The organism is Ruegeria sp. HKCCD6426 (assembly GCF_057221115.1).
In genome coordinates this window covers 1-225648 of the sequence record NZ_JBWVBF010000002.1, presented here as the reverse complement: position 1 = coordinate 225648, position 225648 = coordinate 1, and the positions used below count along the sequence as shown (strand labels likewise).

The following is a 225648-nucleotide window of genomic DNA, read 5'->3' as shown; positions in this document are numbered from 1 at the left end:
GTTGCCGATGTGGTCGGTTACACCCGTCTTATGGGGCATGACGAAGCAGGCACTCTTGAATGCTTGAAAGCAGTTCGTAGCAAAATAATCGAACCACTTGTTTCTCAACACAATGGTAGAATTTTCAAGCTCGTCGGCGACGGGTTGTTAGTTGAATTTGCCAGCGTCGTCGACGCGGTCGCCTGTGCAATAGAATGGCAAAAGGCCATTCTTCAAGCTAGGTCGGAGGATGAAGGAACAAAGAGCCTTAGTTTTCGTATCGGACTTAACCTTGGTGACGTTATTGTTGATGGCGAAGATCTTTTGGGGGACGGCGTCAATATAGCGGCTCGACTTGAAGCCCACGCAGAACCGGATTGTATCTGTTTGTCTGAAGATGCCTATCGACAAGCCACCGGAAAAATTAAGGTCGAGTTCAAAGATTTGGGTAAACTGGAACTCAAGAACGTAGATCAACCCGTTCATGCTTATAGCATTGCACTGAGCGGAGCCGCTTTGCCAATAGGTGTTTCGCCGATCCCGTTATCAAGATCGAATAAGCCCTCCATTGCTGTCCTTCCGTTCCACAACTTAAGCGGTGAAATCAATCAAGAGTATATTGCCGACGGCGTGTCAGAAGACATCATTTCCGCTCTGTCCCGAAACCGATGGCTGATGGTTATCGCCCGCAATTCCAGTTTTGCCTATAAGGGTGAGGCGGTAGACCTGAAGGAAATCGGCAATCAACTTGGTGTACGTTATGTGCTCGATGGAAGTGTTCGCAAAGGGGGTAACCGCATCCGAATTGCCGCTCAATTAATCGATGCGGCGTCCGAAAAACAAATCTGGTCCGAGCGGTATGATCGGGTTCCAGAGGACATTTTTGCGGTCCAGGATGAAGTCACCGAGGCTATCGTCGGGGCTATTGCGCCGGAGTTGGACAAGGCAGAGCAACAACGAGCGACATTTAAGAAGTCCGGCAAACTGAATGCATGGGAAATATATCAACAAGGAATGTGGCATCTCTACAAGCGGACCAAAGAAGACCTGATGGAAGCGCGCAAGCGATTTGAGGCAGCCCTATTGCAAGATCCCAACTTGTCTCTGGCTTTTTCCGGTTTGGTGGACGCGTACTACTATGAAGTGGTGCTCGGCCTAGCGGAGTCCCCCGCAAAAAACCGCGAATATGCACTACGATCCGCCCGAATGGCGGTAGAACTGGATCCCGATGATGCGGCTGCTCACTGCGCTATGGGAAAGGCCCGGATCGTAGGTCGCGAGCACGAAAACGCGATTCCAGATCTCAAACTGGCCGTTGAGCTCAATCCAAGTCTTGCTTGGGCTCATTACGGTCTCGGCGCTGCCGCTGTGTTTTTGGGAAGTGCCGATCAGGCTATCCCACACTTGGAAGACGCCATTCGCCTCAGCCCCCGTGACCAGCATATGGGGTCGTATATGGTGAGACTGGCCGAGGCGTATTTATTGAAGCGCGACTACAGGCTAGCGATTGAATGGGGAAGAAAATCACTTCAACAGCAAGGGTTTCAATGGTCCCGCTACTCTGTCATTCTCGCTGGCCTGGGCTACTTAGGCAAAACTGAGGAAGCCGCACGGTTGTTTAGCGAGTGTTTAGCGCACCGACCTGACTTTTCCGTTTCTATGGTCCGGCGGTGCCATCTCTATACACATGCCCCAACGCTCGAACATTATCTTCAAGGTCTACGAAAAGCTGGTCTTCCTGAATGAACCGTTCTGCGCAATCGCGGTCTTTGAATGGCCGATTTAAAGCGACAGTCTTGTTGCGTATGCCGGAATTGCAAAGTCTTGTTTTGAATGTCTGCTTTGGGCTGCGAGCGCCGTTGAAAAATTGAATTTGAGGTGTCCTTGAAGTGAATTAGACTGGGAACTAACTGTTCACATAGCTCATTGTGAGGACATCATGGCAGCTCCTTTAATCCAAAACTGGGAACTGACCGCCGCCATACAGGACTTAGCAGATTGGCTGGTTCAACAGGGCTTGGAGAATGCGCCGGTGGAGATCTGGCTCGAAGCATTCTGCAACCGTCTTGTTTCGGCAGGAATTCCACTTCAACGCGCAAACATCACTGTGCGCGCTCATCATCCCGAGATTGGGACAGTCGCTTTTCGCTGGCACAGGGATGGAGGAAATGAGCGACAGGAGTTTGTCCGAAGAACGGATGCACCTGAAGAATACATACAAAGCCCGATTTACTATCTGTTGGTAAACAATGTTGACGAGATCAGACAAGATCTGACAGTCGAAGAACCAGAGCTTGATTTTCCGATATTCGACGAACTTCGCGAACGCGGTGCGACAGACTACTTCGCCGTTAAACGGTTCTTCCTTATTCAGGATAACGCTACACCTGTCGATCCAATGCAGGCCGAGGAAGGAGCTATTATCTCGTTGACAACCGACGCGAGCGGGGGCTTCACAAGCCAGCAACTTGACGGATTGCGCCAACTGATATCTCCACTTTGCCTGACGCTGAAATGTGGGGCGAACAGACTGATGGCTGAAGACATAACCGCCGCGTATCTGGGCCGAGACGCCAGTCGGCGCGTTCTTTCCGGGGATATAACCCGAGGTTCATCGGAAACTATTTCAGCGGTGATTTGGTATTTTGATTTGCAAGGATTTACCAAACTGTCAGAGGCGCTTCCGGGGGACTCAATCATAGAATTGCTAAACGATTACTTCGCAGAAGCTGTTGATGTAGTCGAACGCAATGGCGGTAACGTTCTGAAATTCATGGGAGATGGTATGCTTGCCATCTTCGATATCGATCAGGTTCCGGACGCTCGCAGCGTCGCGATTCACGCGGCCATTGAGTTGCGAGATACCTTTGATAAGCTCAACAAACGACGGCAAGCGGACGGTTTACCAACGACCGGCTTCACTCTTGCGTTGCACGCTGGCGATGTACTTTATGGCAACATTGGCGGCCGGTCTCGTTTGGACTTCACAGTGGTCGGCCCGGCAGTCAATACAACCTCCCGGATTCTTGGCATGTGCAGCGCACTAGATCAGAACATTATTGTTTCTAACAGGGTGGCAGAGGACTTGGTGAAATCCATTCCAAATCTTGTTTCGCTGGGGCAATACAGACTGCGTGGTGTTGCTGAAAGACAGGAGCTGTTTACAATAGATTAAACGCGAGTTGAACAGCGTCACCCACACCGAGTAGACGGGCAGCAGTCTTCTGATACATTACGAAAGTCTTGTCAGTAGAACGTGGGATAATTAGGCAGAGCACTTAAGCTGGCTCCAACTTCCAAAAATGGCCCTTCATGTGCGTCAGTTCAGGTCCAGAGACCATCCGAAGAAGATCTGCTTTGGGCTGCCACCAGCCAATCGAACTGATTGCAGAGCATGGTAACTCAAAGCCTATTGTTCCCAGTTTTCTGTGATGTGGCGAAGGTCTGCTTCTGCTGAATGCAATCCCGTTACAGAGCAATGTTTAGAATTATGTTTGCCGTGACGGTATCGCGGGTCGGGTGTTCCCACCAGCGACTGAACCCTAACACTTGCCTGTTTCAATCCAGTGGGCACAAGCATCACCCAGCTGCTCGCGGGCCTTCTGCTCGTACTGCTGATTTAGATTTTGAGGTAAATCACTTTTCCAACGACCATTGGCCCCTTTGTGGATGAAAGTTTTTGCACCACCTTCCCAGAACGCGCCCCCAAGTGGCACTGATTGTTCTGCATTGGATTTCATGTAGTCGAACGAGCAGTGTTTCAACACATCCACCATCATTTCGTCATCTATGTCGATGTCGATAAATTTAGCAATCTCACGAATTTGACTTTCCATGTCGGCTTTAAGGTTCGCGAAATGCACCAGCTTGACGTTGGGCAGGTCCCGCACCGACCACCACGATCTTACGTTTTCCCAAAATGACCAAAATGGCGCGCCGTCGTTCTCTAACCAATTCTCGAAATATATCGGAGGTTCACCGATGGGCGGAGCCAGAGGTGGCCCGACGCGTCCGGGTGTATTGTTCAGAGCGTCGTACCATGCTTCGTTACCATTGACATGATGATTGTGGAGTGACCAAACGATATCCCGGCCGTCGCGACCAATGTAGATATATTTGGCCTTTTCCGAGAACACGAGCGCATCAACCGGCAAGTGGGTTTTCAGGAATCTGCGGTGAGTTTGTGCTTCGATCATCGGGAGCTTAACTTCCGGCGGTGGCACCCGCAGATCAACCCATGGGCTCATCTCGGCGACAGGCAGGTCCTCTTTGCCACAAAATATGAGCTGACTGATGATCTGCTGCATCCATGTGGTGCCGGATTTTGCGTAAGTCGCAATGACGATATCGTCGTCACGAAAGCTGAATTTGTCCCAGATTGTACTGTCGATGTGATGGTTTTGAATGTCTCTGGTTTTCTCTGGCATGGTATTCATAGTTCCAGCTCTCCGTTCCCATTGTATTCAAACTTAAGCTACCGGCTGGTCTGATCTGCAAAAATGGCGAATAGTAGGGTATGACACTGCAAAATTGCAGAATAATCGCCGGGGTACGTTCGTGTTCAACTGGAATGACATTCGCGTTTTTCTTGCCGTCGCTGAAGAGGGTTCGACCTTGGCGGCGGCCAGCGTCATCGGCATGAACCAGACCACAGTTGCGCGCAGGATCGAAGCTCTTGAACACGCTCTAAAAATTCAACTATTTGAACGGGACAACCGCGGCTACAAGCTCACAGCTCAAGGTTTGGCTTTGCTGGACGACATGAAAGGTATGCGCCGCGCGGCGTCAAAAGTTTCTGTCTCGGCTGAGCAACTCGCCAGAGACGAACATGGTGTTATCCGTTTTTCAGGAAACGCAGAAGCCATGCAGCGGTTCGGTGCCGGGCTTGTTTCAGCGTTTCGAGAGAAAAATCCAGGTATCAGCTTCGAACTTCAGATCGACATTGCCTGGGATAAGGATCAGCCGCCGCTTGAGACGGGAAAGTCTGACATAGCCCTCCGACCTCTTGACGAGATATCAGGGGACACACTGATAGCTAAAAAAGTTGCTCAGTTTCCGCTGGGTGTCTATTGCAATCTTGCGTATCAGAAGATTCACGGTGCACCCGGAAATTTGGCGGAAGCCAGCGGGCACAAGTTTCTGATTTACTCCGAAGACATCGCAAGTGTCATGAAATCCGTCCGTTGGCTGAATGGTCAGATCGACCCATCGCAAGTTCTTTATCAGGTGAATGCCGTGTCCAGTATGGTGGCGGCACTTCAAGTTGGCGATGCATTGGGTTTGTTACCATGTGTAACAGGTGATGCGACCCCCGACTTGGTCCAGTGCTTCAAACATGAAGAGCTTCACCATAAGCTTTGGCTGATAGCTTCTCGCGAAAGTTACAGCCGTCCTGCAATAAAAAAGTTCATGGCATTCGCCGGAGAACACTTCAAAGCGTTAACATGATTCAACCATTCAGACGTTGCCAACAAACGGTCTTCTGATCAGCGTTTCGTGGTTGAAATATGAGCACAAGTTGCTGACGCTAGTCGAAATAGCCTTTTCAACATTCCTGCATGCAAAGCTGCCATTCGTTTCAAATGATACCCCAGTCGCCTTGGTGCGCCTAGCTGCCAAAGCTCCCATGGGACCGGACCTTGGCCAATCCCGGACCAGCCGTTCGAGTATTGCACGGCCGACGGCAAGGGAGAGCCCCTTCCGAGCGTCTTACAGCAGCGCAGCGAAGGTCTGCTGCGTTTAAGCTTGGAAGTCATCAGGAATTCCTTTTTCGACTAGACCGCCGAACAATCAGGGTTTCAGATCTATCCATCTCTACTTCCCAAGCAGTGCCGCTCGAAGCGAACAGGTCTTTGAACCCCTGCATATTCGACGGCTCATTCGAGATCAGTACCCAGCCTTCATCGGACACACCGCTAATCAACCGGTCCAGCACCTTCAACCGATCTTTTTCCGACAGCATGTATAACGTTCGATCTATGAGCAGCGCTTCGAACTTACCTTTTGGGGAAAAGGTCTTTATGTCAGCAACAATGCCCTCAACGCTCAAATTTTCGCAGGTTGCAGTATCGGTCAAATCACGAATGCCAGTGGGGGAGATGTCAACGCCTACAACGCTGTGACCCAACCGTGCGATGAACAACGCGTCATGGCCCTGACCGCAGCCAATGTCCAACACGTGGAGCGGTTTGCCGGAGTATTGCTTGAAGAAATCGACAAAGATTTGTTTCGGTTCCCCTAGTGCCTTGGGCGTTGAACTAAATAGCTTGTCGAAGCTGTACGGTAAATAGAGGCCAAACATCTCTGTAGTTGGGTTTGGCAGTTCTTTTTCCACCTCAAATCCATTTTTCTTCAAAACTTTGGCAGAAGCTGGGTTTTTCGCTTCGACGCCGCCACAAAGTTGCACAGACTGGCTGTCGGCCTTGTACCATGTGGTGAGACCCGAGATCAGTTCGGTCGCATTACCTTTCCCCCACGCGCGTTCGCAAAAAGATACCCCAGATGAACGGTCTTGAGCGTTTCGGGTTCCAAAAATTCAGCTAAGATCAGAAGACCCAAAAGGCGATCATCGGCCCGATCTCGAGCCAACACTACATCGCTCTCAGCGGCCCGCTCATTTATCCAGTCATTTATTGCGGAACTGCCGTCGAGGTTCTGCATCAGCTCAGGCAAATGTTGTAAAACAGCAGGGGTAACAGTCTTCGCGAAATTGAAATCACCCCACACCCGTCAGAAGGTTTGGCATTTCTCGACGAGCGCTTTCAAAGCCCTCTACGCGAAGGTCGAAACATTTTGACCCTGCGGGTTACTAACGAAGCCCTGGACGCCCCTATCCGTACGCGGGTTGGGGCGGCTCGATCCCCACCGCCGTTACCTGAACTCGATTCATTGCGGGGATCTGGTGGTTTGACCGGATCCGTCCAAGTCATATTGCGAGCGATGCTTGAGACAGGAAAACCAACGTTATCCAAAATTGCTCAGGTCATGGGGGTCAGCCCCAGAACTTTCCAACGCCTACTCAAACTGGAAGGTACAAGCTTTTCCCACATTCTCGCCGAGATCAGGCGTGAGGCCGCCACAGAATGGATAGAGATGGACGAAGGAACTCTCAGGGATTTGGCTATGTCCTTGGGATATTCTCATCAGTCGGCTTTCACGCGGGCAATTCGACGATGGGAGGGTCGGACCCCGAGAGAACTGGCCAAAGCAAAGCGATGAGCAGAGCCGTTTGCACTTCGTGCGGACATCAAATCATGGGGGGAGTGAAATTCTTGTGTCGAGAGAAGTTCTGCCCAACCGCACACACAATTTCTATAGCCAAAATCAGTCCTAAATGTGCGTTGCGCGAATGGTATGATTGCTGCGCTCAATCATTTTGGGTGACTACCAGCTGAACGCTCATTTATCGAGGCAGTTACGGCTCCGAAAAGTGTCTTTTGTGGTGATGAAGCGATTGTAAGGAATGAGAGATTTCTTGCAAATTCCCGCTATTTCTCAACAGTTCTCAAGCTATCATACTACTGCCCTATGAGCACTCCCACGCGCGATAGCGCAGCCGGCTCAAGTGCTCCGGGAGGCGAATAGGGATTTGCGAAGGAGTAAATCAAAAACAAGGTAATCCCATTGTAAATTCCAAACAGAGCCACGAATACAATGCTCAGACCCGACGTTGCGAACGCAAAAAAGCTGATTGAGATAATGACAAGGCCGGCTATTGCCGCGAACCAGAACGGTGCTTCGCACCCCGGTGTAACAGATATTACACCGGGGCGTTCCTCAGCCATCAGGCTCATTTACTTTACGATTTCGGCCTTTGGTGCTTTCCAGGTCTTCATCTTTTCCAGATCGGGCTGATAGATCCGCATGATGATGTCGATCCCCAGATTCTCACGGGTGATTGGAAGCCAGTTCTCTGCCGGAACACCTTCGGGTTGTTCGGCCGCGATGTGGATCTCGATCCCACCTTCCGCGTTCAGCTTCATGCCAGCGTTTTGACCTACGCTGTATTTGTCTTCTTTGTTGGGGATGAAATAGCCATGCTTGGTGTCGTAAAGCGTGGCTGACCAAAATGCGATTGCCGGTGGAAGCTCATCCTTAGTCATTTTGATTACATAGTCGTGCTCGGCATTCATCGGCTTGCCATCAGTGGTGGTTATGCCCGGATACATCGCCTCGCTCGCGGGTTGACCAAGCGGCCCGACAACGGATTGCAGGAACATTGTGTCGATATCAATCTTCCCTTTGGGCTGGAACACTTTGTAGAGATACGGCGCGACCTCCTTGGGCGAATTCCAGATGGCATTCTCTGCGGCGTACATTTTGGCCGCGGTTGCTGCCAGACGTTTGTAATCCACTGTTTTAGGCGCGTTCGGATCAAAATCCTTGCCCGGCTCAACCCCAACCTGCTTGAGCGCGGCCAGTGCTTCTTTGTCCATTTCATATTTTTCTGGATCAAAAGAGGTGTAGTTGAACACCCACTGCATCACTTCCAGGAAATTCTCAGCATAGACATTCGCGTCAGTTGAGTATTTCGGCGTGTTCAGAGGGGTTACGGGTTTGGCAGGTTTACCCTGGAACTCCGACAAGGTTTGCAGTTTGACTTCCTTGATCGCTGCCATGTTTGCTTTGAATTTGGCCGGGTCGTTTGCCTGCGGCATGACGCGAAGAAAGGCTATGCCAAAGTCGCCGGACATCTCGAATATCTGGTCGACGCCATCGACGTTTTCCCCGGAATATCCGTCGGTACGTTCGGAATAGTAGAGGATCCTAGTCGGTTTCTTGAAGTCACCTTTGGCCGTGGCAAGGGGAATGTTGACGTAATGATCTGTCGCCGAAACCTCCAGCGAGACGAATTTGGAATCGAAGGCCGGATACTCGATCACCACCGCGTCGTCGCGCATGTCCAGCAGCGAAAGTACATAGAGCGTATCATTATTTGGGCGCGGAAGGGCGCGCACAGACGCATTGGCCAATCCCTTCGGATAAGCCGTTTTGTTCCACCCGCCCGAGGCCAACGGGTTTTTAGGGTCGACCACGAAGTTGTTGAGCGTATTGAACAGCGCAACATACTGTGTTGAGCGTTTCACAAGGTTCTCCAGCTCTGCGTCGCTAAGCTGTTCTGCTTTCAAGGGAAGCGCAAAGGCGAGCCCGATGGCGGCAGCCGACGCTATAGTCTTCATAATTTTGTTCATGATTTCCTCCGAATTACTTTTGACTTCGAATTCAACTGTTATTGGTCGGTGCAGGCACAAACCTAGGCATTTTTAAATTTGGAGATGTGTCATTTTGACGTTAACATGCCCCCAATTCGCCAAGCTTTACAAATAGTTAAGAAGATACAGTATTTACTGATTTTCCTAATTCATTGCCGGACAGTGGGGCAAAGTGGCACTAAGCGCGGGCCGTCAAACCAAAGGATCATCTTCAACCTCAAAGTTTCCAACTGCGTCGAGATGAGATCACATTCTGTCTCGGTATTCTGACCATTTTGCGCCACACCGCATCTAAGATTTTCCCTTGTTAGCCCGGCACCGATAGGCAACCGGGGTTACCCCGTTCCAACGTACAAATGCCCGCGTGAAGCTGCCGGGGTTTTTGTAGCCCAATCGCTTGGAAATTGACGCGATAGAAAGCTTGGAATGGGCAAGCATGGTCAGAGCTGCATGGTTCACAGCCTGGTCACGGATGTCCGAAAATGTGAACCCGGATGCGTTAAGGTATCTTTGTAACGAGCGGCCACTTATTCCCATTTCATCAGCCACACGTTGGACCGTTGCTCCGCCGTCTCGTGACTGAGCATCCACCACATCCATAAGAGCGACGATGTCGATCCGCCTTCCTGGGTTTCGGTGCGGCATGCACACTTCCCTGATGGCTCCTATTTACGGCTTTGATTGTAGGTGGCGCAGCTGCCGGTGTCTGACCATTATGCGCCGCCGATTGCCGAGATTGCGGGCTGGCGTGTTTTGTGCATAGTCTTCAAGGGCGTAGAACAGCCAAATGCCGGAAACCTGCCGGGGAGGGGGAAGTTCTGGATGAGACCATTGCCTTTGGTTCGCGCCGCGCACCTTCTCACCTATACGTCTTCTTTGCGTGATATCGGCGCTCCGGTTGATCGAGAGCTGGAACGCGCAAAACTTCCTACACTGATCGAAGACAATCCGGATGCGTATCTCAGTCTGCCGCAGGTGTTCGAGTTTGTCGGTCAGTGCAGTCAGGATCTGGATATTGTTGAGTTTGGTCACCACGCGTCACTGTCGGCACGGATGTCTGGCCTTTCACAAAAAATGCAGGCGGCTTTGATAAACGCGCCCTCGGGTCTTGCGCTTGTTCAGGCGTTTGCCAGTGTAGCGCCTTTTGAAAATACAGCCATTTCGGTGGGTATTCAGCAAGAGAGGACTGCTTATCGAATTTCTTTTGATCTGGTCGATTTTCGAAACCACAACGCCCTAGCTGGGCCGGAGTGGGTCGCGGTGCATTCATTTATCGAAATTTTGCGCAGCGTTTGTGGTGCGGATTGGTGTCCCGGTGAAATTACAATCATGTCGCATTCCAAAGGCCATATCTCGACAGAAGCAGCGTATCCAAACACCAGAGTTAAGTGTGGTCAGCAGCACACTTCTGTCACTGTTCCGATTGCCAACCTGGCCGTACCTTGTGTTTCGCCTTTCGAGAATGGCTCTGCTGAGGTGACGATGTCACCAGAAAAGATTGATTTCGTCGGCAGCCTCCGGCGGGTTGTCGCCCCTTATCTTCAGGATGCCTATCCGTCCCTGAATCTCTTGGCCGAAATCACAGGTATGTCGAGCAGGACTCTTCAACGAACGCTGGCCCGACATGGCAAAACCTACTCCGCAGTTGTTCAGGAAGCACGGTTCCAGAACGCCTGTTTGCTGCTGGATGATCCCGACACAAAAATAATCGATGTCGCATTTGCTGCGGGTTATGAGCACCCACAACATTTTACGCGTGCATTCCGGAAATACACGGGTCTGACACCAAGCCAATATCGACAAAGACCATCGACCGAGGGTTCCGGCTGCGCGAACTGAAGGTTCGGTTTTGTGTGCTCTTTGATTGTGGTGGACAATACGACGTGCAGTTGGCTGCCATTGGAGCAGGTGCAGCGAAAGGTCACTTTGTTGCGCGCATCAAACCTTCAACTTGATGCCCTATCCTAAATGACCGTACTTGTTCGAAGGAAAGTACAAAACTAACTAGCGGTCAGAACATCGTGCCGCAATGGGGGACCCTATGCCGAAGAAGAAGATCGTGATCGTTGGTGGGGGCTATGTTGGGTTTGAAGTTGCCCAGGAATTGGACGCCCACGCGGATGTCACCCTGATCGAGCAACGCGAGGCCTTCGTACAGCCCCCCGCAGCGATCCGCGCGCTGGTTGAGCCCGCCTTACTGGACCAAATCATTCTGCCATACGACAACCTGCTGCAATCAGGGAACGTCGTGCGGGGTCGCGCCGTTTCCGTCTCTCAGTCAGAGGTCACATTGGACTCCGGCGCCGTGTTACCGGCGGACTTTATCGTTATCGCCACCGGATCGTCCTATGCTGCACCGTTCAAACCGTCAGGCGACAGCATTGCGGACTTTCGTCAAGCCAGCACAGATGTGAGTACGCAGCTGGCCAAGGCGAACTCAGTTGCAATTGTCGGTGCGGGCGCTGTCGGTACGGAACTTGCAGGCGAGATCGCCTCGGCACAGCCAGGCAAATCCATCACCTTGATTTCGTCGGACGATACGTTGTTCCCGATGTATCCGGCCAAGTTGGGCGCGCAGCTCAAGCGCAAATTGGAACGACTTGGCGTCACCGTCATTCTTGGCCAAAAAGCGCAGGACTTGCGCAATTTGGATCTCCCTTACGAGGGTTCTGTTACCTTGACCGACGGTAGAGTGATTGCAGCTGATCTTGTATTTCCGGTGATTGGATCGAAACCCGAAACGTCATTGGTGCAAAGCCTTCCGGGTGTGACTCCAGGTTCTGCGGGCCGGGTCAAGACTGATAAATGGCTGCGTCCGTCAGATTACAAAAACGTCTTCGTCGCCGGTGATATTGCTGACGTTGGCGACGGAATGACAATTGTCGCGACGACCCGGCAGAACCCATGGCTCATCAAGACGCTTAAGAATGTGTTGAATGGTGCATCCGTTGAAAGCCAGAAAGCCTACTCGCCATGGAAAAGAGCACCCATTCTGGTACCGCTGGGCCCGGTCATCGGAAATAGCTGGCTCTTCGCTACAGTAGGTGACTGGATCACTCGTAAGATGAAGGGAAAAGACCTTTTCATTCCCAAGTATCGCAAGGCATTTGGCTTTTCAGAAGCAGAAAGGTAGTTCGAATTCTCAGCCGCGAATTGTCAACGTTCTGGCATTCCGCTCGCGTTATGCAGACCTTCCGGCAACCGTCGTCAGTGTCCGTTTTGTCGCGTTACACGAACCAGACATTCACCTTTCCATGTTGAATATCTGGTCGCGAAATTCGTTGACTATGAAGTATAGTTTTACCCGTGTTGTGAGGTGTCCCACCAATGCGGTTGCATGAACGGTGTGATAGCCACTGTAATTCCGCTCAGTTTCTCGACCGATCCGGCTGTCAACTCAAGCTCCATCCACGCCTCCGGGGCAGTCAAGCAAAACGGAGAAAAATTATGAAAATCTACGTGACTAACATCTTTGTCGATGACCAAGATATTGCAGAAAAATTTTATACTAACGTTCTCGGCTTCACGGTGAAGAACAATATCCCCTTAGGTGAAAACCGCTGGTTGACGGTGGTGGCGAGCGAAGACCCCGAAGGAACAGAATTACTGCTTGAGCCAAGCGACCACCCAGCAGTGAAACCCTATAAAGAAGCACTGGTTTCTGATGGCATTCCAGCACATTCATTTCTGGTAAAAAACCTTGACGCGGAGCGGAAAAGGTTAGGCGATCTGGGTGTAGAATTTAGCGTTGAGCCAATGGAAGCAGGACCTGTCCGCATGGCGGTTTTCGACGACACGTGCGGGAACCTTATTCAACTCATTGAGATGAAAGATCCCGCTTAGGGGCAAGTACTCTATTGAACTTTTAGGACGCTAACCCGAACGGCACATAGCTGTTGTTTGGGGTAGTTGCAGCATGCCAAAAAATGGAAGCAGAATCCTCGCTTCTGCACCGCCTACGGTTAACGCGTCACAACCTGAACCGGACATTCACAACTAGCTCTGCAGTTTCCGAGATGCGCGGCAAAACGACCGTTCATGACAAAACCTATACTGGTTGCTTTCCAACGGAAGTCATTTCCAGATTATCCCGCGCGAACCTTTTCCGATAATCCCAGAGGGTTGGCGTCGATGGTCTTGCCCATCATCGTCTTCATCATAGTTTGTCCCAACAGCCATCCAAGTGGGCCGTATTTCGCGCGATAGTCGAATGTCTACGTGACCTTGGATTTGTCGCTAGCCGGGGTGATAAGGATTTCGGAACTGGCCTCGTGCAGTGGCATTGCCGCCATGTCAGATAGCTGCACTGTGTAGCCCGCACCTGGTTTCCATTCCGTCACTTCCTCGGCCAGTGATGTCCCATTGGCAAAGTGGTTCCGTCGCTTTGATCCCACCCCGACCTCTCCGTCCGTCAAGGCATCAATAGATGTGATTTGGGGCGCGAAATCGTCGATATGCATAAACTGGCTGAGAACCTCCCACACTGCGTCGGGGGACGCATCAATGGTGAGACTGCGTTCGTGATGGATCATATTTGTGGCTCCATTGGCTTGCGCGAGTGTCGCGCGTTTTTGATTTCTGATCCTGTCTTAGAACTACCCTGCTTACACCGTTATGACAGTAGCGTGAGAGGAGAGTGCAAAAATGCGTCGCACTGAACGCTTGCTCCAGATTATCCAGATATTGCGGTCTACCCGGTCGCCGATCACAGGGCGGGAGTTGGCGGATGAGTTGGAGGCCGCCGCCTTGGGAGCAGCCTGGGTGGCTTCTGAAGCTGACCCATCGCTGGCTCGGGCTGCCCGTGATTTGGTGTCAAAGCTTTCCTCGGCAATCCCGAAAGAGCTGCGCCCCGTGGTGCTTGATGGTAGCTCGAAGCCCATTCAAACCCGTGCGAGTATCCGAACGCTTCGACAGCGCCCTGCTGCGTCACGCCATACGAGAGCGCTACAGGCTGCAACTCATCTACACGGATCGCGATGGCAGTACGACAGACCGGATTGTCTGGCCGCTGCTGATCGCGTTTCTGGATCGCACGCGATACCTGATCGGCTGGTGTGAAACGAAAGAGGATTACCGGCGCTTCAAGACCGAGCGGGTCGAGGAGTTAAGAGTGCTTGGCCAGAAGTACCCCGGGCGTCGGGCCGCGCTGTTCAAAGGATGAGAAGAGGTTACCACGAACCGAATGCAAGGCTGAGTTTGATCTATCGCGAAACATCCAGAAAGTCGCCTCTAATGCGAAGCCACGAACATATCTGACTGGCTGACCGAGGAACAACTTACCAAGCGTCTGGAGACAAGCGGTTGGTCCGTCCGCTTCATGAAGGAGGATGGTGGTTGTTGGGAAGTCTATGGTACCAACCCAGATGGGCAACGTGTTGAAGGATATTTCCACCCTGTCACCGGAGAGCCGGAGTTAATCGCGCAACGCGGCCGTGTTTTGTTTCGCGCTGGAGACAGTGGCTAGATTGAAATTCAAGGCACTACTGAAAGGTGGAGCCCGGATGGATTATCAGGGCGTCCACGCATGCCTGTAAAAAGTCTGGTTGGGCTCAGCCTGTGATCATGGCTCATGGATAGTTCGAGTTCGGCCAGTCAGTATTGCATGATAACGCATCGCGGCTAACAGAGTACTCACCCATCAGAGTGTGGAATGCTTATCCTTCCGCAGTTTCGATCTTCCACGCTTCAAGTAACCTGGGAAGAGCTATGTCCCAATCCATGACGCCTGTTTTCGTTGCCCAATTGCCGTATTGGCCAATCAAGTCAGCCTCCAGTTCCGCGTTGCGTCCTCTTAGGTTTCTCAGTTCCGTGCGATCCGCTTCAATGTCATAGAGTTCCCAGTCCCGCCCATACTTCCTGACCAGCTTGAACTGACCGAGCCGGACAGCCGCGTTGCCCTCATGCTCGAAAAAGATAGGTTCTTCACGCGACCAGTCCTTGCCGCGAAACAAATCCATCAATGACTGCCCTTGCATAGGCTGAATTTCATGCCCGCCAACCTCTCCTTGGTACTGACTACCTGTTGCCTCCAGGATAGTCGGCAAAATATCGACAACGTGGCAAGCCGCATGCGCATTTTCGCCCGGCGCGAACCCTTTGGGCCAATGTGCAATGAGCGGTGTCGATATGCCGCCCTCATGTACATAATGTTTGAACAACCGAAACGGCGCATTTGAGACGTTTGCCCATGGTTTGTCATAGCTCTGGTAAGACTGCGCGTCGCCCGGCATCACGTCCGGGCGGTTTCCCATTTTGATGCGATGACCATCATTCGTGGTATCGGGAAAGAACTTTGCCCACCCGTCTTCGGCCATGAATTCTGCGCATCCACCGTTATCGGATAGAAACATGATCAGCGTATTTTCAAACTGTCCCATGCGCTTCAGCTCCGAGATGAGCCTGCCAATAGATTGATCCATCCGATCCACCATCGCAGCATAGGTGGCCATCTTGCGCGCCTCCCAATCCGTGTTCTTCTCTGAGTCCCAGGGATGAACATCGGCATCGCGTGGAGAAATATCCCAGTTTGTCTGGAATAGATTCATGTCATTCATGGTTTCATGCCGTGCCGTACGGGTGGCGTCCCAGCCCGTTGTGTATACCCCGTCATAACGTGCAATGTCCTCGGGATGGGCATGCAGGGGCCAATGAGGTGCCGTATGCGCGAGATAGAGGAAAAAGGGCTGATCGTCGGAGGTTTCCTCGATCATTCCGACAGCTTTGTCCGTGATTGCGTCTGTGAAATAGAAGTCATCCGGGAAAGTCATGATGCGGCTGTCGTCTTCGAGCATGTAATGAGGCGAGAAAAAGTGGGTGACGCCGTCGACAATTCCATAAAAGCGATCAAACCCGCGCTGTCGCGGCGTTGGATGGTCAACATCCCCAACGCGCCAACTGTCGACTTCGCGGGCCATGAAGTCCCCTGCGACGTGCCATTTGCCTGACATCAGAGTCCGATAGCCATTTGCCCTCAGGTGCTCTGCAATAGTGGCGCTATCGTTGCGCAAAAAACCCTGATAGGCGGGGGTTCCCAGATTCGCGCCCATGTGACCAACGCCCGCGTTTTGCGGGTACAATCCGGTCAGAAGCGACGCTCGCGTCGGGCAGCATCGGGCGCAGTTATACATAGTCGTAAGCAAAACGCCGTTGCGGGCAAGTGCATCGAGATTCGGGGTTCGGATTTCTGATCCGGTTGCGCCCAGATCAGCAAAGCCCAAGTCGTCAGCCAAGATTAAGATAACGTTCGGTCTCAAATCTGTCCGCATTTTGTGGCTCCATCGCTTTGCAAGTCAGCGTAACTCACAATCGACTGCTTTCTTGTCCCAAAACAACGCCCCCGTGCAGCAGTGTGTAGGAGATTCACTCACACTGCGTTTGCTTCATACTATTTTGATGGCGCTCACAGGCGCAAACGCAGCGAACTTACCCATTGTCTGCACGGCATTAGGTCGCCATACCTGCGACTTTGCAATCGCTGCGAACGGTAGGAATGGCGAGCGTGCCGCAGTATATTGTCAGTGATCTGCCACAAACTCGCAAATGGGCAGCGTTCTTCAAACAAGGTTGGATTTTCGCCAATCAGAACGCACTTTTGATTGAGAAACAGCGCCTATAAGTCGACGGAATCACACTGCAACCACCATCAATTGAACGCGGATATTGAGCCGCGCAAGATTATGCGGAAATCGTGCAATTTTTTGCGCAAATGTCGCCTAAGATTAAGGGCGAAGACAACCAGATTTCCCTAATAAACCAAGGATAGCGGTGTAACGTTATGAGCGTCCCTGCACAAAATTAGGTGCGCGCAAAGCAATTCGCGGGCCCCATAAGCTTGCGTAGTTTGCTCGTGATTTGCGTGAGCCGAAGGTGGTCGCGCATAAGCTGGTGAACTAATAGCACATAGCCTAGTTGATGCGCGCAGAACATTCTGTAACTAAATCCCTATGGCTGGCACCACTCCAATAGCCAATCCTTCCATTTCAAACGGTTCAATTTATTGGAAGCCTTGTTACCCTGGAGTCGCGGCTGCTTTGAGTCTGAAGCAGTCATTCACTGAAATTCGTTCAGGAGAGAAGCCGGCATTCTTTCACGTCAACGCGGGGTGATCTGACCACATTCAAGTCAGGTGTTCATCAATACTGGATAGCCCCCCATAACTCCAAAACCATGCCTCTATTTGTCGAAGTTAATGCTCAGGTCCTCTGTCACGGCGACACTCTGACAGGAAAGAATATCTCCTCGGGCGACGTCTCTGTCTTCAAGAGCCATTCTGGCATGCATATGAACCCGGCCATTTGTCAGACGCGCTTTGCAGGCACCGCACAGTCCGGACTGGCAACTGTAAGGTGGTGCCACACCCGCCGACAATATCGCATTTAGCAAGGTTTGATTGGCGGCAACCGGTATTTCGTAGGTCGACCCGCCCAGTACTACTCGTGCACTCGCGGCAATCCCCGTCACACTGGAAGCTGTGACTGTCGCGCCTCCAAAGCTCTCCATGTGAATTCGGTTCACAGGTACATCCAGTGCCATAAGCGCCTCGTTCACGTCCGTATTCATAGTACCGGGACCGCAAACCCAGTATTGGACGTCCTGTGCAACTGGCGGGGTTTCTGCGATGGCAGCTTTTATGGCTTCGGAACCCAAACGACCCTTTCGCCAGGGGCTGATCCAACTCCACATCGATGGTGCGGACAGGACATGGCGCAATGTGAACCGGCCGGCATGATCCATTGCCAGCTTTTCCAGTTCTTCGTGAAAGATGATGCTTTGGTCATCGGAGTTGCCATAAATCAAATTGGCCATCGAATGAGGTTCTTCTTCGAGGACAGCGCTGATCATCGCGAAAAGCGGCGTGATGCCACTGCCTGCGCCAAAAAAATAGTGGGTGCGACGGTACAGTGGGCTCGGCGTCAGAAAAAACTGGCCGAAGGGCGGCATGACGTCGACCATGTCACCGGGCTTTAGCCGGTCACCGATATGGGTTGAGACAAGCCCTTTGGTCACCCGTTTTACCGTAATGCGCAAAGGCGCGCCGGGTGGGTTGGAAATGGTGTAGCTGCGACGTTGCTCTTTATCGTTGAGGTGAAAGCGCAGAGTGACGTGCTGCCCTGCCTGCCAGCAAAAGGTCTCCGTCAGGTGAGTGGGTAGATCAAAGATTACGCTTGTGGCTTTGTCTTTGATTTCAGGCTGGACTTCAGCAACTTTCAGAGAAAAGAAGTTGGGGTTCATGGCATCCTCAACGATAGTCAAACGTGGTGTCCAGAGTGCGGATAACAAACCGACCTGCTTGCGAGACGATGAAGAACTTATCAGTCTGGGTCATAATTCCGGGTGCATCGTCCCAGATGTAACCAACGCGCGTGACAGCGGTGACATGTGTACCGTCGTTGGCGTTTTTTGAAGTTATTGTGGGCGTATCGCGCGTGGTTTCTGTGTATCCCCGCATCGCTTCGGTTAACGATGGATCTTGGCGCCAATCAGGCAGGGTTTCCCATCCTGCTACCGAATAAAAAAACTGTTCATCCCGCAATCCCAGCCCGTATTTGATCGTGACAGTATGCACCGCCTCCGGGTGCCAATCCTTCCACGTTGCGGCGATGGCGGACTCATCTGTTGCTTTGAGATAGCGAACAGCCAGATCCTTCGGCTCGTCTGATGGGTTGGCCAAGACTAGTCCGGCTGCCAGGGCTGTGCCGTTCAGAATTGCAAGAATGCGTATCATTGTGTCCTCAGATTCGGAGGAGGGAATGCAGACGTTTTTGCACTCGATTGATAGAATGATCCGGTGTCGATCCCAAGCAACAGGCTATGGCCCGGTCTCTTGTGTCTCAAGGAAGTTCAGGATCGCTTGTTGGTGTTTCACTACCGGGCCTTCCCCGGTGGCGGCTGGGCCGACCTCGAAAAACGGGCTGGTCAACGACTTTTGTTGCTGCTCACAGGCATAGATGTCCTCGGCAGTGAAATCACCTGATGCCATAGGATCATCTTCGCCGGTTGCATTGCTGTCTGAGTATTTTGGACCGCCGAATTCCTTCCAGAAACTCCAACTGCGCCATTGCTGCTTTTGAAACTCCCAACCTGAGGCATTGGCCAGTTTTGTTCGGTTTTCCACCCGCGTCAGGCCGGGTGCGAGGGGGGTGATAACGAAGAGGTTCCAACTATCCTCACCAGCACCGACACCGATACCCGGAAACAGCATCGGCACCCAGGCCCCAACATGCGGTTCGGGGATCGTCCGAGGTGAAGGCAGGTTCTTGTTCAGATCCTTCGCATAATCCGGCGCAGGGGGCTCCCAGAAATGATAATGCGGACCCTTCCACCCATATTCCGCCCGCGCATGATCATACATATGCAGCGTGTTCGAATGCAGATGGCTCAGGTGATAGACGTCGATGTAATTCTCGACCACGATCTTCCAGTTGGCCTTGATTTCATAGCTCTGCCGGGCATCGGGATACTCCACCAATTCTTCCGGTTTGTGTGGCCCCAACAGCGGATCAACCGCGCCAAACCACTCGGCAAGGCTTGGCGGGTCTGGATCAGGATGGACAAAAAGCATTCCACGCCAGATGTCGACACTGGCGGGTTTCAGCCCCAGGCAGGATTTGTCGATACCATTGGGGTATTCCTTCGCCTCATCCGGAACAGATATAAGGTTGCCTTCCAGATCGTATGTCCAGTCATGATAAGGACATGTCAGCGCCTTTTGTGTTTTCCCGACCGCCCGGATTAATTGCGTGCCGCGATGGCGACAAATGTTGTGAAACGCGCGCAATCGGTGATCGCGACCCATCACAACAAAAATATTGTTTAGCCCTGCCTGGACTGAGGTGAAATGACCGGGTTCCGGCACATCCTCGGCCAACCCCGCGTAGCGCCAGGTGCGAGAGAAGATCAGCCGTTGTTCGCGGTCGAACCAGTCCTGTGATGTATAAGCGTCAACAGGAAGGTGGTGGTACATGCGGGTCATGACTACCTCTTAAACAAGCCAGATGGCGTAGGGGGGAAACAAGCTGGCCGCGATCATCATCAGACCGAACGCGGCCCAGAGGATGGACACGGACCAGAAAAGAATCGGGTCTTGATCGCGCGTAATTTCAGAGACAAGCGCGGTCTGGCCAGTCAGGACTGATGGCACCAACCACCATAGAAACAGCATCCCCCAAACCCAGTAGAGCCCCAGAACTGCCGCAACCAAAAGAACTGGGAAGGCAACATAATTGATAAGGCGAGAAGTGCTCATGCCTTTGTGTCCAGGCTAGCGGCAAGTATCAGAGCCGCTTGCTTCAGCTCCTCACGCCAAGCGTCGGGCGGACTGAGTGGGGTCAGAGAGTCCAGGTTCACATATGTCGCGGCGATCCCCTGCGAGACCGCGCGTAATTGGGTGGCGGAGGCGTAAGGCCCCGCGCGTTTTAGTACTGCTTCAATCACGCCCAAAAACTGTTCCAGGCTTTCCACAAGGGGCTGACGCATCGATGGGTGTTCGGCAACGGATGTGACAAGGGATTGGTAGGCCAGCATCACGCGCGGATCATTGGGAGTAGATTTGTCAAACAGCAGGTCAATCAAATCTGCCGGAGTACCCGTCGGTTCCAATGCACCTTGCAGAGCGAAAGTCGCCTGAGCGAACCGATCCACGACGTAGCTGATAAGGGCTCCCGTCATCTGATCCTTGTTGCCCAAATAGTGACGCAGGATGGGTCGTTTGACCCCGGCTTTGGTTGCAATGCGTTCCTGGGTCGCCCCTTCCAATCCGAAATGGGCCACACAGGTGAGATATGCATCGAGGATCTGTTCTGATCTTTGGTCTTTTAAACTAGGGCGGGACATCGGGCTCACGTTTATTGTCACATCTGACAAATAACCGCTCAGAATAGATTGTCAACCATGACAATAAATAATCTCCAGCGAAACCGTGTGAAACCCTGGATGCGTAAGCGTGTTTCAGTGCTCGTTGTAGGTTCACCGCGGGGCTTGGGGAGATACAGTTGAAGAAGCGCATTTTGCGCTGCGTTCCGCCAGAAACAATCCCCTACGCTGTCCACCTTATTGGGCATTGAGGATCGTGCGGAGTGATGTTGGGGCAGGGCTACGGACCCTGACCCAAGGCGATCTGTTTGCAATATTCCGGCTTCTTCACGTGTTGGAGCGCAACTAGATCTTCGCGCTCTTACCGATAAAACCTGAGTACTTTTCCGTTTGGAGAAACCGATAAGGAGACTCGCCAAACAACTGCCTAAAACACTTGGAAAAATGACTGCTGGAATTGAACCCGCACGCGGCCGCGATCTCTGCTACCGGGAGGTTGGTTTCTGCCATAATTGCCCGACCCCGGTGCATTCGAAGCTGCATTAAGTACTTTTTGGGAGTAGTGGACAGATACTTGTTGAACAACCGCTCCATCTGACGTCTCGAGATGTCAAACTTGCGGGCCACGTGATCGAGGTTTGAATCGCTATCCAGATTCTCTTCCATGAATTCGATGATTTGCAACAGCGAAGAATTCCGCACGTTGAGAGCCGCAGCAGCGCCGTTTTTCTGGGGTTCGGCCTCAGCTCGTGGTGCTTGGTGCAAGCACATGCAGGTTACGACCCCAGACAGAGTCGTTCCATGGAGTTGGCGTATCCGACTTATCATCATGTCAGTTGCGGCGCTTCCCCCTGCACACGACCAAATCCTGTTGCCGAACTGGTATAATTGATCCGTGGCTTCCAGGTTGGGAAACAACTCGCGGAAAGCCAGCAAGTTCTCCCAATGCAGTGTCACCGAGGTTCCTCCAAGGATACCCGCGCGCGCCAGAGTGTAGGCCCCGGTACACAATCCACCAACTGTTTGTCCCCTCCGCCAGAATCTTCGGATTTCGTTCGCAACTTTTGGGGACGAATGAGTTTCGGGTAATACGCCTGAACAGACGATCACAATTTCATGCTTTGAAACTTCTGCAACGCTCCCGTCAACCGAGATTTCCAGACCGTTGGAGCAGCGAACCGGCTGTCCGTCCTCTGACACGCAACGCCAACGAAACAGTTCCTTGCGGGTTAATTGATTGGCAATTCTCAGCGGTTCAATTGCTGAACTGAGCGCATTCATTGAAAGGCACGGCAGTAGCACGAAAGCGTAATGCTCTGTTTCTACATCCTGATCCAAAGCACAATATGCGACCCCACGTGGAATGCTGTCGTTGTTCATAGCCCTAATGCTTTCCGCTGTTCCTCGGCAAACCCTTGTACAATTCGGTCTGCGACCAAAGCCAATATTGCCATCGCAATTCCAGCCGTCAGCCCCAGTCCGACATCTGCTTGCCCCAGTGCCAGGAAAATGGATTGACCCAGCCCCGTGGTCCCGATCAGTGCGGCAATCACCAGCATAGAGAACGCGTAAAGGATGGTCTGGTTAACTCCGAGCAAAATGGTTGGAACTGCGTAAGGAATACGTACCTCGCGCATGGTCTGAGCTCCGGTTGCTCCCGAAGACACGGCCGCTTCGATCAATTCTTCCGGTGTCTCGAGCAGGCCATGGTGCGTGTAACGGATCATCGGGACAATCGCGTAAGCACAGATGGCGAGGAACGCTGAAAATTCACCTATCTGGAAGAACATCAGCACCGGAATTAGGAACACGAACAGAGGGATTGTCTGCAACATATCACAAATGGGTCGCACAATGCGCCACGCAGTGGGGCTGATCGCGCAGATCAGGCCGATTAGACCGCCGAAAAACGTGCAGGCCAAAACAGATATCCCCGACAAGTAGAGAGACAGGAGCGCCCGTTCCCAGAGGCCAGAGATCAGGATGAGAGTCATGAGAACTGTAACAAGGACCGACAGGGCCCGTCCTCCAGAGACCCAGCCCAACAGAGCTGTTCCCGCGATAACAAAGACCCACGGCAACTCTGCAATGCCGGTTTCCAGCACAATGGCCAGCAGCACGATGACCCCCCCGGCAGTGGCATGTCCACGCATTGAAATGACCGCTCCCGCAATTACAGCGCCGGCTACCAGCACGAAGCTCATCAACGGAGTCCAGGAAAACCCCCAAGTGAATGGCAACACGGCATTATCGAAGCCAATTCGCAATGGCAGCATCAAATAGAACAGCACGAAGTTCTTGAAACCGTCCAGTGCAGCACCGTGTGTGGCGATAAACTGGCCCAAACTATCATCGACATAGGCAGAAACCGGATCGAAATATGTATAGCTGGACGGGTCGGGCAATTGGCCCCAGACCAAAACGGTAAAGGCCACTGAAATCGCCATAATTACCAAAATGACATTTTTTTCGTGCCGTTTGCGCTCTAGCGCCAGTGCCCCGCTCATGCGGTCGATAACCATTGCGAAGACCACGATAACCAGGCCTGCCAAAAAGGCTTGGCCAAACTGAGCTTTGCGCATGGTCAACAGCACTTCCCAGCCAATATCGTTGAACCCACCAATCACAGCGGCAATGATCACCATGCTGAGCGCTGCCATCAGGCATTGGTTCACGCCTACCATGATCTGTTTCGCGGCGGATGGCAGTTCGATCAAAAACAATTGGTGAAGCCGGTTCCCGCCTGACATCACAGCGGCGTCTTTGATGTCTTCTTCCACGCGATCAAGCCCGAGCAACACGTTGCGGGCCATTGGCGGTGCTGCATAGATTGCAGAAGCGATCAACCCCACGACAGGACCAAAACCGAACAACACAAGCAGTGGAGTCAGATAGGCAAAGGTTGGAACAGTCTGCATGAAATCCAATGCCGCCTGAACAATGTTCCGAAACCCAGGAAACTCATAAGCGAATATTCCGATTGCCAGCCCAGCAAGCAGCGCGAGTGGGACCGAAACGGCGACCAGCGCCAGAGTGTTCATGCTTTCCACCCAATAACCGGATGCCAGTACGAACCCCAATCCGAACAAACCCAGCGCAGCCATCCGCCAACCACCCAAATACCACCCAATGGCCGTGACCATTCCAATCAGGATTGGCCAGGGGGTTGCAACCAACAGTGTGTTTGTCCAACTCATTGGATAGTAAAGTAAATCCGAAAACAGCCGGGCGGTGGGTTTAAGCCAACTCAGAACAGTGTCCATTACGATTCCGACCCAGTCAGAAATGGGTAATGTGAGAAACTCGGGCCAGTCGCTGAGCATCGGGAGAATCGGAGACAGAACCAAGCAGATCAGCCCAACACACGCACTTATCCATGCCGCAAGAGCGCCAGGGCTAAGTCGAATAGGCTGAAGGCTTTTGGTCGCCGGAAAGGTGGTTGTGATGGTCATCAGTCAGCCTCTACCTGCAGCGCAGCGGCGAGCTCGCCGGGACGCACAAAGCCAGCTATGTTTCCGTTGTCATCCCAAACCGGCACCGGGTCGTAGAGCGACATGCATTTGGCCAATGCGGTATCAATGGTCATGCTGGTGCGCAGACCCGGATCATCATCCATTTTTTCGGGAACTGGGTTTTGATCATCCATGACCGAAGCAACCCTTGCATGCTGGCCCTTGGCGACATCTTTTGAAAACTCGGCTACATAGTCATTGACCGGATTCAGCACGATCTCGGTCGGTGTGCCGATCTGCACGATTTCGCCGTCTTTCATGATGGCAATTCTATCAGCCAGTTTAAGTGCCTCGGTTATGTCGTGGGTGATGAAGACAATCGACTTCTTGAGCGTCGCCTGAATGTTCAGAAACTCATCCTGCAATTGACGTCGAATAAGAGGGTCAAGCGCCGAAAATGGTTCGTCCAGGAACCAGATGTCAGGATTGACGGCAAGAGAACGTGCGATACCGACCCTTTGGCGTTGCCCTCCGGACAGTTCACGCGGGAAGGCATCTTCTCGCCCTTCCAAGCCAACCAGGTTAATCACCTCCAGCGCGCGGTTGCGTCGTTCCTTTCGGGTTTTTCCCTGCATTTTCAGGGGAAAGCCCACGTTTTCGGCTACCGTCATATGAGGAAACAACCCAAAGTGCTGAAAGACCATCCCCAGCTTGTGGCGCCGCAATTCGATCAGGCGTTTCTTACTGGCATGAAGAATGTTTTCGCCTTCAATCTGAATTTCGCCCGCCGTGCCCTGCACCAAATGCGAAATGCAACGGATCATGGTGGATTTGCCCGAGCCGGACAGGCCCATGATGACAAACAGTTCACCTTCCTTCACATCAAAACTTGCGTCCTGCACTGCTGGGATCAAGCCCTGGCTTCGCAGATCCTCAGCCGCACGTCTTGTGTTTCCGCCGGACCGTTCCAGCGCCGCCTCGAGGTTTTTCTCTGGGTTTACACCAAAGACCTGCCACAGGCCTCGGCAAGTGATGGCCGCTGGGGCGTTGGAACGTTCCGACATGTCCGGCCTCAGTTGATCGCTGCTTCAACGACAGGTTTCCAAATGGCTTCATTGGCGGCCATCCAGTCTGCGGCGACCTGTTCCACAGGCTGGCCATCGACATCCACGGCGCCCATCATTGGCTGCTGATCAGACACATCCAATTGAAAATTGGTCAGAATTTCGTATGCAGCCGGCCATTTGCCAGCGATTCCTGACCATCCGGTCTTAAAGACCCGCGTCGGGGCAAAACCGCAATCATGAGTCGCACTCGGATTGCTACCCCAAGCCGGGTCAGTGAAGCAGGCTTCGCTTCCGTCAGGCAGTTCTACGAATTGTACGTCATATGCAGACATCGCCCAGTGCGGTTGCCAAAAAGTGATCAGCAACGGTGATTTCTTTTCGGTTGCGGCGCGAAGCTCGGTGACCAGTGCGCCTTCGGATCCCGCAGGAATAGCCTTGAACGGAAGGTCAAAACCGGTCAACCGTTCAGCTCCGGGTGTACCCCAATCTGCCGGGTAGTCGACCAGACGCCCCATCGGAAGGGTTTCTGCCGTGGCAAACAGCGACGCGCAGTCGTTCAGCGCCTCCCAGGCGGGCAATCCGGGGCAGAGTTCAGCGACATGCGCGGGATAGGCGATACCTTCCTTGGCATCCAGGCCAAGATCGCCCAGGTCGGCTACACCTCCGGCTTCAGCCTTCCTGGTGAAATCCTCGGAAACGTTGGAAGACCAGACTTCAAGCGCGGCATGAATTTCTCCATCCGCCATGGCCTGCCACATGTTCATATAACCGGCGGTCACATACTCCACTTTGTAACCTGCCGCTTCCAACATCTTCCCCGCAATGTGCGTGCTTACGTGCTGGCCAGTCCATTCATTGACGGCCAGTTTTATCGGCTCGTCGACTGCGCCTAGTTCGACGGCTTGCGCAGCGCTTGCAATGGCAATGATGCTTGCGGCAATGGCTGGAATTTTCATTGTGAGTCTCCCTGCGTGTTGGTCACATAGTTCGTGGGTCTTTCAATTGTTGCAGGAGATCTGGAGAATATTTATATCTGAAAGACATCAAATTAACCTCGTTGGACAAAAATGGCAAAATATTCTCGCCCAATACGTCTTCGGATCATCGTCACTCCAAATTTCAATATCGCGGCGACCATGGGATTCGTGGACCCATTCAGGGCTGCTAATTACCTTGAGGGGATCACTCATTTCAGCTGGGATTTTGTGTCCGCGGTGGGGGGCGCATGCGTGTCAAGCAGCGGTGCGACCATCGAAACCAAAGGTATGAAAGACCTGTCGACCGACGATGTTGACTTCTTGATTGTATCATCGAGCTGGACGCCGGAAGATCACGGAACTGCGGATGTTCAAGCTGTGCTGCGTCAAGCCGCGCTGCGGAAAATCCCGATAGGCGGAATAGATACCGGCGCATTCATTGTTGCTGCGGCGGGGCTTCTCAACAATCGCCGCGCAACTGTTCACTATGAGCACATCGATGCGTTTCGAGAACTCTATCCGCAAGTCGACTGCACCGAGGCGCTTTTTGAGTTTGACGGTGACCGGATCACTTGCTGCGGCGGTTCGGCCTCCTTCGATTTCGCATTGCATATCTTACAGGGAATTCACGGCAACGCGCTGGCAAACGCTGCAGCCCGGTACGTGTTTCATCCCAACATGCGCGAACGCGGAACGCCACAAAACCCGCAATTTGTTGAACCATTGGGTGCTAAAGTTCCGGGTTCGATACGAAAAGCGATCAAAGCTATGGAAGAAAACCTCGAGGATCCCCTTCCGATGAGTGGAATTTGCAAAGCGGCAGAGATTTCGCAACGACAACTAAATCGTCTGTTCGCTCAATACCTGAAAAAGACACCAGTACTGTATTATCGCGACATTCGGCTGGATCGTGCACGAGGGCTGGTGACACAAACTTCGCTTCCGATGTCCGAAATCGCCTTCGCTTGCGGGTTTTCCAGTCAGGTACATTTCAGCCGTGCATACAAGGAACGGTTCGGGTTGCCGCCGAAAAAGGACAGAATCGAGGGCAGGATTCCTTTCGAGTTTCGTGCCTGGCCAATGCACCGGAAGCGCGACAAAGTGCAAAAATGACCATTCAGGGAAAACGAAGGGCGATTCATGTAAAGTATGACTGACATGTAATCGACAAAATGTCCTCACCTGGCGGTTAAAAACGCACCCGCCCGCTCAAGAATTGATGAGGATCACCATGACTGAACAGCCATCGGCCAAGGATTTTGCAAACATCGCCACGGGCTATGACGAAAACGCTTCGCGCTCGCTTTCATTGCGCAAAGAAGCTTATGTCGAGGACGCCTGGTACAACGTCGATCTGGAAGCGGTAATCTCGAAAACCTGGCAATGGGTCTGTCATGTTGAGAAGGTGCGTGAGCCAGGGTCATATACGACTATTGAAATAGCCGGCAAACCGATTGCAGTTGTTCGCGATAAACAGGGTGAACTCCGTGCTTTCTACAACGTTTGCAAGCACCGCGCACACGAACTGTTGTCCGGTGAAGGCAACACGACCCGCATCATGTGCCCTTATCACGCATGGGTCTACAAGCTTGACGGTAACCTGGTGCGCGCGCCCCACACCGAGAACCTGGATGGCTTCGAACCCAAAGAGATCTGCCTGGATCAGGTTCAGGTCGAAGAGTTCTGTGGCTTTATTTATGTAAATCTCGACCCGAGCGCTAAATCGCTTGCGGAAACCACCGGCGATCTCGCGACCGAGATCAAGCACTGGGCACCGGATATCGAGGATCTGACATTCGCGCACCGTCTGACTTACGACATCAAATCGAACTGGAAAAACGTCGTCGACAATTTTCTGGAGTGTTACCACTGCCCGACCGCGCACAAGGACTTTTGCACACTGATCGAGATGGACACTTATAAGGTGACCACCCATGGCATCTATTCCAGCCACATGGCTGAAGCTGGCAACAACGCCAACAGTGCCTATGACGTGTCAAACGCCACGGTAAAAACCCATGCGGTGTGGTGGCTTTGGCCGAATACATGCATCATGCGCTATCCAGGCCGCTCATCGATGATCATACTGAATATTATTCCGGCAGGCCCGGACCGAACGTTCGAAACCTATGATTTCTTCCTCGAAACAAAAAAGCCAAACGAGGCAGAGTTGGAATCCATCCGCTATTTGGATGAAGTATTGCAGGTTGAAGACATCAATATCGTCGAAAGCGTGCAAAAGGGCATGAATACCCCTGCCTTCACCCAAGGCCGCATCGTGAATGATCCCGACGGGTCAGGCATGAGCGAACATGCAGTCCACCATTTCCACGGGCTGGTTCTTGATGCCTACAAGACGGCCGCCAAATGATCTCAGCCTGGCTCCCGGTTTTGCCGGGAACAAAACCGATGCGGTTTGAGCCTCCCCCATCTCAGGGAGCTTTTACTCGCATCGGTTTAACAGGGAGAAATTAAATGCCGGACACGCCAAATATCGTCATAATCATGGCTGATCAACTGGCGCCGCATTACTGCGGTGCCTATGCCCACAAGATTGCCAAAACTCCGCACATGGACGCGCTTGCTGCCCGGGGTATGCGATTTGATGCGGCCTATTGCAATTCACCGCTGTGCGCACCGTCTCGCTTTTCATTCATGTCGGGGCAGTTGATCAGCCGGATCGCCGCCTTTGACAACGCGTCTGAATTCAAGGCAACGGTGCCAACTTTTGCCCACTACCTCAAAGCACTGGGGTATCGCACCTGCCTGTCGGGTAAGATGCATTTTATCGGCCCGGATCAGAAACATGGGTTTCAGGATCGCGTCACAACCGACATCTACCCGGCTGATTTTGCCTGGACTCCGGACTGGGAAGCCCCGGACGAGCGGATGGAAAAATGGTATCACAACATGCAGACCGTCAAGGAAAGCGGAGTGGCCGTTGCGACATTCCAAACCGATTATGACGACGAAGTCGGCTTTGCCGCGCGTCGCTGGCTGATCGACCGGGGCCGTGACCGCGCCCATGGCGAGGATGCCCCTTTTGCCCTGGTGGCCAGCTTCATTCACCCGCACGATCCCTACGTGGCGCAACCCGAATGGTGGGATCTCTATTCCGATGATGAGATCAGCATGCCGGAATTCGTGCTCTCACCCGAGGAGCAGGACCCGTTCTCGCGCCGGGTGATGGATGGGATCGAGGCCAGCTATGTGCCCTTGACAGAAGAAGAGGTACGTCGCGCCCGCCGCGCCTATCTGGCCAATGTCAGCTTTTTCGACAGCCAGATCGGCAAGATTGTCAAAACGCTGGAGGACATCGGCGAGCTGGACAACACCATTGTCATGGTCACCGCAGATCACGGTGACATGCTGGGCGAGCGTGGCCTTTGGTACAAGATGAACTTTTTCGAGTCATCAAGCCGGGTGCCGCTGATTATGGCCGGCCCAGGCGTGGTGCGCGGGACCGCCGCCAATGCCTGTTCGCTTGTCGATATGCTGCCAACGCTGGTGGAAATCGGCGGCGGTGATGACGCGATACTGGGCGAACCGGTTGACGGTCGCAGCCTGATGCCTCTGGCCCGCGGCGAAGAGGATCCCGTGGATGAAGCCATCGGCGAGTATTGCGCAGAAATGACACCTTATCCGGTTTTCATGATCCGTCGCGGGGCGCTGAAATACGTCCACTGCGATGCGGACCCGGCACAACTTTATGATCTGGCGAAAGATCCGCTGGAGAAAACCAATGTCGCTCAGGATCCGGCCTATACCAAAGCGGCTGCTGAATTTGCCGCAGAGGTCGCGAAACGCTGGGACAGCAAGCAACTTCGCCACGACATCATGGTCACGCAAAAATCGCGCAGGGCGCTGCATACCATAATGGAATCCGGCGCCGGTGAGGCATGGGATTATAACCCGCCCTCGGATGCGACCCAGCAATATGTACGCAACAACATGGATTGGCCGGTTGCGGCAGCCCGCTTCCGCTTTCCGCCCCTTAAAGAAGGACAACAAACATGAAACTTAAGGGAAAAGTCGCGCTTGTCACCGGTGGTCGCGGCGGGATTGGCCGTGCGATCGTGGCACGGTTCCTGCACGAGGGCGCCACGGTCTATGCAGCCGACCTGACCGAACAGGGCTCGCTGGCCGAACACAACAATGACGGCAGCCGTTTCGTTAAGATGAACGTGGCTGACGAGGATGTTGTGAAGGCGGCGATGGCGCAAGTTCAGGCCGATTGCGGAAAGCTGGACATACTCGTCAATGCTGCCGGTATTGAGATTGAAAAGACCATCGAGGACACAACGCTCGAAGAATGGAACATGTCCTTTGCGGTAAACTGTACCGGCACATTCCTGACATCGAAACATGCGCTGCCTTTGATGCGCGAAGCCGCCAAATCCGGCTACAGCGCCTCGATCATTAACTTTGGCTCTTATGACGGGTTCATCGCCGACCCGGGGCTGGCGGCCTATTGCGCCACCAAAGGTGCTGTGCACGCACTGACCCGTGCGATGGCCTGTGACCATGGCCCAGAAGGCATCCGCGTCAATGCAATCTGCCCCGGCTATATCGATACGCCGATGCTGCAGAGCTTTTTTACCGGCGACGGTTCCGGTGGGGGCGGCAAAACCATCGGCGAATTGCAACAAGCCGTGCGCGACGTACACCCCATGCGCACCTATGGAACGCCTGACGACATCGCCAATCTGGTGAACTGGCTGGCCTCGGACGAAGCGCGCTACGCCTCCGGCCAGCTTTGGGTGCTTGATGGTGGCCTGTCGGCGCAAGTCCAGCAAATGCGGGTCTGAGGAGTAACGACCATGGCCAAACAGAAATCGGTAATCATTACCTGTGCGCCTACGGGCGGGATCCATACACCGACCATGTCGGAGCATCTGCCGATAACCCCCAACGAAATCGCTGCGGCCTCGATCGAGGCCGCCGAGGCCGGGGCGTCGATCATCCACTTGCACGCGCGTGATCCGGAGACCGGGAAACCCGATCCCAACCCCGAACTTTTTATGGAGTTCCTGCCGCGGATCAAGCAATCGACAGACGCGGTGATGAACGTCTCGACCGGCGGCGGCTTAGGTATGAGCCGCGAAGAGCGTCTGCGGGCGGCAACCGTGGCGAGCCCCGAAATGGCCAGCATGAATATCGGGTCGATGAATTTCGGCATCTTCCCGATGAAGGACAAGTATTCAAACTGGAAACACGCGTGGGAGCCGGAATTCCTGGACATGACGCGCGATTTTATCTTCCGCAATACCTTCGCGGATATCGAATATTGCCTGAAAGAGCTGGGCGAGGGCCACGGCACGCGGTTTGAGTTCGAATGCTATGATCTGGGCCATCTCTATAACCTCGCCTGGATCATAGATCAGGATTGGATCAAGGGACCAATCTTTGTGCAGATGGTCTTTGGCATTTTGGGTGGCGTTGGCGCCGACCTGGACAACCTGATGCACATGCATACCATCGCCAACAAGCTGTTTGGCGATGATTATGAATGGTCCGTTCTGGCTGCCGGACGGCATCAGATGCCCTTTACCACGCAAAGCGCGCTGCTGGGAGGCAATGTGCGTGTCGGGCTGGAGGATAGCCTCTATATCGGGCCGGGCGAAAAGGCGGTGTCCAGCGCGCAGCAGGTAAAGAAAATCCGCAACATTGTTGAAAACCTGGGCCTCACGGTCGCGACCCCGGCCGAGGTGCGCGAACGCCTTGGCCTTAAGGGTGGCGATCAGGTCGCATTCTGAGGGAGGGGAGACATGCAAACCAAAATGTTGATCAATGGCGAATTGGTCGAAGGGGACGGCGACGCAATCGCGGTGCTGAACCCTGCCACTGGCGAAGAGATATGTGCGATCAACTCCGCCACATCCGAACAGGCCGAGGCCGCGGCCGCCGCCGCGCATGAGGCGTTTGAGACATTTGGTCAAACCACGCCGGCCGAGCGCTCGGCGCTGTTGACTGAAATCGCCAATGTTCTGGAAGAGAATATCGAGGAACTGGCAGAGTTGGAAAGCTTGGATGCGGGCAAACCCTGGCCTTCGGCACTGAATGACGAAACGCCGCTGACGCTGGATACTTTTCGCTTTTTCGCCGGAGCCGCACGCACTGTGACGGGCGTGACGGCCGGTGAATATGTGGCCGGTCACACCAGCATGATCCGCAAAGATCCGGTCGGACCCGTTGCTGCGATTGCGCCCTGGAACTATCCGCTGATGATGGCAGCCTGGAAACTGGCCGCACCACTTGCTGCGGGCTGCCCGGTAACGCTGAAGCCGTCGCAGCTCACTCCGCTGTCGACACTGAAAGCGGGCGAGTTGATTGCCAGTGTTGCGCCCAAGGGCGTCGTCAACATCCTGCATGGCACGGGGCGCGACATCGGCAACCAGATAATCAACGATCCGCGTACCGAAGCGATCTCGATTACCGGGTCGAACGCAACCGGAGCCGAGGCGATGAAAGCCGCTTCGCGTCAGATCCGCCATGTGCATCTGGAACTGGGCGGCAAAGCGCCCGTGATCGTGTTCGAAGATGCTGACATTGACGCAATTGCAGAAACCGTGCGCTTTGGCTCGTTCTTCAATGCCGGGCAGGATTGCGCACAACCCTGCCGTTTGCTGGTGGCCGAAGCGATCTATGACAAGGTCGTCGCCGCCGTGGTCGATCAGGTCCGCCAGATCAAGGTCGGCGCACAGAAGGCCGAAGGCACTGAAATGGGGCCAATTATTTCCGCAGGCCAGCGCAACACCGTGGCCGGTTTCGTCGACCGCGCGCGGGAGAACTGCGAAGTCGTGGCCGGCGGCAATATGATCGACGGTCCCGGCTTCTTCTATGAACCCACTGTTCTGGCAAACGTCGCCCATGACGCCGAAGTGTTCTGCAATGAGATCTTTGGTCCTGTTGTCACCATCTCGCGTTTCAGCGACGAGGAAGAGGCCCTGAAGGTCGCCAATACCGGCCCGTTCGGTCTGGCCTCTTCGGTTTGGACCAACAATACTGGTCGCGCAATGCGGATGTCGTCCAGGATGCGCTATGGGTTTACCTGGGTGAACACGCATGGAGTCGCGACCCCGGAAATGCCTTGGGCCGCAATGAAATCCTCGGGCACCGGCTGCGATATGAGTGTCTTTGCGCTGGATGCCTATACTGCCGTCAGACACGTAATGATCGCTCATGGATAACAATATGGAAAAGCAGACTGCAATTGTAACCGGTGGTAGCCGGGGTATTGGCCGAGCCATCGTCGATCAGCTTGTCGCCGATGGGTACAACGTTGTTACGTGCGGGCGGGGCAGTCGTCCGGAGAACCTACCTGACAATGTTCTTTGGGTCACTGCCGATGTGTCCCGAAACGACGAAGCCACGCGTTTGTTTGCCGAGGCGAAATCGGCCTTTGGCCCGGTTTCGTTGCTGGTCAACAATGCGGGTGTTCAGGTCGAAAAGACTGTCGCCGACAGCGAAGATGGCGACTGGGACCTGGTGATGAACGTCAACTGCAAAGGCGTGTTCAACATGTGCCGGGAAGCATTGAAAGACATGACCGAACTCGGCGGCAATATCGTCAACATCGGCTCGATCTCGGGTATGGTCGCGGACCCCTCCATGGCGCTTTATAACGCGTCCAAGGCCTGGGTGCACGGGCTGACCCGTTCAATTGCCGTCGATCATGGCCCCAAAGTTCGCTGTAACGCGATCCGCCCCGGCTGGATCATGACGGAAATGGCCGAAGACGGTTTTGCGCTGGCCAATGACCCGCAAAAGGCCATGGCTGATGCACTGGCCCGTCACCCGGTCGGCCGGTTCGGGCAGCCCTCGGACATCGCCCATATGGTATCGTGGCTGGCCTCAGAAAAAGCGGCCTATGTCAGCGGCGAGTGTTTCACGGTGGATGGCGGCATGACGGCTGCATCGCCTCTTAATCCGGGATTATTCTGATGGTGGAATTTGCACATACAGCCTGCCTTGGAGGCGGAGTCATCGGCGCCAGTTGGGCCGCCTTGTTTCTGGCTTCGGGCCGGTCGGTCGCGGTGTTCGATCCGGCTCCGACGGCGGAAAAATCTGTTCGCGACTACGTCGAGATGGCGTGGCCGACCCTGACCGAGCTTGGACTGACCGAAAACGGCAATCCGGACGCTCTCAGCTTTCACAGCAGTGCCGCTGCGGCCGTTGATGGCGCCGATTTCGTGCAGGAAAACGTTCCGGAACGGGTGGCGATCAAACATGCCACATTTGCCGAGATCGAACCCGTTTTGAATACCGATGCCATCGTGGCAAGCTCAGCCTCAGGCTTGACGCTAAGTCAGATGCAGAGCGGCTGGAACAATCCCGTGCGTTTTGTGCTGGGCCATCCTTTCAACCCGCCACATCTGATCCCTCTGGTCGAGGTGATGGGCAACGACCTGACCGATGCTAGTGCCGTCGAGGGGGCCGAGCGGTTCTACGAGGCCGTCGGCAAGGTTACCATCCGCGTCAACAAAGAAAAACCCGGCCACGTCGCCAATCGTTTGCAGGCAGCCATCTGGCGCGAAGCGATCAGCCTTGTGATGGAAGGTGTCGCCTCGGTAGAGGATGTGGACAAAGCGGTCTGGGCAGGCCCTGGACTGCGGTGGGCTGCGATGGGCCCGACCATGCTGTTCAATCTGGGCGCAGGTGAAGGCGGGCTGGAAGCCTTCTGCGATCACTTCTCTGACACGTTCAACGGCTGGTGGGATGACCTCGGTCAGATTCATCTGAACGAAGACATCGCCATGCAGATGATCAAAGGTGTCGGCGAAGCAGCGCGAGGTCAGTCACCGGCTGAACTGTCGGCAAAACGCGATGCTCTCATTCTAGCCATGCAAAAGGCCACCACAAGGCTGCGCGAAGTCAGCTGAATTCAGCTGCAGTAAACATGCCGTTTTCATTGCGCTTGGTTTCCTGAGCGCAGTGTCGGTCTCGTTCTGCTTGAAAAAGAGGAATTTCGTTATGAAAGATTCGATGCGGTCAGAACCACAAAAGGTTGTGGTGATCGGTGCCGGGCAGGCTGGATTTTCGGTCTGTTCCAAGTTGCGATCGCTTGGTTTTGCTGGAAAAATTACTCTGATCGGTGATGAGGACCATCCGCCATACCAGCGCCCGCCTCTGTCAAAGGCCTATCTTCTGGGCGAAATGGCGCTTGAACGGCTGTTTTTTCGCCCAGACAGTTACTACACCAACGAAAACATCGAATTGATTTTGTCGAATTCAGCGAAGGCTATCGACCGGTCGGCTCGTGAAGTGACCCTGTCGGATGGGACTGTCCTGCCCTATGACAAGTTGGTTCTGGCCACCGGCGCAAACGTTGTCAGGCTACCGGCTTCAATAGGAGGTGATCTGAAGGGCGTGCACTATGTGCGATCGTTGGTGGATGCTGACAGGATGCAAAGCGATGTTGGTCCTGATCGTACGGCCCTGATTGTTGGGGGCGGGTTTATCGGGCTCGAAGCCGCCGCCGTCGCCGCCAAATCCGGCATGAAGGTGGTGCTGGTCGAGGCCGCGGAGCGTATATTACAGCGCGTCGCATCGCCGGCGACATCGGATTACTTCCGCAGCTTGCACCAAGGTCATGGCGTCGACATTCGCGAAGGCGTCAAGTTGCGGAAGCTGACGGGAGACAATGGTCGCATCGTCTCGGCGACGCTGTCTGACGGCAGCAACATCGACGCGGATACCGCGATTGTCGGGATTGGCATTCGCCCCAATGACGCCTTGGCTAACGAGGCTGGTCTGACGCTGGAAAACGGCATTCGTGTTGACGACCGGTGTCGGACATCGGACCTGGACATTTTTGCAGTGGGAGATTGCACTTCGTTTCCACATGGCAAGGGCCGTGTTCGTCTGGAAAGCGTCGGAAGCGCCATCGATCAAGGCGAGATCGTAGCGCAGAACATCATGCAGCAACACGCCACCTATCAGGCGAAACCATGGTTCTGGTCCGACCAATATGACACCAAGCTCCAGATTGTCGGCCTGTCCACCGGCTATGACCGGACCGTCACTCGCCAAGGCAGCATGGGCGCTGTGTCGTTCTGGTATTACGCGAGGGATCGCCTGTTGGCCGTGGATGCAATCAATGACCCGCGCGGATACATGGTCGCAAAGCGCCTGATTGAAGGCGATAAGTCGCCGGATCCCGATCTGGTGGCCGATCCCTCTACAGACCTGAAAGCGCTGCTACGCTGAGTGTTTTGACCCAGCCCAAATTGATGAATGCGACGCAAAAAAGAAGGAAGAATTGTGGTCTTTATCCGCCTGCACTCACGAAGGGTTGGCGATCACGCGCCTGCAGCGCCAGATCGAACACATCATCGATCAGCAGTTTGAAAGCTTCGAGGCGTTTCATCAGTGGTCTGTCGCGGAACCGGACCAGTTCTGGTCCAAGCTGTGGAATTTTTGCCGGGTGATCGGAGTGAAAATCGGCCCGGCGCTGGTAGATGCTGACAATATAGAAAGGGCGCGCTTCTTTCCCGACGCGCGTCTGAACTATGCCGAGAATTGCCTGCGACGGAAGGGGCAGGACGTTGCAATTCTGTTCCGGTCTGAGGGTGGGGAAACGGTCTCACTTTCATGGGACGCGCTGGCTAATGAAGTTTCGCTCGCGCAGCAGGTATTGCGCGCGCAAGGTGTCGCTGCGGGTGATCGGGTGGCCGCTGTCATTCCAAATTTTCCGGGTGCGGTGATATATATGCTGGCGACCGCCTCTTTGGGTGCGATCTGGTCGTTCTGATCACCTGACTTCGGCGCTGGCGCAATCGTTGACCGCTTTCAACAGATTGAACCCAAAGTGCTGCTCTGGGCCGATGGCCACTTCCACAACGGCAAGGGCGACCTTTGTACCTCTTTGTTACCGCTTGGCAGGTTAGTGATTACATCGGTGCAAAGGCTCTTTTGAGCAGCCTGCCTAATGTCGATTGGCTGCTCGGAGATCGAGGCTATGACGCTGATTGGTTCAGACAAGCCCTGAAAGACAAGGGGATACGCGACTGTATCTCGGGCCGGAAGCAACGCACGGCCAACGTCAAATATGACAAGCGCCGCTACAAGCGGCGCAATCGGATCGAGATTATGTTCGGCAGGCTAAAGGATTGGCGGCGGGTGGCAACCCGTTATGACAGGTGCCCGAAGGTATTCCTCTCCGCCATCGCTCTCGCCGCCATTGTCATCTTCTGGTTATGAAACAAGAACGAGTCCTGACCCTAGTGAGACGCCCGTTTTTCAGGATACTCATGTCCTACTAGGGCTAGCCCTATTAGACAATCACCAACGTCAACGGCCCAAAGCGGTTATCCGTCGGAGAGGTTCGACGCCGCGGTGCGGCCCGTCAGAGGAGACATTCGCGGGCATGCAAAATCTCCGAAGCCACGAAGGAACAAGCCGCCCAATAAAACTGACGTTCCCAAGCCAATAGGCAATGACAACAGGCAGCCCAAAGCGGGCGCTACGCTGGTGGTCTGTGAACCAAAGGTGGGCTTTCACGCGTGCCGGTCACGACACAGTCTGATTAGCCAATTTCACACGAGACCAATCGAATACGATATTGAACACAAACGTGTAGATTGTGATGAAGACAATCAGCACCGCCTCCAATTTCATCGCTCCCCACAAAGTCAGACCGATAACCCAGGCGAGAACAGGCAGGGTCAAAATCACAAAGGTGCCTTCGAATAGCAGAGCATGCGCCACCCTCACTGACGCCGACTTATGAGTGTTTTTTCGGATATTCACCAAATACCAATCAAATGTGACGTTAAAGATCACGTTCCACACCAGCGCGGCCAAGGAAAAGAAAGCCCCCATGATCACGGATTTCTGCACATCGGCATGCGAGATCAGCGGCAGCAGGAGGGCTACGCTCAAAAGCGCGAAAACCTCATACAATGCGGCGTGAACCATCCTTCCAGAAAAGCTCATGAGAATTCTCCCGAGATCCAGTTTTAGTGGAGCTTTTAGCCTATTGCTGAGATCAATAAAGGTAGATACCATCTGGTAAACCGATAGATGGCAGGTCACCCAGATGCGCGCATCCTTTGAACAATTGGAAGCCTTCGTCACCACCCACAGCGAAGGGTCCTTTTCTGCCGCAGCTCGTAAATGCAACAAGGCGCAATCGGTGATCAGCACCCTTGTCGCCAATCTTGAGATCGATCTGGGCGTTGAGTTATTCGACCGCAGCCGGAGATATCCGATCCTCACCAAAGCCGGGGAGGCATTGATCTCGTCGGCCGAGATTCTGCTGGAACGACGCAGCCGGCTTCTTGCCGTGGCAGACGCTCTGGCGATGGCGCCTGAGACCCGTGTCAAACTTGCCATAGCGCCACACATCAAACTGGCCAATCTGGGAGAGATCATCCGAACCTTCAGCATTGAGTTCCCGGCCGTTGATGTGGAAATCCAGTCCTTTACTGCCGGAGAAATTCAGCGGTTGATCGCCGAAGGCACGGCGGATCTGGGCATTATTTTGGAGCCAGCGGGCATTCCCCAAGCGCTCGATTTTCGCTCACTGGGAGCACTCAGACTGGTTTGTGTCAGCCACCCGGAAAGCTCGCTTGCACAGATGCCCTCGACCTCGTGGGAGGAGCTGCGCCTGCATCGTCAGATCTTGCTTAAAGAAGCCGACAACCCCAACAGCGCAATCCTCAAGGCCTCGCCGTCGATTTGGCAGGTCAGCAGTGCAGCCGAGGCCATAGATCTTGTGCAGGCTGGCCTTGGGTGGTCAGCACTGCCTTTGCATGCGGTGGACGTCTTTGTTCAAACCGGTGAGTTAAAGATCCTGCCCCTGCAATTCGAGACCAAACCCTATGCCGAACGTTCAGTGGATATGGTTTGGTCTTTCGAAAAGCCAATTGGGCAGGCAACTGCCAAGCTGATGGAACTGTTGGCTGAAAACGCTGTTATACAGAACTCCACAGTGACTTAAGCCTCGGTGCGAAGCTCCTTGGCGAATGAAGTGATGGTGTGTTTTGGTGCACCAAGAACCGCACGGGTTTCACCGTCCACTCGCTCTTCCTTTAGCTGCTGCACGAAGGTTAGAACGTGCTCGATAAAATCTGCCTGCTCTTTCGGCAGACCCATCTCACCCAGCGCTTCCATCGGCAACTCGATCACCTGTGCGTCTGGCGCGTAAGACGCCAGAAACTCTGTCGCTGCTTCGGTATACGTGATGGCCTGCCGGCCTTGCACCGCAAATTCCTTGTTTTTGGCCGCATCATTGCCAATGGCATTGTAGACCAGTTTCGCCAGATCGCTGGTATTGGTGAACCAGATCGGATTAATGTGATTTCCGATAACCGCCAATTGGTTATCCATCAAAAGCTTGGGCAGCGAATCCAGAAAGAACGAACAATAAAAGAAGGTATAGGGGATGCCCGATGCCTTGATGGCCTCAATGCCGCCTTTGCGGATGGCATTGGTGCCATAGGCCATGCCTTCGGTTGAAAACTCGGGATACGCGTAGTCGACCCCGGCAATTTGCATGATGTGCTGAACGCCAGCCTCTTTTGCGGCCGCTACGATATTTATCACACCTTCCCGTTCCGTGTGGAATGGCAGGCTGGTGTCCAGCGTCTCGGTGTTCAGGGTGATGTACAGTGTCTCCGTTCCCTGCAAAGCCGATGCCAGGCTGGCCGGGTTTGACACGTCGCCCTGAACCAACCGAACGCCAGCGGGCAAAGTGGCTTTAGCTGCCGTTTGGTTCCGCACAATTGCGGTCACGTCAGCACCTTTTTCAACGAGTTTGGCAGTCACGCGATGTCCCAAATGGCCCGTGGCGCCGATGATCGTGATTGATTTTGTCATGGTGGTATCTCCTGTTTTCCGACGCTTCTACAGATCCGGATGAAATACCTTTAGTTACAATCCATCTATCTGATAGATACTATTTTGGGAAAGAACTTAACCGGACCTGATAAATGGAAAGTTGCGTCCGGCGACTTTAACCGCAGCCAATATCCGCTTTCACGGAGCGACGCTGGTCTTGCAAAGTCAGCTTGCTGCGCATTGCGCGCCATAAAAAACCGGACGCGAAATCAGTTAAGATGGGCTTATTCCAGACCTCGGATACAGCGCAATATCTGACCCATGGAAAGCTATCCGTACAATCAAGGACAGCCCTTATGCGCCGCGAATGCTGAAAGCTCTGGATATTAGGGCCGCCCCGGTGGCTATTCCCATGGTGAATGCCGCTGAGTTAGTTGGTGGAAAAAGCGACCGGGTGAAACCGATAGAATTTCTGCGCAAAAACTCGAAATGGCATCGACACCTTAAAGCTCAGCCGGAGGATGACCATCGCCTCTGGGAAGTTGCAGTGCCGTTTCATCTACGCGACGATTTCCGTTCCGGAGATATCTGGCTGGGCATTCAAAGCGCTACGCCGATTCGAAGCAGGCCCTTGTGCCAATCTCAGCCGTTTCCGCCATCCCCAGATTAACAATGCCTCTTGATCCGGTCACTTGGCTTGCGGATCGAAAGGTGCGGATCATCGACGGCCTGAACCGTTTAGCGCGTGCTGCCAGGCACGGTGCCATCCCCGGCGGGTCTATCGAGAATGGCGCGCTCAAGATCGAACGACTGACCACCGCCGTACCTGACGAGGCGGAAGAGATCGTCCTCGATCTCTATCGGCAACTTCCAGACATTCGCATCACCGATCTGCTTCTGGAAGTGGATGAAGTTACTGGATTCACAGACGCCTTCACCCATCTGCGAACAGGTGGGCCTTGCAAAGACAGGATTGGACCGCTGAATGTTCTGCTGGCGGAGGGGCTGAATCTCGGCCTGAGCAAGATGGCCGAAGCTAGCAACACTCACGATTAACCCATTTTGCGTGGTTCAGAGAGGACCCGTTCTCGATCAGTCGTGTCCCGCAAGAAAGGTGTGCCGGCTAATGCCGGCTGACCCCTGGCTTTCTTAATCGCCTTCTCCACATCTTCGACCTGAGCATTCACGTGCCAAATTCCCCCGGGCCCGTAAAATTCCGGTACTTGCTGGCGCCAATACTCATCCGGATCGGACGGGATGTCGGTCCGCGCACCTCGGGCTTTAAGTTCCTCGGCGATCTTGCGGAGAATTTCAGGCTCCCTTCTTTCTTCGGTCATTTCCGCACCTTCAGAATCTCTTCCAAACTTCCCCTTTCAGCTTCGGCCGCTTCATATTTTGCCGTCATAGCTGCCAGCTGCGCTTTCAGATCGGCGATCTCATCCTTGCCGGCCGTTGCATTTTCACGCTCAAGCGCGAGATTTCCGGCGGACAATGCGTCAGCCCTCTTCTTTTCATCCTCGTAAGCGCCAGTCAGGCGATTAGCTTCTTCACCGAGGCGCTCGTTCTCGTTGCGCAAATCCCGGTTCTGTTCTCGTGCAGCGACAAGCTCAGCCTCGGTAACTTTGATCTCCTCGAACCGGCGTTCGAGCTCATTAGCTTCATCAAGAAGAGCCTCAGAGTTCTGGCGGCGCTCATCCTCCAACTCCGCCCGGGCCGTGGCCATGGCGGCCTCGAAGACCTTGTCGACGAATGACTAGGCCCGGTCCTGCAGATCGTCGGGGCGGGAATCTCCGGCTGCTGGCCGACTTTCCACGTCTTGAGGTGCTCCAGGATCGTTGTCAGGGCTCCTGAGCCCGGCTTCTCCCGAACTTTTCGGACGCTGACTCTATCAGCCGTCACCCAATCGTTTTCTTCGAGAATTTTTTCTGCGGCGCCGGCAACATCCTCGGCTGAGATTCCGCTCATCGTTACCTAAATACTAATTGTTACGTTATTTGTTACACTGGTATAAAATGTTACAATTACCCGAAATCAAGACAAGCAAACATCGGGGAATTCTAAATGTTTCAGTCTGATTTTAGGCGTCTGCATGACTTGCAGCCGCGAAAAACCTTCGTCACTTTGGGGAAAGTGATCCGCAAGTGAGAACTCGTAAAACCGCGCTGCCTGAGATTCTTGTCTTGGTCCCATCATGGCTGATCCCCCCGCTTGTTGGCAGAATTGAATCAGCGAGTTACCCCGCAATCAAGGAAGAGCTTTTCAACGGAATAGGCCCTTCAAGCCAGAAAGGAGTTGCTACAGCGTTAGTCTAAGGGTGGGCAATAAGATGGACGAAAATTAGACAGCCTTCCATAAGGCCCTGAAAATTTTATACTTTAATGGGAAGTTTGGTGCCCAGGAGAGGACTCGAACCTCCACGTCCATACGGACACTAGCACCTGAAGCTAGCGCGTCTACCAATTCCGCCACCTGGGCAGGTGTCGTGGAGGGGCGTTTAAGCCTACTGGCGGGGGGCGTCAACTAGATTCGAAAAGAATTTCGAAAGTTTTTTTGGCGCAAACTCAGGGGTCCGGATGTCGGTCTGTGCACGTTGCGTGAATTCATGGTTGCGCGGCGTTATTGCTCCTTGTTTGCCGGGCTTGAGAACGGTAGATCGAACCAAGACCTACACAGCAGGAGCTCCATCATGTCCAAAATGGTCACGATTTACGGTGGATCGGGATTTGTCGGCCGCTACATTGCGCGGCGCATGGCGAATGAAGGGTGGCGCGTGCGGGTTGCAGTGCGTCGCCCCAATGAAGCAATGTTCGTCAAACCCTATGGTGTTGTCGGACAAGTCGAACCCGTTCTCTGCAACATTCGCGACGACTCGTCAGTCGCTATGGCAATGCGTGGCGCGGATGCCGTGGTCAACTGTGTTGGTGTTCTGAACGAGCTGGGCAAGAACGAATTTGACAAGGTGCAGTCTGAGGGCGCAGAACGCGTTGCCCGTCTGGCTGCGAAACAGGGCATTACCCGAATGGTGCACATCTCGGCGATTGGCGCCGATGCGGGTTCAGATAGCGAATATTCGCGCACCAAGGCTGAAGGCGAGGCGGCTGTGCTCGCCCACGTGCCAGAGGCTGTCATTTTGCGCCCATCGGTGATCTTCGGGACTGAAGATCAGTTCTTTAACCGGTTCGCGGCCATGACGCGGATGGCGCCAATTCTGCCTCTGGTTGGGGCAGACACACACTTTCAGCCGGTTTATGTGGACGATGTAGCAAAGGCAGCTGTTCGCGGCGTTCTAGGTCACGCGGCTGCGGGCAGGTATGAGCTGGGCGGGCCCGAGGTCAAAACCTTCCGCGCACTGATGCAGCAGATGCTGGAAGTCATTCATCGACGTCGCGTTATCGTTGGTCTGCCGTTCTGGATCGGAAAAATCATGGCCGGCGCGCTGGATATCGCGAAGTTTGTCAGCTTTCAGCTGTTTCCGAACCATATCCTGACCAGGGATCAATTGAAAAACCTGCGTCAGGACAATGTTGTTTCCGAAGGCGCAATGACCTTCACAGATCTGGGTATCGAGCCTTCCGCTCTGGAGTCTATTCTGCCCGAGTATCTGTGGAAATTCCGTCCTGCGGGCCAGTATGACGACATTCAGAACTCGGCCGGAAACCTGCGGATCTGATCAGCTGTAGGCGATGGTCAGAAGGACAGCACCCAGAATCACACGATAGATCACATAAGGTGTGAAGCTGACGCTGCGCAGCAAGCGCATCATCAGAGTCAGAGCCAACAAGGCTGCGACGAAGGCAAAGATGGCGGCGATGGCCCCGTCTTTTGCCAGCTGTGCGTCAGCTGACCGGATTACATCTACCGACAGCAGGGCTCCGGACGCGATAATTGTAGGAATGGACATCAGCATAGCGATCCGGGCGCCGTCTTCTCGGGTATAACCAAGCTGACGAGCGCCTGTAATCGTAATGCCCGAGCGCGATGTGCCTGGAACTAGCGCCAGCACCTGCCACAATCCCATGATGATCGCGTCTCGCACGCCCCAATCTGACGCCTGTTTGGTCTGCGCCCCTTTTTGATCCATCCAATACAGAAGCAAACCAAAACCAAGCATCGTCCATCCGATCACCGTAATGGAACGCATGGCTTGGCTGAGGCCCGTCAAATGCAGAATCGCTCCGACAATCACTGTTGGTATGGTTGCTATGATTAGACAAAACGCCAAGCGCGACTGAGGGGTGTCGATCCGTCCCGTCAGGGCTTTGGGTAACCCGACGAGGGCCAGTCTTACGTCTGCCCAAAAATACAGAACAACCGCGCCCAGTGTGCCGACATGCACAGCCACATCTATAGCCAGGCCCTGGTCGTCCAGCCCGGTCAGGCTGGGCAGCAGGATTAAGTGCCCTGAGGATGAAATTGGCAAAAATTCAGTTATGCCCTGAATAATTGCCACGAGAATCAGTTGAAATAGACTCATGTGCCCTGCCGTGGTGCCGTCACGCATTCTTTGATTTCATGGGTATAAGTGTGTTGCCTGAAAGAAAAGCGCTCATATGGGACCGAATCGGACCTAAAATATGAAATAATTCCGGCGTTACCAGTATTCGAACAGGATTTTTTCGTATTTAGGTCAGTGGAGCTGACTTTTCATTCGATATGGCATCCCGTAAAGAGGCTCGACCAAGCCAATTCATGGAGTCTGACCCGTGGCCAAGCAACCGATGCTGAAATTTGTGCAGATCGAACGCGACATGCCGGAAAAGCGTGCCGCCAACGACCGCAAGGAAGACTTTGATGAGATCTATGCCGAATTTGCTGCCGAAAAGGCTGCCGAACAAGCGAGCCGATGCAGCCAGTGTGGCGTTCCCTATTGTCAGTCGCATTGCCCGCTGCATAACAACATCCCGGACTGGCTGCGTTTGACGGCGACCGGACGCCTTGAAGAGGCCTACCAGACCAGCCAGGCCACCAATACCTTCCCCGAGATCTGCGGCCGCATCTGCCCCCAGGACCGCCTTTGCGAGGGCAATTGCGTGATCGAGCAATCCGGTCATGGAACCGTCACCATTGGAACGATCGAGAAATACATCACCGACACAGCCTGGGACAAAGGCTGGGTCAAGCCCGTGGAACCGGGCACGGAGCGCGGCGAAAGCGTTGGAATCATCGGCGGTGGCCCAGGTGGACTGGCTGCCGCGGATATGTTGCGCCGCGCTGGTATTCAGGTCACGGTCTATGATCGTTACGACCGTGCGGGTGGTTTGCTGATGTACGGCATCCCTGGCTTCAAGCTGGAAAAGGATATCGTGCAGCGCCGCAACGAGCTGTTGGCCGACGGCGGGGTCGAGTTCGTGCTGAACTGTGACGTGGACGCGGCCAAGTTCCAGGAAATACATTCCAAGCATGACGCCGTGATCATTGCGACCGGGGTTTATAAGTCGCGCGACCTGTCCATGCCGGGCAGTGGTCTTGCAGGGATCGAGAAAGCGATCGATTTCCTTGCTGCATCGAACCGAAAAAGCTTTGGCGATGCTGTCGAGGAGTTCGACAATGGCCGGTTGAATGCCGAAGGCAAAAAGGTTGTCGTGATCGGTGGTGGTGATACCGCAATGGACTGCGTACGCACCTCAATCCGCCAGGGCGCGATCTCGGTCAAATGCCTGTATCGGCGTGACCGGGCCAATATGCCCGGCTCAATGCGCGAAACACAGAACGCCGAGGAGGAGGGCGTTGTATTCGAATGGCTCAGCGCACCCAAGGGGTTCATCGGCGATGACATGATCTCGGGCGTGATGGTGCAGAAGATGCGCCTGGGTCAGCCTGACGCGACGGGCCGTCAGGCGCCGGAAGTGATCGAAGGTGCCGACTACGTAGAAGAGGCCGATCTGGTCATCAAGGCGTTGGGCTTCGAACCCGAGGACCTGCCCACCCTGTTCGGCCAACCCGATCTGCCCGTAACGCGCTGGGGTACCGTCAAGGCGGCCTTCGAAACCGGCGAGACCGAGTTGGATGGTGTTTATGCCATCGGCGACATTGTGCGTGGTGCTTCGCTGGTGGTTTGGGCCATCCGCGACGGCCGCGACTGTGCCGACGCCATTATCGACCGCTTCAACACCAAGGCTGCCATTGCAGCCGAATAATCAACTGCCCAGCGACAGGAGGGTATGATGCCCGAATTGCAAGGCCAATGCATGTGTGGCGCGGTCACAGTCACCGCAACCCCTGCGCGCGACGCGCTGGGGGCTTGCCATTGCGACCAGTGCCGCCGTTGGACCAGTTCGATGCTGGTGACGTTCCCGGCCGAGCCCGGATATGCCGCGCTGGGCCCGGTGAAGACCTTTACCTCTTCCGAATGGGCCGAGCGCGCCTTTTGCGGAGAATGCGGCTCGTCCCTGTGGTACCGGATCACTTTGCCTGGCGAGATGCACGGCCAAACACAAATGGCGGCCGGTTTGTTTGAAAACAGCACCGGCAACCAACTGAAACTTGAACTCTATATCGACAAAAAGCCTGAGGCTTATGCGTTCGCAGGCGAACGCCGGCAAATGACCAAAGCCGAGGTTGAAGCCATGTATGCCCCATCCGAAGAAGGAGACAGCCAATGACCAAATATGATGCCGATTGGGTGCGGGCCGAAGAAGCCAAACGTCAGTGGATGGCTGAAAATGGTCTCTATTCCGAGGAAGAAGAGCACTCCTCCTGCGGTGTGGGACTTGTTGTATCCGTCGATGGCAAGGCATCGCGCAAGGTTGTTGACGCCGGTATCGCTGCGCTCAAGGCGATCTGGCACCGCGGAGCCGTGGATGCCGATGGCAAAACCGGCGATGGTGCCGGGATTCACGTTCAGATCCCGGTTCCGTTCTTTTATGACCAGATTCGCCGCACCGGGCATGAGCCCAAGCTGGATCAGCTGGTAGCCGTCGGTCAGGTATTCTTGCCCCGCACGGATTTTGGCGCGCAGGAACAGTGCCGGACCATCGTCGAAACCGAAGTTCTGCGGATGGGTTACTACATCTACGGCTGGCGTCACGTGCCGGTGGATGTGACTTGCCTAGGGGAAAAGGCCAATGCAACCCGGCCCGAGATCGAGCAGATTCTGATCTCGAATTCCAAAGGCGTGGATGAAGAAACGTTTGAGCGTGAGCTGTACGTGATCCGCCGCCGGATCGAAAAGGCTGCAATGGCGGCTGGCATCACGGATCTGTACCTAGCTTCGCTGAGCTGTCGGTCAATCATCTACAAGGGCATGATGTTGGCCGAGCAAGTGGCCGTATTCTACCCGGACCTGATGGATGAACGGTTCGAAAGCGCTTTCGCCATTTACCACCAGCGCTATTCCACAAACACCTTCCCACAGTGGTGGCTGGCGCAGCCGTTCCGCATGCTGGCCCATAACGGCGAGATCAACACGCTGAAGGGCAATATCAACTGGATGAAGAGCCATGAGATCCGCATGGCGTCGGCGTCATTTGGTGACCACGCTGAAGATATCAAGCCAATCATCGCAGGTGGATCGTCGGATTCCGCCGCATTAGACTCGGTTTTTGAGGTTCTGGTGCGTGCAGGTCGCTCGGCCCCAATGGCAAAGACCATGTTGGTTCCGGAAAGCTGGTCCAAGCAGGCCGTCGAACTGCCGCAGGCGTGGCGTGACATGTATTCCTACTGCAACTCGGTGATGGAGCCTTGGGATGGTCCCGCTGCGTTGGCGATGACCGATGGCCGCTGGGTCTGTGCCGGTCTCGACCGTAACGGTCTGCGCCCGATGCGTTATGTGGTGACCGGCGACGGGCTGGTGATCGCGGGGTCCGAGGCGGGCATGGTACCGATTGACGAGGCAACCGTGGTCGAAAAGGGTGCGCTGGGTCCGGGCCAGATGCTGGCCGTGGACATGAAAAAGGGCAAGCTGTTCCGCGATACCCAGATCAAGAACAAGTTGGCCGCCGCGCTGCCCTTTGGCGAATGGGTGGGCAAGATTGCCGATCTGGACACGACCCTCGCCGGGGTAACCGAGCAGCCGCTGTTCACGGGCGAAGAACTGCGCAAACGCCAGATTGCTGCGGGGTATTCAGTCGAGGAGCTGGAGCAGATCCTGGCGCCGATGGCCGAGGACGGGAAAGAGGCGCTGGCCTCGATGGGTGACGACACGCCGTCGGCAGTGCTGTCCAAGCAATACCGACCGCTCAGCCATTTCTTCCGCCAGAACTTCAGCCAGGTAACCAACCCTCCGATCGACAGTCTGCGCGAATACCGCGTGATGTCGCTGAAAACCCGCTTCGGTAACCTCAAGAACGTGCTGGATGAGGACAGCAGCCAGACCGAGATCATCGTTCTGGAAAGCCCCTTTGTCGGCAACGCGCAGTGGGAAATTCTGGTTAAGGATTTCAACGCGCCGCTGGCCGAGATCGACTGTACCTTCGAGCCGGGTGAGGGCGCGCTGGACGCCGCCTTGACCCGTATCAGAGCCGAAGCAGAGGAGGCCGTACGCTCGGGTGCCGGGCATCTTGCGTTGACCGATCAGTACTCAGGACCGGGCAAGGTTGCGATGCCGATGATCCTGGCCACCAGCGCCGTGCACAGCCATCTGACCCGCAAGGGCCTGCGCACCTTCTGCTCGCTGAACGTGCGCTCGGCGGAATGTATCGACCCGCATTACTTCGCCGTTCTGATCGGCTGTGGCGCGACGGTGGTGAACGCCTATCTGGCCGAGGATTCGCTGGCCGACCGGATCGAGCGTGGCCTGCTGGATGGCACGCTGACCGAGAACGTCGCGCGTTACCGAGAAGCCATCGATCAGGGTCTGCTCAAGATCATGGCCAAGATGGGTATCTCGGTGGTGTCGTCCTATCGCGGCGGCCTGAATTTCGAAGCCGTTGGCCTGAGCCGCGCCATGGTGGCCGAGTACTTCCCCGGCATGACCAGCCGAATCTCGGGCATCGGCGTGCATGGTATCCGTGTCAAGGCCGAGGCGATCCATGCCAAGGGTTGGGAAAGCGGTCTCGACGTGCTGCCCATCGGTGGTTTCTACAAGGCGCGCAAATCGGGTGAGACCCATGCGTGGGAAGCCACTTCGATGCATATGATGCAAATGGCCTGTAACAGAGCCTCATATGAGCTGTGGAAGCAATATTCGGCCAAGATGCGATCAAACCCGCCGATCCATCTGCGCGACCTGATGGACTTCAAACCGCTGGGTAAACCAATCCCGCTGGAAGAGGTGGAATCGATCACCTCGATCCGCAAGCGGTTCGTGACGCCGGGCATGAGCTTGGGCGCGTTGAGCCCCGAGGCGCACAAGACGCTGAACGTCGCGATGAACCGGATTGGTGCGAAATCCGACAGCGGCGAGGGTGGCGAAGACCCGGCGCATTTCGTGCCGGAACCCAATGGCGACAACCCGTCGGCCAAGATCAAGCAGGTGGCCTCGGGCCGGTTCGGTGTGACCGCCGAATACCTGAACCAGTGTGAAGAGCTGGAGATCAAAGTGGCTCAGGGTGCGAAACCCGGTGAGGGCGGTCAGCTGCCGGGCATGAAGGTCACCGACCTGATCGCCCGTCTGCGGCACTCGACCAAGGGCGTCACTCTGATCTCGCCGCCGCCGCACCACGACATCTACTCGATCGAGGATCTGGCGCAGCTGATCTATGACCTCAAACAGATCAACCCGCGCTGCAAGGTGACGGTTAAACTGGTGGCTTCCTCGGGCGTTGGCACGATTGCCGCCGGTGTGGCCAAGGCGAAAGCGGATATTATCCTTATTTCGGGTCACAACGGTGGCACCGGCGCCTCGCCCGCGACCTCGATTAAATATGCCGGTCTTCCGTGGGAGATGGGCCTGACCGAGGCACATCAGGTTCTGGCGATGAACAACCTGCGGGATCGCGTCACGCTGCGGACCGACGGTGGCCTACGCACCGGTCGCGATATCGTCATGGCCGCGATGATGGGGGCCGAGGAATACGGTATCGGCACTGCCGCCCTGATCGCGATGGGTTGCATCATGGTGCGTCAATGCCAGTCGAATACGTGCCCGGTTGGAGTTTGTACGCAGGACGACGACTTACGCGCCAAGTTCACCGGTAGCGCGGACAAGGTCGTGAACCTGATTACCTTCTACGCGCAGGAAGTGCGTGAATTGCTGGCCAGCCTTGGTGCGCGGTCCATCGAAGAGATCATCGGCCGGGCCGATTTGCTGGCGCAGGTCAGCCGTGGTTCGGCGCATCTGGACGATCTGGACCTGAACCCATTGCTGATCACCGTCGATGGCTCGGCCAATATCGTCTACAACCGTGACAAGGACCGCAACGCGGTACCCGATACGCTTGATGCAGAGATCGTACGGGATGCGGCCCGGTTCCTGAAGGATGGCGAAAAGATGCAGCTGTCGTACGCGATCCAGAATACGCACCGCACGGTGGGTACCCGTACGTCCAGCCATATCGTCAAGAACTTTGGGATGCGCAACACGTTCCAGTCCGACCACTTGCATGTGAAACTGCAAGGCTCGGCGGGGCAGTCATTGGGCGCCTTTGCGGCTCCGGGGTTGAAGCTGGAAGTGTCGGGCGACGCCAATGACTATGTTGGCAAAGGTCTGTCGGGGGGTACCATCGTGGTGCGACCTCCTCAGGTCAGCCCTCTGAAGGCAGATGACAACACGATTATTGGCAACACTGTCCTTTATGGTGCAACTGACGGCCATCTGTTTGCTGCGGGACGTGCCGGAGAACGGTTTGCTGTCCGTAATTCGGGCGCAACGGTCGTGATCGAAGGTTGTGGCTCAAACGGGTGTGAATACATGACCGGCGGTGTGGCCGTGATCCTGGGTGAAATCGGTGCCAATTTTGGTGCCGGTATGACCGGCGGCATGGCCTATCTGTATGATCCCGAAGGTAAGGCAGAGCTGCTGATGAATAAGGAAACGCTGGTTGCCTGTCCGGTGACAGTGGAGCATTGGGAAGATCAGCTGAAATCTCTGATCGAACGCCATGTTTTGGAAACCGGTAGCCGAAAAGCGGCCGATATTTTGCAGCATTGGGATGTCGAGAAAGGCAACTTCCTGCAGGTTTGCCCGAAAGAAATGCTGAATAAGCTGAGCCATCCTCTGTCCGTTGAAGCGACAGCGGTGCCAGCTGAATAACACCGTTTCGGCCTGAGAATTGGAACCCCGCGTGTCCTGTGCAACACGCGGGGTTTTGTTATTTTAGCGTTCTGATCGCATTTCCTTGCTCAAATCGACAAAAAACGCCTAGCGTTGGTCACAGTTTCTTTGGGATACCCGGTCAAGGTGCATCCCTGATAGTGTGAGTTAAGTGGAGTGTTCAGATGCCCACAACCTATACGGACCAGTTCTTCATCCTCGACCCGGCAAATCCCGGGGCGAACGGAACTGTGCCAGGATCGACGCTGACAGTCTCGAGTTTCGATCTGGTCGATCAGAATGATAATGGCCTGATCAATCGGTTGAATGGGGACTCGGTTGACGGTTCCGATATCTCTGCTTCCTATTTCGACGATGTCGTGACCATCGAGTTGCCGGACGGCTCACAGGTCACCTATACCGGGGTGACGTTTTATCTGGCTGATGGGCGTGAAGTGTTTACGCCAACCGACGGCAAAGTGCTGCAGGAGGGGACGTTTGTGTCCTCGTCCGTCACGGATTTCAGCGATAACGGCGGTTCCTTCGGATCAGTGGACGCCGTAGGTGGAGATCTCGGCCCGCCGTGCTTCACACCCGGCACAATGATCGACACTCCGGCCGGACCTCGTGCGATCGAAGATCTCAAGGTTGGGGATTTGGTAAACACGCAGGACAGGGGACCTCAGCCCTTGTTGTGGATCGGGCGAACGACGGTTGCCGCCGAAGGCAAGTTTGCGCCCATTCGGTTTCCGGCCGGAATGTTCGGGTTGAAGCAGGCGCTTTTGGTGTCTCCGCAGCATCGGATGCTGATCGACGACTGGCGCGCTCAGTATCTGTATGGTGAGCCCGAGGTATTGGTCGCTGCGCATTGCATGGTGAACGGGGATACCGTGACGCGGATCGAAGGAGGCACGGTCGATTACATCCATCTGCTTTTTGCTCAGCACGAGATTATCGTGGCCAACGGTGCCAAAACCGAAAGCTACTACCCCGGCCACGCCGTATCGCAACCCGAGCGCCGCACGCAGGCGGAAATCCTGGCTCTTTTCCCGGAACTTGATCACACCGATTTTGGCTCTCTGACAACAGCTCGCCCGATAGTACATCCGCGAGAAGGACGGCTGATTGCGATTTAAGCCGTTCCAAACGGGCGCGGCGCGACGTATAGCATGGTCCATGGCACAGAAAGCAGCCCGCAAGTCACGCGGTAAGAAAAACAAGGCAACAAAGAAAAAGACAGGCATGTCATTGGGCCGCCGGATTCGGTTCTGGCTGACGCGGGCTGCGTTGGGCGCCGCGGCTGTATTTGTAGCATTGGTTCTGTTATATTCGGTCGTGAACCCCCCGGTGACGCATACTATCTGGTCTGAATGGCGCCGTCTGGGTCGCGTCGAGCGTGACTGGGTGCCGATCGAGGAGATATCTCCGATAATGGCTCGATCAGTCGTAGCGGCAGAGGACGCGAATTTTTGTCTTCATTGGGGATTTGATGTCGAGGCAATTCGCGACGCGCTGGAGGATGGCGGAGCCCGGGGCGCATCGACCATCTCGCAACAGGTCGTCAAGAACGTGTTCCTTTGGCAAGGCCGCAGCTGGATACGCAAGGCGCTTGAGACATCCATGACACCAGTCGTCGAACTGTTGTGGAGCAAGCAGCGCATACTCGAGGTTTATCTGAATGTCGCCGAAACCGGGCAAGGCGTTTTTGGCGTCGAGGCTGCGGCGCAACGTTACTATGGTGTTGGCGCAGCCAATCTTACACCGGTCCAGGCCGCGCGCCTGGCGGCCATATTGCCCTCGCCGCGCAACAGATCGCTTGCCGATCCTTCGGCTCGACTGCGCAGACGGGCGGCTTCAATCCTTGATGGGGCGGCCACCATCCGCGCAGATGGTCGCGCCGATTGTTTCGAGGATTGAAACCAAGACCCGTCAAAGGCTAAAGCTGGAAGAGTATTCTCTGGTTCGATTGGAAGTTCATGGCGCGCTTGTTTCACGTTCCCCTGTCCCCCTATTGCCGCAAAGTTCGCCTGTCTCTGGGCGAAAAGAAGATTGAGGTCGAGCTGGTTGAAGAGAGATACTGGGAACAGGACCCGGACTTTCTGCGTCGGAATCCGGCGGGCAAAGTGCCTGTCTTACGGTTGGACGGGCGCGTCATGTCGGAAAGTGCAGCGATCTGCGAATATATTGAGGAAACCCGCCCTGAACCGTCCCTGATGCCGAACAAACCCGAAGCCCGGTACGAAGTTCGGCGTTTGGTGGGCTGGTTCGATGACAAGTTTCACCACGAGGTAACCTCGAAGCTTCTGTATGAGCGGGTCAACAAGAAGGTGACCGGGCAAGGGTACCCTGACAGCAAGAATGTCAAGGAAGGCGCGCGGGCGATCAAATATCACCTGGATTATATGGCGTGGTTGCTGGATCAGCGACGTTGGCTGGCGGGGGATCAGATGACCTTGGCAGATTTTGCCGCTGCGGCGCATCTGTCAGCGCTGGATTACATCTCGGATGTGGATTGGAATCGCAGCTCCGCAGTTAAGGACTGGTATGCAAAGATCAAATCTCGCCCTACATTCCGTTCCATTCTTGCCGATCAGGTCCCCGGGTTTCGACCTCCGGCTCATTACGCTGATTTGGATTTTTGATAGGGTAGCGGCCGAGGGGGCTGTCTGCTCCTCCTGGTCGAATGGGCCAGTTAATTCCCGAGGATGTTTTGGGCCAGATGAAGAGCGGATCAGAGTTGAAAGAAAGGCTTGTGGCGCAGGCCTTGTCCGAAGGTTTTGTTTCATGCCGGATTTGCAGGCCGTGGGATGTTCCTCAGGTGCCCGCGCGGTTGAAGGCGTTTCTGGAGGCCGGGTATCACGGGCAAATGGGTTGGATGGCCGAGCGGACACATTGGCGCGGTGATCCGGCGGCGCTGTGGCCAGAGGCGCAATCTGTGATCATGCTTGCCGAAAGCTATACACCTGAATCCGATCCGACAGAGATCCTGAGCCATCCCGAACTGGGTGCGATTTCCGTTTATGCACGGAACAAGGATTACCACGATCTGGTCAAGAAACGATTGAAACGACTGGCGCGGTGGCTGATTTCCGAGTCGGGCGGCGAAGTGAAAGTTTTCGTCGACACCGCTCCGGTTCCGGAAAAGGCGCTGGGTCATGCGGCAGGGTTGGGTTGGCAGGGTAAACACACCAACCTGTTAAGCCGGGATTGGGGCAATTGGGCCTTTATAGGGTCTGTATTCACGACTTTGGAACTTCCTTCTGATCTGGCGGAAGTAGACCATTGCGGCTCGTGTCGCGCCTGTCTGGATGCGTGTCCGACAGACGCATTTCCGGCCCCATATCAGTTAGATGCACGACGGTGCATTTCTTATCTGACAATTGAGCATAAAGGGCCGATTGAAGAGGGTTTGCGCCACTTGTTGGGCAACCGGATTTACGGGTGTGACGATTGCCTTGCGGCCTGTCCTTGGAACAAGTTTGCTGTCGCGGCGAGCGATATGCGCTATGCGGCTCGCGATGAATTGAAAGCACCACGGCTCGCTGCGCTGTCCGCGTTGGATGACACCGGATTCCGGTCCCTGTTCTCGGGCTCGCCGATCAAGCGAATTGGCCGGGATCGGTTTGTCCGGAACGTGCTGTATGCGATCGGCAATTCCGGTTCTGCTGCTCTGCTGCCATCGGCGCAGGCTCTGACTGATGATCCGGACCCTGCAGTTTCTGATGCTGCGCGCTGGGCGGTAGAACAGTTGTCATAATGCCGCAAACAGGCTGGACGCGCCGCGATTAACCGCTACACCCGATTTACGCGAATAGATGGAGGACCCGATGGCGCTGGCTTTGGGGGTGGATACTGGTGGAACCTATACGGATGCGGTGTTGGTCCGGGACGAGCAAGAGGTCATCGCCTCGGCCAAATCCCTGACGACACGCGCAGACCTTGCGATTGGGGTCGGTAAAGCGATCTCCGCGGTTTTGGAGGCCTCGCAGGTTTCGCCGGATCAGATTGCCCTAGCGTCGCTCTCGACAACGCTGGCCACAAATGCGCTTGTCGAAGGACAAGGCGGGCGCGTGGCACTGGTCTATGTCGGCTTCCGCGAGAGCGATCTAGCGAAACATGGGTTGGCCGAAGTTCTGAAGGGCGATCCAGCCGTTGTTCTGGAAGGTGGTCACAGCCACTCGGGTAGAGAAGCTGCGCCGCTGGATATAGCCAAGTTGGAGGCCTTTTTAGAGTCTGAAAAAGGTGTTTCCGGTTATGCAGTGGCTGCTCAGTTCGCCACGCGAAACCCGGCGCATGAGTTGGAAGTTGCCCGCATCATCGCCGAGAAAACCGGTGTGCCAGTGACCTGTTCGCACCATCTTTCCGCCAAGTTGAACGGCCCGAAACGGGCGGTGACGGCTGTGCTGAACGCGCGACTGATCGGCATGATCGACCGACTGATCGGGCGCGCACAAGACCGGCTGCAGGATCTTGGTATTTCGGCGCCCATGATGGTTGTACGTGGGGATGGCGCCCTGATGAGCGCGGAACAGGCGCGGGAACGACCGATTGAAACGATTCTCAGCGGGCCGGCGGCCTCGATCGTGGGGGCGCGGTGGCTGACCGGGGTCGAGAATGCGCTGGTGTCCGATATCGGCGGCACTACAACCGATGTCGCGTTGATCCGGGACGGCAAGCCTGCGATTGATCCGGGCGGAGCCCAGGTTGGCGGCTTCCGCACTATGGTCGAGGCGGTAGCCATGCGCACGCACGGATTGGGGGGCGACAGCCAGGTACACGTCGTGACGCAAGGGTTGAACGGCGGCGTGTTCTTGGGTCCACGTCGCGTGCTGCCAGTATCGCTGATCGCAGCTGAGTCCCCTGAAGTCGTGCACGCAGCACTGGATGAACAATTGCGCGCAACCAGCGTGGGCGAGCACGACACGCGTTTTGCGCGCAGGGTGCCGGGATTACCTGCGGATGGGGTGGTTCCTCGTGAAGCCGATTTGCTGGATAGGCTTGGGGCCCATGTTGTGCCACTCAGCAAACTGCTGAGAACCCGCATGGAACATGGTGCGTTGAGCCGGTTAGTGGATCGCGGAATTGTTCAGGTCTCGGGCGTGACACCATCTGACGCCAGCCACGTTTTGGGGCGCTTGAACGAGTGGGACAGTACTGCTGCCGTCAAGGCGCTTGAGCTGATTTCGCGCAAGCGGGTCGGGTCGGGTGACTTGTTGGCCAAGTCGCCCGATGAACTGGCTCAGATGATCGTGGATCAACTGACAGAACAGACTTCTTTGACCTTGTTAGAGACTGCATTCGCCGAAGAAGTAGAAAATTTCGGCCTAGCACCGAACGAGTTGGCGCGACATGTGTTGATGCAGAAAGGCTTAACGCAGCATCGCGGGCTGCTGGCGCTGGATGCCGCGTTAAATGTGGATGTTGTTGGCTTGGGCGCCTCGGCGCCCAGCTATTACCCGGCCGTTGCGGATCGGGTGCACTGTAACATGATCCTGCCCGAACATGCTGGTGTGGCCAACGCTATCGGCGCCGTTGTCGGACGGCTGACTCTGCGCCGCGCCGGTACGGTCACGTCACCGGCTGAAGGGCGCTACCGTGTGCATCTTGAGGAGGGTCCGCAGGATTTTTCGACGGCGGACGAAGCGTTGGCACTTTTGGAATCCGTTCTTCGGGATGCGACGACGCAATCCGTTCGCGAGGCCGGCGCCGAGGATATTCGCGTTCTGGTCGACCGCGATATTCGGAAGGCACAGATCGAAGGTCAGGAGGTCTTCGTCGAGGCGCTGGTCACCGTTGAAGCCAGCGGCCGACCAAGGGTGGCCGCTGGCTAATTTGACCTATTGACGAAGAGAGGTCGTTACTCCGCCGCGTCCGCGCGTTTGGGCAGCACCCAGTCCGGGCGCGGGAAATGACAGGTGTACCCGTTAGGAATACGCTGGAGATAGTCCTGGTGTTCCGGTTCAGCGTCCCAGAAGTCACCAACCGGTTCGACCTCAGTCACCACTTTGCCCGGCCAGATACCACTGGCGTCGACATCCGCAATTGTATCCAGCGCCACCTGTTTCTGGGCGTCGTCGACAAAATAGATTGCTGACCGATAACTCATACCACGATCATTTCCCTGACGGTTCACGGTTGTCGGGTCGTGAATCTGGAAGAAGAACTCCAACAGGTTGCGATACGAAATCTGCGTGGGGTCGAACCATATTTTGATCCCTTCGGCATGGGTTCCGTGGTTGCGGTAGGTGGCGTTTGGCACGTCACCGCCAGTATAGCCGACGCGGGTGCGCGACACTCCGGGTAGTTTGCGGATAAGATCCTGCATGCCCCAAAAGCAGCCTCCGGCCAAAACAGCTCGTTCGTCAGTCATAGGATTTCCTCCACATGGATCAGGTATTCGCCATAGCCTTCGACCTCCATATCGTCTCGATGGATGAATCGCAGCGAGGCAGAGTTGATGCAATAACGCAGCCCGCCATGTTCGCGCGGGCCGTCGGGGAACACATGCCCCAAATGGCTGTCCCCGTGTTTTGATCGGACCTCTGTTCGGATCATGCCCAGTGTTTGATCCTGAAACTCTTCGACGTGCTCGTGAACTATGGGTTTGGTGAAACTGGGCCAGCCGCAGCCGGATTCGTATTTGTGGGTCGAGGCGAATAGTGGCTCGCCCGAGACGATGTCAACATAGATCCCGGGTTCCTTGTTGTTCAAGTGCTTGCCTGTTCCAGGTCGTTCGGTACCGCTGCGCTGGGTGACGTGAAACTCTTCCGGTGAGAGGGCAGCGATGGCATCAGGGTCTTTGGTGTAGCGGGGCATGGCTCCTCCGATTTTTGGGGCTTTGACCCAATAAATGGGTTCCGGACGGCGAAAGCAAAGGCTTGTGGTCAGGGCTCGCGCAGTTGTGCGTTGAATTAGACGGTGTTTTCGGTCGGCTGGCGCGACAGTTGCACCGCCAGAATCCCCAATGTCGTGATCGCAACACCGATAACGTCTAATGGGCCTAGTTTCTCTCCCAACAAAACTGCGGCGATTGTGACTCCGAAGACTGGGTTGAGAAAGTGATAAGTTGCCGCGCGGATCGGTCCGATCCGGTTCAGCAAAGTGACCCAGATTAGGGTCGCCAGCAGGCCCGGAAATAGTGTTGTGTAGATAAAGGCCAACGCCAGTGGCACGGTTGGCCTGATGTATATGGTTTCCAGCAAAGGCGATGCTACAAACAAGACAGCTGATCCGATCAGCATCTGAAGGCCGACGACCATCATGAAATTACCGCCTGACGTTGCGCCACGCACTGCCAGCGTGGCAAATGTCAGCGCCAAAGCACCAATACCGCACAGGGTGATCCCGAATAGATCAATGCCAGAGCTGATCCGACTGCTCATGATTACAGCAACGCCGGCAAAACCCGCTAACAGACCGATCAATCCGCCAAGCCTCAATTTCTCGCCCAGCAATAGCCAGCTGGCCAGCGCAACCAGCAATGGCATGGTTGAGGCAATGATGGCCGCGACAGAGGCTTCGACCGTTTGCATTGCATAGAAATTCAGACCCAAATAAAGGGCATTTTGACATATTCCAAAGATGATCGTCGCCCGCCACTGACCACGGGTCAGGCGCCAGCTCTGGCCCATGGCACGTGCAATCATCACTCCGAGAAGGCCCGAGATCAGAAATCGAACGGCAAGCGAAAACAGCGGTGACGCGTCCGCAACAATGATCCGCGCCGAGCTAAAGGCCGACGACCAGATAAAGGCAAATGTCAGGCCCATTGCGATGGCGCGCAGATCCATGTCGGACTCCTGATGAGATCGATTGCGACTGTTTCCGGTTTTCAATCCGGCTGCAAGGAAAAGGGGCCGCCCACTGGCGACCCCTTGAACTTGCGATCTGTCAGCGGCGTATTAACCGTTAACGCTGTCCTTCAGAGCCTTCGCAATGGTCATCTTGACCACCTTGTCGGCTTCTTTTTTGAACTGCTCGCCAGTGGCGGGGTTGCGAACCATGCGCTCGGGGCGCTCGCGGCAGTAGATTTTGCCGACGCCGGGCAGAGTGACTGCACCACCAGCCGAAACTTCGCGGGTGATCAGGCCGGTCATGGCCTCCAGCGCAGAATTCGCGGATTTCTTGTCGGTTCCCATTTCCTCAGCGAGAGCAGCAACCAGCTGAGTCTTCGTCATAGGCTTTGCCATTTCTTGGTCTCCTTAACGTGCCCGATAATTTGGGCCTCACCGCGTAACTCTAACGGGATATTGTGGGTGAACACAACGAATAGTAGCGTCAAAAACCCTAAAAATATGGGGAAATCGTTGCTTTTTTGCTTCAGAGAAAGGCCGTTTCGTCGAATGAACGCAATTTCCGGCTGTGTAACCGTTCTAACGGCATGCCGCGCAAGTGCTCCATAGCGCGTATTCCGATGGCCAGATGGCGGCTGACTTGCGTTGTATAGAAGGATGAAGCCATACCAGGCAACTTCAATTCTCCATGCAGCGGCTTGTCCGAGACACAAAGCAAAGTGCCGTAAGGCACCCGGAAGCGATAACCATTCGCAGCGATAGTGGCACTTTCCATATCAAGAGCAATCGCCCGCGATTGACTGAGGCGCTGTACTGGTCCCGACTGATCGCGCAGTTCCCAGTTGCGGTTGTCTACGGAAGCCACCGTGCCCGTACGCATGATCCGCTTGAGCTCGTACCCCTCCAGCTTGGTCACCTCGGCCACTGCCTGTTCCAAGGCCACCTGAATTTCGGCCAGCGGTGGGATCGGCACCCAAACCGGCAAATCGTCATCCAGCACCTTGTCTTCGCGCAGATAGGCATGGGCCAAAACGAAATCACCCAACGCCTGCGTGTTGCGCAACCCGGCGCAGTGCCCGACCATCAGCCAGGCATGCGGGCGCAATACTGCGATGTGGTCAGTGGCCGTTTTGGCATTCGATGGGCCGACACCGATATTGACCAGCGTAATCCCAGACCCATCCGCGCGTTTCAGGTGGTAAGTCGGCATCTGAGGCAGCTTCAACGGCTGTTCCAAGCTGGCTTCAGGCGCTGTGATCTGCACATTCCCGGTCGAGACAAAACTCGTATAGCCGCTGTTCGGATCCGCCAACTGCTCGCGTGCATAGGCTTCGAATTCCGAAACGTAGAACTGGTAGTTGGTGAACAACACGTGGTTTTGGAAATGGCTGGGATCGGTCGCAGTGTAATGTGCCAGCCGCGCAAGCGAGTAATCCACTCGCTGGGCCGTGAACAGTGACAGCGGACCCACTTCGTCTTCACTGCCGTGCACGCCGTTGACAATATCGTCGTTGGTCGTTGTCAGATCGGGGACATCGAATACGTCACGCAAAGTAAACCCCGCCGCTCCCTGATGCGGGACAACCAGATCGGGATTGTTGGCGACTGCGAAATGCACCGGGATCGGAGTATCCGAGGCGCCAATTGTCACTGGCTGGTCGTGGTTCTTGATCAGCAGGGCAATCTGTTGCGTCAGATATGATCTGAACAGATCGGGCCGTGTCACGGTTGTGGCATGGGTGCCAGGTTCGGATACATGTCCAAAGCTTAATCGGCTGTCGACTTGCGCATAGGACGAGGTTTTGATGCGAATTTCCGGGTAATAGGCTCTGAATCGCGCATCGGGTGTACTCTGCATCGCCTTGGCGAAGCTGTCGCACAGAAAACCTGTGGCCTGCTCATACAGCTCTTCCAGCCGTGCGACTGCGGCCTTTGGGTCGGTAAATTGTTCCGGTTCTGGCGTGTTGGGTGTTTTTATTATTGTCATGCAAGTGGTTCCAGAAGGTCTATCTTTTCAAATGTCCGCACATCCACCAGCCCGAGGTCCGAGATTCTCAATTCCGGGATCACGACCAGCGCCAGAAGTGAGTGCTGCATGTAAGCGTTGTTTAGAACACAGCCGCAGGCCTCCATGGCCTCGACCATATCTTGTGTCTTCGCGGCAACCTGCGCCGCAGGGCTATCGGACATCAGGCCAGCTATGGGCAATTCGACCAGTGCCAGCTCTTGCCCGTCCCGGAAGATGGTGATGCCGCCGCCCACTTCGGCCAGGCGATTGGCCGCCAGCGCCATTTGTTCGCGATCTGTACCTACAACGATCATATGGTGGCTGTCATGAGCGACAGTTGACGCCATCGCCATCCGGCCCTGATAGCCAAATCCCGAGACAAAGGCATTCGTGACCCCTCCGGTCGCGCGGTGCCGTTCTACCAGCGCAATCTGGCAAACGTCGCCTTCGCCCTCGACCAGTCCCTCGATTATTGGCAACTCAGCCTTAAGGGCCTTTGTTGGAGCCTGATTTTCCACCACACCGATCACGTTGGCCTGAACCCGGTTTGCCCCTGTGGGGGCTTCGATCTGGAAGTCGCGTGCGCTCAGTTCATGGCCCAGATGCACAGTGTTTAGTGCCGTATCAGGCCAGCTGAAATGGGGGCAATCTACGTTGATCTCTCCGTTTTCGGCGACGATCTGACCGCGGGCAATAACCGTCTCAATCGGCAGTTCTCTTAAATCCGACGACAATATTATGTCCGCCCGCCGACCAGGTGTGATAGAGCCGATCTCACGTTCCAGCCCGAAATGCGTGGCCGTATTGATCGTCGCCATCTGCAAGGCAACAAGTGGATCGCAGCCGCAGGCAATCGCGTGCCGTACGACCCGGTTCATGTGGCCATCATTGACCAAAGTCCCCGAGTGGCAGTCATCCGTACAAAGGATGAAGTTTCGCGGATCGAGCCCCTTTTCCGTCACAGCCGTGATCTGGTTTTCCACGTCATACCAGGCCGAGCCCAGCCGCATCATTGATCGCATCCCTTGCCGGACCCGCGCAATGGCGTCCTCTTCGCAAGTGCCCTCGTGGTCATCTGCCGGTCCCCCGGCCACATAGGCCGAGAAATCAGACCCTAAATCAGGGGAAGCGTAGTGCCCGCCAACTGTTTTTCCAGCATTTTGCGTCGCGGCGATTTCGGCCAGCATCTTTGGATCGCCATTGATCACGCCGGGGAAATTCATCATCTCGCCCAGACCGATGATTCCGGGCCAAGCCATCGCTTCGGTGACGTCCTCCGGAGTGATTTCATATCCGGTCGTCTCCAGCCCCGGTGCCGAAGGTGCGCAGGAAGGCATCTGGGTAAAGATGTTCACCGGCTGCATCATCGCCTCGTCGTGCATCATTCGTACGCCGTCCAAGCCCAGCACGTTGGCAATCTCGTGCGGGTCAGTGAACATCGACGTTGTTCCGTGCGGGATGACAGCCCTTGCGAACTCGGCCGGAGTCAGCATTCCCGACTCGATATGCATGTGTGCGTCGCACAACCCGGGAATCATGTAGCGGCCGTTGGCCTCAATCACTTGTGTATTCGGGCCGATACAATGGCTTGCATCCTGGCCAACATAAGCGACGCGCCCCTCGGCAATCGCTATGTCGTGATCGGGCAGGGCCTCGCGGCTATGAACATTGATCCAAACCCCGCCACGAATGACCATATCAGCGACGTCGCGTCCGGCAGCGACGGCAATCAGACGGGGGGCGGTTTCGGGCCAGCTGGGGAAAGGTGTGTATTCCATGGCCCAACTTTCCCTAATGAAGAAAAAGGTTCAACCCCCTGAGTTAGCGTTATCATAAAACCATCATGATTGGCGGGTCGGCTGGATTGCTTCTCAGCACAGCGCGCCCGCGATGCCCGGCCTAGCCAGAGGAGATAGCAGAGAGCGCTTCGACGAATGGTGGGAGTACGTCGGCTTACGTCAATCGAGGTGTTCCCCGGCTGATTTCCGTTCTTATCCAATCGGCAAAGGTCACCGCTCCGGGAGTATCTTCGGCCTGAGGGGACAACAATAGGTAATAGGCTTCCGGCATAACAGCGCGATGCTCGAATGGGGCAATCAGGCGCCCCTGATCGATAAGATCTTGCGCGATCGTGTCGTGAGCAAGGCACAGGCCGCCTCCGGCCATCACTGCCGACAGGCAGACAAGATAGGTCGTAGCATAGGTTATACTCTGATTTCCCAATGTTAGACCCTGAGAATCAGCCCAGTCTGACCAGTTCGACATGAGGTTCGAGCAGTCAAACAGCGGATGCTGGTCAAGTTTTTCCAATTGTGCAGGGTAGTCCGGCGCGCAGACGGGATAATATTGGTCAGTCCTCAAGAGTTCGGTTCTCACAGTGTCCGCAGGTCGAAGGGAATACCTGATCTCGACTGATGCGCCCTCGGCCATTTCGCGGGGTTCCCACAATTCGGTAAAAATGTTGAGCTGGACGTTAGGGTGTTGCGCTCGAAACCTGGGCAGGCGAGGCGCCAGCCAATTGACGGCGAAGGTGAGGTTGCACTGAACTTGAACCGCATTTTGTTTGGCCCCTGTCACGGCCTGAGTTCCCCGGGCCAACGTCCGGAAGGCTTCGCGCACAACGGGCAGGTAGGTAATTCCAGCCTCAGTCAGCTCCAGCACGCGGGGTCGGCGCAGGAACAATGGCTGGCCTAAATACCCCTCCAACGACTTGATCTGCTGGCTGACAGCGCTCTGGGTCATGTTCAGATCACGGGCGGCGCCAGTAAAGGATAGGTGCCGCGCAGCAGCCTCGAATGTACGCAACCAGCCCAGTGGAGGAAGTGGATTCTGCATCTGCATAACTCAGCCATTAGTTCAGCTAATGGAATAGTTGCGTTTTTTTCGTTGGTCAAATGACGCGTCGATAGGCACGATTTGTGCAGAAGTAACCAAAACGCCCAATACAGGAGCCACGGGATGAGCGTCACCAACCTGCGCCCCAACATTGATCACTGGTCCGAACGCGTCGACATGGCGGCGGCCTTCCGATGGACAGAGCGACTGAATATGCACGAAGCGGTGGCCAACCATATTAGCCTGGCCGTCAATGAAGAGGGCACTCAATTCCTGATGAACCCCAACCAAATGCACTTTTCGCGCATCAAGGCCTCGGACCTTTTGTTATTGGACGCAAATGACCCTGACGTCATGACCCAGCCCGGAGCCCCCGATCCGACGGCATGGGGGTTGCACGGATCAATCCATCGGCATTGCCCACATGCCCGGTGCGTCATGCATGTGCATTCGATTTTTGCCACAGTTTTAGCCTCACTGGCCGACAGCAATTTGCCACCGATCGATCAGAACACGGCAACGTTTTACAACCGCTATGTCGTCGATGATGCCTTTGGCGGGTTGGCTTTCGATAGCGAAGGAGAGCGTTGCGCCGGGATGCTGTCTGACCCGAAAAAGAAGGTCATGATCATGGGCAACCACGGCGTTCTGGTAATCGGCAGTGATGTCGGTGATGCCTTTAACAGACTCTATTATTTCGAGCGAGCAGCCGAAACATATATCCGCGCGCTGCAAACTGGCCAGCCGCTGCGGGTATTGTCCGAAGAAGTCGCCGAGAAAACAGCACAAGAGTTGGACGAATATCCCGGGCAGGCCGAAGCGCATCTGCGCGAGATCAAGGCCGTTCTGGACACCGAAAACTCAGACTACGCAACCTGATTGCTGCAAAGAGTGCATGCTATGACAGATGTTCACGATCCCGAAACCGCCCGCTGGAATTACCGACCTGAGGGGCCTGTCGGCCTGAATCCCCTGTTCAACTGGCCGCCGCGCCCTATGGCAGTCTTGCACTGGTACACTGGCGCCTGGCTACAGATAACGTCGCTGACTTTGTGCATGGTGCTGGCATTGGTGACCTATTTTGCCTTTCTCCCGCCGCTTGAAACAATGCAGAGCTTCGCTCCTGGCTGGGTGTTTCGAATCTGGCTTTTGAACATGGTGCCTCAGATCCTGATTGCGGGGGGGCTCCACTGGTGGCTGTACATGCGCAAGGGGCAGGGCATGTACAAGAAGTTTGACCGGCGTGATCTGACCCGGGAAAACGGTACATTCACATTCCGCAATCAGGTGCTGGACAATATCTGGTGGACATTGGGCAGCGCGATGACCGTGGCGACCGTTTATCAGTGCCTGATCTACTGGGCGATGGCCAATGCATATGTACCGGTGGTCACTTGGGCTGCTGCACCCGTCTGGTTTGTTGCCTGGATGGTTTTCATTCCCATGTGGTCAGGGCTTCATTTCTATTGGGTGCATCGTCTGGAACATCACCCAAGGCTGTATAAACATGTCCATGCCGTGCATCATCGCAACGTCAACACCGGCCCGTGGTCCGGGATTTCAAATCACTGGTTCGAGAACCTGCTCTACTTCACCACCTATTTCGTCCACCTGGTTATCCCTTCCCATCCTCTGCATCTGCTGTTTCACGCCTATTTCCAGCAGATCAGTCCGGTTCTGTCCCACTCGGGGTTCGAAAAGCTGAAAGCCGGGAATACAGACGCTGCACGGGCAGGGGATTTCTTTCACCAGCTGCATCATCGGTATTTCGAGTGCAACTATGGCACGTCGGAAATCCCTTTCGACAAGTGGTTCGGAACTTATCACGATGGCTCGGCCGAGGCGACGACCCGTACGCGAGCTTTCAAAAAACAGATGTACACGTAAGTGCGTGCGCCCCTTGTGGGGCCACGTTACCGCGTTTGGAATGCACAGTAATAGGCTCTGATCCGCTCGATCTCAGGATTTTTCAAACAGAGCGATCAGGGCCTCATCATCCTTGTTCGGACCAGCGGCGAGGTTTCCGTAGATGCGGACGCGGGTCAGGGTCAGGTTTTCTATCTGGCCGGCTTCCATCCGGTTCAGGGCGTCGGAAAATCCAAGCGTCTCGTAGTGGCTGGCATTGATCGACACGGCAAATTGCGCGCCGGGTCGCGCCACGCGCAGAAGTGCGGGGAAAACACCCGGCCCGAGATGGCCGTGCGTGAACGTGCCAGATGATACGACACCGGCATAGCTGTCGCGCGGCACCGGCAAGCCCTGATGCAGGTCGACTTCTATCGCGTCCCGGTAGATGTCTTTGCGCATGGCCTCTTCCAACATCTCTGCACTGATATCGGCTGCATCGATGGGGCCTACGCCCAGCCCGGCCAGTACGGCGCCGCAAAGACCGGTACCGGCGCCAACATCCAGTACGGGACCCTGCCCACCGGCACCGACAAAGGCGCGAGCGGTGTGGATGTGCAGCTGATAATCTTCCAGTGCCGCAAACCCCTCGTCGTAATCGCCAGCCCACTCGGCATAGAGACGTTTGTTGTCCTCGGGCGTTTCCAGCGCGTAGGCAGCTTTTATGTTTGGCTTCTTGTCACTCATTCATGCATGAAGGCGCATCCTGGGATTCGAATCAAGTGCGTCCATCCGGCGCTTGCATCCTGGCGCTGGGCGGACCATCAAAGGGGCATGACAGGCACTCTTTTTTCTTTCGGACATGGATATTCGGCACGAGCGTTGTCGCGCCAACTCGCCCCGCAAGGCTGGCAAGTGATTGGAACGACCCGGGATGCCGGACAATTGGAAATCATTCGCGATTCGGGTGCTGAGCCGCTGATTTGGCCCGGATCGGTCCCCAATCTGGACGGTGTGACCCATCTGTTGATCTCAACCGCACCAAATACGGCGGGCGATCCGGTTCTGACCGAACTGGGCGATTCAATTGCGGCACGAGCCAAGCAATTCAAATGGGTTGGGTATTTGTCGACCACGGCCGTCTATGGTGACCATCAGGGGGCCTGGGTCGATGAAGCAACTCCGCCGGCCCCAACAGCCGATCGCGGGCGCTGGCGCGTCAAAGCCGAGACGCAGTGGGCGGATATCCCCGATCTACCCCTTCACATTTTCCGTCTGGCCGGAATCTACGGCCCCGGGCGTGGTCCGTTTTCCAAGCTGCGGCGCGGAGGGCTACGCCGGATCATCAAGCCGGGGCAGGTGTTTTCACGCATTCATGTGGAGGACATCGCACAGGTTCTGGCCGCGTCGATGAAGCGCCCGAATCCGGGTGCGATCTACAACGTATGTGATGACGAACCTGTACCGCCGCAGGATGTGATCGGTTACGCTGCGGAACTGCAGGACTTGCCGCTGCCGCCAGCCGTCCCATTCGAAGAGGCGGACATGACCCCGATGGCGCGCAGCTTTTATAATGAGAATAAGCGGGTGCGGAATGATCGGATCAAGTCCGAACTGTGTGTCACGTTGCGCTATCCGAACTATCGCGTCGGGTTGGAAGCGCTGATGAAGGATCAGGCCAGCACCTCCTGAGTATTAACCCAAACTCGGAAGGGTTCGAGCGTTTAGATTATTCGGTGTCTATTCCGACCATGCTCAGGTATTCGATTTCCAAGAAGTCATCGAGGCTGTTGCGCGAGCCATCGCGGCCATGCGAGGTATGGGCCAGTGCGAAAAGTTAACATTGAGTGATCCTTCGCCAATCGCGGCCAACCAGGCATCAAGCAGCTGGAATGCTGTCCTCAAGGATCATGTCAGCGGCTTTTTCGGCAATCATAATTGTGGGTGCGTTCGTGTTGCCAGACACGATTGTGGGCATGACTGACGCATCAATTACCCGCAAGCCTTTGACACCATGGACGCGCAGGGCCGGGTCGACCACCGCCATGCCATCCGCTCCCATCTTGCAGGTGCCAACCGGGTGATAGATGGTGTCTGCCCGGGCGCGGATGTGCTGTTCCCAATCCGCTTCCGTTTGCACTGTGTCAGTCCCAAACAGCTCTTTATGTCTGAACTTTGCCATCGCCGGAGCTTGTAGAATGTCCCGCATGATCCGTGCGCCTTTGATCGTTGTGTCCAAATCGCGGGGGTCCGACAGGAAATTGGGATCAATGGCCGGTGCTGCCACCGGGTCGGCACTGTGTAGCGAGACAGAGCCGCGGCTTTCCGGGCGCAATTTGCAGACATGGCAGCTGAAACCATAGCCCATATGCAGTTTTCGGGCATGGTCATCGACTACCGCGACGGTGAAATGTAGCTGAATGTCCGGCCGATCCAGATCCGGCGACGTTTTCAGAAAGGCTGCGCCCTCGGCGAAAGGCGTGGCGGCCATCGACACACCAGTTTTGCGCCAGCGCCGAAGGTGACCCAGGAATTTGACAGCGCCGACCGGGCCGATCCCGAACGTATCCGTGTCTTTGGTTTTGTATGCCAGAGTGAAATCCAGATGGTCCTGAAGGTTCTGTCCTACGCCGGGCAGGTTGTGCCGGACCGCGATGCCGTGCAGGGACAGTTCAGCGCCATCACCAATACCCGACAATAGCAACAGCTGCGGTGACTTCAGCGCACCTCCACAAAGCAGAACTTCTCGCCGTGCGGTAATTGAGATGTCTCGACCTTTGCTGCCCTTGCGATAGACGACCCCAGTAGCGCGCTTGCCGTCCAAGGTAACCCGCTGCACGTGGGCGCCCGTGATTACGGTCAGGTTGGGCCGCTTCATGACCGGAAACAGGTAAGCTGAAGCAGCCGAGCACCGTTCGCCATTGCGTGCCGGGTCGTGAAATTGAGTGACTTGATAAAGACCAGCCCCTTCGTTGTCGCCCTGATTGAAATCGTCAGTTCGGCGGTGCTGCATTTGTGTTGCGGCCTCGACAAAGGCTTGGGAGATCGGGCGCGGCGCTTTCTGGTTGGAAACCTGAAGGGGGCCTGCATCCCCGTGAATGTCATCCGCCCCGCGTTCGTTGTTTTCCGAGCGTTTGAAATAAGGCAGGACGCTATCCCAATCCCAACCTTCGCAGCCCAGCTCGGCCCAGCCGTCATAGTCTTGACGCTGGCCACGTATATAAAGCATTGCATTGATCGCGCTGGATCCACCCAGTGCTTTGCCGCGCGGCTGGTATCCCTTGCGCCCGTTCAACCCCGGCTGGGCGATAGTTTCGAAGACCCAGTTGTTGATTTTCGGGCGTCCCGGCAGCATCGCCACGACGCCGGCGGGCATCCGCACCACAAGGTTGTCACCCCGTCCACCGGCCTCGAGAAGGCAAACGCTGATTCTGGGGTTCGCGCTCAGCCTGTTGGCCAGCACCGATCCGGCGGAACCGCCCCCGACGATCACATAGTCAAACTCCATCCCCGTCCTCTTTACTGACTTGCGCCTGTGAGTGTGCCGCGGCGGGTGGCGGTGATTACTGTGGTGACCTTACTCAAAGAAATACAGTCGTATCGCCAGGTGCCGGGTGGAAACGTCACGTCAATTTCTGCCAGCGAGACAACGCTGTAGAGGGGAGTTTGGATCATAGTTTTAAGTTATGATAATGATCTAAAAACAAAACTTATTTGCATGGCTTTGATTTGCTACATTTGTGTCAGCCAAGAAGAACGAGTCGCCAATGCATTCCTTCCGGAAAATTGCCGAGATCGCAGTAGCGCCTTCGGGGCGCATTTTAGGAATACGTCAGAAAAACTTAGCCTTCTTGTATCAGAGTTCACCCCAGATTTAACCGCGCGAGCAAAGACCTCAGCCAGGATTGGAGATTGAAATGGATGGTAGCGACAACCCGAACTCGGGCAAATGCCCAGTAATGCATGGCGCGGCGGGCGGTCAGACGATTCGCGACTGGTGGCCCAACCGACTGAATCTTTCGATCCTGCATCAGCATGGAGTGGCCTCGAACCCGATGGGCGGGGCGTTCAACTATGCGGAAGAATTCAAAAAGCTGGACCTGAAGGCCCTGAAAGACGACCTGTATGCGCTGATGACAGACTCGCAGGATTGGTGGCCAGCGGATTACGGCCACTATGGCGGCTTGTTCATCCGCATGGCTTGGCACAGCGCCGGAACCTACCGCACGGCTGACGGTCGCGGTGGCGGTTCGACCGGAAACCAGCGCTTTGCGCCGTTGAACAGCTGGCCCGACAACGGCAATCTCGACAAGGCCCGCCGCCTGTTGTGGCCCATCAAGCAGAAATACGGCAACCAGATTTCCTGGGCCGACCTGATGATTCTGGCTGGCAATTGCGCCATTGAATCGATGGGCGGAAAAACCTTTGGCTTTGCCGGTGGGCGCGAAGACATCTGGGCGCCCGAAGAAGACATCTATTGGGGTACCGAGACCGAATGGTTGGCGCCTACTGACAATCCCAATAGCCGGTACTCTGGGGACCGTGATCTGGAAAATCCTCTGGCCGCCGTCCAGATGGGCCTGATCTACGTGAACCCAGAAGGTCCTGATGGTGAGCCGAACGTGCTGGCCTCAGGCCGCGACATTCGTGACACCTTTGGCCGGATGGCAATGAATGACGAGGAAACCGTAGCGTTGGTCGCAGGGGGTCACACCTTTGGCAAGGCGCACGGCGCCGGTGATCCGGAGCTGGTCGGGGCCGAGCCCGAAGCAGCCCCGATCGAGGAGATGGGTCTGGGCTGGATCAACAAGTTCGGCAGCGGCAAGGGCGACGACACCACCACCAGCGGCATTGAAGGTGCATGGACCGCAAACCCGATCAAATGGGACAACGGCTATTTCGATCTGCTGTTCGGCTATGACTGGAATCTGACCAAAAGCCCCTCGGGTGCCTGGATTTGGGAGCCGGTCGGCGTGAAAGACGAAGACATGGCCCCGGCTGCGCATGATCCGTCGAAAAAGGTCAAGACCATGATGACCACCGCTGATATGGCGATGCGCATGGATCCGATCTATGGCCCGATCTCGAAGCGCTTTCACGAAAACCCAGATGAATTCGCCGATGCCTTTGCCCGCGCGTGGTTCAAACTGACCCACCGCGACATGGGTCCGCGCTCGCGCTATCTGGGGGCGGAAGCGCCAGACGAAGAACTGCTGTGGCAAGATAACGTTCCCGCTGTTGATCACGATCTGATCGATCAAGCGGATGCAGCAGAGCTGAAGGCGCAAATCCTGGCCTCAGGACTGTCGGTTTCCGAACTTGTGTCAACTGCATGGGCCTCGGCCTCGACCTACCGTGGATCAGACATGCGTGGCGGGGCAAACGGCGCGCATGTCCGCCTTGCTCCACAAAAGGACTGGGATGCCAACGAACCGCTGAAACTGTCCAAAGCTCTGGGTGCATTGGAAGGCGTCCAAAAGGCGTTCAATGACGCGCAGTCAGGCAATAAGAAGGTATCTCTGGCTGACGTGATCGTCCTGGGCGGCGCCGCGGCGATTGAGAAAGCAGCCAAAGCCGCCGGTCATGATGTCGACGTTCCCTTTGCGCCGGGTCGTACTGATGCTTCGCAAGACCAAACGGATGTTGACTCGTTTGCCGTGCTGGAACCGATCTCAGATGGTTTCCGCAACTATCAGCGCAAGGAATACAGCGTGTCCCCGGAAGAGCTGCTGGTTGACAAAGCCCAGCTGCTGACCTTGTCGGCGCCCGAGATGACCGTCCTTGTGGGTGGTATGCGCGTTCTGGGCGGCAACTTCGGCGACAGTCAGCACGGCGTGTTCACAGATCGCGTAGGTGCGCTCAGCAACGACTTCTTCGTCAACCTGCTCGATATGGAGACCGAATGGAAACCATCGGCAGAGGGTAATGGCGTCTACGAAGGCCGAGACCGTGCCACGGGTGACGTCAAATGGACCGGGACACGCGTCGATCTGGTTTTCGGTTCGAACTCGCAATTGCGGGCACTGTCAGAAGTCTATGGCCAGAACGATGCTGGCGGCAAATTCGTCTGCGACTTTGTCAGTGCCTGGAACAAGGTGATGAATGCGGACCGCTTTGATCTGAGTTGAGCTATATGCGCCTCACAAGACTCCAAGCCGCCCTGATCACTATTTCGGGGCGGCTTTTTCATGGGTGGTCTGCTTTCTTCCGGCGTCTGCAACCCCGTATTGAACGCGATTCCATAAAAGGGCCTTCAAAATAACTATTGGACATCGGCGTGTAGCATTGATCAGAGGATTAATTTCCCGGCAATGTTTCCTTAATTATTTGTTTTTAAATGATAATCAAAGAAACTCAGGCGAAATGTGAAGTTTTTTCAAAATGGGGGTTGCAGGTGCAGAATGTAATCCGTAAATACCCCTTCACCGGCGCTGCTGAGGTGGTGCTGACACGCTGGCGAGACGGCGGGACGGGCTGGAGAGACGGTCGGACGCATCGGAGAGACGGTGGGCATCTTGGGAATGATTTAGGCGGGCGCGCTGAGGATTTTGGCGCACTGGTCTGATTTTTGGCTCTTGGTGTTTTGGTTCTTTGACATTGCTGGATAACTGAAGAGATATGTGGGCGGTTTGGTTCGTTTCGACGGATTGAATGTCTGTATATCGCGCTGGTAGGGTTTCGGCCCGATGATCCAGTGTCAGCTTCACTGTTTGAGTGGTTCACCGGTTTCTTAGGAAACCAGTGTACATCAAACAGAAGACTTCATCAGGATTAGCCTCCTGATGAGATGTGCAGAGGTTCGAACGTCAAGGATAGGTTAGCAATAGCCTTTCAACTTGAGAGTTTGATCCTGGCTCAGAACGAACGCTGGCGGCAGGCCTAACACATGCAAGTCGAGCGCTCTCTTCGGAGGGAGCGGCGGACGGGTTAGTAACGCGTGGGAATATACCCTTTGGTACGGAATAGCCTCTGGAAACGGAGAGTAATACCGTATGTGCCCTTCGGGGGAAAGATTTATCGCCAAAGGATTAGCCCGCGTTAGATTAGGTAGTTGGTGGGGTAATGGCCTACCAAGCCTACGATCTATAGCTGGTTTTAGAGGATGATCAGCAACACTGGGACTGAGACACGGCCCAGACTCCTACGGGAGGCAGCAGTGGGGAATCTTGGACAATGGGCGCAAGCCTGATCCAGCCATGCCGCGTGAGTGATGAAGGCCTTAGGGTCGTAAAGCTCTTTCGCCTGTGAAGATAATGACGGTAGCAGGTAAAGAAACCCCGGCTAACTCCGTGCCAGCAGCCGCGGTAATACGGAGGGGGTTAGCGTTGTTCGGAATTACTGGGCGTAAAGCGCACGTAGGCGGACTGGAAAGTTGGGGGTGAAATCCCGGGGCTCAACCCCGGAACTGCCTCCAAAACTATCAGTCTAGAGTTCGAGAGAGGTGAGTGGAATTCCGAGTGTAGAGGTGAAATTCGTAGATATTCGGAGGAACACCAGTGGCGAAGGCGGCTCACTGGCTCGATACTGACGCTGAGGTGCGAAAGTGTGGGGAGCAAACAGGATTAGATACCCTGGTAGTCCACACCGTAAACGATGAATGCCAGTCGTCGGGTAGCATGCTATTCGGTGACACACCTAACGGATTAAGCATTCCGCCTGGGGAGTACGGTCGCAAGATTAAAACTCAAAGGAATTGACGGGGGCCCGCACAAGCGGTGGAGCATGTGGTTTAATTCGAAGCAACGCGCAGAACCTTACCAACCCTTGACATCCTAGGACCGGCCCAGAGATGGGTCTTTCACTTCGGTGACCTAGTGACAGGTGCTGCATGGCTGTCGTCAGCTCGTGTCGTGAGATGTTCGGTTAAGTCCGGCAACGAGCGCAACCCACATCCCTAGTTGCCAGCAGTTCGGCTGGGCACTCTATGGAAACTGCCCGTGATAAGCGGGAGGAAGGTGTGGATGACGTCAAGTCCTCATGGCCCTTACGGGTTGGGCTACACACGTGCTACAATGGCAGTGACAATGGGTTAATCCCAAAAAACTGTCTCAGTTCGGATTGGGGTCTGCAACTCGACCCCATGAAGTCGGAATCGCTAGTAATCGCGTAACAGCATGACGCGGTGAATACGTTCCCGGGCCTTGTACACACCGCCCGTCACACCATGGGAGTTGGTTCTACCCGACGACGCTGCGCTAACCTTCGGGGGGCAGGCGGCCACGGTAGGATCAGCGACTGGGGTGAAGTCGTAACAAGGTAGCCGTAGGGGAACCTGCGGCTGGATCACCTCCTTTCTAAGGATGTATCTAGTTAGATTTGTTCGCAAATCTCGTGATACACTTAGCAGAAGATCAACAAACAAAGTTGATCAAACTCATGGACCGAGCCGTCCTCATATCTCTTCAGAACACATCAGGCCCGCAACGCTGTGAGGTCTGGCCCTCTCGGCAGATTTTGCGATGCAAAATCGCCTGTCGGGCAACGTCGATTTTGCTTTTGCAAAATCAACTGGGTCGGTAGCTCAGGTGGTTAGAGCGCACGCCTGATAAGCGTGAGGTCGGAGGTTCAAGTCCTCCTCGACCCACCAAAAACTTTTGGGGCCTTAGCTCAGCTGGGAGAGCGCCTGATTTGCATTCAGGAGGTCAGGAGTTCGATCCTCCTAGGCTCCACCATTTATCCGATTAGATCATCGAGCACTTGTTTGAGTGTTGGATCATCCAATTGGATGGCGGCAGACTTCCTTCGGAAGTTGCCAACATTGACATCGTATAGAGAGAAATCAATCAACACTGTTTGATCGTGCCGAGTGTGGCGCTGATCTCGGTCGTTCTTATCTTCGGATAAGCGGCGCAGTTTGGGTCTAGCCGGCCCTGTCTGCGTATCGCGACTGAAACGAACAGAGTTGTCCAAGTCTAATATACTAACCCGAGCGACCTGCGTTGATCAGCTGCACGGCTGAGAGACCATATGGGGTTGCTCAATTGTCCTCGTCCAAGTGGCGGGGGCGGGAAATGTATGTTTTTGGTTCAGAAGAACAGATGACCTTTAGTTACCAGCTGGGTCATCATGATTGATCTGATCGAACTCTGCAGGCCGAAAGGCCGAAAGAGTTCATGTGCTCAAGTAGCCGAATAGGCGGTAGCACAAGTATCAAGTCTTTCTTTTTCTGGATCAAATCAAGCGCGAGAAGGGCGTTTGGTGAATGCCTTGGCAGCAAGAGGCGATGAAAGACGTGATACTCTGCGATAAGCCATGGGGAGCTGAGAATAAGCTTTGATCCATGGATTTCTGAATGGGGCAACCCACCTGAAAGCTTCATATTGTTATCCTTGATAATCAATATGTTGCTTAAACAGGTACTTAAGACCTGAATACATAGGGTTTTAAGAGCAAACCCGGGGAACTGAAACATCTAAGTACCCGGAGGAAAGGAAATCAATTGATACTCCCCTAGTAGCGGCGAGCGAACGGGGACCAGCCGAGCCAGATGAGTGAGAAGAACATGTTGGGAAGCATGGCCATAGCGGGTGACAGCCCCGTATTCTAAGCTCTGATGGACGTATTAAGTAGGGCGGAACACGTGAAATTCTGTCTGAAGATCGGAGGACCACCTTCGAAGGCTAAGTACTCCTTGCTGACCGATAGTGAACCAGTACCGTGAGGGAAAGGTGAAAAGCACCCCGACGAGGGGAGTGAAACAGTACCTGAAACCGAACGCCTACAATCAGTCGGAGGCTCCTTGCGAGCTGACGGCGTACCTTTTGTATAATGGGTCATCGACTTGGTCTCACGAGCAAGCTTAAGCCGTTAGGTGTAGGCGTAGCGAAAGCGAGTCTTAATAGGGCGCATGAGTTCGTGGGATCAGACCCGAAACCGAGTGATCTAGGCATGGCCAGGTTGAAGGTAAGGTAACACTTACTGGAGGACCGAACCCACATCCGTTGAAAAGGATCGGGATGAGCTGTGCCTAGGGGTGAAAGGCCAATCAAACTCGGAGATAGCTGGTTCTCTGCGAAATCTATTTAGGTAGAGCGTCATCCGAATACCCCGGGGGGTAGAGCACTGGATGGGTAATGGGGCCCCACAGGCTTACTGATCCTAACCAAACTCCGAATACCCGGGAGTACTAGATGGCAGACACACTGCGGATGCTAACGTCCGTAGTGGAGAGGGAAACAACCCTGACCTACGACTAAGGCCCCCAATTCATGGCTAAGTGGGAAAGCAGGTGGGACGACCAAAACAACCAGGAGGTTGGCTTAGAAGCAGCCATCCTTTAAAGATAGCGTAACAGCTCACTGGTCTAAATAAGTTGTCCTGCGGCGAAGATGTAACGGGGCTCAAGCCATGAGCCGAAGTCTAGGGATGCGTAAGCATCGGTAGCAGAGCGTAGTGTGACATAGTCTCATTCCTCCTTCATGCCTTCGGGCAGATTGGAGGAGAGAGGCTTTCGATGAAGCGGGCGCGTGAGCGATCCCGTGGAGAGATCACTAGTGAGAATGATGACATGAGTAGCGACAAAGAGTGTGAGAGACACTCTCGCCGAAAGTCCAAGGGTTCCTGCTTAAAGCTAATCTGAGCAGGGTAAGCCGGCCCCTAAGCCGAGGCCGAAAGGCGTAGGCGATGGGAACTAGGTTAATATTCCTAGGCCGTGGAGTGGTGACGGATCACAGGTGTAGTTCAATCTTATCGGATTGATTGGGCTGCTGAGTGGTTCCTGGAAATAGCCCTCCTATCAGACCGTACCCTAAACCGACACAGGTGGACTGGTAGAGCATACCAAGGCGCTTGAGAGAACGATGTTGAAGGAACTCGGCAAAATACCTCCGTAAGTTCGCGAGAAGGAGGCCCGGTTCCTAGGCAACTAGGGGCTGGGGGCACAAACCAGGGGGTGGCGACTGTTTATTAAAAACACAGGGCTCTGCGAAGTCGCAAGACGACGTATAGGGTCTGACGCCTGCCCGGTGCCTGAAGGTTAAAAGGAGAGGTGAGAGCCTTGAATTGAAGCCCAGGTAAACGGCGGCCGTAACTATAACGGTCCTAAGGTAGCGAAATTCCTTGTCGGGTAAGTTCCGACCTGCACGAATGGCGTAACGACTTCCCCGCTGTCTCCAACATCGACTCAGCGAAATTGAATTGCCTGTCAAGATGCAGGCTTCCCGCGGTTAGACGGAAAGACCCCGTGCACCTTTACTACAGCTTCGCACTGGCATCAGGATTGTGATGTGCAGGATAGGTGGTAGGCTTTGAAGCAGGAACGCAAGTCCCTGTGGAGCCTCCCTTGAGATACCACCCTTCGCACTCTTGATGTCTAACCGCGGTCCGTTATCCGGATCCGGGACCCTGCGTGGCGGGTAGTTTGACTGGGGCGGTCGCCTCCTAAAGCGTAACGGAGGCGCGCGAAGGTTGGCTCAGAGCGGTCGGAAATCGCTCGTTGAGTGCAATGGCAGAAGCCAGCCTGACTGCGAGACTGACAAGTCGAGCAGAGTCGAAAGACGGCCATAGTGATCCGGTGGTCCCGAGTGGAAGGGCCATCGCTCAACGGATAAAAGGTACGCCGGGGATAACAGGCTGATACTGCCCAAGAGTCCATATCGACGGCAGTGTTTGGCACCTCGATGTCGGCTCATCTCATCCTGGGGCTGGAGCAGGTCCCAAGGGTACGGCTGTTCGCCGTTTAAAGAGGTACGTGAGCTGGGTTTAGAACGTCGTGAGACAGTTCGGTCCCTATCTGCCGTGGGTGTAGGAGACTTGAGAGGAGTTGCCCCTAGTACGAGAGGACCGGGGTGAACGATCCACTGGTGGACCAGTTGTCGTGCCAACGGCAGTGCTGGGTAGCTATGATCGGACAGGATAACCGCTGAAGGCATCTAAGCGGGAAGCCCCCCTCAAAACAAGGTCTCCCTGAGGGCCGTGGAAGACCACCACGTCAATAGGCCGGAGATGTAAGCGCAGTAATGCGTTCAGTTGACCGGTACTAATCGCCCGATAGGCTTGATTTGATCCAGTAATGGAAAGACTGCCAACCGCCTCAAGTAGCGAAGCGGTAGGCGAACAAATAAGCCAAAAACATACACCAAATTGACTTTGGATGGCTGTGTCGCGCCAAGCGGCACTGTTGATTGACATAACAACCGAGTGGCAACGCGCATTTGCATGCAAATACGCTGCCTGCCACCCGTCGCGTTTGCTTCGCAAATCGCGACGTGGGGATTTTCCTCGGTTTGGTGGTCATAGCGCAAGTGAAACACCCGGTCCCATCCCGAACCCGGAAGTTAAGCACTGCCGCGCCAATGGTACTTGGGCTTAAGCCCCGGGAGAGTAGGTCACCGCCAAACCTAGTAAAATCCCCCTTCTCTCTAAACGATAAAAAAACACGACCCGGCCTCAAATAGCGTAAGCAACAGGCCAACCAATGGTCTCAAGTAGCCGAATAGGCGGTAGACCAACGCAAAGTGTCGCGGGATGGAGCAGCCCGGTAGCTCGTCAGGCTCATAACCTGAAGGTCGCAGGTTCAAATCCTGCTCCCGCAACCAACTTTAGCGAACAGTCGTCGGAATCAAGGCCCCCCTCATTGGCGGGCTTTGCTTTTTTGAGCATGGCGATCAAATTGCCCTGCATGTCCAGGACATGGTTTTTGGCGTCCTGATCGTATGAAACGACAACTCGATCCAAAAGCTCATGAAGCTCATCGCTCGCTCTGCCAGCCACACCTTCGTCTGTCAGGGTTGCCACCAGGTTGTCGATATATCCACGATACAGGGACGGCATATCATCTGGGAGCGTGATGGGCCTTGGCACCAGCTGATCCCTCGTTGCCTGCAACGTTTTGAGTTCCTGGTCATATGAATTTAGACGCTCAACAATCACACTTGAATGCTGACCGTTCTCAATTGCGTCCATCAAGTTCGAGATCTTCTTCTCAAGCTCTCTGGCCCTTTGGTCATGCAGGCGGAGGGCCTCCCCGTTATCCTTCTCCCGGTGTTGCAGGTGATGGAGATACCGCGTTTTGAATTCCTGGAATGCTTCATCTCGCATCAAGTGCTCCCGAAGGCTGCTGAGGATGGATTCTGCGGCAAGATCTTCCCTCAAGCCGGGCATTCCTTTGCAGACAGATGCTCCCTTTTCCTTTGCATTGGCGCAGTAATAGCGCCGTGTTTTTGCGGAGCCTGCGACTGTCAGGTTGCCGCCGCACTGAGCGCATTGCAGAAGGCCGGAGAGGAGGTATTTCCGCCGACGAAGCCCTTGAGATGCGGACAAGCCATTTGCATCTGTAGGCTTACGCTTCGAACGCTTCCGTGCGAGGCTGTCCTGGCGTTCCTTAACGGCAAGCCAGAGGCTTTGGTCCAGGATGCGGTGGTCAGGCATTTCAGCGAGTAGCCAATCCTCTCGGGGAACAGGTCGAGAGACGCGCTTTCCTGTTTCCGGGTGTTTGGAATAGCGAAGCCGACCCCAGAGGTAGCGACCAATATACAGTTCGTTATTCAGGATCCCGGTCGCACGTTCGCGGTTGCCATTAAGCGTGTTTTGCTTCCAGTGCCCCGATCCATCACCGCGCCCCCTTGGGGATGGAATGCCGTCATGGTTGAGACCCTCCGCAATCTTTTGAGGGGATTTACCATCAGCGTATTCGCGGAAAATCCTTCGGATGATTGCGGCCTGCTCATCAACCACCTCCAGCTTCCCTGTAATAGCTTCTCCGCTTATATCTCTTGCCACCCGATAGCCATAAGATAGACCGCCACCGCTGCTACCCAGGGCAACTTTCCCCGCGATCCCCCTGCGTGTCTTTCTCCCAACCTCCTCAAGGTATAAGGCGGCAATTGTAGCGAAGACCCCGACATCCATAAGGCCAAGTTTGCGACCAATGTGATGAAGCTCGGTATCGGCGTGAGTTGCAGCCTTGTAGAATGCAGAGACCAGTTCCAAATCTCGTCCCAACCGATCAACGTGTTCGATCAAAACTATATCGAATTTCCGATCACGGACCTCTGCAAGCAGTCTTCGATACTCCGGCCGGTCGCCGGTTGCACCTGAGATGCTACGATCCGCGAAAGTGTCTGCGACTGTCCAGCCCTGGCGTTCCGCGTATTGCCTGCATTCTCGAAATTGATCATCAACAGACTTCGGGTTTTGCATGTCCGTGGAATAGCGGGCGTAGAGGGCGACGCGCGGCTGCTGCATGAAGTGTCATCTCCGATCAATGTTCGCCAAACATGCTCAACTTCATGAGGGACCTTCAAGAGAAAAAGTCCCGCCTAAGGTGAAAAGCGCTCTTGGAACGCCAAGCGATTCCAATATGATAGGTAGCACTGCATCTGGAGCCTCCTCTTTCGAGTTTCCCTCCTGGGACCCTTGCTTTGCGGCGACTTCAGCGATCAGGTCTATCATCTTCGAGAGTTTCATTCGGTTCTCCTTCGGCTGGGACATCCAAAAACGCAGCGCGAAAGAGCCTTGAAACCTGAAGTATAGGCATGCGGAGGGACTGCGCGGCAGCGGCTGCGCAGTCCCGTCGTAAAAGAGTAAATACAAGAGAATTTCCATGTTGATTAAGCGTTTTTTCAGTTCATAAAAAAGCCGCTCAGTTCTCGTCATGAGAGCCCACCGGAAGGATTAAGTAATTGCCGTTTAGTTTTACCGTTCCAACTCCCGTCGACCACAAAGCTTTCCAAGTCGAGGCTGGGGAAACAATCATCTTCGTTGGCGCAAATGGCGGAGGAAAGACCAGGTTAACTGTCCATATCGAGAATGCCTTGGGTATCCAGGCACACCGAATTTCAGCGCATCGGGCTTTGATCCTGAATCCAAGTGTTGCAAAAATAGGTGAAAAGAAGGCATTGGCAGGCCTTCGCACAGGAAGTGCGCGAGAATCGTCGCTGACCAACGTCGGCCACCGCGCGTCAAGCAGGTGGGGTGGAAAACACGCGACCCACTTACTTAATGACTTTGATTTCTTGATGCAGGCTCTTTTTGCAGAGCAATCCAACACTGCCCTTCAAGCCTATCAAAGATACAAACCTGGCACAGAGGAAACCGAAGAGCCCTTTCGAATTACAAAGTTTGATCGGCTTGCAGAGATTTGGAGGAACCTGTTGCCACACCGACAGCTTCATATCTCGGGAGACGACATTGTTGTTTCAATTCCCGGAAGCGAGGCAAAGTATCCGGCATCCGAAATGAGCGACGGTGAGAGAGCAATCTTCTATATGATTGGCCAAGCTCTCGTTGCTGCCGACAACACAGTTATGATTGTCGATGAACCTGAACTTCATGTGCATAGGTCAATCATGTCAAAGCTCTGGGATGCAATTGAAGCAGCCCGGCCTGATTGCGGGTTCGTGTTCATTACTCACGATCTTGAATTTGCGGCGTCTCGTGCCGCGCAGAAGTATGTAATTAAAGATTACTCGCCGACGCCATCGTGGGAAATTGAACCAGTGCCAGAGGACACTGGATTCGGTGAAGAGCTCACTACACTCATATTGGGAAGCCGCAAGCCGGTGCTCTTTGTTGAGGGCACCCTGGAAAGTCTCGACCTGGCGATTTATCGCGCCTGTTATCCGGATTGGACTGTGGTTCCGCGTTCTTCCTGCACAGAAGTAATCCACTCTGTGGTCACTATGCGTAAGAATGCTGAACTCACTCGGATCACATGTTCTGGTGTTGTGGATGGTGATGACTATGAAGAAGAGGATCGGCAATACTTCCAGAATCTCGGTATTGCAGTGCTGCCTGTCGCGGAAATCGAAAACCTACTTCTATTGCCTGATGTTAGCAGCGCGATTGCCAGCGCAGAAGGGTTTGCCGGAGAAACACTTACCCAGAAGCTCGTAGAGCTCGCAGAGGCGGTATTTCAGTCTCTGGATACCGAAAAAAAGGTCGAGGCAGTTGTTGTCAGATACTGTCGGCGACGGATTGATCGGGCGTTGAAGAAAGTCGACCTTTCCAATGCAAGCACAATCGAAGCGCTTCAAGGAGAATATGCTGCCCGCACTGGAGCCCTGGACATTGAGGGCATCGCAGCTACCCGAACTGATGAGATTTACCAGGCGATTTCGGAGCAGGATTTGCCGAAACTGTTACGCCTCTACGACAACAAGCAGTTGCTCGCGCTTGCAGCTACCCATCTCAAGGGATGCCGGAAGGACAGGTTTGAAGGATGGGTGGCTCGCTGCCTTCGGAACAACACTAACCCGGAACTGACGACGGCCCTGAGAGCCTGCTTGCCCCAAATCGAGGCCAGTTAGATTTAGGGCTTTTCAAACCTCGTAGAGCGAGCAGAAAAATGGGGTGCCGAAGGCGGGGCCCTATTTTTCCATAGTGAGCTATGAAAAAACCGGTTTTGTTTTTGTGAGTGCTCTCCGGGAACCATTTCCCTTGCATGAAAGCAGTTTTGAACATCGAGCGGATTGGCTTCAACGCCCTCAAGGCGCATGCGCAGCATGAGCGCCGAGAAATTGGGGATCAAACCCACACGGATGAAACCAGAACCCATCTCAACGCCTCAATCGGCCTCGACAAGTGCCCGGAAGCGGCTGTCAGGAAATATTTGGATCAGACTGGGGCGAAGATCGACAAGCGCAATGAGAAGCCAATCACGCGCGTATTGTTGTCAGCTTCGCCGGAGTATTTTCGCCCTGGTCGTGCGGATCAAGGCGGGGAATATGACAAAGACAGGCTGAACCCTTGGCTTCGTGAAAGCGTCAAATGGCTCAAGAAGGAGTTCGGCGAGGACGCGGTTCATATTTCCACTCATCTCGACGAAACCACGCCACATATCCATGCGGTGATTGTTCCGACCTATGACAAGAAAACCAAGCGCCGGACGGTTAAGCAGGTCAGCCATCACAAGCACCCAGCATTCGCCGCGCTGAATAGCTATGAAGATCTACACGATAAGTATGCGGCGGCAGTGCAGCATCTGGATATTCAGCGGGGTGACAAGCTCCCAACCGAACTCAGGAAAGAACGTCGATCCAGGACTAAGAAGGAATGGCTGAACGGGCGTATGAAGGCGGCTTCTGCTCAATTGTCTTTGCTCGATGGCGAGATCCGCAGGCACCTGGGCGAGAAGCTCAGGAGCTTGCAGCAGAAGTTCCAGCCTCGAAAAAAACAGGAGAAAGACCGAGGAGCGGCGAGTGCCGCCCTGGCACAGGTGCGATCAAAAACAAAAGCAAGGGGAAGGTCCCGATGAAGCATGATGAATTCACAATAGCACTTTGCGAATTGTGTGATGACATCGCAAAATTCCCGATAGTCGAGGCAGAGCAGGTTGAGCGGCTGCGACAGGGGGCGCTGGTCAAGACAAACACGCCTGCCAAAGATCTCCTCGCCGAATGCCTCGCCAACACGCCGGAGCGTGAACGCATAATGGCCGATTTTTACAAGGAGGTAATCGCGTCAGGGCTGGTCAGCGCGGAGGAGTTGCACGAGGAGAGCAGGCCGTCCGCCGGGATGGATGCGGATCTTTGGCGGATGCAGTATTTGGAAGATCGCATCCATCGGTATGGTCTGGCCTTGCTCATCCTCCAGCGCGTGGCTGAAGGTGAGGATGAACCCGACATTTCGCCAAGCGAGCACAAGCCCCAGAAGCGTTTTCGCGGGTGTGAGCGATAGCGCCCTGGTCGCCGCCGCAGGCGAAGACCAAGGCGCGGTCAGTCAGGCGATGGCCTTGCTCCGCTCCTCCCAGTAGTCGCGGATTTCCATTGCCTCTTCCCAGTCAAGCGGAAGCTCATATCGGCGCTCGAACAGGGAATATCGCATGGCGATGTGGGCTGCTTCGAGATTGTCATTGTCCAGGCTTGGGAACAGATCGAAATCGACGTCGCTGTGAGCGCCATGAGTTGAGAGAATGAAACGGGCCAGCCGGAGGCTCACCCCGCTGTCCGCTCTCACCGCATCCAGAAGCCGTTCAACTGCTTCACGGGCTTGTTCTTTTGTCACAGATTTTTTTTTCATGAGAGGTCTCTTGTATCGGAGGGGTTGAAGTCTATCTGGGGTAGGGGTTCGTTTTTGGCCTTCCCGCGAGTGAGAAGGCCAAAAACGAACCCCTACCCCTAAAGATCATCTCATCAGGCTCATGACAGAGTGAGCCTGGGCTGCGGATTTGATCTCCCGGATGCCAGAAACCAGATCTCGGGCCTTCAGTGGCTTGCCGCGTGCTTTGAGCCGGTCGCGGATGGTCTCAGCCTTTTGGACCGTCTTTTCCAGGTCGGAGAGGCCGTAGCTGGTCAACAGGCGGCGCGCGTGGTCAAGGTGCAGGGCCACCATTCTAACAGCGAGAGACATGCTGTCGCGTTCGATCCTGGTTCCGCTGTTGCCCGCGATGGCATGGAATACGACAGCATAAGAAAACGCTGAGAACATTGCGCGTCGATAGAAGCTGGCCGGAATCTCAGCCTCGATGAACAGCGTGCGGAAGCTGTCTTTGAACAGATCAATTGCTTGCGGGCAGAAGGCGAAGGTGGCGTCCTCAAATTCGGTGCGGGAAAGCAAATTCAGCCAATCAGACCGCAAGCGGGCATAGCGGCTTTGGATGGCGGGACAGTCCCAGTCCTCGAAATAGATCGGAAAGTCCTGAGTGAGCCGCTTGGGGTCCCGGTCGGCGTGAATAAAGTTGAAACGCTGTGCGAAACCATCGACCAAGGATTCGGCCCCAATTTGATCGCCGAATGTTTCGCCAACATTGATGCCCAGGATCGAGAAGGCGTGGTCCTGGATGACGATTTGCGCTTCCTTGGTCATGCGTGTGATCGCTCCGCCAGAATAGGCCTGTAGCAAGACGTCTTTGATCTCTTCCATGTGCCTTAAATGCTGGATTTGGTTGAGGAACTGGCCGAACTCGTCGCGGACCATGAGGCCCTTTGGAACTTGCTGGATATTCGCAACGAACTGAGCAGCAGAGGATGCAGATTGCAATGCAGGAACCACAGGCTTGCCGTCAGCATCAGCCAGCCAGCTTTCAACCTTATCTGTGGCAAAAGTCTTGCCGGATCCCGAAGCGGCGAGGACGACGGTCCAGAGCTTTGGTGAATACAGCGATCCACTGATCTCGTATTTTGCGCCCAGGGCATTGAGGTAGCCCGAAACAATAGACAGCACTGCAATCAGCGGCAGTTCCAGGGGAATGTCTGTCTCGCGCCGGAAAAGTTCGATGACTTCTTCGAGGAATGAACCCGGAGGAACCACCTTCAGACCGTCCCAATCGGGCGATCCCTGGTAGCTCAGGAATGCTTGGACGGTTTCTTTCCCTTCGGGGGTTAGCCCGGAAAGGCAGTCGAGAAGGCGAGGCGAGGGCGCGCCAACCTTCTCGGCTCCTTTTAGGGAGTTGTTGCGGATATGGGGTGACATAGAAAGATGTTCCTTTTCAGTTTATGTTTTGACCGGTGTTTGTTCCGGCTGAAAAGGAGATTGGCCAAAGCTGACGAAACCAAAGAAATTTTCAGCATTTTTTTATAACAAGCTGCCCATGTGCGGCAAAAGCGTCAGCAAAAAATCATCAAAACGCTGAAATATATATGAAAATTTCGACTTTAGTTGGTCAGCTATCTGTCATCATTTGAGTCTTTGATTGCCCTGCACTAATCCTCAATCCAGTATGTTGTTGCGCACCAAATCCTGATCTGCCAAAAGATGACTATGATACCCAAACTTGAAACCCGCCTTGGAACTCTGTTTGAAGCTGACTGCCTTCAGGTTTTGTCTGGCATTGAAGGCGAAACGGTTGATCTCGCGTTCGCTGATCCCCCATTCAATCTCGGCAAGGAATATTCTTCCAAAATAAATGATGCTCTCCATGAGGCTGAGTATCTTGACTGGTGCAAGGCTTGGCTTGACGAGATGGTTCGTGTGCTCAAACCAGGCGGATCACTGTTCCTTTGGAATTTGCCTAAATGGAATCTGCAGTTGGGGGCTCACCTCGGCCAAGCGTTGACATTTAGACATTGGATCTCAGTCGATATCAAATACAGCCTTCCCATACAAAAGCGGCTGTATCCTTCGCATTATTCTCTTCTTTATTTTGTCAAGGGTCCCAAGCCAGCGATCTTTCATCCCGATAGGCTACCTGTGCCTTGTTGTCGGCATTGCGGGGGAGAACTTCGAGACTATGGCGGATATAAACACAAAATGAACCCAGCGGGCGTTAGTTTGACCGATGTCTGGACTGATATTCCACCGGTTAGACACGCAAAATACAAGAAGCGAGCGGCCAATGCTTTATCATTAAAACTAATGGACCGTGTTGTTAGCATGGCCTCGGACCCGGGCTCATTAGTTCTTGATCCATTTGGAGGATCAGGAACAACTTTTGTTGCTGCGGAGTTGACTGGGCGTCGATGGATAGGAACTGAGCTCGATTGCACTTCTATCGTGGAAAGGTTCACAGATATCGCATCTGACAGAGAGCATCTTGGCGAAATCCACGCCAACAAAAACACTCTGTTTACAGAGAAAGATCTCAAATTGAGGAGCAAAAGTGGCAATCCTCTTTCAGATAAATATCGCGTCAAGTCTGTCCATGCAGAGCAACCGCATTGCGCTTGCGATTTTCACGATGACAAGCAGAGTGACCTGTTTAGTTCTTAACTCTCTTTGCTCTACCTTCACGTGCGCGCCCATCTTTCCCCTTAGGCAGGTAAGGAAACGATGGGTCATCCGTTAGCTTGTCGTGTTCAACGACGGAAATGGCCAGTAGGCCTTGATCGACACTTTCACCCAAACGTGCCCACATTTCGAGATAGCCGGAGAGTTCGCTAATATTCCCAATTCGATCAGTCAGGTGCTCATAAAGCGCCCTGCTGGGAACGATTAGAACGCCGACATCGATGATTCCTGCTCCCAATGCGATGGCCAGTTTATTCATGCTCCTGTGGGAGGAAGAGATATTTCCAGTTTCCCATTCAATAGCTACTCGGGTTCCATCTTCACCCTTCGTAATGAAGTCGAACCCGCCAAAGTTTGAGGTGATTGGTTCAAAATGCTCTTCCAAGCTTGGGTATAACTTTAGCGGTGTTTTCTTCCTCGCTTTTCCCAGGTCGACAGCCCCTTCCGGAGCCCAGCCCTCAGATATTGTCATGTGGTCGAGAAAACTTTGCTTTAGGTAGTTGACACCATTTCGTTTCCATTGGCCTCCCGTCGTTCTTTCTTTCATTCGAAGCGTCAGTTTTCCGCTCCCCTTTGGGTGGTCAATGTTCGCAATTGATCGCAAATAGCTCTCATGGAAGTATTTCCAGTCGGCGCTTGCTAAAGTCTTGCCCCTTTCGAATAGGACGATTGTGCGCAGCCATTTCATTTTGTTCTACTCGGAATGCCTTTAGTAAGTGAGGCAACATCGGTGTTGAACGCATCGGCCAGCTGGCAAAGAACCGCAAATGTGATATTTCTCTCACCGCGTTCAATTCCGCCTACATACGATCTGTCAAGGTTTGATAGATCGGCTAAGTGTTCCTGGGTAATACCCAGTTCTTTGCGTTTAGCTCTTACGCGTCGCCCGAGTTCGATGATGTCGCATTCGTGTTTCACACGACACGAAGGACCAAAAAGAGGACGATGAGTCCACGGACTATCATCCCCATTTTGGATTAGCTGACCCCGGAAGGCGGATTTCTTAAGGTCTATAAGTGTAAATTCTGTATTATTTTTTTCTTTCAAAGAGCATGGCGATTTCGCCAAAGTCCAAATCCTGCTCCCGCAACCACTTTTACTGAACGCAGTGTCAACCCAGCCGACCCAGGGCGGCTTTGTTCATTCTGGCCAGACCAATCATCGCTGTCAGCGCGCCTTCCAGTTGGATCTGTACGCTATCACGTTCATCCTGGACCGAGGCACGTTCGATCAAGCCCCGGGTAATCTCCAACGCCCCTGTACGGATCTATGGGTCCGATATCCTGCGGATTTGGGCGGGGCTTTCAGCACATCTTTTGGGTGTGGCAATGCGGGCGACTTGGGGTGAAGCGCAGAGCTATCCGGGAGCGGCCAGAGAGCTGGGAATGGACCGCGTAGCTTTCACAAAGCGTTATATTTAAATGAAAAAACGTAAATGGCAGGCAATCCTAATGTGTTGACATTCAGCGTCGTGGCGTGACCACTACGTTCAGCTTTGAGGTGTGCGACTTATCAGAAGATCTCGCTTTGGACTTTGAGGTAGACGGCCAGTTGACCAACGAATTTCAATCAAACGTGATGCTTAGTCAGTAGGTTAGACCTCAATAACGGGCGGAGAATACAGACAAAGCGGACATAAATGGTTCAATTGATAGATAAAATGTATGGCTCAGCTAAATCGCAACATCTTGGAGGTTAACTCTTTGCGGTTATTATTCATCTATTTTTCGTTGGTATTTCTAGCTTTCGGGGTTGTCGGCAAAACGTATGCCGACAATTCACTGTCCGACAGCACCTTCTCAGAAGGCAGGATGCCAGACTACCCAAAGCAAGTGTTTCCAAACTGCGCAATTATTTGGGAGCTTGAAGCTAGCGTGCAAAGCAAAGTTAGGTGCCTTTCTGGAAGTGATTTTATTTCAGAAAGCGAAAACGGCTTGGTTAGCTTAGGACGTAAGAAAAGCAATAGAAGTACGATAATTCAGAGGAACGTTGAACGTGTGGAGATGCTACCCGAACATTTTTTTAAGTATTTATCTTGGTTACATAATTGCGAGGACAGTGTCGAATGCGTGATCGAAGAGGATGAAGCCGAAATTAATGATCTGCTTCAATCGGTGGATGTCGATGGAGGCTCGTGGCGATTCCAGCTCTCAAAATCGAATAGAAAACCTGTTTATGGCCCGGTTACGTATTTTTTTGAAGCAGGTGAGGTGTTGATTGCTGTTGAAACCACAGACAACAGAAATCTAACAGCGGCAAATTATGGAATATTCCCCTTTTTTATAGTTAAGAATTTCGAGTGAGAATCATTTTAGAATTGGTAGAGAAAATAGTTAAGCTGACGTTTGGCAGTTATGGAAGGCCATCTGTATCTGTCTCAATTGGTTCCTTTGGCCTTCCAGAAGTAGAGATACCATCACTTCCGGAAAACCTGAGGTCACCAGGCGACATACGTTCAGCAATAGATCGCGCCGTTGATGCGGTTTCGGGCTTAGCCACGGAAGCGTCCAGGTATGCAGGCCAGCGTCCCTTAAGCGCCAACAAATCGGTCGACAAGACGCGGTGAACCACAGGCCCTTTTGGCATAATCACCTGGTAAAAAGCGTCGTAGATAGAGATAGCAACGGTGCTTCGCACTGAAACATGCGAACACCAAGGCCGATCGGAACGAAATTAGATGCTTGGAGTGGGTATACCAATCCATTCAAACTGAGCGCTGTGTCAGATGACGAGGACCGTCGGACGTTATCATCCAGTTTGACAGAGCTTTGTCCATTTGCTTCATCCGATAGCGCAACATTTCACGGGTCATTCGGTTTAGTGTCTCGGTATATTCCGAGCGATCCGCGACGTTCTCCATTTCACCACTACCAGCGCTGTCGAACAAGAGCGGCGGCAGGTCCGCCGCGAACTCTACCAGTGTGAACCGATCATCACGTAGAATACAAAGGCAGCTATCGGCCAAGCCGGTGCCCAGATCGCGTTGCCAGTGTGTAGGATCGATCGGATCGGCAAAGTCCAGCTCTGAGAAAGAAAAGCTGCGCCATTCTACAGGGGTTTCACCACGCAGGAAGGGCATCAGCGTACAGCCGTTCATCGCATCCGGCACGGTTTGGTCAACCCAATCAAGAATCGTGGGCGTAATATCGATAGACTCGGTGGGTGCGTTGATGGTTAGACCTTCGGATCCGCCGGGCATGTGTACGATCAATGGCGTATGGTAGGCTGCATCAAAGACCGACATTTTACCCCAGCAATGTCGGTCACCCAGCATTTCGCCGTGGTCCGAGGTGACAACAAGCAAAGTATCGTCATACTGCCCGGTTTCCTTCAAAAAGGACACGACACGACCAATATGGTGATCTACTTCGGTGGCCAACCCCAGGTAGACCGACCGCAAAGTCCGAACGACCTCATCCGTGGGCTCCAAATCCGCGAAACCTTCGACGAACCCGGACACATCACAGTTGGTACGAGTAGAGGCCAGGAAGGCGTGAAGGGCGTCCTCGGCTTCAGGCGTCTCCAGACGTGTCGGCAAAGGCAGAGAGGCAGGGTCATACATCCGGTTGTAAGGCGCAGGTGCGACAAGTGGAGGGTGCGGACGAATATAGGTCAGATGGGCAAACCACCCGGTGCCTTCATCGGCATAAGCCGGCATGGTTTCCAGAAAACGATCCGTCAGAAAGGCGGTGTCACTATCTTCGGCTGCATAAAAAGCCGGGTCGTTTAATGCTGGCGCATTACCATTGGAGGCAACCGGTTTGAACACATCGAAGTAGCTGTCGAACTCGTAACCTTTGTTTTTCAGATGCGAGCGCCAAGGAAATGACATCTCCAGTCGCATCTCGAGCATTTCCTGAAAGCCCGCCATGTGAAACTCGTAGGATCGGAGGGCCGGGTCGTTGACGTCGAACACCCGGGGGTCCTGTGACGTGTCGGTATAGCCGAACAACATCGGAAGGTACCCAGCTTTGCGCACTTCACTTGCGATCGTAGGAGTGTCATGGCGAAGCGGCGTTCCGTTGCGAACCGACCGATGGTTCATCGCATATTGCCCGGTCAAAAGTGACGCACGCGAAGGCCCGCACGGGTTAGTCACCGAAAAATGCCGGGTAAAGGTAACGCTATCGTCCATCAATGCACGTAAATGAGGTAGCTCCACATGGCTTGCCAGATCCCCGAACAAACAATCTGCGCGCAATTGATCGACAATTATGAAAAGGACGTTTTTCTTACCGCACATTGTTTCGTGCTCCTGTTCGCCAGACCGATTCTCCGTATCTGGAATTTCGCGCCACTCAGAGTGAATCGCTGCAACTTACCTTGCCAACAGAAAGGGCAAAAAAGACGTCGAAATCAACAACGACTATTTGCTTTCACGACAGAAACCGAGAGAAGTTATCGGATCAAAAGTCCAGGCCCAGATCAATGGTCCGGTAAGAATGCGTCAACGCCCCAGACGAGATGTAATCCACGCCTGTTGCAGCAATGGCCGCTACCGTTTCTCGGGTTACGTTGCCCGAAGCCTCAGTCACCAATCTGCCATCCACCATCGAAACCGCCTCGGCCAGCGTGTCAGCGCCCATGTTGTCCAGCAGGACCACATCTGCGCCGCCGAATTCCAGCACTTCGGCAAGTTGATCCAGATGATCAACCTCGATCTCGACCTTCATCATATGTGAGGCGCGGGCTTTTGTTGCCTCCAGCACCGCACGTACGCCACCCGCGGCGGCAATGTGATTGTCTTTGATCAGTATCGCATCAGACAGAGAGAACCGGTGGTTGAACCCGCCACCATGTAGCACGGCCTGCTTCTCGACAATGCGCAACCCCGGCGTGGTTTTGCGGGTGCAGGTGATGCGTGCCTTGGTGCCTTCGGCCTCGGCCACCAATGCCGCAGTCGCGGTTGCCACGCCGCACAGTCGCCCGGCAAAGTTCAGTGCAACCCGTTCACCCGACAGGATCGAGGACGCCTTGCCCTTTATTTCCATCAGCGTGTCACCCTTTGAGCAGCGTTGCCCGTCATGCAGATGTGATGTGATTTCAAGCGACGGATCAACAAGCCGGAATGCCAGATCAGCCACCTGAAGCCCTGAAACGACCGCGTCCTCGCGCGCATTAAGTCGAGCGGAATAGGTCGTCTCGGCCGGGATCACGGTTAGCGATGTTATGTCGCCGTTGGCGCCCAGATCTTCCATCAACGCAGAGCGGACCAGAGGTTCCAGGATCAGGTTGGGCAATGCGGGAAAGGTCATGTGGCTTCCTTTGCAGTTTTATCGCGCAGCTCCAACGCCTCGCGCAAAGTCAGAACAGAGCGTTGGCCGTTGCCAGATGCGGCCTGCGGGAAATCGGATCGGAAGTGCGCGCCGCGGCTTTCAGTGCGGGCGAGTGCAGCGGCCGCGATCAGAGTGGCCGTCGCTGTCATGTTGAGAAACGGGGCTGAATTCGTGTTTTCAGACTCAAGTTCGGCGATGGTAAGCAACGCCCGACGCAGCCCAGTACCATTTCGCACCACGCCGACTAGGTTGGTCATTGTTTCTCGCAATGCTTCAACCGCTGGGGTCCGTTCACTTGTGCGGCCAGAGCCAAATTCAATAGCGAGCCGTGGCGCTTTGCCATCAGACACGACAGTCGCAATGTCCTGGGCACATGTGCGAGCAAAGACCAAGGCTTCAAGCAAACCATTCGACGCCAGACGGTTGGCGCCATGCAAGCCGGTCGAGGCGGCTTCGCCGCACACCCACAGCCCTTCCAGCGAACTGCGGCCTGTCATGTTCGTGGCCACGCCGCCCATGTGGTAATGCGCGGCAGCCGCAACCGGGATTGGCTGGGTCAACGGATCAACGCCATTGCGGATGCAGGCTTCGGTCACCGCCGGAAACTGCGTTGCGATTTCGGCTCCTATCGCTGCGCGCGTGTCGAGTGCAGGACGATACCCTGCCTGAGACTGCAGATAGACGGCGCGGGCCACGATATCGCGCGGCGCCAGCTCCTCGTCGGGGTGGATGCCAGACATGAACCGGTGCCCGGTATTGTCGATCAGCGCGGCGCCTTCTCCACGCAACGCCTCGGTCGCCAACGGCGCGGGGTCTTCGCCCACGTCGATCGCGGTGGGGTGAAACTGCACGAACTCGGCGTCGGCGATTTGCGCTCCGGCGCGGGCTGCCATGCCGATCCCTTGCCCCCTGATACGCGCGGGATTGGTCGTAAGTGCATATAAACCTGCGGAGCCGCCTGTAGCCAAAACATGGGCAGCACCCCGGACCAACACCGGCTCTGCCTCGGGGGCTTCGGCGCTGGTGAGGAAAACCCCAGTGACGCGTGTGCCATCGCTTTCCAGCCCAACTGCCTGCGCGCCTTCGATCACCTGAACAGACGGTGTCCGGCGCAGCTCGGAAATCAGTGCTCGCATGATCTCGGCGCCCGCCTGATCACCTTTGACCCGCACCACACGCGCGGCTGAATGTGCAGCTTCCCGGGACTGAACGAAGCCTCCGTCTGCTGTGCGATCGAAGCCGGTTCCAAGGTCGGAAAGATCAAGCACATGACCAGGTGCTGCTCGGGTCACAAACTCGGCCACTTCGCGCAGGACCGATCCGGCCCCTGCGCGCATCGTGTCATCGGCATGCGCCTCGGCACTGTCGGTTGGAGCCATGGCAGCGGCTACACCACCCTGCGCCCAGGCCGAGCTTGCACCGGACCCCAAGGCTTCAGGCGAGATCATAACTACCGGGCACGGCGCCAGTTTCAACGCTGCATACACTGCAGCCAGGCCAGCGCCGATGATAACCACTCGAGGGGTGGTGACCTCTTGCATCGGGCTGATCAGATGCCCAACTGGCGGGACAGGTCAATCATCCGCTGAACCGAAAGGCGTGCCTTGTCGGCGATTTGGGCGTCAACTTCGACTTGTCCGGTCATCGTATCAAGCGCAAACAGCACCTTTTCCAGCGTGATCTTCTTCATATAGGGGCACATGTTGCAGGGACCGACGAAGTCGACCTCAGGCAGTGCGTCCGCGATGTTCGAAGCCATCGAGCATTCGGTGATCAGTAGCGCCTTTTCGGGTTTCTTGTCGGTGACGTATTTGATGATGCCACTGGTCGAGCCCGAGAAATCTGCCTCGGCCACCACGTCAGGCGGGCATTCGGGATGCGCAATCAGCCGCGTGCCCGGGTTCCACTCACGGAAATCGCGCAGATCGCTGGCGCTATATTGTTCGTGTACAATGCAAGAGCCTTCCCACCAGACCACGTTTTTTTGCGGCACGTCGCGCGCGACGTTCTGCGCCAGGTACTGATCGGGCGTCATGATAACCGTATGGCTGTCCTGCGCCGCGACGATCTGGGCGGCATTGGACGAGGTGCAGCAAATGTCCGAGGCTGCTTTGACCTCGGCCGTGGTGTTGACATAAGACACCACCGGTGCGCCGGGATAGCGGCGACGCATTTCCTCAATACCCTCAGCTGTAATCGATTCCGCCAGCGAACAACCGGCTTCCATATCCGGCATCAGCACGGTTTTTTCAGGGCTGAGTATTTTGGACGTCTCGGCCATGAAATGCACGCCGCATTGTACGATCACGTCCGCCTCGACCTCGGTTGCCTTGATGGCCAATTGCAGACTGTCACCACCGAAATCCGAGATGCCGTGGTAAATCTCGGGCGTCATGTAGTTATGGCCCAGAATGACCGCATTACGCTCGGCCTTCAGATCGTTGATCGCCTTCACGTAGGGTGCAAAGATCGCCCAGTCCGCGGGTGACACGACGCGGGACATGCGGTCATAGATGTCGCTCATGCTGGCGGCCAGCTCGGGCGATGGGGTTAGGTCGTATTTTTCGGAGAGATGCGCACGCTGCGCCGGTAGGTCGAACACGGGACTGTTTTCTGCCTGATGAACTCGTGGAGCCTTAGATATTGGGTTTGATTTGGAATGACCACCACCCAATTAGGGAGTTTGTCCCAAAAATTTGTTTCCCATAGGAACTATCTGACCGTTCTTCGCTCAGGCCAGAGGAAAGTTGGCGATCGACGGCGCTTGAGTCATGCGACGTGTGGAAAAGCTTGCGTGATTCACGCCGCTTTACACCTGTCGTTGGTTATTCCGGCCGACAAGGCTGAAACACGCAAACAAGACAGCCGCAACGCAGACAATCGATGGTCCGGCAGGCGTGTCAAAGACATATGCCGACCGCAGGCCCGCGACGACCGAGGTCGCGCCGATTGCCGCCGCGATAACGGCCATGGACTCAGGTGAACGCGCAAGGCTGCGGGCAGCAGCAGCAGGAATGATCAGCATGGCCGCGATCAACAGCACACCAACGACCTTGATCGCCACGGCAACGGTGACGGCCAGAGACAGGGTCAGGATCAACTGTTCGCGCTTGGGGTCGAAGCCGCTGGCATAGGCCAGCTCTTCATTCAGTGTCGCGGTCAGTAACTGAGACCAGCGCCACGTGATCAGCGCCACTACTAGGGCCGCGCCTCCCCAGATCACTGCCAAATCGGTGCGCGAAACCGCAAGAATGTCGCCAAACAGATAGGCCATCAAATCGATGCGAACGCCGGACAGGAACGAGACAGCAACAAGGCCAAACGCCAATGCAGAATGCGCCAGAACGCCCAGCAAAGTGTCCATGGCATATCCGCGGCCCGCCAAGAGCGTCACTGTCAACGCCATCAAAAGCGCAACCGCCAGTGCGCCGGTAAAGATCGACATTTGTAACGTCAGTGATAGCGCGACGCCAAGGATAGCAGCATGTGCCGTGGCATCTCCGAAATAGGCCATTCGGCGCCAGACGACAAAACACCCAAGCGGAGCGGCCGCAAAAGCAACACCAACGCCAGCGAGCGTAGCCCGCGTCATGAAATCATCCAGCATTATTCCGCTGCTTCCTGAGAATTTGGACCATGGTCATGATCGTGGTCATGGTCGTGGCGATAAAGTGCGAGGGCGCCACCGGTACCTGTGCCAAACAAGGCCCTATATTCCGGGGCCGAAGCGACCACTGCGGGTGAACCTTCGCAACAGACATGCCCATTGAGGCAAATCACCCTGTCGGATGCGCTCATGACTACGTGTAGTTCGTGACTAATCATCAAGATAGCGCATCCGGTTTCGCGTCGCACAGATTCGATCTGACGATAAAACGCAGCCGAACCGGGCTGGTCGAGGCCTTGTGTCGCCTCATCCAGCAGCAGAATTTCAGGCCGGTTGATCAAAGCCCGTGCCAACAGTACCCGCTGAAATTGCCCGCCTGACAGCTGCGACATCTGGCGCTTCAGAAGGTCGGGCACACCTGCCGATTCAAGGGCATTTGCACAATCCTGTCGCGACACGGGATTGGTCAGGCGCATGAACCGCTCGACAGTGATGGGCAGCGTCGGGTCGATGTGCAGCTTCTGGGGCACGTACCCGATTCTTAGTCCTGGCTTTCGCATAACCCGACCAACCGAAGGTTTGGTCGCGCCGATAATGGCCCGCAACAGGCTGGTTTTGCCCGAGCCATTCGGTCCGACAATCGTCACGATCTCGCCTGGCTCAATCTGCATATCTACATGACGCAACACAGTGTTTGCGCCGTAGCAAATGCTGACGTCATCAACAGTTACAAGGGCCATTCTTATGCCTTTTCACTGCAGGCCGGGCAAACGCCCTCGACTTCCACAACGGTTCGCTCGATCTCGAACCCCGCAGCGCGCGCGGCAGCGCCAAGCGCGCCCTTGGTGGGCGAGGACTGCGCCTCGGCCACGGCATCGCAGAGCCTGCAAATCATGAACGCCGGTGAATGGGACGCACCCGGGTGCGAACAGGCAACAAATGCATTCAGTCGCTCAATCTTGTGGACAAACCCATTCTCAACCAAAAAATCGAGCGCACGGTAAGCCACCGGTGGTTGAGAGCCGAAGCCTTCTTCGCGTAGGCGGTCAAGGATCGAATAAGCTCCGAGCGCACGGTGTTCTTGCAGCAGCATTTCCAACACTTTTCGCCGAACCGGTGTTAGGCGCAGTCCTTCTTCTTTGCACCGCGCTTCTGTCGTGGCCAGCGCGGATTCAACGCAATGCTCATGGTCATGTTTCTGAAATCCGACGAGGGCCGAGTCATCTTTCGGCGTGGGCTGTGTTTCACTTGTCATGTTATTTCATATCATATATGTCGCTCGCAATGTTATAAAATCACACCGAGGGTCTGATGTCCAGAAAGCTTCTTCCTGTTTCGATGATGGTCGCACTGATGGGTGGTACGGCCATCGCAGATGTTCCGAAAGTGGCTGTTGATATTGCGCCGATCCATTCACTGGTAGCGCGGGTAATGGAAGGTGTTGGCGCTCCCGACCTGATCGTACAGCCGGGTGCTTCACCCCACGAGTACAACCTTCGACCGTCCGAAGCTGCAGCACTGCAAGAGGCGGATCTGGTATTCTGGATGGGATCGGATCTGACACCGTGGATGGAAAGTGCAGTAGAAACACTTGCGGGCGGCGCCACAGTTACGTCTTTGCTGGCTTCGGATGGCACTGTTCTGTTGGATTTCCGCGAGGGTGCTTTGTTTGAAGCGCACGACCATAGCGATGATGATGACCACAATCACGAAGAGCATGTGGAAGATGACGAACATGTCCATGATGATGAACATCATGATGATGAGCATGAAGAACACGCCGAAGATGACGATCATGGTCACGAAGAACATGCAGAGCATGGAGACCACGATCATGATGCGCACGGCCATGGAGAGCATGACCCTCACGCCTGGCTTTCATTGGAAAACGCCAGCACTTGGCTTAACCTGATTGCAGCGCAGCTTTCCTCAGCGGATCCGGAGAACGCAGGTGCATATTTTTCGAACGCGGCCGCGGCACGTTCAGAAATGGATGCGCTGTCAGCCGAGGTCGCCGAGATACTTAAGCCGGTTCGTGGTGGCAGCTTTATTGTCTTCCACGACGCCTATCAGTACTTCGAGGACGCCTTCGACTTCCCGGCCTCAGGGGCGATTTCGCTCAGCGACGCATCCGACCCTAGCCCGGCCCGTATTGCAGAAATCCAGCGCCGAATCCGTGAAGAGGGCATTGACTGCGTTCTAACCGAACCGCAGTTCAACGCTGGCCTCGTGCGCACCGTCCTAGACGGAACAGATGCCAAGACCGGCATGATCGATCCGATCGGAGCAGATACTGAAACCGGCACAGCCCTTTACCCACATATCATCCGGAATATGGCTAAAACGTTAGCTGAGTGTCTTTAGGGACTGGAGGCGCCCGGCGAGAAAACCAACATTGGTCAAGCTTGGTGCCCTGTCTACTCACTCTTAAGCAACAAATGGCTTTATGGGGCACGGGGATTTCGTACAAACGCGGTTCTGAGCATCAAGCAGAACAAGGCAGTGCTCCTCGCGCCGGTAAACCACTAAGTTGCGTCAATTGGCAGGATCGAAAGCGTGATCCGCAAACTTGGCTAAATAAATATCGCTAGAAGACCTCTGATGCGAACTGACAGCCTCTAAGTTATGGAAGGCACCGCAAGCAACGAGCGGAGGCCCATATCGCGATCCTGTTCATTGCGGGCTTGTTCAATTGGCCAAGCAAGCATAGTGCATGCAAAACGTGTCGCTCCCAGCCAATCAAAGCGATGCAGCAGAACCTTTGGAGAGCATAATGAAATCAGTTTTGACTTCGGCGGCACTAACCTTGATTGCAACATCGGCGGTGTACGCCGAGCAGACAGTCTATGTTTACAACTGGGCGGATTATATCGACGAGTCTCTGCTAGAAAAATTCACTGCCGAAACTGGGATCGATGTGGTCTATGACAACTTCGACTCCAATGACCTGCTTGAAACCAAATTGCTCGCGGGCAACTCAGGTTACGACGTTGTTTTCCCATCGGGCTCTTTTCTGCAACGCCAGATTGCCGCCGGAGTTTTTCAACCACTCGACAAAGATCAGCTTCCGAACTCTGTACACATGTGGGATGTCATCGAAGAACGAACTGCAGTATTCGATCCGGAAAACCGCTTCTCGGTTAACTATATGTGGGGGTCGACCGGCATTGCTGTGAATGTCGGGAAAGTTCGCGAGGCGCTTGGCGACGACATTCCCTTGGACACGTTGGAGTTGCTCTTCAACCCGGAATATGTGTCCAAGCTGGCAGATTGTGGCGTGAACTTTCTGGATGCGCCTTCCGAGCTTGTACCAGCCGCGTTGACCTATATCGGAGAGGATCCGAATTCACAGGATCTCGAGGTGATTGCCAAAGCTGAACCAGTTCTCAGTGCGGTCCGTCCATACGTCAAGACTTTCAACTCGACGGGCTATATTTCGGCTCTTGCAACAGGTGAAGTCTGTGTTTCCATCGCCTGGTCCGGTGACGCCCTGCAAGCGCGTGACCGGGCTGCGGAGGCAGAAAACGGAGTCGAGATCGCATATGGCGCGTTCCGGGAAGGGTCCGGCATGTGGTTTGATCAGATTGCGATCCCTGCGGATGCTCCGAACTCGGCGGCGGGTCATGCATTTATCAACTTCCTCATGGAACCAGAAAACGCGGCCGCAATTTCAAACTATGTTTGGTATGCAAACGGCAACCTTGCGGCGCAGGAATTCTTGAAAGAAGAGATTCTGAATGATCCGGGTCTCTATCCGTCTGAAGAGGGCTTGGAAAACCTCTATATGAAGATGCCTTGGGATTCAGAAACGCAACGATTTGCGACACGCATGTGGACGCGTATCAAATCCGGCCTGTAGCTTGCACATGGGCCTAGGCGCTGGCTAGCCTTGTGTGAGGGATGCTGATCCGCGACATTTCTGGGTGCCAGGGTGGTGATTTCTTTGCTGTTTCGCCAACTATTGCGAAAGCCTTTGGTCAGCGTTGTTGCCCGAGCCTGTTGCAGCTCGGGCTTCTGCTACTTTGCGTCCTGATCGAAAACTCATCGGGGCTGGTGCTAGGCGCACGACTAAAGTCTCGAGAACAGGCTGGCAGCGGACGGTTGGAATAAGCATGAGCAAACTTGAGAAAATAATGCGTGCTATCGCCGAAGGACTGGAGCGCCAAGCTGAGTCTTCGCCGAAGTACCCGAATTCGAATTTGGCGCACCCAACATTCAATTTTCAAGTGCGCCAAAATCAGATCTGCGCCGTCGGTTGGTTGTTTTTTTTGTTCGGAATAGAGCCGCGCAAAAGGCTGGGTCGCGTAGTTCTCAATTCTCTACCGCACCTGAATCTCGCAAGTGTTTCCCGTTGGAAGTTGTCAGGAGCGATTGACGAGGCTGTCGAGGCGATGACCAAAGCCCGTTCGCTTGAGGTGAACGAGGCCGTTGCCGGCGCCCCCACGGATAACGCCGATCGAATTGCTCGTAGAATTCGGCACCTTATCAATTTGCGTGCCTTGGATAGAGCTCGCGAATTGTTTTTGCAAAACTCAGCCAACTTGCGCGATCACTTTGAGCCGCTACGTGAAAGGTTTACAGCACTAGAAAATGGGGCGCGCGTAGAAATTTGTGATCAAAGGCTGGTGGGACGTCGGACCGTCATACCAACCAAATTATGTTCTTCGGACCAATTTTTTGAAACCGAATGGCGAATAGCAAACCAACTGATATTGAGCAACCTATTAGAAAGAGGCGAAGCCGAAAATACAGCAGTTCTTGATGCGCTTCTTTCTGAAGTCTCAACTGATCACAGACGCGCCCTGTCAATCCTAGAGTTTTTGAACAACTCATTAGGCTGTGGCTATAGAGACCAGTTGATCTCTTTGGTCCTGCCGCTGGCACCGATGGTACGTTTCGTAATTTTTTCACATTGGCATTGGGTCAACGAAAAGCTGATGGCCAGAGCGCTGGATGAAGCAATCAAGGCGGGAAGCTCCTACAATGTAGAATGGCCGCTCATTCGCGCGATGTCCGGTCGTTTATCTCCGCCTCCTAAGAACAATGCTAAACGGCAATTGTTCGAAAAACTGCTACTTCTTGCTAAGGGCAAGGCTGAATTTGGAGCGGATCTTCTCAAAGTCTCAGCTGAGAAACAGGGTGTGCGAGTAATAGGGCCAGAGGTAATACCTGCCGCCTTTATCGCAGATTTAGAATACAAGAATGTGTCCAAGAATACCGTAGACGGTGTTGAGGAAGCGCTGACAGACCGAGCGAAGACTTGGTTGGAAAGAGAGGTAGAGAGTTCCAGAGGATTAATAGTTCTGTCTCCGCACTCCCAGGAACTTCCTTTTGCTGGAAGTCGCCTGCTGATCGCGCTGGCTGGTATGGGAAAACCAATCCAAACCGTTGTCGCAACCGCACCTGAAATTGGTGACCCTCTTGAATATTCAGATTTCCTGACTTCGGCACGCAGTGACGGCCTCGATATTTCAGTGTCAGGTAGAAACTCCGCGGAACGCAATTCTAGTTCAAGCCATTACCTAAGCCATTTGCGTTCAGGTGCAGTGCTTCAAGTCTACTTCGATGTGCCGTTTGCTCCCGGAAAGAAAGTGTTCGCACCTTGGTATTTTCGTCCTGCGAAACTGACTGGATTTCCGGCACAACTTGCGATCTCCAGCGGCGCAAATATCTGCTTTGCCGTGACATGGGTTAACGAAGATGGAGATCAAGTAATTGATATTATCCCACTTGCCCCACCGCCCAGAACGGGTTCAGTCAAGGTTCAGGCAGTGTGGTTTACGCAGCAACTCGCCCGTATCAGCCGGAGTTTTGTCCTAGTACAAAAAATGCCGATTCTGAGAGGCCTAATAACTGATTACGGGGGATTGCCGCCCAAGCGCGAACTGGTCCCAATCGAAACCTGGCTGCAAAGCGATGCAGTGCGCGAAAGCAAGCTGTGCTGGCTCGCCGATCATGACGGCGACCGCATCGCCATTCGCACTGCATCGAAATCCATGACTTACGCAAATCTTGCAAGCCTGAGTTTGCGAATGTCCAACATGTTGCTGCATTTTCAAGATACTGCTCCACGCCATATCAGTTCTGACCGCAATTTCGACGACCAGCACAGGGTATTGAGTCTGATGCCGGCTAGTCCGGCGGCTGTAGTCACACAGTTGGCTTCGACCGCAGCGGGAAGTCTTCTGTGTCTTGGGTTGCCAGAGGATTCGGATGACCAGCTTGCCAGCCGCATTAAGGCTTTTGATCCCGACTTGGTCATTGTCACCTTTTCGCTTTGGAACCGATTGATTGCGTCAGTCCCGGAGTTGGAAAACTGGAACGCTCTGATTATTGGGGATGCCTGCGATGAAGCCGCTTTGGACGTCTTGTTGGAGAGCTTTTCCGAGGCCACGGCGCTGCCCCCACTCGACCTTCAATGCCCAGCCCACGTTGTTTTCACCTCGGGCAGTTCCGGAGAGCCCAAGGGCGTCGTTCTGGCAGCGGGTATGGCTTCGCGGATGAAAGTGTTCGATTACGATGAGCCGCAAACTCTGCTCACCGTTGTACGCTGGGACACAGCTACTGCGCTGGAGTTGTTGCCTGCATTTGTTGGAAACCACACAATTGTCCTGCCCCCAATCAACGGCTTTTCCGATCTGAAACAGCTTTGCGATCTAATGATCTCAACGTCAGCAACGGCCTTGTCTTCACCTTGTAGCGTGCTGCACGGAATGCTGCAGAACCCCATGTTCTCGCCAGAGTTTCTGCCCGATTTGACCGTCTTTTTCCCTTGGGGTGAACCCAGCCGAGCCCGTCTCATTCATGACCTTGTGAAACGATTTCCTAGGGCCGAAATAAACGCGACATACGGCGCAACTGAATTCATTGATGTGTCGTTTGGCAAACTCTCAGCTGAAGAGTTTGCCAAATATCAAGGGTCTCCAGGTGGAATGCTCTTGCCAGGAACACGAGCGGTCAACTCTGCCGGTATCGAATTGCAACCGGGCGAGATCGGTCGCGTCGAAGCCATCGGATATGATCGTGCTCTCGGCAGCTTCAAAGATCTTCAGTCAGGCGCGCAGATGTTTGACCCACTCAAAGATCCAATTCTCCTTGATGATTGGGTGACTGTACTGCCCGATGGGAGCCTGGATGTTCTGGGAAGGGTTGACGATGTCGTCAACATCCGAGGGCGGAGACTGTCGCTTAACGGCGTAGCAGAAGCAGCAGAAAACATAGCAGGGGTGGCGCGCGTATTTGTCACTACCATAATGATACGCGACGCAGACGTGGTTGCTATTGCTGTTGAGACCAGACGCAAGGACGTGAACAATCTGGAAAACGAGTTGAGGCAAACAATTTCCCAAAAATTCTTCCCTGCCGCTGCCCCACTGCGTCACTTGCATATGGAGGAGCTGCCGCGGTTGCCGAGCGGGAAACTAGATCGTCAGAAACTTCAAAGGCTTCTGGAAAGCGGTCGGCCGGACAGGTCAGATGTGCTGGATCAGAAAACTGCGGCGGCCCCCAACTCAGAAGTACCATTGTCTCCAATGCTAGAGGTGTTGCGAGAATTCGCTAATCGGGAGGGGCTTGTTCCGCGTTCGAGATTTAACCCGGACGATGCGCATCCCTTTCTGGATTCGATCCTAAGCCTGATACTCATGCTGAGCATTGAAGAGCAACTTGGGACAATGCCAGACGCAACTGTCTTTGATCGTCAAGAAAAATCAACCTGGCGCGAATTGGCAGAACAACTAATTTCGGTGCAAACACGGTGCTGATCTTTGCTGTGTGGTAAAGCGCTGCTGTAAGGGCCAATTCGGCAATTCTTGACCCGCGTGCACCGTCCAATTTTTTAGCAATACTAAAATAAATTTTGATCTTCGGCCCGTTATTCTGTTGAATGGGCGAAAACCAAGTGACCAGCAGGAGAATCTGCATGCATTCGCCCAATGCACAACCCAAACCAAAGTCAAAAGGACATCCGACTGAATTAGGTCAGGCAATCCGGCGCAGACGTAAAGCAATGGGACTGACGCTGGAAAAAGTCGCGAAAGCAGCAGATCTTACAACTGGCTTCTTGTCTCAGGTTGAGCGGGGGCTGAGCTCTCCGTCGCTGACATCCCTAATGGCAATAGCGGCGGCATTGCAAACCAGCGTCGAACAACTGCTGAGCGTTCCGCAGGTTTTTTCCGAGTATGTCGCTCATGATAGCCGCCAAACTTACTCTCTGGGCGTTCGCGGGAGGTTTTACGAGAAGCTTGGGCCCGGGTTTTCAGGTGCTTTGTTTCACCCGCAGATTGTTCATCGCCCGCCCGGTCATGTGTCGGAAAAGATGTGCCATAAGGGTGAGGCGTTTTGCTATTTGATGTCGGGGCAGCTGGAGTATCACCTGGGAGACAAAGTTTTTGTGATGTCACCCGGTGATGTGATTCACCATGATACCTCGGCTCGCCATTATTCCGTCGTTCTGGGGGAATCCGAGGCTGTTGAGCTTTGGGTTACGACTTCTCCAATGAGTGAAACGGGACAGTAGAATCAACGAACTGTAAAAAATTTTCGCTCAGGACTAAAAAAAACTTTAGTATTACTAAGAATCGATTATTGTCATCGCTCATAAGCAAATGAACTTTGCGGGAGGAGAAGAGGATGACGCTAAAAACGGTTCTGGGAATGACCGTTGCATTGACACTGGCGATGCCGGTGGCAGCACAGGAGAGGGGCGGAACGCTGAACTTCGCCCGTTACGATGGATCGCGCCTGATTGACCCGATCTATGCAGATCGCAACCCGGACATCTGGATGGTTGGAAGCCTATTCGATACGCTTCTGCGCGGAAGTGCCGATGGCAATTCAGTTGAACCCGGCCTAGCCGAAGAATTTACGGTTTCAGATGACGGTAAAACGGTTTCTCTGACCCTACGCGAGGGCGTTCTGTTCGCTGATGGGTCGCCAATGACCGGTGAGGACGTTGTTTTCTCATTGGATCGGGCGCGCAATCCCGACCTGAGCCCCTGGGCCGGGTTGTTAGGATCAATTGAAAGTGTGTCAGTAGATGGCAATGCGATAACCATCGCGCTGAATGCCCCGGATCCAACTATCTTGTCCATGTTGGCCACATTCAATACGGCTATCGTTTCGAAAGCGGCCTTTGACGCCGCTGCCGGGGACACCGATCAGGACAAGTCCGCTGCAATTTTTGCCGCCACCGCTGCCGGCGTCGGGTCCGGCCCGTTCTATTTGTGTGGGTTCGAACAAGGCGCCTCGATGGATTTCTGCGCCAACGAGCATTATTGGCGGATGGGCGCGGATGGCAAATCCCTGCCATATCTGGAAGGCGTGCATTTCGAGATCATTCCGGATGACGCGACCCGTATCCTGAGCCTGCAAGCAGGTGAAGTGGACGCGGCAGAGTTCATCCCCTTCAGTCGCGTGGCGGAGTTGGAGGCAGATTCGAACATCAACATGCAGCTCTACCCGTCGACCCGGATCATTTATTCGCCGATCAATACACGCGAAACCCGCGCCGACGGCTCACCTAACCCGCTGGCGGATCCACGCGTCCGGCAGGCATTGAACTATGGCACCAACAAAGATGCCTTGATCGGTGTGGTTCTGCACGGGGCAGGCCAGCCGATGAGTTCTCCGCTGATGGCCAAGGCCACGCAATATGCGTCGGATCTGAGCCCGCTTTATTCGTATGATGTGGACAAAGCCAAATCACTTATGTCCGAGGCTGGAGTTGCGGACGGAACACAGGTCACGCTGACAACGCTGGCAGGTTCGGCAGATGATGCGACGATCTTTGCGGCGTTGCAGCAGATGTGGGCGCCGCTGGGTGTCGATTTGGTGGTCGAGCAGGTGGACGGTGCTACGCGTGGTGCAAAGAACCGCTCGGGTGAATTCGACATTCACACCTATGGCTGGGTTAACGACGTGAATGATCCAAGTCAGGTTGTCGGTTGGCTGGGCTATACCCCTACCGCCAAGGCTGTTGGAACCGGTTGGGAAAACGCCGAATTCAACGCCCTGTTCGAAGAAGCCGCGAATGAAATGGACCCCGAGGCTCGCAAGGCCAAGTTCGCACGGATGCAGGAGCTCTATGCAGAGGCTGCCCCGCTACTGTTCATGTATGAAACACCCTTTGCTGTGGCGCTGGGCACAGCGGTCGAGGGCTATGTTCAGACACCATTGGGCAATAACATCTTCGATGAAGCAACTGTCAGCCGCTAAGAGCTGATCCCTTGCCTCGCCGGCGCGATCCGGCGAGGTCTTTTGCAGAGCGTCAACATGTCCAGTCTGTTTTACATTTTCAAACGCCTTTTACTGATGATCCCGACCTTCTTTCTGGTCATGATCATCATCTTTCTTCTGGTTCGTCTGCTGCCGGGCGATCCGGCCATCGCGATGGCGGGCGACCGGGCTTCGGACGCTGACATTCAAGCGATCCGGGAACGTCTGGGCCTGACCGAGCCGGTTCTGGTGCAGTTCTGGCTGTTCCTAACCAATACCGTGCAGGGCGACCTGGGTCGATCGATCCTTATGCGAACGGACGTGATGGATGTGATTGCAGACCGTCTGCCCATCACAGTTTTTCTGACAGTCTATTCAGTAGTCCTGTCCTTGCTGATTGCGGGGCCGCTGGCCTTTGTTGCAGCGCTCAATCGCGGGCACTGGCCGGATACTGTGATCCGCACCGTTTTCCAGATCGGTTTGTCGATGCCAGTGTTTTATATCGGGCTGGTCTTGCTGACATTTCTGGCAGCGCAGCTGCGGTTGTTCCCGGTAGGCGGGTATGGCGACACATTCGGAGAGCGGTTGTATCACCTGTTTCTGCCCTCGGTCACCGTCGCGCTTTATACCTCGGCCATCATCATGCGGAACCTGCGCAGTGCGATTATCGAGGTTCTGGACGCTGAATATGTTCAGTTCGCCCGTGCCAAGGGCCTGCCGCCCCGATTGGTTCTGGGACGGCACGTTTTGCGCAACGCTCTGATTTCTACGGTCACGCTACTGGGCCTGTCCATTGGCAATCTAATGAGCGGTACACTGGTTACAGAAACCGTGTTTGCAGTGCCGGGCATGGGACGGTTGATGCTGGAAGCGATCTTTGCCCGCGACTATCCGCTGATACAGGGGCTGACACTGACCTTCGCGGTTCTGGTCTCGCTGGTCTTCCTGATGACAGACCTGTTCCAAAGCCGACTTGACCCGAGGATGCGCCTGCAATGAGTGATGTTCCCTTCAACGCCCAGGCTGAGCGGCCATCTTTCGTACAGATGGCTCTGCGCAAGCCGGGCTTCTTAGCTGGATTGCTGATCATCGGGTTTTCCGTGTTATTGGCGATCTTCCCCGGTGCCTTCGCGCCATATGATCCAAATGCAATCGACTATCTGGCGGTGCGCCAGCCGCCATCCTGGGCGCATCCGTTTGGCACCGATCTATTGGGACGGGATAGCCTGTCGCGCGTGATCTGGGCTTATCAGGTCAATATGCAGATGGCAATTTTTGGTACGGTTTTCGCGCTTGTGACCGGCATCGTGGTAGGGGCTTTGGTCGGGTATTATCGCGGGATTGCCGACCTGATTTTCGGCCGCATCGTCGATGCGGTGATCACCTTTCCCTTTCTGGTTCTTGTCATTGCGGTCGTCGCGGTGCTGGGGCCTGGCCTGGTCAACATGTATATCGCAATCGGGGTAGTCTATTGGGTCTACTATGCCCGCCTGATGCGGGCTGAGGTGATTGCGCAGATGGGCAATGACTATGCCGCGGCAGGAGTCGTAATGGGCTATTCCGACCGGCGTATCATCTTCCGGCATCTGCTACCTAATGCGATAACGCCAGTCATCGTCTACTGGATGACAGATATGGCGCTGGTGATCCTGTTAGGTTCGTCGTTGGGCTATCTCGGTCTGGGCGCGCAGCCTCCACAAGCCGAATGGGGTGTGCTGATTGCCGAGGGGCGCAACTTTATCTCGACCGCATGGTGGCTGAGTCTGATGCCCGGTATCGCCATCGTTCTGACAGGGCTTGGCTTTTCGCTGCTTGGCGACGGGCTGGCTGATTTGCTGAGGCCGAGAGGGTAAAAGGATGGCAAACAAAACTCCTATCCTCGAGGTCGATGGGCTGAACACCACGTTTCACCGTAATGGGCGCGCGCTGCCTGCCCTGCGAGATGTCAGTTTTAGCGTCGCGCGCGGCGAGGTTCTGGGACTGGTAGGCGAAAGCGGTTCCGGCAAAAGCGTGACATTGCGTTCGATCATCGGACTGACGCGACGGTATGGCGATGTCACCGGTCAGGTAAACTGGCAGGGACAGGATCTGGTGCAACTTTCGGATCGGGCGTTGCGGCAGGTTCAGGGCAGTGAAATCGCGATGATCTTTCAGGAACCCATGACGTCACTGAACCCGCTTCTGACAGTGGGTTTGCAGCTTGAAGAAACTCTGCGTGCCCATACCGATCTGTCCCGGGCCGCGCGACGGGATCGGGCTGTCGAGATGCTGGATCTGGTCGGAATACCCTCGGCTGCCGAACGGTTAAAGGATTACCCGCATCAGTTTTCGGGCGGTATGCGCCAGCGTGTGATGATTGCAATTGCACTTGCGGCAAATCCGAAATTGCTGCTGGCGGATGAACCGACCACTGCGCTGGACGTGACTATACAGGCGCAGATTCTTGATCTGATCCTGCGATTGGCACAGGACCTGGATATGGGCGTGGTTCTGGTTACCCATGATCTGGGCGTGGTCGCGCAGACCTGTGATACCGTCGCCGTAATGTATGCGGGCCGGATTGTCGAGCAGGGATCAGTTCGGGATGTACTGCGCGAACCGCGCCACCCCTACACTGTGGGCCTGATGCAGTCAGTCCCGGAAAACCTGGCGCCACGGACGCCGCTTTATTCCGTGCCGGGTGTTCCACCAAGCCTGAATGCGTTGCCGCCGGGATGCTCATTTGCACCACGATGTGCAGCCTGTGTCGAAGCCTGCCTGCAAGACCGGCCCGCTCTGACTTTGATTGCGAATGACAGACAGGTGGCCTGTTTCAACCCCGTGAAAAATGCCGAAGGAAATGCCGCATGACTGCCGTGATGCAAATCCGCGATCTTCACCTGCGGTTTCCCTTGGGGCGCGGGCTGGGTGACATCGTTTCGGGCCGACCGGGTCGCGAGGTCAAGGCGCTGAATGGCGTTGATTTGGATCTGATACAGGGCGAAACGCTAGGCGTCGTGGGTGAATCCGGATGCGGAAAGTCGACGCTTGCGCGCTGTATCGTGCGCCTCCACACGCCCAGTGACGGGAAGATCTGCTTCGAAGGTCAGGACATCTTTGACGACGCGGCCCGCGCTGATCGCAGTTATAACCGGCGTGTTCAGATGATGTTTCAGGACCCGTATTCATCGCTCAATCCCCGTATGACCACTGGCCAGATTCTGACCGAGGCGCTTAGCGTTCACAACATGCGTCCCGAAGCTGAGATCCCGGCACGGGTTGCCGAACTTCTCGAGCTTGTCCGCTTGCCTCAGGACGCGCAGGACAAGCTGCCCCATGAGTTTTCCGGCGGCCAGCGCCAGCGCATCGCGATTGCGCGTGCTCTGGCTGTCGAGCCGGTGGTATTGATCGCCGATGAGCTGGTCTCGGCGCTGGATGTCTCAGTGCAAGCTCAGGTGGTGAACCTGCTGCTGGACCTTCAACGAGATCTGGGGCTGACGGTCTTGTTTGTTGCCCATGATCTGCGTCTGGTTCGCCATGTTTCAAACCGCGTTGCCGTGATCTATCTGGGTCGGATCGTTGAAATAGGCGATAGCGAAACGCTGTTCTCGGCACCTGCGCATCCTTACAGTCAGGCGCTTTTGTCCGCCGCTCCTTCCCTGAATCCGGACGAGCGTGGTCAAATCACCCGATTAGAGGGCGAATTGCCATCGCCCCTGAACATGCCATCCGGCTGCCCGTTCCACGTTCGCTGCCCTTATGCCAACGCAATTTGCAAGACAGAAATCCCAACCCTGACGCCGTTCGAGGGCCGGGGCGAAGTTGCCTGCCACCATGTTGATGAGATTAACGCCGATGCTTGATGCCCCGGAAACCGACCGTCGCTCTGCGATTTCCGCGCTACGTAAAGAACTGGAAAAGCAGGATTTGGATGCATTCATCCTGCCACGCTACGATGCGCATCAGGCCGAATATGTTGCCCCGCACGACGAACGCCTGAAATATGTAACGGGCTTTACTGGGTCTGCCGGTATGGCGATCGTTACCCGCGAGACCGTAGCGCTGTTTGTAGATGGACGTTACGTGGTCCAGGCCGCGAACCAATGCACGGAGCCGGTATTCTCGCATCATCATCTATTCGATGAGCCGCCAGAAACCTGGTTGGCATCGGTCGCTCAGATCGATTGGAAGATCGGGTTTGATGCAATGCACCTGCCACCGGTTTGGTATGACCGATTTGCCAACGCATTAACAAAGCGCGACGTTCAACTGATTGCCGTCAGCACCAACCCCGTTGACGCTGTCTGGCCCGATCAACCGTTACCGCCCCAGGGCCAGATTGAACCCTTTCCATTGCAGTTTGCTGGCAAAAGCAGCGCGGACAAGATCTCGGACCTTAGGGCTGAAATGCGCGCTCTGGGAGCTGATTTTGTAATTGAGACACAACCCGACAACATCGCCTGGCTGCTCAATGTCCGTGGCTCGGATGTGGCTTTCAATCCTATCCCGCACTCTTTTCTTCTGGTCGAAAAAACGGGTTCTGTTTTTTGGTTTGTGTCGGACCAGAAAATTAATGCCGGCCTTAGAGATCATTTGCCACCGGAAGTACTGGTCCAACCCATCGACGCATTCTTACCATCGATTGGGGGTTATGTTCAGGCTGGGCAAGGTGTCATTTTCGATCCCGAATTCTCTCCGGCCGCAGTACGGCTTGCGTTGGAAGAAACGGGTGCGAAGAACCTGCCTGCCAGCAGCCTAATCACCTTGGCAAAAACAAAAAAGAACCATGTCGAGTTGGAGGGTATGCGCGCCTGCCATATTCAAGACGGCGTTGCCTGGACCGAATTCTGCGCCTGGCTTGCAACCGAAGTGCCTGCACGGGCCGCTCGGACCGATTGGGTCAGCGAGCATGAGGCGGAAGATAAAATTCTGTCGTTCCGTCGCACGCGACCTGGTTTCATCTATGAAAGCTTCCGCACGATTTCGGCTGCGGGTGAAAACGCGGCCATGTGCCATTATTCAACTCAGCAGGAGAGTAGCGCTTCGATCACTGCCAATGGCACCTACCTGCTAGATTCAGGCGGACAGTATGATACCGGCACGACGGACGCGACACGCAGCTTTGCCTTCGGATCGCGTTCGCCTGATGGGTATGATCGGGCTTACACTGCGGTCTTCAAAGCCTTTCATGCGATTGCGACGCTGCGTTTCCCGCCGGGTACGCAAGGCCACCACATCGACGCGATTTGTCGCCGCCCGTTGTGGGACCTCGGATTGGACTATGATCACGGTACCGGGCACGGCATTGGCCACCGGCTGTCTGTGCATGAGCACCCTCAACGCATCGGCAAGCCCCACAATCCAGTCGATTTGGTGGCGGGAATGGTTCTGTCCATCGAACCCGGCTTCTACCAGGCAGGTTCGTTCGGTATTCGAATTGAAAACCTATTTGAGATTGTTTTGGCTGAGGATGGGTTCCTTGAGTTCAGAAACCTGACTTGGATCCCAATACAAACCGACAAGTTATTGTCGGACGAACTGACTTTGGCGGAACGCAAATGGTTGAACACGTACCACGATGAGTTGCTAGACCGGGTCGGCCCATACCTGTCCGATAGTGCTTTGTCCTGGTTGCGTAGTGCCTGCGCGGCCAGTGACTAGTAGGTTAGACTAGGGGTTTGATGACGAGCGTCGTCAATTTCAGTTTCGGATGGACGGACACGCCTGTTTTGGCGGTTGGGCTCTTGATATTATTCAACCCGTTCTTCTGCGTAGTCAGTGGTAGGTAGCCACTGGCGCCGCTGTAGCCGATCTCGTTGGCCTAACTATGTTATAGATCCTATACAGACTCTAGTCGGGCTGAATAAATGCCTGAATTGGATTCAAGGGAAAAATCAATAGCAACAAAGAAAGGTTCAGGAGGGCGTATCAGAGAGATATTTGGTGGAGCCTAGGGGAGTCGAACCCCTGACCTCTTGCATGCCATGCAAGCGCTCTCCCAACTGAGCTAAGGCCCCATCTAAGTACCGCCGTGGCGGTGGCCGGACGTTTATGAGACAGCGCTGTCGAGTGCAAGACAAAAAATAGAAATCGGAGAAAAAGATTCCCGAACTAAGACGGGCAGGGTGAGGCGGCAAGAGCCGCCTCAGACCAGATCAGGAATCGTCTTCCGAGGGCATGTCCGTGATTTCGTCCAGCGATACGTCGTCGTTGTCGTCATCATCTTCCAGCAGGTCATCGTCCAGTTCAACATCGACATTATCGTCGTCTTCCAGAACAATATCACTATCCGAGGACGCTTCGCGCGCCTTAACCGAAGCAGCATCTTCCGCATCTGCGGCAATCATGCGGCTTTTACCGGTTTCCAGTTCCACGATCTCGCCGGTGTAGGGGCTGACGATCGGGTCTTTGTTCAGGTCATAAAAGCGTTTGCCAGTTGTCGGGCAAACACGCTTTACGCCCCATTCTTCCTTGGGCATATCAAATCCCCTTGATATCAGGTGAATCTCATCGATGATTCAGGTCACCTGCCACAAGCGGCAGGCTCTGTCAAAGCCTTTGCGCAAGGGAGAACGGCCCATGGGGCGACACGCATTGCCCGGACAGCCTCCGGTGCCGCTAACGTTGCGCAAATCTGCGCGGGCGCGACGGATTTCATTGCGAATTTCTCAGTTGGACGGGCGGGTTACGCTGACTTACCCTCAGGGCGTTGCCGAAACTGAAGCACTGAGTTTCGCGCAGCAGAAAGAGGGTTGGATTCGCCAGCACCTGCAAGACCGCCCAGAGGTGGCGACCGTACAGTTTGGCCAATCTATTCCCATAGAGGGCATCGAACGCCGAATCGTTCCCGCGCGGGGGCGCCGAGTTCAGTTGGGCGCAGACGAAATTGCCGTGCCTGAGGGTGCTGAGGCGCGAAGGCTGGCCCGTTTTCTAAAGGAACTGGCGCGGGATCGCCTGACCGGAGCGTGCGATGACTATGCCGCCATTCTAGGACGCCCATATACCAGCCTGACGATGCGCGATACGCGGTCGCGTTGGGGGTCGTGCAGTTCGGCAGGCGGCCTGATGTTTTCCTGGCGATTGATCCTGACCCCGCCCGAAGTGCTGCATTATGTGGCGGCGCATGAAGTGGCGCATTTGGCCGAGATGAACCATTCACCCGCCTTTTGGGCCCAGGTCGAGCGGATATTTGGGCCTTATAAAGTGCCAAGGCGCTGGTTGCGGGATCATGGTGCCGAATTGCATCGGTTTCGCTTCGAAGCCGGGGTGAGTTGACCTCAGAATTTTTTGTGATCACAAGGGAGTATGTTGACGACACGCCCTGCCGACTCGCAAACCGCAACTCATGATCGTGTGTACCGGGCTTTACGGTCCCGGATCATGCACGGTGAGATTGCTCCGGGGCAGGCGTTGACCCTGCGTGGAATTGGCAAGGAGTTTGGTGTCTCCATGACGCCCGCGCGCGAGACCGTGCGCCGCCTCGCTGCCGAAGGTGCGTTGTTTCTGTCCACGTCAGGCCGCGTCTCGACGCCTGAACTGACCAATGACCGCATAGAGGAACTGGCTGCTTTACGCGCCTTGCTTGAGGTCGAGTTGGCCAGCCGGGCGCTGCCTCGCGCGCATATGGCGCTGATCGACCGGTTGCAGAGCATCAACATGACTGTCGCCGAAATGGTCACCAAACGCGACGCCGTCGGGTATATTCGGACCAATCTGGAGTTTCATCGTACGCTTTACCTGCGGGCGCAGGCCCCCGCGATGCTGGCCATGGCCGAAACCGTCTGGTTGCAACTGGGACCAACAATGCGTGCGCTTTACGGCCGGTTGCGGCGGACGGAACCGCCCCATTATCACAAGCTGATCATTGCGGCGCTCAAGGCTGGGGATGAGCCGGGGCTGCGTCTGGCAGTTCGTTCGGATGTGACGCAGGGTCTGCGACTGTTGGTGAGCTGAGCGGCTTATTGCCGACCGCTTCGGAACTTGTGCGTGGCCCGCTGTCTTTCTGGTCTGGGTGACAAGGCTGCGCTATTCTGGGGCAAATCACATAACAAGAGCAGATTTCAGACATGATCAATCGACGGACCTTTTCTATCGGACTTGGGTCGACGTTGCTGGCCGCCTGTTCAGGCGGCGGCGCACCGACCAGAGCACCCGCTTCGCGTATGCAGGCAGTGCCAAATGCAGGATGGGATGCTTGGGTTGCTGGTTTCAAAGGGCGCGCCGCGTCACAGGGCATTTCCCAAGCAACTATCAACCGCGCTTTTCAGGGTGCGGGTTATCTTCCTGACGTAATCGAACGCGACCGTAATCAGGTCGAATTCAAACGTTCGCTTGAAGATTATCTGGCCATTGCGGCTTCGGACGAGCGGATCAGTACCGGCAAACAGATGCTGGTTCGGCACGCGGGAACCCTGTCGCAGATCGAAGCGCAATATGGGGTCGACAAAGAAGTCATCGTTGCCGTTTGGGGTTTGGAAAGCAGGTATGGTGCGCGGCGCGGCGACGTGCCGGTGGTATCGGCCCTGTCGACGCTGGCATATGACGGGCGGCGCGGGCAATTCTTCGAAAGCCAGTTGATCGCGGCGATGAAGATCCTGCAGAACGGCGACACCACTCCCGCCAACATGACCGGCAGTTGGGCCGGTGCCATGGGGCATACGCAGTTCATTCCAACATCCTATCTGGCTTACGCGGTGGATTTCACCGGGGACGGGCGGCGCGATATCTGGTCCGAGGACCCGACAGACTCATTGGCTTCAACGGCGGCCTATCTGTCGCGTTCGGGCTGGGTGCGTGGGCAACCTTGGGGAGGAGAAGCCGGGTCAGTGTCTGGCTCGCCCGTGGCGGTGCTGCAACCACAGACACCCGGGCCGCGGATCGCTGTATTCCGCAATTTTCAGGTGATCAAGCGTTACAACAACTCAGACAGCTACGCGATTGGCGTAGGCCACTTGTCTGACCGGATTGCGGGCGGTGCACCGTTTCAGGCCTCGTTCGGGCCGGATGCGACTGGTCTGACGCTGGAGGACCGGAAAGAATTACAGCGACGCCTGACTTCGGCTGGCTATGACACGCAGGGTGCGGACGGAGTTGTTGGCGGTAAGACGACAGCTGCTATCTCTGATTACCAGCGAGCCAACGGGCTGGCCCAGACCGGCGAGCCCTCGGTTGCTCTCTTGCGCCAATTGGGCGGCTGACGGGCTACGCAGCCAGTCCTTTTGATCCGATATCCAGGAACTTCTGACGGCGGTCTTTTATCAAGGCCGCCGAGTCTTTGCCTTCCAGCTCTTTGAGCATTGTGGCGATGGCCTCACGCACCGATTCCACCGTGGCCGAGCGGTCACGGTGTGCACCGCCTTTGGGCTCAGTGATGATGTGATCGCAGACACCCAACTTGTGCAGATCCTGCGCCGTCAGACGCAGTGCCTCGGCAGCTTCCCGCATCTTCTCGGCATCCTTCCACAGGATCGAGGCGCAGCCTTCGGGAGAAATCACCGAATAGACCGAGTGTTCCAGCATCGCGACACGATTCGCCGTTGCAAATGCCACGGCACCACCAGATCCGCCTTCACCGATGATAACCGAAACCAGAGGTACGCCGATCTTCAGGCACATCTCGGTGGACCGGGCGATAGCTTCGGACTGTCCGCGTTCTTCTGCGCCTTTACCAGGGTAAGCCCCTGCTGTGTCGATCAGAGTGATGACCGGCAGCCCAAATCGTCCTGCCATCTCCATCAGACGAACGGCCTTACGGTAGCCCTCGGGTCGGGCCATACCAAAGTTCCGCTCTATCCGCGATTTCGTGTCCGCACCCTTTTCGTGTCCAATCACCATCACTGGCTGATCGTCGAACCGTGCCAGACCACCAATCACCGCCAGATCGTCGGCGAAGTTGCGATCCCCTGCTAGAGGGGTGAACTCGGTGAACAGGGACCCGACATAGTCGTTGCAATGTGGTCTCTCGGGGTGGCGCGCTACCTGACATTTCCGCCAGGGGGTAAGGTCAGCGTATAACTCGTCCAGCAGCTTGGCGGCCTTGGTATCCAGTGCTGCGGCTTCTTCGGCCACGTCCATCTCTTCATTGGCGCGGGCCAGCGCGCGCAGTTCCTCGGCCTTGCCTTCGATTTCGGCCAGTGGTTTTTCGAAATCCAGATACTGAGTCATGACGCCTCTCAACGCGGAAGTTCTCCGCTATATGAACTTGCCGCCAAAAGATTGCAACACACGGCGGGGGTGAACCCCAATGCAAGACTCTCACCTGGATTTGTTACTTTACCGGAACATAGCTTGACGGCAGGCCATCAGTATCTGCGCTCACCAAAAGTGAATTCAGCAAGATTTGTGGGCAGAAACTATGCAACCTCGTAGGAGCAAAGAGAGGGAAGGGGCCGATGGTAACAAGCTATGAAGACCGCGTTTTGCGTGTGTTGGCCTATATTTACGACAACCCGGACGGGGACTTGTCATTGGATGCCTTGTCTGACGTTGCCGCTATGTCGCGTTTTCACTGGCACCGCGTCTTTCGTGCGATAACAGGTGAAACCTGTGCGCAAGCCGTGCGTCGGATCAGAATGCACCGCGCGGCCTTTCAACTGGTGACGTCCAGTAAGTCAGTCGAAAAGATCGCGGCCGAAATTGGCTATCCCAACCTGAAGTCCTTTGCGCGGACCTTTTCCGAGGTTCACGGCAGAAGCCCCTTGGCTTTTCGTAAAGCAGGGCTGTTTCTGCCAGGCAAACCGCAATTCAGAACCGGAGAATATCCCATGCATCCTATTACCACCCGCACAGAACCTGCCCGTCGCGTCGTTGCACTGCGGCACACGGGAAATTATTCCGAGATCGGTAAAAGCTTTGAAGCCTTCGGCGCAATGTGCGAGGCCCGTAAGCTTTGGTCTCAGCTTGGGCCTGTCATTGGATTGTATCTCGACAGTCCCGAGGATGTGCCTGAAGACCAACTGCGTTGTTACGCTGGCGCCGAGTTCCGCGGAGACTCGACACCCGAGGGTATGGAGAACCTGCAAATTTCCGGCGGCAAGACCGCCGTATTGACCTACAAAGGCCCATATTCAGGCATTCAAGCCGCCTATCAGTCCCTGTTTGGCAACTGGCTGCCCAAGTCAGGCGAAGAACCGGCAGATCAGCCCTGTTACGAAGTCTACCTGAACGACCCGCGTGACACAGCGCCCGAGGAGCTGCTGACCGAGATTTGTCTTCCTTTGAAATAGTTCAATTTGGCCATAGGACGGGATAAAGCGAGGCGATCAGAAGTCCGGCCATCGTCCAGTTGAATACCAGCAATCGGCGCGGGTTGGTGAGTATCCGCGCCATCTGCTGTCCCAATATCGTCCAGGTGCTTACCGATGGCAGGTTGATCGCGCCAAATACCAGCGCAACTATAATGATCGCGTTCAGTGTCTGGTCGGGCGCATAGGCACTGATTGCAGTCAGCGCCATTGCCCAGGCTTTGGGATTGACCCACTGAAAGGCGGCTGCCTGCAGGAACGTCATCGGAGTTCCCGTTGCATCTGCCCCTTTCGCCGGCGCGGCATGAGCAATCTTCCAGGCAAGAAACAAGAGATAGGCTACGGACGTCACCTTAAGCGCCGCGTAGCTTGACGGATACCTGTCAAACACCTGAATCAGCCCTACACCGACAAGCAGGACCATGAAGGTAAAGCCCAGCCCGATCCCCAGCATATGGGGGATGGTTCGGCGAAATCCGAAATTGGCGCCCGACGCCATCAGCATCAGGTTGTTCGGCCCCGGCGTTATCGATGAGACAAGGGCAAAGGCGATCAGGGCCAGAAGGATGTCGTAGGTCATGGGGGGATAATCCCCGATCATCAAGGAAATGAAATTGTGAATGTTTGTAGAAACAGATAAAAAGCGCAATTAATGGCGAAGTATGATGAAAAAAGCCGTCAAATATTGCGTGAGTTGTCTCGTGATGGACGCATCAGTAATCTGGATCTAGCGGATCGGGTTGGCCTGTCACCATCGGCCTGCTTGCGTCGCGTGCAGGACTTGGAACGTTCAGGGGTGATTTCGGGCTATCGCGCTGTTTTGAACCCAGCTGCAATGGGCGTCGGATTCGTGGCTTACATCGGCGTAAGCCTGGGAGAGCATACCAAATCCGCGCAAGAGGGGTTCGAGAGGGCATTGCAGCATGCCCCGGAAGTGGTCGAGTGTCACAACATTACCGGGCGGTTCGAATACCTCCTACGGGTGGAATGCGCCGATCTGCCGTCCTACAAAACCTTTCATACAGAAGTGCTGGGTACCTTGCCGCACGTCATCTCGATAACGTCCTATGTTGTGATTGGATCGCCCAAGGATATGCGGGCCTGACGTCCGAAATGTGAACTTTAACCACCTTGCAGGGCCGAATTCCGTTGCCTAGTGTAGCCCCATAATAGCGTCATCTGGAAATGGCGCTCGCCCAGGGAGACGACCATGAGATTCCTTCTAGCGATAGCGTTGGCTGCGACCTTGTTGGCTGAGGCAGGAGCGGCGGATGCCGAGCCGCTGAAGCTGACGCCGTCTAGCCCGCAGCCTTCTAACCCCAAAGCGGGCCTGAATGTTAAGTATGTATGGGGCGGCCCTCCACCGGCTGGAATTCAAAGCGTGACGGCTGCGAAATCGCTCCTCAAGGATGGCGCTGAACCGGGAAAGCCACTTAGAGGGTTGGACTATCGTGATACCAACAAAGGCGATCCGGTTATGACTCATCCGGAACATTACAATGTGGCTGCGGATATCACTGGCTATATCAGGTTTGACTCTCCAGGTATTTATGAACTTGAGACTTGGTCAAACGACGGTATTGAAGCGCATATTGGGGGCCAACTCGTCGGTGGTTATCGGTTCCGCCAGGCTTGCACGGCCAATCAGCGTGTCGAAGTTGAGGTGCCCCAGGCCGGCTGGTATGATCTGAGTATCATTTATTTCCAAAAGTACAGTACCGCCTGCCTGATGATGAAGTGGGGTAAGCCAGGTGAGAAGCTAAAATGGGTCCCAAACAACGTCTTTGGACGTTGACTGACTATCAAGATGGAAAAAGGCGCTCATCTGAGCGCCTTTTTTTTGTTCTAGCTGCCAGACGCGATCAGTTCGGCTTGGGCAACGATCACTTCTGCCTGCTTGATCGATGCGATATCGACCAGTCGACCTTTGTAAACAGTCGCCCCCTCGCCATTGGCCTTGGCCTGTTCCATGGCGGCCAGAATCTCGCGTGCTTCGGAGACTGCTTCGTCTGACGGGGTGAAGACCTGATTGGCCAGCGCAATCTGTTTCGGATGAATGGCCCATTTCCCAACCATGCCCAGTGTGGCCGAGCGCTTGGCCTGAGCGATATACCCCTCATCATCCGAGAAATCACCAAAGGGACCATCCACCGGCAACACGCCATGTGTGCGACAGGCGGCGACAATGGCAGCCTGGGCCCAGTGCCATGGGTCGGACCAGTGCTTTTCGCCCTCGCGCAGCATGTAGTAGTTTTCCTGCGTTCCGCCGATTCCTGTTGTCTGCATCCCCATTGATGCGGCGAAATCTGCAGCACCCAGGCTCATCGCTTGCATGCGCGGAGAAGAGGCCGCTATTTCCTCGACATGGGCAATACCCGCGGCAGATTCGATGATGACCTCGAATGAAATCGGCTTTGCGCGGCCCTTGGCGCGCTCAATAGCGGTTACCAGAGCATCGACAGCATAGACATCCTCGGCGCAGCCCACTTTGGGGATCATAATTTGGTCCAGCCGGTCGCCCGCCTGTTCCAGCAGATCCACCACATCACGATACCAGTAGGGTGTATCCAGCCCGTTGATGCGCACGGACATGTATTTGCTGCCCCAGTCGATGGTGTTCAGCGCTTCGATCACATTGGCGCGGGCCGTGTCCTTATCAGACGGCGCAACTGAATCTTCGAGATCGAGGTTGATCACATCCGCCGCCGAGGCCGCCATTTTGGGGAATAGCTTGGTATTCGAACCCGGGCCAAAGAGTTGGCAGCGATTGGGCCGAGCTGGTGCGGCGGGTTGGATGCGAAAGCTCATTTAGACCTCGTGAAAGAAAGGAAATTACATTTTTCGTCGCTTATTGGGTATTAAATTGCGCGTCCGCGCGCAAGCTTCTTTGTGCACCTGCGGCAATGCTTGCGCAGCATCTGTCGAAAAGCTGCGATGCACAGCTGTTCGCCCCCTATTTGCCAGGTAGTTGCCGGACAATATTCGACGAAACTGCAAAATCATGCAAATTTATTTCAACGATAGGCGCCAAGTACGGCAAAAACGAGAAACCCTCGTGATGCAAAGTCTCTAGCTTTGGGCGGAATCACAGGAGTGAAGCGCGATGATCGAAACACCTTATCTGCTATTTCTGGGCGATGCGCCCGACCAGCTGGCCGCCAAGGTTGCGGTCGGGATCAAGGACTGGCGCCCGGAGAATGCCGTCGGCCAGTATCGCATGGATGGCTGCAAGGCGGATTTGGGCCTGAAAGACATGGATCTGGTCGAAGCCCGTGAGGCAGGGGCCAAAACCCTTGTTATCGGCGTTGCCAATCGCGGTGGTGTTATCAGCCAGGAATGGAAAAAAGTTCTGGTGACTGCGTTGGAAGAAGGCTTCGATTTGGCCTCGGGTCTGCACAATCTGTTGCAGGACGAGGCTGACCTGGTCGCAGTGGCCGAAGCGACCGGACGCAAGCTGCATGACGTGCGTATCCCCGAGGTCGACTATCCGATCGCGAACGGTATCAAGCGAACCGGCAAACGGTGCCTTGCTGTCGGTACTGACTGCTCGGTCGGCAAGATGTACACCGCGCTGGCGATGGATGCCGAGATGCGCGATCGGGGTATGAAGGCGACTTTTCGCGCCACGGGTCAGACCGGCATCCTGATTACAGGCGACGGCGTACCACTGGACGCTGTGATTGCGGACTTCATGGCAGGCGCTGTCGAGTGGCTGACACCTGACAATGATGAAGACCACTGGGACTTGATCGAAGGGCAGGGGTCTCTGTTCCACGTGTCCTATTCCGGCGTGACCATGGCCCTGATCCACGGTGGCCAGCCTGATGCGTTGATCCTGTGCCACGAACCGACCCGAGCGCATATGCGCGGCCTGCCGACTTACCAGCTGCCGTCGCTGGAAGCATTGCGGGACACTGCTCTGCAAATGGCGCGGGTTGCAAACCCTGATTGCCAGGTGGTCGGAATTTCCGTCAACACTCAACACATGGATGAGGCAGATGCCAGCGCCTATCTGTCTGCTCTGGAGGCTGAGATGGGTTTGCCCGCGACCGACCCGTTCCGGTTTGGATCGGGCAAACTGGTCGACGCGCTTGCTGCGTTTTGATTTAAAAGGCGCGTCGGTGGCGGGGTATGCCGCCACCGGCGAGAATTTTTGCGGAATAGTGAAGGAGTGGGCGCGTGCGGATTGAAGTCTCTCGTGATGTGTTTCGGTTGGCGCAGGTGTTCACGATCTCGCGCGGCTCGCGCACCGAAGCGAAAGTGCTGACGGTTCGGGTATCGGATGGCACGCATCAGGGGTGGGGTGAATGCGTACCCTATGCGCGATACGATGAAACGCTGGATTCGGTTGAAGCCGAGATTGTCGGGTTACCCGAAGATTTCTCCCGTGATCAACTGACAGAACTATTGCCTGCGGGGGCCGCCCGCAATGCGGTGGATTGTGCCCTGTGGGACCTTGACGCCAAACGCGCAGGTAAACGGGTTTGGGAACTCGCCGGGCTGCCTGCCCCGGGACCTGAAATAACGGCCTATACCTTGTCGTTGGATACGCCCGAAGCCATGCAGGCGCAGGCGGCAGAACATGCACACAGGCCGTTGCTGAAAATCAAGCTTGGCACACCGGATGACATGCCGCGACTTGAAGCTGTCCGTAAGGGTGCACCGAAGGCAAAGATCATCGTAGACGCCAACGAAGGCTGGTCCGCTGAGGTTTATGCCGATCTCGCCCCGCATCTGGTGCGTCTTGGCGTGGCATTGGTGGAACAACCCTTGCCCGCCGGGGATGATGACGCATTGATCGGGATGGATCGCCCGGTCCCGGTTTGTGCGGATGAATCCTGCCATGACCGTGCGAGCTTGCCTGCTTTGAAAGGCAAGTATGACGTGGTCAACATCAAGCTGGATAAAACGGGGGGGCTGACCGAAGCCTTGAAGCTGCGCAAAGCGGCTCTGGCCGAAGGATACGACATCATGGTCGGATGCATGGTTGGAAGCTCTCTTGCTATGGCACCGGCAACACTATTGGCACAGGGTGCGATGGTAACTGACCTTGACGGCCCGCTGCTTCTGGCAGAAGACCGCGACGCACCGCTTGTTTTTGACAGCGCCGGAGTATACCCGCCGAAAGCGGCGCTCTGGGGGTGACGAACACCTGGAAGACGATCCGGGGGATCGTTTTCACTGAGGATCGGGCGAAGCCCGGAGACGAAAAGGAAGTATCATGACTCGTACCGTTTACGTGAATGGCGAATACCTGCCCGAGACCGAAGCCACGGTTTCGATTTTTGACCGCGGATTTCTGATGGCGGACGCTGTTTACGAGGTCACCAGCGTTTTGGGCGGCAAGCTGATCGACTTCGACGGTCATGCGGTGCGCCTGAAACGGTCGCTGGACGAGCTGGACATGGCAGCGCCTTGCAGCAAGGACGACCTTTTGCAGATCCATCGAAAGCTGGTCGATTTGAACGGGATAGACGAAGGTCTGATTTATCTGCAGGTCACGCGCGGCAGCGATGGTGACCGGGATTTTGTCTTCCCGTCGGACGACACAAAGCCGACACTTGTTCTGTTTACTCAAAACAAGCCGGGTCTTGCGGATAGCCCTGCGGCAAAGAAGGGCATCAGCGTCATTTCGATTGAGGACGTGCGCTGGGGCCGTCGGGACATCAAGACAACGCAGCTTTTGTATCCGTCGCTGGGCAAGATGATGGCCAAGAAGGCCGGGGCCGACGATGCCTGGATGATCGAGGACGGTTACGTCACCGAGGGCACGTCCAACAACGCTTATTTCGTCAAGAACGGCAAGATCGTGACCCGACCGCTGTCGAATGAGATCCTGCACGGCATCACCCGCAAGGCCGTACTGCGCATGGCAGCCGAGGCCCAGATGATCGTCGAAGAACGGCTATTCACCATCGACGAAGCGAAAGAGGCAGATGAGGCATTTGTCACTTCAGCCTCGACCTTTGTGATGCCGGTGGTGGCAATTGATGACGCGCAACTTGGTGCAGGCACTCCGGGGCCAATCGCAAAACGGTTGCGCGAGATCTATCTGGAAGAAAGCCTCAAGGCTGCGATCTAGAGTCAGGATTCGTTTTTGAGCCTAGGCAGTAGGTGGCGGAAGCGGCGTTTTTCGTAGCTGCGGCCGCCTTTCTCACCATCGGTGGCTGGCATCTCCATGCGAGCTTGCGAAAGGCCGTCACTGTGATGCCTCCCGGTTCTTTGCCCCGATCCTTGTGTGCTGCGCTTCATGGCCATGAGCTAACTAAAGTTTCAGCCATGAAATCCGCAAAAACATCCGAACCGCCCTGACCCCAGTGGCCGTCATTGGGAAGCCAGAGCTGCTTGAGCTGTTTTCGGGGAATGTCGGTAAAAGGCTCGCCCCCGTCGACGAACTCTGCTCCGATGTATTCGGCAAATTCGCGTGCGTTCTCCCTCCGGCACAGGTCAACATTGATCGCCCCATCGATCAGCCCGTCACGGCTCCAGATATAGACAACAAGGATCGGAAGGTCGCGGTCTTGTGCATAGGTCTTGATAGTGTTGAATAGTGCGATCCTGTCCGGGTCGCTTTCTCCCACGCAGCCGGTGTGTTCTGTCCAGTTCTCGCCAGCCCGCACCCTACGGAACTGATGGACTACCGGCTTGAGAAGTGACTTGAGCCGTTCGAACACGATAAAGCGCCAAGCTGGTTGAGACAGCTGTTTGCCACGAAGCACCGCGTCAAACTCCTCAGAAGACACGATCCATGATGTATTTGGACCTGCGCCATCCAGTGTCAGTTTTGCTTCTTCGAGGCTTTTAGGGCGGTCGTCCAGTTTCCATCCAGAGACATGCATGGCAGCGCGGCGTTTCTGACCTCGGAAGTCGGCATACCGAAATGGGCGGCCTAGATCCCAGGTCCAGACTGCGAAGATCAGACCATCAATCTCATATGGATCTTGTTGCAATATTCCGTCGATAATGCTTGCCCAGTTCCCAAGGCCCCAACCGTCACCTGAATGGTTCAATAGGGCGACATCTTCTCCCCGCGCCCTCAGCAGGTCCTCGGTCCTGTCAGGCCAATTATGCGAAAGAAAGTTACCCGCCGTGAATGAATCGCCCAAAACTGCATAGACGCGCTGGTCCGGCGATACTCGTTCAGCAGAGAAATCGTCACGGTCAGGGAAACCCTGAGCGTTCCCCTCAAGCGTGCCTACATAATTCGAAACGCCGAAATTGATCCGGGTGAACCGCGACGGTGTCTCCGTCAGTTTGTATCCCATGACCGGATCAAATTGGACAGTTTTGCCTGCGTCTTCCGCCACCCATGCCGTTTGCCCGGTTGTGAGATATACATATGTTGAGACGGCAATTTCACAGATGCCATAGAGCCCCGCCACAACAAGAAAATTGATCAAAAAAATCCTTAATACCGTCATATAACTCGTCTCCACGTCACAATTTTCACCGGTGCCAGTCTGGTAATTTCTGTCAATGCGGCATCTGGAAATGGTGTTTGCCAACAAAGTCAGATTAGCTAATGCGCGAATTCTGGCAACTTGATTTCTGCATAAGTGGAGCAGGTGCAAAGCTTGGCGATCCGTTACAGGCGGCGCCTGTGCCCTTTTTTTGCATCGCAGACGGTCGCCGTTGCGTTCGCTTCGATCGTCATTGCGTGGATTGTTGTGACACTTGGGAGAGTAAGGTTCCAAATGCGCCGCGAGCGCATAACTCGCCTCGAGTTGGTCAGATGTCATGCAACTCGGTTTTCGACCGATGAATTATGCCGCAATACTGAAACCAATGGGTCCTGAGACCAAAGCCCGTCGCTTTGACGGGCCTTTTGCTTGCGCGGATGGTCAGTCCTTTTTGCCAACGTTCTCTTCGAATGCGACCTTGAAAGCGGCCTGTTTCTCAGGGCTAGCCTCGGTTTGATAATTGGCTTTCCACTCATCCATGGTCATGCCGTAAAAAATCTGACGGGCTTCATCCTTACCCATCTCGATCCCCTTTTCGTTGGCCGCCTCCTGGTACCAGCGCGACAGGCAGTTTCGACAGAAACCGGCAAGGTTCATCATGTCGATGTTCTGCACGTCGGTGCGGTCTTCCATCAGGTGTTTTTGCAAACGGCGGAAGGCTGCGGCCTGAAGTTCGATTTCGGTTTGCTGGTCCATTGTAGGGCTCCGAATGATTGTCTTGCGTTCTGATCCCGACCTAACAACCCATGCGCCTTGTTACAATGAACAGGAGGAGCCCGGAGGCTCCTCGGAACTTTGGATTTGAAGTTATGCCAGCTTTAGGGCCAGCCACGGCATCAAACAGAATATGATTGTGAGGATCTTGTAATTCGCAAGGTACCTGAAATAGGCCCCTTTAACGTCGACCCGTTCCATTTGAAACATTCTGCCGTGTACGCCTGCTATCCAGTCCTGCAGGATTACGATCATCAGGGTGGTGAACAGCAAGACAGCGATATTAAGGACCGTCATCCAGCCGAAGACGGTCGTCAGGAATTCCTGAGTCATGGTCGTCTCCTTTCCCTTAATATATGGGTATTGTGGTATTCGCTCACAATAACGTGAGGCTCGGATTCGACCTATGGTGACCCAACGTCACAAGTCACTTTCGTTTAGAGCATCCTGCAAAATAATGGCTAAACGTTCTGCCCATTCGCGCTGACCATTGTGGTCTGCGATCAGGTCATTGCGCAGCTCAATCAAAGCATTCGGTCGTCCAAAGCTCGTGCAATGCGTGTCTATCGCGTCACCGGGCAGAACACCGGTATAGGGTTCGTTGACGCCGACGCACAGATCGGCCTCTGCTTCCAGCCGGTTAATTAACGGGCGCGCGAAACGTTCGTCCGGTGTGTGCAGAACCCCGATTTGCCAGGGGCGTGGTTCGCGCCCCCTCAGTTGTCGGGTGAAAGAATGTATCGACACGATCACTGCGTGCGGCAGGGCCGCCAATTGAGCAAGCGCGTCGTGGTATGGTCGGTAACACATCTCGAGGCGGCGTTCGCGTTCAGCGGCGTCTGCATACTTGTTACCGGGGATGATCGATCCGTCATAAAGTTTCATCAACAGGGTCGGGTCGTCCTCACCGCGGTTCGGGTCGATCACCAGCCGCGAGAAATTGGCTGCAATGACCGGCGCGTCCAAGATTTCGCCCAGATGTTTCGAAACTTCATAGGCCCCCACGTCATAGGCAATGTGACGCTCCATATCCTCACGCGGCAGACCCAGGTCACCGCCGTTGATTTCGGGCGGCACGGTATTGGTGGCGTGATCGCAGGTAATCAACCAGCGCGAGGGGCGGTCCGCGCCGTGAACAAAAAACGGAGTGTATGTCATGAGCCTGTCATCTAGTTTGTCGCAGGTGTAGGACAGTTGCTTCGGAAAGGGAATTGCGCAATAAGCAGCCCAAGCACTGTTTGCGGTAACATCGAACGTTTGAGGAGAGCAAGACCAATGCGACGCCTGAGAAAAGTGAAAATCGTGGCGACGCTGGGCCCGGCGTCCGAAGACTATGACACCATTCGTGCACTGCACGAGGCCGGAGCGGACGTATTTCGCCTGAACATGAGCCACGGTAGCCATGATGAGATCCGCGATAAGCACCGTATCATCCGGCAAGTGGAAAAGGATCTGGACAGCCCGATCGCAATTCTGGCCGACTTGCAGGGACCAAAGCTGCGCGTGGGCGTATTTGCCAACGACGCTGAAGAACTGGTCGAAGGGGCTGCTTTCCGCTTGGATCTGGACGACGCGCCCGGTGACATCAACCGTGTTTGCCTGCCTCATCCTGAAATTTTTCAAGCGCTGGAGCCCGGCGCGCGTTTGCTGGTCAATGATGGCAAGATTCGTCTGATCGTTAAGAAATGCGGGTCAGATTTTGCAGATTGTACAGTTGAAACTGGCGGCACCATTTCGAACCGTAAGGGCGTAAATGTCCCGGATGTGGTTTTGCCGCTGGCCGCATTGTCCGAAAAAGACCGCGACGATCTGGAATTTGTCTGCAAGCTGGGTGTCGACTGGCTGGCGCTGAGCTTTGTTCAGCGTGCCAAGGATGTGTTCGAGGCACGCGCACTGGCGGATGGTCGGGCGGCGATTCTTTCGAAAATCGAAAAACCAGCAGCCGTTGAAGCATTCGAGGAAATTCTGGATGCCTCGGACGGGATCATGGTTGCACGCGGGGATTTGGGGGTCGAACTGCCGGTGTCCGCAGTTCCGCCGATCCAGAAGCGGCTGGTTCGCCGTTGTCGCGCGGTTGCCAAGCCGGTCATTGTGGCCACGCAGATGCTGGAAAGTATGATCGAAAGCCCGATGCCCACACGGGCCGAGGTTTCCGACGTCGCGACGGCGATCTACGAAGGTACTGATGCCATCATGCTCAGCGCGGAATCTGCGGCAGGGTCCTACCCTATCGAGGCAGTGCAGACCATGAACAAGGTCGCAATCGAAGTTGAAGCCGACCCGACCTATACCCAGATCATTGTGGCATCGCGATCCGCCCAGGGAACGACCTTGGCCGACGGCATCGTTGCCGCCGCCCGCGAAATCGCCGAAAAGACGGATATCAAGGCAATCTGCTGCTTCACGCAAAGTGGTACAACCGCACTGTTGACGGCTCGCGAAAGGCCCGGGGTGCCGATCATTGCCATGACACCGGCGAAAGGAACCGCCCGTCGCCTGTGTCTGACCTGGGGCTGCCATTGCGTGATGACGCCGGAGCTCGAACGGTTCAAGGGCGCTGTCGTTGCCGCCGCCCGCGCCGCCCGTTCTAACGGGTTCGCGTCTGAGGTCGACCAGATCGTTGTCACTGCCGGGGTACCATTCAATGTGCCGGGAACCACTAATATTTTGCGGATCGCGCCATGCGACGAACGACTGATCTATAACACTGACCCGGGGTGAGCCCAGCGCTATCCCACTGTTTGCGCCGCTACATTTCGGGTGATTGCTCATTTTTTGGGCGAAAATAGTACAATATTTTCAACACAAAGCCGGGTTCTTGGTTGAGCTCGGTAGATTCTTCTCTATTTTTTGGGGTTTTTCTCGGATACTTGTCCATAGGGGCGGTCTACTCATTAAGTTCCAGGTTCCGGCTGCCCTGCCGGGGGCACGGGCCCCGGTACAATCAAAAAAATATTGGAGGAACGTCATGACAACCAAAATTGTCATTGGACTGGACGGGACAGAAACCGGAGAACGTGCAATCGCCTTTGCCAAAGATCTGGCCGAGCGGATTGGTGCGTGTGAATTGCTGGTGGTCTATGTCATCGAATGGTCCCCTTTCACTTTTCAAACGCCTGAAGAAAACGCTTTGCGGCACAAACGGCGCGAAGAAGAGGTCGAACTCGCGACGACGCGGATCGTAACACCTGCTGTAGACGCCCTAAACGGGGCGGGTTTCACGGCACACGGTATTGTTCGTCATGGCGACGTCGCCGAGACACTGAATGCCATTACGGTCGAGAACGGCGGGACGCAGATCATTGTTGGTCGCGCATCGGCGGACGGGTTCAAAAAGCGCCTCTTTGGCAGCTCGACCCAAAACCTGGTCATGCACGCTGATGTACCAGTCACAGTTGTGAACTGAGGGGAGGGACGAGAATGAATATGTTAAAACATCTAGGTTTGGCAACGACCGCCGCCCTGATCGCCAGCCCCGCAACCGCGCAAGAGGCGCCCGGTCTGGACGATAAGATCAATCAGGCTTTCGCCGATTTCACGGGGCCATTCGTTAGCTTTATTTTTGCTCCCTTTCCGGGAACGGGATTCCCATGGATCGTGGGGTGGCTGGTTATCGCCGCCACTGTGTTCACGCTTTATTTTGCCTTTGTGCAGCTGCGGTTTTTTAGCCACGCAATCAGTCTTGTGAAAGGCGACTACTCTGATCCGAACGATGCCGGTGAGGTGAGCCACTTTCAGGCCCTGGCTACGGCGCTGTCCGGCACGGTCGGTCTCGGCAACATTGCGGGCGTGGCCGTGGCCGTGGGTATTGGCGGGCCGGGTGCTACCTTCTGGATGATCATCGCGGGCCTGTTGGGTATGGCGTCGAAATTCACTGAATGTACGCTGGGTGTGAAATACCGCAACGAATACGACGACGGCACCGTGTCCGGTGGCCCGATGTATTACATGTCCAAAGGGTTCAACGAACTGGGTTTGCCGGGTGGTAAGATCCTTGCGGTTCTGTTCTCGATCTTCTGTATCCTTGGCGCGTTGGGTGGCGGCAATATGTTTCAGGCTAATCAGGCGCACCAGCAGATTGCAGGGATTACAGGCGACTATCCTGGCTGGATTACCGGTCTGGTCTTTGCCGCCATCGTCTTCATGGTGATTGTAGGCGGCCTGAAATCCATCGCGCGGGTGACCGAGAAGGTCGTGCCGTTCATGGGCATCATGTATGTGCTGGCCGCTTTGGTCATCATCATCATGCACGCGGACCAGATCGGCTGGGCCTTTGGGCAAATCTTTGCAGGGGCTTTCACTGGTCTCGGCGTTGCTGGCGGTATGGTCGGCGCGCTGATCCAGGGCTTCCGTCGTGCGGCGTTCTCGAACGAAGCGGGCGTTGGTTCCGCAGCCATCGCGCACTCTGCTGTGCGGACCAAGGAACCGATCACCGAAGGCTTTGTGTCGCTGCTTGAACCGTTCATCGATACGGTCGTGATCTGTACCATGACCGCGCTGGTGATCATCATCACCCAGCAGCTGATCGTCGATCCGGAAACCGGCAACTACATGCTGAATGAAGCAGGCAATGCCATCGCAACCGTTGACGGCAATTCCGGCGTCAGCCTGACCTCTGCCGCCTTCGGCAGCGCCTTCAGCTGGTTCCCCTATGTGCTGGCCATCGCAGTGGTTCTGTTCGCCTTTTCGACAATGATCAGCTGGTCCTACTATGGTCTCAAGGCCTGGACCTACCTGTTCGGCGAAGGTCACACCAAGGAACTGGTGTTCAAGATCATCTTCTGCATCTTCGTGGTAATCGGTGCTGCGGCCAACCTTGGTCCGGTCATCGACTTCTCGGATGCGGCGATCTTTGCGATGGCGGTTGTGAACGTCTTTGCGCTCTACTTCCTGATGAAAGTAGTACGCCAGGAACTTGCATCCTACGCCGCACGGCTGAAAAGCGGTGAAATCCGCAAATTCGGCCACTAACCCAAACCACCGGGGCGGTGCTGTCGCCCCGGTGCCTGATCAGCCTGCGAAAAGCGCAGATTCTGGTCGAAACCCCCTTGCCAGTATGACTGAACTTGCGTAAACGGCGCTTCTGACCGCGTGACCGGCCAATGTGGCATGCCGAGTCGCGTTTAGTACCGAACCCCGAAAGGAGACGGAAATGCCTAAGATGAAGACAAAGTCGAGCGCCAAAAAGCGCTTTAAGGTGACTGCGACCGGTAAGGTCCTTGCTGGCCAAGCCGGCAAGCGTCACGGCATGATCAAGCGGACCAAGAAATTCATCCGCGATGCCCGTGGCAACACCACCCTGTCCGCCCCCGACGCCAAGATCGTCAAGGGCTACATGCCCTACGACCGCTAAGAGGAGATTTAGAGATGTCCCGCGTTAAAGGTGGAACCGTAACTCACGCCCGTCACAAGAAGGTCATCAAGGCCGCCAAAGGTTACTATGGCCGCCGCAAGAGCACCTTCAAGGTTGCCCGTCAGGCCGTCGATAAGGCCAATCAGTACGCAACCCGCGACCGTAAGAACCGCAAGCGCAACTTCCGCGCGCTGTGGATCCAGCGCATCAACGCTGCTGTGCGTTCGCATGACGAAGCACTGACATATTCCCGCTTCATCAACGGCCTGAACCTGGCCGGTATCGAGGTGGACCGCAAAGTTCTGGCCGATCTGGCTGTGCACGAACCGGAAGCGTTCGGCGCGATCGTCGCCCAGGCACAGGCTGCTCTGACCGCCTGATCCTCTGAAAAGAGACAGTGAAAGAAGGGCCGTCCCGTTGGGACGGCCTTTTTTTGTTTTCTGGGTAGAGAATGTCTGTTGAGAGCCCATTTTGACCGATGCTGCGATCTGTTCGAGGGTCCGTTTTTTTGTTGGCGGCCCGCAAATTCCGACCCGCCAATCCTCACTGGTTATTAGAACTTACCGTTCCCGTGCACCATTTCAGCAGGGGTGGGCGAAACAACGTCCCAATGTTCAACAATCTTTCCATCTTCGACGCGCCAAAGGTCAAAGAAAGCCCAGGGTTTTTCGCTGACTGTCGCATCTGAGGCGACAAAGACAAAGTTGCCTTCTGCCACCACGATCTGTGGCTCGAATTTGGTTATGACGTTGCCCTGTTCGGCCCAGGCCTTCGTGCCCTCCATCAGACCATCAATTCCATCGGCAAGCATTGGATTGTGCTGCATGTAGACTTCAGAATACTCGGGGGCTTTCTCTGGTGCGGCACCGCCCAAGACGTCGCGCACAAATCCAAGAACCAACGCCTTGTTCTCCTCGGTTTTGTCGAGATCCGTGATCTCTGCCGCGCCATCTGTCATCCCCCGACCAGACAACGTCGTTTCAGGAACGGGCTGTAAATTGTCCCAATGCTCTGCAACTTTGCCCTCCTCAACCCGGAATATGTCGAATGCGGCAAGGGTCGGTGCGCCAAAGGCGTCAGCGTTGTTAAAAGTGCTGTGCAGTACCACCAAATCGCCTTCGGTAATAACCCTATGCGTGGTTGCGGTCATTCCGGATTGTTCGACCAAAGGTATCAAACCAACCAAACCCTCAGCCCCGGTCGGGACCTGTGCGTTGTGCTGGATGTAATCCGATGTAACGAGTTGCCGCGCAGCTTCCGGGTCGTAATCGGAAAAGGCAGCGGTAAAGAGTGCAATTACAAGTTCTTTAGGAGACATGGTTTTATCCTCTGATTCGTATCCTTCCGATACGTGGTAGCAAAAACATACCTCATTGCAATTACGTACTTTAAACTGACTTGGTATGATCAACGCTACTGCCATATAGATCAGGGTATTGTGCAAAAGCCGATGCAGGGCTATGGTGCCCCTTAGTTTCGAAACAATACCAGAGACTGATATGCTACCCATTGGTGTTGCCAACAAAGCAGAAGCTTCCAACTGCTCCATCCGCTCCGTGTTATCTAATGTGACCGGCAAATGGCGGATGATTATTATCCTCGCGCTGGAGGATGAGCCAAAACGCTTTGGCGACCTCAAGCGCTGCATCGGAGACGTTACGCAAAGTGTGCTTACCGAGAACCTGCGTGGATTGCAGCGTGACGGTTACTTAACCCGCACCGTCGATCCCGGGCCCCCGGTGGCTGTATCCTATGAATTGACGCCTTTGGGCCACAGCTTACTCGAGATGCTAAAGCCACTCGTCTTCTGGTCGCATGAACAGATGGATGAGGTCAGGCAATTTCGCATGCAATTCGACCGTGCGCAGGCGAGCTGACCTCAAAGCGGACTAAGATCGAGAAATTCGAATGGCGGCTTTGCCGCCATAGCGGTCATTCCTAATAAACCGGCGCTACGGGCGCCGGTTCAGTATTTTTAGTGTCTGACCGGGTTTACCCGAACACACGTCCCAGCGCGCCGTCAACGGCGTCGGTGATCTGGTCGATATCATCCGCCGTCGCGATCAGCGCGGGCGAGAAGCAGAGGGTGTTGTTGCGGCTGGGGATCGAGCGGTTGGTGACGCCGATGATCACGCCTTGCGCCATGCAGTCGGCCACGACCGCCTGCGCCAACTTTTCATCCACCGGTTCCTTGGTCGAACGGTCAGCGACCAGTTCGGCTCCTAGGAAAAGACCCTTGCCGCGGACGTCGCCGATGACTTTGTGCTTCTCCATTAGCGCCTGCAGGTTCGCAGTCATACGGTTCCCCATGTCGACGCAATTCCCCAGCAGGTTCTCGTCTTCGATGATGCGCATGTTCTCGACCGCCGCAGCTGGACCAGCGGTGCACCCGCCAAAGGTCGAGATGTCGCGGAAATAGTTGAGCGGATCGTCGGCGTCATCCTTGAACATGTTGAACACTTCTTCGGTGGTCACCATGCAGGCGATGGCCGCATAGCCCGAGGCCACGCCCTTGGCCATGGTCACGAAGTCCGGCTTGATGCCGTATTGCTGGTATCCGAACCAGGTACCGGTACGGCCAACACCGCAAACGACCTCGTCAATATGCAGAAGGATGTCGTATTTCTTGCAGATCTCCTGCACACGCTGCCAATACCCTTCGGGCGCCTCGATCACACCGCCACCAGCGGTGACCGGCTCGAGGCACAGCGAGCCGACGGTATCGGGACCTTCGCGCAGGATCACCTCTTCGATCTGGTCTGCCGCCCACTCGCCAAAGTTCTCTTCAGGTGCGCCGTTCAGTTCGTGCTTGCGATATTCCATGCAATGCGGGACGCGCACAAAGTCGGGTGCGAAGGGGCCGTATTGCATGTTTCGCTCGTCCTGACCACCTGCCGACATCGCGGCAAGAGTCGAGCCGTGATAGTCGCGGTCGCGATACAGGATCTTGGTCTTCTTGCCGCCATAGCGCTTATGCGCGATCTGGCGAACCAGCTTGAAGGCTTTCTCATTCGCTTCGGAACCGGAGTTGGTGTAGTAGACGCGGCTCATGCCCGGCATCTTGCTGATCAGTTTCTCGGCAAAGATCGAACCCGGGATCGAGCCCGCGGAGTTGGCGAAATAGCACAGCTTCATCAGCTGGTCGTAAACGGCCTTACAGATGGATTCGCGGCCATAGCCTACGTTCACTGTCCATACGCCACCAGAGACCGCATCCAGATGCTCTTTGCCTTTTTGGTCCCAGACGCGCATTCCTTTGCCTTCGACAATGATGCGTGGATCGTTGGTTTCGAAAGGCTTGTGCTGGATCAGGTGATGCCAGATATGGGCGCGGTCGGCCTCGACTACGCGGGAAAGATCGTTTTCGTTGAACGTGCCGTCCATGACATGTCCTTTCAAAGTAAGGCGCTCGGGAATCAATATGCCCCAGCGGGCGCGCTGTGACGTGATGACGTAGATCAGCTTGAATATAGCGCGGGAAGTAGGGCCAGATTAACTCTTAGAATAACGCCAGTGAAACACTTTTGCGTATTTTTACGGGTTTGTTTTAGTGCACGCATTGTGCTCAATACCCGAACCTGTCGCGATTGGGAGGAGCACCGGATGACAGACGAGCCCATTTATCAGCAGCATCTGGACAAGACCCCTGCTAATTTCACGCCCCTTTCCCCGCTCAGTTACATCGAGCGGACGGCGGCGGTTTATCCGGACTACCCATCCGTTATCTATGAGAGCCGAAAGTACACCTGGTCCGAAACCTATGATCGCTGCCGTCGGCTGGCAGGTGCGTTGTCGGCGCAAGGCGTTGGCGTTGGTGACACCGTGTCAATCATCGCGGCCAATATTCCGGAACTGTACGAGGCGCATTTTGGGGTGCCCATGACCGGGGCCGTTTTGAACGCGATCAACACAAGGCTTGATGCGCCCATCATCGCCTTCATCCTCAACCACGCTGTGGCCAAGGTATTGCTGGTCGATCCTGAGTTTTCGGGCGTTGTGAAGCAAGCTCTGACGCAGGTGGACCATGATCTGCTGGTCATCGATATCCAAGACCCCAGTTTCCAAGGGGGTGAACGGCTCGGTAATCTGACCTACGACGCATTGCTGGCCGAGGGTGATCCTGAATTCGACTGGTCGCTGCCTGCGGATGAATGGGACGCCATTACGCTGAACTACACGTCGGGGACCACCGGTAATCCCAAGGGTGTTGTCTATCACCATCGGGGAGCTGCGCTGAATGCGACCTCAAACATTCTAACATGGGGCATGCCGCAGCACTCGGTTTACCTGTGGACTTTGCCGATGTTTCACTGCAATGGCTGGTGTTTCCCGTGGACCATGGCTGCCAATGCAGGCACGTCCGTATGCCTGCGCGCTGTCCGGGATGAACCGATCTACCACGCGTTCCGCAATGAAGGTGTTACCCATTTCTGCGGTGCGCCCATCGTGCTGAACATGCTGGCAAACGCACCAGACCACCTCAAGGATTTCAACCAACAGATAAAGGTGATGACTGCAGGCGCGCCGCCCCCGGCCAAAGTGATTGAAGCGATGGAGGGGATGGGTGTCGAGGTGACCCATGTCTACGGTCTGACTGAAACCTACGGACCATCCGTGGTCTGCGCCTGGAAGGATGAATGGAACGAAAAGGAAGGCACAGAGCGGGCGGCGCTGAAAGTGCGCCAAGGGGTCAAATACGTTGCTTTGTCCGGCCTGATGGTGGCCGATCCCGACACGTTGGAGCCTGTACCAGCTGACGGAGAAACCATGGGTGAGATCTTCATGCAGGGCAATATCGTGATGAAGGGCTATCTGAAGAACCCTGATGCTACGGACAAAGCGTTCAAAGGTGGTTGGTTCGCTTCAGGCGATCTTGGGGTGATGCACCCGGATGGCTATATCGCTCTGAAAGACAGGTCTAAGGACATCATAATTTCTGGCGGCGAGAATATCTCGTCAGTCGAGGTCGAGGACATCCTGTACAAGCACCCGGCCGTGATGGAGGCCGCGGTGGTGGCACGGCCTGACGAAAAATGGGGAGAAACGCCCTGCGCCTTTGTAGAGCTGAAGCCGGGCGTCTCGGCGACTGAGGCTGAGGTGATCGCCTTTTGTCGCGATAACATGGCCCATTTCAAGGCACCTAAAACGGTAGTCTTCGGTTCGCTGCCCAAAACCTCGACCGGTAAAATTCAGAAATTCGTTCTGCGCGATCAGGCCCGGGAACTGGGCTAGCCGAAGATCGACAGGTCCAGGTCCAGAGTCTCGCCCATCCAGATGGCGCGATCCCTGTGATCAAGCAGATGGTCGCCGGTTTCCGGGTGGGTGAAGATCGTCAGGCCCTGTCGGTTAAGCATCAGCCAAGGGATGATGCGTTCAAACACTTCGGGTGCAAAACCCAGCTGGCAGCTCCAACGCGGATGGGGACCAACCGCGCGGGTATGCATTCGACCTAACCTTACGGGAAACAGGCGTGCGGCTTCTTCACAAACCTCTCGGGCTGTATCCTGGGTTTCGGTGTCGAAATAGATATGTGCGTGATAGCCGATGATCTCGGGCATCGTATTCCCCTACATCTGTTTGGATCTATCTAATACGATGTAGGCAACCATGAAATCTGCGCGGTCACACAGCAAATGTGCGCCGGGATAACGGTTAATCCCGGCGCACAATTGGAGTCGTCCTTAGCTCAATCCTTGTTGAGCTCTTTGGCGTGCAACCAGTCCGCATGTTGCGGAGCTTTTTTGGTGCGCGACCACTCTTCGAGCATCTCCCACTTCACGCTGTCCAGCCGGGCCAGCATGGCTTCTTCCTCGGGGTCCGGGCAGGCCAGTTCGACCCGGTGGCCGTTTGGATCGAAGAAATAGATCGAGTGAAAGATCGAGTGGTCCGTAACGCCGAGCACCTCGACCCCATTAGCTTCAAGATGGTCCTTGAACGCGATCAACTCATCGCGGTCTTTGACCTTGAATGCGATGTGCTGGACCCAAACCGGTGTGTTTGGGTCGCGGCCCATTTCGGGTTTCGTCGGAAGTTCGAAAAAGGCCAGCACGTTTCCGTTTCCAGCATCGAGAAACAGATGCATGTAGGGATCAGGTTCGTGGGTTGAAGGCACTTTGTCTTCGGCAATCGCCAGGATGAAATCCATGTTCAGCATCTTGCCGTACCATTCCACGGTCTCTTTCGCATCTTTGCAACGATAGGCGACGTGATGAATCTGTTCGATTTTCATGGGTTTTCACTCCTGCTTTAGCGCGGCCGCATCCAGCGCTTGTGTCAGTACGTCGGTGTCGCCGATGTGGTTTGCCAGAACCAGCACCAGTCTGGCGTTCAAAGCATCGCTGTCGGATTTCTCCAGACCTTCATGCGCGGTCAGCAGATTGGCGTAGAAGTCATCTGCCCTGTCGATGTTCGGTGAAAGGATCAGGTCGGCCATGGCGTTTACTCCTTACCTGTGGCGCGGAGAACCGCGTGCCGCATTGCATTTTCTTCATAGCTGTCGCGCCGTGCCGCCACATGCTGATCAGGGCGGATCAGGTAAACAGCGCTGGTCGCGTCGCCCAGATAGCGGCGTTTGAGCTCCATCGTCGGGTCGTCCTTGACCGACAGGGCCAACCGTTTGACCGTTACACCGTCTACCTCGATCTGATCAGGCGCATCGGCGTCTATGGTCAGAAGGATGAACTCCCCACCCAGTTTCGACAGCAGGAACTCATCGCCCAAAGGCGCGTCAGGGCAGGGCGACCCTGGCCGCGTGCGGGCCGGGCCGTTCAGCGCGTCAGCCGAGTTCAGTGGTGACCCGTCATGGGTGCAAGGAACGCTCAAGCGGCCGGAATTGACCAGCGGGCGCGCGAATTCATAGCGTTCGCTGAGATCCAGCACCGCATCGCGCATGATCCGTGACATCGGCGATTTTGGTGTGATGAAATCGGTTGACCGGCTGGAGTTCAGAATGTTTTCGTCTGCGCCCTGAACCCGTTCGGCATCATAACTGTCCAGCAATGACTCTGGTGCGGTGCCGTCCATGACCATTTTCAACTTCCAGCACAGGTTGTCGGTATCTTGCAGACCCGAATTGGCCCCCCGTGCGCCGAAGGGACTGACCTGGTGGGCACTGTCGCCCGCAAAGATCACACGTCCGTGGCGGAACTGCTCCATCCGGCGGCACTGGAACGTGTAGATGCTGACCCATTCCAGTTCGAACTGAACGTCTTCGCCCAGCATCGCCTTAAGGCGCGGTATCACGTTTTCGGGGCGCTTTTCGCGTTCCTTGTCGATGTCCCAGCCCAGTTGCAGATCGATACGCCAAACGTTGTCAGGTTGTTTGTGCAACAGCGCCGATTGTCCCTTGTTGAAGGGCGGGTCGAACCAAAACCAGCGTTCCGTCGGGAAATCGGCGTCCATGATGACATCGGCGATCAGGAAGTTGTCTTCAAACACCCGGCCCACGAAATCCTTGCCCAACATGGCCCGCATGGGCGACCCGGCGCCGTCGCAGGCAATAACCCAGTCGGCTTCGATGGTATAGGATCCTTCTGGTGTGTCCACCTCAAGCTTGACATGGTCAGGATGGGTGCCGACGGCTTCGACTTTGTTGCGGCCACGGATTTCGATGGGCGCGCCCTCATTCTGCAGTTCGCGGACCCGCTCGACCAGAAACTGTTCAAAATAGTATTGCTGCAAATTGATGAAGGCGGGGCGCTGGTGGCCGTCCTCAGGCAGCAGGTTGAAGTCATAAACCTTCCGGTCGTCGAAAAAGACTTTACCGAGGTTCCAGACGACGCCCTTATCCACCATGGGCTGGCCACATCCCAGACGGTCGAGGATTTCCAACGGCCGTTTGGCGAAGCAGATGGCGCGGCTTCCGAAACTGACCTTGTCGTTTTCGTCCAGCACCAGAACCTCGACCCCTTGTTGGGCCAAATCAATGGCAGCGGCCAAGCCAACAGGGCCTGCGCCAACCACGATAACCTTGTGGCGCACCGGCGCAGAGGTCGCTTGGTCCGGGCTTGGCTCGTAGGCATATATTGGTGTTTCAAATATTTTGTTCACAGTCTCTCTCCCAGGTTCTGCGCAGGTCGCACCTCGTCTGTGCTCTGGCGCGACAGCGCCAGAGGGTCAGCATTATCCTCTCATCGTTTGTTCCGGGCCGACACGATCTGGATCAAATTCGGCCCGGGTATTCAGCCCTGAAGGGCTTCCCACATTTCCAGATCGCGCTGGGCGGTCCAGATGCGCGGTGTATCGATGCCGCGCGCCTCGTCATAAGCGCGTGCGACATTGAATGGCAGGCAGTGTTCGTAGATCGCGTAGTCGGCGAATTTCGGATCGCATTCGGCACGCACAGCGTCCCAGGCCTCTTTCAGAGAACCACCGCGCGCGGCAACTTTAGCAACCGGGCGATAGGTGCTTTCGACAAAGTCACGAGTGTTTTCGATGGCGGCGTTGACCATGTCCTTGCCGACCAGCGCGTCGCCCCGACCCGGCGCAATAGCGTCGACGTCGAACCACTTGATCTCGTCCAGCGTATCGCCCCAGTCGCCGAAATGACCATCGCCGCAGTAACAGGCCGAGTGGTATTCGACGATGTCACCGGTGAACATCACGTTCTGATCGGGGACGTGGATAACGATGTCACCGGCTGTGTGAGCACGGCCCAGATGCATCATATCGATGCGGCGGTTGCCCAGATAGACGGTCATCGTGTCGCTGAAGGTAGTGGTGGGCCAGGTCAGGCCAGGAATGCTCTCATGCCCTTCGAACAGGCGGGGGAAACGCTGGAATTCACTGTCCCAATCTTCCTGTCCACGCTCCACGACCATGGCGCGCGCCATATCCGACATCAGGATCTGCTGTGCGCCAAAGGCGCTGGCACCCAAAACACGCACGGCGTGGTAGTGCGTGAGTGCCACATGAGTGATCGGCTTGTCGGTGACCGATCGGACGCATTCGATCACCTTGTTGGCCAGACGTGGGGTCGCCTGAGCTTCGACGATCATTACGCTGTCATCACCGATGATAACGCCGGAATTCGGATCACCTTCGGCGGTGAAGGCATAGAGACCTTCTCCTACCTCTGTGAAAGAGATTTTCTTTTCTGACATGTCCCCTTGGGATGCGAATGCTTTGGCCATCTATTCAGTCCTTTTGCAGAAATTCGAGCCGGTTGCCGAAAGGGTCTTGGGCAAAGAAACGGCGGCGATCTTTTAGTGTCGTGTCCCAGCCTACAGTTTGACCGGTGGCTTTGATCTGGGCGGCAACGGCGTCGATGTCGTCCACGACGAACCCGGGATGCGCTTTGCGCGCGGGTCTGAAATCGGTTTCCACGCCCAAGTGCAACTCGGCCTGACCCAATGACAGCCACAACCCGCCACGTGCCCGCAAGGGCTCGGGCTTTGGCAGTTCCTTCAGGTCCAGTGCGGCGCACCAGAAGGCGCGAGCAGCGGGCTCGCCCCCTTCCGGTATCGCAATCTGGATGTGGTCCAGCTCAAACATGCATCAACGCTCGTACGGATCGGTCAGAGCGGGCAAAACCGTGCCGGTGCAGTCTCCGAAGCCAATCATGTATCCGTCGCCCTTTGCGGCGCCAGTCAGGGTCAGCGTGTCGCCGTCTTCGATGAAGCTGCGGGTTTCGCCGGTGTCCAGCGTCAGAGGTTCCTTGCCGCCCCAACTGAGTTCCAGCAGCGAGCCGCGTTCTGGCTTGGTTGGGCCTGAGATCGTGCCCGAACCCAGCAGGTCGCCCGTATTCATTGGGCAGCCAGACGTGGTGTGATGCGCCAGTTGCTGGGCAGCGGAGTAGTACATCTGGTTGTAGTTCGTCTCGGCAATAGTTGTCGGGGCTTTCCCGGCGGGTGTCATCGTAATCGACAGGTCGATGTCATACAGCATCGGACCGCAGTCCTTAAGGTGATCCAGCAGCTCAAATTCACGCGCGGGGGTGTCGCAGCGGAAGGGTTCCAACGCGGCCTTGGTAATAATCCAAGGGGAAATCGATGTCGCAGTGGCCTTGGCCTGGAACGGGCCCAGAGGCTGGTATTCCCAGGCCTGAATGTCACGCGCTGACCAGTCGTTCAGCAGGACGTAGCCAAAGATGTTGTCGTCGGCCTCCTGAACTGTGATCGGTCCATCGGATGGAGTTCCGACAATCGCGCCCATCTCAAGCTCTATGTCAAAGCGACGGCTGGGTAGAAAGGCGGGCAACTCCTGATCAGGTGATTTCAGCTGCCCCCACGGGCGGCGAACATCAGTGCCCGAGACGACGACGGACGAGGCGCGCCCGTTATAGCCGATCGGAATATGCAGCCAGTTCGGCGGCAACGCGTTCTCCGGGCCGCGGAACATGGTGCCTACGTTGAAGGCGTGGTTCCGGCCCGCGTAGAAATCAGTGTACTCGCTGACGGCAAAGGGCAGGTGCATTTCAACTTCGTCCTGCGCCACCAATAGGGTTTCGACCTTGTCCTGCTCTTCGGACCCGTCGGCCAGCAATTCGGTTAGCCGGTCGCGCAGAGCAGCCCAGACGGCTGGGCCTTCTTCCATCAGTGGATTCCAGAAGGGCAGATCGAACAGCGGCTCATCCGCCAGCGTGACCAACCCCTGTTCCTCGGCTGCAGTCAGGTCGAGGATCATATCTCCGATTGCGACGCCGCAACGCGGGTCGGAGCCTTCGGTTGAAAAGACGCCATAGGGCAGGTTGTTTAGTGGGAAAGGGGCGTCGACGGAATTGGCCGAAGCCACCCAGGATTTTTTCAATTGGCTCATGCGTGTCTCATTTTGCGTCGGGTTGGGCCTCGGGCGCTGCATCTGAAAATGCGGGCAAAGCAAGGCAGGTTTGTTCGATCTCGGTCAAGCGTGAAAATGGGGCCATATCCAGCCCCCAGCGTCGCGCGTTATAGAGTTGCGGCACAAGGCAAATATCGGCGAGGCTAGGCGTGTCTCCCATAGCGAAGCGCGTGTCTGACTTGGCCAAAGCCTGAAACGCAGTAAAACCACGTTTCATCCAGTGGCACATCCAGTCGATGCCTTGTTTGTCACTTGCACCTAGCGCGGTTTTGAGGTGGCTTACGACGCCCGCATTCTGGATCGGGTGGGTATCGACGGCAATTGTATGTGCTACTGCATGGGTGCGGGCTCGTTCCAATGGGTCAGAGGGCAAAATAGCCGGAGTAGGATGAGTCTCTTCCAGCCAATCCAGTATCGCAAGGGATTGCGTCATCATCGTACCGTCGTCCAGTTCGAGTGTCGGCACCAGACCAATTGGGTTCTTGGCCAGATACGCGGCTTCCTGCTGTTCGCCCTTGATCAGATTGACGGGCACATCCTCCCACTCGAGCCCTTTGAGGCCGAGTGCAATCCGCAGTCGATAAGCCGCGGAAGACCGCCAATATCCGTAAAGTCTCATTTCTTGCCCGGTGTCCCATCGAATTTCTTCTCAAGATCGCTCCAGCAATCTATGTAGTCATCCTGCAGCGGTGCTTCTTTGGCGGCAAAGGCCGTCAGATGCTGCGGGAAACGGGTCTCGAACATGAAGGACATTGTATTGTCCAACTTGTCCGGGCCCAGATTGGCATTCGATGCCTTTTCAAAGGCTTCCCTGTCCGGTCCATGGGGCAGCATCATATTGTGCAAGCTCATGCCTCCGGGAACGAAGCCCTGTGGCTTGGCGTCATACTGGCCATAGATGTTGCCCATCAGCTCGGACATGATGTTCTTGTGGTACCACGGTGGGCGGAACGTGTCTTCCATCACCATCCAGCGTTCGCGGAACAGGACGAAATCGATATTGGCCGTGCCGGGATGGCCCGAAGGTGCGGTCAGCACGGTAAAGATCGACGGGTCCGGGTGATCGAAAAGGATCGCGCCAACGGGGCAGTAGTTGCGCAAGTCGTATTTGTATGGCGCGTAATTGCCATGCCAGGCGACTACGTCCAGTGGCGACTGATCAATCTTGCTCTGATGGAACTGACCACACCATTTGATGGTGATGGTCGAGGCAACCTCTCGGTCTTCGAAGGCGGCCACTGGCGCTTTGAAATCACGCGGGTTGGCCATGCAGTTGGCCCCAATCGGGCCACGACCGGGCAGTTCGAACTTCTGACCGTAATTTTCGCAGACAAATCCGCGGCACGGCCCTTCCAGCACTTCGACGCGATAAACCAGACCGCGTGGGATGATGGCAATTTCCTTTGGTTCCAGATCGATAATGCCCAGCTCGGTTGCAAAGCGCAGGCGACCTTCCTGCGGGACCACCAGCAGCTCGCTGTCGGCCGAGAAAAAATAGTCATCCACCATCGATTCAGTGACTAGGTAGATGTGGCTCGCCATGCCGACCTGCGTGTTCACATCGCCCGCGGTCGTCATGGTGCGCATGCCGGTGATCCAGTTCAGCCCATCTTCGGAATGGGGGACCGCGTCCCAGCGGTACTGGCCAAGGCTGATCACATCGGGATCAACACAAGGGGCGGATTTCCAGTAGGGTATATCGAGCTTTTCATACCGCGCCGAGTGTTTGACTGACGGGCGAATTCGGTAGCACCACGTCCGCTCGGGCGGGTTGGCGGTGAAGGCTGTGCCACTCAGTTGTTCGCCATAAAGACCATAGTTACATTTTTGCGGGCTGTTCATTCCCTGCGGTAGTGCGCCTGTCAGGGCCTCGGTTTCGAAATCATTTGCCCAGCCCGGCATATAGCCTGGAAAGGTGCCGACAGGCGTTTCAGCTTGGATCATTTCACGTGGGTGAGTCGGACGATTCATGGTGAGACCTCGCTTTTCTGCTTGTCGAATAATAGTTGTTTTTGTAACTAACAAGCATGACACGGGATGAAACTAACAAAAAAGATGAGTTTGATCTGCGGGATTTCCTGCCATTTCTGTTAAATCAGGCGGCCGAGGAAAGTTCTCTCGAGTTTCAGCGCGTCTATAAGAATCGCTACGGCATGTTGCGGACGGAATGGCGGGTTCTGTTTCATCTGGGCAACTACGGAGAGATGACGGCCAAGGACATCGGGGTGCGGGCAAAGATCCACAAGACCAAGGTAAGCCGGGCCGTGCGTAAGCTGGAACAGCGCCGTTTTCTGCGAAGGTTGCGCGACGAAAACGACCGCAGGGTCGAGAGGTTGTCGCTAACCCAGTCCGGTCAGGTCGCTTATCGTGAATTGCGCTGTATTGCGCAGGAATACGACGCGAAACTGGCCGCACATTTCACCAATGGCGAGGTGGTTCTTTTGCGGATGATGCTGCGACGGCTGGCCGGAATGGAATAATCACTGGTAATCTGCCCCTGTTCTTCCCAGATGAAGATCAGAGTGGATACAGGGACGTGACATGACAGCCTCGGAGACCGACGCGGCAAAATCTATTGATCTCATTGAGTGGCTGGTTTCGCGCGGCCTTGAAGGCGCAGACAAGCAGGACTTGTTGGATGGATATTGCACGAAGCTAATCGAACTCGGCGTGCCATTGATGCGATTTCATGCCGCGCAGTCGGCGCTGCATCCGGTCTATGGCGGAACCGGGTACAGTTGGTATCAAGATCAGGGGGGCGAATATCAGACGTTCGAGTACTCCGAGGAGCCGAGTGAAATCTGGAAGCAAAGCCCGCTGTTTGCGCTGCTTAACGAAGATATAGGCATAATCCGCGAAAGGTTGGTCGACCAGAACGAAGCCAGCAGGTTCCCTCTTTTGAATGATCTTCGGGAAACCGGAGCGACGGACTATTATGCAACTGGCGTCAGTTTTGACATCCCGACCCATAAGGGTCCCAAGGATGCCAAGAAACCTGTTGATGGGGTTCTGATGTCATGGACCAGCAATGCGCCGGAAGGGTTTCATGACACCGACCTGGACCTGATCAATACAGCGCTGCCGCATCTTGGGTTGGCGTTGAAATCCGCGTCGAGTGCGCGGGTCGCGCAGGATTTGATGCGCGTGTATCTTGGCCGCGACGCTGGTCAGCGGGTTTTGTCAGGTGAAATCCGGCGTGGATCACTGCAAGAGATTGACGCGGTGATCTGGAACTTTGATCTTGAGGGTTTCACCAGCCTGTCAGAGGAATTACCGGGGTCCGAGATCATCGACATGCTGAATGACTACCTCGCTGTAGCTGTTGATGTCGTTCACACATGCGACGGCAGTATTCTGAAATTCATGGGCGATGGCCTGATGGCCATGTTCGACGTAGGCGAGATCGACGCTGATGCCCGTGCGGCGCTGGGTGCCGTTGCCGTCCTTCGAGAGCGTATGGACGAATTGAACAACCAGCGCATCGCAACCGGCCAACCCGTGTCGAACTACACTCTGGCTCTGCACGCGGGTGAGATTTTGTACGGTAATATCGGCGCAGAAAACCGCTTGGATTTCACGGTCATTGGCCCGACGGTAAACCAGGCCGCACGGATTGCCGGAATGCACCGTTCGCTGGGGCAGCGCATCCTGATCTCTGACGATGTGGCCCGCGCGGCGCAACCCAGCGATCACGAGCTGATCTCGGTCGGTCGCTACATGCTGCGCGGTGTGCCCGAGCCGAAAGAGTTGTTCACGGTTTATCAGCCGGGCGAGTAAGGGATGTTGTCAGTCGGTGCCGGACATTCAACAGTGACCTGTGGGTGTCCGGTTCTTCTTTTACCCGGCTGGCAGACTGCCGCAGTGAACCTAAAAATCGATTTCTACACCCGGCAGGTTCAGCTCTTTCATCATATCGCGCAGTTCCTGACGTGCCGCAATATTCGAAATGTTGAGCTGCTTGACCCCGATATCCTTGAGGTCCAGCAGTGTCAGACCGCGGGGGAACAGTTCGCGGAAAATCACGCGCTCGGAAAAGCCGGAAGCGACGCGAAAGCCGATACGTTGGGATAGCATCTCAATCGCGCGCTGCATCTTTTCTTTGTTAACCATGCGCTGTGTGCCGACGCGGTTGCGCACCACGACCCAGTCAATTGGTTTCAGGCCTGCCTGTGCCCGCAACTGACGCGCATTCCAGACCATTTCCGAATAGACCGACGGCCCGAGAATTTTCTCTCCTTTGGAGTCGATCCGAGCCAGCAGATCAAAATCGATGAAGCTGTCATTCAGTGGTGTGATCAGCGTATCGGCCAGCGAATGCGCCACCTGGCTCAGCCGTGTGTGCGAACCGGGGCAGTCGATCAGAATGAAATCGCTGTCACTCTCCAGCTCGGCCACGGCGGCCGACAGTCGGTGGTCATAAATGTTCTCGCCGGGCTTCAGTTTGGTGGCGTCGATTTCGGGCAGATCGTGGTGGCGGGGGCCTGCTAGTGACAGGTCAGCGCCGTTCAGGAAGTTCCGGCGGTTTTCGAAGTACCGACCCAGGCTGCGCTGTCGAAGATCCAGATCCAGGGTGCTGACCCCATGACCCAACCGCGCAAGCGCAGTGGCCACATGCATGGACACGGTCGATTTGCCTGCGCCGCCCTTCTCATTTCCGACAACTATGATATGTGCCATGCCTGTATTCCCAAGTCCCGCCGTGTTTGCCCACAGGTTGTTGTCGCCCACTATATGTTGTGTAAGCCGGGAAGGGAAGAACCTCAGGCACGGCTGGAGGTCAATTGCAGACTCTATTTTGGAAAAATGCATGACTGGCGCAGGTTAGAGGCAGTCATTGCCAAATCCGACGCGTTGTTTCACTGTCCTGAGTGAAAAGCAGACCTAGAGGACACTGGTTGGACCATCTGTTTCTGAACGTTTTGAACGTGGTTTTGCCCGTGCTTATCTGCGCTGGAATCGGTTATTGTCTGGCCCTGATCAAGGCGCCTTTTGACAACAAGGTAATTGGTGGCGTCGTCTCGAATGTCGGGTATCCGACATTGATCATTTCGCACCTGTCGACCACCAAGCTGGATGTCGGAACCTTTCTGGACATGATGGCAGCGGCGGCGTTAGCGGTTGCAGGCTTTGGTGTGTTGGGGTTTGCGGCACTCAGGGCCTTGCGTTTGCCAGTTCGGGCGTTCCTGACGCCGCTGATGCATGGCAATGTTGGCAATATTGGTTTGCCGATCACATTATTGGCGCTGGGTGATGCGGGTATGGCGTATACCATGGCATTTGTCGTTGTCGTACTGATCAGCATCTTCACTGTTGGCATGTGGATTCCGGCGGGTGAGTTCTCGCCCAGGAAACTCGCTACATCGCCCATCATTTATGCGGTAGTCGTAGCGCTAATCCTCATGGCCACGGGTTTTGCTCTGCCGCAACCCATTGCCAAATCCTTTGACATATTAGGTGGTCTGTCGATCCCGTTGATGCTGCTGACGCTTGGACACACTTTGGCAACTTTGAGGATCGACAGTCTCGGGCGCGCTGTGTTGCTGACGGGGTTGCATCTGGTAATGGCTCTGGTGATAGCCAGTGCGCTGGTTTGGGGTTTCGGGTTTTCCGGCACCGAACGCGGTGCGCTGATCCTGTGCTGTCTGATGCCGGCATCCGTGGCAACCTACCTGTTCATTGATCAGCATATGCCCGAGTATGGCCCGGATGTAGCCGGCTACATTCTGGTTTCGACCCTGACCTCAATTGTCGCTCTGCCTGTCGCGCTGTCTTATTGGATTTGACCGCATGCCAGGTCACGCTAGGGCCTGAAGATTTTACCCTTGGACAGACGACTGCGGCTGTGATTTGGGGAAGCTCTATACGTGGCGAAATAAAATCGTATAAATATAAGCACGTTATCTCAACAAGCCACTGAGTTGAGGCAGTGCCGAGGATTGATGCGTTGCCCGGTCAGAAGGCCCATTCGGGAACTGGGGCAAGCTGATGACCACGACAAACACAAGTGACACCTCGGACACGGGCGGTGCGCGCGTGGTACTGGCGATGACCGCCATCTGTATGATGGTCGTGGGTTTCAATACCACGGCGGTGGCGACCATCCTGCCCAATCTCAAGGCGGAATTTGATCTGACACCTTCCGCCCTGCAATGGGTAATGGCCCTGTATACGGTCGTCAGCGCCACCCTTGTTACAATCGTCAGTCGGTTGGGGGATATCACCGGTAAGATGGGTGTGTTCTTTTTCGGGATGATTGTCTTTGCTGCCGGATCGGGTTTTGCTTTGTTTGCGCAAGATGCCACCATGCTGCTGATCGGTCGCGGCGCCCAAGGCGCGGGGGCGGCGGCACTATTCGGAACATCGCTGTCCATATTGACAGCCGCAACGCCGGACGAGCAGCGCGCGAGTGTCACGGGAGCGTGGGGGGCGATCGTCGGCCTTGCCATTGGTGTGGGGCCAATCGTTGGTGGCGCTTTCGCCCACTACATCAGTTGGCGGGGCGTGTTTGCAATTGACCTCGTTCTGCTGGCCGCGGCTTTTGTCATTGGCTTGCGGGTGAGCAAGCGAAACTATGTACCAGATACCCGTCTGGCCGATGCCCGGTTTGATTTTCCAGGCGCAATTGCACTGATCCTGCTTCTGGGGCCATTGTCATTTGCGCTGAGCAATGGCGAGAGCCGGGGATGGGACTCAAAACTGACTCTGGTCCCGTTGTGTGTGTCCGCGGTCGCGGTGATTGCACTGGTGATTACATCACGGCGCAGTTCAGACGCGTTGATCGAATTGCGGTATTTCCGCCATCCGCGCTATTTTATGGCGGCAACGGGAATGTTCTTCACCGGCTTCACTCTCTTTAGTTTCTTTGTCTACTTTAACGTCTTTGTTCAATCGCCGGATACGTTCGGCTATTCGCCCATTGATGCAGGCCTGGCGATCCTGCCGCTTAGCGTGAGCATGTTCATCGTGTCAGTTTTCGCACCTCGGTTTCTGGCCCCGTACAGTTTCCAATGGCCAGTCATCTTTGGTATGGGGTTCATGGCCTTGGGGTTTTTACTGTTAACGACGACCACGAATACGACCGGTTATGCCGAGCTTTGGTGGAAACTGGCAATTATCGGAGTTGGGTTGGGCATTGGATTTTCCCTTTTGCCCCGCTTGGCCTTGCGCCTATTGCCAGAAGAACATGTGGGGCAGGGCTCTGGTGTGGTGAATGCATTCCTCTATTTCGGGGCGACTTTGGGTTCTGTGATCGGTGGTCTTGCCGAAGCCGTCACGATCCGTTGGGGGTTGTCCGAAGTTATTAATGCTCTGCCGGCTGGATCAACACAGCGCACCGATCTGGCCCACGCTTTGACACATGGGGCACCCAGTCAGATTCAAAAATTAATTGCAGAGCTGGATCCTGAAAAGGGAACCACTTTGGCGCAAGCTTTGCGCGAATTGCAGGACAACGCTTTTGACAGCGCAATGTTCGTTGCGGCGATGGCGGCGCTAATCGCGATGGTACTTGCGATCCTGTTGCTGCGCGGCCCGGTGCCGCCGTTGCATAGTGCGGTCGACCTGACGAAAGAGCGGAGATGATCCATGGCAGCGTGAGCTGGTCATGGGTTCGCCGTTTTGAAACACAATACTCCGCTTTGAATGGCCGTTAGGTCCGCTTTGCGGACAAAGCTGACATATCCAATAGCTAAGGCAATGTCGGGTATTGGGTCGTCTGCTGTAGAACAAAAAAAATAACTGGAAAGAAGGTTCAAATCGAAGGCGTTATTCCACTTTAAACGCACACATCGTGGCCTGCTTTAGTGGCTTGCCAGGATGACAGTATGAAGCAGCTCGCCATTAAATCGAGATGCGCACCACCTCCGTTCTTGAACACGGTGATCTGATCGTCACTTTCGCGCTGCATACGATCCATCTGATAGAAATCTGCAATCACATCATCTTGAGTAATAACGCCTTGCGAGATTGGGGTCTTCAACTCGCCGATGTGATCAATTGTGGTGTCCCGGCTGTCGACAAAGAGGCGACCCCGGCGTAGCACCTCATCATCGGCCTCACGCATATCGGGCCGGTAGGATCCGATAAGGTCTACGTGTTGGCCCGGCCGCAGCCATTCTCCCCTCAGCAGAGGATCGGTCGACATGGTTGCAGATGTGATGATGTCTGCATGCTCAACAGCGTCAGAAAGGCTGGTGGCTACGTTAGTCCCGGGATAAAGCTTGGCAAATGCCTCGGCGCCCTCAGGCGACCGGTTCCAGACGGTAAATTTAGCATTCGGGAATAGCACGCTGTAGGCTGCGTGTAGGGAGTGGCTGACAGTCCCCGCGCCAACAATTAGAATTTGGTTGCTATCAGTGCGCGCGAGACGTCGTGCGCCCAAAAGGCTGTCCCCTGCGGTTTTCCATTTGGTCACAAGGTGAAAGTCAATGATCGCCGCTAGCTTTCCGTCCTGATCTGAGAAGAGATTGACTGCACCCCCAATCGTGGGTTTGCCCGAAACCGCGTTCTTTGGAAAGACTGTGGCGCATTTCACCGCAAGTCCCATGCCTTCAATCCAGGCTGACCGATTCAAGAGTGTGTTGTCACCCTGGTAGAGAAGCACATCGGCGACTTCAGCTTTTGGCAAATCGTGCCCTTTTATGAAAACGTCTGTAAGCGCGATCCAATCGAGGTTTTTCTCGCCCTCTTCAAACGAAATAAACTCGGTCATCTCAATATCCTGATCGCGGGCCTGTTCAGTCCGTATGTCTTCGACAATGCACCCCCCCTTACAATCGGATCAGGCGGCTCAACGAAGTACTGGCCGGTACCATAGACCATCAAACAGCAACTGCAACTTTGCGGTCATTTGCCTCTATTGCAGCAAACGGTATTTTGGGCTCGAACCAGATGCTGACCAGCACTTGATTGTTCGACAAAAAAGGCCGCTCCAACGGAGCGGCCTTTCGCATTCGGATGAGGCTAGGTTTAGAAGCCCAGGCCTTCGTATTTCTTTTTGAACTTCGACACGCGACCGCCAGCGTCCATCAGGCGCGACGAGCCACCGGTCCACGCAGGGTGCACGGAGGGGTCGATTTCTAGGGCCAACTGGTCGCCTTCGGCGCCCCAGGTGGATTTCATCTGAACCACGGTGCCATCGGTCATTTTGACGTCGATGACGTGATAATCGGGATGGATGTCTTTTTTCATCTTTCCGTTCCTTACGCTTCGGCGCCAGCCTTGGGCTTGTAGTTGGTGACTTCTGCGATACGCGCGGATTTACCACGGCGCGAGCGCAGATAGTACAGTTTGGCGCGACGAACGCGGCCACGACGGACAACGGTGATGCTGTCGATGTTGGTCGAATACAGCGGGAACACACGCTCCACGCCTTCGCCAAACGAAATCTTGCGAACGGTGAACGAACCGGCAATGCCCGTGCCGTTGTTGCGCGCGATGCAGACGCCTTCGTAGTTCTGCACACGGGTGCGCGACCCTTCGGTCACTTTAAAGCCGACACGGATGGTGTCACCGGCTTTGAAATCGGGGATGTCTTTCCCCAGGGCGGCAATCTGTTCCGCCTCAAGCTGTGCGATCAGGTCCATCGCAATTACTCCTATCTGCTCGTGGTTGGTCCACGAAGTTTGGGCACGGCCTGAGAGCTCTTGGTCTTCACCGGGTCCTGCGTACAGCCCGCCAGAGGTCAGATCGAATGTTCCTTTGGTCCGGCCTGCCGCACCGTGTCCTGGTCGAAGAAAACCCGACGTCTCGCTGCGAAACAAACCAAAACACCGGAGTCGCGTAGGCGCGGCACCGGATTGCCGTGCTTTACGGGCTTTGCGGGTCGGGATCAAGCCTAAATCGCAATCGAATAAGGGGATGGGCGGTGGGTTTTCGCCGTTGGGAAAATGCTCCGTTGCCTTGTGAGGCCGATCAGGCATTCTGGTCACAATAATACGAGCAGAAATTTGAAACAGGAATACATGATGCGTAAAGCACTGATGCTGGTCCTTGCTACCCTTGCGCTGGTATCTTGCGGGCGCCGCGGTCCCGCGCCTCAGTCAGTTGAGCCGCTGACTTTTGCCGACGCAACGGCCCCGGCAGTTATCTACCCGGATTTCGGGGACGCCGATCCGCATGAATGGGAAGGCCGGCACCCTGGGCATTACCCGGTGCATGGGTTGGATGTTTCGCGCTGGCAGGGGCAAATCGACTGGCGCAAAGCCCAATCCTCAGGCGTGAGTTTTGTCTTTATTAAGGCAACCGAAGGTGGCGACGTAGCTGACCCTCTGTTTGACGACCATCGGCGTGGCGCGCAGGCGGCTGGAGTGCCCTGGGGGGCGTATCACTACTACTATTTCTGTCGTTCGGCAGCGGAACAGGCAAGGTGGTTTATTCGCAACGTGCCTAAGGGGGCTGATCTTCCGCACGTGCTGGACATGGAATGGACGCCTCATTCCAAGACGTGCACACTGCGCCCCGATGGCAGTACAGTCCGGGCGGAGGCGCAGCGGTTTCTGGACATCCTGGAACGTCACTATGGACGCCGCCCGATCATATATACAACAGTCGATTTCTACCAAGACACCAATATCGGACGGCTGCCCAAGGCTGAATTCTGGCTGCGTTCAGTTGCGGGCCACCCCCGCAACGTCTACCCGAAGTCTATTTGGCGGTTCTGGCAATACACGGGCACAGGCCTGGTGCCCGGCGTGCAGGGCAAGGTGGACATCAATACGTTCAACGGAACGCCCGAAATCTGGGCGCAGTGGAAAAGTGGCGGATACTGACGTCTGGTCCGGTGGGCCTAAGACTTAGCTCTGGTCGCAGAGTATGTTTCGATAGTGCCGCCGCCTACTAGATGACTGAGCCGGCGTTCACGTTCTTCGCCAAAGGAATCATTCAGCCAGAACCTCTCGCCGTCCGACAGCTGGCGGCGTTCAAACCCATGCTCGGTCATACAGCGGTTCACTTGATCGATGGCACCCTGATCGCGCAGTTCATCTTCAAAAGGAACAGTAAGGATCGGGCCAATAACAATGCCAAACAACAGAACGTTAGTCATGTAACCACCAACGACAGCAGCGTTTTCCCCCTCATGCTTTTCGGCGACGCACCCCTTAAATGCGGAACGGGCAGAGTTAAGGTCATGACCAGCCTGCGTTGGGACCGATGTGGCAAGAGGTTTGGTTGTGCAGGCCGAAGTGGCCAGCAAAGCGAGGAAAATGATTCTTTTCATTAAACAGCCTGTCTTACGCTAATGTGGAATAGATGCGCGCAACATCTGTTGGATGAGTATTTCGAGAATTAATCAGCCACAAGCAGTGAGCACTCAAAGCTTGAATATGCGGCATGGGGGACACACATGGCGTGTCAGTCCGAAGTCTTGCCTAGTGATTTCAGATAGTTTTCCCACAAGTCCGGCCGCCGCTCGCGGGTGATCTGCTGCGACAAATCCTGACGCCACTGGGCGATACGCCCATGGTGGCCAGACATCAGAATATCAGGGATCGGACGGCCCTTCCATTCTGCGGGGCGCGTGTATTGCGGATGTTCCAGCAGGCCCGACGAAAAGCTCTCTTCTTCGGCTGAGGCCTGATTGCCCAGCACGCCCGGAATCAACCTGACTGTTGCGTCGATCAAAGCTTGGGCCGCGATTTCACCGCCGGTCATGACGAAATCGCCTAAACTGACTTCCTGAACGCCGTAATGTTCCAGCACCCTTTCATCCACGCCTTCGAAGCGGCCACAAAGAAGGGTCATTCCGTCACAGCGCGCGAGGTTCTGCATCATGCGCTGATCCATCCGCCGGCCGCGCGGGCTGAGGTAAATCAGTGGCCAGTTGCCCTGTATCCCCTCCATCGTACGTTCGATCGCTTCGCCCAGCACGTCTGCACGTAACACCATTCCGGCGCCACCACCGGCGGGCGTGTCGTCTACGTTCCGGTGCCTGCCGATGCCGAATTGGCGAAGGTCGACCGTCTCCAGCTGCCATAACCCTTCTTGCAGCGCCTTTCCGGTCAGGCTCTCCCCCAATACGCCCGGAAAGGCCGAGGGGAACAATGTGATGATCTTGGCTTTCCACACACCGTGCAAATCCGGTGTCGGGGTCATCAGCTCACGCGGCTTCAGTGTTGGACGGATGGCTTTACGGCCATGGGATTTACCAGGATTGTCTGTCATGTGGTGCCGATCAGATCGTTTTGAGCGCTTTCAACCAAAGCCGCCTTTTGTCGGATCAGCGCGGCTTCGTCCAGACCAGACCGGTTGAGGCCCAGCAGCTCGGCCAATATTTCTTCGGGCAGGCGGTGATTGGCACGGGTCGGGCCGATCAGTTGCGCGGTTTGTTCCGAGGGCAAGTCCAAGAATTCCGCAAATGGATCCCCGGGTCCAAAGGGACGACCTTGCAAGTCTTCAAGCCACTCGGTTTGAACATTAACCCCCGTTAGCCGGTCACGGAAAAGCCCGGCTGTGGATTGCGGCGAAGGCACCGGATCGAGGCGCGTTCGATAGGCCTCGAAATCCTGAACCAGACGCGTGCGCTGCAAGTCATGAGCCCACAGGCTGCGCAACCAGCTTCCGCGTTGCCGCAGGGAAAGATACACGGTGATATCCAAGGGTTCGCCGGAAAAGCGATCCCGAACCAGATTTACCAGATGCGCCGCAAGTTCGGGCGCGGCCTCGTACCCCACTGCGACATTGCGGCTAGGCCGCAGGCCCGCGAAATTTTCTTCGCTGAGGATCAGCCCTCGTCGGTTGCCAAAATCCAGTGACGCCAGAAACGCGTGCATCATGTCAGTAAAGTCAGTGAGTGCGCCGGGCGTGCCATAGACCGAATAGCGCGTGGCCGCTTCGGCCAGGCCAGATTTGCGCGTGCGATAGGGCAGAACCAGCGCGTGATCTGGCCAGATCAATTCGCGATTTTCGAACAGGAAGGATTGTGCTGCCGTCGTTCCGGTCTTGTGCAGACCCAGATGCAGCATGATCTTCCGCATTACAGCAGGCCTTCGGGTGGATCGGCTACGATACGGCCTTGCTCCAGATCGACCGTAGGAACCGCCTCGAGTGTAAAGGGAAGAAAAACCGTGGACTTCAAGCTGGGTCCGTGCAGTTCCAGCAGATCGGTTGCACCGTGGTTCTGCACCGATTTCACGCGGCCCAACAGAGTGCCGCCAGTGTCATAGACTTCCAGTCCGATCAGATCGGTGTGATAAAACTCGTCATCCGGCAACGATGGCAGTTGGTCGCGCCGGGCGAACAGGCGCAGACCATTGATTGCATCGGCCTCTTCTTTGGTCTCGACCCCGCCCAACCTTGCAGCAAACCCATTCTTGATTGTTCGGGTCAGAACCAGTGGATAGCGTTCCGCGCCGGTCTCGTCGGTCAGCGGAGAATAGGTTTCGATATCTTCGGGCACCGCGCAGTAGCTTTTCAACCGCACCTCGCCGCGCACCCCATACGAGCCCGCAATACTGCCTACGCAGATCAGATCACTCATTTGATCCTTCCGTTGTCACACATATCCCATCCTGCCAGTTGCCCTGGTTCGCACATGCCTCACGTTGGTTGCTGCGTTCAAAGTATACGCCCACAATAAAGGCGATCAGCAGAAGGATGGGAAGTCGTAACAATCCGAACATCTGCCTATCTCACCTCGACCGCCAGTTCCGTGCTTCGACTTTCCCAGCCGACGCGCTCAAGCTCGGGGGCGTCCAACAGTTCTTCGGGCCAGCCGACGCAGAAATAGCCGATCAGCCGCCAACTGTAAGGCACGTCAAGATCGCGGGTCAAACGGTCAGGGTCGAGAATCGACACCCAGCCCAGCCCCAGCCCTTCGGCCCTCAGGGCCAGCCAGAACAGAGTGATGGCAGTTACTACCGAGTAGCGGCGCGTTTCGGGCATCGTTCCTGCACCCAGCCCCAGGCCCTTGTCGGTCGCCTCGTCACAAAACACGGCCAGTTGCACAGGCGCTTCTTTCATGCCCGACAGTTTCAAGCCGCTATAAATTTTCGCCGATTCACCAGAGTAGCCCGCAAGGGCTTCGGCGTTTGCGGTCTGGAAATTTTCAAGCGCGGCTGCGCGTGCTGCCGGGCTTTCGACGCGGATCACGCGCCAGGGTTCACTTAGCCCCACCGAGGGAGCCAGTCGAATCGTGTCGAGGCAGCGCGCCAGCACCGCCTCGTCCACGGGATCGCTGCGGAACCGGCGCACATCACGCCGGAGCCGCAGCAACAGATCGAATTGCGTGCGGAATTCGTTACTGAAAGTCTGATCCTGCACGCGCCTACCTGCTTATTCTTCAGCAGCAGCTTCTTCTGCCGGAGCAGCAGCTTTAGCAGCTTTCTCTTCCGCGCGCTCCTGAGCTTTCTTGCCCGGAGTACCCTTGTTGGGGTTGTTGCGCTCGGCCTTTTCGCGGGTGCCTGCTGCTTCCAGCATGCGTGCGATACGGTCGGTGGGCTGGGCGCCCTGGTCCAGCCAGTACTGAATGCGCTCCATGTTCATTTTCACGCGCTCTTCGCTGTCTTTCGGCAGCAGCGGGTTGTAAGTGCCCAGCTTTTCGATGAAACGGCCGTCGCGCGGCATGCGGCTGTCAGCAGCCACGATGCGATAGAAGGGACGCTTTTTCGAGCCGCCGCGGGCGAGACGAATTTTCATTGCCATGGTGGTATCTCCTTTGAATGGCATCACGCCAATGGCGTGTCTTTGGTGAAGCCGGGAATTGCCCGGCTATTTCTGGTGTTTCTTGTGGTGTCGGATGACTTCCTGAATGACGAAATTCAGGACAGCCTTGGCGAAATCAGGGTCCAGATCCGCCGTTTTCGCCAGTTCTTCTAACCGTGCGATCTGTGCAGCTTCGCGCGAAGGATCGGACGGGGGAAGGTCGTGTTCGGCCTTGAGCTTGCCAACGGCCTGCGTGTGTTTGAACCGCTCGCCCAGCGTATAGACGAGGATCGCGTCCAGCCGGTCGATGCTTTCGCGATGCTCCTTCAGCAGCATGGCGGCTCGCGTCACGGGGTTGTTCATTGGCTGGTCCTTTCGGTGCTCAATGCAGGTTCGGATAGGTCGATCTTGGGGTGGCGCCAAACTTGACAAGTTTTACCCAGCACCTCGCCCTCACGCTCATAGGTGGCGCCCAACCGTTCGGCCAATGCACGCGAACGGGTGTTCTCGTGGGCGATATAGGAAATTACACGGCTCAGGTTCTGTTGCTTCGCCGCATATGTACGAGCGGCAACGGCGGCCTCATACGCAAGCCCTTTGCCTTCGGCTTCTTCGAGCAGGGTCCAGCCAAGTTCAGGCTCGTCCCATCCGGGGATATCTATAATGCCAACCCATCCCGCAAACAGGCCGGTGGACTTTTCGGTCAGGTGCCAAAGACCGTAGTCTCTCACCGCCCAGTGACCAAGGCGGTTGGTTAACGCGCTCCAACTGCCCAGCTCATCTCTGGGTCCGCCGACCATGTGGCTGCGTTCAGACGCGTAGAACGCAGTCATCGCGGGCAAGTCATTCCAATGTGGCGCGCGCAGTATCAGGCGTTCGGTTTCAATCGAGGGGATCGAGTATGTCGTTGTCATGCGATCCCCTCCGATAACTGGTCCGGGCCGGGGTGGCGATAGACCAGCTCGGTACCATGAGACACGTTTTCATAGCTGCGCTCGTAGTGCGCGCCCAGCCGCTCGGCCAAAGCGATCGAGCGGTCGTTGCCCGGAAAGATATTCGAGCTCAGGGTCTCGAAACCCAGAACTTCATAGGCATAGCGGCGCGCCTCTTCTGCGGCTTCGCCCGCGTATCCCTTGCCTTCGCTTCCGGCGAACATGACCCAGCCGAGCTCCGGTTCAGGCCAGCCTTCGGGGCCCCAGATTCCGACAAAGCCTACGGGCTGACCGCCATGGGTTTCGACGGTCCAGAAGCCATAGTCGTGCAGAACCCAGTGGCCGATCATGCTGGCGAACCATCGCCATGCTTCGTTCCGGCCCAGAGGTCCGCCAAAGCCCCAGCTTCGATCTTTGTCAGCAAAGAACTCGGCGACGTTCTCGAAATCACGTTCTTCAGGGCCTCGCAGGATCAGCCGATCAGTTTTGAGAGTAGGGATCTGGAGGTCAATCATGCGTAGGCCTCCATCCCGCCGTTCACGAGATCGGAAGGTCCGGGGTGACGCCACATCTGCATGGTGCCGAATTTGGGATGTTCGTAGATGCTTTCGAACCGGGCGCCCAGCCGTTCCGCTACGGCCTTGCTACCCGCATTTTGCGGATCGATCAGAGAGATCGAGGTGTCCCAACCCAATACGTCATAAGCATATGTCCGAGATGCCAGAGCGGCTTCGGTCGCATAGCCTTTGCCGGTTGCGTGGTTCATCAGCGTCCAGCCGATTTCAGATTCAGGCCAGCTGTGAGGACGCCACAGGCCAACGTGACCTACATAGGTTCCGGTGTCCTTTTCTTCGACGCCCCAGAAGCCAAAGCCACGCATGGCCCAGTGGCCCAGCAGCGTCGCTACCATGCGCCAGGTCTCGTCCGGACGAAGCGGACCGCCCACGAATTTTGAGGCATCGCTGGCAAAGAACTCGGCCTCTGGCACGAAGTCAGCCTCGCACGGCGCGCGCATGATCAGGCGTTCTGTTTCCAGTGTTGGGATCGCCATGGAAATTGTCATGCCTGCACCCCGCCGTAACGCCAGACATGCTGATCCGTGCCAACGGTGCGCTCGGCAACTTTGTCACGCGATGCGCCCAATCGTTGGGCGAGGGCATTCGAGCGGGCATTGGAGGCCGACACGTAGCTTACGAATTGTCCCGGTCCAAGCAGGTCGAACCCAAAATCACGCACGGCAGAACAGGCTTCAGTGGCATATCCTTGCAGACGATGCTCTGCTCCGAACATATAGCCTAGCTCGGGCTCGTGATCGTCCCATTCAAGCCCCAAAATGACGAAGCCGACGATCTGGTTGTCTTCTTTTCTTGTGACCGTGAACAAGCCGTGACCGTGCAGAAGCCAGCCGGACGTATAATAGGAAAACTCGGTCCAAGCTTCCTGTTCCGTATCGCCAAAGCAGTCCCGACAAATCGCCGTCCACACAGACAGGTCTTCAATACGTGGAGCACGCAGGACCAGCCGCCGGGTCTCGATGACCGGCAGGGCAGCGCGATAATGCGCTGCTGCCATCGCCGCCTTTCCGGACGGGGGCTGGGTGCAGCGTGCTGGGGTCACTTTTTCTTTCCGAAACCGCTCAGACCCGGGGGCAGGGTCATGCCGCCACCCATTCCAGGCATACCGGGCATCTTGCCACCCATCGCCTTGGCCGCCTGTTCCAGTGCCTTGGGGTCCATACCCGCGGCCATTTCCTCGGGCGAGGGGCCGCCTTTGCCGAACATGCCTTTCATGGCCTGCTTCAGCATCTTGCCTTTGCCCATCTTGCCCATCTTCTTCATCATGTCCGACATCTGCCGGTGCATCTTGATCAGCTTGTTGAGGTCGCTGACCTCCATGCCCGAACCTGCCGCAATCCGCTTCTTGCGGCTAGCTTGCAGCAGCTGCGGGTTGGCGCGTTCACGCTTGGTCATGGACTGAATCAGCGCGATCTGCTGGCGCAGGATCTTGTCGTCCATGCCGGCCTGATCCATCTGCTTGGCCATTTTGCCCATGCCCGGCATCATGCCCATCATGCCCTGCATGCCGCCCATCTGGATCATCTGTTCCAGCTGCATTTTCAGGTCGTTCATGTTGAACTGACCCTTGACCATGCGCTTCATCATGCGCTCGGTCTGTTCCATCTCCATCGTTTCCTGGGCCTTTTCGACCAAGGCAACGATGTCGCCCATGCCCAGAATACGACCGGCGATCCGGTCCGGCTCGAAGGTTTCGAGCGCGTCCATTTTTTCGCCCAGACCGACAAAGCGGATAGGCTTGCCAGTAACCGCGCGCATCGACAGCGCCGCACCGCCGCGCCCGTCGCCGTCCATCCGGGTCAGGACCACGCCCGAGATGCCAACCTTGGCCTCGAACTCTTCTGCGACCTCAACAGCGACCTGACCGGTCAGACCGTCGACGACCAACAGGGTTTCACGGGGGTCGACCGCATTGCGGACCTGCTCGACCTCGTCCATCAGCACTTCGTCGATGTGCAGACGACCCGCGGTGTCGAGCATGTAGACGTCATAGCCGCCTAGCGTCGCCTGCTGTTTGGCACGTTTGGCGATATCGACCGGCTTCTGGCCCGGTACGATCGGCAGGGTATCCACGCCGACCTGGGTGCCCAGAACCGCCAGCTGATCCATCGCCGCCGGGCGATAGACGTCCAGCGAGGCCATCAGGACCTTTTTGCCCTCTTTCTCCTTCAGTCGCTTGGCAAGCTTACCGGTCGTCGTCGTCTTACCCGAACCCTGCAGACCGACCATCAGGATCGGAGCGGGCGGGTTGTCGACCTTCAACGCGCCGGGATCGTCCTCGCCGCGCAGAACATCAACCAGCGTGTCGTGTACGATCTTGACGACCTGCTGGCCGGGCGTAATCGACTTGGTGACAGCCTGACCGGTGGCCTGATCCTGCACCTTCTTGACGAATTCGCGTGCCACCGGCAGCGAGACGTCAGCCTCAAGCAAGGCTACACGCACTTCGCGCAGGGCGGTTTTTACGTCCTCTTCGGACAGGGCGCCTTGCTTGGTCAGCCGGTCAAAGACGCCAGAGAGGCGTTCGGATAGATTTTCAAACATGCCTTCGGCCTCCTATGCCGGTTTTGACTTGATGCTTCCTAAGTAGGAAACACCGGTTGAATACACAATTGCCCCCACGGGCGTAACACGCTGGTGGGGGGCGATCCCTGAACGACTCAAGGGACCGGAAGATCACGGCTTCCGGATGTTTGGCGGTTGCGTATGCCTGTTTGCTTGTAGAGTCAAGCGAGACAGGCCTTGAACCCGGCACGCTTTCGCTGCAAATGCGACCGAAACTCACCGGGAGGCCGACATGGATGCATCATCTGCATTTCAGGATACTTTGCCGCTTAGCTCTGATGCGCTGCTCTCGCAACTGGATGAATGGGGGCTGACCTATCGACTTCATACGCACATCCCGTTGCGCACTGTCGAAGACGCCAAAGGGGTCGAGGATCAGTTTTTAGTGCCTGGTGAGAATGTCCTGCGGCTCAAGAACCTGTACCTGCGCGACAAGAAGAAGCGGAATTACCTGATAACGCTGGAACAAAGCCGCGAGATCGATCTCAAGGCGCTTGCGGCTGAACTCGGGATCGGCAATTTGTCTTTTGGCTCGGCGGATCGACTGATGCAGAACCTCGGCATTCGCCCCGGCGCAGTTAGTCCGCTGGCGATGATCAACGGGGTGGAAAACAACGTGCGTTTCTTCATGGACGCTGCCGCACAACAGTCGGACGTCATAAATATGCATCCGTTGGTCAATGATCGGACGGTTGCAATGCCCCGCACCGATTTGATGGCGTTCCTTGATAGAATTGGATGCGACGTGAACTGGCTGCCCTGATCAGTTGTCCAGTGCCTTGTTCAGTGCGGCCGCGACATGTGCAGCGGATGGGTTGATGAACAGATGCCCATCGGCCTCGAATACCGGGTCGTCCAGATGATCAGGAAAGGCCAGCGGTAGCTCGGTGCAGGCCAAAAGGACTGCGGTTCCGGGTGTTGCGTGGCGATTGCAGAAAGCCAGCAGTCGGAAACGGGCGGCGTTCGACGCACCTCCATAGAAGTCTGTGTCGATCATATCCTGCATTTCGGCTATTGCCGGTCCGGGCAGCGGGTCATTGGCTGTGACGCCCTTGGCAGCAAGATGTTCGGCATAATCAGTAGCCTGCATTGTAACCGTCGTCCCCAAAACCAAAGCTTTCGACGCTGACGTTGTGGCAGTAACATGGGCGGTTGCGTCAAAGATGCTCAGGATCGGCATAGACACACCTTGCCGGATTGCGTGCAATCTGGCGTGAGGCGTGTTTGACGCGATAATGCCAAAGTCGCAACCCGCGCGTTCGAGGGTGAGAAGCGCCTCACGAAAGACAGCGTCGAACGCGGCCCAGCTTTGTTCGTCTCCGGCCACGCCACGTAGGGCTCGGGTTTTGGCTTGCGTGACAGATTCGATCGTCATCGGAGGGACTGGCAGCGGGGACCCATGACCACGTTCGGCAAAATACCGGCCTGAACCTTCGGCGATAGCACGGTAGTAGTCCACGGTTGAGGCCCAGCCGACGCCGCCCAGAATTCCGATCTTTTTCATTTGAAACGCCCAATCCGAATTGACCTGATGGGGCGCAGACTGGACGTTTCAAAGTGGATTGACCAGAGGGTCGATCAAGCCGCCAGTTCGGAAACGGCCTTGCGTGCGTTGTTCAGGGCTGCTTCGGCATCGACGGCCATCTGATCCGCAGCAACCACGTCGACATCGGTGATGCCTATGAAGCCCAGTACGTGGCGCGCATAGTTGGTGGCAAAGTCGACTTCGGAACCGACGGGCACACCGCCCGAGGCAATTGCCAGAACGGCCCGCTTGCCCTCAAGCAAACCCTTGGGGCCGTTTTCGGTATAGGCAAACGTCAAACCAGCGCGGGCAACCAGGTCGATCCAGGCCTTGAACGCGGCTGGAACCGAGAAGTTGTAAATAGGCAGGCCGATGACGATTGTATCCGCCTGCTGCAGTTCCTGCACCAGCTCATCAGACAGGGACAGATGATCACGCTGAGCTTCGTTGCGCTGATCGGCTGGCGTGAAGTTGGCGTTGATCCAGTCTTCAGTCAGCAGAGGAAGCGGAGTCGCCAGATCGCGGCGGATGATTCTGCCAGCGTTCAGGTGCTTGACGACCCGGTCTGACAATTCACGGGTGGTCGATCCGTCGCGGCGGGCCGAGGCGTCGATGTGCAGAATGGTCTTGATCATTTCAGTTGGTCCTTTGGTCAGTGTGAATTGAATTCGGGCTCAATATGTTTGTTGCGCTGGCGAACAAAACTCGGATACATCAACAGTCATTGTTGGAATTTGCACACTGGAAGCGATGCAATGGACAATTGGGACGAAGTGAGAACCGCCTATCAGGTGGCGCGCATGGGCACGGTCAGCGGTGCGGCCGAAGTTCTGGGTGTGCATCATGCAACGGTCATCCGCCATATCGACGCGATCGAGGCGCGCTTGGGCGTCAAACTATTCCAGCGCCACGCGCGTGGTTACACACCGACAGATGCGGGCGATGACCTATTGCGGGTGGCGCAGGCGACCGAAGATCAATTCAACCAACTGGTAGGCCGGATGAAGGGGCGCGGCGATGACGTCTCGGGCGAACTTGTCGTGACCTCACTGGCGTCGTTCGCACCTCTGATCGTGCCGGTACTCAGTGAATTCCAAAATGCGCATCCGGGGTTAATAGTGCGCTATCTGACGGGCGACCGCCTGTTCCGCCTGGAATATGGTGAAGCCCATGTCGCCATTCGCGCGGGCGCCGTCCCGGATCAGCCCGACAACGTGGTGCAGCCGTTTGTTCTACAAGAGGTGGGGCTTTATGCGAGCAAGTCTTACATCGACCGCCATGGCAAGCCTGCGAGCGTTGAGGATTTTGCCAGCCATTTCTTTGTCAGCGCGGATGACGAAAACAGCCGGGCTCCGTTTTCGAGATGGCTGCGCGCGACAGTTCCCGCAGAGGCGATCACTTTTCGCTGCACCAACAATTTCTGTATGCGCGAGGCGGTTCTGGCCGGCGCTGGCATCGGTTTCATGGCAAGGTGGGAGGCGGCTCGCGATCCTGATCTGATCGAAGTTGTCGATCCTTTGCCTGAGTGGTTCGGCAAGCTGTGGCTGGTCACCCATGTGGACCTGCATCGCACGACCAAGGTGCAGGCTTTTCTGAAATTCCTCAAAGAGCATTCCAAAGGCTGGCAGACATGAGCCAACAGGCCCGCGGCCATCTGGCTATGCTTGTTTTTTCAGCATTGGTTGCAGGCAGCTTTTCGCTGGGCGCGATGGTGGCCAATCAGATTGCGCCTTCTGCGATCACGGCGGCACGTTTTGCCATTGCGGCGGTTGTCCTTGGTGTTGCTGCGCTCTTGACCACAGGTTTGCCGCGCAGCGCAGCGCAAGCGCCTTGGCGCTATCTGATCCTGGGCGGATTGTTCTCGGCCTATTTCGTATTGATGTTCTATGGCCTCAAGACAGCTGCCCCTGTCAGTGCTGCCGCAGTCTTTACTCTGACACCGGTAATGTCAGCGCTTGCGGGATGGGTGCTGCTGCGCCAGATCACGACACCTCGTATGGCCACGGCGCTGGCAATCGGTGCAACGGGCGCGCTGTGGGTGATTTTCAAGGCGGATTGGCTGGCATTTCGCGCGTTTGAAATTGGCGGTGGCGAGATCATCTATTTCTGGGGTTGCGCGGCCCACGCGGTCTATACCCCAATGGTTCGCAAACTGAATCGAGGGGAGTCAGCGGTCGTGTTCGCCTTTGGCACCCTGCTTGCAGGTTGCCTGATCCTGACAATTTTTGGCTGGTCAGATATTCGCGCCACGGACTGGGCCAACCTTTCGCCCCTTGTCTGGATCAGCCTTCTTTACCTGGCTCTATTCGCAACGGCTGCCAGCTTTGTGTTGGTGCAATTTGCGGCACTGCGCCTGCCGTCAGCCAAGGTTATGGCATATACCTATCTGATACCCTGCTGGGTCATCCTGTGGGAAATCGCTCTGGGTCGGCCAGCGCCAGCCGCGCTGGTCCTGGTTGGGGCTGCGTTAACGGGGATTGCGCTTGTTCTTTTGCTGAAGAGCGAAGAGGTGCCGCCGAATACCGCAAGCCCGGCACTGGACTAAGTCTTGCGTTCAGCCGGAGATATGTCAGCTTACCTCGCAAAATGACAGGGAGATCCTATGTGAAACTGCCTCTCTTTGCCGGTGCCATTGTGTCACTTTCCGCTTGCGCACAAAGTGGTCCGGGTGGCCCATCGCACGCAGAGCTGGATGCCAGCTGCGAAGCTCTGGTCGCGGCGGAAACAGAGACCCGACCTGGCGACGTCAAGGCAATCTCGACCCAGCCGGATTCGGCCGGAACCACGATAACAGTGGCGGTCGCCGGGTCTGAAGTGCCATGGATTTGCCGCGCGGATGCCAGCGGAGTGATTGAGGGTATCGGACCCAGTCTGGAAGGGTGAGCTAGTTCGGCCCCTGGCGCGCTACTGCATTCTGCGGGCGTGCCAACCTGCAATGCGGCTCTTGAGGCATATCAAGGCCACCGGACGCGGCGTTCTCTATTGTGTGGTCAGAAAGGGAGATACTTATGTTCAACCACATTATGTTCCCGATCGATATCCACTTGCCGCCCGAGGTTCGTAAGGCGGCAGATGTCGCAGCGCAGCTGGCCAAATGGCAAAACGCCACGATCACTGTTGTCAGCGTGACTGGAATACAGCCAGGCGATGTTGTACAGACAGATGCGGCCATCCATGAAACGCTCAGTGCCTTTGCCGAGCAGCTCACGAAGCAAAGCGGTGCCAAAGTCGCTTTTCGAAATATTCATTCTACCGATGTTGCTGCCGAAGTGGATGGTGACTTGGCACGTGCTGCCGAGGAGATTGGCGCCGATCTGATCGTTGTTGGAACCCATGCGCCTCGGATTACGGATTACATCTTCTCAAGTCATGCTGGCTATTTGGCCAAACATGCCACAATGTCAGTATTTGTTGTTCGGTAGGCCTCAGCGGTCTTCGTTGGGTAACTCGACCGCAAGAAAACGTTCAAAGGCGTCAAGGTTAACCGGTTCGAACTGCCCGAACCCCTGCATCCAGACCGACGCGGCGCGCAGCGCGTCGGGTTCTAGTTTGCACCATTTCACCCGACCGCGCTTTTCCTGAGATATCAGGCCTGCCTTTGTCAGAATTACCAGGTGTTTCGAGATCGCGGCCAGCGACATTTCGAACGGCTCGGCCACATCAGTGACGGCCATATCATCTTCTAACAGCATTGCCAGAATGGTGCGGCGAGTAGGATCGGCAAGAGCGGCGAACACGGTGTCGAGATCATTGGACATGAAACCGCTGAACCACAGCGGTCAGATTTGGTCAACCATTTGGTTGAATATCCAGTTTTAGCGAATTTACCGAGAATTGCATTTGGAGAGCAAAAGTGAGACATCGTTTGTGGTCGGTAAACATGTTTAAAACCAATAAGTTGAGCCGACAGCAATCGAACGATCAATACCGTTGACTCTGCGCTGTTCGCCCCTTAGCACCATGCTCAAGACTGTGCGAGGAAAACGCCCGTGACCGATGATGACCAAAAGCAGCGTATGGCGCAGCTTGAGGCTAAGATCGAGGCGGCGAAAAAGGCCAAGGCGCCGAAACCTCGTGCGGATGCTGACGTGTCCGGAGGTGAGCTTGCCTGGAGGATGGTCATCGAAATGGTTTCCGGTCTGGGGATCGGATTTGGCATCGGATACGGGCTGGACAGCCTGCTCGGGACAATCCCGATCTTTCTGGTGTTGTTCACATTGCTGGGCCTTGTCGCGGGCGTGAAGGTTATGCTCCGCAGCGCGAAAGAGGTTCAAGAGAAACAAGCGGCAGCCGAGGCTGCCGAGAAGGACGAAAGGGACTGAACGTGGCGACCGAGACCACCGCAGCAGAAGGCAGCAGCCTGGTTTTCCATCCGATGGATCAGTTCATCGTCAAGCCGTTGTTCGGCGACGGTGCGATTGCGTGGTACACGCCCACCAACGTGACCCTATGGCTGTTCCTGGCGATTGCTGCGATCTTTGCTCTGCTGGTTCTCAGCACCTCAAAGCGCGCGATTGTTCCGACCCGGATGCAGTCGGTGGCCGAGCTGGCCTATGGCTTCATCTACAAGATGCTGGAAGACATCTGCGGCAAGGAAGGCGTCAAGTACTTCCCCTATGTCATGACCCTGTTCATGTTCATCGTCTGCGCGAACTTCCTGGGCATGTTGCCGATGTCGTTCACCACCACATCGCATTTTGCCGTGACCATCCCGCTGGCGCTGGCCGTGTTCCTGACCGTGACCGTTTTGGGTTTCGTCAAGAACGGCGCAAGCTTCCTGGGCCTGTTCTGGGTCTCCAGCGCGCCACTGGCGCTGCGCCCTGTTCTGGCAATCATCGAGCTGATCTCGTACTTCGTACGTCCGGTCAGTCACTCAATTCGTCTTGCCGGTAACGTCATGGCAGGCCACGCGGTTATCAAGGTTTTCGCAGGCTTCGCCGCGATCGCCGTGATCTCGCCCGTGTCCGTTCTGGCCATCACCGCTATGTACGGCCTCGAGGTCCTCGTGTCCTTCATCCAGGCCTACGTCTTCACCATTCTGACCTGTGTTTACCTGAAAGATGCGCTGCATCCGTCGCACTAAGGTCTGATACCCCAACATCGAAACTTCCAATTCGTAAGGAGAAACATCATGGAAGGCGATCTCGCACACATCGGCGCAGGCCTGGCAGCAATCGGTTCCGGCGCAGCCGCAATCGGGGTGGGCAACGTTGCAGGCAACTTCCTGGCCGGCGCCCTGCGCAACCCTTCGGCGGCTGCTTCGCAAACCGCAACCCTGTTCATCGGTATCGCATTCGCAGAAGCCCTGGGGATCTTCGCATTCCTGGTCTCGCTGCTGCTGATGTTCGCCGTCTAATCTGCGGAACCTGATCCTTACGCGCAGGTGGGTCCAAGCCATAGCGGCCCACCTGTTGTAAAGACAACGTTCCGACGGAGGACATCATGGCGACTGAACCCATTTCAGAAGAAGTAGTTGGCTCGTGCGTCGACGCCGGTGGTTCCGCCATCGGGATGCCGCAGCTCTGCTTCGATTGGTTCCCCAACCAGATTTTCTGGCTGGTCATTACGCTGGTCGTCATCTTTCTGGTCCTGTCCCGCGTGGCTCTGCCCCGCATTGCGGCAATCTTGGCTGAACGTCAGGGGACCATTACAAATGACCTGGCTGCGGCCGAAGATCTGAAGGCCAAGGCGGTCGAGGCCGAAGAGGCCTATAACAAGGCGCTGGCCGATGCCCGTTCTGAGGCACAGCGTATCGCAGCAGAAGCCCGCGCCGAAATCCAGTCTGGTCTGGATGACGCGATTGCCAAGGCGGATGCAGAAATCGCTGCAAAAGCGGCTGAATCGGAAAAGGCAATTGCCGACATCCGTGCCGGTGCGCTGGAAAGCATTCAAGTGGTTGCCAAGGACACGGCAGCTGAACTGGTTACCGCACTGGGCGGCGAGGCGGATGCCAAAGCCATCGACAGTGCAGTTGACGCGCAGACGAAAGGATAAGTGACATGCGGAACACTCTTGCCCTTATCCTGACCTTTGGTGCGGCCAGCCCGGCATTCGCCGCAAGCGGCCCGTTCTTCTCGCTTGGCAACACCGACTTTGTCGTCCTTCTGGGCTTCATCGTTTTCATCGCGGTCCTGTTCTATTTCAAGGTGCCGGGCATGATCGGTGGTGCGCTGGACAACCGCGCCGCGGGTATCAAATCCGAACTGGATGAAGCCCGTGCCCTGCACGAAGAAGCCCGCACTTTGTTGGCCTCGTACGAGCGCAAGCAGCGCGAAGTACAGGGTCAGGCGGACGCCATCGTGGCCGCGGCGAAAGAAGACGCTATTCTGGCTGCTGAACAGGCGAAGGTTGATCTGGAAAAATCCATCGCCCGCCGTCTGGCTGCGGCTCAGGATCAGATTGCTTCGGCTGAAGCTTCCGCAGTCAAGGAAGTCCGAGATCAGGCGATCACGGTTGCGGTTTCCGCTGCCAATGTGGTTCTGGCCAAGCAAATGACCGCTGCGCAGGCAAACAAGCTGATCGATGCGTCCATCGCCGATGTGGGTGCCAAGCTGCACTAATTTCCTTCGCGATGTTTGGAACTCATGACCCGAGAGCCACTGGCTCTCGGGTTTTTCTTTTCCTGAACCGGCAGTACATCAACGCCGGCAAGGAAAAAGAGTATATAGCAATCCACAGAACCGGGTGGTGCGTGATCTAGTCATCGTGGTTATGACCACGATTTTCGACGAGATAGAACCGCAGTATGGCGGTACCCTGTGCAACCATTCCGATGATCGCAGCAATGCAGCTTTTTCAGTCAATTCGGAGTGTAGCGGGGCGAAGAACCGGATATGATCTCGGTATATTCCCGAAAAATATCAGCGCGGACCAGTTTCATGTTCCAAGCGTTGCCGCGCAATCGCCTCATTGCGGATCGCTTTCTGCTGATCCGCCATGCAGCTTTCGACGAAGTTCAGGTGCTGCTCAACCGCAAGCCGTGCGCCCTTCGGGTCGCGCTCCTGCAGTGCCATATTGATTGCACGGTGCTGATTCAGGATGGCGTCGCGTGTCGTGCGCTGCTGGAACATTATCTGGCGGTTATAAAATACGCCCTGACGCAACAGATCGAACATCGACCGCATCATGTGCAGCATCACCACGTTATGGCTGGCGTCGATAATTGCCATGTGGAACTGAGCGTCCAGATGGGCTTCTTCCTCGGCCGCGTTGCGATCATGTGCCATCTCCATCTTATCGAAGATCGCCTGCACGACTTTTAGGTCGCTTTCCGAACCCAGGCGCGCAGCACGCTCGGCTGCCAATCCTTCCATATCCCGCCGAAACGACAAGTAGTCGAACACTGCCTCATCATGGCTACTGAACAGTCGGATCAATGCCGGAGAAAAAGCCGATCCCAGAACTTCGGCGACATAGATGCCGGAACCGGCCTTGGCAGCCAGCAACCCTTGTTCCTGCAGGTCAGAAATAGCCTCGCGCAACGATGGGCGAGATACGCCCAACCGCTCTGCCAACTCGCGCTCGGGCGGCAGGCGCTCACCAGGGCGGAGGATGCCTCGCAGGATCAGCAGTTCGATTTGTCGAACAACCGCAAGGGACAGTTTCTCGGTCTGGACTTTCTGGAAGGGCATCGTGTCATCATTTCAAATTGGTCAAATTACATGACCACGTATTCGACCTCGATTCAAGAAACCCAATCACGATCCTTGAAACATTAGGTCAGTATTATTGACTTTAATTCCTTCATCAATAGCCTGCACCGGTCATCGGGCAAGGGAGGACCGCCAAATGGATCAATTGTTCGCCACACGTGTATCGCGGATGAAGGCATCCGAAATCCGCGAACTTCTGAAACTGCTCGATCAGCCCGGCATTATTTCTTTCGCAGGCGGCATTCCCGATCCTGAGTTGTTTCCAGCGGATGCGTTTGCACAGGCATTCCAACTGGCTCTCGGGCCTGAACAGCAAGCTCAGGCGTTGCAATACTCCGTCAGCGAAGGTCACCTTCCATTGCGGCAGTGGATCGCCGAACATATGCGCGATATCGGAATTGATTGCAGCGAAGACAATGTGTTGATCACTTCCGGGTCGCAGCAGGCGCTCGACTACTTGGGTAAGCTGTTTCTTTCGCCGGGCGATATAGCATTGGTCGGCTGGCCCACTTACCTGGGCGCGTTAGCCGCCTTTAATGCTTATGAACCGCGCTTTGACCGGCTCATAATCAATGGCAATCGGGGCGCGTCGGAATACCGGGAAGCCGCCGGCGAAGGCACAGTCAAGTTCGCCTATCTGTCGCCCGACTTCGCCAATCCAACAGGTGAGACAGTGGATCGGCGCGGTCGCGAAGCTCTGCTTGATCTGGCGGATCAGCTCGACTGCGCGGTTATCGAGGACGGTGCCTATCAGGCGCTTCGCTACGATGGAGATCCGATCCCGCCGGTTCTGGCGTTGGAGATCGCGCGCAAGGGTTCGATCGAAGCTTGCCGAACAGTGTATTGCGGCAGCTTTTCGAAAACCTTGTCACCAGGATTGCGGTTGGGTTGGGTGGTCGCGTCCAGGCCAGTGATCTCGCAGCTTGTTCTGATGAAACAAGCTGCTGACCTGCATTCGGCCACGATCAATCAGATGGCTGTTCACCAGGTAGCGCAGGCCAGTTTCGAGACTCACATCCCAATGTTGCGCCGTATATACAGCCGCCGGCGCGACGCAATGCTTGCTGCCTTGTCGGAATACATGCCTGAAGGTGTGGATTGGACAAAACCCGAAGGTGGAATGTTCGTCTGGGTGACATTGCCGAAAGGTCTTAGCGGTGCCGACTTGCTGGCGCGCGCGCTCGAAACGGTCAAAGTGGCCTTCGTGCCCGGACAGGCTTTTTTCCCGGACGGCTCCGGCGAAAATACAATTCGACTGAGCTTTTCGAACTCGGACGAGGAAACAATCCGCGAGGGGATAAAACGTTTGGGAGAAGTCTTGCGCAGCTGAACCGGGAAACGTTCTGTTAACCATATCGGGTCATAGCTGCGGCATGACCCGGTTCTTCGCACTGATCCTTCTGGCCGCTTGCTCTGCCGGTACACCCCACTTTCGCGATGTGCCGGCGGCCCGAGTTGCGGTGAACGGCAGCGTGTTTGATGTGCGCGTGCGGGGCGATTTGGCCGAAGCGGTACGGGTGAACGCGCAATACGCCCCGCGATTGGGTCCGATCCGGGATCGGGCTGCTTTGGCCATGGCGCAGGTGTCCGGTTGTCCCATTCTGGATGTTCTGGGCGATGCTGCCGTCACAATTGGTGTCCTTGGATGTGATCGCGAAGCCGGTGAACGGCTGCTTCTGACTGCGGTGTCGACGCCGAATTATGAATGTATCGACTATGGCCTCTATGAAGGTATCGGCAATGATTACGGATATCAGGTGTTCGAATGCACCCCCTATTGAAACGAGCGGTTTTCGGTACATTTCTGCAAGATGTTGTGGATAACTCCGCCCAAAATCCCATATCCTGCGCAACTGCGTTGACTCAGGGCCCTTCCGTTGCGCAGACTTCCTGACCATAGGAATCATGGATAGCAGCCTTTGCGATTCAGCAAACTTAAACTGACCGGCTTTAAAAGCTTTGTTGATCCGACCGACCTGATCATCGCGGACGGGTTGACTGGCGTGGTTGGTCCGAACGGCTGCGGCAAATCCAATCTTCTGGAAGCTTTGCGTTGGGTCATGGGTGAAAACCGCCCCAAATCCATGCGCGGCGGCGCGATGGAGGATGTGATTTTTGCAGGCGCTGCCACGCGCCCGGCGCGCAATTTTGCCGAAGTGGTTTTGACGCTGGATAATTCCGAACGCTTGGCGCCATCGGGCTTCAACGATAGCGATCAGCTGGAGATCGTTCGCCGCATCACCCGCGACGTGGGCAGTGCCTACAAGACCAACGGTAAAGATGTTCGTGCCCGCGACGTGCAGATGCTGTTTGCCGACGCTTCAACCGGCGCACATTCGCCTGCTCTGGTAGGGCAGAACCGCATTGCCGAACTGATCAACGCCAAGCCGCGCGCGCGCCGTCGCATTCTGGAAGAAGCTGCAGGAATCTCGGGCCTTTACCAGCGTCGGCATGAGGCCGAGTTGAAGCTGAAAGGCACCGAATCCAATCTTACACGCGTTGACGACGTGTTGGAGCAATTGGGAACCCAGCTTGCGCAGCTGGCTCGCCAGGCCCGCCAGGCCGCACGATACCGTGAGATTGGAGAACAGCTGCGCCAGGCTGAAGGCATGCTTTTGTATCGCCGCTGGAAAGAGGCCGACATTGCCCGTCAGCAGGCTGAAGAAAAACTGCGCGATCGCATCACTGAGGCCTCTCGCGCCGAGGCTGAAGCTCGTGAAGCTGCTGCCAAACGCTCCGGAATTGAAGAGATTTTGCCGCCGTTGCGCGAGGAAGAGGCTATTGCAGCTGCCGTCCTGCAACGCCAGCAAGTGCAACGCGACGCCTTGACCGATCAGGAAACCCGCGCGCGCCAGACCATCGAAACGCTGAGCAACCGTATCCAACAGCTTGCCAACGACATTGAACGTGAGGCCGGGCTGAACCGGGATGCGGGCGAGATGATCGAACGTCTGGAATGGGAAGCCCGCGAACTGACCAAGGCCGCCGAAGGGCACGACGACAAACTTGCCGAAGCCGCAGAGATTGCCCATGAGGCAGCGGCTGTATTGCAGGAACGAGAAGAGCATCTGTCGCAGGAGACAGAGGACACGGCCCGCCTCGTCGCTCGCCATCAATCGGCGCAGCGTTTGGTCGAGGACAGTCGCAAGACGTTGGCGCGATCTGAGGCGGAAGAGGAAAAGGCAAAGGCCGCGGTAAATGAAGCCCGCACGGCCTTGACCCGGACCGGCGAGGCGTTTGAAGCAGCGCAGGAAGCCGAAGAAGAAGCGCGCGAAGCTGCTGAAGCAGCCGACGAGGCGCTGGCCGCTGCCGATGAGTTGCGGGGCGAAACACAAGCACGCGAGGCCGAGGCCCGCGCGCAACGCTCGGAAGCCGAGGGTGAATTGGGCGCCATTCGCGCCGAAACCACAGCGTTGGCTAAACTGGTCGAACGCGACACCGCCGAGGGCGGGCAGGTACTTGACCTGCTTCGTGTGGCGCCTGGTTTCGAAAAGGCGCTGGGCGCTGCTTTGGCTGACGACCTGCGCGCGCCACTGGTCGAAGGCGACGGCCCGTCCGGCTGGGTTCAGGTCGCCGGGTACGATTCGGATCAACCTTTACCTGATGGGGCAGAGCCGCTGGCACTGCATGTCTCGGGTCCGGATCGGCTCAGCCGTCGGATTGCGCAGATTGGACTGGTCGACGCGGATCAGGGTGCTCGCCTGCAGGCGTCCCTTAAGCCTGGACAGCGGCTGGTGTCGCGTTCGGGTGATCTATGGCGCTGGGATGGTTTCCGCGCCTGGGCCGAGGACGCGCCAAGTGCAGCTGCCTTGCGTCTGGAGCAACTCAACAAGCTGGAAGCACTGAAGCAGGAACTCACCCGCACCGAGGCGCAGGCCGAAGGTGCCCGAGCCGCGCACGAGGCTTTGTCTCAGCAACTAGCCGACGTGACCGAGGCCGACCGTCGCGCACGCGAAGCCCGCCGCGCAGCCGATCAGCGCATGGCCGAATCCGCCCGAGCGCTCAGTCGTGCCGAAGCGGACCGCAATCTGGCACAGGGTAAGCTGGAAACACTGACTTTGGCCGTAAACCGTCACAAAGAAGACGCCATGTCCGCCCGCGCTCAGCTGCGCGAGGCGGAGGGTGCGCTGACCGGATTGGGTGACCTCGATAGCGCTCGCGCGCAGGTCGAAGACATCAAGCAAACGGTTGAGGCCGCGCGGATCACTATGCTGACCCACCGCTCGACCCATGACGAGCTGCGTCGAGAGGGCGAGTCTCGAACCAGACGCACGCAAGAGGTCACGAAAGATCTCAGCGGCTGGCGGCACCGTCTGGACAGCGCGGAAAAGCGGATATCGGAACTAGCCGAGCGTAAGGAAAGCTCTCAGGAAGAACTGACCGAAGCCATGGCAGCCCCAAGCGAAATCGCCGAAGCACGTGAGGAACTGAACGAGCTGATCGATACCGCAGAAGCCCGCCGTGCCGAAGCTGCCGACAAGCTGGCCGGGGCCGAGACTCAGCTGCGCGAGGTCGTGTTGGCCGAACGCGAGGCGGAGCGCCTGGCTTCTGAGGCTCGCGAAAGCCGTGCGGCCGCCGAGGCGCGCTGTGATGCGGCCAAAGAAAGCGTTGTCGCCGCTGCCGAACGCATCGCCGAGGACCAGCAGCTGACTCCGAATCAGCTGCTCAACCAATTGGACGTGAATCCCGATCAGATGCCTGCTGCAGATGCTCTGGAAGCAGAAGTGAACCGCCACAAGCGTCAGCGCGACGCCATGGGCGCGGTTAATCTGCGAGCCGAAGAGGACGCCAAAGAGGTTCAGGAAGAGTTCGACACGCTGAACAGTGAAAAGTCTGATCTGGAAGAGGCGATCAAAGCCCTGCGCAGTGGTATTGCCAGCCTCAACCGCGAAGGGCGGGAACGCCTGCTTACCGCGTTTGAGCAGGTGAATTCAAATTTCGCCATGCTGTTCAAGCATCTGTTTGGCGGTGGCGAGGCCAATCTGGTCATGGTCGAAAGCGATGATCCGCTGGATGCAGGGCTGGAAATCATGTGCCAGCCGCCGGGCAAGAAACTCTCGACACTCAGCCTGCTGTCGGGCGGGGAACAGACCTTGACCGCAACAGCGTTGATCTTCGGCGTCTTCCTCGCCAACCCCGCGCCTATCTGTGTGCTGGACGAGGTCGACGCGCCGCTGGACGACGCCAATGTCACCCGTTTCTGCGATCTGCTGGACGAGATGTGCCGCCAGACCGACACCCGTTTCCTGATCATCACGCACCACGCGGTGACTATGGCACGTATGGACAGGTTGTTTGGTGTGACCATGCAGGAACAGGGCGTCAGCCAGCTGGTGTCAGTAGACCTGAAGAAGGCTGAACAGATGGTTGCCTGACCCATCACCGCAACGTTATGCCTGTTTCGCCATTACTCGGGCTAGGGTGACTGCATGACCCGCTTCTTGATCCTTGCTGTTTGCGCCGCGACGCCACTGTGGGCTGCTGAATGGCCTACGAAACCCGGAGATGTCCCTCTCAGCACAACGGAGCTGACCGCGCTGGCCGGGCGCACGCTGACCTTCTATGACGATGGTCGATCCAAATACTCGGCAGGCGGGGCCTATTCCTATACCTATGCCAGCGGTGAATCGGCCTTCGGGACTTATAGCATTGCGGACGACGGCAGCGTTTGCATTCAGTATCGCAACGGGTTCAGCCGGTGTGACCTGTATGTGCGCAGCGGAGAGCGCCTGATATTGATTGATGAGAAGGGCAACCGTTATCCTGTTCGCCCCGAGTGATCCCGGCGGCATGATATTTGTCTGAACGCGGCTGGAAGCAACTGGTTATCCGAGCTATCACCGACGGGACACACGGATAGCAGGAAGCCTGAAATGCAGATCGAACCCTTCGGCGTTGAGCTCTGGATGAACGAATGGGAAACCAAATGCGATTGGAATCTGGCCGAAACCTGCGTTGAAAGCATTACCGTCGATCAATTGCTGCAATTGGCAGGCCGGAACAACGCGGATCTGTCTGAATTGCTGTCGATGAAGCTGACCTATGGAGCGATTGAGGGATCGGACCGGTTGCGTCAGGCGATCGCGGGGCTTTATCCAGGCCAGCAACCGGCAAATACCATCGTGACCCATGGAACCATCGGAGCGAACATGCTGGTGCATAAAACACTAGTCAGCCCCGGTGATCACGTGGTAGCGGTGGTGCCCACCTATCAGCAACACTACTCGATCCCCGCCAGCATTGGCGCTAAAGTCGAACACCTGAACCTGCGGGAAGAGGATGGTTGGCTGCCTGATCTGGACGCTCTGCGCGCGATGGTTACACCCGATACGCGGTTGATAGCACTGAACAACCCGAATAATCCCACAGGCGCTTTGATCCCACGTGAGATGCTTGTGGAGATTGCCGAAATTGCCCGGGACGCTGACGCATGGGTGCTGTGTGACGAGGTCTATCGCGGCACAGATCAGGACGGCGACGGCATTACGGCTTCGATTGTCGAGGTCTATGAAAAAGGCATCGGCACGGCGAGTATGTCGAAGGCCTATTCGCTAGCCGGATTGCGGCTGGGCTGGGTGGTCGCACCTGAGGCGCTGATCGAAGAGATCTCGATTCATCGTGACTATGACACAATCTCGGTTGGTATGATCGATGACCATTTTGCGACGCTGGCGCTCGAGCACCAGGATGCAATCCTGGCCCGCAGCCATCAGATTACGCGCGGCAATCTCAGGATTCTTTCGGACTGGGTCGAGGCTGAACCAAAGATTTCCTGGGTTAAACCCCGTTCCGGAACAACGGCATTGTTGAAATACGATCTTCCGATGCCGTCGCGCGAGTTCTGTGTCGCCCTATTGCAAGAAACCGGTGTGATGTTCACGCCCGGCTCAGCCCTGCATATGGAAGGGTATCTGCGCATCGGTTATGCCAATGGCCCCGAAGTCCTGAGGGAAGGGCTGACGCGCGTCTCCGAGTTTCTGGCCCGGCACTGACTAACATTTCAGAGCCGGTTCAGCAGGTCAGCCGTTGGCCACGCATCGGCAGGCAAGCCCAGCCGGGCCTGTTCCGCCTGAACCGCAGCGCGTGTGCCTGCACCCAGAATGCCGTCGATCTTGCCGACATCGTACCCACGCGCTTGTAGTTTGCTCTGCAACTGCTTCATTTGCGCCCCCGACAGCCCCTGTGCCGGATTGCCCGCGTCATAGATCTGCGCGCCCTCCAGACGGGTGCCGAAATAGGCGGCGGTCAGGACGTAGACAAAGCTTTGGTTCCATTCGAAATAGACGTCGAAATTCGGATAGGCCAGAAAGGCGGGCCCGTTATGCCCCTGCGGCAGGATCAGCGAGGCGGGCAGGTTGGTCAATGACCCGCTGCGTGCCTGGACACCCATTGCCTGCCAGTCGGACACTGACCGAGCTTTGCCGGGCCCTGACAGCGACCAGTCCATTTGCGCAGGAACAGTCACCTCTTGCAGCCACGGCTGACCGGGTTGCCAGCCCAGGTGCGACAGCATCTTGGCACCGGACATCAGCGCGTCCGGGGCCGATGTTTTCAAGGACACCTTGCCGTCGCCGTCGCCATCGACGCCGTTCTCAAGAATATCGCGCGGCAGCATCTGTACCATGCCGATTTCCCCGGCCCAGGCGCCGGTCGTGCGGCTGGGGTCAAAGTTGCCCTGATCATACAGCTCGATGGCTGCGAATATCTGTGGTCGGAACAGCTCGGGCCGGCGGCAGTCATGCGCCAGCGTCACCAGCGCGTTGCGGGTGTTGAAATCTCCCTGAAACGCACCGTAATCGGTTTCGAACGCCCAGAACGCCAGCAGCACGCCACGCGGGACGCCGTATTCGGCCTCAATCCGGTCAAAAATCGCGTCGTATTTTCGCGACATGGCCTGCCCGCGCTCGATTCGGTTGGCCGAGATCAAGCGGCGCGAGAATTCGATGAACGGTTTCTGAAAAACTCCCTGCGCGCGGTCGGCTTTCAGTACTGCGTTGTCTTGTTGCACGCCTTGGAAGAACGCGTTCACAGTGGATTTGTCGAACCCTTGTTGAACGGCCTCGGCCTTTAGCTCTTTGATGAATGAATTGAAACCGCCGCCGCATTGGGCAAAGGCGGGTGACGTCAATAGAGCAGCGGCGATTAGGCTAGAGAGGATGCGCATCGGCAGGTCCTTTAGAAAACGAAGTTAAGGACAACCGACACCGACAAGAGGCCGAGCGCAAGCCCCCAGACCTGCCATAGCATGTCGCATGCGCGGAAAACCTCGTATGCGCCGATCTCCCGGCGAGCCTCACCGTTGACCCAGGCCAGTTCACGAACGTGCCCATCATAGCTGCGCGGTCCGGCCAGCGCGACGTTTAGCGCGCGCGCCATCGCGGCTTCGGGCCAGCCTGCGTTTGGCGAGATGTGGCGGCGCGCGTCTGCAACCAGTTCGGTCCAGCGCCCCCATTGGTGGGTCAGCGCAACGATCATCACGCAGGTCAACCGTGCGGGAATCAGGTTCAGTACGTCGTCAAGACGCGCCGCCGCCCAGCCAAACTCCCGATATTTTTCGTTGCGGTAGCCGATCATGCTGTCCGCAGTGTTGATGGCCTTGTAGACCAGCAACCCCGGCAGTCCGGCAACAAGAAACCAAAAGGCAGGTGCAATGACACCATCGCTGAGGTTTTCTGCGGCACTTTCGATGGCAGAGCGGGCAACTTGCGCCTGCGTCATGTCCCGTGTGTCGCGCGAGACGATGAGGGCTACCTTGGCCCGCCCCTCTGGCAGAGAGCTGCGCAGGCCGTCACCGACGTCGCGGACGTGGCTTACCAGTGATTTCTGCGCCAGCAGGATGGCGCAGATCACGATCTCAACCAGAGGGCCGAAGAGTGCCAATAGGTTGCCCGCTACCACTGCGGCAATCACCAGTAATGCGGTTACGGCAATACCCTTGAACTTTCGATGCATGCCATGGTTCAGGCGATTGTCCAGCCAGCCTATCGCTTTGCCGATCATCACCGCCGGATGGCGGATACGGGACCACAACCAGCTGGGCTCGCCCAACGTCGCGTCCAGACATAAGGCGCAAACGAGCAGGAAGACGGTGCTCACGGGGCGGCCTCCACTCTGGCCCAGCCATCGGCGGGTGGTAGGCCGAGGCGCAGAAAAGTTGTGGAGTAGGGGAATACCCGGCTCCAGATATGAGCGCGGGCCAGCCGGTCCTGCCAGTCTGCGGCGTTGTCGACCTGATAGAGGCGGAACAGACTGGTTCCTCCGACCAGCTGCGCGCCTCGGGCTGTGACCAGCCCGTCCAGACGCTCGGCATCCTTGGCCAACCGGGTGCGGGTGGCGTCGGCCCAGTCAAAGTCCTGCAAGGCGCGTGTGCCGATCCTAAGGGCGGGTCCGGATACAGCCCACGGTCCTGTCAGATCGTTTAGCCGCGTGATCAGGTCCGGCCGACCGATGGCAAAGCCCAGCCGCAGCCCCGCCAGCCCCCAGAATTTTCCGAAGCTTTTGAGGATGATCACACCCGGTTGGTCCGCAAGACGGATCAGTGAAGCCTCGGGCGTTACGTCGCAAAAGCTTTCGTCGATCACGGTCAGCTTGGCATTTGCGTCCCTCCGCTGCCAGAGGTGCCCATCGGGATTGTTCGGATGCACGATGACGCGTGCGTCAGCTGGCCCGTCCGGCTGCACGTCCCACCCCTGCGACCGAAATGCAGCGGCATGTTCGTTATAGGTGGGGGCAGTGATTTGTACCCGACCCGGCGCAGCTAACGCTGGAAGCCGAGCGATAACGGCCGAAGCGCCGGGTGCCGGTAGAATGGAAGCGTCCTCAGGGACCTGCCAGAACCGTCTGGCCGCCTCGGTCAGAGCCTCAAATGTGCCATGATCCGGAAGCTCGGTCCAGTCCGACGGCAAAAGCTCGGAAACCGCAAATGGCAAGGGGTTGATGCCTGTCGACAAATCCAGCCAATCCTCGCGATTTCCGCCATATTCGGCCATGGCCGCATCCAGGCCACCACCGTGGTCACGCGCGGCGCGCGGGTTCAATTCATCGAGTCGCTGCATTAGTGATCTTTGCCGAAAAGTGTCAATTTGCCCTGCTTCAAGCGGATTTTTGCCGTCTGCACAAGCAAATCCGCGTGAGCAGCGCTCGCACAGTTGGTTATTAACACTTTGTTAACGAAATGACGTGATCACAGACCATAGGGGTCGGCACCACTCGTCTTATCATGTGCCGAGGTTGTTGCAAATGAAAGTACTGATTGTTGAGAGTAACCCCGACTTGGGTCGGGTTTGGCAACGGCATCTGCAAAGGCAGGGGGCCGAAGTCACGCTGGTCGAAACACAGGAGGCCGCAATTCTGGCGCTCTATGGCACGGCCTTTGATATTATCGTGTTGGATCTGGTATTGGAAAGCGGCAGCGCGTTCGCAGTGGCTGATTTCGCCAGCTATCGCCGCCCCGAGGCGCGGGTGATCTTTGTTACCAACACCACCTTCTTTTCGGATGGGTCAATCTTTGCCCACAGCCCCAATGCCTGCGCCTATGTGCAGAGCAGCACGCCGCCAGAAGATCTGGCGGCGATGGTCGAGCATTACGCAGCGGGCCGCTGACCGCGCCCGTGGGGCTCCATGTAATCCAGCACAGGGTTTACCGGAATAATGCGGTGCGGGTTGATGCTGTCGTGGCTGAAGTGATAGTGGCGCACGATATGCTCCATGTTCACCGTTTGCGCGATGCCAGGCCATTGATACAGCTCGCGCGTAAAGGCCCACAAATTGGGATAATCGATCAGCCGTTTGCGATTGCACTTGAAATGCAAGTGATAGACGGGGTCGAAGCGGATCAGGGTTGTAAACAGCCGCCAGTCGGCCTCGGTGATGCGATCACCCATGAGATAGCGGTTTGAGGCCAGTCTGGTTTCCAGCCAGCCCAGCGTATCGAACAGAGGGCGCACGGCCGCATCATAGGCGGCCTGCGATGTGGCAAAACCAGACTTGTAGACACCGTTGTTGACGTCGGAATAGATTCGCGAGTTCACCTCTTCGATGTCGTCTCGCATGGTTTCGGGCCAGTAGTCGTCCGCGTTGCCGGTAATTCCGCTGAAGGCCGAGTTGAACATGCGGATGATCTCGGAACTTTCGTTCGAAACGATGGTCTGTTGGTGCTTGTCCCACAGGATAGGTACCGTCACGCGCCCCGAATAAGTGGGGTCAGCGCGGGTGTATATCTGATGCGCATAGTCGAACCCAAACAAAGGATCGCCAGTTGCGCCGTGTTCATCCGTCTCGAATGTCCAGCCTCGATCCAGCATGTCAGGATGCACGACCGAAACCTGGATATGATCGCTCAATCCTTTCAATTCGCGAAAGATCAGCGTGCGGTGAGCCCAGGGGCAAGCGTGGCTGACATAGAGATGATAGCGGTCGCTTTCTGCCCTGAACCCAGCCTTGCCCGATGGTCCGGCACTTCCGTCTTCGGTGATCCAGTTGCGAAATTGCGCGGCGGATCGTTTGAACGCGCCATCGTTCGATTTCGTGTCATACCAGCGATCGTGCCAAACACCGTCGACGAGCAATCCCATCTGCGTACCTCCGTTCTTCAGTCACCCTGCAAGTTAGGGCAGTGCCCGGCTGGCGCCTATTGTTCGCAACGCGCAGATGGCCTGCGCCGATGCACATCCGGCGTTGGGATGTCTGTGCAACAGGTAGCCTGCTGATCGGGCGAAGTGACGCGGTTCACTAGATTTTTACATAACAGGCCCCACAATAAAGAGCATCCAGAAGGGATTTTTTGTATGAGTACCTATGTTTCAAAGGAAATGCGCGCCGAACTGGATGCAGCACGAATCGCCACACTTAAAAAAACCAGCCGTTTACGGGTGCAACTGGGCGACAATACCTTCAAAATCCTGAAATTGTGGAAGGACGGGTTTTCAGTCGAGGCGGCGACAACGCCTCGCTTGCGCGGGTTGGTGGATATTTTTGACGGTGCGAACCATCTCTACCAATGTTTGATCATTGCGGATGAGGAAGAGGCGGGCGAGATGCGGTATGAGTTCAAGCGCAACACCGTTGCAGCCGACAAGGCTCCGTTGGATTTCTACCGTGCACCGGATGCGCCCATCGCCTTGTTAGGGAAAGACGACTAAGGCCGGATTTCCACCTTTGTGCCATTGGCGGTCAAACGCCATAGCTGTGCCATTTCTTTATTCGACACCGCGATACATCCCGCGGTCCAATCGCCCGGCAGTGTCAGGCCATCGACCCCGTTGGGTTGCCCGTGAATGAAAATATCTCCGCCGGGATTGATACCTTGCTGTTTTGCCCGGGCAACGTCCTCTGGCTGCGGATAATCAAGCCCGAGTGACAGATGAAAAGCGCTTTGAGGATTGCGGCGATTTATGGTGAAAACGCCTTCAGGTGTTTTGCCATCGCCTTCCAAGACCTTGTCGCCTTCGGGTGCGAAACCCAGCGCGATGTTGGTCTCGATCACGGTGTTTCCGTTCAATGAAGCCGTCAGGCGCCGCGCCGATTTCTCGATAAGAATGTAGTCGACCCGATCAGCCTCAGGGGCCAAAGGTGGCGCGTCAGGGCGTGGGCCATAGCGGTGCCAACCGACCCAAGCCCCGCCTGCCACGATCAACAGAAGACATGCTGCAACCAGACGGCGCACAGCTTACTGCAAGTCGCTGAAAGCGTGTTTCAGACGGGCACAAGCATCTTCAACCCGCACGCGTTGCGTTGCCAAGTTGAACCGTTCGAAGGTTTCGCCTCCGGTTCCGAAGCCGGGTCCGGAAGAGGTGGCAACCTTCGCATCTTCCCGCAGACGACGTACGAACTCGTTGTGATCCATACCTGTGCCTGAAAAATCGACCCAAGCCAGATAGGTTGCCTGCAGTGGCATGGACCACAGCCCTGGGATTTTCGCGATGGTTTCATCGAACAATCGCCGATTTTCGGCCAGGTGCGCGATTTGGGCGTCAACCCATTCCGCTCCTTCGGGGCTGTATGCCGCGGTGATCATTGCGACGCCCATTGCGCCGGGGTCATAGTCCAGAGTGGTTAGGCGGTGCCGCATTTGGGCACGCAGCTTGGGGTCAGGAATGATCATGTTGCCGGTGCGTTGCCCGGCGATGTTGAAGGTCTTGGACGCAGCGGTCAGTGTTACGGTCCATGCCCGCGCATCAGGCGCAGCAACGTCCATGGGCACGAATTTATGTCCTGGATAGACCAGATCGTGATGAATTTCATCGGAAACTAGGATCAGCCCGTTGCGTTCGGCAAACGCGGCCACGGCGCGCAGTTCATCGGGCGTCCAGACCCGCCCCGACGGGTTTTGCGGTGAACACCACAACAGCAGTTTCTCCGACCCGTCCAACCGAGACTGCGCATCCTCGAGATCCAGCCCATAACTATCGCCCTCGCGTACAAGTGGGCATTCAACCACCTTTCGCCCGGTCTTATTCACCTTGTGAGCGAACTCATGATACACGGGAGAGAAGATGACGACTCCGTCCCCCGGCGCGCTCCAGACATCCAGGCACAGCGCAATGGCATTACCGAGCCCCTGAGTGGTCAGGATCCAGTCGGGATCAACCTCCCAGTCATGGCGCGTTTTCATCCACCATTGAATGGACGCCAGATAGTCCGGGTGTATCCAGGAATACCCAAACGCGCCGTGTTCAGCGGCGTTGCGCACCGCGTCGAGAACGCAAGGCGCCGTCTTGTAATCGGAATCCGCCGTCCACATGGCCAGCCCATCCTCGGATGAAACGCCATATAGCTGTTCCATCTTGTCCCATTTTGCACTGTTGGTTCCCCGGCGGTCGATCAGGTCGTTGAAAGTCATGTCTGCTCCATCTGTCCTGCCGAAAGCTAACTGTAAATTACGCAGGTGCAAGGGGGGCGTTGCGGCGGCGGGCGCGATGCCCTAAATCAGCCTCATGAAACGCAATATCCTGATCCACCCCGATCCCCGTCTGAAAAAGGTCTGCGCGCCGGTGGCCGACATCACCGACGATCTTCGCAAGCTGGCCGATGACATGCTGGAGACGATGTATGACGCGCCGGGTATCGGCCTGGCCGCGCCCCAAATCGGCGTATTGGACCGGCTGATCGTGATCGATTGCATAAAGGAAGAGGGCGAGGCACCGCGCCCTCTGGTCATGTTCAACCCCGAGGTTATCTCGGCCTCGGATGAGACCAATGTTTATGAAGAGGGTTGCCTTTCGATCCCGGAACAATATGCCGAGATCACCCGCCCCAAAGTGGTCGAAGTCGCCTGGATGGACAGAAACGGGAACTTGCAGCAAGAGACATTCGATGGTCTCTGGGCGACTTGCGTCCAGCATGAAATCGATCACTTGAACGGGAAGCTGTTCATCGATTACCTCAAACCGCTCAAGCGCCAGATGATCACGCGAAAGATGCAAAAGCTCAAACGCGAGCAGGCTCGCGCATGACCGTTCGCACGTGCTTGCCGTGGCCCGATAAGCGGCTACGCAGTAAAGCCGGAGACGTGACCGAAATCACGGATGAGATTCACAAGATCTGGGATGACATGATCGACACGATGGAGGCGATGCCCGGTGTTGGTTTGGCTGCGCCACAGATTGGAGTGATGTTGCGGCTGGCCGTTGTGGATGGATCGACCGAGCGCGGTCGCGTGGTGCGCATGGCGAACCCTGAAATCCTGCACAGCTCGATCGAATTGCGGGAACACGAAGAAGCCAGCCCGAACCTGCCCGGCGTTTCGGCCCTGGTGAAGCGTCCACGCGCTGTGACGGTCAAGTATTTGAATGAACAGGGAATGCTTGACCGCCGCGATTTTGTCGGCATCGAGGCCACCAGCGTGCAGCATCAAATCGACCACCTGAATGGCAGGATGTATTTCGATCGGCTCAGCAAGGTCAAACGTGACATGCTGCTGCGCAAGGCCAAAAAGACGGGGTAAACGCCGTCCAACGGAGGAACGGATGCGGATAATATTCATGGGAACCCCCGAATTTTCGGTTCCCGTCCTCGATGCGCTGGTCGATGCCGGGCATGAGATCGCGGCCGTTTATTGCCAGCCGCCGCGACCGGCCGGGCGCGGTAAGAAAGACCGCCCGACGCCGGTACACGCAAGGGCTGAGGCGCTTGGCCTGAACGTGCGGCACCCGGTTTCACTGAAGTCGGCTGAGGAATCGGCAGCATTTTCTGCGCTGCAAGCAGACTTGGCCGTGGTCGTCGCATACGGTCTCATCCTTCCGCAATCCATTCTGGATGCGCCTTCGCAGGGGTGCTTGAACATCCATGCCAGCCTGTTGCCGCGCTGGCGCGGAGCTGCTCCGATTCATCGGGCAATCATGTCGGGAGACGCGGAAACCGGTGTCTGTATCATGCAGATGGAGGCCGGGTTGGATACCGGGCCGGTGCTGATGCGCCGGGCTACCGCAATCGAACCTCAGGAAACCACGGCACAGCTGCATGACCGTCTTTCAATTATGGGGGCGGAACTGATTGTCGAGGCCCTGAACTGCCTGCCAGAATTGCCCCCGAATCCACAGCCCGAGGCCGGCGTGACCTATGCAGCCAAGATCGAGAAATCTGAGGCGCGCGTGGATTGGACCAGACCGGCGGTGGAGATTGACCGCCAAATTCGCGGTTTGTCACCCTTTCCTGGTGCGTGGACCGAGATGGGTGGCGAACGCGTCAAGCTTCTAGCCTCACGGCTGGCCGAGGGGCAGGGCGCTCCGGGCGAGGTTCTGAATGACGCACTTCGCGTGGCTTGCGGGGACGGAGCAATTGATCTGTTGCGCCTGCAACGGGCAGGTAAAGGAGCGCAGGATGTGGACGTGTTTCTGCGCGGCTGGCATGTGGCCCTTGGAAGCCGGATTTAGAAGGATAAACAGATTTGTATATGACATTGATGGGGACAGTGCTGATTGCGGCCGCCGTCGGAGGCCTCTCGGAAAAATCTGGCTTTACCCATAACGGATACCTGCAATCCATCATCATTTGTATCGGTGGTGCTTTTCTGTTTTTCTTTGCGCATATCATGTTTGGCAGAATGTTCGGCTTCAACTTTGGGGTCGGATCTCCGGGCCTGAATGCAATCGTCTCGTCCATAGGTGCACTGATCATCGTTCCGACGCATTGGAGGAAGTAACTTGCCCATCGTTGCCCTGATTGTCATCGGTGCTGCAGCCGGGTTTCTGGCGACCCGTTTGTTGCGGATCGAGGCCGATATTCCGACTACCATGCTGATCGGCATCATTGGTGCATTGCTGGGTGGGCTTCTGTTACGCGCGTTGTTGACGATAATGGGCTGGTTGTCAGGCTTTGTCGGCGCTGTGCTTGGTGCGCTGCTGGTGATCTGGATCTGGCAGACTTATCTGCGGCGCTGAGACTGTGATGAGAGCAGATAACGTCGTGTTTTCGGCGCCAAAGACTGTTGAACTTATCTTCTACCCGAGCCGCGAATTTATGGTAGATCGCTGTTAAATATGGAAATCTTGACCTTCCACGTGCCGTCGGTCTGACGCTGCAGGATATTGACAAACTTACCCTGCTCCGGCGGGTCTGTGTCCTCGATAGCATATGTTCCAACCTGATAAGCCATATCGCCTTCGACGCCGAAATCTATCAATTCGTTTGTATGGGTGCCGCCGGTATTTTCCTTTATTCGGGATTGGTATGTTTCCAGGAACGCTGATTTGCCGCGTGTCATCGGCTCGTTTGGCGGCATCAGCATGACGTCTTCGGTGAAGAATGCCGCGCAGCCTTCGGCATCACCCCGGTTGAACGCCTCGTTATATGCAGCGTCGAAGTCCTCTAGTGTTTTTTTCATGCCCATTGGTTTCTCCCGGTGCAGTTAATTCCGTGAAACTTGGGCTTCATGGTGCCACAACGCTGTATGATCCCAAACAGGCTGCCTGTTCTCGCGAGGTTCGCGAGTTTCAGGAACGAAAGTGTGTACCACGAGTGAAGCGGGGAAACTCGAGCCGTGGCACCTTACCGGCGCGGCGGACGGCTTTTGTATACCGGCAGTTGCCAGCCAAACAATAGCGATCCCGCCCGTAAGGCCCAGCAGATCAGGGCACAGGTCGTCAGTGCGACCAACTCATCAAACCCGAGGCGGGCCGTCAGAACAGCGGCCAGTGCGCCTGCAAAGGCGCAGGATACATACAGTTCACCCTGTTTCAGAACCAACGGTACCTCGTTGCAGACAACATCACGCATCAGCCCGCCCAGACAGCCAGTGCTGATGCCCATCAGAACAACGATCACTCCGGACTGATCCAGAGCGAGGGCAACGCCAGTGCCGGCGGCAACAGCGATGGACAGGGCAAAACTATCCAGCCATATCAGCAAACTATAACGGCTTTCGACCAGATGCGCGGTAAAGAATACCAGCACTGCCGCGCCGGCTGCGATCAGGACGTAATTCGGCTGGCCAACCCAGAACACGGGATGCCGGTCCAGCAACAGATCGCGCACTGTGCCGCCGCCCACCGCTGTCAGGCATGCGATAAAGCCAAACCCGACCAGATCCAGCTGTGCCCGGCTGGCCACCAGTGCGCCGGTCAGTGCAAAAACCAGAACCGAGGCATAGTCCAGCAGTGCCAGACCGCTCATGCCTTGGTCTTTTTCGGTTTGAAAGGCGACATACCCGCGCGCGCCAGTTCATCGGCCTTTTCGTTTTCCGGGTGGCCCGCATGACCTTTGACCCATTCCCAGGTCACATCATGCCGTGTCTGTGCCTCATCCAGACGCTGCCACAGATCCACATTCTTCACGGGTTTCTTGTTCGAGGTTTTCCAGCCGTTCCGCTTCCACCCAAAAATCCAACCTGTCACGCCGTTTTTCACATAGGCGCTGTCGGTGACGATGGTGATATTTGACGGACGCTCCAGAGCTTCCAATGCGTTAATCGCGGCCAGCAATTCCATCCTGTTGTTGGTGGTCTCGGCTTCACCGCCGTTCAATTCGCGTTCTTTCAAGACGGTATCGCCATCCATCGCACGCAACAGCACGCCCCAGCCTCCGGGGCCGGGATTGCCCGAACAGGCACCATCGGTATAGGCAAACAACTCAGGCATGGCTCGCCAACCCAATCCAGTCCGAGACCGATCCGTCCAGCCCGGTTCCGCTGCCTAGTCGTTGATCGGTCACGATAAAGCCTGCCTCTTGCAGATAATCCTTCAATTCATCCTCACTGTAGTAGCTGTAGTAGCGCCCCAGCCGGTCAGGCCCTTCACCCTGTCCCAGCTTCATTCCGATATAGAAGTGACCGCCCGGCTTCAGGGCCTTATGGATTGTTGTTAGGTGGGTCGCAAAATCAATACGTGGGGCATGCAGAAGGCTGAAATTGGCCCAAATGCCGTCGTATTTCGCGACTGCATCCAAGTCCGAAAAAGTGGCCTGCCAGGCCGTGACACCGGCGTGCGCCGACGCCAGTCGAGCCATTTCGGCCGAGGCATCCACGGCATCGACCGTCAACCCCGCTTGCGCCATCACCGCCGCCGACGCGCCGGGACCACATCCCAGGTCCAGCACTTTGCTGCCAGCGGGAACAGCGTTGATGAACCGAGTCAGCTGTGGATCTCCGGCGTTGTCCGCATCGGTGAGATCGGAATAATGGTCCGCCTGTTCGTCATAAACAGAAATGGTGTCACGATCGCTCATAGGTACACTCCGACAGCAAGGCATGGGACAACGACGGCGGTCAGCAGAAGGCGCAGTTTCATCCACCAGCGCGGGGCCAGGCGCCAATACCAGAACGCCGCGTCCAGTAGAAGGAGGACGGAAAATCCCACAATCAGGTTTATGCCCGTATCAACCGGGCCGCCGCCGGTCGTGAAGAACACCCACAAAGCAGGCAGCACGGAAAGGGTATAGCATGTCGCAGCCTTGCTGCCTGAGGTTTTAGTCGCGAACCCCCACAGAATGCCGGACATGAAGCTGAGGATCACCGCGCCGTAGAATAACTGAACGTATGGTCCTACAAATCGTGGACCCAAAGCCTGCGTTCCCCACGCCTGCAAATCGGTATTCAGGTAAGTCAGCGCGCCCCAGACAAACGGGATCAGACCTGCCAGCCCCAGAAAAAGAGGTGCCCTTGGCACACCTCTCATGCAGGTTCTCTCAGGACGCGGGGCACCTTGAATTCCACGTTTTCAGTGGCGGTTTCGACCAAGTCCACGGTGACGTCATAATGGGTGCGGAACGCGTCGATTACTTCGTTGACCAGAACTTCGGGTGCCGACGCACCTGCAGTTATGGCGACGCTGGATATCCCCTCTAACGCCCGCCAGTCGATTTCAGTGGCGCGCTGTACCAGCTGCGCGTAACGGCACCCAGCGCGCGAGGCGACTTCGACCAGGCGTCTCGAATTGGACGAGTTCGGCGCGCCGACCACAAGCAAGGCATCAGATTTGGGGGCAACGGCCTTGACGGCCTCTTGCCGGTTGGTGGTGGCGTAGCAGATATCTTCCTTGTGGGGCCCCACAATGGCCGGAAACCGAGATTCGAGCGCGGCAACAATATCCTTGGTATCGTCCACCGACAGGGTCGTCTGGGTAACAAAGGCCAGTTTTTCGGGATCGCGCACCTGCACCGTGGCCACGTCGTCAACGGTTTCCACCAGCAGGACCTCGCCTTCGGGAAGCTGCCCCATGGTGCCGATGGTTTCGGGGTGGCCCTTGTGGCCGATCATGATCATTTGCAACCCTGCGTCCGAATGGCGCTGGGCTTCGACATGTACTTTCGACACCAATGGGCAGGTGGCGTCCACATAGATCATTTCCCGTTGCGCGGCCCTGGCCGGTACGGATTTCGGGACGCCATGAGCAGAGAAAATCACTGGCCGGTCATCGGGGCATTCGTCCAGCTCTTCGACGAATACGGCTCCTTGCGCGCGCAATCCGTCGACAACAAATTTGTTGTGGACAATCTCATGGCGCACGTAGACAGGCGGCCCCCATTTCTGCAGGGCCATCTCGACGATCTTGATTGCGCGGTCCACGCCGGCGCAAAACCCGCGCGGGGCTGCAAGGTAAAGTGTCAGTGGCGGCTTGGTCATGCGTCTGTCTCCTTGAGAGACAGGTAAGTCTTTTCATTGCCATGGTCCAGACAGGAGCGCGTCATTTACCTGACATGAATTGCCGCTATTCAGATGGTGTTTGAGTACCAATCGATAGTTAAAGCTGCGCGGCCAGGATGAACAATCCTGACCGCGCTTATTTTATACCCCCGTGGCAAGCGGCCGTGGGATCAGAGCCCGCCAGCGGCCGCAACGCTGCGCGGTTCGGCCGGCATCTCGCGCGGAGGACGCCCGATAACATCGCGCAGGTCCTCAAGCTCGATAAAGTTGTCGGCCTGACGGCGCAGTTCGTCCGAAATCATCGGTGGCTGGCTGCGAATGGTCGAAACGACCGAAACGCGCACGCCCTGGCGTTGCAGGCTGGCTATCAGCGGGCGGAAATCCCCATCGCCCGAGAATAGCACAATATGATCGACACGCGGTGCAAGTTCCATGGCATCGACGGTGAGCTCGATATCCATGTTCCCTTTAACCTTTCGGCGCCCCATGCTGTCGGTGTATTCCTTGGCCGGTTTCGTCACCATGGTAAAGCCGTTGTAATGCAGCCAGTCTACCAGTGGTCGGATCGGGGAGTATTCGTCATTTTCCAGTAGCGCGGTGTAATAGAAAGCTCTTAGAAGTTTACCTCTGCGCATGAATTCCTGCCGCAGCAACTTGTAGTCTATATCAAACCCCAGAGCTTTTGCGGCTGCGTAAAGATTCGAGCCATCGATGAACAGCGCTAGCCGTTCGTCCTTATAAAACATAAATAGGTCCTTCCGGTATAAACCATCGCACCGTGTGATTCCGTGAGTGAGAAAAATTTGGTCAGCACAATGGTAAGCTTAAAATAGGTCTTTTGGGCCTAATCGCAAGTATTCTCTGGCCTGAATATAGGGGTAATAATGGCAAAAACACAGTCAAAAGCCATAGTGGCACTGGGCGCGAATCTCAGTATGAGACGTCAAGAGCCCAAGGTGACACTTGAACAGGCTTTGGGCGCCATGGCAGAGGCAGGGTTGGTGATTCGTGCGGCCAGCAGGTTCTTTTCTACACCGTGCTTCCCGGCGGGTGCCGGGCCAGATTACGTAAATGCAGCGGCATTGATTGATACCGATATGACGCCAAAGGCGGTTCTGCAAGTGCTGCACGATATCGAGCACGAGTTTGGCCGCGCCCGTGTTCAGCGTTGGGGAATGCGGACGCTGGACCTTGATCTGGTCTGCTGGGAAGACCACGTGTTGCCTGACCTAGCGGAATACAACCGCTGGCGTACGCTGTCCACAGAGGATCAGATGCAGCTGGCTCCGGATCAGCTGATCCTGCCGCATCCGCGTCTTCAGGACCGGGCGTTTGTGTTGGTTCCGATGGCAGATGTTGCTCCTGACTGGCGTCACCCGGTGCTGGGAGAGACTGTTACTGAGATGGTGGCCACACTGCCGTCCGAGGATGTGGCCTCGGTGACGCCGCTGTGATCCTTGCAATTGCGGCATTTCCTGCTTGTCAAGGCGGGGAATCACGCTTAGATAAACCCCTTCTTGCCACGGATTCATTTACGGAGAGCGCCCCATGGCCCGCGTTACGGTCGAAGATTGTGTAGACAAGGTCCCGAACCGGTTTGAGCTGGTGATGCTTGCCGCCCATCGTGCGCGCGAGATTTCTGCTGGTGGCCCGATCACCGTGGATCGTGACAATGACAAGAACCCAGTCGTGTCGCTGCGCGAAATCGCAGACGAAACCCAGAGCGCGGATGAGCTGCGCGAACGTCTGATCGAAGCCAACCAGACTCAGATTGAGGTCGATGAGCCCGAAGAAGATCAGATGGCTCTGCTGATGGGTGCGGAATCGGACAAGCCTGCCGATGACGATATGTCGGAAGAAAAGCTCCTGCGCGCGCTAATGGAGGCTCAGGGCCAGGGGTAATCCCCAAATACGAAGGTGCGGACCGGATGATTTCTGCTGAAGACCTGATTGCGCTGGTCCGCAACTACAATCCCAAGACAAATGCCGAGCGCATCGCAAAGGCCTATGAATATGGGCAGCAGATGCACGAAGGGCAATTCCGCCATTCCGGCGAGGCTTATTTCACTCATCCTGTTGCCGTCGCCGCCATCCTGACCGAACAGCGTCTGGACGATGCGACAATCATTACTGCGTTGCTGCACGACACGATTGAGGACACCAAGGCCAGCTATGGCAAAATCTCGGAAATGTTCGGGGAAGAAGTAGCCAAGCTTGTCGACGGCGTGACCAAGCTGACTAACCTGCAGCTGTCCAGCCGCGAGACCAAACAGGCCGAAAACTTCCGCAAGCTGTTCATGGCCATGTCCAAGGACCTGCGCGTCATTCTGGTCAAACTGGCCGACCGCCTGCACAACATGCGCACGATCAAGGCGATGCGGCCCGAAAAGCAGGTTGTTAAAGCGCGCGAAACCATGGACATCTATGCGCCTCTTGCTGGCCGCATGGGTATGCAGTGGATGCGCGAAGAGCTGGAAGACCTTGCTTTCCGTGTTCTCAATCCCGAAGGCCGCCAGTCAATCATCCGTCGTTTCATCACCCTGCAAAGGGAAACAGGTGATGTGATCCACCGCATCACCGGTGACATGCGTCATGAGCTGGACAAGGCCGGGATCGATGCCGAGGTTTTTGGACGCGCCAAGAAACCGTATTCGATCTGGCGCAAGATGCAGGAGAAAGATCAGGGTTTCTCGCGTCTGTCCGACATTTATGGGTTTCGCATCATCACCCGGACAGAGGAAGACAGCTATCGCACTCTTGGAGCCATCCATCAGCGCTGGCGCGCGGTTCCGGGGCGCTTCAAAGATTACATCAGTCAGCCGAAATCCAACGGATACCGCTCGATCCACACCACAGTTTCGGGCCGTGACGGAAAACGGGTCGAAGTCCAGATTCGCACGCGTCAGATGCATGACGTGGCTGAAACCGGTGTTGCCGCGCATTGGTCTTATCGGGATGGTGTGCGCTCGGAAAACCCCTTTGCCGTCGACCCGGCCAAGTGGATCGCCAACCTGACCGAACAGTTTGACAGCGAGGACGATCACGAAGATTTTCTCGAGGCGGTCAAACTGGAAATGTACTCTGACCAGGTTTTCTGTTTCACGCCCAAAGGTGACGTGGTCAAGCTGCCGCGCGGAGCGACGCCGATCGATTTTGCCTATGCCATCCACACTCGCATCGGCCATGCATGCGTGGGGGCCAAAGTGGACGGCATTCGCGTGCCTTTGTGGACACGGATAAAGAATGGACAGTCGGTGGACATCATCACGGCCGACGGTCAGACGCCGCAGGTTACATGGCTGGAAATTGCCGTGACCGGCAAGGCCCGTACCGCCATCCGTCGCGCCCTGCGCGAGGTGGATCGCGAGAGATTCATCAAGCTGGGCAAGGAACTGGCCCGGTCGGGATTTGAACATGTGGGCCGCAAGGCCACCGACAAGGCATTGGAAACGGCAGCGAAGCACTTGCGGCTCAAAGATCGCGACGAATTGTTGGCTCGCCTGGGTAGTGCTGAACTGACCGCACATGATGTCGTCAGCGCCGTCTATCCCGAGCTGACGCAGGATGATGGCGATGCAATTCCTCTGCGTCGCGCGGTGATTGGTTTGGAGCCGGGGCAGAAGTTCGACCGTGCGCCCTGCTGTCAGCCATTGCCGGGTGAACGCATCGTGGGCATCACATATCGTGGCAAAGGTGTGGTCGTGCATGCCATCGATTGCGACCGCTTGAGCGAATTCGAAAGTGAACCGAACCGCTGGGTCGACCTACACTGGCACTCGGGCACGCATCCGGCCGTCTATGGTGCAACACTCGACCTGACCATCGGCAATGACGCCGGTGTACTGGGACGTATTTGCACATTGATCGGCGAGAAAAAGGCCAATATCTCGAACCTGGAATTTGTAGACCGAAAACCGGATTTTTATCGCCTTTTGATTAATGTCGAACTGCGCGACCTAGAGCAGTTGCACTCGCTGATGCTGATGCTTGAAGCAGAGAGCGATGTTGCTTCGGTGGAGCGTTATCGGGATCGGACGAAAACCGCAGTGGCGGCAGGCTGAGAAGGGGTGATCAGGAGTGGTATTCAAGCGCCGAGATCGACGCTCGCCTGTCCAGATTGCTTCGGAATTCGTCTACCCGCGTGGCGGTTGGACACGCGCGTTTCACTACGTCAAACACCGGGTACGCCGTCTGCCCGATACGCCCGAGCGGATCGCACGTGGCATCGGGGCAGGGGTTTTTGCCGCGTTTACCCCGTTTTACGGCTTGCATTTTCTTGTTGCTGCCGTGCTGGCCCGACTGATCAACGGCAACATTCTTGCCGCTCTCAGCGGCACGTTTTTTGGCAACCCGCTGACCTATGTGCCTATAGGGGTGATTTGTCTTCAAACCGGTCATTTCCTGCTGGGAACCAAGTTCGAAAAGGGTGACACCCACGGTTTGATGGGAAAGTTTGCCGATGCTTTGGGCGATTTGAAAAACAATTTCTTTGCGGTGTTCACTGACCGTGTCGCTGACTGGCACGGGCTCAAAATCTTTTACCACGAAGTGTTTTTTCCCTACATGATTGGAGGGATTATTCCAGGCATCGTGGCGGGTTTAATCTGCACGTATCTCAGCCTCCCTCTGATCCGAACCTACCAACAACGCCGCCGGGCTCGGATCAAAGCAAAATTCGAGCAAATCAAGCGATTGGCGCAGGCAGAGACTGCCGTTCCCATGGCAAACCCATTAGGTTCAACCCATGGGCAGAAAAAGGATTCGAAAGATGTCTGACACCCACCTGCGACTTGGCGTCAATATCGACCACGTGGCTACTGTGCGGAATGCGCGCGGCGGCGCTTATCCCGATCCGTTGCGTGCTGCCAAAATCGCCGAGGAAGCCGGGGCCGATGGTATCACCGCCCATCTGCGTGAAGACCGCCGACACATCTCGGACGCTGACATCGACGGGTTGATGGAGGTCTTGTCGGTGCCTTTGAATTTTGAAATGGCGGCCACAGACGAAATGCAGAAAATCGCCCTGCGCCATAAACCGCACGCAGTTTGCATCGTCCCCGAAAAACGCGAGGAACGAACGACCGAAGGCGGTTTGGAAGTGGCGCGCGAAGAAAACAAGCTGGCCCACTTCATCGCGCCCTTGCGCGACGCCGGCTGCCGCGTTTCGATCTTTATTGCCGCCGATCAGCGCCAGATCGAGGCTGCCCACCGCATCGGCGCCGAAGTGATCGAACTACACACCGGCGCCTATTGCGATGCCCATGCAGAAGGTCGGTCGGAAGAAGCCGCCCGCGAACTGGAATCTCTGCGCGAGATGTCCGCATTTGCCCATTCGCTGGGGTTGGAGGTCCACGCAGGTCACGGATTGACGTATGATACTGTGAAACCCGTGGCTGCTTTTCCTGAGGTGCGCGAGTTGAATATCGGCCACTTCCTGATTGGTGAAGCAATCTTTCTGGGCCTTACACCGGCGATCGCCGAGATGCGTCGTCTGATGGACGAGGCGCGGGCATGATCACCTCTGGGTTCGTTGCGATCTGGATTGCCTGGCTCATGGCCGGGGGATCTCCGGGTCCGGCGACCATGGGTATCGCGGGAACTGCCATGAACGAAGGCCGCACGGCAGGGTTGGCCTTTGCTCTGGGCATTTGCGCGGGATCTGCTGCCTGGGGTGTCGCTGCGGCGTTGGGGTTGTCGGCGATCATGCTGGCTAACGTCTGGGTGTTTGAAGTCATCCGCTATGTCGGCGTGGCCTATCTGGGCTGGCTAGCGCTCAAGGCACTGCGTCGTGCCCTGACTACGGATGAGGTGGCGCTGGGCAATCCGGTTACCGGATCGCTGCGAACCATCTTTGCCAAAGGCGCAGCCATCCACCTGACCAACCCCAAGGCGATTCTGAGCTGGGGATCGATCTACGCGATCGTCGCGCCAAACGATGCCAGCCTGGTGATGCTTCTGGGGTATTTCGCCCTGCTATATTCGGGGTCCTTGCTGATCTTCATCGGATACGCGTTTCTGTTCTCGTCTGAACGTATGGTCCGTACGTATCGCCGTACGCGTCGCTGGTTCGATTTCGCCTTTGCGGGTTTTTTTGGCGTGGCCAGCTACAAGATTTTCACAGTGAGGTTTTCATGACAGATAAGGCGCGGAGATGATCCGGCACTGCGTGATGCTGCGCCTGAAACCCGAGCACGACCGCTCGGAGATCGAAGCGGTGATGCAGGGTCTTAGTGAAGTTGCTGATCGCTTGCCGGGCTGTGGCAACTTTGTATTCGGACCCAATCGGGACTTTGAAGAAAAATCACCGAATTATCCCTTTGGCTTTACGCTGGATTTCGACAGCGAATCCGGCCTGCAACGTTATGCCGACGACGAAGTGCATCGCCAACTGGGCGCAAGGCTGGTCGACATGTGCGTCGGAGGCGGCGCGGGTATCTTGGTTTTTGATCTGGAAATGCATGAACCGGACGCCCAGTAATGAGTGAGGGAACGTCATGAAAGCAATCACATATAGCGGCTTTGGTGCGGCGGCGGATGTCCTTAAACTGATTGATCTGCCCGAGCCCGAACCTGCCCAGGGCGAAGTGTTGGTCCGAATTCACGCAAGTGGCGTCAATCCGTCCGATGTCAAACTGCGCGGTGGCGCGAGACCGGGCGCCGTGATGCAGTTTCCCATGGTGGTGCCGCATTCCGATGGCGCCGGGGTAATCGAGGCGGTCGGCGACGGGGTTGACCCTGCGCGCGTTGGCGAACGAGTCTGGATCTGGAACGGCCAATGGCAACGCGCATTCGGAACCGGGGCCGAGTATATTACACTGCCCTCGGAACAGGCTGTGTATTTGCCCGAAACCACCAGCTTCGCCGAGGGTGCCTGTTTCGGGATACCGGCCATGACTGCTTGGTATGCGCTTTTTTGCGATGGCCCCGTCGATGGTAAAACCGTCCTTGTCCCCGGGGGCGCCGGAACTGTCGGTCGCTATGCTTGCCAGATGGCCGCGCTGGGTGGTGCGCGGGTGATCACGACAGTCAGTTCCGAGGAAAAAGCGGCTCATTCAGGTGCATCAGATTGGGTAAACTACCGTACCCAAAACGTGACGGATGCCGTGATGGATCTTACCAACGGTGCGGGCGTCGACCGGATCGTCGAGGTCGATTTTGCCGCCAATCAGGACGCGTCGCTGTCGCTGATCCGCCCTGGCGGTACCATTGCCAGCTATGCGTCCGCTTCCCAGATGCGTCCCGAGCTCGATTTCTACGGGTTCATGTTCAAAAATATCCGACTGCATATGCTGATCGTCTATCAGCTTGACGCTGCGGCCCGCCGCAAGGGTGAGGCGCAGTTGGGCGACTGGTTGGAACAAAACGCGCTCAGCCACGCTGTCGTTCCCGCAGGGGGCCTCACGGATGCTGCCTCGGCTCACGCAATGGTCGAGGCCGGGCAAAAACTGGGCACCGTAGTGTTGGAGGTGTGATGTGATCCTCGGAATTGGCACGGATCTCGCCAACATAGACCGCATCCAAGGCACGCTTGACCGGTTCGGCGACCGGTTCCGCAATCGTGTCTTCACCGATACCGAACAGCACAAGGCCGAGCGACGCGCCGATACCGCAGGTACTTACGCCAAGCGTTGGGCGGCGAAAGAAGCATGTTCCAAGGCGCTGGGTACTGGTCTGCGTATGGGGATCGCGTGGAAGGATATGGCTGTCACGAATCTGCGTACAGGCCAGCCCGTGATGCATGTCACCGGCTGGGCTGCCGAGCGCTTGCAAGAGATGACGCCAGCGGGGCATGAGGCGATCATCCACGTCACGCTCACCGATGATCACCCTTGGGCGCAAGCCTTTGTGGTGATCGAGGCGCGCCCGCTTCAAGATAGCGCCGCGCAGCCTTGACTTGCCCCCAACCGACCCGCATGTAGCACCCCAACAAGGCAAGGACTGGAGAGCAGAATGGCTGAGGACGCCAAAACCGGAAGTGGCATCTGGGAGACGATCAAAACCATCGTCTACGCTCTGCTGATTGCGGGCATTTTCCGGACCCTGTTTTTCCAACCCTTCTGGATTCCCTCGGGGTCAATGAAACAGACGCTGCTGATCGGGGATTTTCTGTTCGTCAACAAGATGGCCTATGGTTATTCCTATGCGTCCTGCCCCAGCCTGATCATTCCTAGTGTTGGGCTCAACATCGACGCTGAAGATATCTGCGGTTGGATGCAAGGCGATGGCGACACTCGTTTTTGGGGCGGCGAGCCCGAGCGCGGCGATGTGATCGTTTTTCGCCACCCAGTCACCGGTCGTGACTATATTAAGCGGCTGATCGGCCTGCCGGGCGATCGCATTCAGGTGCGACAAGGGCAGGTTATTCTTAACGGAACACCAATTCCGCAACAGCCTGATGGCGTGTTTACTGAGGTCGCCGAACCGCAGGGTCCGCAGGGCCTGCGCCCGCGTTGCGAAAATGGTCCTGTCGGTATTGGAGGCGTCTGCGAAAAGACCCGCCTGATCGAAACTCTGCCCAATGGCGTTTCTTACGATGTACTCAACATCGGCAATCAGGGATCAGACAACACAGGCGTCTACACTGTTCCCGAAGGCCATTATTTCTTTATGGGCGACAACCGCGATAACTCTGCCGACAGCCGGTTGCCGCAGTCGGCTGGTGGGGTCGGGTTTGTGCCATATGAAAACCTGATCGGACGTGCGGATCGTATCATGTTCTCGTCAGCTGGCAGGTCCATGCTGTTCTTTTGGACTTGGCGCAGCGATCGTTACTTCAAGGCGGTCAATTGAAGCTTTCAGCTGAGATAAAAGCGTTCCAGCAACGGTTGGGATATCAGTTTGCCGATCCCGAACTGCTTGTGCGTGCACTGACCCATGGCTCGGTTTCGTCCAGCACCCGCCCTGATAATCAGAGGTTGGAGTTTCTAGGCGACCGTGTGTTGGGCCTGGTCATGGCAACCGCGTTGCTGGAAGCCGACAAAAAAGCCTCTGAGGGTCAGCTGGCGCCCCGATTCAACGCCCTGGTCCGCAAGGAAGCCTGCGCCGACGTGGCCCGTCAAATTGATCTGGGTGCTGTGTTGAAGTTGGGGCGGTCCGAGATGCTGTCGGGTGGTCGTCGCAAGCAGGCCCTGTTGGGGGATGCGATGGAGGCTGTTATTGCAGCCGTTTACCGCGACGCAGGTTTCGAAGCCGCCCGCGATGTGATCCTGCGACTTTGGGGTGACAGGGTGCATAATGTCGAAGCTGACGCACGTGACGCCAAAACCTCGTTACAGGAATGGGCGCAGGCCCGTGGCCAGAAACCGCCTAGCTACGTTGAGGTCAAGCGCAGCGGCCCGGACCATGCACCGGTTTTTACAATCGCCGCCCGGTTGCAAGACGGAACAGAGGCGCAGGCTACAGCCGGATCCAAGCGGCAAGCCGAACAGGCTGCAGCCAAAGCTTTGTTGGAGCGTTTGAGCTGACCCGTGCCTCGCATTTCTGACACATGACGATCAGACTCGCCAGCAAATCTGATGCGGCCAGCCTTGCCGCGCTTTCAATCGAGGTTTGGATGGGAACGTATTTGCGGCAGGGAATTAGCCCCTTTTTCGCCAACTATGTACTGTCTGAGTTCACGGTCTCGCGGTTTGAAAGTTTGATGGACAGCTCAATGAACTTACTGGCCGTGTCCCAAAACCAAGACGGTATCGACGGATACATCCACGTGGCCCAAGGCAGCGTTGCGCCGGTCGCCGGACTCTCTGATATAGAAATAGCAACGTTTTACGTGCAGCCGCGCCACCACGGAAGCGGCATTGGTAAAGCGCTTTTGCAATTGGCTACGGCTCATTGCCGTAAACTTGGTCAATGCTCGGTCTGGTTGACGACAAATTCACAAAACACTCCGGCTATAGAGTTTTATTTGTCTCAGGGGTTTGAACAGGTTGGAACCACGGATTTCCGAATTCACGAACAAACCTTTCCGAACCACGTTTTGGCTCTTGCCCTGGATTCGTCGGGATAGATTTTCGGTCACGCTACCCGAATGAAGCCAGTTAGTCCGGTCTTTTGATGCTCGATTACATGGCAATGAAAGGCCCAGTCACCAGGATTGTCTGCAACCAGCGCGATCTCGACCACTTCGTCCTTCAGCAACAACATTGTATCCGTCATCAACGGCGGTAGTGCGCGCAGGTTTGATTTCAGCGGTGCGAAGGCCAGCCCGTGCAGGTGGATCGGGTGCAGATTTGGCGACTCATTGCGTAGGCGCAGGACGTAGCTTTTACCCATCTCCAGGGTCGCAATTGGTCCAGTTCCATGCGCCGCATCACCGGGCCAGGGTTTGCGGTTGATCGACCAGAAATTGTAACCCAAGGACCCACAGAAACCGTTATTCGGCTCACCCCCTTCCGGCGTCCAGCCAAAGACGAACTCGTGCAATTCGGCATTGGCCAGATCGGGCTTGGACACGGGGTTCGCCGGCAAGGGGTACAATTCTCGCAAGTCCCGTGCAACAGACGTTCCGGCGGCACGCAGCTGGGCCATGGCGCGGTGAGGCTGTCCGGGTAACTTGGCCATAAGATCAACGGTTTGCCCTTCACCCGACGGCATAGCGACTGCGATGTCTACACGTTGGCCAGGTCCGACCAGCAGTGGCTCATCTGTGCTGGGCATGGGGATGTCGAATTTGACCGGGTGGCCGTCCCAGGCGATGATCCGTGCTTTGGCGCCTTCAAGATGCAATTTGTAGATGCGCGTCGTATCCGTATTCACTACTCGCAACCTGACCAGCCCACCCGCGCCATGATCATAAACGGGTGCAGTCAGCCAGTTTGCGGTCTGATGATTGCCGAATGTGCCGGCACGGGCCGCACCACGCGTCGTGTATGCGGGCAGGAACTGACTATCTTCATCCAGACGGAAATCGCGCAGATTGATGATCTGCTCGCTGTCAAAGCCGGGGTCTTCAGGCTCGGCAATAACCATCACACCTGTCAGACCATGAGCCATCTGTTCCATTGTCATGCAGTGTGGATGGTACCAATAAGTGCCAGCATCAGGTGGCGTGAATTCATAGGCGAATAGTTCTCCTTCACCTATTGGCATTTGGGTCAGGTAGGGCACCCCGTCCATTTCGTTGGGAATTCGCATCCCGTGCCAGTGCATGGCGGTATATTCGGGCAGTGCATTTCGCACCGGCAGCCGCATTACCTCTCCCTGCCGCCCATACAAAACCGGAGGTGGCGCCTCCCGGGATAGGCTGACCATTCCAGTCGTCACCTGATCGCGAAGCGTGAAACTTGCAGGCTGAATGGTCAGTTCCTTTGCCGTGCCTCCTGCGGCCAATCCGTATCCGCCCAGCCCCAAGGCACCAGCAGCTGCTCCGCTTCCCAATAGAAACTCACGACGTTTCATGTCCTGCCTTATTGTTGGGGTAGTCACCTGGCTTGATTTGGCTTGGTGTGCCTGTGCCTTGCCACTTCGGGCGCATGGCAGCAATGCGACAAATCCCTCTGGCCCGCTGCGTTATTCTGCTATAGGGGTGCGCACTTGCAAACAGGATCGCAGGACACATGACCACACGCGCCGGATTTATCGCCCTGATCGGAGAGCCAAACGCAGGCAAATCCACCCTTCTGAACCGCATGGTCGGGGCCAAGGTCTCAATCGTGACGCATAAAGTGCAAACCACCCGCGCCCGCATCCGTGGCGTCGCGATGGAAGGTGATGCACAGCTGGTCTTTGTCGACACACCGGGCTTGTTCAAACCCCGCCGCCGTCTGGACCGCGCTATGGTTGCTGCCGCATGGGGTGGGGCGGCTGACGCGGATGTCGTGGTACTACTGGTCGAGGCGCATCGCGGTATCACTGAAGGCGTCGAGCGCATCCTCGAAGGTTTGGAAGAGATCGGGCAGGGCAGGAAAGTCGCGCTTGCGATCAACAAGATCGACAAGGTCCAGTCCGAAGTGCTGCTTTCATTGACCAGCGACCTGAACGCGCGCTATCCGTTTGCAGAAACATTCATGATCTCGGCCGAGCGCGGCTACGGCGTTGACGACCTGCGCAAATGGCTTGCCTCGGAACTGCCCGAAGGCCCGTGGCTGTACCCCGAGGATCAGATCGCCGATCTGCCCATGCGCATGATTGCAGCTGAAATGACGCGCGAGAAGCTGACCCTGCGTCTGCATCAGGAACTGCCTTACCAACTGACGGTCGAGACTGAAAACTGGGAAGAACGCAAGGACGGCTCCGCCAAGATCGACCAGATCATCTATGTCATGCGTGATGGGCACAAGGGCATCGTTCTGGGCAAAAAGGGCGAGACGATCAAGGCCGTCAGCCAGGCGGCGCGTGCGGAACTGGAAGAGTTCCTCGACCGTAAAATCCACCTGTTCCTGCAGGTCAAAGTCCGACCCAATTGGTTGGAGGAATCCGAGCGCTACTCGGAAATGGGTTTGGATTTCAAAGACGGAAACGCATGACCCGCCTGACAGCTGATTTCTGGGTCCACGCCTATCTGGCGCGGCTACGGTTTCAGGAAATACCGGCCTTCGTCGTAGTCCACGGTGACGACACGGCTGGCGCTGTGCTGGTCAAGCTCAATACTCTGGACGGCCAGGCGGTAGCCTTCCAGCGCAGTTTCGATCTGATGAGCGGTGAGCGCAAATGGGTGGAACTGTCGAGCGGCGCCGAAGCGGAGGTGGATCAAACGATCCAACGCCAACGCAGCTTTGACCCGGACCTCTGGGTGATCGAAGTAGAGGATCGGCAAGGGCGGCATCTACTTGGTGAAGAGGGGCTGGATTAGCTTTACCAACCACTCGTTTTGGCTTGGATGTCATGTCCGGTCGCGTTGGGTGCGCCACCCGCATATTCCCGAATCTTGGCGGCGAAGGCTTTAAAATAGGGTTGTGACTGAACGTGCGCCAGAGTTTCGGCACTGTCCCATCGGCCCCAGTGAAACCGAGATTTTCCATCATCGGCGACGGCAACTTGATAAACGAACTTACCAGCGGCCTCAGGATCGGCATCTATGGCCGCGATGAAGGCATCGGTGGTCTCCTGCCATTCAGCTTCGTCGCCATCGAAGCTGTAGGTGATGGTGATTCCTCGCATGATGGCCTCCTGTTTAACAATATTGTTAAGTAATGGCTATCAGGGAAACTTTGTCAAGCCGATGATCTTGCAGCAGTTTGCATAAACTCGGTCGGATTCAGACCAAGCGTCACCCGGATAGCTCTACGCCGGTTTTGCGCAACACCTCAGCGATCTTCGCCCCGTCCTGATCACCTCCCGGAACCTCACGATCTAGCGCTGTAAACATCTCGACAGCACGCGACCCTCGGCCGGAAATTTCCAGCAGATGCGCCCCACCTGGCCCAAATTTGAAGCTGTGTACTGTGCTGGCGGGGAAATGAACCAAGGTGCCTTGTGTCGCTTTTTTCTCCTCCCCATTCATCACGAAATCAACCTCACCCTTAACGACAAAAAAAGTCTCGTCCCACGGATGTGAATGCGGCGGCGGCCCATTGCCTTCGTGACCATAATTGAGCGTAACGGCGTAGTCGCCGATCTGGTCCAATTGTGCCAGCACGGTGATTTCGTCGCCCAACACGTTCAGGGCTTTGGGATAGTTGCATGGTGAAATAAAGAATGACCTCTTCATGGCGTGCTCCTGTCTGTGTCGTTGTCGGATCCCACATAATTCGATTTATGGAATTGATCTGATGTCGCAGCCAACACCGTTGAGCTTAGCATTTAGCCAGCTGTCTGACTGTTACGGAACAAGGTTATCCATTCTATAGTCACCTTGCGAATGCTCTGTAGTTGCGGTCTTGTGTCCAGGCAATTCTTCGAACCCCATTAGGAGCCGCCTTTGGACTGGCGTGATCACGGCATACTTCTGACAACCCGCCGCCACGGCGAAACCGCAGCGATTATTGAAGTGTTCACCGAAGCGCACGGTCGGCATGCTGGTGTTGTGCGTGGCGGCTCCAGCAGAAAGATAGCCCCGATCCTGCAACCCGGCGCTCAGTTGGATGTCCTGTGGCGCGCGCGGCTCGAGGAGCACATTGGAACGTATCAAGTCGAACCCCTGCGATCCCGAGCGGCGTCGGCGTTTTCGGGTCGGCTTGCGCTGGCTGGGTTGAACGCAGTGGTGGCGCTGTTGTCGTTCTGCCTGCCCGAACGCGAACCACATCCCGCAATCTACAAGCAGACCGAACAATTGATGGACCTGCTGGGTCAGGACGAAATCTGGCCATTGGCTTATCTACGCTGGGAGCTGGCGTTGTTGAACGAATTGGGTTTTGGCCTCGACCTGACCACATGCGCGGTAACCGGGGCGACCGAGAGCTTGGTCTACGTTTCGCCTAAGAGCGGGCGCGCGGTCAGTGCCGTCGGGGCAGGGGAATGGGCTGACAAACTGCTGCCTCTGCCATCTTGCCTGCGAGGTGAAGGTAATGCACCGGATGTTGAAATCGCGGATGGGCTGCGCACCACCGGGTACTTCCTGGAACACAAAGTTGCGCCTTCGCATGGGCACAATCCTTTACCTGAGGCGCGCGCGCGGTTTGTCGAACAGTTTACTCGGCGGCTTTGAAAACCATTTCCTGCCCGTCCTCATTTCGCAGGATCAACACATCGCCGGACACTTCAGATTGGGTCATGGCCAACAATGCGGCGAAATATACCCCTTCGGCCTCGAGACCTGCACAGGCAGCATGAGTCGCAGTCAAATCGTTGATCTCGAACCAGGGGTAGGGCGCATTCAGCGTGCCGTTGTAGCTGTTGCAGGGGGCGTTGCCTGCTATGCGCCCGTCTTCGGGGAACCGCAAAAGGGCACTGGCCTCATAGGCATGGCCGTTAATCTCCTGTAACACCCATGTCCGGTCCGCCGCGCCATAGGCGGCAACAGATTCGTCCTTGTCACATTGGAACAGGGCCAGAAAAGGCAGCATCAGGATCAGGCGCGTCATGCGGGTGTTCTATCCTCTGGGCGTAGCCGCGTGAACCGCATCAGTAGGGGTTTGCTCCGCTCAGCAATTCTTGTCGCACTTCCTGGCGCGGCCTCCAATTGTATCTGGTGTCCTCGCGTACTGGTGCCCAGTACAGCGCGCCGCTGTTCCGCCACGGGTCCAGAATAATGCCGTCATACATCGAATCCCCCTTGGCACTGATCAAAGCCGAGTGGTGGATGATCCGGAACGCCGTTGGAGGTGATGTGGCCCAGTGCAGGTCCAACGTTCGGAAGTTTTCCTGCCGCAAACGCGTGGTCATGGCCTGGGCCCAGTCGTTGCATAGGCCTTGTTCACGAAAGCCATTAACGATCTTGGCATTGTGGATGATGGCTGGGTCAGTGACGTTCCATTCCTGTTTGAGCTGCTGCGAATAGGAAAACGATATCTCAGCAGCGCGGCGCGCCTCACCTGAGTCAACCTCGGGGCCAAGCGCCTGAATGGCTTGTGCCAGATCGTCGACATCGCTGTGGCCGGTTTGTGGTGCAGAGGCGCACCCTGCAAGGGCGAGGGCCACGCAGGTGACCAGCAGTGCGGTAATGGATTTCAATTCATCTCTCCTCTGACCCGCAGGTGGCCGTAAAAGTTGCTGCCCATTACCTGATTCCCGAGCGCGTTCCGAGGGGGAAGTTTCGCCGGAAGCGCCTCAGGACCGATTTGTCCGAACTTTCCCGTCGAGATTTGTGGGAACGGTCAAATTGCACAAAAAAGAAAACCCGGCACGAAGCCGGGTTCAGTTGGGGAAACCGCGACGGGCCGGGATCTACCCCAGTAACCGCCGCGCGATAACCTGCGCTTGAATTTCAGCAGCGCCTTCAAAGATGTTCAAAATACGCGCATCGCACAGAACGCGGCTGATCTTGTATTCCAGAGCGAACCCGTTGCCGCCGTGGATCTGCAAGCCATTGTCCGCAGCAGCCCAGGCTACGCGGGCGCCCAGCAATTTGGCCATTCCAGCCTCCAGATCGCAGCGCTGGCCGTGATCCTTTTCCCAAGCAGAGAAATAGGTCAGCTGCCGCGCTATCATGATCTCGACAGCCATCATCGCCAATTTGCCCGATACGCGGGGGAAGTTGATCAGGGACTTGCCGAATTGCTTGCGGTCCTGAGCATACTGCATCGCGATATCCAGCGCACATTGCGCCACACCAATGGCGCGGGCAGCGGTCTGGATTCGAGCGGACTCGAAGGTTTCCATCAGTTGCTTGAAACCCTTGCCTTCTTCGCCGCCCAGAAGATTTTCACCTTTGACCGCAAAGCCGTCAAATCCCAGTTCGTATTCCTTCATTCCGCGATAACCCAGCACTTCGATCTCACCACCCGTCATGCCGGGGGCGGGGAATGGGTTCTCGTCCGTGCCGGGTGTCTTTTCGGCCAAAAACATGGACAGACCGCGGTGGTCGGTCGTGTCCGGGTTCGTGCGTGCCAGCAAAGTCATCACGTGGGTTCGTGCGGCGTGGGTGATCCAGGTCTTGTTGCCAGTGATCTGATAGTTGCCGTTCTCATCTTTCGTAGCACGCGTGCGCAGGCTCCCAAGATCCGACCCGGTGTTTGGTTCAGTAAATACAGCCGTGGGCAAGATTTCTGCGCTGGCGATTTTGGGTAGCCATTGGGCTTTTTGCGCGTCGGTGCCACCTGCAATGATCAACTCGGCTGCAATCTCAGACCGGGTGCCCAGTGAGCCGACGCCGATATAGCCGCGCGACAATTCTTCGGACACAACACACATCGATGCTTTGGAAAGGCCGAAGCCGCCAAATTCTTCCGGGATGGTCAGGCCGAACACACCCATTTCGGCTAATTCCTCGATTATCTCGATCGGGATCAACTCGTCCTTCAGGTGCCACTCGTGTGCGTTGGGTTCGACCTTTTCCTGTGCATAGCGGCGGAACTGGTCGCGGATCATTTCAAGCTCTTCGTCCAGACCGGATGCGCCGAACATGGTAGAGCCAGCTTGATCCTGCATCAGTTCAACAAGCCGGGTTCGCGCGGTCTGGCTGTTGGCCTGCGCCATCAGGGTCTGTACTTCGGGGGATTGAAAGCCGGACAGGGCATTCCAGCCCAAACCCAGATCCTGCAGGCGGACAACTTCGCCTTGGTTCATCGGTATGCCACCGGCGATCTGGTGCAGGTACTCGCCAAAAGCGATTTGATGAATCAGTTGCTCCATCTCACCGAGTTTGCCGTCGGCATCCAAAGCCTGGGCCCAGCGTTGCATCTGCTGCAGAGACTGTTGATAGGTTGCCAGCCACGCCAACCCGTGTGCGGCAGTTTGGTGTGCTTCGATCAGCGCACCCGAGATCCGGCCATCTTCCGTCACCATCGCACGAACTGACTCGCGTGCGCGTTCAAAAACAGTTTCAACCACGGGCACGGCAGCACCGGTCAGGGTCAGGAGGTCGGGCAATACAGCTTGTGTGGTCATGTTTGTCACGTCCTGTCCGTCATGGGCCATGAATCACGTCCTTCTCTGGGTCGTCCGGTCATACCATGCTGCACATGCAGCGCAACAAAAATACTAATAAAACATAAAAAAAGTTCAATAATTACGTAGTCGATTTTGCGGTGCAGAGAGATTCCAGAATGCTATGAAGGGGAATGGCGCCGTTTTCGATGATGTCACCCCAAGATCTTTATCTGGCCCTGGCGGTCGCATTCCTTGCAGGATGGGTCAAAGGAATGGTGGGGTTTGCAATGCCTACGGTTCTGGTCTCGGGGCTCAGCATCATGTTGCCTCCTGATTTGGCTCTGGCCGGGCTGATCCTGCCCACATTAGTCACAAACGGAGTACAAGCCCTGCGCGGAGGCACTTCAGCGGCGCTTAGTTCGGTGCGTCAATTCCGGCTTTTTCTGGGGGTTGGTCTGATCTTTCTGCTAATCAGTGCGCAAATGGTCAGATTGTTGTCTCCCTCGGTATTCTTGATGATGATTGGCATCCCGGTGTCATTCTTTGCGATGGTGCAGTTGCTGGGGTTAAAACTGGTACTGCAACGCCCTTCGGCCTGGATCGAGGCCGCATCGGGCGCAGTCGCGGGCTTTGTTGGTGGGGTTTCCGGTGTCTGGGGGCCGCCTACTGTGGCCTACCTGACGGCGCTGAACACGCCTAGGCAGGACCAAATGCGTGTGCAGGGCGTCATATATGGGTTGGGTGCGGTGGCTTTGGCTGTGGCGCATGTTGGATCGGGGATTCTGCGGGCAGAAACGGCTGTGTTTTCAGCGCTGTTGATTGTGCCTGCACTTGCGGGAATGTGGGGTGGTCTGTCATTGCAAAGCCGGATTAATCAGGCGCAGTTTCGAAAGCTGACCCTGCTGGTTTTGCTTATAGCCGGTCTGAACCTGCTGCGGCGCGGAGTGATGGGTTGAAACGTCAGGTCCGTTTCTCGGTCAGCCGAAAGGTGAAATAAAGACCGAGCATCAGAAAAAACAAACCGGAAATGTCGCCGATCAGATAGGCGATATACTCCTCGGTGGCGCTGCCAAATGCCAGATTCGTCAGAATTGCCAAAAGAAGGGATGTGACGACCCCGACACCCATGACGCAAATCCAGCACGGGCGCCGGCCAGGTTTGGGAAACAGGTCCCAGCCTATCCATTTGCAGACATAGAACACAGCGGGCACGGTAGTGACAGCTACGGTGATCGCCAACAGCCGGCTGGGCAGGAATACGTCCCAACCTCCGATCAGGGCAAACACCAGAAATACACCCGGCAACAGGGCGAAGATCGCGCGCCATCCCAACAGCCAGGCCGACAGAACACGTACGCCATGCGGCAGAAACAACAGGCTGGCGTAACTGGGATATTGCGGAAAGAATATGTTCTGAAGGGGCATCAGAACTTCAAACGTCAGAAGCGATGCCACCACATAGGCCAACGAGGCGTAAAACGTGTCCGTAACCCACCCTTGCACAGAAGTCAGCCGCTTACTTGCCGCGAGGGCGTGTCACCTGGGGGCATGAACGATATACCGTCCCCGATTGGCGCTGCCGCTTTGCGACAGGTACCCCTTTTGAACCAGCGACTTCAGCGCACGGAAAAAAGTCGGACGCGAAACACTTTGAACCAGCGTGTGTTCGATCAGGCCGAATGTGCGCACTTCCCGAGTTGCTTTCGACAGCTCTTCAGCCGCGTAGTAAATATCACGCTCGACCGGGGACAATTCCTCCAGCCCCAACGTGCGCTCCATACTTTGCATCAGCTTGCGCAGTTCTGCGAGTTTCGAGATTTCCGTCATGATTTACCTGTCTTTTCCAGCGCCCGGCACAGAATGTCGGAAAGAGGTTCTTTCCATCGCACTTGGCCCGGTGCCCACCCCCAATTGGACTCTTTCACCATCTGATCGGACAACTCACGGCGCGAGTGTGAGTGTATTCGCAGGAGCCGCCCAAAGCTAATTACTGTACCCTAATCCAATCAGATACACCGGACGGGTCTTTGTAATGACTTGGCTAGATACCGTAAGTCGGGTGCTGCCGCAAATATTTTGTTCAGCATGTCTCGATAAGGTGAGGGCATTTGATAACGCCTGCTGCGAGAAAAAGGGGCGCAATGGCCCCTTTTGCATTTATCCAATGGCGACCGCTTTGATGTCCTCATCAATGAACGGTATGTATTGCTCAAAGTTCGCGGCGAACATTTGAACCAGTTTTTCGGCCTGTTTGTCAAAGGCTGCCTGGTCGTCCCATGTGCGACGCGGATCCAGTAGCACTTCGGGCACGCCGGGTACGGAAACAGGTACGTCAAAGCCAAAATTGGCGTCCTTGCGGTACTCGGCGTCGGCCATGGATCCGTCCAGCGCGGCAGTCAGCAGAGCGCGCGTCGCCTTGATTGGCATCCGGCTTCCAACGCCATAGGCGCCACCGGTCCAGCCAGTGTTGACCAGCCAGCAGGTCGCGCCGTGCTGAGCGATCTTGTCACGCAACAGGTTGCCGTAGGCTTCGGGACGACGTGGCATGAATGGTGCGCCAAAGCAGGTCGAGAATGTCGGCTGCGGTTCGGTCACACCACGTTCGGTGCCAGCGACCTTGGAAGTGAAGCCTGACAGGAAGTGGTACATAGCCTGAGCCGGCGTCAACCGCGCGATCGGAGGCAGCACGCCAAACGCATCGCAGGTCAGCATGATGATGTTTTTCGGGTGCCCGCCCAGTGCGCTGCTGGACGCGTTCGATATGTACTCGAGCGGGTAGGCGCAGCGCATGTTCGCGGTCAGCGAGTCGTCGTCGAAATCCAGCTCCTTGGTTTCGGGATCGAAGACCATGTTCTCGATCACGGTGCCAAACTTGCTGGTGGTCGCGTAGATTTCCGGCTCCGCCTCGGCGTTCAGGTTGATCGTTTTGGCATAGCAGCCGCCTTCGAAGTTGAAGGTGCCGCGGTCGGACCAGCCATGTTCATCGTCGCCAATCAGAACACGCGCAGGATCGGCGGAAAGGGTGGTCTTGCCAGTGCCCGAGAGGCCGAAGAACACGGCTGTGTCGACCGGGTTACCGACGGCGTGGTTGGCCGAGCAGTGCATCGGCATCACGCCTTTTTCCGGCAGCATGTAGTTCAGCAGGGTGAAGACAGACTTCTTGTTTTCACCCGCATATTCGGTGCCGCCGATCAGGATCAGTTTGCGATCGAAGTTCAGCGCGATCACCGTCTCGCTACGGCAGTTGTGCTTGGCCGGGTCAGCCTGAAAGCTGGGGCAGTTGATGACGGTAAAGTCCGACGTGAAATCGTCCAGATCTTCGCGGTCCGGGCGACGCAGCAGGTGGCGAATGAACAGGTTGTGCCAGGCCAGCTCGGTTACCATGCGTACGTTGATCGAATAGGCCGGATCGGCTCCGCCAACGAGATCCTGCACAAAGTAGTCGCGGCCCTTCATATGCTCGAGCATGTCGGCATAAAGTGCGTCAAAGCCTTCGGGGCTCATCGCGGCGTTGTTTTCCCACCAGATGGTATCGACGACGCTGTCGGTTTTGACGACATGCTTATCCTTGGGTGAACGGCCAGTGAATTTGCCTGTGGTGACCAGAAAGGCTCCGCCATTGCCAAGCGTACCTTCGCCCCGCTTCAGCGCCTCTTCGATCAGCGCCGGTTCCATGAAGTTGTAATAGACATTGCCCAGACCCTCGATGCCCTGATCCTCGAGGCGGAATTGCGGGTTAACCCGTCCAGATGTCATGCGTATATTCTCCTGTGGCGGCGCGGCGGCGGTTGGGGCCGCTTGCGCTCTTGGGGCATTGTACCGGAATATCCGGCGGACAGGGGCCTCTTATCACGGTCGTTTGGGGCATGAACAGGACGGTTTGGCGCAGTTAGCGCAACCAAGCTAAGGTTTAGCGCCACCAAGAAATCTCTGTGTAAAAACCAGGCATAATCTTGAGGGCAAGAAGGCAAATTTGCCGCATAGCCGCCCCAACAAAGGCACGATTCGCAGTTACGGATTGATTCGGCGTCTTAAAACCGCCAACAATGCCTTACAAATAAGCGAATTATTTCGCGAGTGAGCAGGAATAGGGGTGAACCCGATGTCAAAGATCGCACTGGTGGACGACGACAGAAACATTCTGACGTCCGTATCCATGACACTCGAAGCCGAAGGGTTTGAGGTCGAAACTTATAATGACGGACAGGCGGCGCTGGATGCGTTCAACAAGAAGCTGCCGGACATGGCCGTGCTGGATATCAAGATGCCGCGCATGGATGGCATGGATCTGCTGCAGCGCCTGCGGCAGAAAACCCAGATGCCGGTTATTTTTCTGACGTCCAAGGACGATGAAATTGACGAAGTTCTGGGACTGCGCATGGGCGCAGATGATTATGTAAAAAAGCCGTTTTCGCAGCGTTTGCTGGTTGAACGCATCCGCGCCCTGTTACGGCGGCAGGAAGCGACTGAGGGTGATGTTGCTAATACCAACACTGGCGACGCAAAGGTTATGGAGCGCGGTGAGCTGCGGATGGATCCCCTGCGCCATGCGGTCAGCTGGAAGGGTGCAGATGTTTCGCTGACAGTGACGGAGTTTTTGTTGTTGCAGGCACTGGCTCAGCGCCCGGGTTTTGTCAAAAGCCGGGACCAGCTCATGGATGTCGCCTATGACGATCAGGTCTATGTGGACGACCGGACGATCGACAGCCATATCAAACGTCTGCGCAAGAAAATGCGCGCCGCCGACCCCGAGTTTTCGGCAATCGAGACTTTGTACGGCATCGGATATCGTTATAACGAAGAATAGGCGCGGCCGGTTTAAGGGGTAGTGGGGTTTCGTGCGCGATACTGACCAAGCCAGCGAATTGCGCGACGGTGACGTCGTTCTTGGGGATGACTGGGTCATTCCCCAGGATCCTGAGTCTGCGGAGCTGCAAGCCAAGCGGTCGCGGCGCAATCTGTTTTCACTGCGCAGATCACCGCTGGCGCGCAGGATCATTACATTCAATCTTATTGCTCTCGTCATTCTGGTGGCCGGGCTGCTTTACTTGGATAATTCCCGCGAACAAAGGGTGCAGCAGACCGCTCGTAACCTGATTGGCGACGCGAAACTGGTCAGCAACGTTTTTGAAACGCAGTTGCGTCAACCAAGCGTCACAGGAATTGGTGGGTCCGTTGTGCTGGATGTGCGGGACACGCTTTCAGGGCTTAGTCTGCCAGAAGGCGGCGAGGTGTTCGTCTATGATGGCACGGGTACTCTGATTGGTTGGACCCGCGGGACGAGGCCGGAGTCCGAACTGCCGATTCTTGTTCGCCCGGATCGTAATGCTGCGACTGGCAGCACAATGATCAGTGACGCATTGAACGCTGTATGGATGGGTGTTCATGCGATCTTTAGTCGGGTGCCGGAAGGCGAAGATCCCACATTGGCTCAGCGCGTACAGGAGATAATCCCAAAGACCCTGGCGGGGGAGGTACAGGTTCAAACCGTGCTGGACGACGCAGGCGACACCGTTATCGTGGCTGTCGCACCTATTCTTGTCGACGGTGCCCCTGTCGGTGCGGTTGCGATGGCAGGCCCCGCCGGAGAGATCGATGCACTGGCAAGGCAGGAACAAGAGCGTATTCTTCAGATGTTCGTTGTGGCGCTGCTGGTGTCCATTGGCCTCAGTCTGGTACTGGCTTCAACCATCGCAAACCCGCTGGCTGATTTGGCTGCCGCGGCGGAGATGGGCAAGGACCGCGGAGCAGGTGTGAATCCCGGGCGTATTCGCATTCCGGATCTCAGTGCGCGCCCGGACGAGATCGGGCGGCTTAGTCGAGCGCTGCGCGGGATGGTAACGGCCCTATACAATCGGATTGACGCGAATGAACAGTTCGCAGCCGACGTTGCCCATGAAATCAAGAACCCGCTGGCCAGTCTACAATCTGCCGTCGGCACTTTGCGCATGGTCAAACGGGACGACCAGCGGGAAAAGCTAATGGGTGTTATCGAGCATGATGTGCGCCGTCTGGACCGCCTGGTTAGTGATATCTCTAACGCGTCTCGCCTGGACGCTGAACTGGTGAAAGAAGAAGAACAACCCTTCGACTTGCTCAATCTCCTCGGCAATATCGGCCAGTTTCTGGGCGAAGATGCTCGGTCCAAGGGCATCGAATACATTACGGACCTTCCATCCGAACCCATCGTGATCAATGGACTTGAGGCGCGGTTGGCGCAAGTCTTTGTAAACTTGATTACCAATGCGATTTCGTTCTGTCAGGAAAGCGATGCCATTCGTGTCTGGGTGCGTCAACGCGACAAGCGGGTGCTGATCGTGGTCGAGGACACGGGCCCCGGTATTCCTGATCAAGCTCTGACCAAAGTGTTCAAAAGGTTCTACTCGGAACGACCTGAAGAACACTTCGGCAATAACTCCGGCCTTGGGCTGGCCATATCCAAACAAATTGTTGAGGCGCATGGTGGCGTGATCTGGGCAGAAAACATCCGTCCAACCGAGGCGGATATCACCTCAGACCCGCTGGGCGCGCGGTTTGTCGTGGGACTTCCTGTATAGGCTCATGGACATCCTTCCCCTGACAGAAACAGCCGGCCGTGACGCGGCCTGCGTTCACGCAACCTGTCTTTCGATTCAAGGGCAGGGGGTTTTAATTGTTGGGCCGTCCGGATCCGGTAAGTCCGGGCTGGCATTACAATTGATGGCGATCGGAGCACAGTTGGTTGGCGATGACCGGGTCGAGCTGCGAATGCAGGACGGTAGGGTCATGGCCGATGCAATGCAGCAGATTCAGGGCTTGATTGAAGCACGGGGCATCGGCCTGCTGCGGGCGGACTCAACGGGGCCGGTTGCGCTGTCCTACGTGGTGGATTTGGAACTCTCTGAACCCCAACGTTTGCCCGACCCGACCCAGGTTCAGGTCCTGAGGCAAACTGTTCCCTTGCTTCGCGCAGCGGGGACCCCCAATTTGGCAGCAGCATTGGTTCAACTTGTGAAAATGGGGCGCGTGGACCCGCAATGGCCGAACGCATGACATCGCAGCGTCGCATCGTCTTGGTGACAGGCCCATCCGGTGCAGGACGCTCGACCGCGATCCATGTTCTGGAAGATCTTGGTTTTGAGGCAATTGACAATTTGCCCATGGGTTTACTGTCCAGATTGCTTGATGGATCAGAAAACACCCGGCCAATGGCGCTGGGCATAGATGTGCGTAACCGCGACTTCTCGACTATCGGCTTTATTGAGTTGGCTGCGAAACTGGGGCGGATGGAGCACGTCGATCTGACAACGCTCTATTTGGATTGCAGCGACGAAGTGTTGCTCCGTCGGTTTTCGGAAACCCGACGGCGGCACCCGGTTGCAACAAACGCTAGCCCGGAAACTGGTGTCCGGCAGGAAAAAGAGTTGCTGCAGCCGATCCGGGAAATAGCGGATACACTGATCGATACGAGTTCTCTGAACATTCATCAGCTGCGCGAAGAGGTCGAACACTGGTTTGCCCCTCAGGGCGGGCGGCATTTAGCGGTGTCAATCGAGTCCTTCTCGTACAAGCGGGGATTGCCGCGCGGATTGGATATGGTTTTTGACTGTCGGTTTCTGGCCAATCCCTACTGGCGTCCGGAGCTGCGCGCAGAGGATGGTCGAAATCCAGATGTCGCGGCCTATGTCCAATCGGATACGAACTACGCAGTGTTCTTTGACAGGGTTGTGGACCTGTTGATCCGGTTGCTGCCGGCCTTTCGCGCCGAAGGCAAGGCGCACCTGTCCGTGGCTTTCGGTTGTACAGGTGGGCAACACAGGTCGGTTGCAATGGCAGAGGCGGTTGCAAAGGCTCTTGCAGAAGAGGGGCAGCAGGTGTCAATTAGGCACCGCGAAATGGAACGTCGATCATTGAATGCGAGGCCAGATTGATCGGGATTGTAATTGTAGCTCATGGCGGACTGGCGCAGGAATATCTGGCCGCCACCCAACACGTGGTTGGCAAGCAACCCGGGTTGGTCGCCGTCCCGATTGAGGCCGACCACAATCGCGAAGAAAAACAGGCCGAGATATGCAGCGCCGCCGACGAGGTGGACGTAGGCGACGGCGTTGTCGTCGTGACCGACCTGTTTGGTGGCAGCCCGTCAAACCTCAGTTTGCGGGCCTGCGCGCCGCAGGATCGGCGAATACTATATGGGGCGAACCTGCCAATGCTGATTAAATTGGCCAAAAGCCGCCACCTGTCGGTGGCCGAAGCCGTACGTCTGGCTCTGGAGGCTGGCCGCAAATACATCAACGCGCAAAATGTGACGCTGGACTAAGACCGGAAATATTGAAATGATCAATCGAAGCTTGAAAATCATTAATGAAAAGGGGCTTCACGCCCGCGCTTCAGCCAAGCTGGTCGAAGTGGTCGAAGGCTTTGACGCAAGGGCCGAGGTGTCCAAAGACGGACTTTCTGCCTCAGGGGATAGTATCATGGGTCTTTTGATGTTGGCAGCGTCGCGCGGAACTACTATTGACGTCGAGACGTCCGGCCCGGATGCTGAGGCGTTGGCAGAAGCATTGGAAACTCTGGTGAACGACAAGTTCGGCGAAGGGTTTTGACAGGATAACTGCCGCTACATATTGGACGGGAAGACCAGGAATTGGCGGAAACCACGCACGATACCAAGACAGGCCCGGTCGTGGATCAAGACCCTGATCGGGGCGAAGTCTACGATCGCAAGACCCTGACATACGCGAACTCGTTTGATGATCCTTGGACTTCGTTTGCTATTCGCGCCATCGAATGGTGCACAGGTAAGCTGACCATTCTGCGCATGGTCAACAAGTTCGAAAAGCAGAACGAGCACTACCGCGGGCAGAAGTTCTGGGGCGGTGCCCTCAACACCATGGGAATCGATCTGACTACGCCGGCCGAGCAATTTGCCCGCATTCCTCAGGAAGGGCCCGTTGTCGTTGTCGCCAATCACCCACATGGCATGGTTGACGGTATGATCCTAGCCGAGCTGATCGGGCGGGTCCGCAGCGATTATCGTATCCTGACCCGATCTGTGCTGACAGGCCTCGACGAGGCTGCGACGTCATTCATGATTCCCGTGCCTTTCCCGCACGACCCTGAAGCCCAGTCCAAGATGCTGGAAATGCGCGGTAAGGCGATGGATCACCTCAAGGAAGGCGGTGTTGTCGCCTTGTTCCCGTCAGGTGTCGTTATGTCGTCCGATGGTTGGTTCGGCCCTGCGCAGGAACAGGAATGGAATGTGTTTACGGCAAAGATGATCCGCCGCTCGGGTGCGCGAGTCGTGCCGATCTTCTTCCCCGGAAGCAACTCGCGCTGGTATCAAATCGCCAACCGCCTATCGCCCATTCTGCGTCAGGGATTGCTGCTGCATGAGATCGTTCGGTCCTGCCACAAGCCGCAGTCCCCGGTCATCGGTGACCTAATTTCGGATGAAGACATGGCATTACTGGAACGCGACCCGCGTGGCTTCATGGCTTGGCTCAGAAAGCACACTCTGTCCTTGGGACAGGTCGATAAGGCCTGATCCAAGTTTTCACCTGACAGCAGATACTTACAGCATAATGACTGGCCCGTTCCGGCCTTAGCGGGTTGGTACGGGCACCTCGCCACGGTAATCGTAAAACCCGCGCTCAGTCTTGCGTCCGAGCCATCCGGCTTCGACATATTTCGTCAACAGCGGGCAGGGGCGATACTTGGTGTCGGCCAGCCCGTCATGCAGTACGTTCATGATTGCCAAACAGGTGTCCAATCCAATGAAATCAGCTAATTCAAGCGGGCCCATCGGGTGATTTGCACCCAGTTTCATTGACTGATCGATGGACTGCACATTCCCAACGCCTTCATAGAGCGTATAGACCGCCTCGTTGATCATCGGCATCAGGATCCTGTTCACGATGAATGCCGGGAAATCTTCAGCGCTGGCCGAAGTTTTGCCCAGCTTATCCACCACGGATTTACAGGCGCTGAACGTCGCTTCATCAGTGGCGATGCCGCGAATCAGTTCTACCAGTTGCATCACCGGAACGGGGTTCATGAAGTGGAACCCCATGAAACGTTCGGGGCGGTCTGTACGGCTGGCAAGTCGCGTGATCGAGATCGAAGACGTATTCGACGTCAAAATCGTGTGTGGCTGCAGGTGCGGCAACAGGTCTTCAAAGATCGCTTGTTTGACAGTTTCCCGCTCGGTCGCAGCTTCGATCACCAGATCAGTATTCCCCAAATCCGGCAGATTCAAAGTTGTGGTAATGCGACTCAGAGCCGATTTCACATCGCTGTCGGATATCTTGCCGCGCGATGCTTGGCGCGCCAGATTGGCCTCGATTGTTGCCATGGCACCATCCAGCGCCTCCTGGCTGATGTCGTTCAGAAGCACGTCGTATTCCGCCAACGCCAAGACATGAGCGATACCGTTGCCCATTTGGCCAGCGCCGATCACTCCGACTGATTTCACGTCCATGTCCTGGTGCCCCTATTCGCAGAATACGGCGACATTATCGGCAGTTCCGTCCCGGCGGCAAGGGGATGGGGGTCGTCAAATTCGCTTCAAATGCGCGCATTAAGGATTCCGCAAGACATAAGGTTTCAAGATGGCAACCGGGTGAAGAAAACTGGGTGATTGTTATGAGCTACCAACCAATGGGCGCGGGCGGTCCTGAGGAATCTGTTTGCCAATACGGTGCTTCGAATTTGTCATTTCGGGCGCCACAGCGTGCATTCGACCGTCCATACATAGCCTGTATCGGCGGAGATGAGACGTTTGGCCGATTCGTGAATCAGCCTTTTCCTGCCGTCCTCGAATACCAGCTGGGCAGGCGTTGCATCAATTTTGGCAGTTTATTTTGTGGAGCTGAAGCACTGTGCCTGGATTCGGGTCTTCTGGAATTTGCAAATGCTTCCGAGCTTTGTGTGCTGCAGGTTCCCGGCGTATTGGGGCAATCGAACCGGTTCTATCAAGTGCATCCGCGGCGAAATGATCGCTTCCTGAAACCAACGCAGGACCTGACAGCGCTCTACCCTGAGGAGGATTTTACCGACATCCATTTTGTGCGGCATTTGGTGAATCGATTAAAGAGCCACAGGGATGTTCGGTTTAACTCTGTCGCCGATGAACTCCGCAATAGTTGGCGCACAAAACTCGCGACATTTTTGGGACAGGTCTCTTCGCCAGTTGTTCTACTTTGGCTTGAGGTAATCTCTGGACAGCAGGATCGTTTCGTAGACAAACCTTTCGACGATCCGGTCACGGTGGACCTGCCGATGGTGAAATCTCTTGCGACATTGTCCACTAGTACCGTCGCTCTGCAAGTTCAGGTGTCCGGGGCGTCCGACGAACTGGAGGACATGCTGTTCGGAACAATGCAGCAGCCGATGGCAGAACGCATGCTCGGTCCGGCAACGCATCGCAATATCGCGAAGGCTCTGGCAGGGGTAATTCGGGACTTGGCATAAAAAAGGCCCGCCTGATGGCGGGCCTTGTAAGATTGTTCGTTGAACAATCGGGTATTATCAGCCGAGCTTTTCGGTAAGCTCAGGGACGGCTTGGAACAGGTCTGCGACCAGTCCGAAGTCGGCGACCTGGAAGATCGGCGCTTCTTCGTCCTTGTTGATCGCGACGATAACCTTCGAGTCCTTCATACCCGCCAGGTGCTGGATCGCGCCCGAGATACCGACAGCGACGTACAGGTCTGGTGCAACAACCTTACCGGTCTGACCCACCTGCCAGTCGTTCGGAGCGTAGCCCGAGTCCACGGCTGCGCGCGAGGCGCCAACCGCCGCGCCCAGCTTGTCAGCCAGTGTTTCGATCAGCTTGAAGTCCTCTTCCGAGCCGACACCACGGCCGCCCGAAACCACAACGCCAGCCGAGGTCAGTTCAGGACGGTCGCTTTCGGCCACCTTGTCCTCGACCCACGACGACAGACCCGGGTTGTCACCAACCGAGATGGTCTCGACCGGTGCAGATCCGCCTTCACCAGCGGCGTCGAAGGTCGACGTGCGGATGGTGACGACTTTCTTGGCGTCGCTCGATTTCACGGTCTGAACCGCGTTGCCCGCATAGATCGGACGCTCGAAGGTCGAGCCGTCAACCACGCCGGAGGCATCCGAGATCACCATCACATCCAGCAGGGCTGCCACGCGCGGCATCACGTTTTTGGCGTCGGTAGTGGCCGGTGCCACGATGTGCTCATAGCCATCGGCCAGACCCACGATCAGCGCTGCGGTCGATTCCGCCAGGCGGTGACCCAGCGACGCGTCCTCGGCAACCAGTACTTTGGATACGCCGTCGATCTTGGCAGCAGCCTCACCAGCAGCAGCGGCGGAACCGCCTGCGGCCAGAATGGTGATGTCGCCCAGCGACTTGACGGCAGCAACGGTTTTGGCGGTGGCGTCAACGCTCAGTTCACCATTGTTGACTTCGGCAAGCAGAAGTACAGCCATTACACAGTCCCCGCTTCTTTGAGTTTCTCGACCAGTTCGTCAACCGAACCCACGATGATACCTGCGGCACGTGCCGGCGGCTCTTCGGTCTTGACGACCTCGAGGCGAGGCGTGACGTCAACGCCATAATCGGCGGCGGTCTTCTCATCCAGCGGCTTTTTCTTCGCCTTCATGATGTTGGGCAGCGACGCATAGCGCGGCTCGTTCAGGCGCAGGTCAACGGTGACGATGGTCGGCATCTTGACGCTGATGGTCTGCAGGCCGCCGTCAACTTCGCGGGTGATCTTGGCGTTGTCGCCTTCGATGTCCAGCTCGGACGCAAAGGTGCCTTGGCTCCAGCCCAGCAGGGCCGACAGCATCTGGCCGGTCGCGTTCATGTCGTTGTCGATGGCCTGCTTACCGGCCAGAACGATGCCGGGCTGCTCTTCCTCGACCACTTTGGCCAGGATCTTGGCAACGGCCAGCGGTTCGATGTCCTGATGCACGTCATCAGCAGCAACAACCAGAATGGCGCGATCGGCGCCCATGGCCAGCGCGGTGCGCAGGGTTTCCTGCGACTGCTTCACGCCGATCGAAACCGCGACGACTTCGTCAGCTTTGCCGGCTTCTTTCAGGCGGATCGCCTCTTCTACCGCGATTTCGTCGAAGGGGTTCATCGACATTTTTACATTGGCGAGATCAACGCCGCTGCCGTCCGCTTTGACCCGGACTTTCACGTTGTAGTCAATCACGCGCTTGACAGGCACAAGTACCTTCATTTTTGCGTATGCTCCTTACAAAAACGGCAAGCCGCGTTGCGACTCCACCAATGCTCTCGCTGCGCTTGATAGCGGGTCGTAGCGACTCGCAACAGGGCAAAATCGTCACGTCGTGGCTCCGGGACGTCGCGTTTTGTCATTTTCTGTCTTGTGAGCAGCCGGACGGCGCTGGATTAGCGGTTTGCGCCGGGAACCCAAAGGATGTCGTCGCGTCCGCCATTGTTGGCGCAGCGCGCGGCGACAAAGAACCAGTCGCTGAGGCGGTTGAGGTATTTTACCGCAACCTCATTCACAGGTTCCATGTTGGTCAGTTCCACAGACAGTCGCTCTGCTCGGCGCGACACTGTGCGGCAGACATGCAGATGTGCCGCCAGCCGCGAGCCACCTGGTAGAATAAAGCTGCGCAGTGGCTCCAGAGTTTCGTTCATTGCGTCGATTTCGGCTTCAAGCCGATCAATCTGGGCTGGAACGATCCGCAGAGGCGGGTAGTCGGCCTCGGCATCCTTGTCCATGTCGGGCCGGCAGAAATCTGCGCCAAGATCGAACAGGTCATTTTGGATGCGCGACAGGGCGGCGTCAACCTCGTCTCCGGCCTCGGTACGAGCTACGCCGACAAAGGAGTTCAACTCATCCACTGTGCCATATGCGGCAACGCGGCCCGAATACTTGGCCACACGTTCACCGTTGCCCAAGGCAGTTTTGCCATCATCGCCCGTGCGTGTGTAAATCTTGTTGAGAACGACCATCTATTGAACTCCCTGTCCGCGCAGATAGACGTAGAGCACGATCAGCACCACGGCAATGAACTGAAACAGGATGCGCAGACGCATCATCTTGTTGCTTTTCATTGCAGCATTCGTTCCGCTCTTGCCGAAATTGGAGATGCCGATAACCAGCACAATTACGACTGCCGCCATGGCCAAAAGCAACACGACCATCAAAAGGTCCATGATTTTACCGTCCGCGTTTTGATTCCGTCGCTCTCATCTAGACCCGGGAGCCGCAAAAGCGAACAAGTTATTTCGTCTCAGATGTCAGACAGGATATGATCAATCGCTCGTGTCGGTAGAATCCGGCGCAGATATCCAGCAATATAAGTGGGTGTTGTCACATAGTAACGTTCACGCGGACGTCTGGCTTGGACCGCGTGAGCCAATTTGTGAGTAACAGCCGAAGCGGGCAGTTCAAAGCGGTCGGGTCCGGAAGGTTCGTAGAGGCGTTTCAGCAAAGACGCTTCGTATCGCTGCCGCAGCGCAGAGTTTTTCCAGTCGATGAACCGCTCGAACTTTGGGATCGAGTTTTCTCGGATTTTTGACGTAATCGGTCCGGGTTCAATCAGTATGACCTTGATGTCCGTGTCACGCAGTTCCAAGCGCAATGTGTCGGTTAGCCCCTCAATCGCGTATTTCGTGGCGACGTAGGCTCCGCGCCAGGGAAAGGCCACAAGCCCCAGAACGGACGAGTTCTGTACTATTCGTCCATGTCCCTGTGCTCTCATCACGGGGATAATCTGTCTGGTTAGTTCGTGCCAGCCGAAGACATTGGTTTCGAATATCTGGCGCAGGCCATCGGTAGGTAGATCTTCGATAGCACCTGGCAGGCCGTGGGCGCCGTTGTTGAACAAGGCGTCGAGGGTTCCACCCGTGGCGTCCAGAACCTCAGCCAACCCAGCTGTCATGCTTTCGGTATTGGTGTAGTCGATCAGCGGGCTGTCAAAGCCCTGCGCTCGCAAGCGGTCGCAATCGCGCTGTTGGCGGCACGAAGCAAAAACGCGCCACCCGCGCGCACGCATTCCATGTGCCGCGTCTTGGCCGATCCCGGATGAACAACCTGTAATGAGAATAGATTTCTGCATGCCACTTCCGAACCTGAATCCTGCCATAGCTATTGCGGGGTTCGTGTTAGGGCAATGACAGCGGTGCGTCAGTTGGTAGATTTACGGACCAGTGACTTCGATATCCACCCGACCTGTTGCAGGGGTAACACGCGCAGGCGCAGCCAGCCGGTGCCCGATTCGCCAAGGATTTCGACTTTCTGGCCCAATTTAACCTTGCCGATGATCGGGTAGATCGTGCCCGGCCCGTCGCGTAAGTTTACACGCGTGCCCGATATTTCGCGGATGTCTTTCGTGGGTTCCGGTTCTGAAACAGTTTGCGCGGGGACATCATCCACGGTAGGCGCAACCTGTTGCAGCCCTGTTGCTCCGTCTTCAAGAGAGGCCAGCGTAAAGCTCGTGTCTTGTCCGGCAAACACTGAAATCTGGGAAAACCCATTGAGGCTTGCTGGTTCCACCTCGACAACCTCAATAACTTTGTCTTCGGTTGCAGCAGCCGGCTCAGGTTGAACTCGAACAGAGGCCGTGCGTGCGGCAACGTTGGTCACCAGACCTTCGGCTTGGGGCAATGCAGCGGGCGCAGGGGATTGTTTCTGGACAGATGCCACACGTTCCGGCTGCTCGGTGCGCAGACCGCGCGGTTCGAAGTCAGGACCGCCGCTGATGACATAAAAACACCAGCCGAGCGCAGCAAAGGTAACAAGAATAAGGCGCGTCATGGCGCATCCCCCGGTAATCGTAACATCAAAAAAAGGCAGCAGTTCAATTGATGAAATTCTAACATAATTTGGGTGATGTGTCGAAAAACCGGGGAAAACGGGGACTTGTCTCCCCATGTTGCAAAAAGCGCGACTTGTCCCCAGCAAATTATGCGTTGCTTGCTTTACCAAGAAGCTCTGGCGGCGTATCACATCATCTATGAATGATACGATCGACGACCCCAACATGGAGACCCCCGAGAACGGGGGCGAGGTAGCCGAACCGCTGCGCCGCGCGATTGGCGAGCGTTATTTGACCTACGCACTGAGTACAATCATGCACCGTGCATTGCCCGACGCGCGTGACGGGCTGAAGCCGGTGCACCGGCGAATCCTCTACGCGATGCGCGAGCTGCGGTTGAGTGCGACAGGCGGGTTCCGCAAGTCGGCCAAAATTTCCGGTGACGTGATGGGTAACTATCACCCCCACGGCGACGCCGCCATTTACGATGCGATGGCGCGTCTGGCACAGGATTTCAACGTTCGTTACCCGTTGGTCGACGGACAGGGGAACTTTGGCAATATCGATGGCGACAACCCGGCGGCCTCGCGATACACCGAGGCTCGGATGACCATCGTCGCCGAGGCGCTGCTGGAGGGTCTAAACGAAGACGCCGTCGATTTCCGCGACAACTACGACGGTACTTTGACCGAGCCGGTTGTTCTGCCAGCGCAGTTCCCGAATTTGCTGGCCAATGGCTCCAGCGGCATTGCAGTGGGTATGGCGACCAACATTCCGCCGCACAATATTGCCGAGCTCTGTGATGCGTGTCTGCACCTTATCAAGATACCAGATGCGCGTGACGATACCCTGCTGAACTACGTTCCCGGGCCCGATTTCCCAACTGGTGGTGTTATTGTCGAACCGCCCGAGAACATCGCGCAGGCCTATCGCACCGGGCGCGGGTCGTTCCGTCTGCGCTGTAAGTATGAGGTCGAGGATCTGGGCCGAGGTCAGTGGCAGATCATCGTCACCGAGATCCCGTATCAGGTTCAGAAATCCAAGCTGATCGAAAAGATCGCCGAGCTGATCCAGACCAAGAAAATCCCGATTCTTGCTGATGTGCGCGACGAATCCGCCGATGACATCCGCCTGATCCTGGAACCACGTTCCAAGAACGTGGACCCAGAGGTGCTGATGGGCATGCTCTATCGTAACTCGGATCTTGAGGTGCGGTTCAGCCTGAACATGAACGTGCTGATCGACGGGGTGACGCCCAAGGTCTGCTCGATGAAGGAAGTGCTGCGCGCCTTCCTCGATCACCGGCAAGAGGTGCTGCTGCGCCGCTCGCGTCACCGTATGGCCAAGATCGATCACCGGCTGGAGGTGTTGGAAGGCTTTATCGTCGCCTTCCTGAACCTTGATCGTGTGATCGACATCATCCGTTACGATGACGATCCAAAAGCCGCGCTGATGCGCGAAGACTGGGGCATCGATCATGTCCGCGCCACCAGCGAGACCGATTATGTTTCGCCGAAGCCGGGTGAGGGCGAGCTGTCCGAGGTTCAGGTTGACGCCATTCTCAACATGCGCCTGCGCAGCTTGCGCCGTCTCGAAGAGATGGAGCTGGTGCGTGAACGTGACGCGCTTATGGAAGAACGCGCCAATCTCGAAGATCTTCTGGCGGATGACAGCCTTCAATGGGCCAAGATTGCCGAGCAGCTGAAAGAGACCAAGAAAACCTTCGGAAAAGACTACGAAGGTGGTGCCCGCCGCACCCGTTTTGCCGAGGCGGGCGAAGTCGAAGAGGTGCCGCTGGAAGCGATGATCGACAAAGAGCCGATCACGGTCGTTTGCTCTCAGATGGGTTGGATTCGTGCGATGACCGGACATATTGACCTGACCCGCGAGCTAAAGTTCAAAGACGGCGATGGTCCTCGCTTCATCTTCCATGCTGAAACAACGGATCGACTATTGGTCTTTGCGTCGAACGGCCGGTTTTACACTGTCAGCGCCGCCAACCTGCCCGGCGGGCGGGGTATGGGTGAACCGCTGCGTCTGATGGTGGATCTGCCGAACGAAGTACAGATCGTCGATATTCTGATTCACAAGCCGGGGCGCAAGCTGCTGGTGGCGTCGGATGCGGGCAACGGGTTCATGGTGCCCGAGGATGACGTTTTGGCCCAGACCCGCAACGGCAAGCAGGTGTTGAACGTCAAAACTGACGAGACGGCAGTTATCTGCAAACCGATCGAAGGGGATCACGTCGCGGTCGTTTCCCAAAACGGCAAGTTCCTGGTTTTCCCGATTGGCGAACTGCCTGAGATGACTCGCGGCAAGGGTGTACGGTTGCAAAAGTATAATATGGCACGCGGACGTCAGGGAACGCTGGAACTGGACGGAGGGCTGTCTGACGTCACCACGTTCAACTGGGAAGAGGGTCTGAAATGGTCCATGGGCGGTGACAAAACCCGTCACGAAACGGACATGACCCAATGGCTGGCCAAGCGGGCTGGCGTTGGGAAAAAGGCACCCTATGGCTTCCCACGTGATTACAAGTTTTCGTGACAGAGTTGTCACGAAGGTGAAATTCTGTCGATACGGCTTGGCACTGGCCGTATCGGTGCGCTACATCCAATAAAAACAGGCTTATCGAGAAGAGACACATGTTGCGCATTCTGACCCTGATCACCGGACTTGCCCTGATGGGCGCATGCACGCAGACGCAGGTATACGAAGAACCCGAGGCGCTGGGCGAGTTCAAACTACGGGTTAACTATGCGTTTGCCGAGAAGGCGGTGCAGGGTCCGGTGTCTCGGGATGCAACGCCTGAAGAATGGACAGAGGCAATCCAGAATGCAGTAGATATCCGGTTGGGTCGCTACGAGGGGGCTCAGGAATACGACATTGGCATTAGCTTAGAAGGTTACATGCTGGCGCCTCCGGGTATTCCGGTTCTCTACAATCCCAAAAGCACCGCCATCGTTCTGGTCAATGTCTACGATGTGCGAGAAAAAGAGTTTCTGGCCAAGGGCAAACAGTTCCAGGTGTTGGAAGACACAACCGGTGGCAGCGCCCTGAAGGGGTCGGGCAATGAGCGGACAAGGGAAGAGCAGATGAGCGGGCTAGCTCTGAAAGTGGCTGACCGCGTAGAAGAATGGCTGGCAGAGGAACACAAGGACAATGGCTGGTTCGACAGCCGACCCAACCTGATCCAGCCCCTCGATTCTGCTGAGGTCACGCAAAATCCGGCGTCTTAACCAGCTTTTCACGCAGGATGTGCTTGATTTTCCCCTTTGAACCAAATATCTCGCGCGCGCAGATGTAACAACGGGACCAAGGGTCCCCCAAATCGCAAAAGGGCGCCTGAGGAATGGCAAAGGAAAAGTTTGAGCGTACAAAACCGCACGTCAACATCGGCACGATTG

The 225648-nt window shown here is 56.0% G+C and carries 230 protein-coding genes, 5 tRNA genes, 3 rRNA genes and 4 pseudogenes (1 of these 242 only partly in view); 127 read left to right on the top strand and 115 right to left on the bottom strand.

Going from position 1 to position 225648, the window contains the following annotated elements; all coding sequences use genetic code 11:
• Both AC2TDA_RS05750 and AC2TDA_RS05745 read left to right on the top strand, forming a co-directional pair.
• On the top strand, nt 1-1725 hold the 3' portion of the coding sequence (locus AC2TDA_RS05750; protein WP_480878000.1) for an adenylate/guanylate cyclase domain-containing protein. The gene continues 27 nt to the left of window position 1, outside the view; 1725 of the gene's 1752 nt are visible here — the last part of the coding sequence; its start codon lies off the left edge, out of view; it ends in the stop codon at nt 1723-1725.
• Between the two features lie 271 nt (nt 1726-1996).
• Nucleotides 1997-3154, top strand: a complete 1158-nt coding sequence (locus AC2TDA_RS05745; RefSeq protein ID WP_480878002.1) for an adenylate/guanylate cyclase domain-containing protein — start codon at nt 1997-1999, stop codon at nt 3152-3154.
• A gap of 367 nt (nt 3155-3521) precedes the next feature.
• On the opposite strand, the gene AC2TDA_RS05740 is transcribed toward AC2TDA_RS05745, so the two are convergent.
• Complete coding sequence (locus AC2TDA_RS05740; protein WP_480878003.1) at nt 3522-4415, bottom strand: sulfotransferase domain-containing protein; 894 nt, start codon at nt 4413-4415, stop codon at nt 3522-3524.
• 121 nt (nt 4416-4536) lie between these two features.
• On the opposite strand from AC2TDA_RS05740, the gene AC2TDA_RS05735 reads away from it, so the two are divergent.
• A complete protein-coding gene (locus AC2TDA_RS05735) occupies nt 4537-5427 on the top strand; it encodes a LysR family transcriptional regulator (RefSeq protein WP_480844723.1) in 891 nt (296 codons plus the stop codon).
• Between the two features lie 307 nt (nt 5428-5734).
• Here the strand turns inward: AC2TDA_RS05735 and AC2TDA_RS05730 are convergent, their stop codons facing one another.
• Nucleotides 5735-6514, bottom strand: a complete 780-nt coding sequence (locus AC2TDA_RS05730; protein WP_480878115.1) for a GNAT family N-acetyltransferase — start codon at nt 6512-6514, stop codon at nt 5735-5737.
• A gap of 404 nt (nt 6515-6918) precedes the next feature.
• Here AC2TDA_RS05730 and AC2TDA_RS05725 point away from each other — a divergent pair, with 404 nt between their 5' ends.
• Nucleotides 6919-7197 carry a helix-turn-helix transcriptional regulator gene (locus AC2TDA_RS05725; protein WP_480845468.1) on the top strand — a complete coding sequence of 93 codons (279 nt, stop codon included), beginning with the start codon at nt 6919-6921 and terminating at the stop codon, nt 7195-7197.
• Nucleotides 7198-7772: 575 nt separating this feature from the next.
• On the opposite strand, the gene AC2TDA_RS05720 is transcribed toward AC2TDA_RS05725, so the two are convergent.
• Both AC2TDA_RS05720 and AC2TDA_RS05715 read right to left on the bottom strand, forming a co-directional pair.
• Nucleotides 7773-9170, bottom strand: a complete 1398-nt coding sequence (locus AC2TDA_RS05720) for a DUF1214 domain-containing protein (protein ID WP_480878005.1) — start codon at nt 9168-9170, stop codon at nt 7773-7775.
• Between the two features lie 312 nt (nt 9171-9482).
• Entirely contained in the window at nt 9483-9836 is a 354-nt protein-coding gene (locus AC2TDA_RS05715; protein ID WP_480878007.1) for a helix-turn-helix domain-containing protein, read from the bottom strand.
• 57 nt (nt 9837-9893) lie between these two features.
• Here AC2TDA_RS05715 and AC2TDA_RS05710 point away from each other — a divergent pair, with 57 nt between their 5' ends.
• The 3 genes from AC2TDA_RS05710 to AC2TDA_RS05700 all read left to right on the top strand — a co-directional run bounded on the left by AC2TDA_RS05710 (nt 9894) and on the right by AC2TDA_RS05700 (nt 13034).
• Nucleotides 9894-11030 (top strand): helix-turn-helix domain-containing protein, encoded by a 1137-nt coding sequence (locus tag AC2TDA_RS05710; RefSeq protein ID WP_480878009.1) that lies wholly within the window; start codon nt 9894-9896, stop codon nt 11028-11030.
• Nucleotides 11031-11232: 202 nt separating this feature from the next.
• Nucleotides 11233-12324 carry an NAD(P)/FAD-dependent oxidoreductase gene (locus AC2TDA_RS05705; protein ID WP_480878010.1) on the top strand — a complete coding sequence of 364 codons (1092 nt, stop codon included), beginning with the start codon at nt 11233-11235 and terminating at the stop codon, nt 12322-12324.
• A gap of 314 nt (nt 12325-12638) precedes the next feature.
• Entirely contained in the window at nt 12639-13034 is a 396-nt protein-coding gene (locus AC2TDA_RS05700; RefSeq protein ID WP_480878012.1) for a VOC family protein, read from the top strand.
• A 371-nt stretch (nt 13035-13405) separates the two neighbouring features.
• Here the strand turns inward: AC2TDA_RS05700 and AC2TDA_RS05695 are convergent, their stop codons facing one another.
• On the bottom strand, nt 13406-13723 hold the full coding sequence (locus AC2TDA_RS05695) for an SRPBCC family protein (protein WP_480878013.1): 318 nt from the start codon (nt 13721-13723) through the stop codon (nt 13406-13408).
• Nucleotides 13724-13835: 112 nt separating this feature from the next.
• Between AC2TDA_RS05695 and AC2TDA_RS05690 the strand changes: the two are divergent.
• The 3 genes and pseudogenes from AC2TDA_RS05690 to AC2TDA_RS05680 form a co-directional block, all read left to right on the top strand.
• Nucleotides 13836-13916 (top strand): annotated as a pseudogene (locus AC2TDA_RS05690) (hypothetical protein); the annotation flags it as partial.
• Nucleotides 13917-14052: 136 nt separating this feature from the next.
• A complete protein-coding gene (locus AC2TDA_RS05685; protein WP_480878015.1) occupies nt 14053-14352 on the top strand; it encodes a helix-turn-helix transcriptional regulator in 300 nt (99 codons plus the stop codon).
• A gap of 87 nt (nt 14353-14439) precedes the next feature.
• The gene (locus AC2TDA_RS05680) at nt 14440-14655 is read left to right on the top strand and encodes a PepSY domain-containing protein (RefSeq protein WP_480878119.1); all 216 of its coding nucleotides are present in this window, start codon (nt 14440-14442) and stop codon (nt 14653-14655) included.
• Between the two features lie 190 nt (nt 14656-14845).
• Here the strand turns inward: AC2TDA_RS05680 and AC2TDA_RS05675 are convergent, their stop codons facing one another.
• From AC2TDA_RS05675 to AC2TDA_RS05630, 10 genes are all read right to left on the bottom strand, one after another.
• Nucleotides 14846-16456 carry an arylsulfatase gene (locus tag AC2TDA_RS05675; RefSeq protein WP_480878017.1) on the bottom strand — a complete coding sequence of 537 codons (1611 nt, stop codon included), beginning with the start codon at nt 16454-16456 and terminating at the stop codon, nt 14846-14848.
• Between the two features lie 907 nt (nt 16457-17363).
• Entirely contained in the window at nt 17364-18422 is a 1059-nt protein-coding gene (locus tag AC2TDA_RS05670) for a 2Fe-2S iron-sulfur cluster-binding protein (protein WP_480878019.1), read from the bottom strand.
• 7 nt (nt 18423-18429) lie between these two features.
• Nucleotides 18430-18915: a hypothetical protein gene (locus tag AC2TDA_RS05665; RefSeq protein WP_480878020.1), complete on the bottom strand. Its 486-nt coding sequence runs from the start codon at nt 18913-18915 to the stop codon at nt 18430-18432.
• An 84-nt stretch (nt 18916-18999) separates the two neighbouring features.
• Complete coding sequence (locus AC2TDA_RS05660) at nt 19000-20163, bottom strand: aromatic ring-hydroxylating oxygenase subunit alpha (protein WP_480878022.1); 1164 nt, start codon at nt 20161-20163, stop codon at nt 19000-19002.
• Between the two features lie 9 nt (nt 20164-20172).
• A complete protein-coding gene (locus tag AC2TDA_RS05655) occupies nt 20173-20436 on the bottom strand; it encodes a hypothetical protein (RefSeq protein ID WP_480844710.1) in 264 nt (87 codons plus the stop codon).
• Nucleotides 20433-21023 (bottom strand): TetR/AcrR family transcriptional regulator, encoded by a 591-nt coding sequence (locus AC2TDA_RS05650; protein ID WP_480878024.1) that lies wholly within the window; start codon nt 21021-21023, stop codon nt 20433-20435. Before AC2TDA_RS05650 ends, AC2TDA_RS05655 begins: the two co-directional genes overlap by 4 nt.
• 324 nt (nt 21024-21347) lie before the next feature.
• Nucleotides 21348-22382 (bottom strand): GlxA family transcriptional regulator, encoded by a 1035-nt coding sequence (locus AC2TDA_RS05645; RefSeq protein ID WP_480878025.1) that lies wholly within the window; start codon nt 22380-22382, stop codon nt 21348-21350.
• Entirely contained in the window at nt 22379-24454 is a 2076-nt protein-coding gene (locus tag AC2TDA_RS05640; RefSeq protein WP_480878027.1) for an ABC transporter permease, read from the bottom strand. Before AC2TDA_RS05640 ends, AC2TDA_RS05645 begins: the two co-directional genes overlap by 4 nt.
• The gene (locus AC2TDA_RS05635) at nt 24454-25518 is read right to left on the bottom strand and encodes a quaternary amine ABC transporter ATP-binding protein (protein WP_480878029.1); all 1065 of its coding nucleotides are present in this window, start codon (nt 25516-25518) and stop codon (nt 24454-24456) included. The genes AC2TDA_RS05640 and AC2TDA_RS05635 overlap by 1 nt, the downstream gene beginning before the upstream one ends.
• An 8-nt stretch (nt 25519-25526) precedes the next feature.
• Complete coding sequence (locus AC2TDA_RS05630) at nt 25527-26477, bottom strand: ABC transporter substrate-binding protein (protein ID WP_480878031.1); 951 nt, start codon at nt 26475-26477, stop codon at nt 25527-25529.
• Between the two features lie 111 nt (nt 26478-26588).
• Between AC2TDA_RS05630 and AC2TDA_RS05625 the strand changes: the two genes are divergently transcribed.
• The 11 genes and pseudogenes from AC2TDA_RS05625 to AC2TDA_RS05575 form a co-directional block, all read left to right on the top strand.
• Nucleotides 26589-27611, top strand: coding sequence for a GlxA family transcriptional regulator (locus AC2TDA_RS05625; RefSeq protein WP_480878033.1), 1023 nt, complete (start codon nt 26589-26591; stop codon nt 27609-27611).
• A 118-nt stretch (nt 27612-27729) separates the two neighbouring features.
• A complete protein-coding gene (locus AC2TDA_RS05620; protein WP_480878035.1) occupies nt 27730-28869 on the top strand; it encodes an aromatic ring-hydroxylating oxygenase subunit alpha in 1140 nt (379 codons plus the stop codon).
• 104 nt (nt 28870-28973) lie between these two features.
• On the top strand, nt 28974-30515 hold the full coding sequence (gene betC / locus AC2TDA_RS05615) for a choline-sulfatase (RefSeq protein WP_480878037.1): 1542 nt from the start codon (nt 28974-28976) through the stop codon (nt 30513-30515).
• Nucleotides 30512-31306, top strand: coding sequence for an SDR family NAD(P)-dependent oxidoreductase (locus tag AC2TDA_RS05610; RefSeq protein WP_480878039.1), 795 nt, complete (start codon nt 30512-30514; stop codon nt 31304-31306). The genes betC and AC2TDA_RS05610 overlap by 4 nt, the downstream gene beginning before the upstream one ends.
• Before the next feature lie 12 nt (nt 31307-31318).
• Nucleotides 31319-32254 (top strand): 3,5-dioxohexanoate:acetyl-CoA acetone transferase, encoded by a 936-nt coding sequence (gene kce, locus AC2TDA_RS05605; RefSeq protein ID WP_480878041.1) that lies wholly within the window; start codon nt 31319-31321, stop codon nt 32252-32254.
• Nucleotides 32255-32266: 12 nt separating this feature from the next.
• Nucleotides 32267-33688, top strand: a complete 1422-nt coding sequence (locus tag AC2TDA_RS05600) for an aminobutyraldehyde dehydrogenase (protein WP_480878043.1) — start codon at nt 32267-32269, stop codon at nt 33686-33688.
• Between the two features lie 4 nt (nt 33689-33692).
• Nucleotides 33693-34442, top strand: coding sequence for an SDR family NAD(P)-dependent oxidoreductase (locus tag AC2TDA_RS05595; RefSeq protein WP_480878045.1), 750 nt, complete (start codon nt 33693-33695; stop codon nt 34440-34442).
• On the top strand, nt 34442-35380 hold the full coding sequence (locus tag AC2TDA_RS05590; RefSeq protein ID WP_480878046.1) for a 3-hydroxyacyl-CoA dehydrogenase NAD-binding domain-containing protein: 939 nt from the start codon (nt 34442-34444) through the stop codon (nt 35378-35380). Before AC2TDA_RS05595 ends, AC2TDA_RS05590 begins: the two co-directional genes overlap by 1 nt.
• A gap of 91 nt (nt 35381-35471) precedes the next feature.
• Nucleotides 35472-36707, top strand: a complete 1236-nt coding sequence (locus AC2TDA_RS05585; RefSeq protein ID WP_480878048.1) for an NAD(P)/FAD-dependent oxidoreductase — start codon at nt 35472-35474, stop codon at nt 36705-36707.
• Nucleotides 36708-36759: 52 nt separating this feature from the next.
• On the top strand, nt 36760-37251 hold the full coding sequence (locus tag AC2TDA_RS05580) for an AMP-binding protein (RefSeq protein ID WP_480878050.1): 492 nt from the start codon (nt 36760-36762) through the stop codon (nt 37249-37251).
• 92 nt (nt 37252-37343) lie between these two features.
• A pseudogene (locus AC2TDA_RS05575) lies at nt 37344-37700 on the top strand (IS5 family transposase); the annotation flags it as partial.
• Between the two features lie 309 nt (nt 37701-38009).
• Here the strand turns inward: AC2TDA_RS05575 and AC2TDA_RS05570 are convergent.
• Complete coding sequence (locus AC2TDA_RS05570; RefSeq protein WP_480878051.1) at nt 38010-38435, bottom strand: PACE efflux transporter; 426 nt, start codon at nt 38433-38435, stop codon at nt 38010-38012.
• A 103-nt stretch (nt 38436-38538) separates the two neighbouring features.
• On the opposite strand from AC2TDA_RS05570, the gene AC2TDA_RS05565 reads away from it, so the two are divergent.
• Nucleotides 38539-39441, top strand: coding sequence for a LysR family transcriptional regulator (locus AC2TDA_RS05565; RefSeq protein WP_480878052.1), 903 nt, complete (start codon nt 38539-38541; stop codon nt 39439-39441).
• Here the strand turns inward: AC2TDA_RS05565 and AC2TDA_RS05560 are convergent.
• Nucleotides 39438-40319 (bottom strand): SDR family oxidoreductase, encoded by an 882-nt coding sequence (locus tag AC2TDA_RS05560; protein ID WP_480878053.1) that lies wholly within the window; start codon nt 40317-40319, stop codon nt 39438-39440. The genes AC2TDA_RS05565 and AC2TDA_RS05560 overlap by 4 nt on opposite strands.
• A gap of 316 nt (nt 40320-40635) precedes the next feature.
• Between AC2TDA_RS05560 and AC2TDA_RS05555 the strand changes: the two are divergent.
• Nucleotides 40636-41333, top strand: a pseudogene (locus AC2TDA_RS05555) (Tn3 family transposase); the annotation flags it as partial.
• On the opposite strand, the gene AC2TDA_RS05550 reads toward AC2TDA_RS05555, so the two are convergent.
• The 4 genes and pseudogenes from AC2TDA_RS05550 to AC2TDA_RS05535 all read right to left on the bottom strand — a co-directional run bounded on the left by AC2TDA_RS05550 (nt 41333) and on the right by AC2TDA_RS05535 (nt 42755).
• Nucleotides 41333-41617, bottom strand: a complete 285-nt coding sequence (locus AC2TDA_RS05550) for a hypothetical protein (RefSeq protein ID WP_480878055.1) — start codon at nt 41615-41617, stop codon at nt 41333-41335. The pseudogene AC2TDA_RS05555 and the gene AC2TDA_RS05550 overlap by 1 nt on opposite strands.
• Nucleotides 41614-42003: a hypothetical protein gene (locus AC2TDA_RS05545; protein WP_480878121.1), complete on the bottom strand. Its 390-nt coding sequence runs from the start codon at nt 42001-42003 to the stop codon at nt 41614-41616. The genes AC2TDA_RS05550 and AC2TDA_RS05545 overlap by 4 nt, the downstream gene beginning before the upstream one ends.
• A 65-nt stretch (nt 42004-42068) precedes the next feature.
• Nucleotides 42069-42245 (bottom strand): annotated as a pseudogene (locus AC2TDA_RS05540) (DNA-binding protein); the annotation flags it as partial.
• 423 nt (nt 42246-42668) lie between these two features.
• A tRNA-Leu gene (locus AC2TDA_RS05535) sits at nt 42669-42755 on the bottom strand.
• A gap of 211 nt (nt 42756-42966) precedes the next feature.
• Between AC2TDA_RS05535 and AC2TDA_RS05530 the strand changes: the two genes are divergently transcribed.
• Complete coding sequence (locus AC2TDA_RS05530) at nt 42967-43950, top strand: complex I NDUFA9 subunit family protein (RefSeq protein WP_480878056.1); 984 nt, start codon at nt 42967-42969, stop codon at nt 43948-43950.
• On the opposite strand, the gene AC2TDA_RS05525 is transcribed toward AC2TDA_RS05530, so the two are convergent.
• Nucleotides 43951-44754 (bottom strand): undecaprenyl-diphosphate phosphatase, encoded by an 804-nt coding sequence (locus AC2TDA_RS05525; RefSeq protein WP_480878057.1) that lies wholly within the window; start codon nt 44752-44754, stop codon nt 43951-43953.
• Between the two features lie 229 nt (nt 44755-44983).
• On the opposite strand from AC2TDA_RS05525, the gene AC2TDA_RS05520 reads away from it, so the two are divergent.
• The 8 genes from AC2TDA_RS05520 (at nt 44984) to AC2TDA_RS05485 (ending at nt 57242) form a co-directional block, all read left to right on the top strand.
• Nucleotides 44984-46417 (top strand): NAD(P)-dependent oxidoreductase, encoded by a 1434-nt coding sequence (locus AC2TDA_RS05520; RefSeq protein ID WP_480878058.1) that lies wholly within the window; start codon nt 44984-44986, stop codon nt 46415-46417.
• Nucleotides 46418-46444: 27 nt separating this feature from the next.
• Nucleotides 46445-46882, top strand: coding sequence for a GFA family protein (locus AC2TDA_RS05515; protein ID WP_480878059.1), 438 nt, complete (start codon nt 46445-46447; stop codon nt 46880-46882).
• The gene (gene gltB / locus AC2TDA_RS05510) at nt 46879-51411 is read left to right on the top strand and encodes a glutamate synthase large subunit (protein ID WP_480878060.1); all 4533 of its coding nucleotides are present in this window, start codon (nt 46879-46881) and stop codon (nt 51409-51411) included. Before AC2TDA_RS05515 ends, gltB begins: the two co-directional genes overlap by 4 nt.
• 185 nt (nt 51412-51596) lie before the next feature.
• The gene (locus AC2TDA_RS05505; protein ID WP_480878061.1) at nt 51597-52547 is read left to right on the top strand and encodes a Hint domain-containing protein; all 951 of its coding nucleotides are present in this window, start codon (nt 51597-51599) and stop codon (nt 52545-52547) included.
• Nucleotides 52548-52587: 40 nt separating this feature from the next.
• Nucleotides 52588-53328: a monofunctional biosynthetic peptidoglycan transglycosylase gene (mtgA, locus tag AC2TDA_RS05500; RefSeq protein WP_480878062.1), complete on the top strand. Its 741-nt coding sequence runs from the start codon at nt 52588-52590 to the stop codon at nt 53326-53328.
• Nucleotides 53329-53387: 59 nt separating this feature from the next.
• Nucleotides 53388-54053 carry an FtsZ-binding protein FzlA gene (gene fzlA / locus AC2TDA_RS05495; RefSeq protein WP_480878063.1) on the top strand — a complete coding sequence of 222 codons (666 nt, stop codon included), beginning with the start codon at nt 53388-53390 and terminating at the stop codon, nt 54051-54053.
• 77 nt (nt 54054-54130) lie between these two features.
• Nucleotides 54131-55168, top strand: coding sequence for a tRNA epoxyqueuosine(34) reductase QueG (gene queG / locus AC2TDA_RS05490; RefSeq protein WP_480878064.1), 1038 nt, complete (start codon nt 54131-54133; stop codon nt 55166-55168).
• Nucleotides 55169-55238: 70 nt separating this feature from the next.
• Entirely contained in the window at nt 55239-57242 is a 2004-nt protein-coding gene (locus AC2TDA_RS05485) for a hydantoinase/oxoprolinase family protein (RefSeq protein ID WP_480878065.1), read from the top strand.
• Between the two features lie 26 nt (nt 57243-57268).
• Here the strand turns inward: AC2TDA_RS05485 and msrA are convergent, their stop codons facing one another.
• The 7 genes from msrA to AC2TDA_RS05450 form a co-directional block, all read right to left on the bottom strand.
• Nucleotides 57269-57781 carry a peptide-methionine (S)-S-oxide reductase MsrA gene (gene msrA, locus AC2TDA_RS05480; protein ID WP_480878066.1) on the bottom strand — a complete coding sequence of 171 codons (513 nt, stop codon included), beginning with the start codon at nt 57779-57781 and terminating at the stop codon, nt 57269-57271.
• Nucleotides 57778-58227 (bottom strand): peptide-methionine (R)-S-oxide reductase MsrB, encoded by a 450-nt coding sequence (msrB, locus tag AC2TDA_RS05475; protein WP_480844678.1) that lies wholly within the window; start codon nt 58225-58227, stop codon nt 57778-57780. Before msrB ends, msrA begins: the two co-directional genes overlap by 4 nt.
• Nucleotides 58228-58322: 95 nt before the next feature.
• On the bottom strand, nt 58323-59201 hold the full coding sequence (locus tag AC2TDA_RS05470; protein WP_480844677.1) for a DMT family transporter: 879 nt from the start codon (nt 59199-59201) through the stop codon (nt 58323-58325).
• A gap of 111 nt (nt 59202-59312) precedes the next feature.
• A complete protein-coding gene (locus AC2TDA_RS05465) occupies nt 59313-59600 on the bottom strand; it encodes an HU family DNA-binding protein (RefSeq protein ID WP_480535693.1) in 288 nt (95 codons plus the stop codon).
• A gap of 130 nt (nt 59601-59730) precedes the next feature.
• Complete coding sequence (locus AC2TDA_RS05460) at nt 59731-61191, bottom strand: AMP nucleosidase (protein WP_480878067.1); 1461 nt, start codon at nt 61189-61191, stop codon at nt 59731-59733.
• Nucleotides 61188-62990, bottom strand: coding sequence for an adenine deaminase (gene ade / locus AC2TDA_RS05455; RefSeq protein ID WP_480878068.1), 1803 nt, complete (start codon nt 62988-62990; stop codon nt 61188-61190). The genes AC2TDA_RS05460 and ade overlap by 4 nt, the downstream gene beginning before the upstream one ends.
• A 175-nt stretch (nt 62991-63165) precedes the next feature.
• Entirely contained in the window at nt 63166-64047 is an 882-nt protein-coding gene (locus tag AC2TDA_RS05450) for a LysR substrate-binding domain-containing protein (protein ID WP_480878069.1), read from the bottom strand.
• 123 nt (nt 64048-64170) lie between these two features.
• Between AC2TDA_RS05450 and AC2TDA_RS05445 the strand changes: the two genes are divergently transcribed.
• A complete protein-coding gene (locus AC2TDA_RS05445; RefSeq protein WP_480878071.1) occupies nt 64171-64926 on the top strand; it encodes a class II aldolase and adducin N-terminal domain-containing protein in 756 nt (251 codons plus the stop codon).
• Nucleotides 64927-64947: 21 nt separating this feature from the next.
• On the top strand, nt 64948-65934 hold the full coding sequence (locus AC2TDA_RS05440; RefSeq protein WP_480844672.1) for a sterol desaturase family protein: 987 nt from the start codon (nt 64948-64950) through the stop codon (nt 65932-65934).
• 72 nt (nt 65935-66006) lie between these two features.
• Here AC2TDA_RS05440 and AC2TDA_RS05435 read toward each other — a convergent pair whose 3' ends face one another.
• Nucleotides 66007-66639 carry a class I SAM-dependent DNA methyltransferase gene (locus AC2TDA_RS05435; protein WP_480844671.1) on the bottom strand — a complete coding sequence of 211 codons (633 nt, stop codon included), beginning with the start codon at nt 66637-66639 and terminating at the stop codon, nt 66007-66009.
• An 87-nt stretch (nt 66640-66726) separates the two neighbouring features.
• On the opposite strand from AC2TDA_RS05435, the gene AC2TDA_RS05430 reads away from it, so the two are divergent.
• Nucleotides 66727-67584 (top strand): SDR family oxidoreductase, encoded by an 858-nt coding sequence (locus AC2TDA_RS05430; RefSeq protein WP_480878072.1) that lies wholly within the window; start codon nt 66727-66729, stop codon nt 67582-67584.
• Nucleotides 67585-67771: 187 nt separating this feature from the next.
• Here the strand turns inward: AC2TDA_RS05430 and AC2TDA_RS05425 are convergent, their stop codons facing one another.
• Entirely contained in the window at nt 67772-69400 is a 1629-nt protein-coding gene (locus AC2TDA_RS05425; protein ID WP_480878073.1) for a GMC family oxidoreductase, read from the bottom strand.
• 409 nt (nt 69401-69809) lie between these two features.
• Here AC2TDA_RS05425 and katG point away from each other — a divergent pair, with 409 nt between their 5' ends.
• The 8 genes from katG to AC2TDA_RS05385 all read left to right on the top strand — a co-directional run bounded on the left by katG (nt 69810) and on the right by AC2TDA_RS05385 (nt 78428).
• Entirely contained in the window at nt 69810-72020 is a 2211-nt protein-coding gene (katG, locus tag AC2TDA_RS05420) for a catalase/peroxidase HPI (protein WP_480878074.1), read from the top strand.
• A 266-nt stretch (nt 72021-72286) separates the two neighbouring features.
• Complete coding sequence (locus AC2TDA_RS05415) at nt 72287-72457, top strand: hypothetical protein (protein WP_480896849.1); 171 nt, start codon at nt 72287-72289, stop codon at nt 72455-72457.
• Nucleotides 72458-72724: 267 nt separating this feature from the next.
• Nucleotides 72725-74186 (top strand): 16S ribosomal RNA (locus AC2TDA_RS05410).
• A 216-nt stretch (nt 74187-74402) separates the two neighbouring features.
• A tRNA-Ile gene (locus tag AC2TDA_RS05405) sits at nt 74403-74479 on the top strand.
• Between the two features lie 9 nt (nt 74480-74488).
• Nucleotides 74489-74564: transfer RNA gene (locus AC2TDA_RS05400), tRNA-Ala, on the top strand.
• Nucleotides 74565-75066: 502 nt separating this feature from the next.
• A 23S ribosomal RNA gene (locus AC2TDA_RS05395) occupies nt 75067-77894 on the top strand.
• A 221-nt stretch (nt 77895-78115) separates the two neighbouring features.
• Nucleotides 78116-78230: ribosomal RNA gene (gene rrf, locus AC2TDA_RS05390) — 5S ribosomal RNA — on the top strand.
• Together the 16S, 23S and 5S rRNA genes with 3 tRNA genes alongside form the textbook arrangement of a ribosomal RNA operon.
• Nucleotides 78231-78351: 121 nt before the next feature.
• A tRNA-Met gene (locus AC2TDA_RS05385) sits at nt 78352-78428 on the top strand.
• Here the strand turns inward: AC2TDA_RS05385 and AC2TDA_RS05380 are convergent.
• Nucleotides 78385-80031 carry a recombinase family protein gene (locus tag AC2TDA_RS05380; RefSeq protein ID WP_480896855.1) on the bottom strand — a complete coding sequence of 549 codons (1647 nt, stop codon included), beginning with the start codon at nt 80029-80031 and terminating at the stop codon, nt 78385-78387. The genes AC2TDA_RS05385 and AC2TDA_RS05380 overlap by 44 nt on opposite strands.
• An 87-nt stretch (nt 80032-80118) precedes the next feature.
• Nucleotides 80119-80487, bottom strand: coding sequence for a hypothetical protein (locus AC2TDA_RS05375; RefSeq protein ID WP_480880719.1), 369 nt, complete (start codon nt 80485-80487; stop codon nt 80119-80121).
• 26 nt (nt 80488-80513) lie between these two features.
• On the opposite strand from AC2TDA_RS05375, the gene AC2TDA_RS05370 reads away from it, so the two are divergent.
• The 3 genes from AC2TDA_RS05370 (at nt 80514) to AC2TDA_RS05360 (ending at nt 83508) form a co-directional block, all read left to right on the top strand.
• Complete coding sequence (locus tag AC2TDA_RS05370) at nt 80514-82139, top strand: AAA family ATPase (RefSeq protein ID WP_480880721.1); 1626 nt, start codon at nt 80514-80516, stop codon at nt 82137-82139.
• 134 nt (nt 82140-82273) lie between these two features.
• On the top strand, nt 82274-83086 hold the full coding sequence (locus AC2TDA_RS05365; RefSeq protein ID WP_480880723.1) for a plasmid recombination protein: 813 nt from the start codon (nt 82274-82276) through the stop codon (nt 83084-83086).
• Nucleotides 83083-83508, top strand: coding sequence for a hypothetical protein (locus tag AC2TDA_RS05360; protein ID WP_480880725.1), 426 nt, complete (start codon nt 83083-83085; stop codon nt 83506-83508). The genes AC2TDA_RS05365 and AC2TDA_RS05360 overlap by 4 nt, the downstream gene beginning before the upstream one ends.
• A 42-nt stretch (nt 83509-83550) precedes the next feature.
• Here the strand turns inward: AC2TDA_RS05360 and AC2TDA_RS05355 are convergent, their stop codons facing one another.
• Nucleotides 83551-83850: a hypothetical protein gene (locus tag AC2TDA_RS05355; protein WP_480880727.1), complete on the bottom strand. Its 300-nt coding sequence runs from the start codon at nt 83848-83850 to the stop codon at nt 83551-83553.
• Nucleotides 83851-83955: 105 nt separating this feature from the next.
• A complete protein-coding gene (locus tag AC2TDA_RS05350; RefSeq protein WP_480880728.1) occupies nt 83956-85242 on the bottom strand; it encodes a DUF3987 domain-containing protein in 1287 nt (428 codons plus the stop codon).
• Nucleotides 85243-85530: 288 nt separating this feature from the next.
• Here AC2TDA_RS05350 and AC2TDA_RS05345 point away from each other — a divergent pair, with 288 nt between their 5' ends.
• Nucleotides 85531-86478: a DNA-methyltransferase gene (locus AC2TDA_RS05345; RefSeq protein WP_480880729.1), complete on the top strand. Its 948-nt coding sequence runs from the start codon at nt 85531-85533 to the stop codon at nt 86476-86478.
• Here the strand turns inward: AC2TDA_RS05345 and AC2TDA_RS05340 are convergent.
• The 3 genes from AC2TDA_RS05340 to AC2TDA_RS05330 all read right to left on the bottom strand — a co-directional run bounded on the left by AC2TDA_RS05340 (nt 86468) and on the right by AC2TDA_RS05330 (nt 87730).
• A complete protein-coding gene (locus AC2TDA_RS05340; protein WP_480880730.1) occupies nt 86468-87184 on the bottom strand; it encodes a BglII/BstYI family type II restriction endonuclease in 717 nt (238 codons plus the stop codon). The genes AC2TDA_RS05345 and AC2TDA_RS05340 overlap by 11 nt on opposite strands.
• Entirely contained in the window at nt 87181-87414 is a 234-nt protein-coding gene (locus AC2TDA_RS05335; protein WP_480880886.1) for a helix-turn-helix domain-containing protein, read from the bottom strand. The genes AC2TDA_RS05340 and AC2TDA_RS05335 overlap by 4 nt, the downstream gene beginning before the upstream one ends.
• Before the next feature lie 193 nt (nt 87415-87607).
• Nucleotides 87608-87730: a hypothetical protein gene (locus tag AC2TDA_RS05330; RefSeq protein WP_480880731.1), complete on the bottom strand. Its 123-nt coding sequence runs from the start codon at nt 87728-87730 to the stop codon at nt 87608-87610.
• 430 nt (nt 87731-88160) lie between these two features.
• On the opposite strand from AC2TDA_RS05330, the gene AC2TDA_RS05325 reads away from it, so the two are divergent.
• On the top strand, nt 88161-88799 hold the full coding sequence (locus AC2TDA_RS05325; protein ID WP_480880732.1) for a hypothetical protein: 639 nt from the start codon (nt 88161-88163) through the stop codon (nt 88797-88799).
• Nucleotides 88800-89200: 401 nt separating this feature from the next.
• On the opposite strand, the gene AC2TDA_RS05320 is transcribed toward AC2TDA_RS05325, so the two are convergent.
• The 7 genes from AC2TDA_RS05320 to AC2TDA_RS05290 all read right to left on the bottom strand — a co-directional run bounded on the left by AC2TDA_RS05320 (nt 89201) and on the right by AC2TDA_RS05290 (nt 96634).
• Entirely contained in the window at nt 89201-90739 is a 1539-nt protein-coding gene (locus tag AC2TDA_RS05320; RefSeq protein ID WP_480880733.1) for a sulfatase-like hydrolase/transferase, read from the bottom strand.
• A gap of 163 nt (nt 90740-90902) precedes the next feature.
• On the bottom strand, nt 90903-91751 hold the full coding sequence (gene nadC / locus AC2TDA_RS05315; RefSeq protein ID WP_480849946.1) for a carboxylating nicotinate-nucleotide diphosphorylase: 849 nt from the start codon (nt 91749-91751) through the stop codon (nt 90903-90905).
• Nucleotides 91748-93313 carry an L-aspartate oxidase gene (locus AC2TDA_RS05310; protein WP_480880735.1) on the bottom strand — a complete coding sequence of 522 codons (1566 nt, stop codon included), beginning with the start codon at nt 93311-93313 and terminating at the stop codon, nt 91748-91750. The genes nadC and AC2TDA_RS05310 overlap by 4 nt, the downstream gene beginning before the upstream one ends.
• Before the next feature lie 8 nt (nt 93314-93321).
• Nucleotides 93322-94374, bottom strand: a complete 1053-nt coding sequence (gene nadA, locus AC2TDA_RS05305) for a quinolinate synthase NadA (protein WP_480849950.1) — start codon at nt 94372-94374, stop codon at nt 93322-93324.
• Nucleotides 94375-94581: 207 nt separating this feature from the next.
• Nucleotides 94582-95379: an iron chelate uptake ABC transporter family permease subunit gene (locus AC2TDA_RS05300; RefSeq protein WP_480880737.1), complete on the bottom strand. Its 798-nt coding sequence runs from the start codon at nt 95377-95379 to the stop codon at nt 94582-94584.
• On the bottom strand, nt 95379-96119 hold the full coding sequence (locus AC2TDA_RS05295; protein ID WP_480880739.1) for an ATP-binding cassette domain-containing protein: 741 nt from the start codon (nt 96117-96119) through the stop codon (nt 95379-95381). Before AC2TDA_RS05295 ends, AC2TDA_RS05300 begins: the two co-directional genes overlap by 1 nt.
• A 2-nt stretch (nt 96120-96121) precedes the next feature.
• The gene (locus AC2TDA_RS05290) at nt 96122-96634 is read right to left on the bottom strand and encodes a Fur family transcriptional regulator (RefSeq protein ID WP_480849956.1); all 513 of its coding nucleotides are present in this window, start codon (nt 96632-96634) and stop codon (nt 96122-96124) included.
• A 56-nt stretch (nt 96635-96690) separates the two neighbouring features.
• Here AC2TDA_RS05290 and AC2TDA_RS05285 point away from each other — a divergent pair, with 56 nt between their 5' ends.
• From AC2TDA_RS05285 to AC2TDA_RS05240, 10 genes are all read left to right on the top strand, one after another.
• Complete coding sequence (locus AC2TDA_RS05285; RefSeq protein WP_480880740.1) at nt 96691-97743, top strand: zinc ABC transporter substrate-binding protein; 1053 nt, start codon at nt 96691-96693, stop codon at nt 97741-97743.
• Nucleotides 97744-98152: 409 nt separating this feature from the next.
• Nucleotides 98153-99238: a polyamine ABC transporter substrate-binding protein gene (locus tag AC2TDA_RS05280; protein ID WP_480849959.1), complete on the top strand. Its 1086-nt coding sequence runs from the start codon at nt 98153-98155 to the stop codon at nt 99236-99238.
• A gap of 253 nt (nt 99239-99491) precedes the next feature.
• Nucleotides 99492-103142, top strand: coding sequence for an AMP-binding protein (locus AC2TDA_RS05275; RefSeq protein ID WP_480880742.1), 3651 nt, complete (start codon nt 99492-99494; stop codon nt 103140-103142).
• A gap of 158 nt (nt 103143-103300) precedes the next feature.
• Complete coding sequence (locus tag AC2TDA_RS05270; protein WP_480849962.1) at nt 103301-103897, top strand: helix-turn-helix domain-containing protein; 597 nt, start codon at nt 103301-103303, stop codon at nt 103895-103897.
• A 113-nt stretch (nt 103898-104010) separates the two neighbouring features.
• Nucleotides 104011-105594: an ABC transporter substrate-binding protein gene (locus AC2TDA_RS05265; RefSeq protein WP_480849964.1), complete on the top strand. Its 1584-nt coding sequence runs from the start codon at nt 104011-104013 to the stop codon at nt 105592-105594.
• A gap of 57 nt (nt 105595-105651) precedes the next feature.
• On the top strand, nt 105652-106593 hold the full coding sequence (locus AC2TDA_RS05260) for an ABC transporter permease (protein ID WP_480849966.1): 942 nt from the start codon (nt 105652-105654) through the stop codon (nt 106591-106593).
• Nucleotides 106590-107447 (top strand): ABC transporter permease, encoded by an 858-nt coding sequence (locus AC2TDA_RS05255; protein WP_480880744.1) that lies wholly within the window; start codon nt 106590-106592, stop codon nt 107445-107447. The genes AC2TDA_RS05260 and AC2TDA_RS05255 overlap by 4 nt, the downstream gene beginning before the upstream one ends.
• Nucleotides 107448-107451: 4 nt before the next feature.
• The gene (locus tag AC2TDA_RS05250; protein WP_480880746.1) at nt 107452-108444 is read left to right on the top strand and encodes an ABC transporter ATP-binding protein; all 993 of its coding nucleotides are present in this window, start codon (nt 107452-107454) and stop codon (nt 108442-108444) included.
• Nucleotides 108441-109436: an ABC transporter ATP-binding protein gene (locus AC2TDA_RS05245; RefSeq protein WP_480880747.1), complete on the top strand. Its 996-nt coding sequence runs from the start codon at nt 108441-108443 to the stop codon at nt 109434-109436. The genes AC2TDA_RS05250 and AC2TDA_RS05245 overlap by 4 nt, the downstream gene beginning before the upstream one ends.
• A complete protein-coding gene (locus AC2TDA_RS05240; RefSeq protein ID WP_480880749.1) occupies nt 109429-111234 on the top strand; it encodes an aminopeptidase P family protein in 1806 nt (601 codons plus the stop codon). The genes AC2TDA_RS05245 and AC2TDA_RS05240 overlap by 8 nt, the downstream gene beginning before the upstream one ends.
• A gap of 280 nt (nt 111235-111514) precedes the next feature.
• On the opposite strand, the gene AC2TDA_RS05235 is transcribed toward AC2TDA_RS05240, so the two are convergent.
• Both AC2TDA_RS05235 and AC2TDA_RS05230 read right to left on the bottom strand, forming a co-directional pair.
• Nucleotides 111515-111590, bottom strand: a tRNA-Ala gene (locus AC2TDA_RS05235).
• Nucleotides 111591-111728: 138 nt separating this feature from the next.
• Nucleotides 111729-112052: a TIGR02300 family protein gene (locus AC2TDA_RS05230; RefSeq protein WP_480849976.1), complete on the bottom strand. Its 324-nt coding sequence runs from the start codon at nt 112050-112052 to the stop codon at nt 111729-111731.
• A gap of 100 nt (nt 112053-112152) precedes the next feature.
• Here AC2TDA_RS05230 and AC2TDA_RS05225 point away from each other — a divergent pair, with 100 nt between their 5' ends.
• The 3 genes from AC2TDA_RS05225 to AC2TDA_RS05215 all read left to right on the top strand — a co-directional run bounded on the left by AC2TDA_RS05225 (nt 112153) and on the right by AC2TDA_RS05215 (nt 114770).
• Nucleotides 112153-112848: a M48 family metallopeptidase gene (locus AC2TDA_RS05225; RefSeq protein WP_480880751.1), complete on the top strand. Its 696-nt coding sequence runs from the start codon at nt 112153-112155 to the stop codon at nt 112846-112848.
• 30 nt (nt 112849-112878) lie between these two features.
• A complete protein-coding gene (locus AC2TDA_RS05220; protein ID WP_480849980.1) occupies nt 112879-113526 on the top strand; it encodes a GntR family transcriptional regulator in 648 nt (215 codons plus the stop codon).
• Nucleotides 113527-113639: 113 nt separating this feature from the next.
• The gene (locus AC2TDA_RS05215; RefSeq protein ID WP_480849982.1) at nt 113640-114770 is read left to right on the top strand and encodes a lytic murein transglycosylase; all 1131 of its coding nucleotides are present in this window, start codon (nt 113640-113642) and stop codon (nt 114768-114770) included.
• 4 nt (nt 114771-114774) lie between these two features.
• Here AC2TDA_RS05215 and AC2TDA_RS05210 read toward each other — a convergent pair whose 3' ends face one another.
• Nucleotides 114775-115737, bottom strand: coding sequence for an acetyl-CoA carboxylase carboxyltransferase subunit alpha (locus AC2TDA_RS05210; protein ID WP_480849984.1), 963 nt, complete (start codon nt 115735-115737; stop codon nt 114775-114777).
• Between the two features lie 227 nt (nt 115738-115964).
• Between AC2TDA_RS05210 and AC2TDA_RS05205 the strand changes: the two genes are divergently transcribed.
• Nucleotides 115965-116798: an AraC family transcriptional regulator gene (locus tag AC2TDA_RS05205; RefSeq protein ID WP_480880752.1), complete on the top strand. Its 834-nt coding sequence runs from the start codon at nt 115965-115967 to the stop codon at nt 116796-116798.
• A 1-nt stretch (nt 116799) separates the two neighbouring features.
• On the opposite strand, the gene AC2TDA_RS05200 is transcribed toward AC2TDA_RS05205, so the two are convergent.
• Nucleotides 116800-117396, bottom strand: coding sequence for a LysE family translocator (locus AC2TDA_RS05200; protein WP_480849985.1), 597 nt, complete (start codon nt 117394-117396; stop codon nt 116800-116802).
• Nucleotides 117397-117468: 72 nt separating this feature from the next.
• Here AC2TDA_RS05200 and AC2TDA_RS05195 point away from each other — a divergent pair, with 72 nt between their 5' ends.
• On the top strand, nt 117469-117921 hold the full coding sequence (locus AC2TDA_RS05195; protein WP_480880754.1) for an Lrp/AsnC family transcriptional regulator: 453 nt from the start codon (nt 117469-117471) through the stop codon (nt 117919-117921).
• Between the two features lie 105 nt (nt 117922-118026).
• A complete protein-coding gene (locus AC2TDA_RS05190; RefSeq protein ID WP_480880756.1) occupies nt 118027-118611 on the top strand; it encodes a PA14 domain-containing protein in 585 nt (194 codons plus the stop codon).
• 50 nt (nt 118612-118661) lie between these two features.
• Here AC2TDA_RS05190 and AC2TDA_RS05185 read toward each other — a convergent pair whose 3' ends face one another.
• Nucleotides 118662-119624 (bottom strand): L-malyl-CoA/beta-methylmalyl-CoA lyase, encoded by a 963-nt coding sequence (locus AC2TDA_RS05185; protein ID WP_480880757.1) that lies wholly within the window; start codon nt 119622-119624, stop codon nt 118662-118664.
• Between the two features lie 295 nt (nt 119625-119919).
• Here AC2TDA_RS05185 and dgcN point away from each other — a divergent pair, with 295 nt between their 5' ends.
• From dgcN to AC2TDA_RS05170, 3 genes are all read left to right on the top strand, one after another.
• Nucleotides 119920-120921: an N-acetyltransferase DgcN gene (dgcN, locus tag AC2TDA_RS05180; protein WP_480880759.1), complete on the top strand. Its 1002-nt coding sequence runs from the start codon at nt 119920-119922 to the stop codon at nt 120919-120921.
• Nucleotides 120922-120995: 74 nt separating this feature from the next.
• A complete protein-coding gene (dgcA, locus tag AC2TDA_RS05175; protein WP_480880760.1) occupies nt 120996-121961 on the top strand; it encodes an N-acetyl-D-Glu racemase DgcA in 966 nt (321 codons plus the stop codon).
• 76 nt (nt 121962-122037) lie between these two features.
• Nucleotides 122038-122898, top strand: coding sequence for a D-amino-acid transaminase (locus AC2TDA_RS05170; RefSeq protein WP_480880762.1), 861 nt, complete (start codon nt 122038-122040; stop codon nt 122896-122898).
• Nucleotides 122899-123064: 166 nt separating this feature from the next.
• Here AC2TDA_RS05170 and AC2TDA_RS05165 read toward each other — a convergent pair whose 3' ends face one another.
• The 4 genes from AC2TDA_RS05165 to AC2TDA_RS05150 all read right to left on the bottom strand — a co-directional run bounded on the left by AC2TDA_RS05165 (nt 123065) and on the right by AC2TDA_RS05150 (nt 126148).
• Nucleotides 123065-124237, bottom strand: a complete 1173-nt coding sequence (locus tag AC2TDA_RS05165) for an SGNH/GDSL hydrolase family protein (protein ID WP_480896848.1) — start codon at nt 124235-124237, stop codon at nt 123065-123067.
• A gap of 420 nt (nt 124238-124657) precedes the next feature.
• Nucleotides 124658-124972 carry a DUF1244 domain-containing protein gene (locus AC2TDA_RS05160; RefSeq protein ID WP_480850001.1) on the bottom strand — a complete coding sequence of 105 codons (315 nt, stop codon included), beginning with the start codon at nt 124970-124972 and terminating at the stop codon, nt 124658-124660.
• Nucleotides 124973-125083: 111 nt separating this feature from the next.
• Nucleotides 125084-125323, bottom strand: a complete 240-nt coding sequence (locus tag AC2TDA_RS05155) for a DUF6868 family protein (protein ID WP_480880766.1) — start codon at nt 125321-125323, stop codon at nt 125084-125086.
• Between the two features lie 87 nt (nt 125324-125410).
• Nucleotides 125411-126148: an N-formylglutamate amidohydrolase gene (locus tag AC2TDA_RS05150; protein WP_480880768.1), complete on the bottom strand. Its 738-nt coding sequence runs from the start codon at nt 126146-126148 to the stop codon at nt 125411-125413.
• A 117-nt stretch (nt 126149-126265) separates the two neighbouring features.
• Between AC2TDA_RS05150 and pyk the strand changes: the two genes are divergently transcribed.
• The 5 genes from pyk (at nt 126266) to rplT (ending at nt 130723) form a co-directional block, all read left to right on the top strand.
• On the top strand, nt 126266-127711 hold the full coding sequence (gene pyk / locus AC2TDA_RS05145) for a pyruvate kinase (RefSeq protein WP_480880770.1): 1446 nt from the start codon (nt 126266-126268) through the stop codon (nt 127709-127711).
• Between the two features lie 247 nt (nt 127712-127958).
• Entirely contained in the window at nt 127959-128396 is a 438-nt protein-coding gene (locus AC2TDA_RS05140) for a universal stress protein (RefSeq protein WP_480880771.1), read from the top strand.
• A 14-nt stretch (nt 128397-128410) separates the two neighbouring features.
• Nucleotides 128411-129961, top strand: a complete 1551-nt coding sequence (locus AC2TDA_RS05135; protein ID WP_480880773.1) for an alanine/glycine:cation symporter family protein — start codon at nt 128411-128413, stop codon at nt 129959-129961.
• Nucleotides 129962-130142: 181 nt separating this feature from the next.
• The gene (rpmI, locus tag AC2TDA_RS05130) at nt 130143-130343 is read left to right on the top strand and encodes a 50S ribosomal protein L35 (protein WP_010443552.1); all 201 of its coding nucleotides are present in this window, start codon (nt 130143-130145) and stop codon (nt 130341-130343) included.
• A 14-nt stretch (nt 130344-130357) separates the two neighbouring features.
• On the top strand, nt 130358-130723 hold the full coding sequence (gene rplT, locus AC2TDA_RS05125) for a 50S ribosomal protein L20 (RefSeq protein WP_142637903.1): 366 nt from the start codon (nt 130358-130360) through the stop codon (nt 130721-130723).
• 173 nt (nt 130724-130896) lie between these two features.
• On the opposite strand, the gene AC2TDA_RS05120 is transcribed toward rplT, so the two are convergent.
• Nucleotides 130897-131661, bottom strand: a complete 765-nt coding sequence (locus tag AC2TDA_RS05120; RefSeq protein WP_480880775.1) for a nuclear transport factor 2 family protein — start codon at nt 131659-131661, stop codon at nt 130897-130899.
• A gap of 181 nt (nt 131662-131842) precedes the next feature.
• Between AC2TDA_RS05120 and AC2TDA_RS05115 the strand changes: the two genes are divergently transcribed.
• Nucleotides 131843-132220 carry a winged helix-turn-helix transcriptional regulator gene (locus tag AC2TDA_RS05115; protein WP_480880776.1) on the top strand — a complete coding sequence of 126 codons (378 nt, stop codon included), beginning with the start codon at nt 131843-131845 and terminating at the stop codon, nt 132218-132220.
• 115 nt (nt 132221-132335) lie between these two features.
• On the opposite strand, the gene AC2TDA_RS05110 is transcribed toward AC2TDA_RS05115, so the two are convergent.
• Nucleotides 132336-133727: an aminotransferase family protein gene (locus AC2TDA_RS05110; RefSeq protein ID WP_480880778.1), complete on the bottom strand. Its 1392-nt coding sequence runs from the start codon at nt 133725-133727 to the stop codon at nt 132336-132338.
• A 219-nt stretch (nt 133728-133946) separates the two neighbouring features.
• Here AC2TDA_RS05110 and AC2TDA_RS05105 point away from each other — a divergent pair, with 219 nt between their 5' ends.
• Nucleotides 133947-135575: an acyl-CoA synthetase gene (locus AC2TDA_RS05105; RefSeq protein WP_480880780.1), complete on the top strand. Its 1629-nt coding sequence runs from the start codon at nt 133947-133949 to the stop codon at nt 135573-135575.
• On the opposite strand, the gene AC2TDA_RS05100 is transcribed toward AC2TDA_RS05105, so the two are convergent.
• From AC2TDA_RS05100 to hmgA, 9 genes are all read right to left on the bottom strand, one after another.
• Complete coding sequence (locus AC2TDA_RS05100) at nt 135572-135901, bottom strand: DOPA 4,5-dioxygenase family protein (protein ID WP_480850020.1); 330 nt, start codon at nt 135899-135901, stop codon at nt 135572-135574. The two genes, AC2TDA_RS05105 and AC2TDA_RS05100, sit on opposite strands and share 4 nt — an antisense overlap.
• A gap of 128 nt (nt 135902-136029) precedes the next feature.
• Nucleotides 136030-136572: a VOC family protein gene (locus AC2TDA_RS05095; RefSeq protein ID WP_480850022.1), complete on the bottom strand. Its 543-nt coding sequence runs from the start codon at nt 136570-136572 to the stop codon at nt 136030-136032.
• Between the two features lie 6 nt (nt 136573-136578).
• On the bottom strand, nt 136579-136776 hold the full coding sequence (locus tag AC2TDA_RS05090; protein ID WP_480850023.1) for a DUF2783 domain-containing protein: 198 nt from the start codon (nt 136774-136776) through the stop codon (nt 136579-136581).
• A 5-nt stretch (nt 136777-136781) separates the two neighbouring features.
• Entirely contained in the window at nt 136782-138392 is a 1611-nt protein-coding gene (locus AC2TDA_RS05085) for an FAD-dependent oxidoreductase (RefSeq protein ID WP_480880782.1), read from the bottom strand.
• A 131-nt stretch (nt 138393-138523) separates the two neighbouring features.
• Nucleotides 138524-139474 carry an MBL fold metallo-hydrolase gene (locus tag AC2TDA_RS05080; protein ID WP_480880783.1) on the bottom strand — a complete coding sequence of 317 codons (951 nt, stop codon included), beginning with the start codon at nt 139472-139474 and terminating at the stop codon, nt 138524-138526.
• Nucleotides 139475-139478: 4 nt separating this feature from the next.
• Entirely contained in the window at nt 139479-139835 is a 357-nt protein-coding gene (locus tag AC2TDA_RS05075; RefSeq protein ID WP_480880785.1) for a VOC family protein, read from the bottom strand.
• A gap of 3 nt (nt 139836-139838) precedes the next feature.
• Nucleotides 139839-141098: a fumarylacetoacetase gene (gene fahA, locus AC2TDA_RS05070; RefSeq protein ID WP_480880786.1), complete on the bottom strand. Its 1260-nt coding sequence runs from the start codon at nt 141096-141098 to the stop codon at nt 139839-139841.
• Nucleotides 141099-141105: 7 nt separating this feature from the next.
• Nucleotides 141106-141738 (bottom strand): maleylacetoacetate isomerase, encoded by a 633-nt coding sequence (maiA, locus tag AC2TDA_RS05065; RefSeq protein WP_480880787.1) that lies wholly within the window; start codon nt 141736-141738, stop codon nt 141106-141108.
• On the bottom strand, nt 141735-143090 hold the full coding sequence (gene hmgA, locus AC2TDA_RS05060) for a homogentisate 1,2-dioxygenase (RefSeq protein WP_480850034.1): 1356 nt from the start codon (nt 143088-143090) through the stop codon (nt 141735-141737). Before hmgA ends, maiA begins: the two co-directional genes overlap by 4 nt.
• A gap of 56 nt (nt 143091-143146) precedes the next feature.
• Here hmgA and AC2TDA_RS05055 point away from each other — a divergent pair, with 56 nt between their 5' ends.
• Complete coding sequence (locus AC2TDA_RS05055) at nt 143147-143599, top strand: MarR family winged helix-turn-helix transcriptional regulator (RefSeq protein WP_480880789.1); 453 nt, start codon at nt 143147-143149, stop codon at nt 143597-143599.
• 61 nt (nt 143600-143660) lie between these two features.
• The gene (locus AC2TDA_RS05050; RefSeq protein WP_480880790.1) at nt 143661-144896 is read left to right on the top strand and encodes an adenylate/guanylate cyclase domain-containing protein; all 1236 of its coding nucleotides are present in this window, start codon (nt 143661-143663) and stop codon (nt 144894-144896) included.
• Between the two features lie 90 nt (nt 144897-144986).
• Here the strand turns inward: AC2TDA_RS05050 and AC2TDA_RS05045 are convergent, their stop codons facing one another.
• Complete coding sequence (locus AC2TDA_RS05045; protein WP_480850040.1) at nt 144987-145796, bottom strand: division plane positioning ATPase MipZ; 810 nt, start codon at nt 145794-145796, stop codon at nt 144987-144989.
• A 218-nt stretch (nt 145797-146014) separates the two neighbouring features.
• Here AC2TDA_RS05045 and AC2TDA_RS05040 point away from each other — a divergent pair, with 218 nt between their 5' ends.
• Together AC2TDA_RS05040 and AC2TDA_RS05035 are read left to right on the top strand one after the other, a co-directional pair.
• Entirely contained in the window at nt 146015-146902 is an 888-nt protein-coding gene (locus AC2TDA_RS05040) for an AEC family transporter (protein WP_480880791.1), read from the top strand.
• A 202-nt stretch (nt 146903-147104) separates the two neighbouring features.
• Nucleotides 147105-148700: an MFS transporter gene (locus AC2TDA_RS05035; protein WP_480880792.1), complete on the top strand. Its 1596-nt coding sequence runs from the start codon at nt 147105-147107 to the stop codon at nt 148698-148700.
• 193 nt (nt 148701-148893) lie between these two features.
• Here AC2TDA_RS05035 and AC2TDA_RS05030 read toward each other — a convergent pair whose 3' ends face one another.
• The 3 genes from AC2TDA_RS05030 to rplS form a co-directional block, all read right to left on the bottom strand.
• On the bottom strand, nt 148894-149829 hold the full coding sequence (locus tag AC2TDA_RS05030; protein WP_480880794.1) for an ornithine cyclodeaminase family protein: 936 nt from the start codon (nt 149827-149829) through the stop codon (nt 148894-148896).
• A gap of 257 nt (nt 149830-150086) precedes the next feature.
• Nucleotides 150087-150308, bottom strand: coding sequence for a 50S ribosomal protein L31 (rpmE, locus tag AC2TDA_RS05025; RefSeq protein WP_050605278.1), 222 nt, complete (start codon nt 150306-150308; stop codon nt 150087-150089).
• Between the two features lie 11 nt (nt 150309-150319).
• Nucleotides 150320-150703 (bottom strand): 50S ribosomal protein L19, encoded by a 384-nt coding sequence (rplS, locus tag AC2TDA_RS05020; protein WP_480850209.1) that lies wholly within the window; start codon nt 150701-150703, stop codon nt 150320-150322.
• A gap of 381 nt (nt 150704-151084) precedes the next feature.
• Here rplS and AC2TDA_RS05015 point away from each other — a divergent pair, with 381 nt between their 5' ends.
• Nucleotides 151085-151888 (top strand): glycoside hydrolase family 25 protein, encoded by an 804-nt coding sequence (locus tag AC2TDA_RS05015; RefSeq protein WP_480880795.1) that lies wholly within the window; start codon nt 151085-151087, stop codon nt 151886-151888.
• A 17-nt stretch (nt 151889-151905) separates the two neighbouring features.
• Here AC2TDA_RS05015 and AC2TDA_RS05010 read toward each other — a convergent pair whose 3' ends face one another.
• From AC2TDA_RS05010 to ffh, 12 genes are all read right to left on the bottom strand, one after another.
• On the bottom strand, nt 151906-152337 hold the full coding sequence (locus tag AC2TDA_RS05010; RefSeq protein WP_480880797.1) for a hypothetical protein: 432 nt from the start codon (nt 152335-152337) through the stop codon (nt 151906-151908).
• Between the two features lie 134 nt (nt 152338-152471).
• A complete protein-coding gene (trmD, locus tag AC2TDA_RS05005; protein ID WP_480880798.1) occupies nt 152472-153281 on the bottom strand; it encodes a tRNA (guanosine(37)-N1)-methyltransferase TrmD in 810 nt (269 codons plus the stop codon).
• Nucleotides 153278-154093 carry a hypothetical protein gene (locus AC2TDA_RS05000; RefSeq protein WP_480880799.1) on the bottom strand — a complete coding sequence of 272 codons (816 nt, stop codon included), beginning with the start codon at nt 154091-154093 and terminating at the stop codon, nt 153278-153280. Before AC2TDA_RS05000 ends, trmD begins: the two co-directional genes overlap by 4 nt.
• Nucleotides 154093-154596: a ribosome maturation factor RimM gene (gene rimM / locus AC2TDA_RS04995; RefSeq protein WP_480880800.1), complete on the bottom strand. Its 504-nt coding sequence runs from the start codon at nt 154594-154596 to the stop codon at nt 154093-154095. The genes AC2TDA_RS05000 and rimM overlap by 1 nt, the downstream gene beginning before the upstream one ends.
• Nucleotides 154597-154742: 146 nt before the next feature.
• The gene (gene bluB / locus AC2TDA_RS04990) at nt 154743-155378 is read right to left on the bottom strand and encodes a 5,6-dimethylbenzimidazole synthase (protein ID WP_480880802.1); all 636 of its coding nucleotides are present in this window, start codon (nt 155376-155378) and stop codon (nt 154743-154745) included.
• 12 nt (nt 155379-155390) lie between these two features.
• On the bottom strand, nt 155391-155759 hold the full coding sequence (rpsP, locus tag AC2TDA_RS04985) for a 30S ribosomal protein S16 (protein ID WP_480850058.1): 369 nt from the start codon (nt 155757-155759) through the stop codon (nt 155391-155393).
• 66 nt (nt 155760-155825) lie between these two features.
• Complete coding sequence (locus AC2TDA_RS04980) at nt 155826-156122, bottom strand: chorismate mutase (protein ID WP_480850059.1); 297 nt, start codon at nt 156120-156122, stop codon at nt 155826-155828.
• Nucleotides 156119-156673, bottom strand: coding sequence for a GNAT family N-acetyltransferase (locus tag AC2TDA_RS04975; RefSeq protein WP_480880803.1), 555 nt, complete (start codon nt 156671-156673; stop codon nt 156119-156121). The genes AC2TDA_RS04980 and AC2TDA_RS04975 overlap by 4 nt, the downstream gene beginning before the upstream one ends.
• Nucleotides 156670-157206, bottom strand: coding sequence for a GNAT family N-acetyltransferase (locus AC2TDA_RS04970; protein WP_480880805.1), 537 nt, complete (start codon nt 157204-157206; stop codon nt 156670-156672). The genes AC2TDA_RS04975 and AC2TDA_RS04970 overlap by 4 nt, the downstream gene beginning before the upstream one ends.
• A complete protein-coding gene (locus AC2TDA_RS04965; RefSeq protein WP_480880807.1) occupies nt 157203-157754 on the bottom strand; it encodes a GNAT family N-acetyltransferase in 552 nt (183 codons plus the stop codon). The genes AC2TDA_RS04970 and AC2TDA_RS04965 overlap by 4 nt, the downstream gene beginning before the upstream one ends.
• Nucleotides 157751-158308 carry a GNAT family N-acetyltransferase gene (locus AC2TDA_RS04960; protein WP_480880809.1) on the bottom strand — a complete coding sequence of 186 codons (558 nt, stop codon included), beginning with the start codon at nt 158306-158308 and terminating at the stop codon, nt 157751-157753. The genes AC2TDA_RS04965 and AC2TDA_RS04960 overlap by 4 nt, the downstream gene beginning before the upstream one ends.
• On the bottom strand, nt 158305-159810 hold the full coding sequence (gene ffh / locus AC2TDA_RS04955) for a signal recognition particle protein (protein WP_480880810.1): 1506 nt from the start codon (nt 159808-159810) through the stop codon (nt 158305-158307). The genes AC2TDA_RS04960 and ffh overlap by 4 nt, the downstream gene beginning before the upstream one ends.
• 253 nt (nt 159811-160063) lie before the next feature.
• Between ffh and AC2TDA_RS04950 the strand changes: the two genes are divergently transcribed.
• Nucleotides 160064-160594, top strand: a complete 531-nt coding sequence (locus AC2TDA_RS04950; protein ID WP_480880811.1) for a prolyl-tRNA synthetase associated domain-containing protein — start codon at nt 160064-160066, stop codon at nt 160592-160594.
• On the opposite strand, the gene AC2TDA_RS04945 is transcribed toward AC2TDA_RS04950, so the two are convergent.
• Together AC2TDA_RS04945 and AC2TDA_RS04940 are read right to left on the bottom strand one after the other, a co-directional pair.
• Complete coding sequence (locus tag AC2TDA_RS04945) at nt 160595-161335, bottom strand: aspartate/glutamate racemase family protein (RefSeq protein ID WP_480880812.1); 741 nt, start codon at nt 161333-161335, stop codon at nt 160595-160597.
• A gap of 74 nt (nt 161336-161409) precedes the next feature.
• Nucleotides 161410-161991 (bottom strand): FMN-dependent NADH-azoreductase, encoded by a 582-nt coding sequence (locus AC2TDA_RS04940; protein ID WP_480850075.1) that lies wholly within the window; start codon nt 161989-161991, stop codon nt 161410-161412.
• Between the two features lie 120 nt (nt 161992-162111).
• On the opposite strand from AC2TDA_RS04940, the gene AC2TDA_RS04935 reads away from it, so the two are divergent.
• From AC2TDA_RS04935 to AC2TDA_RS04920, 4 genes are all read left to right on the top strand, one after another.
• Nucleotides 162112-162990 (top strand): LysR family transcriptional regulator, encoded by an 879-nt coding sequence (locus AC2TDA_RS04935; RefSeq protein ID WP_480880814.1) that lies wholly within the window; start codon nt 162112-162114, stop codon nt 162988-162990.
• Nucleotides 162987-163901 (top strand): DMT family transporter, encoded by a 915-nt coding sequence (locus tag AC2TDA_RS04930; protein ID WP_480850079.1) that lies wholly within the window; start codon nt 162987-162989, stop codon nt 163899-163901. Before AC2TDA_RS04935 ends, AC2TDA_RS04930 begins: the two co-directional genes overlap by 4 nt.
• 59 nt (nt 163902-163960) lie before the next feature.
• Entirely contained in the window at nt 163961-164239 is a 279-nt protein-coding gene (locus AC2TDA_RS04925; protein WP_480880815.1) for a hypothetical protein, read from the top strand.
• 125 nt (nt 164240-164364) lie between these two features.
• Nucleotides 164365-164778 (top strand): universal stress protein, encoded by a 414-nt coding sequence (locus tag AC2TDA_RS04920; RefSeq protein WP_480880817.1) that lies wholly within the window; start codon nt 164365-164367, stop codon nt 164776-164778.
• Nucleotides 164779-164781: 3 nt separating this feature from the next.
• Here the strand turns inward: AC2TDA_RS04920 and AC2TDA_RS04915 are convergent, their stop codons facing one another.
• Entirely contained in the window at nt 164782-165114 is a 333-nt protein-coding gene (locus tag AC2TDA_RS04915) for an ArsR/SmtB family transcription factor (protein WP_480850084.1), read from the bottom strand.
• Nucleotides 165115-165345: 231 nt separating this feature from the next.
• Between AC2TDA_RS04915 and AC2TDA_RS04910 the strand changes: the two genes are divergently transcribed.
• The 5 genes from AC2TDA_RS04910 (at nt 165346) to AC2TDA_RS04890 (ending at nt 167916) form a co-directional block, all read left to right on the top strand.
• Nucleotides 165346-165678, top strand: coding sequence for an AtpZ/AtpI family protein (locus AC2TDA_RS04910; protein WP_480430820.1), 333 nt, complete (start codon nt 165346-165348; stop codon nt 165676-165678).
• A 2-nt stretch (nt 165679-165680) separates the two neighbouring features.
• On the top strand, nt 165681-166439 hold the full coding sequence (locus AC2TDA_RS04905) for a F0F1 ATP synthase subunit A (RefSeq protein WP_058278975.1): 759 nt from the start codon (nt 165681-165683) through the stop codon (nt 166437-166439).
• 48 nt (nt 166440-166487) lie between these two features.
• Complete coding sequence (locus AC2TDA_RS04900; RefSeq protein ID WP_005981269.1) at nt 166488-166712, top strand: F0F1 ATP synthase subunit C; 225 nt, start codon at nt 166488-166490, stop codon at nt 166710-166712.
• An 86-nt stretch (nt 166713-166798) separates the two neighbouring features.
• Nucleotides 166799-167350, top strand: coding sequence for a F0F1 ATP synthase subunit B' (locus AC2TDA_RS04895; protein ID WP_480850087.1), 552 nt, complete (start codon nt 166799-166801; stop codon nt 167348-167350).
• A 5-nt stretch (nt 167351-167355) separates the two neighbouring features.
• Nucleotides 167356-167916, top strand: a complete 561-nt coding sequence (locus tag AC2TDA_RS04890; protein ID WP_480880818.1) for a F0F1 ATP synthase subunit B — start codon at nt 167356-167358, stop codon at nt 167914-167916.
• Nucleotides 167917-168216: 300 nt separating this feature from the next.
• On the opposite strand, the gene AC2TDA_RS04885 is transcribed toward AC2TDA_RS04890, so the two are convergent.
• A complete protein-coding gene (locus tag AC2TDA_RS04885) occupies nt 168217-168987 on the bottom strand; it encodes an FCD domain-containing protein (protein WP_480880819.1) in 771 nt (256 codons plus the stop codon).
• A 157-nt stretch (nt 168988-169144) separates the two neighbouring features.
• Between AC2TDA_RS04885 and AC2TDA_RS04880 the strand changes: the two genes are divergently transcribed.
• The 5 genes from AC2TDA_RS04880 (at nt 169145) to AC2TDA_RS04860 (ending at nt 176000) form a co-directional block, all read left to right on the top strand.
• The gene (locus AC2TDA_RS04880) at nt 169145-170338 is read left to right on the top strand and encodes an aminotransferase-like domain-containing protein (RefSeq protein ID WP_480880821.1); all 1194 of its coding nucleotides are present in this window, start codon (nt 169145-169147) and stop codon (nt 170336-170338) included.
• A 43-nt stretch (nt 170339-170381) separates the two neighbouring features.
• Nucleotides 170382-170789 (top strand): hypothetical protein, encoded by a 408-nt coding sequence (locus tag AC2TDA_RS04875; RefSeq protein ID WP_480880823.1) that lies wholly within the window; start codon nt 170382-170384, stop codon nt 170787-170789.
• 138 nt (nt 170790-170927) lie between these two features.
• Nucleotides 170928-174383 (top strand): chromosome segregation SMC family protein, encoded by a 3456-nt coding sequence (locus AC2TDA_RS04870; RefSeq protein WP_480880824.1) that lies wholly within the window; start codon nt 170928-170930, stop codon nt 174381-174383.
• A 54-nt stretch (nt 174384-174437) separates the two neighbouring features.
• Nucleotides 174438-174788, top strand: a complete 351-nt coding sequence (locus AC2TDA_RS04865) for a hypothetical protein (RefSeq protein WP_480880826.1) — start codon at nt 174438-174440, stop codon at nt 174786-174788.
• 93 nt (nt 174789-174881) lie between these two features.
• The gene (locus AC2TDA_RS04860; protein ID WP_480880828.1) at nt 174882-176000 is read left to right on the top strand and encodes an aminotransferase; all 1119 of its coding nucleotides are present in this window, start codon (nt 174882-174884) and stop codon (nt 175998-176000) included.
• A gap of 8 nt (nt 176001-176008) precedes the next feature.
• On the opposite strand, the gene AC2TDA_RS04855 is transcribed toward AC2TDA_RS04860, so the two are convergent.
• Genes AC2TDA_RS04855 through cobD form a run of 3 tightly spaced genes read right to left on the bottom strand, consistent with a single transcriptional unit; the run spans nt 176009 to nt 179063 of the window.
• The gene (locus AC2TDA_RS04855; protein WP_480880829.1) at nt 176009-177172 is read right to left on the bottom strand and encodes a lytic murein transglycosylase; all 1164 of its coding nucleotides are present in this window, start codon (nt 177170-177172) and stop codon (nt 176009-176011) included.
• An 11-nt stretch (nt 177173-177183) separates the two neighbouring features.
• On the bottom strand, nt 177184-178104 hold the full coding sequence (gene cbiB, locus AC2TDA_RS04850; RefSeq protein ID WP_480880831.1) for an adenosylcobinamide-phosphate synthase CbiB: 921 nt from the start codon (nt 178102-178104) through the stop codon (nt 177184-177186).
• Nucleotides 178101-179063, bottom strand: coding sequence for a threonine-phosphate decarboxylase CobD (gene cobD, locus AC2TDA_RS04845; protein WP_480880832.1), 963 nt, complete (start codon nt 179061-179063; stop codon nt 178101-178103). The genes cbiB and cobD overlap by 4 nt, the downstream gene beginning before the upstream one ends.
• A gap of 184 nt (nt 179064-179247) precedes the next feature.
• Between cobD and AC2TDA_RS04840 the strand changes: the two genes are divergently transcribed.
• Entirely contained in the window at nt 179248-179610 is a 363-nt protein-coding gene (locus AC2TDA_RS04840) for a response regulator transcription factor (protein WP_480850104.1), read from the top strand.
• Here AC2TDA_RS04840 and AC2TDA_RS04835 read toward each other — a convergent pair.
• Nucleotides 179592-180581, bottom strand: a complete 990-nt coding sequence (locus AC2TDA_RS04835) for a glutathione S-transferase family protein (protein WP_480880834.1) — start codon at nt 180579-180581, stop codon at nt 179592-179594. The two genes, AC2TDA_RS04840 and AC2TDA_RS04835, sit on opposite strands and share 19 nt — an antisense overlap.
• A gap of 213 nt (nt 180582-180794) precedes the next feature.
• Here AC2TDA_RS04835 and AC2TDA_RS04830 point away from each other — a divergent pair, with 213 nt between their 5' ends.
• On the top strand, nt 180795-181148 hold the full coding sequence (locus AC2TDA_RS04830; protein ID WP_480850108.1) for a hypothetical protein: 354 nt from the start codon (nt 180795-180797) through the stop codon (nt 181146-181148).
• Here AC2TDA_RS04830 and AC2TDA_RS04825 read toward each other — a convergent pair.
• Together AC2TDA_RS04825 and AC2TDA_RS04820 are read right to left on the bottom strand one after the other, a co-directional pair.
• Complete coding sequence (locus tag AC2TDA_RS04825; RefSeq protein ID WP_480880835.1) at nt 181145-181672, bottom strand: L,D-transpeptidase family protein; 528 nt, start codon at nt 181670-181672, stop codon at nt 181145-181147. The two genes, AC2TDA_RS04830 and AC2TDA_RS04825, sit on opposite strands and share 4 nt — an antisense overlap.
• A gap of 3 nt (nt 181673-181675) precedes the next feature.
• The gene (locus tag AC2TDA_RS04820) at nt 181676-182848 is read right to left on the bottom strand and encodes a MalY/PatB family protein (protein WP_480880836.1); all 1173 of its coding nucleotides are present in this window, start codon (nt 182846-182848) and stop codon (nt 181676-181678) included.
• A gap of 94 nt (nt 182849-182942) precedes the next feature.
• On the opposite strand from AC2TDA_RS04820, the gene def (AC2TDA_RS04815) reads away from it, so the two are divergent.
• The 5 genes from def (AC2TDA_RS04815) to AC2TDA_RS04795 are packed head-to-tail and all read left to right on the top strand — an operon-like array spanning nt 182943 to nt 185387.
• Nucleotides 182943-183461 (top strand): peptide deformylase, encoded by a 519-nt coding sequence (gene def / locus AC2TDA_RS04815; RefSeq protein ID WP_480850113.1) that lies wholly within the window; start codon nt 182943-182945, stop codon nt 183459-183461.
• Nucleotides 183458-183952 (top strand): peptide deformylase, encoded by a 495-nt coding sequence (gene def, locus AC2TDA_RS04810; RefSeq protein ID WP_480880838.1) that lies wholly within the window; start codon nt 183458-183460, stop codon nt 183950-183952. The genes def (AC2TDA_RS04815) and def (AC2TDA_RS04810) overlap by 4 nt, the downstream gene beginning before the upstream one ends.
• 22 nt (nt 183953-183974) lie before the next feature.
• Entirely contained in the window at nt 183975-184880 is a 906-nt protein-coding gene (gene fmt, locus AC2TDA_RS04805) for a methionyl-tRNA formyltransferase (protein ID WP_480880839.1), read from the top strand.
• A gap of 14 nt (nt 184881-184894) precedes the next feature.
• Nucleotides 184895-185149 (top strand): hypothetical protein, encoded by a 255-nt coding sequence (locus AC2TDA_RS04800; RefSeq protein ID WP_480880840.1) that lies wholly within the window; start codon nt 184895-184897, stop codon nt 185147-185149.
• A gap of 1 nt (nt 185150) precedes the next feature.
• Nucleotides 185151-185387, top strand: coding sequence for a GlsB/YeaQ/YmgE family stress response membrane protein (locus AC2TDA_RS04795; RefSeq protein ID WP_480850120.1), 237 nt, complete (start codon nt 185151-185153; stop codon nt 185385-185387).
• Nucleotides 185388-185464: 77 nt separating this feature from the next.
• Here the strand turns inward: AC2TDA_RS04795 and AC2TDA_RS04790 are convergent, their stop codons facing one another.
• From AC2TDA_RS04790 to AC2TDA_RS04760, 7 genes are all read right to left on the bottom strand, one after another.
• On the bottom strand, nt 185465-185830 hold the full coding sequence (locus AC2TDA_RS04790; protein ID WP_480880841.1) for a YybH family protein: 366 nt from the start codon (nt 185828-185830) through the stop codon (nt 185465-185467).
• Between the two features lie 164 nt (nt 185831-185994).
• Nucleotides 185995-186618, bottom strand: coding sequence for a trimeric intracellular cation channel family protein (locus tag AC2TDA_RS04785; protein ID WP_480880843.1), 624 nt, complete (start codon nt 186616-186618; stop codon nt 185995-185997).
• Nucleotides 186615-187082, bottom strand: coding sequence for a ribonuclease HI (rnhA, locus tag AC2TDA_RS04780; protein WP_480880844.1), 468 nt, complete (start codon nt 187080-187082; stop codon nt 186615-186617). The genes AC2TDA_RS04785 and rnhA overlap by 4 nt, the downstream gene beginning before the upstream one ends.
• The gene (locus AC2TDA_RS04775) at nt 187075-187668 is read right to left on the bottom strand and encodes a class I SAM-dependent methyltransferase (protein ID WP_480880846.1); all 594 of its coding nucleotides are present in this window, start codon (nt 187666-187668) and stop codon (nt 187075-187077) included. Before AC2TDA_RS04775 ends, rnhA begins: the two co-directional genes overlap by 8 nt.
• Complete coding sequence (locus AC2TDA_RS04770) at nt 187665-188117, bottom strand: DUF3429 domain-containing protein (protein ID WP_480850130.1); 453 nt, start codon at nt 188115-188117, stop codon at nt 187665-187667. The genes AC2TDA_RS04775 and AC2TDA_RS04770 overlap by 4 nt, the downstream gene beginning before the upstream one ends.
• Entirely contained in the window at nt 188114-189064 is a 951-nt protein-coding gene (gene ispH, locus AC2TDA_RS04765; protein ID WP_480880848.1) for a 4-hydroxy-3-methylbut-2-enyl diphosphate reductase, read from the bottom strand. Before ispH ends, AC2TDA_RS04770 begins: the two co-directional genes overlap by 4 nt.
• 191 nt (nt 189065-189255) lie before the next feature.
• Complete coding sequence (locus AC2TDA_RS04760) at nt 189256-189831, bottom strand: LabA-like NYN domain-containing protein (protein WP_480850134.1); 576 nt, start codon at nt 189829-189831, stop codon at nt 189256-189258.
• 138 nt (nt 189832-189969) lie between these two features.
• Between AC2TDA_RS04760 and folK the strand changes: the two genes are divergently transcribed.
• The 12 genes from folK to AC2TDA_RS04700 all read left to right on the top strand — a co-directional run bounded on the left by folK (nt 189970) and on the right by AC2TDA_RS04700 (nt 199091).
• The gene (folK, locus tag AC2TDA_RS04755; protein ID WP_480880850.1) at nt 189970-190539 is read left to right on the top strand and encodes a 2-amino-4-hydroxy-6-hydroxymethyldihydropteridine diphosphokinase; all 570 of its coding nucleotides are present in this window, start codon (nt 189970-189972) and stop codon (nt 190537-190539) included.
• Between the two features lie 94 nt (nt 190540-190633).
• Nucleotides 190634-190987: a DNA-directed RNA polymerase subunit omega gene (rpoZ, locus tag AC2TDA_RS04750; RefSeq protein ID WP_010437681.1), complete on the top strand. Its 354-nt coding sequence runs from the start codon at nt 190634-190636 to the stop codon at nt 190985-190987.
• Nucleotides 190988-191013: 26 nt separating this feature from the next.
• Entirely contained in the window at nt 191014-193146 is a 2133-nt protein-coding gene (locus AC2TDA_RS04745) for a RelA/SpoT family protein (protein WP_480850138.1), read from the top strand.
• A 16-nt stretch (nt 193147-193162) separates the two neighbouring features.
• Complete coding sequence (locus AC2TDA_RS04740; protein WP_480850140.1) at nt 193163-193861, top strand: DUF2062 domain-containing protein; 699 nt, start codon at nt 193163-193165, stop codon at nt 193859-193861.
• Nucleotides 193854-194600: a pyridoxine 5'-phosphate synthase gene (locus AC2TDA_RS04735; RefSeq protein ID WP_480880852.1), complete on the top strand. Its 747-nt coding sequence runs from the start codon at nt 193854-193856 to the stop codon at nt 194598-194600. The genes AC2TDA_RS04740 and AC2TDA_RS04735 overlap by 8 nt, the downstream gene beginning before the upstream one ends.
• Nucleotides 194597-195220 (top strand): LysE family translocator, encoded by a 624-nt coding sequence (locus AC2TDA_RS04730; protein ID WP_480850143.1) that lies wholly within the window; start codon nt 194597-194599, stop codon nt 195218-195220. The genes AC2TDA_RS04735 and AC2TDA_RS04730 overlap by 4 nt, the downstream gene beginning before the upstream one ends.
• A 16-nt stretch (nt 195221-195236) precedes the next feature.
• The gene (locus tag AC2TDA_RS04725) at nt 195237-195563 is read left to right on the top strand and encodes a Dabb family protein (protein ID WP_480850145.1); all 327 of its coding nucleotides are present in this window, start codon (nt 195237-195239) and stop codon (nt 195561-195563) included.
• Nucleotides 195564-195579: 16 nt separating this feature from the next.
• Nucleotides 195580-196557: an NADPH:quinone reductase gene (locus AC2TDA_RS04720; protein ID WP_480880853.1), complete on the top strand. Its 978-nt coding sequence runs from the start codon at nt 195580-195582 to the stop codon at nt 196555-196557.
• Nucleotide 196558: 1 nt separating this feature from the next.
• Nucleotides 196559-196978: a holo-ACP synthase gene (gene acpS / locus AC2TDA_RS04715; protein WP_480880854.1), complete on the top strand. Its 420-nt coding sequence runs from the start codon at nt 196559-196561 to the stop codon at nt 196976-196978.
• Between the two features lie 57 nt (nt 196979-197035).
• Nucleotides 197036-197875, top strand: coding sequence for a signal peptidase I (gene lepB, locus AC2TDA_RS04710; RefSeq protein ID WP_480850149.1), 840 nt, complete (start codon nt 197036-197038; stop codon nt 197873-197875).
• The gene (gene rnc, locus AC2TDA_RS04705) at nt 197872-198549 is read left to right on the top strand and encodes a ribonuclease III (RefSeq protein ID WP_480850151.1); all 678 of its coding nucleotides are present in this window, start codon (nt 197872-197874) and stop codon (nt 198547-198549) included. The genes lepB and rnc overlap by 4 nt, the downstream gene beginning before the upstream one ends.
• Nucleotides 198550-198572: 23 nt before the next feature.
• Complete coding sequence (locus AC2TDA_RS04700) at nt 198573-199091, top strand: N-acetyltransferase family protein (RefSeq protein ID WP_480880855.1); 519 nt, start codon at nt 198573-198575, stop codon at nt 199089-199091.
• Between the two features lie 8 nt (nt 199092-199099).
• Here the strand turns inward: AC2TDA_RS04700 and AC2TDA_RS04695 are convergent, their stop codons facing one another.
• Nucleotides 199100-200482, bottom strand: a complete 1383-nt coding sequence (locus AC2TDA_RS04695; protein WP_480880857.1) for a multicopper oxidase family protein — start codon at nt 200480-200482, stop codon at nt 199100-199102.
• A 158-nt stretch (nt 200483-200640) separates the two neighbouring features.
• Here AC2TDA_RS04695 and era point away from each other — a divergent pair, with 158 nt between their 5' ends.
• Both era and AC2TDA_RS04685 read left to right on the top strand, forming a co-directional pair.
• Nucleotides 200641-201549: a GTPase Era gene (gene era / locus AC2TDA_RS04690; protein ID WP_480850158.1), complete on the top strand. Its 909-nt coding sequence runs from the start codon at nt 200641-200643 to the stop codon at nt 201547-201549.
• The gene (locus AC2TDA_RS04685) at nt 201546-201875 is read left to right on the top strand and encodes a DUF1491 family protein (RefSeq protein WP_480880858.1); all 330 of its coding nucleotides are present in this window, start codon (nt 201546-201548) and stop codon (nt 201873-201875) included. Before era ends, AC2TDA_RS04685 begins: the two co-directional genes overlap by 4 nt.
• Before the next feature lie 2 nt (nt 201876-201877).
• On the opposite strand, the gene AC2TDA_RS04680 is transcribed toward AC2TDA_RS04685, so the two are convergent.
• Together AC2TDA_RS04680 and AC2TDA_RS04675 are read right to left on the bottom strand one after the other, a co-directional pair.
• Entirely contained in the window at nt 201878-202183 is a 306-nt protein-coding gene (locus tag AC2TDA_RS04680; protein ID WP_480850161.1) for a hypothetical protein, read from the bottom strand.
• Nucleotides 202184-202292: 109 nt separating this feature from the next.
• Nucleotides 202293-202733: a cupin domain-containing protein gene (locus AC2TDA_RS04675; protein ID WP_480880859.1), complete on the bottom strand. Its 441-nt coding sequence runs from the start codon at nt 202731-202733 to the stop codon at nt 202293-202295.
• A 210-nt stretch (nt 202734-202943) separates the two neighbouring features.
• Between AC2TDA_RS04675 and recO the strand changes: the two genes are divergently transcribed.
• Nucleotides 202944-203669: a DNA repair protein RecO gene (gene recO / locus AC2TDA_RS04670; protein ID WP_480880860.1), complete on the top strand. Its 726-nt coding sequence runs from the start codon at nt 202944-202946 to the stop codon at nt 203667-203669.
• On the opposite strand, the gene AC2TDA_RS04665 is transcribed toward recO, so the two are convergent.
• From AC2TDA_RS04665 to AC2TDA_RS04655, 3 genes are all read right to left on the bottom strand, one after another.
• A complete protein-coding gene (locus tag AC2TDA_RS04665) occupies nt 203653-204045 on the bottom strand; it encodes an META domain-containing protein (protein ID WP_480880862.1) in 393 nt (130 codons plus the stop codon). The two genes, recO and AC2TDA_RS04665, sit on opposite strands and share 17 nt — an antisense overlap.
• 40 nt (nt 204046-204085) lie before the next feature.
• Nucleotides 204086-204634, bottom strand: coding sequence for a hypothetical protein (locus AC2TDA_RS04660; RefSeq protein ID WP_480880863.1), 549 nt, complete (start codon nt 204632-204634; stop codon nt 204086-204088).
• A gap of 213 nt (nt 204635-204847) precedes the next feature.
• Complete coding sequence (locus AC2TDA_RS04655) at nt 204848-206539, bottom strand: acyl-CoA dehydrogenase family protein (protein ID WP_480880864.1); 1692 nt, start codon at nt 206537-206539, stop codon at nt 204848-204850.
• Between the two features lie 143 nt (nt 206540-206682).
• Between AC2TDA_RS04655 and AC2TDA_RS04650 the strand changes: the two genes are divergently transcribed.
• On the top strand, nt 206683-207447 hold the full coding sequence (locus tag AC2TDA_RS04650) for a sulfite exporter TauE/SafE family protein (protein ID WP_480880865.1): 765 nt from the start codon (nt 206683-206685) through the stop codon (nt 207445-207447).
• 4 nt (nt 207448-207451) lie between these two features.
• Here AC2TDA_RS04650 and AC2TDA_RS04645 read toward each other — a convergent pair whose 3' ends face one another.
• The 3 genes from AC2TDA_RS04645 to AC2TDA_RS04635 all read right to left on the bottom strand — a co-directional run bounded on the left by AC2TDA_RS04645 (nt 207452) and on the right by AC2TDA_RS04635 (nt 210247).
• Nucleotides 207452-207994, bottom strand: a complete 543-nt coding sequence (locus tag AC2TDA_RS04645; RefSeq protein ID WP_480880867.1) for a hypothetical protein — start codon at nt 207992-207994, stop codon at nt 207452-207454.
• A 33-nt stretch (nt 207995-208027) separates the two neighbouring features.
• Entirely contained in the window at nt 208028-208318 is a 291-nt protein-coding gene (locus tag AC2TDA_RS04640) for a hypothetical protein (RefSeq protein WP_480880869.1), read from the bottom strand.
• Between the two features lie 330 nt (nt 208319-208648).
• Nucleotides 208649-210247, bottom strand: a complete 1599-nt coding sequence (locus AC2TDA_RS04635) for a phosphoenolpyruvate carboxykinase (RefSeq protein WP_480880870.1) — start codon at nt 210245-210247, stop codon at nt 208649-208651.
• 346 nt (nt 210248-210593) lie between these two features.
• Here AC2TDA_RS04635 and AC2TDA_RS04630 point away from each other — a divergent pair, with 346 nt between their 5' ends.
• Genes AC2TDA_RS04630 through AC2TDA_RS04600 form a run of 7 tightly spaced genes read left to right on the top strand, consistent with a single transcriptional unit; the run spans nt 210594 to nt 216017 of the window.
• Entirely contained in the window at nt 210594-211298 is a 705-nt protein-coding gene (locus AC2TDA_RS04630) for a response regulator transcription factor (protein ID WP_480844186.1), read from the top strand.
• A gap of 31 nt (nt 211299-211329) precedes the next feature.
• Nucleotides 211330-213048 (top strand): ATP-binding protein, encoded by a 1719-nt coding sequence (locus tag AC2TDA_RS04625; RefSeq protein ID WP_480880871.1) that lies wholly within the window; start codon nt 211330-211332, stop codon nt 213046-213048.
• Between the two features lie 4 nt (nt 213049-213052).
• On the top strand, nt 213053-213523 hold the full coding sequence (locus AC2TDA_RS04620; RefSeq protein WP_480850178.1) for an HPr kinase/phosphorylase: 471 nt from the start codon (nt 213053-213055) through the stop codon (nt 213521-213523).
• The gene (gene rapZ / locus AC2TDA_RS04615) at nt 213508-214401 is read left to right on the top strand and encodes an RNase adapter RapZ (protein ID WP_480880872.1); all 894 of its coding nucleotides are present in this window, start codon (nt 213508-213510) and stop codon (nt 214399-214401) included. Before AC2TDA_RS04620 ends, rapZ begins: the two co-directional genes overlap by 16 nt.
• Nucleotides 214398-214790: a PTS sugar transporter subunit IIA gene (locus AC2TDA_RS04610; protein WP_480880873.1), complete on the top strand. Its 393-nt coding sequence runs from the start codon at nt 214398-214400 to the stop codon at nt 214788-214790. The genes rapZ and AC2TDA_RS04610 overlap by 4 nt, the downstream gene beginning before the upstream one ends.
• 16 nt (nt 214791-214806) lie before the next feature.
• On the top strand, nt 214807-215076 hold the full coding sequence (locus AC2TDA_RS04605) for an HPr family phosphocarrier protein (protein ID WP_480850184.1): 270 nt from the start codon (nt 214807-214809) through the stop codon (nt 215074-215076).
• Between the two features lie 41 nt (nt 215077-215117).
• Complete coding sequence (locus AC2TDA_RS04600) at nt 215118-216017, top strand: lysophospholipid acyltransferase family protein (protein ID WP_480880874.1); 900 nt, start codon at nt 215118-215120, stop codon at nt 216015-216017.
• A gap of 57 nt (nt 216018-216074) precedes the next feature.
• Here AC2TDA_RS04600 and AC2TDA_RS04595 read toward each other — a convergent pair whose 3' ends face one another.
• Nucleotides 216075-216950 (bottom strand): 3-hydroxybutyryl-CoA dehydrogenase, encoded by an 876-nt coding sequence (locus AC2TDA_RS04595; RefSeq protein WP_480850188.1) that lies wholly within the window; start codon nt 216948-216950, stop codon nt 216075-216077.
• A gap of 164 nt (nt 216951-217114) precedes the next feature.
• On the opposite strand from AC2TDA_RS04595, the gene AC2TDA_RS04590 reads away from it, so the two are divergent.
• Nucleotides 217115-217942, top strand: a complete 828-nt coding sequence (locus AC2TDA_RS04590) for a DUF6473 family protein (RefSeq protein ID WP_480880875.1) — start codon at nt 217115-217117, stop codon at nt 217940-217942.
• A 57-nt stretch (nt 217943-217999) separates the two neighbouring features.
• Here AC2TDA_RS04590 and AC2TDA_RS04585 read toward each other — a convergent pair whose 3' ends face one another.
• From AC2TDA_RS04585 to AC2TDA_RS04560, 6 genes are all read right to left on the bottom strand, one after another.
• Nucleotides 218000-218929 carry an electron transfer flavoprotein subunit alpha/FixB family protein gene (locus tag AC2TDA_RS04585; protein ID WP_480850192.1) on the bottom strand — a complete coding sequence of 310 codons (930 nt, stop codon included), beginning with the start codon at nt 218927-218929 and terminating at the stop codon, nt 218000-218002.
• Nucleotides 218929-219687 (bottom strand): electron transfer flavoprotein subunit beta/FixA family protein, encoded by a 759-nt coding sequence (locus AC2TDA_RS04580; RefSeq protein WP_480850194.1) that lies wholly within the window; start codon nt 219685-219687, stop codon nt 218929-218931. The genes AC2TDA_RS04585 and AC2TDA_RS04580 overlap by 1 nt, the downstream gene beginning before the upstream one ends.
• A gap of 173 nt (nt 219688-219860) precedes the next feature.
• A complete protein-coding gene (locus AC2TDA_RS04575) occupies nt 219861-220433 on the bottom strand; it encodes a cob(I)yrinic acid a,c-diamide adenosyltransferase (protein WP_480880876.1) in 573 nt (190 codons plus the stop codon).
• Nucleotides 220434-220637 carry a twin transmembrane helix small protein gene (locus AC2TDA_RS04570; protein ID WP_480850198.1) on the bottom strand — a complete coding sequence of 68 codons (204 nt, stop codon included), beginning with the start codon at nt 220635-220637 and terminating at the stop codon, nt 220434-220436. It lies immediately after the preceding gene.
• Between the two features lie 77 nt (nt 220638-220714).
• Nucleotides 220715-221542 carry an SDR family NAD(P)-dependent oxidoreductase gene (locus AC2TDA_RS04565; RefSeq protein WP_480880877.1) on the bottom strand — a complete coding sequence of 276 codons (828 nt, stop codon included), beginning with the start codon at nt 221540-221542 and terminating at the stop codon, nt 220715-220717.
• Nucleotides 221543-221610: 68 nt separating this feature from the next.
• Nucleotides 221611-222240 carry an SH3 domain-containing protein gene (locus AC2TDA_RS04560; RefSeq protein ID WP_480880879.1) on the bottom strand — a complete coding sequence of 210 codons (630 nt, stop codon included), beginning with the start codon at nt 222238-222240 and terminating at the stop codon, nt 221611-221613.
• Between the two features lie 199 nt (nt 222241-222439).
• Here AC2TDA_RS04560 and AC2TDA_RS04555 point away from each other — a divergent pair, with 199 nt between their 5' ends.
• The gene (locus tag AC2TDA_RS04555) at nt 222440-224788 is read left to right on the top strand and encodes a DNA topoisomerase IV subunit A (RefSeq protein ID WP_480880881.1); all 2349 of its coding nucleotides are present in this window, start codon (nt 222440-222442) and stop codon (nt 224786-224788) included.
• Nucleotides 224789-224886: 98 nt separating this feature from the next.
• A complete protein-coding gene (locus AC2TDA_RS04550; protein ID WP_480880883.1) occupies nt 224887-225480 on the top strand; it encodes a hypothetical protein in 594 nt (197 codons plus the stop codon).
• Here the strand turns inward: AC2TDA_RS04550 and AC2TDA_RS04545 are convergent.
• The coding region (locus tag AC2TDA_RS04545; protein WP_480850207.1) for a hypothetical protein at nt 225458-225648 on the bottom strand (191 nt) is incomplete at its 5' end. The genes AC2TDA_RS04550 and AC2TDA_RS04545 overlap by 23 nt on opposite strands.

Coding starts and splice junctions, on each gene's coding strand:
- AC2TDA_RS05365 (WP_480880723.1), top strand. CDS start 82,274: ATGAAAGCAGTTTTGAACATCGAGCGGATTGGCTTCAACGCCCTCAAG.
- rpsP (WP_480850058.1), bottom strand. CDS start 155,759: ATGGCAATGAAAATTCGTCTCGCCCGCGGCGGCTCGAAAAAGCGTCCC.
- fmt (WP_480880839.1), top strand. CDS start 183,975: ATGCGGATAATATTCATGGGAACCCCCGAATTTTCGGTTCCCGTCCTC.
- AC2TDA_RS05425 (WP_480878073.1), bottom strand. CDS start 69,400: ATGGAGTTTGACTATGTGATCGTCGGGGGCGGTTCCGCCGGATCGGTG.
- AC2TDA_RS05635 (WP_480878029.1), bottom strand. CDS start 25,518: ATGTCGGAACGTTCCAACGCCCCAGCGGCCATCACTTGCCGAGGCCTG.
- hmgA (WP_480850034.1), bottom strand. CDS start 143,090: ATGAATCGTCCGACTCACCCACGTGAAATGATCCAAGCTGAAACGCCT.
- AC2TDA_RS04865 (WP_480880826.1), top strand. CDS start 174,438: ATGACCCGCTTCTTGATCCTTGCTGTTTGCGCCGCGACGCCACTGTGG.
- trmD (WP_480880798.1), bottom strand. CDS start 153,281: ATGACAGACAATCCTGGTAAATCCCATGGCCGTAAAGCCATCCGTCCA.
- AC2TDA_RS05440 (WP_480844672.1), top strand. CDS start 64,948: ATGACAGATGTTCACGATCCCGAAACCGCCCGCTGGAATTACCGACCT.
- AC2TDA_RS05670 (WP_480878019.1), bottom strand. CDS start 18,422: ATGAACCCCAACTTCTTTTCTCTGAAAGTTGCTGAAGTCCAGCCTGAA.
- AC2TDA_RS05560 (WP_480878053.1), bottom strand. CDS start 40,319: ATGACAAAATCAATCACGATCATCGGCGCCACGGGCCATTTGGGACAT.
- AC2TDA_RS05285 (WP_480880740.1), top strand. CDS start 96,691: ATGTCCAGAAAGCTTCTTCCTGTTTCGATGATGGTCGCACTGATGGGT.
- AC2TDA_RS05205 (WP_480880752.1), top strand. CDS start 115,965: ATGGTAACAAGCTATGAAGACCGCGTTTTGCGTGTGTTGGCCTATATT.
- AC2TDA_RS05640 (WP_480878027.1), bottom strand. CDS start 24,454: ATGACCATCACAACCACCTTTCCGGCGACCAAAAGCCTTCAGCCTATT.
- AC2TDA_RS05620 (WP_480878035.1), top strand. CDS start 27,730: ATGACTGAACAGCCATCGGCCAAGGATTTTGCAAACATCGCCACGGGC.
- rplT (WP_142637903.1), top strand. CDS start 130,358: ATGTCCCGCGTTAAAGGTGGAACCGTAACTCACGCCCGTCACAAGAAG.
- lepB (WP_480850149.1), top strand. CDS start 197,036: ATGGCTGAGGACGCCAAAACCGGAAGTGGCATCTGGGAGACGATCAAA.
- AC2TDA_RS05550 (WP_480878055.1), bottom strand. CDS start 41,617: ATGACCGAAGAAAGAAGGGAGCCTGAAATTCTCCGCAAGATCGCCGAG.
- folK (WP_480880850.1), top strand. CDS start 189,970: ATGGCAAAAACACAGTCAAAAGCCATAGTGGCACTGGGCGCGAATCTC.
- AC2TDA_RS05075 (WP_480880785.1), bottom strand. CDS start 139,835: ATGTTTGAGCTGGACCACATCCAGATTGCGATACCGGAAGGGGGCGAG.
- AC2TDA_RS04730 (WP_480850143.1), top strand. CDS start 194,597: ATGATCACCTCTGGGTTCGTTGCGATCTGGATTGCCTGGCTCATGGCC.
- AC2TDA_RS04770 (WP_480850130.1), bottom strand. CDS start 188,117: ATGAGAGGTGTGCCAAGGGCACCTCTTTTTCTGGGGCTGGCAGGTCTG.
- AC2TDA_RS05160 (WP_480850001.1), bottom strand. CDS start 124,972: ATGGACCAGCAAACCGAAATCGAACTTCAGGCCGCAGCCTTCCGCCGT.
- AC2TDA_RS04720 (WP_480880853.1), top strand. CDS start 195,580: ATGAAAGCAATCACATATAGCGGCTTTGGTGCGGCGGCGGATGTCCTT.
- AC2TDA_RS04820 (WP_480880836.1), bottom strand. CDS start 182,848: ATGACTTTCAACGACCTGATCGACCGCCGGGGAACCAACAGTGCAAAA.
- AC2TDA_RS04950 (WP_480880811.1), top strand. CDS start 160,064: ATGGATGCATCATCTGCATTTCAGGATACTTTGCCGCTTAGCTCTGAT.
- AC2TDA_RS05700 (WP_480878012.1), top strand. CDS start 12,639: ATGAAAATCTACGTGACTAACATCTTTGTCGATGACCAAGATATTGCA.
- AC2TDA_RS04565 (WP_480880877.1), bottom strand. CDS start 221,542: ATGCAGAAATCTATTCTCATTACAGGTTGTTCATCCGGGATCGGCCAA.
- AC2TDA_RS05030 (WP_480880794.1), bottom strand. CDS start 149,829: ATGACCGAGTTTATTTCGTTTGAAGAGGGCGAGAAAAACCTCGATTGG.
- AC2TDA_RS05530 (WP_480878056.1), top strand. CDS start 42,967: ATGTCCAAAATGGTCACGATTTACGGTGGATCGGGATTTGTCGGCCGC.
- AC2TDA_RS05045 (WP_480850040.1), bottom strand. CDS start 145,796: ATGGCACATATCATAGTTGTCGGAAATGAGAAGGGCGGCGCAGGCAAA.
- AC2TDA_RS05275 (WP_480880742.1), top strand. CDS start 99,492: ATGAGCAAACTTGAGAAAATAATGCGTGCTATCGCCGAAGGACTGGAG.
- AC2TDA_RS05340 (WP_480880730.1), bottom strand. CDS start 87,184: ATGAAATGGCTGCGCACAATCGTCCTATTCGAAAGGGGCAAGACTTTA.
- AC2TDA_RS05505 (WP_480878061.1), top strand. CDS start 51,597: ATGCCCACAACCTATACGGACCAGTTCTTCATCCTCGACCCGGCAAAT.
- AC2TDA_RS05375 (WP_480880719.1), bottom strand. CDS start 80,487: ATGACGAGAACTGAGCGGCTTTTTTATGAACTGAAAAAACGCTTAATC.
- fzlA (WP_480878063.1), top strand. CDS start 53,388: ATGGCGCGCTTGTTTCACGTTCCCCTGTCCCCCTATTGCCGCAAAGTT.
- AC2TDA_RS05355 (WP_480880727.1), bottom strand. CDS start 83,850: ATGAAAAAAAAATCTGTGACAAAAGAACAAGCCCGTGAAGCAGTTGAA.
- AC2TDA_RS05565 (WP_480878052.1), top strand. CDS start 38,539: ATGCGCGCATCCTTTGAACAATTGGAAGCCTTCGTCACCACCCACAGC.
- ispH (WP_480880848.1), bottom strand. CDS start 189,064: ATGACCAAGCCGCCACTGACACTTTACCTTGCAGCCCCGCGCGGGTTT.
- rpmI (WP_010443552.1), top strand. CDS start 130,143: ATGCCTAAGATGAAGACAAAGTCGAGCGCCAAAAAGCGCTTTAAGGTG.
- AC2TDA_RS04735 (WP_480880852.1), top strand. CDS start 193,854: ATGTCTGACACCCACCTGCGACTTGGCGTCAATATCGACCACGTGGCT.
- ade (WP_480878068.1), bottom strand. CDS start 62,990: ATGGAATACACACCTTTCCCCAGCTGGCCCGAAACCGCCCCCCGTCTG.
- AC2TDA_RS04900 (WP_005981269.1), top strand. CDS start 166,488: ATGGAAGGCGATCTCGCACACATCGGCGCAGGCCTGGCAGCAATCGGT.
- AC2TDA_RS04665 (WP_480880862.1), bottom strand. CDS start 204,045: ATGACGCGCCTGATCCTGATGCTGCCTTTTCTGGCCCTGTTCCAATGT.
- rpoZ (WP_010437681.1), top strand. CDS start 190,634: ATGGCCCGCGTTACGGTCGAAGATTGTGTAGACAAGGTCCCGAACCGG.
- AC2TDA_RS04875 (WP_480880823.1), top strand. CDS start 170,382: ATGACCCGGTTCTTCGCACTGATCCTTCTGGCCGCTTGCTCTGCCGGT.
- AC2TDA_RS04890 (WP_480880818.1), top strand. CDS start 167,356: ATGCGGAACACTCTTGCCCTTATCCTGACCTTTGGTGCGGCCAGCCCG.
- AC2TDA_RS05035 (WP_480880792.1), top strand. CDS start 147,105: ATGACCACGACAAACACAAGTGACACCTCGGACACGGGCGGTGCGCGC.
- AC2TDA_RS05590 (WP_480878046.1), top strand. CDS start 34,442: ATGGTGGAATTTGCACATACAGCCTGCCTTGGAGGCGGAGTCATCGGC.
- AC2TDA_RS05430 (WP_480878072.1), top strand. CDS start 66,727: ATGACAGGCACTCTTTTTTCTTTCGGACATGGATATTCGGCACGAGCG.
- AC2TDA_RS05245 (WP_480880747.1), top strand. CDS start 108,441: ATGACTGCCGTGATGCAAATCCGCGATCTTCACCTGCGGTTTCCCTTG.
- AC2TDA_RS04885 (WP_480880819.1), bottom strand. CDS start 168,987: ATGCCCTTCCAGAAAGTCCAGACCGAGAAACTGTCCCTTGCGGTTGTT.
- AC2TDA_RS05740 (WP_480878003.1), bottom strand. CDS start 4,415: ATGAATACCATGCCAGAGAAAACCAGAGACATTCAAAACCATCACATC.
- AC2TDA_RS05165 (WP_480896848.1), bottom strand. CDS start 124,237: ATGACGGTATTAAGGATTTTTTTGATCAATTTTCTTGTTGTGGCGGGG.
- dgcN (WP_480880759.1), top strand. CDS start 119,920: ATGATCGAAACACCTTATCTGCTATTTCTGGGCGATGCGCCCGACCAG.
- AC2TDA_RS04700 (WP_480880855.1), top strand. CDS start 198,573: ATGACGATCAGACTCGCCAGCAAATCTGATGCGGCCAGCCTTGCCGCG.
- AC2TDA_RS05015 (WP_480880795.1), top strand. CDS start 151,085: ATGCGTAAAGCACTGATGCTGGTCCTTGCTACCCTTGCGCTGGTATCT.
- AC2TDA_RS05525 (WP_480878057.1), bottom strand. CDS start 44,754: ATGAGTCTATTTCAACTGATTCTCGTGGCAATTATTCAGGGCATAACT.
- betC (WP_480878037.1), top strand. CDS start 28,974: ATGCCGGACACGCCAAATATCGTCATAATCATGGCTGATCAACTGGCG.
- AC2TDA_RS04880 (WP_480880821.1), top strand. CDS start 169,145: ATGGATCAATTGTTCGCCACACGTGTATCGCGGATGAAGGCATCCGAA.
- AC2TDA_RS05195 (WP_480880754.1), top strand. CDS start 117,469: ATGGCGAAGTATGATGAAAAAAGCCGTCAAATATTGCGTGAGTTGTCT.
- AC2TDA_RS04975 (WP_480880803.1), bottom strand. CDS start 156,673: ATGACAACGACATACTCGATCCCCTCGATTGAAACCGAACGCCTGATA.
- pyk (WP_480880770.1), top strand. CDS start 126,266: ATGCGACGCCTGAGAAAAGTGAAAATCGTGGCGACGCTGGGCCCGGCG.
- gltB (WP_480878060.1), top strand. CDS start 46,879: ATGACCAAATATGATGCCGATTGGGTGCGGGCCGAAGAAGCCAAACGT.
- AC2TDA_RS05460 (WP_480878067.1), bottom strand. CDS start 61,191: ATGACAATAATAAAAACACCCAACACGCCAGAACCGGAACAATTTACC.
- AC2TDA_RS05485 (WP_480878065.1), top strand. CDS start 55,239: ATGGCGCTGGCTTTGGGGGTGGATACTGGTGGAACCTATACGGATGCG.
- AC2TDA_RS05545 (WP_480878121.1), bottom strand. CDS start 42,003: ATGGCCACGGCCCGGGCGGAGTTGGAGGATGAGCGCCGCCAGAACTCT.
- AC2TDA_RS05450 (WP_480878069.1), bottom strand. CDS start 64,047: ATGCAGAATCCACTTCCTCCACTGGGCTGGTTGCGTACATTCGAGGCT.
- AC2TDA_RS05240 (WP_480880749.1), top strand. CDS start 109,429: ATGCTTGATGCCCCGGAAACCGACCGTCGCTCTGCGATTTCCGCGCTA.
- AC2TDA_RS05095 (WP_480850022.1), bottom strand. CDS start 136,572: ATGAAAATCGAACAGATTCATCACGTCGCCTATCGTTGCAAAGATGCG.
- AC2TDA_RS04760 (WP_480850134.1), bottom strand. CDS start 189,831: ATGTTTTATAAGGACGAACGGCTAGCGCTGTTCATCGATGGCTCGAAT.
- AC2TDA_RS04580 (WP_480850194.1), bottom strand. CDS start 219,687: ATGAAGGTACTTGTGCCTGTCAAGCGCGTGATTGACTACAACGTGAAA.
- AC2TDA_RS04680 (WP_480850161.1), bottom strand. CDS start 202,183: ATGCGAGGAATCACCATCACCTACAGCTTCGATGGCGACGAAGCTGAA.
- AC2TDA_RS05295 (WP_480880739.1), bottom strand. CDS start 96,119: ATGGCCCTTGTAACTGTTGATGACGTCAGCATTTGCTACGGCGCAAAC.
- AC2TDA_RS05720 (WP_480878005.1), bottom strand. CDS start 9,170: ATGAACAAAATTATGAAGACTATAGCGTCGGCTGCCGCCATCGGGCTC.
- AC2TDA_RS04895 (WP_480850087.1), top strand. CDS start 166,799: ATGGCGACTGAACCCATTTCAGAAGAAGTAGTTGGCTCGTGCGTCGAC.
- rapZ (WP_480880872.1), top strand. CDS start 213,508: ATGGCCGAACGCATGACATCGCAGCGTCGCATCGTCTTGGTGACAGGC.
- AC2TDA_RS04555 (WP_480880881.1), top strand. CDS start 222,440: ATGAATGATACGATCGACGACCCCAACATGGAGACCCCCGAGAACGGG.
- AC2TDA_RS05705 (WP_480878010.1), top strand. CDS start 11,233: ATGCCGAAGAAGAAGATCGTGATCGTTGGTGGGGGCTATGTTGGGTTT.
- AC2TDA_RS05155 (WP_480880766.1), bottom strand. CDS start 125,323: ATGACTCAGGAATTCCTGACGACCGTCTTCGGCTGGATGACGGTCCTT.
- AC2TDA_RS05625 (WP_480878033.1), top strand. CDS start 26,589: ATGGCAAAATATTCTCGCCCAATACGTCTTCGGATCATCGTCACTCCA.
- AC2TDA_RS04745 (WP_480850138.1), top strand. CDS start 191,014: ATGATTTCTGCTGAAGACCTGATTGCGCTGGTCCGCAACTACAATCCC.
- cobD (WP_480880832.1), bottom strand. CDS start 179,063: ATGCAGCGACTCGATGAATTGAACCCGCGCGCCGCGCGTGACCACGGT.
- AC2TDA_RS05150 (WP_480880768.1), bottom strand. CDS start 126,148: ATGACATACACTCCGTTTTTTGTTCACGGCGCGGACCGCCCCTCGCGC.
- AC2TDA_RS04835 (WP_480880834.1), bottom strand. CDS start 180,581: ATGGGATTGCTCGTCGACGGTGTTTGGCACGATCGCTGGTATGACACG.
- AC2TDA_RS04860 (WP_480880828.1), top strand. CDS start 174,882: ATGCAGATCGAACCCTTCGGCGTTGAGCTCTGGATGAACGAATGGGAA.
- AC2TDA_RS05250 (WP_480880746.1), top strand. CDS start 107,452: ATGGCAAACAAAACTCCTATCCTCGAGGTCGATGGGCTGAACACCACG.
- AC2TDA_RS05325 (WP_480880732.1), top strand. CDS start 88,161: ATGGCTCAGCTAAATCGCAACATCTTGGAGGTTAACTCTTTGCGGTTA.
- AC2TDA_RS04635 (WP_480880870.1), bottom strand. CDS start 210,247: ATGACATCTGGACGGGTTAACCCGCAATTCCGCCTCGAGGATCAGGGC.
- AC2TDA_RS05715 (WP_480878007.1), bottom strand. CDS start 9,836: ATGCCGCACCGAAACCCAGGAAGGCGGATCGACATCGTCGCTCTTATG.
- AC2TDA_RS04855 (WP_480880829.1), bottom strand. CDS start 177,172: ATGCGCATCCTCTCTAGCCTAATCGCCGCTGCTCTATTGACGTCACCC.
- AC2TDA_RS04630 (WP_480844186.1), top strand. CDS start 210,594: ATGTCAAAGATCGCACTGGTGGACGACGACAGAAACATTCTGACGTCC.
- AC2TDA_RS05280 (WP_480849959.1), top strand. CDS start 98,153: ATGAAATCAGTTTTGACTTCGGCGGCACTAACCTTGATTGCAACATCG.
- AC2TDA_RS05215 (WP_480849982.1), top strand. CDS start 113,640: ATGATCAATCGACGGACCTTTTCTATCGGACTTGGGTCGACGTTGCTG.
- rimM (WP_480880800.1), bottom strand. CDS start 154,596: ATGAGTGATCTGATCTGCGTAGGCAGTATTGCGGGCTCGTATGGGGTG.
- era (WP_480850158.1), top strand. CDS start 200,641: ATGACCACACGCGCCGGATTTATCGCCCTGATCGGAGAGCCAAACGCA.
- nadC (WP_480849946.1), bottom strand. CDS start 91,751: ATGACCTTTCCCGCATTGCCCAACCTGATCCTGGAACCTCTGGTCCGC.
- AC2TDA_RS04920 (WP_480880817.1), top strand. CDS start 164,365: ATGTTCAACCACATTATGTTCCCGATCGATATCCACTTGCCGCCCGAG.
- AC2TDA_RS05290 (WP_480849956.1), bottom strand. CDS start 96,634: ATGACAAGTGAAACACAGCCCACGCCGAAAGATGACTCGGCCCTCGTC.
- AC2TDA_RS05685 (WP_480878015.1), top strand. CDS start 14,053: ATGGTAGCTCGAAGCCCATTCAAACCCGTGCGAGTATCCGAACGCTTC.
- AC2TDA_RS05515 (WP_480878059.1), top strand. CDS start 46,445: ATGCCCGAATTGCAAGGCCAATGCATGTGTGGCGCGGTCACAGTCACC.
- AC2TDA_RS05055 (WP_480880789.1), top strand. CDS start 143,147: ATGACACGGGATGAAACTAACAAAAAAGATGAGTTTGATCTGCGGGAT.
- rpmE (WP_050605278.1), bottom strand. CDS start 150,308: ATGAAAAAAGACATCCATCCCGATTATCACGTCATCGACGTCAAAATG.
- AC2TDA_RS04575 (WP_480880876.1), bottom strand. CDS start 220,433: ATGGTCGTTCTCAACAAGATTTACACACGCACGGGCGATGATGGCAAA.
- AC2TDA_RS05645 (WP_480878025.1), bottom strand. CDS start 22,382: ATGAACAACGACAGCATTCCACGTGGGGTCGCATATTGTGCTTTGGAT.
- AC2TDA_RS05120 (WP_480880775.1), bottom strand. CDS start 131,661: ATGTCTCCTAAAGAACTTGTAATTGCACTCTTTACCGCTGCCTTTTCC.
- AC2TDA_RS04965 (WP_480880807.1), bottom strand. CDS start 157,754: ATGACAATTTCCATGGCGATCCCAACACTGGAAACAGAACGCCTGATC.
- AC2TDA_RS05270 (WP_480849962.1), top strand. CDS start 103,301: ATGCATTCGCCCAATGCACAACCCAAACCAAAGTCAAAAGGACATCCG.
- queG (WP_480878064.1), top strand. CDS start 54,131: ATGAAGAGCGGATCAGAGTTGAAAGAAAGGCTTGTGGCGCAGGCCTTG.
- AC2TDA_RS05300 (WP_480880737.1), bottom strand. CDS start 95,379: ATGCTGGATGATTTCATGACGCGGGCTACGCTCGCTGGCGTTGGTGTT.
- AC2TDA_RS05190 (WP_480880756.1), top strand. CDS start 118,027: ATGAGATTCCTTCTAGCGATAGCGTTGGCTGCGACCTTGTTGGCTGAG.
- AC2TDA_RS04585 (WP_480850192.1), bottom strand. CDS start 218,929: ATGGCTGTACTTCTGCTTGCCGAAGTCAACAATGGTGAACTGAGCGTT.
- AC2TDA_RS05265 (WP_480849964.1), top strand. CDS start 104,011: ATGACGCTAAAAACGGTTCTGGGAATGACCGTTGCATTGACACTGGCG.
- AC2TDA_RS05585 (WP_480878048.1), top strand. CDS start 35,472: ATGAAAGATTCGATGCGGTCAGAACCACAAAAGGTTGTGGTGATCGGT.
- AC2TDA_RS05225 (WP_480880751.1), top strand. CDS start 112,153: ATGGGGCGACACGCATTGCCCGGACAGCCTCCGGTGCCGCTAACGTTG.
- AC2TDA_RS05470 (WP_480844677.1), bottom strand. CDS start 59,201: ATGGATCTGCGCGCCATCGCAATGGGCCTGACATTTGCCTTTATCTGG.
- AC2TDA_RS05260 (WP_480849966.1), top strand. CDS start 105,652: ATGTCCAGTCTGTTTTACATTTTCAAACGCCTTTTACTGATGATCCCG.
- AC2TDA_RS04560 (WP_480880879.1), bottom strand. CDS start 222,240: ATGACGCGCCTTATTCTTGTTACCTTTGCTGCGCTCGGCTGGTGTTTT.
- AC2TDA_RS04840 (WP_480850104.1), top strand. CDS start 179,248: ATGAAAGTACTGATTGTTGAGAGTAACCCCGACTTGGGTCGGGTTTGG.
- mtgA (WP_480878062.1), top strand. CDS start 52,588: ATGGCACAGAAAGCAGCCCGCAAGTCACGCGGTAAGAAAAACAAGGCA.
- AC2TDA_RS04945 (WP_480880812.1), bottom strand. CDS start 161,335: ATGAAAAAGATCGGAATTCTGGGCGGCGTCGGCTGGGCCTCAACCGTG.
- AC2TDA_RS04685 (WP_480880858.1), top strand. CDS start 201,546: ATGACCCGCCTGACAGCTGATTTCTGGGTCCACGCCTATCTGGCGCGG.
- AC2TDA_RS05595 (WP_480878045.1), top strand. CDS start 33,693: ATGGAAAAGCAGACTGCAATTGTAACCGGTGGTAGCCGGGGTATTGGC.
- AC2TDA_RS05080 (WP_480880783.1), bottom strand. CDS start 139,474: ATGGCCAAAGCATTCGCATCCCAAGGGGACATGTCAGAAAAGAAAATC.
- AC2TDA_RS05350 (WP_480880728.1), bottom strand. CDS start 85,242: ATGTCACCCCATATCCGCAACAACTCCCTAAAAGGAGCCGAGAAGGTT.
- fahA (WP_480880786.1), bottom strand. CDS start 141,098: ATGAGCCAATTGAAAAAATCCTGGGTGGCTTCGGCCAATTCCGTCGAC.
- def (WP_480880838.1), top strand. CDS start 183,458: ATGACCGTTCGCACGTGCTTGCCGTGGCCCGATAAGCGGCTACGCAGT.
- AC2TDA_RS05610 (WP_480878039.1), top strand. CDS start 30,512: ATGAAACTTAAGGGAAAAGTCGCGCTTGTCACCGGTGGTCGCGGCGGG.
- AC2TDA_RS05110 (WP_480880778.1), bottom strand. CDS start 133,727: ATGGACGGCACGTTCAACGAAAACGATCTTTCCCGCGTAGTCGAGGCC.
- AC2TDA_RS05630 (WP_480878031.1), bottom strand. CDS start 26,477: ATGAAAATTCCAGCCATTGCCGCAAGCATCATTGCCATTGCAAGCGCT.
- AC2TDA_RS05600 (WP_480878043.1), top strand. CDS start 32,267: ATGCAAACCAAAATGTTGATCAATGGCGAATTGGTCGAAGGGGACGGC.
- AC2TDA_RS05655 (WP_480844710.1), bottom strand. CDS start 20,436: ATGAGCACTTCTCGCCTTATCAATTATGTTGCCTTCCCAGTTCTTTTG.
- AC2TDA_RS05050 (WP_480880790.1), top strand. CDS start 143,661: ATGACAGCCTCGGAGACCGACGCGGCAAAATCTATTGATCTCATTGAG.
- AC2TDA_RS05675 (WP_480878017.1), bottom strand. CDS start 16,456: ATGCGGACAGATTTGAGACCGAACGTTATCTTAATCTTGGCTGACGAC.
- AC2TDA_RS04980 (WP_480850059.1), bottom strand. CDS start 156,122: ATGAACAACCCCGTGACGCGAGCCGCCATGCTGCTGAAGGAGCATCGC.
- AC2TDA_RS05345 (WP_480880729.1), top strand. CDS start 85,531: ATGATACCCAAACTTGAAACCCGCCTTGGAACTCTGTTTGAAGCTGAC.
- AC2TDA_RS04590 (WP_480880875.1), top strand. CDS start 217,115: ATGAGCTACCAACCAATGGGCGCGGGCGGTCCTGAGGAATCTGTTTGC.
- AC2TDA_RS05105 (WP_480880780.1), top strand. CDS start 133,947: ATGACAGACGAGCCCATTTATCAGCAGCATCTGGACAAGACCCCTGCT.
- AC2TDA_RS05210 (WP_480849984.1), bottom strand. CDS start 115,737: ATGACTCAGTATCTGGATTTCGAAAAACCACTGGCCGAAATCGAAGGC.
- AC2TDA_RS05200 (WP_480849985.1), bottom strand. CDS start 117,396: ATGACCTACGACATCCTTCTGGCCCTGATCGCCTTTGCCCTTGTCTCA.
- AC2TDA_RS05000 (WP_480880799.1), bottom strand. CDS start 154,093: ATGCGGAAGATCATGCTGCATCTGGGTCTGCACAAGACCGGAACGACG.
- msrA (WP_480878066.1), bottom strand. CDS start 57,781: ATGACTGACGAACGAGCTGTTTTGGCCGGAGGCTGCTTTTGGGGCATG.
- AC2TDA_RS05170 (WP_480880762.1), top strand. CDS start 122,038: ATGACTCGTACCGTTTACGTGAATGGCGAATACCTGCCCGAGACCGAA.
- AC2TDA_RS05100 (WP_480850020.1), bottom strand. CDS start 135,901: ATGCCCGAGATCATCGGCTATCACGCACATATCTATTTCGACACCGAA.
- AC2TDA_RS04940 (WP_480850075.1), bottom strand. CDS start 161,991: ATGATCAAGACCATTCTGCACATCGACGCCTCGGCCCGCCGCGACGGA.
- AC2TDA_RS04915 (WP_480850084.1), bottom strand. CDS start 165,114: ATGTCCAATGATCTCGACACCGTGTTCGCCGCTCTTGCCGATCCTACT.
- AC2TDA_RS05255 (WP_480880744.1), top strand. CDS start 106,590: ATGAGTGATGTTCCCTTCAACGCCCAGGCTGAGCGGCCATCTTTCGTA.
- AC2TDA_RS05135 (WP_480880773.1), top strand. CDS start 128,411: ATGAATATGTTAAAACATCTAGGTTTGGCAACGACCGCCGCCCTGATC.
- AC2TDA_RS04785 (WP_480880843.1), bottom strand. CDS start 186,618: ATGAGCGGTCTGGCACTGCTGGACTATGCCTCGGTTCTGGTTTTTGCA.
- AC2TDA_RS05660 (WP_480878022.1), bottom strand. CDS start 20,163: ATGACCCGCATGTACCACCACCTTCCTGTTGACGCTTATACATCACAG.
- AC2TDA_RS04655 (WP_480880864.1), bottom strand. CDS start 206,539: ATGGCCCATGACGGACAGGACGTGACAAACATGACCACACAAGCTGTA.
- maiA (WP_480880787.1), bottom strand. CDS start 141,738: ATGAGACTTTACGGATATTGGCGGTCTTCCGCGGCTTATCGACTGCGG.
- AC2TDA_RS05380 (WP_480896855.1), bottom strand. CDS start 80,031: ATGCAAAACCCGAAGTCTGTTGATGATCAATTTCGAGAATGCAGGCAA.
- AC2TDA_RS05090 (WP_480850023.1), bottom strand. CDS start 136,776: ATGGCCGACCTGATCCTTTCACCGAACATCGACAGGGCAGATGACTTC.
- AC2TDA_RS05650 (WP_480878024.1), bottom strand. CDS start 21,023: ATGTCCCGCCCTAGTTTAAAAGACCAAAGATCAGAACAGATCCTCGAT.
- AC2TDA_RS04930 (WP_480850079.1), top strand. CDS start 162,987: ATGAGCCAACAGGCCCGCGGCCATCTGGCTATGCTTGTTTTTTCAGCA.
- rnhA (WP_480880844.1), bottom strand. CDS start 187,082: ATGCCTGAGTTGTTTGCCTATACCGATGGTGCCTGTTCGGGCAATCCC.
- AC2TDA_RS05445 (WP_480878071.1), top strand. CDS start 64,171: ATGAGCGTCACCAACCTGCGCCCCAACATTGATCACTGGTCCGAACGC.
- AC2TDA_RS05435 (WP_480844671.1), bottom strand. CDS start 66,639: ATGAGTGACAAGAAGCCAAACATAAAAGCTGCCTACGCGCTGGAAACG.
- AC2TDA_RS05320 (WP_480880733.1), bottom strand. CDS start 90,739: ATGTGCGGTAAGAAAAACGTCCTTTTCATAATTGTCGATCAATTGCGC.
- ffh (WP_480880810.1), bottom strand. CDS start 159,810: ATGTTTGAAAATCTATCCGAACGCCTCTCTGGCGTCTTTGACCGGCTG.
- AC2TDA_RS05360 (WP_480880725.1), top strand. CDS start 83,083: ATGAAGCATGATGAATTCACAATAGCACTTTGCGAATTGTGTGATGAC.
- AC2TDA_RS05230 (WP_480849976.1), bottom strand. CDS start 112,052: ATGCCCAAGGAAGAATGGGGCGTAAAGCGTGTTTGCCCGACAACTGGC.
- AC2TDA_RS05725 (WP_480845468.1), top strand. CDS start 6,919: ATGCTTGAGACAGGAAAACCAACGTTATCCAAAATTGCTCAGGTCATG.
- AC2TDA_RS04675 (WP_480880859.1), bottom strand. CDS start 202,733: ATGAAGAGGTCATTCTTTATTTCACCATGCAACTATCCCAAAGCCCTG.
- katG (WP_480878074.1), top strand. CDS start 69,810: ATGGATGGTAGCGACAACCCGAACTCGGGCAAATGCCCAGTAATGCAT.
- AC2TDA_RS05185 (WP_480880757.1), bottom strand. CDS start 119,624: ATGAGCTTTCGCATCCAACCCGCCGCACCAGCTCGGCCCAATCGCTGC.
- AC2TDA_RS05010 (WP_480880797.1), bottom strand. CDS start 152,337: ATGAAAAGAATCATTTTCCTCGCTTTGCTGGCCACTTCGGCCTGCACA.
- AC2TDA_RS04695 (WP_480880857.1), bottom strand. CDS start 200,482: ATGAAACGTCGTGAGTTTCTATTGGGAAGCGGAGCAGCTGCTGGTGCC.
- AC2TDA_RS04650 (WP_480880865.1), top strand. CDS start 206,683: ATGGCGCCGTTTTCGATGATGTCACCCCAAGATCTTTATCTGGCCCTG.
- AC2TDA_RS05570 (WP_480878051.1), bottom strand. CDS start 38,435: ATGAGCTTTTCTGGAAGGATGGTTCACGCCGCATTGTATGAGGTTTTC.
- AC2TDA_RS04605 (WP_480850184.1), top strand. CDS start 214,807: ATGATCAATCGAAGCTTGAAAATCATTAATGAAAAGGGGCTTCACGCC.
- AC2TDA_RS04640 (WP_480880869.1), bottom strand. CDS start 208,318: ATGACGGAAATCTCGAAACTCGCAGAACTGCGCAAGCTGATGCAAAGT.
- AC2TDA_RS04550 (WP_480880883.1), top strand. CDS start 224,887: ATGTTGCGCATTCTGACCCTGATCACCGGACTTGCCCTGATGGGCGCA.
- AC2TDA_RS05465 (WP_480535693.1), bottom strand. CDS start 59,600: ATGGCAAAGCCTATGACGAAGACTCAGCTGGTTGCTGCTCTCGCTGAG.
- AC2TDA_RS04725 (WP_480850145.1), top strand. CDS start 195,237: ATGATCCGGCACTGCGTGATGCTGCGCCTGAAACCCGAGCACGACCGC.
- AC2TDA_RS04935 (WP_480880814.1), top strand. CDS start 162,112: ATGGACAATTGGGACGAAGTGAGAACCGCCTATCAGGTGGCGCGCATG.
- msrB (WP_480844678.1), bottom strand. CDS start 58,227: ATGCCCCGCTACACCAAAGACCCTGATGCCATCGCTGCCCTCTCACCG.
- AC2TDA_RS05140 (WP_480880771.1), top strand. CDS start 127,959: ATGACAACCAAAATTGTCATTGGACTGGACGGGACAGAAACCGGAGAA.
- kce (WP_480878041.1), top strand. CDS start 31,319: ATGGCCAAACAGAAATCGGTAATCATTACCTGTGCGCCTACGGGCGGG.
- AC2TDA_RS04775 (WP_480880846.1), bottom strand. CDS start 187,668: ATGAGCGATCGTGACACCATTTCTGTTTATGACGAACAGGCGGACCAT.
- AC2TDA_RS05665 (WP_480878020.1), bottom strand. CDS start 18,915: ATGATACGCATTCTTGCAATTCTGAACGGCACAGCCCTGGCAGCCGGA.
- def (WP_480850113.1), top strand. CDS start 182,943: ATGAAACGCAATATCCTGATCCACCCCGATCCCCGTCTGAAAAAGGTC.
- AC2TDA_RS04595 (WP_480850188.1), bottom strand. CDS start 216,950: ATGGACGTGAAATCAGTCGGAGTGATCGGCGCTGGCCAAATGGGCAAC.
- AC2TDA_RS05220 (WP_480849980.1), top strand. CDS start 112,879: ATGTTGACGACACGCCCTGCCGACTCGCAAACCGCAACTCATGATCGT.
- AC2TDA_RS04970 (WP_480880805.1), bottom strand. CDS start 157,206: ATGATTGACCTCCAGATCCCTACTCTCAAAACTGATCGGCTGATCCTG.
- AC2TDA_RS05310 (WP_480880735.1), bottom strand. CDS start 93,313: ATGCAAGAGGTCACCACCCCTCGAGTGGTTATCATCGGCGCTGGCCTG.
- rplS (WP_480850209.1), bottom strand. CDS start 150,703: ATGGACCTGATCGCACAGCTTGAGGCGGAACAGATTGCCGCCCTGGGG.
- AC2TDA_RS05695 (WP_480878013.1), bottom strand. CDS start 13,723: ATGATCCATCACGAACGCAGTCTCACCATTGATGCGTCCCCCGACGCA.
- AC2TDA_RS04620 (WP_480850178.1), top strand. CDS start 213,053: ATGGACATCCTTCCCCTGACAGAAACAGCCGGCCGTGACGCGGCCTGC.
- AC2TDA_RS04570 (WP_480850198.1), bottom strand. CDS start 220,637: ATGGACCTTTTGATGGTCGTGTTGCTTTTGGCCATGGCGGCAGTCGTA.
- AC2TDA_RS04790 (WP_480880841.1), bottom strand. CDS start 185,830: ATGAAAAAAACACTAGAGGACTTCGACGCTGCATATAACGAGGCGTTC.
- AC2TDA_RS04830 (WP_480850108.1), top strand. CDS start 180,795: ATGAGTACCTATGTTTCAAAGGAAATGCGCGCCGAACTGGATGCAGCA.
- AC2TDA_RS05115 (WP_480880776.1), top strand. CDS start 131,843: ATGCTACCCATTGGTGTTGCCAACAAAGCAGAAGCTTCCAACTGCTCC.